This is a genomic window from Pseudomonas sp. S2_E01, assembly GCF_054668365.1.
Genome location: NZ_CP162762.1, coordinates 972,507 through 1,203,192, shown reverse-complemented (window position 1 = coordinate 1,203,192; position 230,686 = coordinate 972,507). Strand labels below are relative to the sequence as shown.

At 61.4% G+C, this 230,686-nt stretch carries 158 protein-coding genes, 6 tRNA genes, 3 rRNA genes and 4 pseudogenes (2 of these 171 only partly in view); 85 read left to right on the top strand and 86 right to left on the bottom strand.

The features are described from left to right. The 3 genes from mgtA to AB4O36_RS05455 form a co-directional block, all read right to left on the bottom strand. Positions 1–1,685, bottom strand: the 5' portion of a protein-coding gene (gene mgtA / locus AB4O36_RS05465; protein WP_460122277.1) for a magnesium-translocating P-type ATPase. The gene continues 1,018 nt to the left of window position 1, outside the view; only the first 1,685 of its 2,703 coding nucleotides appear in the window; the start codon lies at positions 1,683–1,685; its stop codon lies off the left edge, out of view. A gap of 517 nt (positions 1,686–2,202) precedes the next feature. After that, a complete protein-coding gene (locus AB4O36_RS05460) occupies positions 2,203–3,540 on the bottom strand; it encodes a lysine N(6)-hydroxylase/L-ornithine N(5)-oxygenase family protein (protein WP_460122275.1) in 1,338 nt (445 codons plus the stop codon). A 138-nt stretch (positions 3,541–3,678) separates the two neighbouring features. Next, entirely contained in the window at positions 3,679–4,158 is a 480-nt protein-coding gene (locus AB4O36_RS05455; protein ID WP_460122273.1) for a sigma-70 family RNA polymerase sigma factor, read from the bottom strand. A gap of 323 nt (positions 4,159–4,481) precedes the next feature. Between AB4O36_RS05455 and AB4O36_RS05450 the strand changes: the two genes are divergently transcribed. From AB4O36_RS05450 to AB4O36_RS05440, 3 genes are read left to right on the top strand one after another with little or no spacing between them, the layout of a single operon-like run. After that, complete coding sequence (locus AB4O36_RS05450) at positions 4,482–5,654, top strand: efflux RND transporter periplasmic adaptor subunit (protein ID WP_460141194.1); 1,173 nt, start codon at positions 4,482–4,484, stop codon at positions 5,652–5,654. Beyond that, a complete protein-coding gene (locus tag AB4O36_RS05445) occupies positions 5,655–7,628 on the top strand; it encodes a MacB family efflux pump subunit (RefSeq protein ID WP_460122270.1) in 1,974 nt (657 codons plus the stop codon). Positions 7,629–7,635: 7 nt separating this feature from the next. Beyond that, positions 7,636–9,030 carry an efflux transporter outer membrane subunit gene (locus AB4O36_RS05440; RefSeq protein WP_460141193.1) on the top strand — a complete coding sequence of 465 codons (1,395 nt, stop codon included), beginning with the start codon at positions 7,636–7,638 and terminating at the stop codon, positions 9,028–9,030. Between the two features lie 135 nt (positions 9,031–9,165). Here the strand turns inward: AB4O36_RS05440 and pvdP are convergent, their stop codons facing one another. Beyond that, positions 9,166–10,794, bottom strand: coding sequence for a pyoverdine maturation tyrosinase PvdP (pvdP, locus tag AB4O36_RS05435; RefSeq protein ID WP_460122267.1), 1,629 nt, complete (start codon positions 10,792–10,794; stop codon positions 9,166–9,168). 198 nt (positions 10,795–10,992) lie between these two features. On the opposite strand from pvdP, the gene pvdM reads away from it, so the two are divergent. The 5 genes from pvdM (at position 10,993) to AB4O36_RS05410 (ending at position 20,600) form a co-directional block, all read left to right on the top strand. Then, entirely contained in the window at positions 10,993–12,357 is a 1,365-nt protein-coding gene (gene pvdM, locus AB4O36_RS05430) for a pyoverdine-tailoring dipeptidase-like protein PvdM (RefSeq protein ID WP_460141192.1), read from the top strand. Further along, complete coding sequence (gene pvdN, locus AB4O36_RS05425) at positions 12,354–13,637, top strand: pyoverdine-tailoring periplasmic protein PvdN (protein WP_460141191.1); 1,284 nt, start codon at positions 12,354–12,356, stop codon at positions 13,635–13,637. The genes pvdM and pvdN overlap by 4 nt, the downstream gene beginning before the upstream one ends. A 27-nt stretch (positions 13,638–13,664) precedes the next feature. Then, a complete protein-coding gene (gene pvdO / locus AB4O36_RS05420) occupies positions 13,665–14,537 on the top strand; it encodes a dihydropyoverdine dehydrogenase (RefSeq protein ID WP_460141190.1) in 873 nt (290 codons plus the stop codon). A 256-nt stretch (positions 14,538–14,793) separates the two neighbouring features. Next, positions 14,794–16,458: a cyclic peptide export ABC transporter gene (locus AB4O36_RS05415; protein WP_460141189.1), complete on the top strand. Its 1,665-nt coding sequence runs from the start codon at positions 14,794–14,796 to the stop codon at positions 16,456–16,458. Then, complete coding sequence (locus tag AB4O36_RS05410; protein ID WP_460142113.1) at positions 16,458–20,600, top strand: amino acid adenylation domain-containing protein; 4,143 nt, start codon at positions 16,458–16,460, stop codon at positions 20,598–20,600. Before AB4O36_RS05415 ends, AB4O36_RS05410 begins: the two co-directional genes overlap by 1 nt. Positions 20,601–21,653: 1,053 nt before the next feature. On the opposite strand, the gene AB4O36_RS05405 is transcribed toward AB4O36_RS05410, so the two are convergent. Continuing rightward, on the bottom strand, positions 21,654–24,131 hold the full coding sequence (locus tag AB4O36_RS05405; protein ID WP_460141188.1) for a TonB-dependent siderophore receptor: 2,478 nt from the start codon (positions 24,129–24,131) through the stop codon (positions 21,654–21,656). Between the two features lie 713 nt (positions 24,132–24,844). On the opposite strand from AB4O36_RS05405, the gene AB4O36_RS05400 reads away from it, so the two are divergent. Beyond that, the gene (locus AB4O36_RS05400; protein WP_460122258.1) at positions 24,845–25,153 is read left to right on the top strand and encodes a DUF3077 domain-containing protein; all 309 of its coding nucleotides are present in this window, start codon (positions 24,845–24,847) and stop codon (positions 25,151–25,153) included. 177 nt (positions 25,154–25,330) lie between these two features. Here the strand turns inward: AB4O36_RS05400 and AB4O36_RS05395 are convergent, their stop codons facing one another. The 4 genes from AB4O36_RS05395 to AB4O36_RS05380 all read right to left on the bottom strand — a co-directional run bounded on the left by AB4O36_RS05395 (position 25,331) and on the right by AB4O36_RS05380 (position 55,310). Further along, a complete protein-coding gene (locus tag AB4O36_RS05395) occupies positions 25,331–28,534 on the bottom strand; it encodes a non-ribosomal peptide synthetase (RefSeq protein WP_460141187.1) in 3,204 nt (1,067 codons plus the stop codon). Further along, entirely contained in the window at positions 28,531–41,982 is a 13,452-nt protein-coding gene (locus tag AB4O36_RS05390; RefSeq protein ID WP_460141186.1) for a non-ribosomal peptide synthase/polyketide synthase, read from the bottom strand. Before AB4O36_RS05390 ends, AB4O36_RS05395 begins: the two co-directional genes overlap by 4 nt. Further along, positions 41,982–54,320: a non-ribosomal peptide synthetase gene (locus AB4O36_RS05385; RefSeq protein WP_460141185.1), complete on the bottom strand. Its 12,339-nt coding sequence runs from the start codon at positions 54,318–54,320 to the stop codon at positions 41,982–41,984. Before AB4O36_RS05385 ends, AB4O36_RS05390 begins: the two co-directional genes overlap by 1 nt. A 255-nt stretch (positions 54,321–54,575) precedes the next feature. After that, positions 54,576–55,310 carry a thioesterase II family protein gene (locus tag AB4O36_RS05380; protein ID WP_460122250.1) on the bottom strand — a complete coding sequence of 245 codons (735 nt, stop codon included), beginning with the start codon at positions 55,308–55,310 and terminating at the stop codon, positions 54,576–54,578. 134 nt (positions 55,311–55,444) lie between these two features. Here AB4O36_RS05380 and AB4O36_RS05375 point away from each other — a divergent pair, with 134 nt between their 5' ends. Beyond that, complete coding sequence (locus AB4O36_RS05375; RefSeq protein WP_460122248.1) at positions 55,445–56,578, top strand: cupin-like domain-containing protein; 1,134 nt, start codon at positions 55,445–55,447, stop codon at positions 56,576–56,578. Positions 56,579–57,026: 448 nt separating this feature from the next. Here AB4O36_RS05375 and AB4O36_RS05370 read toward each other — a convergent pair whose 3' ends face one another. Together AB4O36_RS05370 and AB4O36_RS05365 are read right to left on the bottom strand one after the other, a co-directional pair. Next, the gene (locus AB4O36_RS05370) at positions 57,027–57,851 is read right to left on the bottom strand and encodes an IS3 family transposase (RefSeq protein WP_460142112.1); all 825 of its coding nucleotides are present in this window, start codon (positions 57,849–57,851) and stop codon (positions 57,027–57,029) included. 8 nt (positions 57,852–57,859) lie between these two features. Next, the gene (locus tag AB4O36_RS05365) at positions 57,860–58,162 is read right to left on the bottom strand and encodes a transposase (RefSeq protein ID WP_014717988.1); all 303 of its coding nucleotides are present in this window, start codon (positions 58,160–58,162) and stop codon (positions 57,860–57,862) included. Positions 58,163–58,423: 261 nt separating this feature from the next. On the opposite strand from AB4O36_RS05365, the gene AB4O36_RS05360 reads away from it, so the two are divergent. Next, positions 58,424–59,221 carry a glucose 1-dehydrogenase gene (locus AB4O36_RS05360; RefSeq protein ID WP_460122247.1) on the top strand — a complete coding sequence of 266 codons (798 nt, stop codon included), beginning with the start codon at positions 58,424–58,426 and terminating at the stop codon, positions 59,219–59,221. Continuing rightward, a complete protein-coding gene (locus AB4O36_RS05355; RefSeq protein WP_460141184.1) occupies positions 59,214–61,040 on the top strand; it encodes a glycoside hydrolase family 15 protein in 1,827 nt (608 codons plus the stop codon). The genes AB4O36_RS05360 and AB4O36_RS05355 overlap by 8 nt, the downstream gene beginning before the upstream one ends. 31 nt (positions 61,041–61,071) lie before the next feature. On the opposite strand, the gene AB4O36_RS05350 is transcribed toward AB4O36_RS05355, so the two are convergent. Further along, positions 61,072–62,034 carry a GlxA family transcriptional regulator gene (locus tag AB4O36_RS05350; RefSeq protein ID WP_460122243.1) on the bottom strand — a complete coding sequence of 321 codons (963 nt, stop codon included), beginning with the start codon at positions 62,032–62,034 and terminating at the stop codon, positions 61,072–61,074. 90 nt (positions 62,035–62,124) lie between these two features. Between AB4O36_RS05350 and inhA the strand changes: the two genes are divergently transcribed. Next, positions 62,125–62,808 carry an isonitrile hydratase gene (gene inhA, locus AB4O36_RS05345; RefSeq protein ID WP_460122241.1) on the top strand — a complete coding sequence of 228 codons (684 nt, stop codon included), beginning with the start codon at positions 62,125–62,127 and terminating at the stop codon, positions 62,806–62,808. Between the two features lie 310 nt (positions 62,809–63,118). On the opposite strand, the gene AB4O36_RS05340 is transcribed toward inhA, so the two are convergent. Beyond that, positions 63,119–63,598, bottom strand: a complete 480-nt coding sequence (locus AB4O36_RS05340; RefSeq protein WP_460122239.1) for an SRPBCC family protein — start codon at positions 63,596–63,598, stop codon at positions 63,119–63,121. Between the two features lie 186 nt (positions 63,599–63,784). Here AB4O36_RS05340 and AB4O36_RS05335 point away from each other — a divergent pair, with 186 nt between their 5' ends. Continuing rightward, on the top strand, positions 63,785–64,186 hold the full coding sequence (locus tag AB4O36_RS05335) for a lysozyme inhibitor LprI family protein (protein ID WP_460122238.1): 402 nt from the start codon (positions 63,785–63,787) through the stop codon (positions 64,184–64,186). 119 nt (positions 64,187–64,305) lie between these two features. Here the strand turns inward: AB4O36_RS05335 and peaD are convergent, their stop codons facing one another. The 4 genes from peaD to peaA all read right to left on the bottom strand — a co-directional run bounded on the left by peaD (position 64,306) and on the right by peaA (position 68,857). Beyond that, positions 64,306–65,418, bottom strand: coding sequence for a quinohemoprotein amine dehydrogenase subunit beta (gene peaD / locus AB4O36_RS05330; RefSeq protein WP_460122236.1), 1,113 nt, complete (start codon positions 65,416–65,418; stop codon positions 64,306–64,308). Positions 65,419–65,443: 25 nt separating this feature from the next. Continuing rightward, complete coding sequence (gene qhpC, locus AB4O36_RS05325) at positions 65,444–65,767, bottom strand: quinohemoprotein amine dehydrogenase subunit gamma (RefSeq protein ID WP_008016081.1); 324 nt, start codon at positions 65,765–65,767, stop codon at positions 65,444–65,446. A 1-nt stretch (position 65,768) separates the two neighbouring features. Further along, entirely contained in the window at positions 65,769–67,199 is a 1,431-nt protein-coding gene (gene peaB / locus AB4O36_RS05320; RefSeq protein WP_460122234.1) for a quinohemoprotein amine dehydrogenase maturation protein, read from the bottom strand. Between the two features lie 77 nt (positions 67,200–67,276). Continuing rightward, on the bottom strand, positions 67,277–68,857 hold the full coding sequence (gene peaA / locus AB4O36_RS05315; protein WP_460122232.1) for a quinohemoprotein amine dehydrogenase subunit alpha: 1,581 nt from the start codon (positions 68,855–68,857) through the stop codon (positions 67,277–67,279). Positions 68,858–69,408: 551 nt separating this feature from the next. On the opposite strand from peaA, the gene AB4O36_RS05310 reads away from it, so the two are divergent. Then, the gene (locus tag AB4O36_RS05310) at positions 69,409–70,899 is read left to right on the top strand and encodes an aldehyde dehydrogenase family protein (RefSeq protein WP_460122231.1); all 1,491 of its coding nucleotides are present in this window, start codon (positions 69,409–69,411) and stop codon (positions 70,897–70,899) included. 25 nt (positions 70,900–70,924) lie between these two features. Here the strand turns inward: AB4O36_RS05310 and qhpG are convergent, their stop codons facing one another. The 10 genes from qhpG to AB4O36_RS05260 all read right to left on the bottom strand — a co-directional run bounded on the left by qhpG (position 70,925) and on the right by AB4O36_RS05260 (position 84,060). After that, positions 70,925–72,232 carry a flavin-dependent monooxygenase QhpG gene (gene qhpG / locus AB4O36_RS05305; protein ID WP_460122229.1) on the bottom strand — a complete coding sequence of 436 codons (1,308 nt, stop codon included), beginning with the start codon at positions 72,230–72,232 and terminating at the stop codon, positions 70,925–70,927. Next, a complete protein-coding gene (qhpE, locus tag AB4O36_RS05300) occupies positions 72,229–72,906 on the bottom strand; it encodes a subtilisin-like serine protease QhpE (protein ID WP_460122227.1) in 678 nt (225 codons plus the stop codon). The genes qhpG and qhpE overlap by 4 nt, the downstream gene beginning before the upstream one ends. Further along, positions 72,896–74,608, bottom strand: a complete 1,713-nt coding sequence (locus tag AB4O36_RS05295) for an ABC transporter ATP-binding protein (protein WP_460122226.1) — start codon at positions 74,606–74,608, stop codon at positions 72,896–72,898. The genes qhpE and AB4O36_RS05295 overlap by 11 nt, the downstream gene beginning before the upstream one ends. Beyond that, positions 74,608–76,515 (bottom strand): sigma-54-dependent Fis family transcriptional regulator, encoded by a 1,908-nt coding sequence (locus AB4O36_RS05290; RefSeq protein WP_460141183.1) that lies wholly within the window; start codon positions 76,513–76,515, stop codon positions 74,608–74,610. The genes AB4O36_RS05295 and AB4O36_RS05290 overlap by 1 nt, the downstream gene beginning before the upstream one ends. Positions 76,516–76,764: 249 nt before the next feature. Continuing rightward, positions 76,765–78,657 carry a penicillin-binding protein 2 gene (gene mrdA, locus AB4O36_RS05285; protein WP_460141182.1) on the bottom strand — a complete coding sequence of 631 codons (1,893 nt, stop codon included), beginning with the start codon at positions 78,655–78,657 and terminating at the stop codon, positions 76,765–76,767. A gap of 185 nt (positions 78,658–78,842) precedes the next feature. Then, positions 78,843–78,958 (bottom strand): 5S ribosomal RNA (gene rrf, locus AB4O36_RS05280). A gap of 146 nt (positions 78,959–79,104) precedes the next feature. Beyond that, positions 79,105–81,998 (bottom strand): 23S ribosomal RNA (locus tag AB4O36_RS05275). 237 nt (positions 81,999–82,235) lie between these two features. Continuing rightward, positions 82,236–82,311: transfer RNA gene (locus tag AB4O36_RS05270), tRNA-Ala, on the bottom strand. A 10-nt stretch (positions 82,312–82,321) separates the two neighbouring features. Beyond that, positions 82,322–82,398, bottom strand: a tRNA-Ile gene (locus tag AB4O36_RS05265). 125 nt (positions 82,399–82,523) lie between these two features. After that, positions 82,524–84,060, bottom strand: a 16S ribosomal RNA gene (locus AB4O36_RS05260). The 16S, 23S and 5S rRNA genes sit together here with 2 tRNA genes alongside, the layout of an rRNA operon. A 665-nt stretch (positions 84,061–84,725) precedes the next feature. Between AB4O36_RS05260 and rhtA the strand changes: the two genes are divergently transcribed. The 4 genes from rhtA to AB4O36_RS05240 all read left to right on the top strand — a co-directional run bounded on the left by rhtA (position 84,726) and on the right by AB4O36_RS05240 (position 87,510). Further along, positions 84,726–85,613 carry a threonine/homoserine exporter RhtA gene (gene rhtA / locus AB4O36_RS05255; protein ID WP_460141181.1) on the top strand — a complete coding sequence of 296 codons (888 nt, stop codon included), beginning with the start codon at positions 84,726–84,728 and terminating at the stop codon, positions 85,611–85,613. A 165-nt stretch (positions 85,614–85,778) separates the two neighbouring features. Then, positions 85,779–86,060 carry a hypothetical protein gene (locus AB4O36_RS05250; protein WP_460122219.1) on the top strand — a complete coding sequence of 94 codons (282 nt, stop codon included), beginning with the start codon at positions 85,779–85,781 and terminating at the stop codon, positions 86,058–86,060. Between the two features lie 95 nt (positions 86,061–86,155). Then, complete coding sequence (locus tag AB4O36_RS05245; RefSeq protein WP_460141180.1) at positions 86,156–86,884, top strand: SDR family oxidoreductase; 729 nt, start codon at positions 86,156–86,158, stop codon at positions 86,882–86,884. Positions 86,885–86,919: 35 nt separating this feature from the next. Continuing rightward, a complete protein-coding gene (locus AB4O36_RS05240) occupies positions 86,920–87,510 on the top strand; it encodes a 2-hydroxychromene-2-carboxylate isomerase (RefSeq protein ID WP_460122215.1) in 591 nt (196 codons plus the stop codon). Here AB4O36_RS05240 and AB4O36_RS05235 read toward each other — a convergent pair. Beyond that, positions 87,507–87,746 (bottom strand): annotated as a pseudogene (locus AB4O36_RS05235) (zinc-binding dehydrogenase); the annotation flags it as partial. The gene AB4O36_RS05240 and the pseudogene AB4O36_RS05235 sit on opposite strands and share 4 nt — an antisense overlap. On the opposite strand from AB4O36_RS05235, the pseudogene AB4O36_RS05230 reads away from it, so the two are divergent. After that, positions 87,743–87,856: pseudogene (locus AB4O36_RS05230) on the top strand (LysR family transcriptional regulator); the annotation flags it as partial. The pseudogenes AB4O36_RS05235 and AB4O36_RS05230 sit on opposite strands and share 4 nt — an antisense overlap. Here AB4O36_RS05230 and AB4O36_RS05225 read toward each other — a convergent pair. The 4 genes from AB4O36_RS05225 to AB4O36_RS05210 form a co-directional block, all read right to left on the bottom strand. Continuing rightward, positions 87,849–89,657, bottom strand: a complete 1,809-nt coding sequence (locus AB4O36_RS05225) for an aminopeptidase P family protein (RefSeq protein ID WP_460141179.1) — start codon at positions 89,655–89,657, stop codon at positions 87,849–87,851. The pseudogene AB4O36_RS05230 and the gene AB4O36_RS05225 sit on opposite strands and share 8 nt — an antisense overlap. Positions 89,658–89,712: 55 nt before the next feature. Further along, complete coding sequence (locus AB4O36_RS05220) at positions 89,713–90,873, bottom strand: cysteine desulfurase family protein (RefSeq protein WP_460141178.1); 1,161 nt, start codon at positions 90,871–90,873, stop codon at positions 89,713–89,715. A gap of 160 nt (positions 90,874–91,033) precedes the next feature. Beyond that, a complete protein-coding gene (locus tag AB4O36_RS05215; protein WP_460122210.1) occupies positions 91,034–91,648 on the bottom strand; it encodes a LysE family translocator in 615 nt (204 codons plus the stop codon). Positions 91,649–91,743: 95 nt separating this feature from the next. Then, on the bottom strand, positions 91,744–92,013 hold the full coding sequence (locus AB4O36_RS05210; protein ID WP_460141177.1) for a hypothetical protein: 270 nt from the start codon (positions 92,011–92,013) through the stop codon (positions 91,744–91,746). 403 nt (positions 92,014–92,416) lie between these two features. Here AB4O36_RS05210 and msuE point away from each other — a divergent pair, with 403 nt between their 5' ends. The 4 genes from msuE (at position 92,417) to AB4O36_RS05190 (ending at position 96,598) form a co-directional block, all read left to right on the top strand. Continuing rightward, positions 92,417–92,980 (top strand): FMN reductase, encoded by a 564-nt coding sequence (gene msuE / locus AB4O36_RS05205; RefSeq protein ID WP_460142111.1) that lies wholly within the window; start codon positions 92,417–92,419, stop codon positions 92,978–92,980. A 10-nt stretch (positions 92,981–92,990) separates the two neighbouring features. After that, the gene (ssuD, locus tag AB4O36_RS05200; protein ID WP_460141176.1) at positions 92,991–94,136 is read left to right on the top strand and encodes an FMNH2-dependent alkanesulfonate monooxygenase; all 1,146 of its coding nucleotides are present in this window, start codon (positions 92,991–92,993) and stop codon (positions 94,134–94,136) included. Positions 94,137–94,282: 146 nt separating this feature from the next. Next, positions 94,283–95,470 carry an acyl-CoA dehydrogenase family protein gene (locus AB4O36_RS05195; RefSeq protein WP_460141175.1) on the top strand — a complete coding sequence of 396 codons (1,188 nt, stop codon included), beginning with the start codon at positions 94,283–94,285 and terminating at the stop codon, positions 95,468–95,470. A 24-nt stretch (positions 95,471–95,494) separates the two neighbouring features. Continuing rightward, positions 95,495–96,598 carry a sigma-54 interaction domain-containing protein gene (locus AB4O36_RS05190; protein ID WP_460122203.1) on the top strand — a complete coding sequence of 368 codons (1,104 nt, stop codon included), beginning with the start codon at positions 95,495–95,497 and terminating at the stop codon, positions 96,596–96,598. Here AB4O36_RS05190 and AB4O36_RS05185 read toward each other — a convergent pair. Next, the gene (locus AB4O36_RS05185) at positions 96,595–96,960 is read right to left on the bottom strand and encodes an antibiotic biosynthesis monooxygenase (protein ID WP_460122200.1); all 366 of its coding nucleotides are present in this window, start codon (positions 96,958–96,960) and stop codon (positions 96,595–96,597) included. The genes AB4O36_RS05190 and AB4O36_RS05185 overlap by 4 nt on opposite strands. A gap of 93 nt (positions 96,961–97,053) precedes the next feature. Here AB4O36_RS05185 and soxR point away from each other — a divergent pair, with 93 nt between their 5' ends. After that, a complete protein-coding gene (gene soxR, locus AB4O36_RS05180) occupies positions 97,054–97,521 on the top strand; it encodes a redox-sensitive transcriptional activator SoxR (protein ID WP_460122198.1) in 468 nt (155 codons plus the stop codon). Positions 97,522–97,615: 94 nt separating this feature from the next. Here soxR and AB4O36_RS05175 read toward each other — a convergent pair whose 3' ends face one another. From AB4O36_RS05175 to AB4O36_RS05165, 3 genes are all read right to left on the bottom strand, one after another. Continuing rightward, entirely contained in the window at positions 97,616–98,386 is a 771-nt protein-coding gene (locus tag AB4O36_RS05175; RefSeq protein ID WP_460122196.1) for a MetQ/NlpA family ABC transporter substrate-binding protein, read from the bottom strand. Between the two features lie 93 nt (positions 98,387–98,479). Next, on the bottom strand, positions 98,480–99,145 hold the full coding sequence (locus tag AB4O36_RS05170; RefSeq protein ID WP_460122194.1) for a methionine ABC transporter permease: 666 nt from the start codon (positions 99,143–99,145) through the stop codon (positions 98,480–98,482). A 2-nt stretch (positions 99,146–99,147) separates the two neighbouring features. Then, positions 99,148–100,362, bottom strand: coding sequence for an SfnB family sulfur acquisition oxidoreductase (locus AB4O36_RS05165; RefSeq protein WP_460141174.1), 1,215 nt, complete (start codon positions 100,360–100,362; stop codon positions 99,148–99,150). Positions 100,363–100,613: 251 nt separating this feature from the next. Here AB4O36_RS05165 and AB4O36_RS05160 point away from each other — a divergent pair, with 251 nt between their 5' ends. The 10 genes from AB4O36_RS05160 (at position 100,614) to AB4O36_RS05115 (ending at position 108,248) form a co-directional block, all read left to right on the top strand. Then, positions 100,614–101,072 (top strand): VOC family protein, encoded by a 459-nt coding sequence (locus AB4O36_RS05160; protein WP_460122191.1) that lies wholly within the window; start codon positions 100,614–100,616, stop codon positions 101,070–101,072. 240 nt (positions 101,073–101,312) lie between these two features. After that, positions 101,313–102,515 (top strand): PepSY-associated TM helix domain-containing protein, encoded by a 1,203-nt coding sequence (locus AB4O36_RS05155; RefSeq protein ID WP_460122190.1) that lies wholly within the window; start codon positions 101,313–101,315, stop codon positions 102,513–102,515. Next, positions 102,512–103,051 (top strand): thiamine pyrophosphate-binding protein, encoded by a 540-nt coding sequence (locus AB4O36_RS05150; RefSeq protein ID WP_460122188.1) that lies wholly within the window; start codon positions 102,512–102,514, stop codon positions 103,049–103,051. The genes AB4O36_RS05155 and AB4O36_RS05150 overlap by 4 nt, the downstream gene beginning before the upstream one ends. Further along, on the top strand, positions 103,048–103,377 hold the full coding sequence (locus AB4O36_RS05145) for a hypothetical protein (RefSeq protein ID WP_460141173.1): 330 nt from the start codon (positions 103,048–103,050) through the stop codon (positions 103,375–103,377). Before AB4O36_RS05150 ends, AB4O36_RS05145 begins: the two co-directional genes overlap by 4 nt. Beyond that, on the top strand, positions 103,374–103,946 hold the full coding sequence (locus AB4O36_RS05140; protein WP_460122184.1) for a DUF6162 family protein: 573 nt from the start codon (positions 103,374–103,376) through the stop codon (positions 103,944–103,946). Before AB4O36_RS05145 ends, AB4O36_RS05140 begins: the two co-directional genes overlap by 4 nt. A gap of 35 nt (positions 103,947–103,981) precedes the next feature. Then, on the top strand, positions 103,982–104,908 hold the full coding sequence (locus AB4O36_RS05135) for a metal ABC transporter substrate-binding protein (protein ID WP_460122182.1): 927 nt from the start codon (positions 103,982–103,984) through the stop codon (positions 104,906–104,908). Then, a complete protein-coding gene (locus AB4O36_RS05130; protein WP_460122180.1) occupies positions 104,905–105,648 on the top strand; it encodes a metal ABC transporter ATP-binding protein in 744 nt (247 codons plus the stop codon). The genes AB4O36_RS05135 and AB4O36_RS05130 overlap by 4 nt, the downstream gene beginning before the upstream one ends. Beyond that, on the top strand, positions 105,648–106,547 hold the full coding sequence (locus AB4O36_RS05125) for a metal ABC transporter permease (RefSeq protein ID WP_442098991.1): 900 nt from the start codon (positions 105,648–105,650) through the stop codon (positions 106,545–106,547). The genes AB4O36_RS05130 and AB4O36_RS05125 overlap by 1 nt, the downstream gene beginning before the upstream one ends. Further along, positions 106,548–107,450, top strand: coding sequence for a metal ABC transporter substrate-binding protein (locus AB4O36_RS05120; RefSeq protein ID WP_460122178.1), 903 nt, complete (start codon positions 106,548–106,550; stop codon positions 107,448–107,450). A gap of 501 nt (positions 107,451–107,951) precedes the next feature. Then, a complete protein-coding gene (locus tag AB4O36_RS05115) occupies positions 107,952–108,248 on the top strand; it encodes a DUF3077 domain-containing protein (RefSeq protein ID WP_460122176.1) in 297 nt (98 codons plus the stop codon). Between the two features lie 693 nt (positions 108,249–108,941). On the opposite strand, the gene AB4O36_RS05110 is transcribed toward AB4O36_RS05115, so the two are convergent. The 5 genes from AB4O36_RS05110 to AB4O36_RS05090 form a co-directional block, all read right to left on the bottom strand. Beyond that, positions 108,942–109,169: an MbtH family protein gene (locus tag AB4O36_RS05110; protein WP_008033724.1), complete on the bottom strand. Its 228-nt coding sequence runs from the start codon at positions 109,167–109,169 to the stop codon at positions 108,942–108,944. Positions 109,170–109,250: 81 nt separating this feature from the next. Next, positions 109,251–110,657 (bottom strand): diaminobutyrate--2-oxoglutarate transaminase, encoded by a 1,407-nt coding sequence (locus AB4O36_RS05105; protein WP_460122174.1) that lies wholly within the window; start codon positions 110,655–110,657, stop codon positions 109,251–109,253. Between the two features lie 40 nt (positions 110,658–110,697). Then, positions 110,698–111,219, bottom strand: a complete 522-nt coding sequence (locus AB4O36_RS05100) for a GNAT family N-acetyltransferase (protein ID WP_460122172.1) — start codon at positions 111,217–111,219, stop codon at positions 110,698–110,700. A gap of 200 nt (positions 111,220–111,419) precedes the next feature. Further along, positions 111,420–112,745: an ATP-binding protein gene (locus tag AB4O36_RS05095; protein WP_460122171.1), complete on the bottom strand. Its 1,326-nt coding sequence runs from the start codon at positions 112,743–112,745 to the stop codon at positions 111,420–111,422. Then, positions 112,742–113,422 (bottom strand): response regulator, encoded by a 681-nt coding sequence (locus AB4O36_RS05090; protein WP_192306311.1) that lies wholly within the window; start codon positions 113,420–113,422, stop codon positions 112,742–112,744. Before AB4O36_RS05090 ends, AB4O36_RS05095 begins: the two co-directional genes overlap by 4 nt. Positions 113,423–113,631: 209 nt before the next feature. Between AB4O36_RS05090 and dsbD the strand changes: the two genes are divergently transcribed. Genes dsbD through dsbG form a run of 3 tightly spaced genes read left to right on the top strand, consistent with a single transcriptional unit; the run spans position 113,632 to position 116,980 of the window. Further along, a complete protein-coding gene (dsbD, locus tag AB4O36_RS05085) occupies positions 113,632–115,368 on the top strand; it encodes a protein-disulfide reductase DsbD (RefSeq protein WP_460141172.1) in 1,737 nt (578 codons plus the stop codon). Next, positions 115,368–116,234, top strand: a complete 867-nt coding sequence (locus AB4O36_RS05080) for a TlpA family protein disulfide reductase (protein ID WP_460141171.1) — start codon at positions 115,368–115,370, stop codon at positions 116,232–116,234. Before dsbD ends, AB4O36_RS05080 begins: the two co-directional genes overlap by 1 nt. Continuing rightward, a complete protein-coding gene (dsbG, locus tag AB4O36_RS05075) occupies positions 116,210–116,980 on the top strand; it encodes a thiol:disulfide interchange protein DsbG (protein ID WP_460122163.1) in 771 nt (256 codons plus the stop codon). The genes AB4O36_RS05080 and dsbG overlap by 25 nt, the downstream gene beginning before the upstream one ends. Positions 116,981–117,083: 103 nt before the next feature. Here dsbG and AB4O36_RS05070 read toward each other — a convergent pair whose 3' ends face one another. Then, the gene (locus tag AB4O36_RS05070; protein WP_460141170.1) at positions 117,084–117,899 is read right to left on the bottom strand and encodes an alpha/beta fold hydrolase; all 816 of its coding nucleotides are present in this window, start codon (positions 117,897–117,899) and stop codon (positions 117,084–117,086) included. Positions 117,900–118,111: 212 nt separating this feature from the next. Continuing rightward, positions 118,112–131,104 (bottom strand): non-ribosomal peptide synthetase, encoded by a 12,993-nt coding sequence (locus AB4O36_RS05065; RefSeq protein WP_460141169.1) that lies wholly within the window; start codon positions 131,102–131,104, stop codon positions 118,112–118,114. A gap of 390 nt (positions 131,105–131,494) precedes the next feature. Here AB4O36_RS05065 and AB4O36_RS05060 point away from each other — a divergent pair, with 390 nt between their 5' ends. Next, complete coding sequence (locus AB4O36_RS05060; RefSeq protein WP_460122158.1) at positions 131,495–132,037, top strand: RNA polymerase factor sigma-70; 543 nt, start codon at positions 131,495–131,497, stop codon at positions 132,035–132,037. Positions 132,038–132,149: 112 nt separating this feature from the next. Here the strand turns inward: AB4O36_RS05060 and AB4O36_RS05055 are convergent, their stop codons facing one another. From AB4O36_RS05055 to AB4O36_RS05045, 3 genes are all read right to left on the bottom strand, one after another. Continuing rightward, entirely contained in the window at positions 132,150–133,154 is a 1,005-nt protein-coding gene (locus tag AB4O36_RS05055) for a GNAT family N-acetyltransferase (RefSeq protein WP_460141168.1), read from the bottom strand. Positions 133,155–133,232: 78 nt separating this feature from the next. Continuing rightward, positions 133,233–134,027 carry a substrate-binding periplasmic protein gene (locus AB4O36_RS05050; protein WP_460122154.1) on the bottom strand — a complete coding sequence of 265 codons (795 nt, stop codon included), beginning with the start codon at positions 134,025–134,027 and terminating at the stop codon, positions 133,233–133,235. 85 nt (positions 134,028–134,112) lie between these two features. Further along, positions 134,113–134,739, bottom strand: coding sequence for a TetR/AcrR family transcriptional regulator (locus AB4O36_RS05045; protein WP_460141167.1), 627 nt, complete (start codon positions 134,737–134,739; stop codon positions 134,113–134,115). A 175-nt stretch (positions 134,740–134,914) separates the two neighbouring features. Between AB4O36_RS05045 and AB4O36_RS05040 the strand changes: the two genes are divergently transcribed. The 8 genes from AB4O36_RS05040 (at position 134,915) to ppnP (ending at position 144,226) form a co-directional block, all read left to right on the top strand. Further along, positions 134,915–136,705, top strand: a complete 1,791-nt coding sequence (locus AB4O36_RS05040; RefSeq protein ID WP_460141166.1) for an acyclic terpene utilization AtuA family protein — start codon at positions 134,915–134,917, stop codon at positions 136,703–136,705. Positions 136,706–136,717: 12 nt separating this feature from the next. After that, positions 136,718–137,581, top strand: coding sequence for an SDR family oxidoreductase (locus tag AB4O36_RS05035; protein ID WP_460141165.1), 864 nt, complete (start codon positions 136,718–136,720; stop codon positions 137,579–137,581). Positions 137,582–137,584: 3 nt separating this feature from the next. After that, complete coding sequence (gene atuC / locus AB4O36_RS05030) at positions 137,585–139,201, top strand: geranyl-CoA carboxylase subunit beta (protein ID WP_460122146.1); 1,617 nt, start codon at positions 137,585–137,587, stop codon at positions 139,199–139,201. A 24-nt stretch (positions 139,202–139,225) separates the two neighbouring features. Further along, positions 139,226–140,383 (top strand): citronellyl-CoA dehydrogenase, encoded by a 1,158-nt coding sequence (gene atuD / locus AB4O36_RS05025; protein WP_460141164.1) that lies wholly within the window; start codon positions 139,226–139,228, stop codon positions 140,381–140,383. Further along, positions 140,380–141,177, top strand: a complete 798-nt coding sequence (locus tag AB4O36_RS05020) for an enoyl-CoA hydratase/isomerase family protein (RefSeq protein ID WP_460122142.1) — start codon at positions 140,380–140,382, stop codon at positions 141,175–141,177. The genes atuD and AB4O36_RS05020 overlap by 4 nt, the downstream gene beginning before the upstream one ends. A 120-nt stretch (positions 141,178–141,297) precedes the next feature. After that, positions 141,298–143,259, top strand: a complete 1,962-nt coding sequence (locus tag AB4O36_RS05015) for an acetyl/propionyl/methylcrotonyl-CoA carboxylase subunit alpha (RefSeq protein WP_460141163.1) — start codon at positions 141,298–141,300, stop codon at positions 143,257–143,259. Positions 143,260–143,329: 70 nt separating this feature from the next. Further along, a complete protein-coding gene (locus tag AB4O36_RS05010; protein ID WP_460122138.1) occupies positions 143,330–143,872 on the top strand; it encodes a 3'-5' exonuclease in 543 nt (180 codons plus the stop codon). A gap of 69 nt (positions 143,873–143,941) precedes the next feature. After that, on the top strand, positions 143,942–144,226 hold the full coding sequence (gene ppnP / locus AB4O36_RS05005) for a pyrimidine/purine nucleoside phosphorylase (protein ID WP_460122136.1): 285 nt from the start codon (positions 143,942–143,944) through the stop codon (positions 144,224–144,226). Between the two features lie 68 nt (positions 144,227–144,294). On the opposite strand, the gene AB4O36_RS05000 is transcribed toward ppnP, so the two are convergent. Both AB4O36_RS05000 and AB4O36_RS04995 read right to left on the bottom strand, forming a co-directional pair. After that, positions 144,295–145,101 (bottom strand): MOSC domain-containing protein, encoded by an 807-nt coding sequence (locus AB4O36_RS05000; protein WP_460122134.1) that lies wholly within the window; start codon positions 145,099–145,101, stop codon positions 144,295–144,297. A gap of 164 nt (positions 145,102–145,265) precedes the next feature. Next, positions 145,266–146,201, bottom strand: a complete 936-nt coding sequence (locus tag AB4O36_RS04995; protein WP_460122132.1) for a chemotaxis protein CheV — start codon at positions 146,199–146,201, stop codon at positions 145,266–145,268. Between the two features lie 436 nt (positions 146,202–146,637). On the opposite strand from AB4O36_RS04995, the gene AB4O36_RS04990 reads away from it, so the two are divergent. The 3 genes from AB4O36_RS04990 to AB4O36_RS04980 all read left to right on the top strand — a co-directional run bounded on the left by AB4O36_RS04990 (position 146,638) and on the right by AB4O36_RS04980 (position 148,972). After that, on the top strand, positions 146,638–147,096 hold the full coding sequence (locus AB4O36_RS04990; protein WP_460122130.1) for a hypothetical protein: 459 nt from the start codon (positions 146,638–146,640) through the stop codon (positions 147,094–147,096). 326 nt (positions 147,097–147,422) lie between these two features. Then, positions 147,423–148,316, top strand: a complete 894-nt coding sequence (locus AB4O36_RS04985; protein ID WP_460142110.1) for a sensor histidine kinase — start codon at positions 147,423–147,425, stop codon at positions 148,314–148,316. After that, a complete protein-coding gene (locus AB4O36_RS04980) occupies positions 148,313–148,972 on the top strand; it encodes a response regulator (RefSeq protein WP_460122128.1) in 660 nt (219 codons plus the stop codon). Before AB4O36_RS04985 ends, AB4O36_RS04980 begins: the two co-directional genes overlap by 4 nt. On the opposite strand, the pseudogene yegS reads toward AB4O36_RS04980, so the two are convergent. Beyond that, positions 148,956–149,878, bottom strand: a pseudogene (yegS, locus tag AB4O36_RS04975) (lipid kinase YegS). The gene AB4O36_RS04980 and the pseudogene yegS overlap by 17 nt on opposite strands. A 224-nt stretch (positions 149,879–150,102) precedes the next feature. Here yegS and AB4O36_RS04970 point away from each other — a divergent pair. Further along, positions 150,103–150,411, top strand: coding sequence for a hypothetical protein (locus AB4O36_RS04970; protein WP_460122126.1), 309 nt, complete (start codon positions 150,103–150,105; stop codon positions 150,409–150,411). A gap of 55 nt (positions 150,412–150,466) precedes the next feature. On the opposite strand, the gene AB4O36_RS04965 is transcribed toward AB4O36_RS04970, so the two are convergent. Together AB4O36_RS04965 and moaB are read right to left on the bottom strand one after the other, a co-directional pair. Further along, positions 150,467–151,693 (bottom strand): molybdopterin molybdotransferase MoeA, encoded by a 1,227-nt coding sequence (locus tag AB4O36_RS04965; RefSeq protein ID WP_460141162.1) that lies wholly within the window; start codon positions 151,691–151,693, stop codon positions 150,467–150,469. Then, on the bottom strand, positions 151,677–152,216 hold the full coding sequence (gene moaB, locus AB4O36_RS04960) for a molybdenum cofactor biosynthesis protein B (RefSeq protein ID WP_460122122.1): 540 nt from the start codon (positions 152,214–152,216) through the stop codon (positions 151,677–151,679). Before moaB ends, AB4O36_RS04965 begins: the two co-directional genes overlap by 17 nt. 81 nt (positions 152,217–152,297) lie before the next feature. On the opposite strand from moaB, the gene mobA reads away from it, so the two are divergent. Further along, positions 152,298–152,900: a molybdenum cofactor guanylyltransferase MobA gene (mobA, locus tag AB4O36_RS04955; RefSeq protein ID WP_460122120.1), complete on the top strand. Its 603-nt coding sequence runs from the start codon at positions 152,298–152,300 to the stop codon at positions 152,898–152,900. A 77-nt stretch (positions 152,901–152,977) separates the two neighbouring features. After that, complete coding sequence (locus AB4O36_RS04950; protein ID WP_460122118.1) at positions 152,978–153,199, top strand: YgdI/YgdR family lipoprotein; 222 nt, start codon at positions 152,978–152,980, stop codon at positions 153,197–153,199. Positions 153,200–153,259: 60 nt separating this feature from the next. Here the strand turns inward: AB4O36_RS04950 and AB4O36_RS04945 are convergent, their stop codons facing one another. The 3 genes from AB4O36_RS04945 to AB4O36_RS04935 all read right to left on the bottom strand — a co-directional run bounded on the left by AB4O36_RS04945 (position 153,260) and on the right by AB4O36_RS04935 (position 154,924). After that, positions 153,260–154,150: a pseudouridine synthase gene (locus tag AB4O36_RS04945; RefSeq protein ID WP_460141161.1), complete on the bottom strand. Its 891-nt coding sequence runs from the start codon at positions 154,148–154,150 to the stop codon at positions 153,260–153,262. 71 nt (positions 154,151–154,221) lie between these two features. Then, the gene (locus AB4O36_RS04940) at positions 154,222–154,542 is read right to left on the bottom strand and encodes a transcriptional regulator (RefSeq protein WP_460122114.1); all 321 of its coding nucleotides are present in this window, start codon (positions 154,540–154,542) and stop codon (positions 154,222–154,224) included. 145 nt (positions 154,543–154,687) lie between these two features. Continuing rightward, positions 154,688–154,924: a glutaredoxin family protein gene (locus tag AB4O36_RS04935; protein WP_460122112.1), complete on the bottom strand. Its 237-nt coding sequence runs from the start codon at positions 154,922–154,924 to the stop codon at positions 154,688–154,690. Between the two features lie 210 nt (positions 154,925–155,134). Between AB4O36_RS04935 and AB4O36_RS04930 the strand changes: the two genes are divergently transcribed. Then, the gene (locus AB4O36_RS04930; RefSeq protein ID WP_460122110.1) at positions 155,135–156,847 is read left to right on the top strand and encodes a cation:proton antiporter; all 1,713 of its coding nucleotides are present in this window, start codon (positions 155,135–155,137) and stop codon (positions 156,845–156,847) included. 1 nt (position 156,848) lies between these two features. Here AB4O36_RS04930 and AB4O36_RS04925 read toward each other — a convergent pair whose 3' ends face one another. Next, a complete protein-coding gene (locus AB4O36_RS04925; protein WP_460141160.1) occupies positions 156,849–158,057 on the bottom strand; it encodes an ammonium transporter in 1,209 nt (402 codons plus the stop codon). A gap of 305 nt (positions 158,058–158,362) precedes the next feature. Between AB4O36_RS04925 and AB4O36_RS04920 the strand changes: the two genes are divergently transcribed. The 9 genes from AB4O36_RS04920 (at position 158,363) to AB4O36_RS04880 (ending at position 169,837) form a co-directional block, all read left to right on the top strand. Next, the gene (locus tag AB4O36_RS04920; protein ID WP_460122106.1) at positions 158,363–158,677 is read left to right on the top strand and encodes an ElaB/YgaM/YqjD family protein; all 315 of its coding nucleotides are present in this window, start codon (positions 158,363–158,365) and stop codon (positions 158,675–158,677) included. 2 nt (positions 158,678–158,679) lie between these two features. Continuing rightward, positions 158,680–159,069: a phage holin family protein gene (locus AB4O36_RS04915; protein ID WP_460122104.1), complete on the top strand. Its 390-nt coding sequence runs from the start codon at positions 158,680–158,682 to the stop codon at positions 159,067–159,069. After that, positions 159,066–159,407 (top strand): hypothetical protein, encoded by a 342-nt coding sequence (locus AB4O36_RS04910; RefSeq protein ID WP_460122102.1) that lies wholly within the window; start codon positions 159,066–159,068, stop codon positions 159,405–159,407. Before AB4O36_RS04915 ends, AB4O36_RS04910 begins: the two co-directional genes overlap by 4 nt. Before the next feature lie 121 nt (positions 159,408–159,528). Further along, positions 159,529–160,692, top strand: a complete 1,164-nt coding sequence (locus tag AB4O36_RS04905) for an EAL domain-containing protein (protein WP_460122100.1) — start codon at positions 159,529–159,531, stop codon at positions 160,690–160,692. Positions 160,693–160,767: 75 nt separating this feature from the next. Beyond that, positions 160,768–162,096, top strand: a complete 1,329-nt coding sequence (locus AB4O36_RS04900; RefSeq protein WP_460122098.1) for a deoxyguanosinetriphosphate triphosphohydrolase — start codon at positions 160,768–160,770, stop codon at positions 162,094–162,096. A 164-nt stretch (positions 162,097–162,260) separates the two neighbouring features. After that, on the top strand, positions 162,261–162,665 hold the full coding sequence (locus AB4O36_RS04895; RefSeq protein ID WP_460122096.1) for a response regulator: 405 nt from the start codon (positions 162,261–162,263) through the stop codon (positions 162,663–162,665). 238 nt (positions 162,666–162,903) lie between these two features. Next, complete coding sequence (locus AB4O36_RS04890; RefSeq protein ID WP_460122094.1) at positions 162,904–163,530, top strand: response regulator; 627 nt, start codon at positions 162,904–162,906, stop codon at positions 163,528–163,530. An 8-nt stretch (positions 163,531–163,538) separates the two neighbouring features. Then, positions 163,539–166,844, top strand: a complete 3,306-nt coding sequence (locus tag AB4O36_RS04885) for a transporter substrate-binding domain-containing protein (protein ID WP_460141159.1) — start codon at positions 163,539–163,541, stop codon at positions 166,842–166,844. Positions 166,845–166,894: 50 nt separating this feature from the next. Then, a complete protein-coding gene (locus AB4O36_RS04880) occupies positions 166,895–169,837 on the top strand; it encodes an HD domain-containing phosphohydrolase (protein WP_460122092.1) in 2,943 nt (980 codons plus the stop codon). Here the strand turns inward: AB4O36_RS04880 and AB4O36_RS04875 are convergent, their stop codons facing one another. Beyond that, on the bottom strand, positions 169,838–170,320 hold the full coding sequence (locus tag AB4O36_RS04875; protein WP_460122090.1) for a GAF domain-containing protein: 483 nt from the start codon (positions 170,318–170,320) through the stop codon (positions 169,838–169,840). It abuts the gene before it with no gap. Then, positions 170,317–171,207, bottom strand: a complete 891-nt coding sequence (locus AB4O36_RS04870; RefSeq protein ID WP_460122089.1) for an ATP-binding protein — start codon at positions 171,205–171,207, stop codon at positions 170,317–170,319. Before AB4O36_RS04870 ends, AB4O36_RS04875 begins: the two co-directional genes overlap by 4 nt. 167 nt (positions 171,208–171,374) lie before the next feature. Here AB4O36_RS04870 and AB4O36_RS04865 point away from each other — a divergent pair, with 167 nt between their 5' ends. Further along, entirely contained in the window at positions 171,375–173,696 is a 2,322-nt protein-coding gene (locus tag AB4O36_RS04865; RefSeq protein ID WP_460122087.1) for a hybrid sensor histidine kinase/response regulator, read from the top strand. Here the strand turns inward: AB4O36_RS04865 and AB4O36_RS04860 are convergent. From AB4O36_RS04860 to msrB, 3 genes are all read right to left on the bottom strand, one after another. Beyond that, a complete protein-coding gene (locus AB4O36_RS04860; protein WP_460122085.1) occupies positions 173,680–174,141 on the bottom strand; it encodes a MarR family winged helix-turn-helix transcriptional regulator in 462 nt (153 codons plus the stop codon). The genes AB4O36_RS04865 and AB4O36_RS04860 overlap by 17 nt on opposite strands. Further along, complete coding sequence (locus AB4O36_RS04855) at positions 174,138–174,623, bottom strand: glutathione peroxidase (RefSeq protein WP_175376994.1); 486 nt, start codon at positions 174,621–174,623, stop codon at positions 174,138–174,140. The genes AB4O36_RS04860 and AB4O36_RS04855 overlap by 4 nt, the downstream gene beginning before the upstream one ends. Before the next feature lie 98 nt (positions 174,624–174,721). Beyond that, positions 174,722–175,117, bottom strand: a complete 396-nt coding sequence (gene msrB, locus AB4O36_RS04850; RefSeq protein ID WP_460122083.1) for a peptide-methionine (R)-S-oxide reductase MsrB — start codon at positions 175,115–175,117, stop codon at positions 174,722–174,724. Positions 175,118–175,331: 214 nt separating this feature from the next. Here msrB and AB4O36_RS04845 point away from each other — a divergent pair, with 214 nt between their 5' ends. Both AB4O36_RS04845 and htpX read left to right on the top strand, forming a co-directional pair. Further along, a complete protein-coding gene (locus AB4O36_RS04845; protein WP_460122081.1) occupies positions 175,332–176,543 on the top strand; it encodes a pyridoxal phosphate-dependent aminotransferase in 1,212 nt (403 codons plus the stop codon). 319 nt (positions 176,544–176,862) lie between these two features. After that, positions 176,863–177,750 carry a protease HtpX gene (htpX, locus tag AB4O36_RS04840; protein WP_460122079.1) on the top strand — a complete coding sequence of 296 codons (888 nt, stop codon included), beginning with the start codon at positions 176,863–176,865 and terminating at the stop codon, positions 177,748–177,750. 195 nt (positions 177,751–177,945) lie between these two features. Here the strand turns inward: htpX and AB4O36_RS04835 are convergent, their stop codons facing one another. Next, the gene (locus tag AB4O36_RS04835) at positions 177,946–178,599 is read right to left on the bottom strand and encodes a thiopurine S-methyltransferase (RefSeq protein ID WP_460122077.1); all 654 of its coding nucleotides are present in this window, start codon (positions 178,597–178,599) and stop codon (positions 177,946–177,948) included. A 103-nt stretch (positions 178,600–178,702) separates the two neighbouring features. Between AB4O36_RS04835 and AB4O36_RS04830 the strand changes: the two genes are divergently transcribed. Then, positions 178,703–179,470 carry a DODA-type extradiol aromatic ring-opening family dioxygenase gene (locus AB4O36_RS04830; RefSeq protein ID WP_460122075.1) on the top strand — a complete coding sequence of 256 codons (768 nt, stop codon included), beginning with the start codon at positions 178,703–178,705 and terminating at the stop codon, positions 179,468–179,470. A gap of 29 nt (positions 179,471–179,499) precedes the next feature. On the opposite strand, the gene AB4O36_RS04825 is transcribed toward AB4O36_RS04830, so the two are convergent. Further along, entirely contained in the window at positions 179,500–180,213 is a 714-nt protein-coding gene (locus tag AB4O36_RS04825; protein ID WP_460122074.1) for a UTRA domain-containing protein, read from the bottom strand. Positions 180,214–180,552: 339 nt separating this feature from the next. On the opposite strand from AB4O36_RS04825, the gene AB4O36_RS04820 reads away from it, so the two are divergent. From AB4O36_RS04820 to AB4O36_RS04795, 6 genes are all read left to right on the top strand, one after another. Continuing rightward, positions 180,553–181,617: an ABC transporter substrate-binding protein gene (locus AB4O36_RS04820; protein WP_460122072.1), complete on the top strand. Its 1,065-nt coding sequence runs from the start codon at positions 180,553–180,555 to the stop codon at positions 181,615–181,617. A gap of 190 nt (positions 181,618–181,807) precedes the next feature. After that, complete coding sequence (locus AB4O36_RS04815) at positions 181,808–182,614, top strand: alkaline phosphatase family protein (RefSeq protein ID WP_460122070.1); 807 nt, start codon at positions 181,808–181,810, stop codon at positions 182,612–182,614. Between the two features lie 5 nt (positions 182,615–182,619). Continuing rightward, positions 182,620–183,456: an ABC transporter permease gene (locus tag AB4O36_RS04810; protein ID WP_460126589.1), complete on the top strand. Its 837-nt coding sequence runs from the start codon at positions 182,620–182,622 to the stop codon at positions 183,454–183,456. Then, positions 183,443–184,243 (top strand): ABC transporter permease, encoded by an 801-nt coding sequence (locus AB4O36_RS04805; protein ID WP_460141158.1) that lies wholly within the window; start codon positions 183,443–183,445, stop codon positions 184,241–184,243. Before AB4O36_RS04810 ends, AB4O36_RS04805 begins: the two co-directional genes overlap by 14 nt. Then, positions 184,240–185,229, top strand: coding sequence for an ABC transporter ATP-binding protein (locus AB4O36_RS04800; protein ID WP_460141157.1), 990 nt, complete (start codon positions 184,240–184,242; stop codon positions 185,227–185,229). The genes AB4O36_RS04805 and AB4O36_RS04800 overlap by 4 nt, the downstream gene beginning before the upstream one ends. 176 nt (positions 185,230–185,405) lie before the next feature. Further along, the gene (locus AB4O36_RS04795) at positions 185,406–186,059 is read left to right on the top strand and encodes an HAD family hydrolase (RefSeq protein WP_460141156.1); all 654 of its coding nucleotides are present in this window, start codon (positions 185,406–185,408) and stop codon (positions 186,057–186,059) included. A 141-nt stretch (positions 186,060–186,200) separates the two neighbouring features. Here the strand turns inward: AB4O36_RS04795 and AB4O36_RS04790 are convergent, their stop codons facing one another. Next, a complete protein-coding gene (locus AB4O36_RS04790) occupies positions 186,201–187,163 on the bottom strand; it encodes a zinc-binding dehydrogenase (protein WP_460141155.1) in 963 nt (320 codons plus the stop codon). Between the two features lie 138 nt (positions 187,164–187,301). On the opposite strand from AB4O36_RS04790, the gene AB4O36_RS04785 reads away from it, so the two are divergent. Together AB4O36_RS04785 and AB4O36_RS04780 are read left to right on the top strand one after the other, a co-directional pair. After that, a complete protein-coding gene (locus tag AB4O36_RS04785; RefSeq protein WP_460126588.1) occupies positions 187,302–189,383 on the top strand; it encodes a carboxy terminal-processing peptidase in 2,082 nt (693 codons plus the stop codon). A 130-nt stretch (positions 189,384–189,513) separates the two neighbouring features. Continuing rightward, the gene (locus tag AB4O36_RS04780; protein ID WP_460141154.1) at positions 189,514–191,289 is read left to right on the top strand and encodes a bifunctional diguanylate cyclase/phosphodiesterase; all 1,776 of its coding nucleotides are present in this window, start codon (positions 189,514–189,516) and stop codon (positions 191,287–191,289) included. Positions 191,290–191,318: 29 nt separating this feature from the next. Here the strand turns inward: AB4O36_RS04780 and AB4O36_RS04775 are convergent, their stop codons facing one another. The 5 genes from AB4O36_RS04775 to AB4O36_RS04755 form a co-directional block, all read right to left on the bottom strand. Beyond that, positions 191,319–191,726, bottom strand: a complete 408-nt coding sequence (locus AB4O36_RS04775) for an SEL1-like repeat protein (protein WP_460122061.1) — start codon at positions 191,724–191,726, stop codon at positions 191,319–191,321. Beyond that, positions 191,727–192,098, bottom strand: coding sequence for a hypothetical protein (locus AB4O36_RS04770; RefSeq protein ID WP_003223109.1), 372 nt, complete (start codon positions 192,096–192,098; stop codon positions 191,727–191,729). After that, positions 192,095–192,436: a helix-turn-helix domain-containing protein gene (locus AB4O36_RS04765; RefSeq protein WP_460122059.1), complete on the bottom strand. Its 342-nt coding sequence runs from the start codon at positions 192,434–192,436 to the stop codon at positions 192,095–192,097. The genes AB4O36_RS04770 and AB4O36_RS04765 overlap by 4 nt, the downstream gene beginning before the upstream one ends. Positions 192,437–192,548: 112 nt before the next feature. Further along, on the bottom strand, positions 192,549–193,004 hold the full coding sequence (locus AB4O36_RS04760; RefSeq protein WP_460141153.1) for a YkvA family protein: 456 nt from the start codon (positions 193,002–193,004) through the stop codon (positions 192,549–192,551). A 292-nt stretch (positions 193,005–193,296) separates the two neighbouring features. After that, positions 193,297–194,013: an FKBP-type peptidyl-prolyl cis-trans isomerase gene (locus AB4O36_RS04755; protein ID WP_460122055.1), complete on the bottom strand. Its 717-nt coding sequence runs from the start codon at positions 194,011–194,013 to the stop codon at positions 193,297–193,299. Between the two features lie 266 nt (positions 194,014–194,279). Here AB4O36_RS04755 and AB4O36_RS04750 point away from each other — a divergent pair, with 266 nt between their 5' ends. Next, positions 194,280–196,088 (top strand): di-heme-cytochrome C peroxidase, encoded by a 1,809-nt coding sequence (locus AB4O36_RS04750; protein ID WP_460141152.1) that lies wholly within the window; start codon positions 194,280–194,282, stop codon positions 196,086–196,088. A 29-nt stretch (positions 196,089–196,117) separates the two neighbouring features. Then, positions 196,118–197,254 (top strand): catalase family protein, encoded by a 1,137-nt coding sequence (locus tag AB4O36_RS04745; protein ID WP_460142109.1) that lies wholly within the window; start codon positions 196,118–196,120, stop codon positions 197,252–197,254. A 47-nt stretch (positions 197,255–197,301) separates the two neighbouring features. On the opposite strand, the gene AB4O36_RS04740 is transcribed toward AB4O36_RS04745, so the two are convergent. The 7 genes from AB4O36_RS04740 to AB4O36_RS04710 all read right to left on the bottom strand — a co-directional run bounded on the left by AB4O36_RS04740 (position 197,302) and on the right by AB4O36_RS04710 (position 201,657). Continuing rightward, positions 197,302–198,912, bottom strand: a complete 1,611-nt coding sequence (locus tag AB4O36_RS04740) for a gamma-glutamyltransferase family protein (protein ID WP_460141151.1) — start codon at positions 198,910–198,912, stop codon at positions 197,302–197,304. A gap of 17 nt (positions 198,913–198,929) precedes the next feature. Further along, positions 198,930–200,021 carry a polyamine ABC transporter substrate-binding protein gene (locus AB4O36_RS04735; protein ID WP_460122049.1) on the bottom strand — a complete coding sequence of 364 codons (1,092 nt, stop codon included), beginning with the start codon at positions 200,019–200,021 and terminating at the stop codon, positions 198,930–198,932. 143 nt (positions 200,022–200,164) lie between these two features. Continuing rightward, positions 200,165–200,833, bottom strand: a complete 669-nt coding sequence (locus tag AB4O36_RS04730; protein ID WP_460141150.1) for a GntR family transcriptional regulator — start codon at positions 200,831–200,833, stop codon at positions 200,165–200,167. Between the two features lie 294 nt (positions 200,834–201,127). Beyond that, a tRNA-Asp gene (locus tag AB4O36_RS04725) sits at positions 201,128–201,204 on the bottom strand. A 19-nt stretch (positions 201,205–201,223) separates the two neighbouring features. Beyond that, positions 201,224–201,299 (bottom strand) — tRNA-Val (locus AB4O36_RS04720). 186 nt (positions 201,300–201,485) lie between these two features. Beyond that, a tRNA-Asp gene (locus AB4O36_RS04715) sits at positions 201,486–201,562 on the bottom strand. A gap of 19 nt (positions 201,563–201,581) precedes the next feature. Next, positions 201,582–201,657, bottom strand: a tRNA-Val gene (locus AB4O36_RS04710). Positions 201,658–201,817: 160 nt separating this feature from the next. Here AB4O36_RS04710 and rdgC point away from each other — a divergent pair. The 3 genes from rdgC (at position 201,818) to sugE (ending at position 204,251) form a co-directional block, all read left to right on the top strand. Next, the gene (gene rdgC / locus AB4O36_RS04705; protein WP_460122045.1) at positions 201,818–202,738 is read left to right on the top strand and encodes a recombination-associated protein RdgC; all 921 of its coding nucleotides are present in this window, start codon (positions 201,818–201,820) and stop codon (positions 202,736–202,738) included. A gap of 114 nt (positions 202,739–202,852) precedes the next feature. Beyond that, on the top strand, positions 202,853–203,818 hold the full coding sequence (locus AB4O36_RS04700) for a bile acid:sodium symporter family protein (protein ID WP_460141149.1): 966 nt from the start codon (positions 202,853–202,855) through the stop codon (positions 203,816–203,818). 118 nt (positions 203,819–203,936) lie between these two features. After that, complete coding sequence (gene sugE / locus AB4O36_RS04695) at positions 203,937–204,251, top strand: quaternary ammonium compound efflux SMR transporter SugE (protein ID WP_460122041.1); 315 nt, start codon at positions 203,937–203,939, stop codon at positions 204,249–204,251. 190 nt (positions 204,252–204,441) lie between these two features. Here sugE and AB4O36_RS04690 read toward each other — a convergent pair whose 3' ends face one another. After that, the gene (locus AB4O36_RS04690; protein ID WP_460122039.1) at positions 204,442–205,203 is read right to left on the bottom strand and encodes a TenA family transcriptional regulator; all 762 of its coding nucleotides are present in this window, start codon (positions 205,201–205,203) and stop codon (positions 204,442–204,444) included. 78 nt (positions 205,204–205,281) lie between these two features. After that, positions 205,282–207,741: an EAL domain-containing protein gene (locus AB4O36_RS04685; RefSeq protein WP_460141148.1), complete on the bottom strand. Its 2,460-nt coding sequence runs from the start codon at positions 207,739–207,741 to the stop codon at positions 205,282–205,284. A 195-nt stretch (positions 207,742–207,936) separates the two neighbouring features. On the opposite strand from AB4O36_RS04685, the gene AB4O36_RS04680 reads away from it, so the two are divergent. After that, complete coding sequence (locus AB4O36_RS04680; RefSeq protein WP_460141147.1) at positions 207,937–212,079, top strand: hypothetical protein; 4,143 nt, start codon at positions 207,937–207,939, stop codon at positions 212,077–212,079. Position 212,080: 1 nt separating this feature from the next. On the opposite strand, the pseudogene AB4O36_RS04675 reads toward AB4O36_RS04680, so the two are convergent. From AB4O36_RS04675 to AB4O36_RS04655, 5 genes and pseudogenes are all read right to left on the bottom strand, one after another. Continuing rightward, positions 212,081–213,897 (bottom strand): annotated as a pseudogene (locus AB4O36_RS04675) (ABC transporter ATP-binding protein). Next, positions 213,890–214,528 (bottom strand): DsbA family protein, encoded by a 639-nt coding sequence (locus AB4O36_RS04670; protein ID WP_460122031.1) that lies wholly within the window; start codon positions 214,526–214,528, stop codon positions 213,890–213,892. The pseudogene AB4O36_RS04675 and the gene AB4O36_RS04670 overlap by 8 nt, the downstream one beginning before the upstream one ends. A gap of 3 nt (positions 214,529–214,531) precedes the next feature. After that, the gene (gene trhO, locus AB4O36_RS04665; RefSeq protein WP_460122029.1) at positions 214,532–215,473 is read right to left on the bottom strand and encodes an oxygen-dependent tRNA uridine(34) hydroxylase TrhO; all 942 of its coding nucleotides are present in this window, start codon (positions 215,471–215,473) and stop codon (positions 214,532–214,534) included. Between the two features lie 179 nt (positions 215,474–215,652). Continuing rightward, positions 215,653–215,952 (bottom strand): BolA family protein, encoded by a 300-nt coding sequence (locus AB4O36_RS04660; protein ID WP_460122028.1) that lies wholly within the window; start codon positions 215,950–215,952, stop codon positions 215,653–215,655. Positions 215,953–215,964: 12 nt separating this feature from the next. Beyond that, entirely contained in the window at positions 215,965–216,486 is a 522-nt protein-coding gene (locus tag AB4O36_RS04655) for a DUF2059 domain-containing protein (protein WP_460122026.1), read from the bottom strand. A 192-nt stretch (positions 216,487–216,678) separates the two neighbouring features. Between AB4O36_RS04655 and AB4O36_RS04650 the strand changes: the two genes are divergently transcribed. Further along, a complete protein-coding gene (locus AB4O36_RS04650; RefSeq protein WP_460141146.1) occupies positions 216,679–218,073 on the top strand; it encodes a class II fumarate hydratase in 1,395 nt (464 codons plus the stop codon). Positions 218,074–218,196: 123 nt separating this feature from the next. Here AB4O36_RS04650 and AB4O36_RS04645 read toward each other — a convergent pair whose 3' ends face one another. Then, positions 218,197–219,156: a DMT family transporter gene (locus tag AB4O36_RS04645; protein ID WP_460122022.1), complete on the bottom strand. Its 960-nt coding sequence runs from the start codon at positions 219,154–219,156 to the stop codon at positions 218,197–218,199. Between the two features lie 201 nt (positions 219,157–219,357). Between AB4O36_RS04645 and AB4O36_RS04640 the strand changes: the two genes are divergently transcribed. After that, on the top strand, positions 219,358–219,552 hold the full coding sequence (locus AB4O36_RS04640; protein ID WP_460122020.1) for a DUF6316 family protein: 195 nt from the start codon (positions 219,358–219,360) through the stop codon (positions 219,550–219,552). A 119-nt stretch (positions 219,553–219,671) separates the two neighbouring features. Here AB4O36_RS04640 and AB4O36_RS04635 read toward each other — a convergent pair whose 3' ends face one another. Both AB4O36_RS04635 and pap read right to left on the bottom strand, forming a co-directional pair. Further along, positions 219,672–220,856 carry a thiolase family protein gene (locus AB4O36_RS04635; protein WP_460141145.1) on the bottom strand — a complete coding sequence of 395 codons (1,185 nt, stop codon included), beginning with the start codon at positions 220,854–220,856 and terminating at the stop codon, positions 219,672–219,674. A gap of 101 nt (positions 220,857–220,957) precedes the next feature. Continuing rightward, on the bottom strand, positions 220,958–222,469 hold the full coding sequence (pap, locus tag AB4O36_RS04630; RefSeq protein ID WP_460122016.1) for a polyphosphate:AMP phosphotransferase: 1,512 nt from the start codon (positions 222,467–222,469) through the stop codon (positions 220,958–220,960). Between the two features lie 292 nt (positions 222,470–222,761). Here pap and mnmC point away from each other — a divergent pair, with 292 nt between their 5' ends. After that, complete coding sequence (gene mnmC / locus AB4O36_RS04625; RefSeq protein WP_460141144.1) at positions 222,762–224,744, top strand: bifunctional tRNA (5-methylaminomethyl-2-thiouridine)(34)-methyltransferase MnmD/FAD-dependent 5-carboxymethylaminomethyl-2-thiouridine(34) oxidoreductase MnmC; 1,983 nt, start codon at positions 222,762–222,764, stop codon at positions 224,742–224,744. Positions 224,745–224,747: 3 nt separating this feature from the next. On the opposite strand, the gene AB4O36_RS04620 is transcribed toward mnmC, so the two are convergent. Further along, positions 224,748–229,568, bottom strand: a complete 4,821-nt coding sequence (locus AB4O36_RS04620; protein WP_460141143.1) for an NEL-type E3 ubiquitin ligase domain-containing protein — start codon at positions 229,566–229,568, stop codon at positions 224,748–224,750. A gap of 239 nt (positions 229,569–229,807) precedes the next feature. Here AB4O36_RS04620 and AB4O36_RS04615 point away from each other — a divergent pair, with 239 nt between their 5' ends. Continuing rightward, a protein-coding gene (locus AB4O36_RS04615; RefSeq protein WP_460141142.1) for an N-acetylglutaminylglutamine amidotransferase crosses the window boundary here: on the top strand, positions 229,808–230,686 show its 5' portion. 894 nt of this gene lie beyond the right edge of the window; the window shows 879 of its 1,773 coding nt (coding positions 1–879); it begins with the start codon at positions 229,808–229,810; the stop codon falls past the right edge of the window.

Here is a 230,686-nt window from a genome sequence, read left to right as displayed (position 1 = left end):
GCGGCGAGGGCCTTCAAGGCCGGCGCGGTGCTCTCCTTTGGAGGATCGAGGAATGCCACATAACCGATCAGCGTCAGAGCCTGCTCATCCGCCAGGCTGTAGGCGTCGCGATCTTCGAGCATCGGCCGGGCGGCAACCGCCACCACGCGCAAACCCTCGGCATTGAAGGCGGCGGTGACCTGGCGAATCCGCGCCAGCAAGTCATCGCTCAGCGCTTCATCGACCACGCCATGACGCACCCGGGTGCACACCGCCAGCACTTCCTCCACCGCGCCCTTGCAGATCAGCAGGTGCGAATGATCATGTTCGGCGACCACCACCGACATGCGCCGACGGGTAAAGTCGAACGGGATCTCGTCGACCTTGCGAAATGCCGTCCCCACCTTCAATTGCCGGTGGACCTCGACGTGTTCAAGCACCGCAACGTCCAGCAGATTTTTCAATCCGGTCTGGTAGTAGCTGTTGAGGTAGGCCATTTCCAGCACGTCATCGCTGTCGTTGCCCCAGACATCGACATTGCGCGCGAGGAAAATTTTGTCCTGGGTCAGGGTGCCGGTCTTGTCGGTGCACAGCACGTCCATGGCACCGAAGTTCTGGATCGCATCCAGGCGCTTGACGATGACCTTTTTGCGTGACAGGAAGACCGCGCCCTTGGCCAGGGTCGAGGTGACGATCATCGGCAACATTTCCGGGGTCAGGCCCACGGCAATCGACAGCGCGAACAGCAGCGCCTCGGTCCAGTCGCCCTTGGTGAAACCGTTGATGAACAGCACCAGCGGCGCCATGACGAACATGAAGCGGATCAGCAGCCAACTGATGTTATTGACCCCGGTCTGAAACGACGTCGGCGCACGATCCGTCGCCCCGACCCGCTGGGCAAGCGCGCCAAAATACGTGCTGTTGCCGGTGGTCAGGATCAGCGCAATCGCCGTGCCCGAGACCACGTTGGTCCCCATGAACAGAATGTTGTCCAGGTCCAGCGGATTGCGGGTGTCGGCGTCCTGCTGGTGGCGGAATTTCTCCACCGGCATCGATTCCCCGGTCATGGCCGCCTGGCTGACGAACAAGTCCTTGGCATTGAGTATCCGGCAATCGGCGGGAATCATGTCGCCAGCCGACAGCACGATCAGGTCGCCTGGGACCAGCAGTTTGATCGGCACCTCCGTGCGCAGCGCATCACGACGCATCACCGTGGCCGTGTTGCTGACCATCGCCTTGAGCGCGTCGGCCGCCTGGTTGGATTTGCTTTCCTGCCAGAAGCGCAGCAGCGTGGACAGCACCACCATCGAGAAAATCACGATGGCGGCTTTCAAGTCCTCGGTGAGCCAGGAAATCACCGCGAGCAAGGTCAGCAGCAGGTTGAACGGGTTCTTGTAGCAATGCCACAAGTGCACCCACCACGGCAGCGGTTGCTCGTGCTCGACTTCGTTGAAGCCGAACTGTTCGCGAAGCGTATCGGCCTCGGTTTCACTCAGGCCATCGGTATGGCTGCCGAGCTGCGCCAGCACTGCACCGGTGTCGCTGTTGGCGGCGCTCACCAGCGTTTGCGCCAAGGTGGGCGGCACCTCGCGGCTGACCGTGGTGTCGGTGAAGGTTTCCAGCAATGCCAGTCGCCGGAAGTGGCGGGCAAAGTGGCGAGTGCGCAGGAATCCGGCGAAGAATTCCTTGAGCAGGGTCAGGTTCATGGCAGTTCCCCCAGGTTGGGCCGGGAAACCTTCGAGCGGGCGTGCAAGAGCGCCGCGACAACGACCGGAGTCGAAATCACGCAGGGTTCAGCGTCGATGAGAGGACGTCGGGAACCGGGCCGGGACCGGCCAGGTATCGGGATGCCGCTGCTCGCTTTTACGGCGAGACGACGGCACGGAAAATCAGTGCATTATCTTGCCGGGAAATTGCCGGTTACTAAAACCGGCCGACTACTGTCACTCGAACAAGTACCCACTGTGGGTCTCCGCAATTGATGAAAACGCGCGAAGCTTACGCCCCGATTTATGGAGAGTAAACGAAGGTTTGGGAGTCGGTGGGGGAATTGCGGGGTTCTTCAGGGAGGGTTCAGGAATGGGGATTTTGGGGTGATTGTGAGGGCCCCATCGTCGGAACGCCGCCCGGAGCCAGCCCGCTCCTACAGTGTGGGGGTGTTCACCACAAACCTGTAGGAGCGAGCTGGCTCCGGGCGGCGTTCCGACGATGGCGTCGCAATTGTCAGCTGGCAGTGGCCAACAACAAATCCGCCACCGACCGCCCATGCCCGCGATGCTTGCCGTGCTCATACAGCGACCCGGCAATCTCATCGGCACGGATTGGCAGGATAGACAGCAAGGTATCGCTCAAGCCATGGCTCGCCTGGCAGAAGCCCTGCATGTAGAGGCCGGCCTTGCAGCGCTCGTCGGTGATCAGTTTGTAATGGCGGTCCACTTCGAAGTCACCCAGATACTCTTCCAGCGGCGCCAACAACTGGCGGTGCATCTGCCGCTCGTATCCGGTGGCGAGCACCACCGCGTCGTACTGCCGGGCCGTCACGTCACCGGTGGCGTTGTTGCGCACCACCAGTTCAATGCCACGCGCGGTGACGGTGGCCTTTTCGACCGTGGTCAGGGTCCGGAACGCATGGCGGGCGATGCCCGAGACTTTCTGCCTGTAGAAGATGCCGTAGATGCGTTCAATCAAGTCCAGGTCCACCACCGAATAATTGGTGTTGTGGTACTCGTTGACCAGGCGTTCGCGCTCGCTGCTGTCCTGCTGGAACACCAGGTCGGTGAATTCCGGCGAGAACACCTCGTTGACGAACGGGCTGTCATCCGCCGGCTTCAGTGCCGAGCCACGCAGAATCATGTCGACCTGCACCGACGGGAAGCTGTCGTTCAAATCGATGAAAGCTTCCGCTGCGCTCTGCCCGCCACCGATGATCGCAATGCTCATGGGTTGGTTGTTCACGCACGGCTGCTGGGCCATCCGGGACAGGTATTGTGAGTGGTGAAAAACCCGCCCGTCATCCTTCAGCGCCTTGAACGCCTCGGGAATACGCGGCGTACCACCGGCACTGACCACCACAGAGCGGGCGCTGCGCACATGCTGCTGGCCCTGGATATCCCGCGAGATCACCCGCAATGCATCAACCTGCTGGCCGTGCACCACCGGCTCGATGGTCAGCACTTCTTCGCCGTAACGACTCTGCTCGGCAAATTGGCCGGCGACCCAGCCCAGGTAATCGTTGAACTCCATCCGGCATGGGTAAAACGTACCCAGGTTGATGAAATCCACCAGACGCCCGTGCTGTTTGAGGTAATTGACGAAGGAGTACGGGCTGGTCGGGTTGCGCAGGGTCACCAGGTCCTTGAGGAACGAAATCTGCAATTCGCTCTGGGTCACCAGGGTGTCGCCATGCCAGCGATAGTGGGCCTGTTTGTCCAGAAACAGCACATCCAGCGCGCCCTGGCTCGCGGCACGTTCCTGCAAGGCGATGGCCAGGGCCAGGTTCGAGGGGCCGAAACCCACACCGATCAGGTCGTGAACGAGGGGCGATGCAATTGCCTGTGTCATTTCCAGTGTCCTCTGGATGAACCGCTCAACCGCGGGGATTAAACCTCAATGACTTGATCTGCCCGGAGCAGAACTGCAAGTCGTCTGTTGATAGAGAACGAGGACAGTGAAATAAAATTTAATCCGACTGGCGTGCGATCAGTGCGCCTCCCACTGGCGCATCTGCACGCGGCAATGCTTCATCGCGTTGACGATGTGCTTTTCCACCAGCGCCCGGGAAATCCCCAGGCGCTCGGCGATTTCCGGGTGCGACAAACCTTCGATCTTGCGCAGCAGGAAGCTCTCGCGGCAAGGCTTCGGCAATTCGGCCAGGGCGCGCTGAAGCATCTCGAGGCGCTGGCCGTGATCGAGGCTGTTATGAGGGGATGGGATGAAATAGCGCTCTTCGTTGTCGAGCACCTCAAGCGATTCGACCTGACGCAGGGCGTTACGCCGATGTTCGTCGATCACCAGATTGAGCGCAGTGCGATAGAGAAATGCCCGGGGCTGCTCGATCGGCGTGTTACTGGAACGCTCCAGGACTCGCAGATAAGCGTCATGCACCACATCTTCGGCCACCTGACGGTTGCCCAGCTTGGCGTTGAGGAAACACACCAGCTCGCGGTAGTAGTTTTCCAACCATGACTCCCGGCCGCACGCATGCGACATCTGTCCTTGCGCCAGACCCGCAACCGCCCAATAGGCAGTGGCACGATAGTGGCAATTCTAAGGTGTAATTTATAGTAATTCTCATATAGATTTAAAGTGTTGTTTGAGTTTGCCTACCGAATCGTCATTTCCTACACACCTGTAACTCTGTGTGTCTGCGGTTAAATTCCTTCGCGATTCCATCGTTTACAGGACAGCCCCCGTTTCTGTCGGCCGTCCGACAGCGTTCGCCGTGTCGCCGATTTTGCGCGCAGCCTGCATGACGGGCCGAACTCCATTGGCCGGAACACCGCATGAAACGTCCCCGTCACGCCCGACGCGCCCTGCTTGTCGCGCTTTGTCTGATCCCGATCATTGCCGTGTCAGCCTGGCAGGTGCTGCCACCGGGCCGTGATCAATACGCCACGGTGCAGGTCGGGCGCGGTGACATTGAAAGCAGCGTCACCGCCCTGGGCACCCTGCAACCACGACGTTATGTCGACGTCGGCGCCCAGGCATCCGGCCAGATCCAGAAGATCCACGTGGAAGTCGGCGACGTGGTCAAGGAAGGCCAGTTGCTGGTGGAAATCGACCCGTCCACGCAACAGGCCAAGCTCGACGCAGGACGCTTTTCCATCGATAACCTCAAGGCCCAGCTCCAGGAGCAACGGGCCCTGCACGATCTCGCCCAGCAAAAGTACAAACGCCAACAGAATCTCGCCGCTGGCGGTGCGACCCGCGACGAAGACGTGCAGACTGCCCAGGCCGAGCTGCGCACCACTCAAGCGCGTATCGACATGTTCCAGGCGCAGATCCGCCAGGCTCAGGCCAGCCTGCGCCGCGACCAGGCGGAACTTGGCTACACCCGAATCTATGCGCCCATGAGTGGCACCGTGGTCGCCCTTGACGCCCGCGAAGGCCAGACCCTCAACGCGCAACAACAGACGCCGCTGATCCTGCGCATCGCCAAATTGTCGCCTATGACGGTCTGGGCCGAGGTGTCGGAGGCCGACATTGGCCACGTCAAACCGGGCATGACCGTCTGGTTCACCACCTTGAGTGGCGGCAATCGGCGCTGGAGCAGCACGGTGAGGCAGATACTGCCGATCCCGCCCAAGCCGCTTGACCAGACCAGCCAGGGCGGTGGCAGCCCGGCCAGCACCAGCAAGAGCGGCACCGGTCGCGTGGTGCTCTACACCGTGCTGTTGGATGTGGATAACGCCGACAACGCACTGATGGCGGAAATGACCACCCAGGTGTTCTTTGTCTCCAACCAGGCGAAAAACGTGCTAACGGCGCCGATAGCCGCTTTGCAGGGCAGTGCGCAACCGCACAGCCAGACTGCCAACGTGGTGGCGAAAAACGGCGCCATCGAACAACGCACCGTGCGTACCGGCATCAGCGACCGCCTGAAAGTACAGATTCTCGACGGGCTACAGGAAGGCGATCACCTGCTGATCGGCCCGGCCGACGGGAGTGGCGGCTGAATGCAGACGCCCCTGATCGAACTGCAGGACATTCGCAAAGCCTACGGCGGCGGCGATTCGCCAGAGGTTCACGTGTTGCGCGGCATCGATCTGTCGATTCATGCCGGCGAATTCGTGGCGATTGTCGGCGCCTCCGGGTCCGGCAAGTCGACACTGATGAACATCCTCGGTTGCCTCGATCGCCCCACCTCGGGTGAATACCGCTTCGCCGGGGAAAACGTCGCGGCCTTGGGCAGCGACGAATTGGCCTGGCTGCGTCGCGAGGCCTTCGGTTTTGTGTTCCAGGGCTACCATTTGATCCCGTCCGGCTCGGCCCAGGAAAACGTCGAGATGCCGGCGATCTATGCCGGCATCCCGGCCGCCGAACGCCACGCCCGCGCCGCCGCCCTGCTCGACCGCCTGGGCCTGGCCTCTCGCACCGGCAATCGCCCGCATCAACTGTCCGGTGGCCAGCAGCAACGGGTGTCCATCGCCCGTGCGCTGATGAACGGCGGCCACATCATTCTCGCCGACGAACCCACCGGCGCCCTCGACAGTCACAGCGGCGCCGAAGTCATGGCCTTGCTCGATGAACTGGCAAGCCAGGGCCACGTGGTGATTCTGATCACTCACGATCGTGAAGTGGCGGCGCGGGCCAAGCGCATCATCGAGATTCGCGACGGCCTGATCATCAGCGACAGCGCCCAGGGCAATCCCGACGCGCAACACTCGGCCAATCCCGGCGCCCTGCAAGCCGTCGACCTGCGCAAGCGACTGAGCGAAGGCGCGGAGGCGACCGGTGCCTGGAAAGGCGAGGTGGTGGACGCGGTACACGCGGCCTGGCGCGTGATGTGGATCAACCGCTTTCGTACCGCACTCACGCTGCTGGGCATCATCATCGGCGTAGCGTCGGTGGTGGTCATGCTGGCCGTTGGTGAAGGCAGCAAACGACAGGTGATGGCGCAAATGGGTGCCTTTGGCTCGAACATCATCTACCTGAGCGGCTCGGCCCCCAACCCACGCACCCCGCCAGGCATCGTCACCCTCGATGACGTCGCGGCACTGGCCAGCCTGCCGCAAGTGATGCGCATCATGCCGGTCAACGGCGCCGAGGCCGGCGTGCGTTTTGGCAACCTCGACCACATGAGCTACGTCGGCGGCAACGACACCAACTTCCCGGCCATCTTCAACTGGCCCGTGGTCGAAGGCAGCTACTTCACCGCTGCCGACGAACAGAGCGCCGCAGCCGTCGCGGTGATTGGCCACAAGGTACGCAACAAGCTGCTCAAGGATGTCGCCAACCCCATCGGCCAGTACATCCTGATTGAAAACGTGCCGTTCCAGGTGGTCGGTGTGCTCGCGGAAAAAGGCGCCAGCTCCGGCGATTCCGACAGCGACGACCGCATTGCCGTGCCCTATTCGGCCGCCAGCGTGCGCCTGTTCGGCACCCACAACCCGGAATACGTGGCGATCGCGGCCGCCGATGCACGCAAGGTCAAGGAAACCGAAGCCGCCATCGAGCAACTGATGCTGCGCCTGCACAACGGCAAAAAGGATTTCGAGTTGACCAACAATGCCGCAATGATCCAGGCCGAGGCACGCACCCAGAACACCCTGTCGCTGATGCTCGGGTCGATTGCCGCGATCTCGTTGCTGGTGGGCGGGATCGGCGTGATGAACATCATGCTCATGACCGTACGCGAACGCACCCGCGAGATCGGCATCCGCATGGCCACCGGCGCCCGGCAGCGGGACATCCTGCGCCAGTTTCTCACCGAAGCGGTGATGCTTTCGGTGGTGGGCGGCCTCGCGGGGATCGCCCTGGCGCTGATCGTCGGCGGCGTGCTGATCCTCAGCGAAGTCGCCGTAGCCTTTTCCGTGGTGGCCGTGCTGGGCGCCTTCGCCTGCGCGCTGGTCACCGGTGTCGTCTTCGGCTTCATGCCGGCCCGCAAAGCTGCCCGGCTCGACCCGGTCACGGCCCTTACCAGTGAATGATCGACCTATGAAACCGCGTCTCAGCCTGTTGACCCTGTGCCTGCTGCTCAGCGCCTGCGCCAATAACGTCCCGCGCCCGGACAGCGGCATCGTCGCGCCCGCCGCGTGGCAGTCGCCGCACATTGCCCAGGCGGTTCGCAGCAACGCCCAATGGTGGAGCCGCTTCGGCAGCCCCGAGCTCGACCGCCTGATCGAGCAGGCCCGGGCCGGCAGCTTCGACCTGGCCGCCGCCGTCGCCCGGGTGCGCCAGGCCCAGGCCGGCACCGTGATCGCCGGCGGCTCGCAACTGCCCGAAATCAAGGGCGCCGCCAACGCCAACCGTCAGAAGCTGCTACGCGGCAACGGCTACAACCAGCTCGACGTCGACGACAGCAACAAGGCCGTTGACTACTTCGACGCCAGCCTCACCGCCAGCTATGAACTCGACTTCTGGGGTGGCCAAAGTGCGACGCGCGACAGCGCCCGCTTCGGCTTGCAGGCCAGCGAGTTCGACCAGGCCACGGTGGAGCTGACCTTGCTCAGCGGCGTGGCCAGCACTTACGCACAAACCCTGTCCCTGCACGAACAACGGCGCATCGCCGAACTGAACCTGGCCAACGCCCAGCGCGTGCTGAATCTGGTGCAGACCCGTTTTGATTCAGGTTCGGCCACGGCCCTGGAACTGGCGCAACAGAAGAGCCTTGTGGCCGCCCAGCAACGGCAATTGCCAACGGTGCAACAACAGGCGGTGGACGCCCGGATCAGCCTCGCCGCCCTGCTCGGCCACCCGGTGCAGGAATTGCCGCCGTTGCAAGAGACGTTCGACCAATTGCAATGGCCCACCGTCGACAGCGGCGTACCCAGCGACCTGCTCAGCCGACGCCCGGACATCGCCCGCGCCGAAGCCCAACTGGCGGCGGCTCAGGCCGACGTGCGCGTCGCCCGCGCGGCCATGCTGCCAACCGTGACCCTGAGCGCCAACCTGGGTTCGGGGGCCAACACCGCTTCCGATATCTTGCGCAGCCCGTTCTACAACCTCACGGCCGGGCTCGTTGCGCCGATCTTCAACAACGGCAGGCTGGGTGCCGAGCGCGACAAGGCCAGCGCCCGGCAGCAAGAGCTTCTGGAAAACTATCGCGCCAGCATCATCAACGGCTTCGCCGACGTGGAAAAAGCACTGAACAGCATTCGTGGGCTGGATGAACAACGTCAATGGCAAAGCGAGGAACTGACCCAGGCGCAGACCGCCTTCAACATCGCCCAGAGTCGATATCAGGCCGGGGCCGAGGATTTGCTGACGGTGCTGGAAACGCAGCGCACGCTGTATGCAGCGCAGGATTTGAATGTGCAATTGCGGTTGGCGCGGTTGCAGGCGAGTGTGGCGTTGTACAAGGCGCTTGGGGGTGGGTGGCAGGCGCTGTGATTGGCGGTGACTGTCAGGCCGCCATCGCGGGCAAGCCCGCTCCCACAGATACCTCAGGTGTTCACATAATGTGTGACTAACCGAGTCCCTGTGGGAGCGGGCTTGCCCGCGATGAACGATAACGCGGTCCCACGCCTAGCTGCTGATCGGATTCACCTTCAAATGCCGCGCATACCAAGGCCGCTGCGGCACACGCCGGAACAACCCGGCCAGTTTTTCTTCATCGTCGATAAAGGTAATCCGCAACGCCAGTTTCATGGTCTCGGGGTCCATCTCCATCGACTTGCCCACCTGCAAACCTGGTGTGGTGCTGCATCCGTGGGTATCCGGCCCCAGCCAGGGATCAGCCACCTCGACCCAGCGCCCCGGCGCAAACCACGGCACACCATTGACCTGCAACCGACTGACTTCCCCCGGATGGAAACGCTCATGGGCGCGAAACCAATCTTCCAGGCGATCGTCGATCCAGCCGTGGAACTGCCAGAACACCGGATTGACGTGGGAAGAAAACGGGTCGCCGAGGAAATCATTTTCCGGCGCATACCAGCGCGCCGCGAAATCCGCCGGATCCCGGGCGAACGGCACCGGCTGGCCATTCGACGGATCGCGTGGCACCGAGGCCCAGCGCATGTGCAGCCAGTCATGCAAGCCCAGCTCGACTTCCGATCCGAACTGCCCCAGGGTCATTTTCGAGAGGTAACGTGGGTCGCGGTAGCGTGACTCCCAGACTTCGAAATTGCTGTGGTAGGTCTCGGCGGTCTTGATGTCGCTGACCCACTGCGTGTACTCGGTGTCTTCGGCGGCCTGCCAGGTGGGCGGCAGCGCCGCGCCGTCATGATTGTCGAAGTAGCGGGCGAAGCCCTGGCGATCCCGCTCCAGCTCCGGTTGGGGCATGGGGAAGCTCGACCACGAAGGCAAATCCTGCATCGAACGCGCCGTGCCGAGCATGTGCCGGTGCATGAAGAAAAAGTCGATGCCCGAGCCATTGCGGTCCTTGCGATCCCCTCGAGCATCGCGTTCCTGGCCCCGTGGACCGGGCTGCCAGCCGATGCCGCGCAAGGCATCGCGCTTGTCTTCGGACAGGCGGTGCCATTTGTCCCGGCTTGCGTGCCAAAGTTGATGGAACAACCGATGCTCGGGGGACACCAGCCAGGCCAGCAGCGTCGGACTCAGGCCGACACGCTCACGGGCCTCGGGGAACAGGCGTTTACGCGCAACGAAGCGATTGTCCCGCTCCGGCTCGGCGAGTGGCCGGTCCAGGCGCAGCAGACGGCCACTAAGCGTGCCGCTGCCGGCGTTGCCGAAATCGGCCCAGACTTCATCGAGCACCACCGCCAGCTCATAGACGGGCGCGTCGTCGCTCGACTGGCTGTCGAACAGGCGCCAATACAGTTCGGTGGGTTGTGGCTGTACCAGATCGCCGATCACCCGATAGCGCGGTGGCGCGTCACCGCGCAATTGCTCGGTGGTGTCGAGGAAGCCACGCAGCCCGCGACCACGCTGGGCAACATCAAGAAACAGCTCCAGGCCGGTCAACGGCAAGCCTTCCAGCCCCGCATGCGAACCTTCGAAACGAATGTCCCAGACCCCGCGCAGCGCGTTGGCCAACTGTTGGCCGGCGGCATCAGCCAGCTCGACCGTGGCCTCCCCGGGGGTGATCGTCGGGTCCGGTTTCGACCACTCACGATGCCCGAAAAAAGCCGCCGGCACCGCAGCGCCTGTGAGCGCCAGGCCTGCCATGAACCATCGTCGAGAAATCTTCATTGCCCTACCTGTGTCAGCCGTGAAGCAGGCTTTATCCAAGCTAGAACGAGCGTTGCCCGGCTAAATTTAGAAGCCATCGCGAGCAGGCTCGCGATGAAGCCTGCACAAACACTAAATTCCTCCCTCAGCCACTCGTTCTCCCCAGATAGCAAAGGCCCCCGCGCCTGCACTTCGACGGCGAACCTGACTGAGACGGCAATGAAAAGACCACGTTCGAAAAAGGCTCTGTACATCGGCCTGCCATTGGCTTTGGCGATCGCCGCCGCGGGCGGGTTCGCCGCCTGGGATCACTGGTTCAGCGACGATCTCGGTTACCCGGCCAACGTGGTGAAGCAGGCTGATGAGCTGCACCAGCGCCTGCTCTCTTTCGACAGCCACGTCAGCCTCACGCAGAACTTCGGCACCGACGGCAACGAGGCTGACAAGGATGGCGACGGCCAGTTCGACCTGGTCAAGGTCAACCGTGGTCAGTTGTCTGGCGCGGCGCTGACCATTTTCGGCTGGCCGGAAATCTGGAACGGCGCCAACGCCCCGCACAAGCCCACCGACGGGTTTGTCGACGAGGCGCGCAACCAGCAGGAGATCCGCTACAAAATCATCACCGGCATGGTCCGCGACTTCCCCAACCAGGTCGCCATCGCCTACACCCCGGACGATATGCGCCGCCTGCACGGCGAAGGCAAGTTCGCCATCTTCATCAGCATGCTCAACGCCTACCCGCTGGGCCACGACCTGAGCCAACTGGACCTGTGGACCGCGCGCGGCATGCGCATGTTCGGCTTCAGCTACATCGGCAACAACGATTGGGCCGACTCCTCGCGCCCACTGCCGTTCTTCAACGACTCGCCCGATGCACTCAACGGCCTCTCGGATCTGGGCAAGCAAGCGGTCACGCGCCTGAATGACCTGGGCGTGATCATCGACGTGTCGCAGATGTCGACCCAGGCCCTGGAACAGGTTGCGCAGCTCAGTCGCACGCCGATGGTGGCTTCGCACTCGGCGCCACGGGCGATGGTCGACATCCCGCGCAACCTCAGCGACAAGGAAATGCAACTGATCAGGAACAGCGGCGGCGTGGTCCAGATCGTCGGCTTCTCGCAGTACCTCAAGCCGTTGACGCAGACCACCCAGGACAAGCTTAACGAGCTGCGCAACAGCTTCGACCTGCCGCCGCTGCCCAACCTCGCCATGGCCCTGATGCCGGGTGACCCGATCATCGCGGCGTGGTCCGAAGAGAAGTTCGGCAAGTACGCCAGTCGCCTCTACGCGATCCTCGAGGAAGAACCCAAGGCGAGCCTCAAGGACCTGGGCGACGCCATCGACTACACCGTGCGCAAGATCGGTATCGATCACGTCGGCATCAGCTCCGACTTCAACGAGGGCGGTGGGGTCAAGGGCTGGGAGAACGTCGGTGAGATCCGCAACGTCACCGCCGAGCTGATTTCACGCGGCTACTCCGAAGCCGACATCGCCAAGCTCTGGGGCGACAACTTCCTGCGGGTCTGGGACCAAGTGCAGAAAGCCGCCAAGCCCGCATTGATTTCCCGCCAGGACACACCATGACTGATCGTCGCACCTTTCTGAAACAGGCCGGCCTTCTGGCCGCCGCGCTGCCATTGAGTGGCGGCCTGCCTAACGTCTGCGGCGCAGCATCACTGGCGCCACCCCTGCCTCGGAACAAATGGGCGCAACTGCGGCAATTGTTCGATCAGGATCCGGACTACCTGCATTTCTCCAATTTCCTCGTCACCTCGCATCCCAAACCGGTACGAGACGCCATCGCCATGCACCGCGAGGCCATCGACAAAAACCCCGGGCTGGCCATGGACTGGGACATGGGTGTGACTGAACAGCGCGAGGAAGAAGTGCGCGTCTGGGCCAGTCGTTACTTGAACGCCGACGCCAAGCAGATCGCCTTGACCGGCAGCACCACCCAAGGGCTGGCGATGATCTATGGCGGCGTGCAGGTGCGTCCGGATCAGGAAATCCTCACCACGGTCCATGAGCACTATGCGACCCATACGATTCTCGATTTGCGCCAGGAACGGGACGGCATCCGCGTGCGCAAGATCGAATTGTTCAAGGACCCGCAAACCCTGTCGCACCAGGAAATCCTCGACAACATCGACCGGGCCATCGAGCCGCACACCCGCGTGCTGGGCATGACCTGGGTGCATTCGGGCAGTGGCGTCAAACTGCCGATTGCCGACATCGGTGCGCTGGTGGACAAGCACAACCGCAACCGCAGCGAACAGGACCGCATCGTGTACCTGGTGGACGGCGTGCACGGGTTTGGCGTCGAGGACCTGGATTTCCCGACCATGAACTGCGATTTCTTCATCACCGGCACCCACAAATGGCTGTTCGGCCCCCGTGGCACCGGCCTCATTTGCAGCCGCAGCGCCGAGGTCAAATATGTCACGCCAATCATCCCGACGTTCTCCGAGGCCGAACACTTTTCCACCACCATGACACCCGGTGGGTTCCACTCGTTCGAGCATCGCTGGGCGCTCAACGAAGCCTTCAAGCTGCATTTGCAACTGGGCAAGGCCGACGTGCAGGCGCGTATCCATGAGCTCAATACCTACTTGAAACAACAGTTGGCCAAGCACCCGCAGATCGTACTGGTGACACCGCGCAGCCCGGAGTTCTCCTCGGGCTTCACCTTTTTCCGGGTCAAGGGCAAGGACTGCGACGCCATCGCCGCTTACCTGATGCAAAACCGCGTGGTGGCCGACGCCGTGGAGCGCGACGTCGGCCCGGTGATCCGCACGGCGCCCGGCCTGCTCAACAACGAGAGCGAAATCGATCGATTCATGCTGTTGCTGGCCAGGCAGCTCTGATTTATCCACTTGTTGACGAGGGAAGCGATGAACCGTTCGTTGTCAGGTTTTTCCATGGGGGCGTTGTTGACGCTCGCCATCGGCGCGTTGTTGCCGGCCAGTGCCCAGGCGGACGCCATTGCCCCGGGCAAGGTGTTCAAGGACTGCAAGGATTGTCCGCAAATGGTAGTACTGCCCGCAGGGACCTTCACCATGGGCACCCCGGAAGATGAGGTTGGCCACGAGCCCGACGAAAGCCCGCAACACCCGGTGACCTTTGCCCATCCGGTGGCGATCAGTCGCTTCCAGGTACTGGCCGGAGAGTGGCAGGCCTACTTGCGCGACACCGGTTACGTCATGCCCGACGGCGACGACCGTCCAGGACGCGAGTGCAAGGCGGGCATCCCGCGTTACGAATACACGGCACGGCACCCAGCGGTGTGCATGGATCTTGAGGAAGCGCGTGCGTATGTAGTCTGGCTGTCGAAAAAATCCGGCAAAAATTATCACCTGGTCAGCGAATCCCTGCGCGAATACGCCGCCCGCGCCGGCAGCACCGGGCCGTTCCCCTTCCCGTTCGATGAAGGCAAGGAATACAGCATCGCCAAGCACGCCAACACCTACGGCGCCGCAGACGGCTACAACTTCACCTCGCCCGCCGGACGCTTCCCGGCCAACGCCTTCGGCGTGTATGACATGCACGGCAACGTCTACGAATGGACGGCTGATTGCTACACCGAAAACTACGTGGGCGCCCCCAGCGACGGCAGCGCCTGGCTGACCGAAGACTGCAAGGTCCAGCGCCTGCGCGGCAACGACTGGGGTGAAGCACCGGTGTTCTCCCGCTCAGGCAACCGCAACGCCGCCTACGGCGATGCCCGCGGGGATTGGCTGGGCTTTCGGGTGGCGCGGGATCTCTGATCCCCACCCGCCCCTATACGGTGAACACAAATCAACTGTGGGAGCGGGCTTGCTCGCGATGGCGGAGTGTCAGACACCATTGATACTGAGTGTGCCGGCCTCATCGCGAGCAAGCTCGCTCCTACAGGTCTCGTGTTTAGGCCGGTATTCCCCCACAAGCCCGTGCGCGGCTAAATCGTCGCCCACGGGTTTCGTCTTTTAACCAGCCCAACTCTTTGAACCCCCGCCCTCGTCGGCACTTGCAGTGGAATTGCCCATGACCTCAAAACCCCGCGGAGCCATCAGTGAAGTCCTTGGCCTGCTCAGGCCCTATCGGGTCGTCGTGGTGCTGTCCATCCTGCTCGGCATGCTCGGGGGCCTGTCCATCACGGCGTTGCTGGCGACCATCAATGACGCCCTCAACGCCGAAGGCATTCCTTCACCAAAGGTGCTCGCCACCTTTGTCGGCTTGTGCATCGCGGCGCTTGCGACCTCGATCCTGTCCGACATCGGCACCAACCATGTCGGCCAACACATCATTGCCGGGCTGCGCAAATCCCTGGGGGAAAAGGTGCTGCTGGCCCCCATCGAACAGATCGAGCGTTTTCGCAGCCACCGTCTAATCCCCGTGCTGACCCACGACGTCGACACCGTCAGCGACTTCGCCTTTTCCTTCGCCCCGCTGGCCATCGCCTTCACCGTAACCCTCGGCTGCCTGGGTTACCTGGCTTACCTGTCGGTGCCGATGTTCGCCCTGCTGCTGGTCGCCATCGTCATCGGCACGGTGGTGCAATACGTGGCCCGGGCGAAGGGCATCAGGGGATTCGAGGCCGCCCGTGAAGCCGAAGACGAACTGCAAAAGCACTACAGCGCCATCGCCGCCGGCGCCAAGGAACTGCGCATCCATCGCCCGCGCCGCCAGCGCATGTTCAGCCAGCGCATCGAAGGCACCGCCGACTACATCTGCAACACACACATCCGCTCGATCAATACCTTCGTGGTCGCCAAAACGTTCGGCTCGATGCTGTTTTTCGTGGTGATCGGCCTGGCGCTGGCCCTTCAAGCGTTCTGGCTGGGCACCGACAAAGCCGTACTCAGCGGTTTCGTGCTGGTGCTGTTGTACATGAAAGGCCCACTGGAATACCTGGTGACCACCCTGCCGGTAATCAGCCGCGCCAACATCGCCTTCAAGCGTATTGCCGAACTGGCCGAACAATTCTCCTCGCCGGAGCCGCACCTGCTATTGCGCGAAAACGCCGCCGAAAAGAAAGCCACCGTTCAGCAGCTGCAAATGCGCGACGTGCACTATGCCTTCCCCGCCGTCAAAGGCAGCGCCGCGTTCGAACTGGGCCCCGTCAACCTGACAATCAAACAGGGCGAAATCGTGTTCATCGTCGGCGAAAACGGCGGCGGCAAAACCACCCTGATCAAACTGCTGCTGGGCCTCTACGCGCCGCAACGCGGTGAAGTGCTGGTCGATGGCAAGGTGGTTGGCGCCGAAGGCCGCGACGACTACCGCCAGCTGTTCACCACCATTTTCGCCGACTACTACCTGTTCGATGAACTGGTACAGGGCGACCAGCAGGTGCCGGACGACGCCAACCGCTACCTGGAACGCCTGGAAATCGCCCACAAGGTCAGCATCCAGGATGGCGCCTTCAGCACCACCGACCTGTCCACCGGCCAGCGCAAACGCCTGGCCCTGCTCAATGCCTGGCTGGAGGAACGCCCGGTGCTGGTGTTCGACGAATGGGCCGCCGACCAGGACCCGACGTTCCGACGGATTTTCTACACCGAGCTGTTGCCCGAACTCAAATACCTGGGCAAGACCATCATTGTGATTTCCCACGATGACCGCTACTTCGACGTCGCCGATCAATTGGTGCGCATGGAAGGTGGGCGGGTCGTCGCGCAACAGCAACCGCTGGCGACAAACGCATGATGAACGATCTGATCGACGACGATGTACTTGCCCTGTTGCTGGCAGACGCCGCAGACCACACCCGGGACATCACCGCCCGGCCCCGTCAGGCGCCGGCTGCCATGTCCTTTGCCCAGCAACGCTTATGGTTTTTGCAGCAACTGGCCCCGGCCAGCGCCGCCTACAACCTGCCACGGGTGATTCGTATCGGCGGCGCGTTGCAGCCCCAGCGCCTGGAGCGTGCGTTGAATCAGTTGCTGGCCCGTCACGACATCCTGCGCACGGCGTTCCGCGAAATCGACGGTGTGGCGATGCAGGTGGTCGATGACCAGGCCCGGCTGACCCTCGACCAGCACGACCTCACGTACCTGGCCGAACAGCCCCGCACCGAGGAGATCGCCCAGCGTATCGAGGCCCAGGCCAACACGCCGTTCGACCTGCGCCAGGCTCCGCTGATGCGCGCCACCCTGCTCAAGGTCGACGCCGATGAGCATCTGTTGCTGATGGACATGCACCACATCGTTTCCGATGCCTGGTCCAACGCGATCCTCATGCACGACCTGACCCGCGCCTTTGTCCACGACCAACCGCTGCAGCGCCCCGCGATGCAGTACGCCGACTACGCCACCTGGCAACGCGGCGAGTACCTGCACAGCGCGGCCTGCGCCAACAGCGCCACGTACTGGCAAAACTACCTGGGCAAAGCGCTGCCGACCCTCGACATGCCGGTGGACTTTTCGCGCAGCGAGCAGCACCGCCATCCGGCCGGCCAGCACGACCTGCGCCTGTCGGCCGAGCTGTGCGCCGACCTCAACCGCTTTTGCCAGCAACAGGGCCTGACGCCGTTCGTGGTCGCCCTGGGCGCCTGGCAATTGCTGCTCAGCCGCTACAGCGGTCAGCAGGACTTCACCGTTGGCGTGCCCAACGCCACGCGCAATCGCAGCGAAACCCAGGAACTGATCGGTTGCTTCGTCAGCAGCCAGGTGTACCGCGTGCGGATCGACCCGCTGCTGCCAGCCCGCGACTTCCTGCAACGACTGCGCCGCGAATCCATGGCAGCCTTGGACCACGGCGACTATCCACTGGAACTGAGTTTCGACGCCCTGCAATTGCAGGCCAGCGCGCAAGCCAACCCGCTGTTCCAGGTGCTGTTCAACTGGCGCACCGACAGCATCGCCCACGAACGGATCGAACTCGACTGCCTGTCGCTGGAGTTTCTCGAAAGTGGTCCGGGCCAAGCCAAGTTCGACCTGTCGCTGGATGTCAGCTACTCGCTGCTGGGTATCGAGGCGAGCCTGGAATACAGCCGCGACCTCTACCTGCCGGCGACCATCGCGCGCATGGCCGAGCATTGGCTGAACCTGCTGCGGGCGCTTGTGACTGAGCCGGCCTGTGCCCTGGGAGAACTGGCGCTGCTGAACGACGCCGAACGTCAGGTGCAACTGCACCAGTGGAATCCGCCTCTGTCGCCACCGCCCGAAGAGAGCGTGCATCAGTTGTTCGAACGTCAGGCACGGGCGACACCGGATGCCGTAGCGCTGATCTGCAACGAGCTGACGCTCAGTTATGCACAGCTCAACGCCGCCGCCAACGCAGTGGCCCATGGCTTGATCGCCCAGGGCGTCGGACCCGAGGTGCTGGTAGGCATTGCCGTCGAGCGAAGCGCTGCAATGATCATCGGCCTGCTGGCGGTGTTGAAGGCCGGTGGCGCCTATGTGCCGCTTGACCCCGATTACCCGCAGGAGCGCCTGGGCTGGATGATCGAAGACAGCGGTCTGAGTGTGTTGTTGAGTCAACAATCCCTGCTGGGACGCCTGCCGTCATTACCAGGCGTGCAGATCCGCTGTGTCGATGATCTCGACGTTCCGGGCACATCGAACATGCCCAATCCGCCTTGCCGCACCACCGGCCACAACCTTGCCTATGTGATGTTCACCTCAGGTTCCACCGGGCGCCCCAAAGGCGTCGGCATTACCCAGGCCGCGCTGACTCGCCACACCCAGGTGGCGTTGGCGTTTCTCGGCCTCACGCCAGAGGACCGCTCGCTGCAATTCGCCACGTTCAATTTCGATGCCTTCGTCGAACAGCTTTACCCGGCGCTGATCTGCGGCGCCTCGGTGGTGCTGCGCGGCCAGGACATCTGGGACAGTGCCACCTGGTACCGCGAACTGCTCGACAAACAGTTCACCACCAGCGATCTGACCACCACCTACTGGAACATGCTGGCCAAGGATTTTGCTGCCGCAGGCAATCGCGACTACGGCGCGTTGCGCCAGGTGATCGTCGGTGGCGAAGCGATGCCGCCGGAGGGCGTGGCGGCCTGGGGCCAGGCGGGACTGGGGCATGTAAAACTGCTCAACACCTATGGGCCAACGGAGACGACAGTCAGCGCCACCCTGCTCGATTGCAGCGGCTACGTGACCGGGCTATTGCCCCTTCCCCGCAGCATGCCGATTGGCCGACCGCTGGGCGGACGCAGCATTTACCTGCTGGACAATGGCGGCCAACCGGTGCCGGTAGGCGTGGTCGGTGAACTGGTGATTGCCGGCGACCTGCTGGCGCGAGGTTATTTCAAGCGCCCGGACCTCACCGCCGAACGCTTCATGCCCGATCCGTTCAGCACCCCGGGCGGGCGTCTGTATCGCACCGGCGACCTGGCGCGCTATCGCGCAGACGGGGTGATCGAATACGTCGGGCGACTGGATCATCAGGTGAAGATTCGCGGTTTTCGCATCGAGTTGGGCGAGATCGAATCCTGCCTGCTGCAATCGACGGCAGTGCGCGAGGCCTTGGTGGTGGCGCGTGAAGGGTCGGCCGGCATGCAACTGGTTGGCTATGTGGTCCTCCACGACGCGACCTTGAGCGAGCAGCAACAATTCGAACTGCGCGACTCCCTCAAGGCCGAGCTGAAGGCCACCTTGCCGGGCTACATGGTGCCCACGTACCTCATGGTGCTGGCCGCCATGCCGGTAAGTCCTAACGGCAAACTCGACCGCAAGGCGCTGCCGCTGCCGGAGCTTAGCCAGTCCCAGCGCCCCTTCATCGCTCCCGAAACGCCTCTGGAACAGGGTTTGGCCCAGCTCTGGCAGGAAGCGTTGCAGATCGAACGGGTCAGCCTCGACGACAATTTTTTCGAACTGGGCGGCCACTCGATCCTGGCCATCCAGTTCATCTCGGCGCTGCATGCGCGCCTGGGCATCAAGCTGGCGCTGCAACAGATGCTGGCGCACCCGAGCATCGAGGCACTGGCGCGATTCATCGCCCTGGAGCACCAGCAGACTGTGCGATGCGTGGTCGAGTTGAATACTTCCACGCCGACAGCCGCCCCCCTTTTCTGTCTGCACCCCAGCGGCGGCATCGTGTTCTGCTATCAGCCGCTGGCGAAAAAACTCGGCCCCCATGCCCGGACCTATGGCGTGATGCACAAGGGGTTCGCCAACAAGGACGCGAACCCGCAGGGCTGGGCCGAAATGATCGATGACTACAGCGCGCAGATCATCGACAAGCAGCCCTACGGGCCTTATCGACTGATGGGCTGGTCGCTGGGCGGTGCGATTGCCATGGATGTGGCGGCGCACCTTGAGCGCCAAGGTCATGAAGTGGCTTTCCTCGGTCTGGTCGACACCACCCTGCCGGACCGTTACCTGCCAACCGATCTGCCGCGCAAACCACTGGAAGAAGACAACCCCGACCACCTGAGCCCGGAGAACGAACTGCTGGCGACGCTGGAAGTGTTCAGCCTGATGTTCGTGCATCTGGAAGAAGCCGCCTCGGCCTACGTCGCCGAACATCCCGGCACTGACCTCAAGGCGTTCTACCGCTGGGCCAGCGCGCAGACGGCCACCGGCGAACAGGAAATGATCGCCACCCTGGACGGCATCAAGCAGGAAATCATGAACGCCCAGGCCTATGCGATTCATGATCGGCTGGTCGATGCGTTCGACGCCTTTACCCTGCCGATGCTGAAGGTCCAGGCCAGTTGCTGGTGGTCGCTGTCGCACAAGAGCCTGGAGCAGGTGTTGCATTCGGAGCATTTGCTCAGGGCTCACAGCGTGAGTGGGCAGTTACAGGGCTCGATCCATTCGCCACTGCCGCACAGGAGCATGATCTACAGCGAGGCGTTATTGGCGTCGTTTTTTGAGGTGTTCCTGCAAAGCCTGTAAATCCCCGACCCTCTGGAGAATCACCGCAAACCCTGTAGGAGCTAGCTTGCTAGCGATGGTGGTTAACGATAACGCCGGCAGCCTGATACCCCGCGGGGCCTGGTCTTCCATCGCGAGCAAGCTCGCTCCTACAGAATCACCGCCGTCCCTGTGGGAGCGGGCTTGCCCGCGATGGTCGTCAACGATGACACGGGCGGCCTGATACCCCGCGGTGCCTGGTCTTCCATCGCGAGCAAGCTCGCTCCTGCAGAATGTTTGGTGTCACAAATATCCAGGGGCCCACCGCCCCTGTAGGAGCTAGCTTGCTAGCGATGGTGGTTAACGATAACGCGGGCAGCCTGATACCCCGCGGGGCCCGATCCTCCATCGCGGGCAAGCCCGCTCCTACAGAATCACCGCCGTCCCTGTGGGAGCGGCTTGCCCGCGATGGTCGTCAACGATAACGCGGGCAGCCTGATTCCCCGCGGTGCCCGATCCTCCATCGCGAGCATGCTCGCTCCTACAGAATCACCGCCGTCCCTGTGGGAGCGGGCTTGCCCGCGATGGTCGTCAACGATGACGCGGGCGGCCTGATGCCCCGCGGGGCCTGGTCTTCCATCGCGAGCAAGCTCGCTCCTACAGAATGTTTGGTGTCACAAATATCCAGGGACCCACCGCCCCTGTAGGAGCTAGCTTGCTAGCGATGGTGGTTAACGATAACGCGGGCAGCCTGATACCCCGCGGTGCCCGACCCTCCATCGCGAGCATGCTCGCTCCTACAGAATCACCGCCGTCCCTGTGGGAGCGGGCTTGCCCGCGATGGTCGTCAACGATAACGCGGGCAGCCTGATTCCCCGCGGTGCCCGACCCTCCATCGCGAGCATGCTCGCTCCTACAGAATCACCGCCGTCCCTGTGGGAGCGGGCTTGCCCGCGATGGTCGTCAACGATAACGCGGGCAGCCTGATACCCCGCGGTGCCTGGTCTTCCATCGCGAGCATGCTCGCTCCTACAGGGCAAAAAAAACGCAGAAGCTGGGCTTCTGCGTTTTTTGTTTCAACCGTGCTTCAGTGCATCAAAACTCCGGCGTGTACTTCACGCTGAACATCACGTTGCGTGGGTCGCCGTAGTTGTTGTTGCCGTCGAGCTGGTTATAGCCAGCGGTGAAGTACGTCTTGTCGAACAGGTTGTTGGCGTTCATGGCCAGTTCGATTTCCGGTGTCAGCTGGTAACCGACGCGAGCGTTCCACACGGCATAACCAGGGACGTTGACGCTGTGATTGAAGCCTAGGGTGTGGGTTTGCGCGGTGAAACCCAGGCCAGTGCTGACACGGTTCCAGTCGCCAGTCCACTGGTAGTTACCCCACACGCGCACCATGTGTTTCGGTGTCCACCAGCTGAAAACCTTGCCCTCGTTAGTGGCATCCTCCAGGTATTTGGTGGTGTTGTAGGTATAGCCGGCGAAGAGTTGCAGGTTGTCGATCACTTCGCCGCTGATTTCGGCGTCGATACCTTGGCTACGAACCTTGCCCGAGGCCGTTGAGCAGTACCAACCGTCGCAGGTCTGCGGACCATCCTCATTGAGCACGGCACGGTTTTCCTGGTCGTAGCGGAACAGCGCCACCGACGTGTTGACCCGGCCATCCATCAACTGGCCCTTGAGGCCAATCTCGTAGTTGGTGCCAATGATCGGCTTGATCACGGAGCCGGCGGTATCGCGCTCGGTCTGCGGGGTGAATACGTCGGTGTAGCTGGCATAGACCGCCCACTCGCGACTCAGGTCGTACACGATACCGGCATAGGGCGTGACTTCGCCGGTTTCGTTGGTCTTGCTGTCAGGATTGGCAGTCAGGCTGGTCGCATCCTGGCTCCAGGATTTGTAGCTGTAGTCGTACCAACTGACCCGTGAGCCGACAACCAGTGTCAGATCATCCACAGGCTTTACGCGCCAGCTCCCGTAAAGGCCTTTCTGGCGGATGTCGTATTTACTCGGTGTGCCGAAACCGCCCGCATCGAGCAAGCTTTCATAACTGATTTCAGGACGGTCATGATCGATGTCGAAGATGTTGCCGGAGCCATCACCAAAGGTACGAGCGTATTTGTCGTCTGAGCGGTACTTGGAATAGTTGCCGCCGATCATGACTTCCTGCTGCATCGACAAGGCTTCGAACTTGCCGGTGAGGTTCATGTCCAGACCCAGTTTGGACGAGTCGGTATCGGTGACAAAGTCCGCGTACTGCAAGCCGCTGCCGTCGGGCTCAAGACCATCGCCAAAAGCTTGCGAGCGCTGGTTTTTCGCCTTGTTGGTTTCGCTCATGTGCACAGCGCCGACCTTGAACGCCCAGTCTTCGTTGAAGCGGTGTTCCAGGTCGGTATAGAGCGTGGTGACGTCGATGTCGGTGTGGTTCCACTTCGCACCGGTGTAGGTGGAACGTGGGATATCGACGGGTTTGCCATCAGCGTAACGTGGGAAGCCCCGAACGTTGCTGCGCGAAGTGCCGTCGGAGTTACTGACGGCAAAGCCCAGGGTGGTGTCTTCGCTCAGGTCGAAATCCAGTGCGCCGTAGAGCGAAGTGGTCTTGTACCACTCCTTGTCGACGAACGAGTGGCTGTTGTCCTGATCGGCGACGAAGCGGCCACGAATGGTGCCAGCCTGGTTCAGAGGACCGCCCGCATCCAGTTGCAGGCCATAATGATCCCAGGAGCCAGCCTTGCCGGTGAGAGTCACGGTCGGCGCAGCCTGGCCGCGCTTGCGCACCAGGTTGACCGCACCGCCCGGGCTGCCGGTGCCCTGCAACAAGCCGGAGGCGCCCCGCAGCACTTCCATGCGGTCAAAGAAGATCAGGTCCTGGGTTGCCCAGTTTCCCAGGGCATAGGTGTTACGCGGGATCGGCACGCCGTCGTATTGCCAGTCATCGATCTGAAAGCCTCGCGAGCTGAGGATCAAACCCCGCCCCACCCCTTGCGCGCCAACCAGACCGGTGGTCTTGTTGGCTGCGTCCTTGAGGTCGACGATGTCCTGGTCGTCCATCTGCTTGCGGGTCATCACGGTGACCGATTGCGGAATCTCCTTGAGGGTGTGGGTGCCCTTGCCAATGGTCACGGCGTTGGAGGTGTAGGAGTTGGAATTCTCGGTCGTGGCGTCCACCCGCTGGCCGCTGATGGTGGTGGCGCCCAGCTCCAGGCTTTCGCCCGTGGCGCCGCGCACGAGCATCAGCGTGTTGCCTTCGAAGCTGTAGCGCACGCCGGTGCCCTTGAGCAGCTCGGCAATCGCCGCTTCCGGGGTGTATTTGCCGCTGACACGCGTGCTGCGCAGGTCGGCCATCTCGCTGGCGTCGTAAATCACCTGGCGGTTGGTCTGGTTGCCAAACGCCTTCAGGGCCTGGGGCAGCGACTGCGCCGGAATGGTGATGGCGAATTCTTCCGCCAGGACCTGCGCACTCAATGGCAACAGGCAAGCCATGCCCAACCCGGCCAGCGCGTGGCGCGGGCGAATGCTTCGGGACATGACCAAAGCCTTGAACAGAGGTTTGAACTCATGAATTGCTGACATCGTGCTCTCTATTATTGGTAGAAGGATTGGACGGCCAACCGTTGCCTGGACCTTCGACCGGACCCCTCCCCGGGTATCGGTCGTCCGGACAACGGAAAAATTCTTGTAGCGCCGCACGAACCCTGAGGCAGTTCTACCTGCCCGGTTTTGCGTGCTCACAGAAGTGAGACGCAGCACCGGGGAAAAACCGGAATGAGTTTATTTATCATTTGTGGATTTTTTGTAAAAAGCCCCCGATGGACCCCATTGCCCTGTAGGAGCGAGCTTGCTCGCGATGGTCATTAACGATGACGCTGGCTGCCTGGTGCCCCGCGGTGTCCGATCGTCCATCGCGAGCATGCTCGCTCCTACAGAGGATTGTGTTTAACCGTACAGGGGAATTATCGGATGGCGCCTACAGGTCTTTGTAGGCAAACTCTGATTCTTGCTGTTGGGCAATTTGATGCCTTGTTCCGCGTTTCTTTGGCGGGATAGTCTCGGGTCGTCGCTGAGCATTCAGCGGTCGGGTGTGGTAACCCGAGAAACCAGCGCGACAGTGCATGAGTCATGAACACAGGCAGTTTTCATTGCCTGTGTTTTTGATATGGCGGCTGTGCGTGGGACGCCCTTGGGCGTGCCGGTTTCCTTGGTTTCCGGTTTACCACCCTGCGTGCAGCTGCCACCCTTTCGTGTGGTAACGAAATGGCAGCTCCTCAAACCTTGGAGCTAAATCAATGAAAAGCACAGATGCCTCTTACCCCGGAGACCTCAAAACCATCGGCCTCACCCCGCTCATCTACTGCGAAAACCAACCCCTGTTCCACGTCACCCGCGACGTTCCCCTGTGTGACGCCCTGGCCATGGCCTCCGACTTCCTGTTCCTCGCCAAAGGCCTGACCCAGGACGCTGCCTACGCCCGAGACTCCGACCGACACGCCTGGGCCGCGCATTACCTGACGCAGATGGGTAAGGCGTTGGTGGATGATGTGGTGAAAGTGCTGGAGCCCGTGCCAGAACGAACACAAGCCGAACCCAAGAAATAAACCTGCCTCCCCCTGTAGGAGCGAGCTTGCTCGCGATGGTGGTTCAGGCAACGCTGGTTGTCAGACAGTCAGCGTCGCCTGAACCACCATCGCGGGCAAGCCCGCTCCCACAGGGGCAGTGTCCGTCAGTAGATATTGGGGGGGACTGTAAGATCGTTATCGCGAGCAAGCTCGCTCCTACAGGGCCTTCGCCTCCTGCAACTGCCGCACCAGCAAAGCCTTTTCCTCCGGGCTCATGCCGTCCAATCGCAACCTCGCCTGGGCGATTTTTTCCAGTTGGCCCGGGACGCTCTCACTCGCCCGCAACGCCTGGGCCAGGCCGGCCACCGTGGGGTGGTCGAACACCAACCCCGGCTGGATCTCGCATTGCAGCAGCTTGCGAATCCCCGCGACCAGCTTGATCACCAGCAACGAATGACCACCAGCCGCAAAGAAATCACGGTCGATGCCCAGGCGTGGCAGGTCGAGCAGTTGCGCCATGCGCGCCGCCAGCAACTGCTCCAGCGCATCGCGCGGTTCCAGGCCAGTCTCATCAGGAGACTGCGCGCCCAACAGCTGCAACGCCTTGCGGTCGATCTTGCCATTGGCCAAACGCGGGAAACGCTCAACCACCTGGATCTGCTGGGGCAGCATGACATTCGGCAAGCGAAGCGCCAGCGCAGAAAGCAGGTCGTCGAGCCACCCGGAAACCGGCATCTCCCTGGCCACGACGAATGCCAGCATGCCCGCGGACGCTGCGGCCCCCGGGAGCACCAACGCCTGTGCAACGTTCGGCAAACGCAACAACTCGGCTTCGATCTCCGCCAGTTCAATGCGGAACCCCCGCACCTTGATCTGCTGGTCACGCCGCCCGTGCAACTGGATCGACAGATCCGGCCGGTAACGCGCCAGGTCACCGGTGCGATACAGCCGCTGCGTGGCATCGAACGGGCTCTGGATAAACGCCTGCGCATCGGCTTCGGCGTTGAGGTAACCGCGGCACAGTTGCGCGCCGCCCAGGTACAACTCGCCCAACACACCGACCGGCGCCAATTGCAGCGCCTCGTCGAGCACGAACACCTGGTTGTTACCCAGCACCTCGCTCAAGACCCCCGAGTCGCCGTCCAGCACCAACGGATGCACCAGCACCCCTACTGTCGCCTCGGTCGGGCCATAGTGGTTGAACACCCGGCAATCGCTGCGCAAACGAGCGATGCGTGTGAGCAAGGCCGGTGCAATGGGCTCGCCGCCCAGAATCAACGTGCGCGGCACGTGCGCCTGTTCGCAGTGGAGCAACGCAGCCAGGTGAGAAGGCACGATTTTCAGGCAGTCGATGGCCTGTTGTTGCACGAACGCGGCGAAGCGGCTGGCGTCCTGCATCTGCTCGTCGCTGGCCACGTGCAGGGTAGCGCCGTTGAACAACGCGCCGAACAAGGCCGTGTTGCCCAGGTCCGCCGCCACCGTGGAGGTGAATCCCACCTGCCGGCACTGCTCCAGCCCCAGTGCGTGGCTGACTTGCGCGGTGTAGTTGAGCAGTTGCCGATGTTCAATCACCACGCCCTTGGGCTGACCGGTCGAGCCCGAGGTGAACAGCACGTAGGCCACGTCGTCGCCCCGGGTTTGCAGTTCAACAGCAGGCTCAATCCCAGACACCGACGAGGCATTAAACAGCGACGTCAGCGTGCTCACCCGCACCCCACTGCCCTGCCACTGTTCCAACTGCCGACCATCGACCAGCAACAGCTCGGCACCCGCCTGCTCCAGCATCAAGGCCTGACGCGCCTGCGGCCATTGCGGGTCCAGCGGCAGGTACGCCGCGCCGACCTGCCACGCCGCCAGCATCGCCACCACCAGGTCGACCGAACGCGGCAACGCCAGCGCGACAATCGCACCACGCCCCAGCCCCTGGGCGCGCAAAGCCTGAGCCAGCGTAGTCACCTTCGCCTGCAATTGCCCGTAGCTCAGACGCTGCGTGGCGTCGGTCAAGGCAATCGCGTCCGGGTTGCTGCGGGCATGTTCGACAATGCGTTGCGGCAGATAACGCGCCTCGACCACGCTCGGTGCCGGGTTGATCGCCAGCAAGCGCTGCTGTTCGTCGGCACCGAGAAGCGACAACTGTCCAAGCAGCGCGCGCGGGTTGGCGACAATGGCGCCCAGCAACACCTTGAACTGGCCGACTAGCCCTCCAATCGCCTGCGCGCTGTAGCGCGAGGCGGCAAAGTGCAGGCGCAGCGCCTGTGCCGCACCGCTGTCATCCAGCTCGGCTTGCATCAACAGTTCCACCTCTCCGGGCGCCGACGGCTGCGGCGACGGCAACCAGTGCAACCCGGCCGTCTCGGCACGCGGCGCACGCCACACGGCGAAACCACAAGCCGGAACCGCGACCTTGGGTGCCAGTTCCGGCGCCCAGTATTCCTGCCAGGTGCGATGTTCATCCAGACGCGCCGCCAATTCCGTCAGCCAGCCATCGAACGGCGCGGCCAAGGGCAGCGCCAGGTTCAGCGGTAGGCTGCGCGTGAAAACGCCCAAGGCGTCGGCAAAATATTCGTAGTCCTCGCGGCTGTCGTGGCGCACCCCGACCAGCATCTGTTCCTGCCCGCTCAAACGGGCGAGCAACAACCACCAGGCCCCTTGCAGCAACAGGCTTTGCGGTTGTTGCAGCGCCGCGCTGGCTTGCTGCAAGCCGACCAGCAGCGCAGGTTCCAGCGCGCTGCTGAACAAGGCGGAAGCCGACTCGGCACTGGCCTTGCGATAGGCCAACCATGGGCTGGACAACTCGACGTCCGCATCCTGCAGGTGTTCCTGCCAATACAACCGGGCACTGGCAGCATCTTCATCGAGCACCACTTCGCTGCGCCATTCCAGGTACTGACCGAACTCGCCTGGCGCATCGTCGCCCTCGGGCAAGCCCTGTTCATACGCCAGGCGCACTTGCTGATAAAGCAGATGCAGACCATTTTCATCGCTGCAATGCCGCGCCACGCCAAACACCAACTTCCACTGCGCATCTGCCAGGCGATACAGCACTGCCTGGGCATTCTCCGACTCGCCCGGCACAAACGAACGCGCCGCCCATTCGTTCAGTTGCGCTTGAATATCAGCCGCCGACTCGATCCGCGCCTGCACCGTCAACGGAAAGCGCCCAACCCCCGCTGCAAACTGGCGAAGACCATGGAACCCCGCTGCCTTGCCCAGTTGCGCGAGCAACATCGGCTGCTGCGCCAGCACGGCATCCAGCGCTGCTTGCAAGCGCTGCGGGTCCAGTCCGCCATTGATGTCCACTTCCAGGAAATGCAAGGCATCGGCGCACACCGAAGCCTTCGGCAACTGCGCCAGCACACGCTGCTGCTCCGGGGTCAGGGCATGCCCCACATCCTGCTGATCCATGGTTACAGGGTTCATGCGCCGGTTTCCTCGGTGTTCGGTTGCGTCATTCGCAACGTGCTGTGGTCGACCATGTCGCCCATGGCGACGACGATTTTGCGTGGTCCTTCGTACGGATCGCGGGCGTGGGCCACCAGCATGTTGTCGAGCAGGATCGCGTCGCCCTTCTGCCAGTCGAAACGCACTGCGCATTCCTCGTACAGCTCGCCGATGCGCTGCATCACCTCGTCTTCGATCGGCGTGCCGTCGCCGTAGTAGACGTGGCGCGGCATGCGTTCCAGGCCGTACATCGACAGCAGGTCTTCACGCACTTCCGGTTCCAGCCAGTAGATGTGGTGCAGTTGCACCTGGTTGAAGAACGACTTGGCGCCGGTCACCGGGTGACGAATGATGGCCGGGCCCGGCGTGCGGGTCTGCAACTCGTCGTTGTCCAGCCAGCGCCACTGGATGCCACCGGCGCGGCAGCGGGCTTCGACTTCGGCGCGGTCCTCTGTCTTAAAGAAGTGCTGCCACGACACGTCGAGCTTGTCGGTAAAGGTGCGCACGTAGAGCAAGCCCTTGTCCTCGAACTTCTCGCGCAAGTCCGCCGGCAGCTTTTCGTACATCAGGCGGCAATCCACCACCGGCGTGGCACCGCCCGACAGCGAAGGCTGCTCGCAATAGAACATCTGCTTGCGCGGCCAGCGGTCCTGGTGCGAACTCTCGTTGTGGAACAGGATCATCTTGCGTTCCGGGTACGGCGTGGAGCGGTAGGTGTTCTTGCCGCCCTCCTTCTTCGGCAGGTCGCCGTACTGGCCGTAGAGGCCCGGCTGGATGGCCTCGGCGAAGGCTTCGAAGCCCTGGACGCCGTCGAGTGCGAAACCACGGAACAGGATGCCGGCGTGTTCGGCCAGTTTCTGCTCGAGCAATGGCCGGTTCTGCTTGATCCACTCGATCAGGTCCAGGTTCGGCTCGTTCGGCTCCACCAGCAACGGGAACGGCTGTGGTGCAGCAAGCAGCGATTCACGCACCGGCGCCGGGCGGATCTTGCTCACGGTGGCGGCGGAACGCTTGAGGAATTTGCCGAGTTTGTCGGCTTTCGGTCCTGGCACGGCGGGCCTTGCGGCTGCGGCTGCGTGTTCGACTGGCATGCTGATAGCTCCCAATTGAATGTCCTGATCAGCGACGATCTGTTCCAACAGGGCTATCCAGGCCTTGACCAGGTACTGGATGCGCTCATGTCCGAACAAGGTTGTGGCGAATTGCCAATTACCCAGCAATTGCCCTTCTTCATCGTCAACGAACAACGCCATGTCGAATTTAGAATGGGACTCCAGCACCGGCAGCGTTTCCACGCTCAAACCGCCCAGGGTCTGCACGCGGCCGGGCAGATTGTTCATCACGAACAGCACCTGCACCAGCGGGTTCATGCCCTTGTGCCGCGCCACTCCGCACGCGTCGACGATCATGTCGAAGGGCAGGTCCTGGTGTTCCAGGGCGCCGAGCAGCGTCTGTTGGGTGTTCGCCAGGAAGCTGGCGAACGGTACAGCGGCATCGAAGCGCGAACGCAGCGGCAGCACGTTGACGAAGAAGCCGATCAGGCGCTCCAGCTCCGGTTGCCCGCGCCCGGCCACGTCGGCGCCGACCAGCACGTCCGCCGCTCCACTCACCTGATGCAGCAGCACCTGGAAGGACGCCAGCAGCGTGCTGTACAGGGTCACGCCGGCCTGGGTCGAGTGCTGGCGCAGGGCACGGGACAGTTCGCCGGTGAGGCGGAACTGCACCGAGTCGCCATCGAACGACGGCACCAGGCCGCGCGGGTTGTCCGTCGGCAGCGACAATTGGCCGCTGTAACCGGCCAACTGTCCCTTCCAGTAAACGGCCTGCTGCCCGAGCACGCCCTGCTGTTCCAGCGCCTGTTGCCACAGGGCGAAGTCGGAATATTGCACGTCCAGCGCTGGCAAGCGCGCGGTGTCCGGGTCTTCGCCCAGGTGGTAGGTCTGCACCAGTTCGTTGACCAGCACGCCCATCGACCAACCGTCGGAAATGATGTGGTGCATGCAGAACAACAACACATGCTCGCTCGCCCCCAGGTGCAGGATGCGCCCGCGCCACAATGGCGCCTGTTCCAGGTCGATGGGCGTGCGCACGTTGTCCAGCGCGGCCTGGGCCACGTGTTCTTCCTGGGCGCTGCGCGAAAAGCCGGACAGGTCGGTCAGCGGGAAGTCCACCGGCACCTGCTCGCGGATCAGGGCAATCGGGTCGCCCTCATCGTCCTGGGCATAGGCGGTGCGCAGCACTTCATGTCGCTGCACCACGGCAGCAAAACTGCCGATCAGCCGCTGGATGGACAACTCGCCGCGCAGGCGCAGGGCCATCGGCATGCCATAAGCGGAGGTGCCGCCGGCCAGTTGCTCGGCGATCCACAAACGGCGCTGTACCAGCGACAACGGCGCGACGGATTTGCGGCCAAGGGCCAACAGCGGCGGCACCTCGACCATCGGTTTGCCTTGCTCTTGCATCCACACCGCCAGATCCTGAAGCCGTGGATGGCTGAACAGGTCGCGCAGGCTCAACGGGTAATCCGTCAGCTTGCGCAAGCGCGACACCGCCTGGGTCGCCAGCAACGAATGGCCGCCCAGTTCGAAGAAGTGATCATTGCGCCCGACCTGCTCAAGCTCCAGCACCTCTTGCCAGACCGTGGCGATCTGCTGTTCCAGCCCCCCGACCGGGGCGATGAAGCCGCCCGTCGCCGCCGTGGCATCCACCTTCGGCAAGGCCTTGCGGTCGATCTTGCCGTTGGGGCTCATCGGCAGAGTTTCGAGCAGCAACACATGGGCCGGCACCATGTAGTCCGGCAGGCTCTCGCGCAGGCGCGCCTTGATTTCATCACGCACCTGGGCCGCCCGCTCGCCTCGCGCCAGTGCGGGGTCGTCAAACGCCACGTAGGCCACCAGTTGCTGACCGATGGCCGCCGGTTGCGCCACTACCAATGCCTGGCGCACCGACGGCGCCTGTAACAGGTGGGTCTCGATTTCGCCCAGTTCGATACGAAATCCGCGAATCTTCACCTGATGGTCCAGGCGCCCGGAGTAGTCGATCAAGCCGTCGGGGCGATAACGCGCCAGGTCGCCGGTGCGGTACAGGCGACCGCCGCCGACCGGGTCGAACGGGTCGGGAATGAAGCGCTCGGCGGTGAGGTCGGGCCGGTTGAAGTAACCTCGGGCGAGCAAGTCGCCGCCGATCACCAGCTCACCGACCACGCCGACCGGTGCCGGCTGGCCGTGGATGTCCAACACGTGCAGGCCGCGACCTGGCAACGCATGACCAATCGGCATGGTTGCCGGTAATGGTTTCAGGCGCTGGGCGTAGTCGGTGCACACCAGTTCCGTGGCGCTGACCGTGGCTTCGGTCGGGCCGTAGGTGTTGAGCAGGCGCACATGGCCCAGCCCCGCCTTGGCCCAGGTGGCGACGCCTTCCGGTGGCATCGCCTCGCCGCCGACGCTGACCAGGCGCAGCACACCGTAATCACGCGGTGCGCTGGCGGCGAAGTCCTTGACCAGCATGTTCCAGTAGGCCGTGGTCAAGTCGCTGACGGTGATCCGCTGCTGCATCACCGCGCGGTGCCAGGTCTCGCTGTCCCAGATGTCCGAACCACGCAGAATCACCGTCGCGCCGCAGATCAGCGGTGGATAAAGCTGCTCCACGAAGGCATCGAAGTTGAACGTGGCAAATTGCAGACAACGGTCCGCCGCACTCAGGCCATGGAAGCCCACGGTGGCCAGGGTGTGCCGCGACAGCGCCGAGTGCTCGATGGCCACGCCTTTCGGACGCCCGGTGGAACCGGAGGTGAACATCACATAGGCGAGGTTGCGCGCACCGCAGCGTACCGACAGGTTGTCGTCCTGCGCCGGCAACTGGAGGTGATCGAGGCTGAGCGCGGTCACCCCCTGCACGACCGGCAATGCGCCCTGCAAGTGGCTTTGGGTCAGCAACAGACGCAGGCCGCTGTCCTCGATCATCGCCCCGAGGCGTTCGGCCGGGTATTCCGGGTCCAGCGGCACATACGCGCCACCGGCCTTGAGCACGGCCAGCAGGCTGACGATCATCGCCACCGACCGCTCCACGGCGATGCCCACGAGCACATCCGGGCCGACGCCGTGCTGTACCAGCAGGCGCGCCAACTGGTTGGCCTGGGCATTGAGCGTGGCGTAACTCAGGTGTTGATCGTTGAAGACCAGCGCGATGGCGTCCGGCGTACGGGCCACCTGCTGCTCGAAGATCTGCTGCACGCGGCGCTCATCGCCCGGTTGCGCAAGAGGCTCGCGCAATACCCCAGGCGTCAGGGTGAACTCACCCAGACAACGCTCGTCGGGCGCCTGCACCATCTGCTGCAACAACTCGCCGAAACACGCCGCCAGTTGCGCGATGCCGCCGCCGTCGAACTGCTGGCGGTTGTAGCTGAACTGCAAGGACAACTGCTCGCCGAGCATCACCGACAGGGTCAGCGGGTAGTTGGTCTGTTCGAAGTTCGCCACCTCGCCGAAGCGCAGCGCTGGCGAGCCGCCCTGTTGCAGGGCCCCGGCAATTGGGTAGTTCTCGAACACCAGGATGTTGTCGAACAGCGCTTCACCGCCCTGCCCGGCCCAGCGCTGGATGTCGAACAGCGGCGTATGTTCCTGCTCGCGCAACGACAGGTTCTGCGCCTGCACCTGTTGCAACCATTGCGCCAAGGCTTGCTCGGCACGGGGGCTGGCGATGACCGGCAAGGTGTTGATGAACAGGCCGATCTGTTGCTCGACGCCAGCCAGTTGTGCCGGACGCCCGGACACCGTGGCGCCGAAGCACACCGTGTCCTGGCCGGTGCAACGCTGCAACAGCAGCAGCCAGGCGGCTTGCACCAGGGTGTTGGCGGTGACTTTGTGGCGGCGCGCAAACTGTTGAAGGTCGGCGGTGCGCTGGCGGTCGAGTTCGAGGACGTACTCGCCCTGTTCCGCTGGCTCGCTGTCATTGTGGATAAGTGCCTTGGCCAGACAGGTCGGCTCTTCGAAGCGGGTCAGTTGCGCCTTCCAGAAATCTTCGCTGACCTTGCCGTCCTGGAGCGCCAGCCATTGGATGTAATCGCGATAACGCCCGCTGCCCAGAACGGGGACCTGGCCGTGGTAACGCTGCAACACGTCGCCCAACAACTGCGAATTGCTCCAGCCGTCCATCAGGATGTGGTGGCTGGTGTAGATCAGTTGATAACGCTCGGCAGCGAGCTGCACCAGCACCAGGCGCAGCAACGGCGCCGCTTGCAGATCGAAACCCTGCTGACGCTGTTCGCTCGCCAACTGTTCAAGGGCGGCGGGCAGATCGCTGCGCTCGCGCCAGTCCAGCACGCTGAACGGCACCGGCAGATCCTTGTGGATCACTTGCAACGGACGCTGCACCTCTCCGTCCCAGACAAAACTGCTGCGCAGCACATCGTGGGCGTCCATCGCCGCCTGCCAGGCCTCGCGGAAACGCTCGACCTGCAAGCCGTCCACTGCCACGCACAGTTGATTGATGTAGTCGCCGGCCTGTTGCTCGTAGAGGGTGTGGAACAGCATGCCCTGTTGCATCGGCGACAGCGGGTAGATGTCTTCGACTTGGCGCGGTGTGACCGCCAGGGTGTCGAGTTGTGCCTGGTTCAGCGCGGCCAGTGGGAAGTCGGACGGCGTCAGGCCCTGGTGCAACGGCTGGCAGCAGTGTTCGATCAGGCGCTCCAGCTCGCGACCATAGGCTTGGGCCAGGCGCTCGATGGTCACTGCGTCGAACATCTGCCCGCTGAAGGTCCAGGCGATGCTCAGCTCGCCGCCATACACCCGGCCATTGAGGGTCAGCCAGTTATCCAGCGCCGCTTGCGGGCTCTGGTGGGCGCCCGCCGATTCGCTGGCCGGGGTGAACAGTGCGTCGTCGGTGAAACCGGCGTCGAACTGGCCCAGGTAGTTGAAGGTTATGCGCGGCACGGGCAATGCCTTGAGGGTCTGCCGTGCCTGCTCGTTGCCCAGGTAGCGCAACGCGCCAAACCCCAAACCCCTGTCGGGAATGGCGCGCAGTTGCTCCTTGATCGCCTTGATCGACGCAGCGGTATCAGCGGCCGGGGTGAGGCGAACCGGGAACAGGCTGGTGAACCAGCCGACGCTGCGGCCGAGGTCCAGGTCGTCGAACAACGCTTCGCGGCCGTGGCCTTCGAGCTGGATCAGGGTCGAGGCTTGACCGGTCCAGTCGCCGATCACCTGCGCCAGCGCCGTCAGCAGCAGGTCGTTGATCTGCGTGCGGTAGGCGGCGGGCGCCTGCTGCAAAAGTTGGCGGGTCCGTTGCGAGTCGAGTCGAGTCTCGACATGCAGCGCATGGCGGTTGTGCAATTCGCCGTGAGGTCGATCACACGGCAGGTCCACCGGCGCGCCGTGCAACTGCGCGGTCCAGAAACCGAGCTGCGCTTGCATCGCGGCGCTGTCGGCCTGAGCTTGCAGGCGGCGCGCCCAGGCCTGGGTGGAACTGGTCTTGGCCGGCAGCTTGAGCGCCTGGCCAGCCTGCAACTGTTCGTAAGCCTGTTGCAGATCTTCCAGAAGGATGCGCCACGACACCCCATCGACCACCAGGTGATGGATCACCAGCAACAAGCGCTGGCTGCCATCGGCCATGTTCGCCAGCACCGCACGTAGCAGCGGGCCGTTGGCGAGGTCGAGGCTGCGCTGGGCCTGTTCGGCCAACTGTTCGAGGGCCTCGGTATCCGCGACATTGGCCTGCCACAGCAGGGGCTGCTCGGCCAGATCGCGGTGGCTGGCGAGCACGGCGCCATTCTCCAGGTTGAACGAAAGGCGCAGGGCGTCATGGTGCCTCACCAGCGCCTGCAACGCCCGTTGCAGGTGGTCGGCGTGCAACGGCTTGGCGGTCTTGAGCATCACCGACTGGTTCCAGTGGTGCGGCTCGGCCAGGTCACGTTCGAAGAACAACTGTTGGAACGGCAACAACGGCGTCGAGCCGGTCACGGGGCCTTGCTCGATGCTCAACGCACCTTCGCCCACCGTGGCCACTGCGGCCAGACTTTGTACGGTCTGGTGCAGGAACAGATCCTTGGGGTTGAAATGAATCCCGACCTGACGGGCGCGGCTGACCACCTGGATCGAGATGATCGAGTCGCCGCCCAGCTCGAAGAAATTATCGCCGGTGCCAATTTGCTCACGCCCGAGCACGCTTTGCCAGATCTGCACCAGCACCTGTTCCACCGCCGTGGTCGGTGCGCTGTAGGCGTGGCTGCTGGTCTGGATGTCAGCCTTGGGCAGCGCCCTGCGTTCCAGTTTGCCGTTGGGGCTGACCGGCATTTTCTCCAGCCACTGCCAATGCTGCGGCACCATGTAGTCCGGCAGGCTTTGGCCCAGGTGCGCCTTGAACACTTGCGCCAGGGCATGGTGGCTGGCGTCGTCGGCGTGCAGCAGCGCGGTGTCGACGGGCACCACGTAAGCCACCAGCATTGTGCCGTCCTGGGCGATGACCACGGTTTCCCGCACGGCGTCGTGCTCGGCCAGGCGCGCTTCGATCTCGCCCAGCTCGATGCGCAGACCACGGACTTTCACCTGATGGTCGATGCGTCCGGCGTATTCAATCACGCCATCGGCGCGGTAACGGGCCAGGTCGCCGGTGCGGTACAGGCGTGCGCCTGCGCCGAACGGGCTGGTGACAAAACGCTCGGCGGTCAGTGCCGGACGTCGGTGATAACCCCGCGCCAAGCCTTCGCCGCCCAGGTACAGCTCACCAATCACGCCCACCGGCAACGGCGCCAGTTCAGCGTCGAGGATGTAGGTGGACAGGTTGGCAATCGGCTGGCCGATCGGCACCCCGTCATGCCCTTCATCGACACAGGTCCAGTGGGTCACGTCGATGGCCGCTTCGGTCGGGCCATAGAGGTTGTACAGCGAGGCGTTGGGCAACTTGGCGAACACCTGCTGCTGCGCGTCCACTTGCAGGGCCTCGCCGCTGCACACGATGCGCGTCAGGCTGGTGCAGGTGGCCACGGCCGGGTCCTGCACGAACACCTGCAACATCGAAGGCACGAAGTGCAGCGTGGTGATGCCGTGCGCGGTGATCAGCTCGATCAGTTTTGCCGGATCGCGATGCGCGCCGGGGGCGGCGACTACCAGGGTGGCACCGGTCAGCAGCGGCCAGAAGAACTCCCAGACCGACACGTCGAAACTGAACGGGGTCTTTTGCAGGACCTTGTCGCTGGCGTCCAGGCCATAGGCCTGCTGCATCCAGCACAGGCGGTTGACCAGCGCCGAGTGACGGTTGGCCGCACCCTTGGGTTTGCCGGTGGAGCCGGAGGTGTAGATCACATAAGCGAGGTTTTCCGGGTCCAGGGCCAGGCACGGGTTGGCGTCGCTGCGCCCGCCCAGCCAGTCGTCGTCCTGATCCAGCACCAGGCTGCGCAGGCCCGGCGGAATCGGCAGGTGCCCCAGCAGGTGGTTTTGCGTCAGCAGCAGTTCGATGCCGCTGTCTTCGAACAGGTAGGCCAGGCGTTCGGCCGGGTACTCCGGGTCCAGCGGCACGTAGGCACCGCCGGCCTTGAGGATCGCCAGCAGGCCGACGACCATTTCCACCGAGCGCTCCACGGCGATGCCCACCAGCACATCTGGGCCGACGCCCTGCTCGATCAACACCTGCGCCAACCGGTTGGCCCGTGCATTGAGCGCGGCGTAGCTCAGGCGCTGCTCGCCGAATACCAGCGCGCAGGCGTCCGGCGCGTTGGCCACCTGCTCTTCGATCAGGGCGTGTACCGGGCGCTGCAACGGGTAATCGGTTGCCGTGGCGTTCCAGTCGGCGACCATGCGCTGGCGCTCGTCGTCATCGAGCAAGGCCAGTTGCGCCAGCGGACGGTTCACGTCGGCCGCGAGGCCCCGCAGCAGGTTCACCCAGTGGCGCCCCATGCGTTCGATGGTGGCGGCCTCGAACAGGTCGGTGGCGTAGGTCAACGAGGCGTGCAGCCCTTGCGGGTTGTCGCTGGTGTCCAGGGTCAGGTCGAACTGCGAGTTGCGGTGCTCCCATCTGAGGGTGTCCAGCTCAAGGCCCGGCAATGCGGCGGCCATGTTCGACTCGGCTTCAGTGCGATGGTTGAACATCGCCTGGAAAAGCGGGCTGTGGCTGAGGTTGCGCTGCACCTGCAAGGCATCCACCAGTTGCTCGAACGGCAGGTCCTGATGCATTTGTGCGGCCATCGCCGTCTGCCTGACCTGTTGCAGCAACTGGGCGCCGCTCATCGAGCTATCGAACTCGGCACGCAGCACCTGGGTGTTGACGAAGAAGCCGATCAGGCGCTCGGTTTCCAGGCGGTTACGGTTGGCGATCGGCACGCCGACGCGGATGTCGGCCTGGCCGCTGTAGCGGTGCAGCAACGCCTGGAACGAGGCCAGCAACAGCATGAACAGGGTGACGTTTTCGCGGCGGGCCAGGGCTTTCAGCTCGGCGGCCAAGGCCGGCTCGATGCCCACCTGCAGGCGTGCGCCGGCAAAACTCTGTTGCGCCGGGCGTGGATGATCAGTCGGCAATTCCAGCAGCGGTTGTTCACTGCCCAGTTGCCCGGTCCAGTACGCCAACTGGCGCTCGCGCTCGCCGGCCGCCATCCACTGGCGTTGCCACACGGCGTAGTCGGCGTACTGCACCGGCAAGGCCGGCAATGGCTGGGCCGAGTAAAGCGCCAGCAGATCGTCGATCAGCACCTGCAACGACCAGGCGTCGGAGACGATGTGGTGCATGGTCAGGATCAGCACGTGGTCCTGCTCACCGACCTGCAACAGCACGCAGCGCACCCGCTCACCGTCGAGCAGGTTGAACGGGCGCTGGGTCTCAGCTTCGACGAAGGCCCGGATGCTGGCCTCGTCGCCCTGCGCGAGGCGCTCCTCACGCAAATCGATGTGGCCACTCGACTCGATCACCTGCACGGTGCGCCCGTCGTCCTCGACGAAGGTGGTGCGCAGGCTTTCATGACGCTCCACCAGGTCTGCGAAGCTGCGTCGCAGCGCGGGCTTGTCCAGTGCACCGCGCAGGCGCAACGCAGTGGGAATGTTGTAGGCGGCGCTGTGCGGGTCGAGTTTCCACAGGAACCACTGGCGTTCCTGGGCAAACGACAACGGCAGCGGCTGCTCGCGCGACACACGGCTGATCACCGCTGGCTGGTCGCCCTGCCCGGCGTCCAGGGCCTGGACGAAATCCGCCAGTACACTGTGCTCGAACAGGCTGCGCAGCGGCACCTGAATGTCCAGCAGGCGACGCACCCGCGACACCACCTGGGTGACCAGCAGCGAGTGGCCGCCCAGTTCGAAGAAGTTGTCGTCCAGGCCCACGCGCTCAAGCTTGAGCACGTCCTGCCAGATGGCGGCCACCTGCTGCTCGCGTTCACTGCGCGGCGCCCGGTACTGCGCCTGCAACTGGTTGACATCGGCGGCCGGCAGGGCCTTGCGGTTGAGTTTGCCGTTCGGGGTCAGCGGCAGGTGCGCCAGGAACAGCAGGTACGCGGGCACCATGAACTCCGGCAGGCATCCCTTCAGCGCAGACTTGAGTTGGTCACGCCGTTGTTGCTGCGCCTCGGGGTCATCGAGGTCCAATTGCGGGGCCACCACATAGGCCACCAGTTGCTGGCTGCCCAGCGCCTCTTGGGCCAATACCACCACCTCGCGCACGTCGGGCTGCTCAAGCAGGCGTGCTTCGATTTCCCCCAATTCGATGCGGAAGCCGCGAATCTTCACCTGATGGTCGATGCGCCCCATGTATTCGAGCACGCCGTCGTGGCGGTAGCGCGCCAGGTCGCCGGTGCGGTACAGCCGCGAACCCTGGCCGAACGGATCGGGCAGGAAACGCTCGGCGGTCAGCGCCGGGCGGTCGTGGTAACCACGGGCCAGGCCATCGCCGCCGATCAGCAGTTCGCCGATGGCGCCCGCCGGGTTCGGCGCCAGTTCGTCACCGAGGATGTACAGCGTGGTGTTGGCAATCGGCTGGCCGAGGTATGGCCGGCGCTGGTCTTCGGTCAGTTGCCAGGCCGCCGACCAGATGGTGGTTTCGGTCGGGCCATAGAGGTTCCACACCTGCCCCGCCAGCCCCAGCATGCGCTGGGCCAGGTCGTCGGCCAGGGCTTCGCCGCCGCAGAAGAATTTGCAGCCGCGCAGGATTGGCGCCTGCTCGTGATCCAGCAGCATGCGCCAAGTCGAGGGCGTGGCCTGCACGACGCTGACCTGCTGCGCGTCGATCAAAGTCAGCAGCGCCTGCGGGTCCTGGGCGGTCTGTTTGTCCACCAGCACCACGCTCGCCCCGCAGAGCAGCGGGCCGTAGATTTCCAGGCCAAAAATATCGAACGAGAAGGTGGTCAGCGACAGCATGCGGTCACAGGCTGTAAGCCCTGGCGCACGGACCATGCTGGTGACGAAATTCACCAGCGCCTGATGGCGCACCATCACGCCCTTGGGCTTGCCGGTGGAACCGGAGGTGTAGATCGCATAGGCGAGGTTTTCGCCGTCGATGCGCACCTGCGGATTCGCTTCGCTATAGCCGCTGGCGTGCAGGCCCTGCGGGTCGAGCAGCAGCGTTTGCACCTCACGTGGAATCGGCAAGGCGTCCAGCAAATGCGCCTGGGTCAGCAGCAATTGCAGGCCGCTGTCCTCGATCATGTGGGCCAGGCGGTCCTGCGGATACTGCGGATCGAGCGGCACGTAAGCGCCACCGGCCTTGAGGATCGCCAGCAAGCCGACGAGCATTTCAAGGCTGCGATCAATGGCGATGCCCACCAGTCGATCCGGACCGACACCCAGCTCGATCAGGCGATGGGCCAGTTGGTTGGCCCGGCCGTTGAGCTGCGCGTAATCCAGCGCCTGCCCGTCGAACACCAGCGCCGTGGCCGCTGGCGTTCGCTGGGCCTGGGCTTCGATCAACTGATGGATGCACCAGTCGCGCGGATACTCGGCGGCGCTGTGGTTCCAGTCCACCAGCACCTGATGTTGTTCTTCGCTGTCCAGCAGCGCCAACTCGCCCACCCTCTGTTGCGGGTCGGCGACGACGCTGCGCAACAAATTTTGCCAATGGCGGGCGAGACGTTCGATGGTCTCGCGCTCAAACAGGTCGGAAGCGTAGGTCAACTGCGCGCCAAGGCCCTGGGCGTCGTCGAAGGTTTCCAGGGTCAGGTCGAACTGCGCGGTATGCGCAGGCTGGCGCAGGTGTTCAATCGTCAGCGCCTGGGTGTTGGCGCGGGCCTGACTACCGCCGGTGCTGCCCTGGTGGTTGTACATGACCTGGAACAGCGGGCTGTAGCTCAGGCTGCGTTCCGGTTGCAGCGCTTCGACCAGTTGCTCGAAAGGCAAATCCTGATGGGCCTGGGCCGCCACCACTGTGTGCTTGACCTGGGCCAGCAGCGTGCTGAAGCGTGCCTGCGGCTCCAGTTCGCTGCGCAGCACCTGGGTGTTGACGAAGAAGCCAACCAGCCGCTCGGTCTCGACCCGGTTGCGGTTGGCGGTCGGCACGCCGACGCGAATGTCGGCCTGGCCGCTGTAGCGGTGCAGCAAGGTCTGGAACGAAGCCAGCAACAGCATGAACAGCGTGACGTCCTGGGCCTTGGCGACCGCGCGCAGTTGCTCAGCCAGCGTCGCCGGTAGCGCCAGTTCGACCCGCGCACCGCGCAGGCTCTGCACCGCCGGGCGCGCATGATCCGTGGGAAGCTCCAGCACCGGGTGTTCATGGCCCAACTGCGTTTGCCAGTAAGCCAACTGACGCTCGCGCTCACCGGCTTCCATCCAGTGCCGCTGCCAGATGCCGTAGTCGGCGTATTGGATCGACAGCGCCGGCAATGCCGGTGCCTGACCCTGACGGTAGGCGTTGTAGAGGTGCAGCAGCTCTTCGACCATGACCCGCATCGACCAGCCATCGGAGGCGATGTGGTGCTGGGTCAGGGTCAGCATGTGTTCAGCGGCGCCCAGATGCAACAGGCTGACGCGCAGCAGCGGGCCGTTGATCAGGTCGAACGGCAGCGCGGTTTGCGTGGCGACGAAGGCCTCGACCTGCGCATCACGGGGTAATGCCGCCGGCGATAGATCCAGTTCATGCACATCGACGGTCAACGCCATGTGCGCGTGGATCACCTGCTCCGCACGGTCATCCTGCTGGCGGAAGGTGGTGCGCAGGCTCTGGTGGCGCTCGATCAGGGCATTGAAGCTGCGTTCCAGTGCCGCCACATCCAGCTCCCCGTGCAAGTGCAGGGCGCTGGGGATGTTGTAGGCGGCGCTGGTTTCGTCCATCTGCCAGAGGAACCACTGGCGTTCCTGAGCGAAGGAAAGTGGCACCGGATCGAACTGCGACTGGGTTTCCGGGATCGGCAGGTTGGCCGGCGACACCCCTTCTTCAAGCATCTTTTGCAGATACACCCTGCGCTTGTCGAGCGGCAAAGTAATGAAGCGCCGCGCAATCTTCAAAGCGACATTGGTATCCATCAAGCTTCCTCCATTTCGTCAAGCAGGGCGTCCAGCTTGCTCAGTTTCAACGAGTCGACCTGCTCACCGGCAGCGGCCAGACGGCTGACGAAATCTGTCAGTACGGGGTATTGAAAAATCAGTTGCGGGGTCAGTTTCAGCCCCAGTTCCAGTTGCAGCCGCGACACCACGTTCACCGCCAGCAGCGAATGCCCGCCGAGCTCGAAGAAGTGGTCACTCCGGCCCACGCGGTCCAGGGTCAGCACTTGCTGCCAGATCGCCGCGACCTGCTGTTCCAGCTCGCTGACCGGCGCCACGAAGCTCGCTTGCAGGTGGCTGGCATCGGCCGCCGGCAGGGCCTTGCGGTCGAGCTTGCCGTTGGGGGTCAGTGGCAATTGCGCAAGGAACAACCAGTGGGCCGGCACCATGTACTCGGGCAGGCTGTTCTTGAGGCGTGCCTTGAGTTCCTCGCGCAGCTGGCGTTGCGCCTCGGCATCGTCGAGCGCCAGTGAGCCGGCCACCACGTAGGCGACCAGTTGCTGGCCCCCGGCGACGTCCTGGGCGAGCACCGCCACCTCATCGACACCCGCTTGTTGCAGCAGGCGGGTTTCGATTTCGCTCAGCTCGATGCGGAAACCGCGGATCTTCACCTGATGGTCGATCCGCCCGCGGTACTCGATGACGCCATCGGCGTGGTAACGGCTGAGGTCGCCGGTGCGATACATCCGCTCGCCCTTGCCAGCGAACGGATTCGGCACGTACTTCTCGGCGGTCATCGCCGCGCGCCCCAGATAGCCACGGGTGATGCCGGCACCGGCCAGGTACAGCTCGGCACTGACGCCCTGCGGCACCGGTTGCAGGTTGGCATCCAGCAGGTAGCTGGCGGTGTGCTTCAGCGGCCGGCCGATGTTTGCCGTGCCGCCGGCGGCGCGGCGGGTCCAGGTGGAATAAGTGGTGTCTTCGGACGGGCCGTAGAGGTCGTAGACGTGTTCGACCGTTGGCTGTTGGTAAAGCGCATCGACCAGCGACTGCTTCAAAGGCTCGCCCGCCAGGTTGATGATGCGCACGCTCGGTGGAATCTGCCCCGCCGCGTGCAGCGCGTTGATCGCCGACGGCACGGTGTTGATCAGGCGTACCTGATCCCGCGCCGGCAACTGCGGCAACTCCAGGGCGTTACGGGCAATGACCAGCGAACCGCCGTTGGCCAGGGTGACGAACAGCTCCCACACCGACAGATCGAAGCACACCGAGGTTGAGGCCAATACACCTTGGATGTCGTCACGGCTGTACACCGATTGCGACCAGTCGATCAGCGCCAGCACGTTGCGATGGGCGATGGCTACGCCTTTTGGTTTACCAGTAGAGCCCGAGGTGTAGATCACGTAGGCGAGGTTGTCCGGCGTGGCGCGGCTCAGCGGCGCGTGCTGTGGATAACCCGCCCATCCCTGCGCGGCATCCATCAGCAGCACTTGAGTGTCGCTGGCCACGGTGAGGTTCTGCGCCACCGCCGACTCGCTGATCAGCACACGAGCGCGGCTGTCTTCAAGCATGTAGGCCACACGCTCGGCGGGGTAATCCGGGTCCAGCGGCACGTAGGCGCCACCGGACTTGAGCACCGCGAGCAGTGCCACCAGCAGTTGTTCGGAACGCTGCATGGCCACGCCGACCCGCACTTCCGGGCCGACACCCAGCTCGATCAGCTTGTGCGCCAAGCGGTTGGCCTGGGTGTCGAGTTCGGCGTAGCTCAAGGTCAATGTGCCGAAGGTCACGGCCAGTGCATCAGGAGTTGCTGCCCCCTGCCGGGCGATCAACTCGTGGATGCACAGGTTGTCGGCAAAGCCCTCGCCCGTGAGGTTCCAGTCGTCGACGATGCGCTGTTGCTGTGCCGGATCGAGCAACGTTAACTCGCCGAGGCAACGTTCGCCGCCCTTGGTCATCTGGCTCAGCAGATGTTGCAACTGACTGGCCATTTGCGCCAAGGCCGGCGCGGCGAACGCGTTGCGCTGGTAGCTGAAATGCAGTTGCAGTTCGTGGTCCAGGCTCACCAGCAAGGTCAGCGGGTAGTTGGTCTGTTCGCGGCTCGCCACCGGGCCGAAGCGCAACCCTTGTGGCGCACCCTGCTCCAGCGCCTGGGAGACCGGGTAGTTCTCGAACACCATCAAGGTGTCGAACAGCGCTTCTCCGCCCTGCCCGGCCCAACGCTGGATATCAAACAACGGCGTGTGTTCGAACTCGCGCAACGCCAGGTTGTGCGCCTGCAACACCTGCAACCAACTGGCCAGTGAATGCTCGGCACGCGGCGTGGCGATCACCGGCAAGGTGTTGATGAACAGGCCAATCTGCTGCTCCACACCCGGCAGTTCCGCCGGACGCCCGGCGACCGTGGCACCGAACGCCACGGTGTCCTTGCCGGTGTAGCGCTGCAACAGCAGCAGCCACGCGCCCTGCACCAGGGTGTTGACCGTGACTTTCGAGGCCCGGGCGAATTCGCCCAATTGTGCAGTCAGCCCAGCGTCCAGCACCTGGAAATGATCGCCGTAACCGTGCTCGCCGGGCGCTGGCGGCGTAAGGGTCTGAGCCAGTCGCGTCGGTTCTTCCAGCTCGCGCAAGGCCGGCACCCAGAACGCTTCGCTGGCCGCAGCATCCTGGCGTTGCAGCCAGGCAATGTAATCTCGGTAGCCCCCGGTCTGGCCCGCGACAACCTGCCCGCTGTAGCGTTGCAGCACTTCACCGAGCAACTGCGAATTGCTCCAGCCGTCCATGAGGATGTGGTGGTTGGTGTAGATCAGGTGATGGCGCCGCTCATCAAGACGCACAATCACCAGGCGCAGCAGGCTGGCATCACCGAGGTGCAGTTGCTGGCGCTCGCGGTCGGCCAGTTCCCGCAGGGCCTGTTCCGGCTGTGGGTGCGCTCGCAGGTCGTGCAAGCCGTAAGGCATCGGCGCATGTTTGCTGACGACTTGCACCGGCGCCGGCAACTCACCCTGCCAGACAAAACGCGTGCGCAGGATGTCGTGGGCTTCGACCGCCGCCTGCCAGGCCTGATGGAAGCGTTCGGGGTCGAGGCCTTCGACGTCGAGGCGCATCTGGTTGATGTAGTCGCTCGAGGTTTCCTGGTAAACGGCGTGGAAGAGCATGCCCTGTTGCATCGGCGACAGCGGGTACACGTCCTCGATCAGCGCCGCCGGCAGCGGCAGGCGATCCAGTTGCGCCTGGCTGAGCCGGGCCAGCGGGAAGTCCGACGGCGTGACACCGCCGTGGCCGGCCGCGCAGCAATGGGTGATCAACGCGTGCAGTTCGTGAGCGTAGTCGTCGGCCAGGCGCTGAATGGTCGCTTCATGGAACATCTCGCGGCTGAAGGTCCAGCCCAGGGTCAGCTCACCGCCGTAAACCTGACCATTGAGCGCCAGTTGGTTGGCCAGTGGCGCCGCAGCATCCAGTTCGTCCCCGGCCGCTTCGCCGGACGGCACGAACAACGCGCCACCTTCGGCGTTGAAACTGCCGTCGAACTGGCCCAGGTAGTTGAAGGTCAGGCGTGGCACTGGCAATTGGGCGAGGATTTGCTGCCCAGCGGCGTCGCCCAGGTGGGCCAGCGCGCCGAAACCGAGGCCCTTGTCAGGGATCGAGCGCAGTTGTTCCTTGATCTGTTTCAGGCAATCACCCAGCTCGGCCACCGGGGTCAGGCGCGCCGGGTACAGGCTGGTGAACCAGCCGACGGTGCGGGTCAGGTCGACGCCGTCGAACAGTTCTTCGCGACCATGGCCTTCAAGCTGGATCAACGCACTGTCGGCGCTGGTCCAGCGCACGATGACGCGGGCCAGCGCGGTCAGCAGCAGGTCGTTGACCTGGGTGCGATAGGCTTTAGGGGCGTCTTGCAGCAGTTGCCGGGTGAGGTCGCGGTCCAGTTGCGTGCGCACCGTCACGGCGTGGCGGTTTTGCAGGCTGCCTGCGGGGTTGTCCAGCGGCAGCGCGCCGTCGGCACCGGAAAGCCGCTGTTGCCAGTTGGCCAGTTCGGCTTGTAACGACGGGCTGCGGGCATAGGTTTGCAACTGTTGCGCCCAGGCCCTGGCCGAGGTGGTTTTCGTCGGCAGTTGCAGCGCTCGGCCCTGGGCCAGTTGGCCATAGGCCGTTTGCAGGTCGTCAAACAGAATCCGCCACGACACGCCGTCCACCACCAGGTGATGGATCGCCAGCATCAGTCGCTGGCTGCCGTCGCCGAGGTTTGCCAGCAGCGCCCGCAGGAGCGGACCCTGCTGAAGATTCAAGCTGCGTTGTGCCCGGCTGGCAGCGACTTCCAGTTCGCTGACATCGGCCACGTCGACCGCCCACACCAGCGCATCATGCTGGCTGCCGGGCGCCTGGTAATGGGCATGCCAGCCATCCGCCTGCTCGATGAAGCTCAGGCGCAGGCCGTCGTGATGATCCACCAGCGCGCCGAGTGCTTGCTCCAGCAGATGGGTGTCGAGCGGTTGCGTGGGTTTGAGCATCACCGCCTGGTTCCAGTGCTGGCGCTCCGGGATGGCCTGCTCGAAGAACAATCGCTGCACCGGCAGCAATGCCAGCTCACCGCTGACCGGTCCTTGCTCAATCAGTGGCGGCGCCTCGCCAACCCGCGCCACCACGGCCAGGGCCTGGATGGTCTGGTGCTGGAAGAGGTCTTTCGGAGTAAAACGAATCCCGGCATGACGAGCGCGGCTGACCACCTGGATCGAGACGATCGAGTCCCCGCCCAGTTCAAAGAAGTTGTCGCCCAGGCCCACCCGCTCCAGCTTCAGCACGTCTTGCCAGATCGCGGCCAGTTGCTGCTCCAGCGCGCTTTGCGGCGCCATGTAGGTTTGCTGCAATTGGCTGACATCGGGCTTGGGCAGGTTCTTGCGGTCAAGCTTGCCATTGGGCGTCAGCGGCAGGCGTTCCAGCACCAGCACGTAGGCCGGCACCATGTGCGCCGGCAACGTGGCCTTGAGCTGCTCGCGCAGCTGTTCGGCAAAATCGCTGCGCGCGGCATTCACCGCATCGACCACCACGTAGGCGACCAGGCGCTTGCCGCTGCCGGCGCTGCCTTCCTGGGCCACGACCACCGCTTCGCGCACCCCGGCGAGGGCTTGCAGGCTGGCTTCGACTTCCCCCAGTTCAATGCGGAAGCCGCGAATTTTCACCTGGTTGTCGATGCGGTCCAGGTAGTCGAAGGTGCCGTCGATGCGTTGGCGCACCAGGTCGCCGGTGCGGTACAGCAAACCGCCGACGGTGCTGAACGGGTCTGCAACAAAGCGCTCGGCGGTCAGGCCCGGACGGTTCAGGTAACCCCGGGCCAGCCCGGTGCCGCCCAGGTACAGCTCGCCCGCCATGCCGTGGGGCAACAGGTTCAGGTCGGCGTCGAGCACGTAGGCACTGCGGTCGCCGATGCGGCTGCCGATGGGCGCATAGGCGGCGCCGCAGGGCACCTCGCGTCCGGCTTTCCAGATCAGTGGCGTGACCACGGTTTCGGTCGGGCCGTAGCCGTTGATGATGTAGTCCGGGTCGAGCGCACGCTTGACCCGCTCGAAACTGGCAGCCGGCACGGCGTCGCCGCCGAAGCAGTAGATACGCACTTTCGGCGGGTGGCCTTCGCGCTCGGCATGCTCGGCCAGTTGTTGCAGGTACACCGGTGGGAATGCCACCACTGTCACACCATGTTCGCGCATGGCGTTGCAGGTTTGCTCCGGGGTCCACAGGCTGTCGTCGCGGATCAGCAGCGACGCGCCATGGGTCAGGCTGGTCAGCCAGCGCTCATGGGCGCCGTCGAAGGCGAAGGACATGAAATGGAATTCGCAATCGCTGTCGCGCATCTCGTAGCGCTCGCCGATGGCCTGGCAGTGCATGGCCAGCGGGCCGTGGGCGACGCTGACGCCCTTCGGGTTACCTGTAGAGCCTGAGGTGTAAATCACGTAAGCCAGGTGCTGCGGGTCGAGAGTCACTTGCGGCGCGCTGGTTGGCTGGTCGTCGAGGACAAGACGGTCCAGCTCCAACACTGTGCCATTGACCGGCAATTGCGCCGACACCGAAGAGTCGGTCAGCAACAGGGCCAGGCCCGAATCCTCAATCAGGTAGGCCAGGCGATCGCGTGGGTAACGGGTGTCCAGCGGCACATAGGCGCCCCCGGCCTTGAGCACCGCCAGCAGCGCGATGATCACCCCTTCGCTGCGCGGCAAGGCCACGCCAACCCGGCTTTCCGGGCCGACACCCCGGGCAATCAGCGCGTGGGCCAGGCGGTTGGCGCGCTGGTCGATCTCACCAAAGCTGAAGCGGCGACCGGCGAAGATTACCGCCGTGCGTTCAGGTTGCTGCGCTGCCCATTCGGCGATGCGTTGATGGACCGCCACGTCGACCGGGTACGGTTGCGGGTGGTTGGCGGCTTGCTGCTCGGCCAGTTCGTCCGCGTTGGTCAGGGCGATTTCGCCCAGGCGACGCTCGGCGGATTCGCTGAATTGCGCCAGCAAATGCAACAAGTGGCCGCCGATGCGCTCGATGGCCGCCAGCGGGAACCGTGCCCGGTCGAAGCTCAACTGCAGGGCCAGCGCCTGGCCCAGGGTCACGGCGATGCTCAGCGGGTAGTGGGTCTGTTCCAGGTTGGCGACTTCGCCAAACACCACACCCTGCTCGGCGCCCTGTTGCAGCGCCTGGGCAATCGGGTAGTTCTCGAATACCAGGATGTTGTCGAACAGCGCTTCGCCGCTCTGCCCGGCCCAGCGCTGCACGTCCGCCAGCGGCGTGTGCTCGAACTCGCGCAGGCTGAGGTTTTGCGCCTGCACCGCCTGCAGCCAGGCCGCCACAGTCTGGTCCGGACGCGGCATGCCGATCACTGGCAAGGTGTTGATGAACAGGCCGACCTGTTGCTCGATGCCGGGGATGTCAGCCGGCCGACCGGCGACCGTGGCGCCGAACGCCACGCATTCATGGCCGGTGTAGCGTTGCAGCAACAGCAGCCACGCCGCTTGCACCAGGGTGTTGACGGTGACTTTTTGCTGGCGGGCAAACGCTTCCAGCGATTGGGTGTGCGCAGGCGTCAGGCTGAGGAAATGATCGCCATGACCGCTCAGGCTGCCGCTCCCAGCCACCACCTGGGCCAGGCGCGTCGGCTCCTGCAACAGCGCCAGTTGTTCGCGCCAGTAATCCTCGCTGGCTTGTGCATTTTGGCGTTGCAACCAGCCGATGTAGTCGCCATAACGCCCGGCAGCGGCCGGCGGGGTGTGGCCGCGATAACGTTGCAGCACTTCCCCCAGCAGTTGCGAATTGCTCCAGCCATCCATGAGGATATGGTGATGGGTGTAGATCAGGTGCCAGTCATTCGCAGCCGTTTGCACCAGCACCAGACGCAGCAACGGCGCCTGGCCGAGATCGAAGCCCTGCTGGCGCTCGACATCTGCCAGAGCGGCCAATGCATCAGCCAGATCACTGCGATCGCGCCAGTCGAGCACGCTGAACGGCAATTTCACCTGCTTGTGCACGATCTGGATCGGCTGCTCAAGCTGCCACACGAAACCGGTTCGCAGAATGTCCTGGGCGTCGACGGTCGCCTGCCACGCGGCGCGGAAACGTTCGGGGTCGAGGCCCTGAACGTCGACCCGCAGTTGATTGATGTACTCGCCCGCCGCCTGCTCGTACAGGGTGTGGAACAACAGGCCCTGTTGCATCGGCGACAGCGGGTACAGGTCGTCCAACTGGCCGGCGGCAACCGGCAATCCGTCGAGCTGCGCCTGAGTCAGGCGCGCCAGCGGGAAGTCCGACGGGGTAGCCTGCGGGCTTTCGAGGGCGCAGCAATGCTCGATTACCGCCTCGAGTTCGGTGGCGTACTGCCCGGCCAGTTGCTCGATGGTGCGACGGTCGAACATCTCGCTGCTGAAACCCCAGCTCATGGCCAATTCGCCGCCATACACCTGGCCTTCGACCGTCAGCCAGTTGGCCAGCGGTGCAGACGGATCCTGCGCCGCGCCGTGGCCTTCGCTCGACGGCACGAACAACGCCGCCTCGTCGAACTGGCGGTCGAACTGGCCCAGGTAATTGAAGGTGATGCGCGGTGTCGGCAGCGCCGCCAACACAGCGCCGATGGCTGGGTCTGCCAGATAGCGCAATGCGCCATATCCCAGGCCCTTGTCCGGCACGGCGCGCAGTTGTTCCTTGATGGACTTTATCGAAGCCCCGACCTCGGCGCCCGGCGTCAGGTTGACCGGGAACAGGCTGGTGAACCAGCCGACGGTGCGGGTCAGGTCGATGTCGTCGAACAGATCTTCGCGACCATGACCTTCGAGCTGAATCAACGTACTGCCCTGCCCGGTCCATCGGCACACCACCCGCGCCAACGCCGACAGCAAGAGGTCGTTGACCTGGGTGCGGTAGGCCGCCGGGGCATCCTGTAACAACCTGCGGGTTTGCGCGGCATCGAGGCGGATCTCGACTTTCTGCTCGAAACGGTTTTCCAAGGCGCCATTGGCGTGATCGCACGGCAGCTCGCCCGAGGCGTCGCGCAATTGCGTCTGCCAGTGATCGAGGCTGTGCTGGAACACCGGCAGATGCGCTTGCAGGCGCGCGACCCAGTGCTGATAGGCGCTGGTCTTGGCCGGCAACGCCGCGCCCTGTCGGTAGCACTGTTGCAGGTCTTCCAGCAGGACCCGCCACGACACACCGTCCACCACCAGGTGATGGATCACCAGCAGCAGGCGCTGGCTGCCGTCGTACAGGTCCACCAACAGCGCCCGCAGCAACGGGCCCTGTTGCAGGTCGAGACTGCGCTGGGCTTCTTCGCACAGATCCAGCAAGGCCTGCGCCGAATCGGCCTGACGCTGCCACAACACCGAATCAGCCATCAGCCCGGCATAGGCCTGCTGCCATTGCGCGCCGTCGAATTCATAACGCAGACGCAAACCATCATGGTGCTTGAGCAGTCGCTGCAACTCTTGATCCAGCCTTGCGCCGTCGAGGCGCTCGCGAGGGATCAGCAACAACGACTGGTTCCAGTGCTGACGCTCGGGGATGGCTTGGTCGAAGAACCAATGCTGAACCGGCGACAGGGCCACGGCGCCTGTTGCCAGCCCTTGGTCGATGAGGTTCTGCTCGCCGCTGCGCGCCACTTGCGCAAGGCTGCGCAGGGTCTGATGCTGGAACAGGTCCTTGGGGCTCAACAGGATGCCGGCCTGACGGGCGCGGCTGACCACCTGCATCGAGACGATGGAGTCGCCACCCAGTTCGAAGAAGTTGTCTTCCAGGCCGATGGCGTCAACCGCCAGGACGTCTTGCCAGATTGCCGCGAGGGCTTTTTCCAGAGCGCTGCCGGGGGCGACGTGTTCGCGCTGCTGCTGGCTGCCGTCCACTGCCGGCAGGGCCTTGCGGTCGAGCTTGCCATTGGGGGTCAACGGCAAGGCGTCGAGAAACAGCAGGTACGCCGGGACCATGTAATCCGGCAGATACTGGCGCAATGCGGCCTTGAGGGTTTCACGCAGGCCGACCTGAGCGTGGGCATCGCCCGCCACAATGGCCGTATCGCTGGGCACTATGTAGGCCACCAGTTGCTGGCCATGGCCGCTGTCCTGGGCCAGTACCGCCAGTTCGCGCACGGCCGCCTGTTGCAGCAGGCGCGCCTCGATTTCGCCGAGTTCGATACGGAAACCGCGCACCTTGACCTGATGATCGATGCGCCCGCGGTACTCGATGACGCCATCGGCGTGGTAACGGCTGAGGTCGCCGGTGCGATACATCCGCTCGCCCTTGCCAGCGAACGGATTCGGCACGTACTTCTCGGCGGTCATCGCCGCGCGCCCGAGGTAGCCACGGGTGATGCCGGCGCCTGCCAGGTACAGCTCGGCGCTGACGCCTTGCGGTACCGGTTGCAGGTCGGCATCCAGCAGGTAGCTGGCGGTGTGCTTCAGCGGGCGGCCGATGTTGGCGATGCTACCTGCGGTGCGGCGGGTCCAGGTGGAATAAGTGGTGTCTTCGGATGGGCCGTACAGGTCGTAGACGTGCTCGACCGTATCTTGCTCGTAGAGCGCGTCCACCAGCGACTGCTTCAGCGGCTCACCCGCCAGGTTGATGATGCGCACGCTCGGCGGGATCTGCCCCGCCGCGTGCAGGGCGTTGATCGCCGAGGGTACGGTGTTGATCAGGCGCACCTGATCCCGTGCCGGCAATTGCGGCAACTCCAGGGCGTTACGGGCAATGACCAGCGAACCGCCGTTGGCCAGCGTGACGAACAGCTCCCACACCGACAGGTCGAAGCAAACCGAAGTCGACGCCAATACACCTTGGACGTCGTCACGGCTGTACACCGATTGCGACCAGTCGATCAGCGCCAGCACATTGCGATGGGCAATCGCCACGCCTTTCGGTTTGCCGGTGGAACCGGAGGTGTAGATCACGTAGGCGAGGTTGTCCGGCGTGGCGCGGCTCAGCGGCGCATGGTGCGGACGGCTTGCCCACTCTTGCGCGTCGTCCATCAACAGCACTTGAGTGTCGCTCGCCACATCGAGGTTCCGCGCCACTGCCGACTCGCTGATCAGCACACGAGCGCGGCTGTCTTCAAGCATGTAGGCCACGCGCTCAGCCGGGTAATCCGGGTCCAGCGGCACATAAGCGCCACCGGCCTTGAGCACCGCAAGCAGCGCCACCAGCAGTTGTTCGGAACGCTGCATGGCCACGCCGACCCGCACTTCCGGGCCGACGCCCAGCTCGATCAACTTGTGCGCCAGGCGGTTGGCCTGGGTGTCGAGTTCGGCGTAGCTCAGGTTCAATGTGCCAAAGGTCACGGCCAGTGCATCAGGAGTTGCTGCCCCCTGCCGGGCGATCAGTTCGTGGATGCACAGGTTGTCGGCAAAACCATCGCTGGCAGGGTTCCAGTCACGGACGATGCGCTGGTATTCGGCGCTTTCCAGCAGCGGCAAGTCGCTGATGCGTTGCTGGCTGTCACTGACCATGCCCTGCAACAGGCGAGTCCAGTGTCGGGCCATACGCTCGATGGTACAGGCGTCGAACAAGTCATTCGCGTAGGTCAGCGCCGCGTGGAGGGTGCCGGCCTTTTCATAGGTGTCCAGGGTGAGGTCGAACTGGGTGGTGCGCCCTTCCCACTCGATGGCGCCCAGCTCCAGGCCCGAGGCGGTGGTGACAGTGGCAATGTCCGCGACTTGCGGCTGGTGGTTGTACATCACCTGGAACAGCGGAGTGTGGCTGAGGCTGCGTTCCAGCTTCAAGGCCTCGACCAGACGCTCGAACGGCAAGTCCTGATGGGCCTGGGCGCCGAGGGCGGTTTCCTTGATAGCGCCAAGCAGATCGGCCACGCGGGTCTGGCCGTCCAGTTGCGTGCGCAGCACCTGGGTGTTGACGAAGAAACCAATCAGACCTTCGATTTCGCCGCGGTTGCGGTTGGCGATGGGCACGCCGATGCGAATGTCGGTCTGCCCGGTATAGCGGTGCAGCAGCACGTTGAACGCGCCGAGCAGCAGCATGAACAGGGTGACGTTGTGCTTCTGTGCGGTGGCGCGCAGTTGTTCAGCCAACCGGGCGTCAACGCCGAATTCGTAGCGGGTACCGCGATAGCTCGGCATCGCCGGACGCGGATGGTCGATGGGCAACTCCAGCACGGGATGCTCGTCGCCCAGCCGCGCCTGCCAGTATTCCAATTGCCGAGCCTGTTCGCCGGCCTCCAGCCAGCGACGTTGCCACAGGGCGTAGTCGCTGTACTGGATCGGCAGCTCAGCCAGTTGCGGTTGCTGGCCGACATCAAAGGCGTCGTAGCAGCGAATGAACTCGTCGATCAGCACGTTCATCGACCAGCCGTCGGAAACGATGTGGTGCAAGGTCAGCAGCAGCACGTGTTCCTGCTCCGCCAGCTTGAGCAACTGCACCCGCAGCAACGGGTCGACTGCCAGATCGAACGGCAGCAACGATTGTTGCTGGGCGGCGTGGGCCACAGCCTGCTCGCGCTCCTGCGCCGGTAGCGCGCTGAAGTCGACGTTGTCGACTTGCAACACCGTGCTGGCCGGCACCTGCACAAGGCGCTCGTCAGCCTGACGCTGGAACACCGTGCGCAGGGTTTCGTGACGCGCCACCAGGCTTGCGAACGCCTGATCCAGCGCCGCAGGGTTGAGGCGACCTTTCAGACGCACGGCACCGGGCAAGTTGTAGGCACCGCTGTGCGGGTCCAGTTGCCACAGAAACCACATGCGTTGCTGAGCGTAGGACAGCGCCTGCCGGTCCTCGGCCTCGACCCCCTGGGGGATCGGAAAACGGGCGAAATCCACACCCTCCTTGTGCAAGGCCGCGAGGAACATCTGGCGCTTCTCCAAAGGCAACCCGATAAACCGGCGAGCAAGTTTCAAGGAGTCTTCAGCATTCATTTCTTGGCATCCGGATCAGTAGGCAGAAAGCACAAAGGCGCGTCGTCCCTATAAAACGAATGCAGTCCGGAAAAATTAGCGGGTGGGAATAACTATCAGAGGGGCGGTGCGATGGGGTGTTGAATGCGGCACTGACCCTGTAGGAGCGAGCTTGCTCGCGATTGCGGTGTGTCAGTCACTCATCCATTCACTGGCACACCGCTATCGCGAGCAAGCTCGCTCCTACAGTGGGATTAGGTGGTGTCTGGAAAATCGTCAGGCCGTTGCGGCCACTACATGCCGGCGATGATGAACGTCCAGCTGATCCTTGATCACCCGCAGCACGCGGGCTTCGTGCTCGTGGATAAAGAAGTGCCCGCCAGCCAGCATGTCGAGCGAAAAGCTGCCGTGGGTTTCCTTGCTCCAGGCGATGAGTTGTTCGGTACTTGCCCTGTCGGCCTTGCCGCCAAACACGTGCACCGGGCATTTCAGCAAGGGGCGCTGCAGGGGCTCGAAGCGCCCGCACAGGAGGAAATCGGCACGCAGGATCGGCAGCGTCAGGCTCATCAGCTCTTCGTTGGCCAGCACCTCTTCGCTGGTGCCGTTGAGGGTGCGCAACTGGTCGATCAACTGCGCGTCGGTCTTGGGTTGCGCAAAGCCGCGATCATAATTGGCACGCATCGTCGGCGCCGCTGTGCCCGAAGCGAACAGCGCGACGGGCTCGGGGCAGCCCAATGTGCGAAACGCATGGGCGATTTCACAGGCAAGCAAGGCCCCCAGGCTGTGCCCGAACAGGGCATAGGGCGCCGTGAGCCGGGCTTTCTGTTCCCGGGCCAATTGCAACGCCAGGGTGCGCATGTCGGTGTGCAGCGCCTCGGCATAACGGGCACCGCGTCCCGGCAACTCCACCGGTTGCACATCCAGCCACTGGGGCACCTTGCGCCGCCAGCGGCTGTAAACCATCGCACTGGCGCCGGAGTACGGCAGGCACAGCAGGGTCAGCTTGGTCACCGCGTTCACCTTGGAAAAAGTCGTCTACTTCCATGAACGCGCGAACCCTGGGGCAAATTAGTCAAGCATGCGGATAAATTTGCGTCACGACGTTTCGTTCCCTGTTCAGACCCAAACCAAGAAGAGTGATCGTCGTGGACCTGCAAATCATCCTGGGCAAACTGTTCGCCAATGCGGGCGCCGTCGGTATCGAAGGTGTTTTTCAATTCGTGTTCGGCCCGCACCAGGCCTACTGGTCCGAGGTCAGGGCCAGCAGCCGCACCGAGGCCGGGCGCCATGCCAGTCCCGACGTCACCATCGAAGTCGCGCAGGAAGACTTTATGGGCATCATGGGGGGCTCGGCCAATGTCGAGGAACTGTTCGCCAGCGGTCGCCTGAAGATCGGTGGCAACATGGGCCTGGCGACGATGCTGCCGCAGATCATCGACAGCGCGCGTCATGGCGGCGCCGTGGTGGAAAAGGTCGACATGAACAAGCGCTACCCGACCCCACCGCGTTTCAGCGAAACACTCACCGCCCGCCTGCCGATCCAACGCACGGTGGAGCGTCGGCCGCGCAGCGAATTATCCGTGGAGGAATTCAAAAGCCGCTACTTGCCCAATGGCGTGCCGGTCATCATCAGCGATGCGTTGCAGGACTGGCCGCTGTTCAAGCTCAGCCGCGAAGAATCATTGGTGCACTTTGCGCAACTGCAAGGCATCACCCGCCATGGCGACTACGTGAAGAAAACCTTCTCGACGGAGCGGGACTTTCGCTCCACTTCAATGGCCGAGTTCATCGCCTCACTGGATGCCCCTGCCACCCAAAACGCCGATGGCGAACCACCGGCCTACATGGGCAACAACATCCTGCCGGCGCAATTGATGGAGCAGATCAAGTACCCACCCTACTTCGACCCTTCATTGTTCATCCCTCCACGAATCTGGATCGGCCCCAAGGGCACCCTGACGCCACTGCACCGCGACGACACCGACAACCTGTTCGCCCAGGTCTGGGGCCAGAAAACCTTCACCCTCGCCGCCCCCCACCATCGCGAAGCCCTCGGCACCTGGTCCACCGCACCCCAGGGTGGACTGGACGGCTGCGACTTCAACCCGGACGCGCCAGATTACAAGCGCTTTCCAAAAGCAGCAGCGGTGACCTTCATGCGAGTGACGCTGGAGGCCGGTGATTTGTTGTTTTTGCCAGAGGGGTGGTTTCACCAGGTGGAGTCGGTATCGACTTCGTTGTCGGTGAATTTTTGGGTGAATTCGGGAAGGGGGTGGTAGCTGGGGCTCATTTTTGCGGGTGTACATATCCATTTCTACGGCAACGGCCAGCCCCCCCCTGTAGGAGCGAGTTTACTCGCGATGGTCGACAGAACAACGCTGGGTGTCAGGCTGCCCGCGTTATCGTTGACGTCCATCGCGAGCATGCTCGCTCCTACAGAAGATCAAAATCACAAGCAGAACACGGACCCTGTAGGAGCGAGTTTACTCGCGATGGTCGACAGAACAACGCTGGGTGTCAGGCTGCCCGCGTTATCGTTGACGGCCATCGCGAGCATGCTCGCTCCTACAGAAGATCAAAATCACAAGCAGAACACGGACCCTGTAGGAGCGAGTTTACTCGCGATGGTCGACAGAACAACGCTGGGTGTCAGGCTGCCCGCGTTATCGTTGACGGCCATCGCGAGCATGCTGAACTGGTCAAGTAATCTTGGACACTGATTACGGTTCACGCCGCCAATCTTTCCTTCACGACCGGCGACCTGTAGTCGTTATAGCTGTGAGGCCTGCTGATGTTGTAGCGCGAGACATAGCGCTGCACATCTGCCCGGGCCTCATGCTCCAGTTTGTAGCCCGTTTCAGGCACCCACTCGGACTTCAAACTACCAAAGAAACGCTCCATCGGGGCATTGTCCCAGCACTCGCCTTTACGGCTCATACTTTGCCTGAACCGATGTTTCACAAGCGCATTTCGGAATTTATGGCTGGTGTACTGGCAACCTTGATCAGAATGAAACAACACATCCTGGGGATGGCCGCGCAGCTCAACCGCCATGCGTAGCGCTTCGCAGGTCAGGTTGGCATCAGAAATCATCGAAAACGACCACCCTACGATCCTGCGAGCGTACAGATCCAAAACGGCGGCGAAGTACATCCACCGCTTGCCGACCTTGATGTATGTCACGTCGCCACACCACACCTGATTAACCGCCGTCACATCAAATTTTCGCTTGAGCACGTGCGGCGCCACCAAGGCCTCCACACCCGGCGACTTGTACTTATGGCGCCGGCGCTGACGACTAGCGATGCCAGCTTCGCGCATCAAACTGCGAGCCATATAACGCCCGATACGATGCCCTTTGGCTTGTAGCTCCTTGGACAAAGTACGTGCGCCGGCCGACTCTCTGGACGCCTTGTGGTGCCTGACCAACGCGGCTTTGAGCTTGTCCCGTTCAGGATTTGCTCTGCCTTGGCGCTGGCGCCAGGCGTAAAAGCTACTGCGGTTGCCCCCAAACGCCCGGCAACACTTTTTAACGCCGTACTGCTCGCCCAGCTCATCGATCAGCGTGAATGATCTTTGGCGTCCAAAAGCAGGAGAGCACTGGCCTTTTTTAGGATTTCGATATCCAGGTCTTTCTCTCTGAGCAGAGCTTTGAGTCTCTGGATTTCTCGTTGATCAGCGGTAATCGCCTTGGCCCCCACCGGAGTCGAGCCCAAGCGCTCTTTTTGCACTTGATCAACCCAACGGCGCAGGGCTGTGGGGCCGATATCCAGGCTGGCACAGACTTCGGTAACCGGCTGACCTTCATCCAACACCATGCTGGCAGCCTTGAGCTTGAACTCACTCGAATAGGATTTACGCATATCCAAACACCTCAGATTTGGGCGCTATCATAGCGCCCGATTGAAGTGTCCAAAATCATTAGGCCAGTTCATGCTCGCTCCTACAGGGGGCCAAAGTGAGTCACCGTAAGGGCGAAACCATAAGCGGCCGTTACCGCAGCAATGGATATGCCCCCAATCAAGCCCCAACCAAACCTGACAAAAACTTCACCCACCCACCTGAACTCTCCCCGCCCCCCGCCAGTCAGCAGAATAAGCCCTAACCCCAAGGCGCCGTCCAACATGCAGATCTCACTGAAAAACCAGGTCGCCCTGATCACCGGCGCCAGCTCCGGCATCGGCGCAGGTAGCGCCAAGGCCCTGGCCGCCGCCGGCGCCGCCGTCGTGATCAACTACAATTCCCATGCCGCGCCCGCCGAACAACTGGCCCAGGACATCAACGCCCAGGGCGGTCGCGCTATCGCCATAGGCGCGGACGTCTCGCAGGAAGAAGACGTCGAACACCTGTTCGCAAAAACCCTCGAAACCTTCGGCACCCTGGACATCCTGGTCGCCAACTCCGGCCTGCAAAAAGACGCACCCGCCATGGACATGACCCTCGCCGACTGGAACCACGTGATCGGCGTCAACCTCACCGGCCAGTTCCTCTGTGCCCGCGCCGCCCTGAGAATCTTCAATCGACAGGGTATCCGCGAAGGCGTGTCCCGGGCGGCCGGCAAGATCATCCACATGAGCTCAGTGCACCAACGCATCCCCTGGGCCGGACATGTCAACTACGCCGCCTCCAAGGGCGGCCTCGACCAGTTGATGCAAACCCTCGCCCAGGAAGTCAGCCACCAGCGCATTCGCATCAACGGCATTGCGCCGGGAGCAATTGCCACCGCAATCAATCGCGATGTCACCGAAGGTAATACCACCAACCTGCTCAAGCTCATCCCCTACGGGCGCATCGGCGAGGTCGAGGACGTCGCCAATGCGGTGGTGTTTCTCGCCTCCGACGCCTCCGACTACATCGTCGGCACGACGCTGTTCATCGACGGCGGCATGAGCCTCTATCCGGAGTTTCGCGGCAATGGCTGATCATCACCAGGAACGACAAAGCGCCATCGACGCCCACGGCATCATTGGCGACATGCGCAGCGCGGCGCTCGTCAACGACAGGGGCAGCGTGGATTTCTTCTGTTGGCCTGAGTTCGACAGCCCATCGATATTCTGCTCGCTGCTGGACAGCCCAGAGGCCGGGGTTTTCCAGTTGTCACCGGACCTGCCAGACGCCCGCCGCGAACAGATCTACCTGCCCGACACCAACGTGCTGCAAACCCGTTGGCTGAGCGAGCGCGCCGTGGTCGAGGTGACTGATTTGCTGCCGATTGGCGACAGCGAAGATGATCTGCCGATGTTGATGCGCCGGGTGCGCGTCGTCAGCGGGCGCGCCACCTTCCACATGCGTTGCGCCGTACGCCACGACTACGCCCGCGCCAAAACCCGTGCGCGCCTGGACGATCAGGACGCAGTGTTCGAGGCGGCGGATCAACCAGCGATGCGCCTGGCCTCGGATCAGACGTTGAGCCTCGAAGACCACGCCGCACTGGCCGAATTCACCCTGGAGCAGGACCAGAGCGCACAGTTCCTGCTCGGGGGTGCCGACGATCCTCGCTTCAAAAAAGGCGCTGCCGATCTGTGCATGGCGCGCACGCTGAAGTTCTGGCGCGACTGGTCCGGTCAATCCAACTACCGTGGCCGCTGGCGGGAAATGGTCAATCGCTCCGCCCTTGCGCTGAAGTTGCTGACCTCGCGCAAACACGGGGCGATCCTCGCAGCAGCAACCTTCGGCCTGCCGGAAGCCCCGGGCGGCGAGCGCAACTGGGACTATCGCTACACCTGGATCCGCGACGCCTCGTTTACCGTCTACGCGTTCATGCGCCTGGGATTTGTCCAGGAAGCCAACGACTACATGCGCTGGGTACGCGGGCGGGTCAGCGACTGCCACGGCAAACCGATGAAAATCAACATCCTCTATGGTATCGATGGTCGCCAGGAATTGCCGGAAACCGAGCTCTCGCACCTGTCCGGCCATGGCGGCGCCCGGCCTGTACGCATCGGAAACGACGCCTACGCGCAGATCCAGCTCGACATCTTCGGCGAGTTGATGGATGCCGTGTACCTGGTCAACAAATACGGCGATGCCATCTCCCACGAAGGCTGGAAACACGCGGCTCACGTGGTCGATCAGGTGTGCGAGACCTGGCAGCAAAAAGACGTGGGCATCTGGGAAATGCGCGGCGAGCAGCATCACTTCCTGCACTCGCGATTGATGTGTTGGGTAGCCGTGGACCGGGCGATTCGCCTGGCGTCCAAACGTTCGTTGCCAGCGCCGTTCGCCCGTTGGGACGAGACACGACAGGCCATCTACGCCGACATCTGGGACAACTTCTGGAACGAGGAGCGTGGGCATTTTGTCCAGCACATCGGCGGCACCGCCCTCGACGGTTCGATGCTGTTGATGCCGCTGGTGCGTTTTGTCAGCGCCAAGGATCCACGCTGGCTCGCGACCCTGCAAGCCATCGAGAAACACCTGGTGCGAGACGGCATGGTCTATCGCTACCGTAACGATGACACCGGGATCGATGGCCTGGTCGGCACCGAAGGCGCCTTCGCAGCTTGTTCATTCTGGTACGTCGAATGCCTGGCTCGGGCGGGGCAGGTGGAAAAGGCGCACCTGGAGTTTGAGCAACTGTTGCGCTACGCCAACCCGCTGGGGTTGTATGCCGAGGAGTTTGACAGTCACGGGCGGCATCTGGGCAATACCCCGCAGGCGCTGACACATCTGGCGCTGATCAGCGCGGCAGTGTTCCTGGATCGCAAGTTGAGCGGGGAGAAGAGTTCCTGGCAGCCTTGAGACTGCTCGCGATGGGCCCCCGGCCCCCATCTCAAGCGCTGACCGAAAACCGCTCCCGATAAGCCTGCGGCGTCACCCCCATGGCCCGCAGGAAGCTGCGGCGCAACGTCTCCTCGCTGCCAAACCCGCATTGCAACGCCAGCCGTTTGATCGGCACGCCCGTGTCGCTCAGCAACCGTCGAGCGGTTTCCACGCGGATCAGTTCAATGGCCCGCGCCGGGGTCTGGCCGGTGTCGGCGCGGTAGTGACGCACAAAGCTGCGTTCACTCATGCCGGCTTGCTGGGCCAATGTGGGGATGCCGAGGTCTACGGTAAGATTTTCGCTGATCCAGGCATGAAGCTCGTCGAACCGGCCGCCTTCTTTTTGCAGTGACAGGGTCACGCTGAATTGTGACTGGCCGCCCGGACGCTTGAGAAACACCACCAGTTGCTGGGCGACTTCCAGTGCCATGGTTCGACCGAGGTCAGCTTCGACCATGGCGAGCGCCAGATCGATGCCGGCTGTCACCCCGGCCGAGGTCCACACCGGGCCGTCGTTGATGAAGATCGGATTGGGCTCGACCGTAAGCTGCGGATGTTTTTGCGCCAGTTGCTCGCAACGGGTCCAGTGCGTCACCACACGCCGCCCATCGAGCCAGCCGCTGGCTGCCAGCAGGAATGCCCCGGTGCACACCGAAGACACGCGCCGACAACCCGCCGCGTGCTTGCGTACCCATGCCACCAAAGCCTCGTCTTCCGACGCGGCGTAAACGCCCCAGCCTCCAGCGATGATCAAGGTGTCCCCAGCCTGCTCGGGCAAAGGTTCGGCCAACAGCGCCAACCCCGCCGACGAGGCCACCGCCCCGCCACCGCTGGCGATCACCGTTGGCGCGTAAGGCTCGGGCAAGCCTTTCTGACGAGCAATGTCGTTGGCAGAGGCGAACACTTGCAATGGCCCCGTGACGTCGAGCAATTGCACGTTGGCGAAAGCGAGCACATGAATGATCTTCGGCATGGTTGGCGTAATTCGTGGGGTAATTGGCGTATGCGCCAAATGCTACGAGTCTAATGTGAAGGCGTCCACTCACTTCACGAGAAACATGCCATGACGTTGCAGATCGGTTTTCTGTTGTTCCCTCAGGTTCAGCAACTGGACCTGACCGGCCCTTACGACGTGCTGGCTTCGCTGCCGGATGTGCAGGTGCACCTGATCTGGAAAGACCTGGTGCCCGTCACCGCGAGCACCGGCCTGGTCCTCAAACCGACCACCACCTTCGATGACTGCCCTGCGTTGGATGTGATCTGCATCCCCGGCGGCAGCGGCGTCGGGCCGTTGATGGAGGATGAGGTCACCCTGGCATTCATCAAGGCCCAAGCGGCTCAGGCCCGGTACGTGACGTCGGTGTGCACCGGCTCACTGGTACTGGGTGCGGCGGGTTTGCTCAAGGGAAAACGGGCGACCACGCATTGGGCGTATCACGAGTTATTGGCGCCGCTCGGGGCCATTGCGGTGCAGGACCGGGTGGTACGCGATGGCAATCTGTTCACTGGTGGTGGGATTACCGCCGGGATCGACTTTGCACTGACGCTGGCGGCGGAGCTGTTCGATAAGGAGACCGCGCAACTTGTGCAGTTGCAACTCGAGTACGCGCCTGCGCCGCCGTTCGACTCCGGCAGCCCTCGGACGGCGCCTGCCGCCGTTCTGCAAGAGGCCAACAAGCGTACCGCGCAATCGCGCCAGCAAAGGGCGCAGATCACCGAGCGGGTGGCGGCGAGGTTGGGGATCTGAGCCCGTCAGCAATGGACTGTCATTCGCTTTTGATCTTCTGTGGGAGCGATCGTCAGCACGCAGGGTTTTCGACAGACCAAAAAAAACCCGCCAGAGGCGGGTTTTCCAAGACCATTCGACTCCCTGTCGATAGCGAGTCCCTGCTGATGGTCGATCATCCGTGATCCTGAAGCACTCCCTGTGCTTCAGTTGATGGCGCTAGATTACGTTTCGGATCCAATCTTCGATAGGCGACATCATTACCATCGCGTGTAAGACATTCGCCATAGCCACCCTTCCGAAAACCCTTAGGTCCGTAAGCTTGCTCTTCCTAACGCTCGTTCGCCCGGGTGTTGATCTTCAGAAATTCTTCGATGTTGTTCATCTGTTCATCCCACCCCCGGCTGTCCATGCGGAACGCCTTGAGCCGGCGCGACTGGGGAATGTGATCAAAACCCGACTCGGTCACCTTGAGCAAGGTGCCGTTATCCATGTCTTCGAGATCGAAACGCACCAGCGTGGTGGGCTCCTGGGAGTAGTCGATGTCCGGTTCCACGGCATAGGGGTGCCAGCGGAAGGAAAACACCCGCTCGGGTTCGACCCGCTCCACCAGGACGTTCCACAGCAAGTGTTCGTAGCCGGGGTAGGTAATTTGCCCCTGGGTCCACTCCCCGGCGACAAAACGCTTGCCTTCCAGGGCGACGCCAAACCATTGCCCGAACGCTTCGGCGTTGGCCACCACACGCCAGACCTGTGAGCGCGGCGACTTGAGCAGGATCTTCCTTTCGATGCGATCTGATGCTGGGTTCATAAATCACCTCCTTTACTGCACAGTAGGCCGGTCAGGCCCTTTGTCCAACCTTGAATGTGTTTCTCAATCCATTTGCCTGACATATTCGGCCGCACATCCGGGGCAAAGTTCGAAGGCAGGGTTTCACATCCTGTAACGCTCGTTTCGCTACACTGCCCTCACGTTTCCCGACTCAGTGAGATTCCCATGCCCCCTCGCCTGCTCCTGGCGCTGACGACACTGCTGTTCACCCCCCTTGCCCACGCCGTTGACTGCGCCAACGCCAGCGACCAGGCGACCATGAATCAGTGCGCGGCACAGGAGCACAAGGCAGCGGACAAGGAATTGAATGCGCTGTACCAGCAGATCACTGCGCGATTGAAGAGCAACCCCGAGAGCAAGAAGCTGTTGGTCGGTGCCCAGCGGGAGTGGATTGGCTTTCGCGACGCCGAGTGCAAATTCGCTTCGTCGGCGGTGACGGGCGGGAGTGTTTATCCGTTGATCTACAGCAACTGCGTCACCGAGCTGACCAAGGCGCGGGTGGAGACGCTGAAGAATTACCTGAAATGCCAGGAGGGGGATTTGAGTTGTCCGGTGCCGGGGCAGTAGATCTTCAGTGGCCTTGAGGGCCTCATCGCGGGCAAGCCCGCTCCCACAGTGATTTGCGCACACCGCGAACCTGTAGGAGCGAGCTTGCTCGCGAAGACGTCACCCCAGACACCGAAAAACTACCGGATAAACACCTGAGCCGTCGTAATCGCCATATCCCCCCCAGGCAACTTGATGCTCCCCACCTGTTTCAAACTGTCGGCATCAAAGATCGCCACATCGTTGAACGTCCCCGCCAGGTAGATCTTGCTGCCGTCCTTGTTGAAGGAAATGCAGTAGTAGGAGTGATCCAGCGTCGCCGCCTGGAGCATCTTTTTCTCCTTGATGTCGTACTTGGCCAGGCGGTTGAGCACGCCGAACATCAGGTTGGGGTCCTTCGGCGAGCGCATGCCGCTGAAATAGATCTCCGTCAACGGACCGAAGTCGGTGGTTTCGGTCTTGCCGGTCTTCAGGTCGACACTGAACAACCCGTACAGGTAGTCGGCGGTGGCGGGGTCCTGCTTCTTGTCCTTGAATTTCGCCGTGGTGTAGAGCAGCGAGAAGTCATGGCGATAGGTCTGCTGGTTCCACACGTAGAGCACGTCCGGTGCGGCATAGTTCGCCCGTTTCCAGTGGCGACTGGGGATCAGCACATCGAACTTGCCGGTTTTCACATCGACCTTGTAGATGTCCGCGCCGGCCACATATAGCGTACCGTCGTCACCACTTTGCATGATGGTCAATTGCCGGGGAGCCGGAAAGCTGCGCACGGGTTTGGCGTCCATCCCGGCATCGGTGGCGTACACATCGAGTCGCGGCTGCTGCACTTCGTAGCGATCGTTGAGCATCAGGGTCGGGTTGGCGATTGCGAACAGTTCCTTGCCGTCGTGGCTCAGGGTGAAGGCGAACATCGATTTGGCCTTCTCCCCCGGCTTCTGGGTGATGCTGGCGTGGAACACCTGCTTGCAACTGTCGAGCTCGACGCCGTAGATGTCCGCGTAGTGGTTGTTCAACACGTAGGCGGTCTTGCGGTCCGGTGACAACTGCACGGTGCCGGGGCCAAACGCATCCGGCATCTTGCAGGTCTTGAACAGGCTGTCTGTCGCCAGGTCAATGACGTGCAGGTTGTTCGGGTAGTTGGTGGTCAACATGTACTCGTGACCGTCTTGCAACGCGGTGTTTTCATCGGCCAGGACGTTGAACGAACAGACGACGGCAAACGCGGCCAGGCCGCAGGCTTTGATGCTAGGCATGCTGGATTCCTTATTCTCTGTCCGATCACTTGTCTTTGGGGAAGACCGTGCCAAGGTTGCGCCAGTTGTCGTTGGACGCCTGGGCATCCTTGTTCCAGTCCGGGTAGGTGCTCATCATGTCGGGCACCTGGGCCGGCCACCAGCAAGGGTCGGAGCAGCCATAAAGGTCCGCCTCCATGGGCTGGCACAGCGACGACACACCGCCGAACGCATCGATCTCCCAGCCAGGGTCGGTGGTGGAGGCGCAACCAGCCACGGAACTCATCGCCACGACTTCTTCAATGCGGTTTTCATCCGCGGCCTGATCCAGCTTCAACGCTTTGTTATTGATTGCCTTGAGATGTTTCATATCAGTGAGCCTTGCGCGGAGTGATGTAACTGCTGATGAACGCAGGGTTATTGGCCATGATCCGGGTGTAGACCTCGATGCCGAAATCCACCCAGTCACGCATCAGTTCGCAGTAGTGATAGGTCGGGTGGGCCGGGTCGCCGTAGCGGGCGTAACTTTCGTGGTAGCAGCCGCCGGAGCACAGGTTGCGGATGTTGCAGTCGTGGCAACCGGTGTTGGTGCGGTCCAGGCGCTGGGACAGGAAGTCGTTCAGCTCGACCTGCTTGACCCCTTCATGGACGTTGCCGAAAGTCGGCAGGGATGAGCCGGTAAAGCGGTGGCACAGATTCAGCTCGCCCTTGTGGTCCACGGCCAGCATCTTCAGGCCCGCGCCACAGGGCAGGGCTTTCTTGTGGCCTTCGTGGATATCGGTGATCAACTGATGCAGGTTGGAGAAGCCGATGTTGCGGTGTTCCAGCGCCGCTGTCAGATAGCGTCGGCCCAAGGCCTTCATGCTGGCGAACACTTGCCCCAGTTCTTCGTTGGTCAGGTTGAAGCTGCTGATGTCGCCGGAGGTCACCGGGGCGAACCCCACTTCGGCAAACCCCAGTTCGTTGAACAGGTGGTCCCAGATGGTTTCGACATCCGTGACGCCAGTGGTCAGCGTGACCCGCGCGCCGACCGGGCGGCTGTTGTAACGCGACAGCAGCATCTCGGCCTTGCGCCTCACCACGTCATAGGTGCCCTGCCCGCCCACGGTGATACGGTTGCGGTCGTGCACGGTCTTGGGCCCGTCGATGCTCACCGACAGCCCGAAACGGTGGGCGTTGAGGTAGTCCACCGTTTCCTCGGTGAGCAGCGTGGCATTGGTGGTCATGACGAATTCGACGAACTTGCCCGCCTCGCGAAAGCGTTTCTCACAGTAATCGACCATGTACTCGATCAGCTTGCGATTGCTCAACGGCTCGCCACCGAAGAACACCACGGTGAAGCGCTCTTCGTCGGGGGATTCCTTGAGCAGCATCTCCACCGAGGCGATGGCGGTCTCCACGTCCATCTTCTTGCCGGCGGATGGCTTGTCGAGGTCTTCCTTGTAGCAGTAGGTGCAGCTCAGGTTGCAACCGGTGTTGACGTTGAGCACCACGGTGTTGATGGCGGTGCGCTCGACCCGCTTGGTGGCGATGTCCGGGGTCAGCGGTGAGCCATCACTGACCAGCTCCAGGGCCATCAGCTCGCGCAGGGTCTCGGTGATTTCCTTGCCGTTGAACCGCGTCGCCAGGCGCTGGATCAAATCGTCCGAAGAACAGCCCGGACCGCGCAATGTGTCGATGATCGTGCCCGTCAGTTCGTCGCTGGCGAATAGCGAACTGCTGGGGATGTGAAACAACATGCGGTCGGCGTCAACCTGCACTTCGTGCAGATTGCGCTCAACCAGATTCAAGATAGCGCCCATTGCAACCTCCTTTGCAGACCCGGCTTCGGGGGCCTGCGTTCATTCCGAAAAGTGTCTGGAACCGTGTCGGATCAGCCTTACGGAATGGGTGGATTGTTCCAGCGTTGCACGGTCACGATCATGTGGGCCTCGCCGGTCAGGGATTTCCCTGCGTCGTCGACGGCGGCAATGACCTTGAGGTTGCCGGCATTGTTGGTGGACATCTTGCGTTGCGGGTTCGGCCCGGCATCGCCTGGTGTGAACACGCCCGTATCGGCCTCCATGGTGCCGGCGAACTTGACGTCCTCATCTTCCTTGGCACGATCGTCGAAGGCTTCGACCTTCCACTGCGCAGGGAACACACCGATGCGATACGGTTTGCCGTCAGCCCCCTTGCCCCAAGCCTCGGCGTCGAAACGCCCCTGCACCTTGGGCGTCGACCCACCGCCCTCGCCGATCCGCGCCACCGAGAATTCCGGCACCACCTTGACCTCGGCGATCTTGCTGTAGACCGACAGGCTCGGGCCTTTCAGCGTTCCCACCGCGACCGCCCGCAAGCCCGGCTGGGCATTGGCGGCGGCCTTGAGCTTGACCTTGATCTGTTCGGGCGTCTGCGAGACGACCTCGACCACTTCCACGCCCTTGCCGAAATTCGGCTTGCCGGTCAGGCCACTGCCGATCAGGGTCACTTCGGTTTCGCTGCCGGCCTTGAGGTAACCCGGTTGCACCGCCAGCAAGCGGCTGCTGCCCTGCTTGGCGGCGACGAAGTCCAGGCCACGCTCGTCATGCTCGGCCTCGAACATCCGGCCCTGCATCGCGTTGCCCTGGGCGGCGAACACCTGGCGCAGGGTCACGCCGTCGATGCTCACGTTGCCGCGCCATTCGTAGCCGGTGTAGAGGATCGCGCTGCCGTCGCCGTTGAACGGCGTACCGTCGGCGTACTGACCTTTGATGCTGACCTTGAAGGTGTCATCGCCAGCGGCGCTGACGCTCATTATCCCGGCTAACTCGCCCTTGCCTGGCAGGTGGCCGCTGAAACTCCAGTCGCCCGCCAATGCTTCAGCCTTCGGCGCGCTGGCTAGCCATTTTTTCCACGCTGGGTTGTCCAGTGGATAACGCTTGGCCAGCAGCGGCACCATCTCCTTGCGGGCGAGATCGAACCAGTCGCGGTCGCGGGACAACGCCTGGTACTCCAGCGACGGCCACTGGCCGAGGTGGAAGTTCACCAGGCGCTCCCACTCCTGGGCGGGCCGGCGTTGCAGGGCGACCCGCGCACCGGAGTGGCAGCGGCCACACATCTGGCTGGTTTTCTCGTCGAACTGTTCGACCGTGTTGAGCCGGCGCTCCATGGCGTAACGCACGCCGTCGGTTTCGCTCGGCGCCAGGCCCTGGGTGTCGGCCAGGTATTTGACCAGGGTGCGGCGATCGTCATCGCTGATCTGCAAACCGTGCATGGTCTGCATCCGCGCGATGCTCATCAACCAGCCTTCCGGCGTCTTGCGCTGGTGGCTGATGCGGCTCAGGGCGTTATCGGCTTCGGGGGTGTGACAGCCCTGACAGGTTTCCTTGAGGATGGTCTGGGCGTCACGGGCGGCCAGGCTGGCCGGCGAATGCAGCGCTACACAGGCGGCCACGGCCAATAGACTGACACTCAGGCCTGATCGGAGTCTTCTCTTCATCAACGTCGAACCTCGCACGGTGCTTTCTTATTTTTGTGGCTTATCGTTTTTATGGTTTCTGCCGTTGGCCATGAGCAGCCAACGGAGGCAAGAGAAACGTCTGCGATGAGCAATACACGGAGCGTGCCAGCTTGTGAATTTGTTGATTAATCAATGGTTTGTGTCGGACAGGGTAGGTTTTTCCAGGAACGACAGCGGCGTTGCACGTTTTATTTCGCGACAGCCGTTGCAACCTGAGACAAGCATAGCCCCGCTCTCTTCCCCTGTAGGAGCGAGCTTGCTCGCGATGGACTAAAGAACACCGCTGCGTGTCAGGCAGCCAGCGTCATCGTTGACGACCATCGCGACGGTTCGACGCCTCGACAAGCTCGCTCCTACAGGAGGCGATGTTGTCGTTGTCTCATGTCGTCGCAAATTGCGACGTCTGGCGATGACTTTACGATCGCGCAAACAACGGGAAAACCCGCCCGCTCGGGCTCCCGCCAGCAAAACCCACAACTGGCACACCCATTGCGAAAGACCTCGTCACACGAACAAGACGAGGTTTCAACATGTCGCTTCCCAACCTGCTCCCTGCCACCACGGCTTTCATCCAGCGCGCTCCGCGCATGTTGGTCGGAGGCGACTGGGTCGAGGCCTCCGATGGCCAGACCATGCCGTTGCACAACCCGGCCACCGGCGAGGTGCTCTGCGTGGTGCCTCGGGCGACGCCCGAAGATGTTGATCGCGCAGTGCTCGCCGCTCGCCAGGCGTTCGATGATTCGGCCTGGACCCGCACCCGACCGCGCGAGCGGCAGAACCTGTTGTGGAAACTTGCCGACCTGATGCAGCGCGACGCCGAACTGCTGGCGCAACTCGAATGCTTGAACAACGGCAAGAGCGCGGCCGTGGCCCAAGTGATGGACATGCAACTGGCCATCGACTTCCTGCGCTACATGGCCGGTTGGGCGACCAAGATCGAAGGCTCGACGGTGGATGTCTCGGCGCCGCTGATGCCCAACGAGCAATTCCACAGTTTTATCCGCCGTGAAGCGGTGGGCGTGGTCGGCGCCATCGTCGCCTGGAACTTCCCCCTCCTGCTGGCCTGCTGGAAACTCGGCCCGGCCCTGGCCACCGGCTGCACCGTGGTGCTCAAGCCCGCCGACGAAACCCCACTGACGGCGCTGAAGCTGGCGGAACTGGTACTGGAAGCCGGCTACCCCGAAGGCGTGTTCAACGTGGTGACCGGCACCGGCATCACCGCAGGCTCCGCCCTGACCCACAACCCGCTGGTGGACAAGCTGACGTTCACCGGCTCCACCGCCGTAGGCAAGCAGATCGGCAAGATCGCCATGGATTCGATGACCCGTGTCACCCTGGAACTGGGCGGCAAATCGCCGACCATCGTCATGGCCGACGCCGACCTTTCCAGCGCGGCGGCCGGTGCGGCTAGCGCGATCTTCTTCAATCAGGGCCAGGTCTGTTGCGCAGGCTCGCGCCTGTATGTCCAGCGCAAGCACTTCGACAACGTGGTAGCGGACATCGCCGGGATCGCCAACGCGATGAAACTCGGCAACGGCCTGGACCCAAGCGTCGAGATGGGGCCACTGATCTCAGCGCGGCAGCAGGAACGGGTCTACGGCTACATTGAAAAGGGCCGCGAAAGCGGCGCGACCATCGCCTGTGGCGGCGAACAGTTCGGCCCGGGGTATTTCGTCAAACCGACGGTCATCGTCGACGTCGACCAGAAACACTCGCTGGTACAGGAAGAAATCTTCGGCCCGGTGCTGGTGGCGATTCCGTTCGACGATGAGGCCGAAGCCTTGCGCCTGGCCAACGACAGCCCTTATGGGCTGGGGGCGAGTATATGGTCGAACGACCTGGCGGCGGTGCACCGGATGATCCCGCGAATCAAGTCGGGTTCAGTGTGGGTCAACTGCCACAGCGCGCTGGACCCGGCATTGCCGTTCGGCGGTTACAAAATGTCGGGGGTCGGGCGGGAGATGGGGTATGCGGCGATTGAGCATTACACGGAGTTGAAGTCGGTGTTGATCAAGTTGTAATTGCGGCGCCCTGCCAACACAAGGCTCAGGGCTTATACCCCTGAGCCAACAACCACCCCCTGACCACCTTCCCCTGCTCCACCGACAACCCTGCCAACACCTGCCCTACCGGCTCCACCGACAAGCGCCGCAGCAACGGCGCCAGCTCTATCCCCTGCACATGCCAGATCCCCAACGGTTGATCCGCCGTGATCACCACCTCGGCCTCATCGACAAACCCATCGCGCAACACCGGCGCCCGCTCTATGCGCAGTGACGCAAAATCCGCCTGGGCATGCGCCACCTCGGCGTCCGGCCATTGCCGCCGGGCCAGCCAGAACGGCTGATCCGCCCAGCGCTGCTCATCGGCATAAAAGTCCCGGCCGATGCGCGCAAAACGAAGAAACAGCTGCTCCACCCGCTGCTGGTGAAATCGCTGGGCCAGGGCCGCCCGTTCCGGTTTTCGCAGCAGCGTGTTGATCACCACCGGCGCCTGCAACGCCGAGGACAACGACTGGAAAATCCCGTTGCCCGACAGCGGGTCCACCGCCATCGCCGCGTCGCCGACACGAATCCACTGATCACCACACACCTGCGGGCTCAAGATCGCCGTGCTGCTGCGTGCATGCAATTGCGCTTCGACCTTGGCCTCGGCATCGGCGCCGAAAAACGCCCGCCCCAACGCCGAGCCCTGGCGCCGCTGGCGGCAATATTCGAGCAACTGCGCCTTTCCCGGCAGTTGCGCGCTGGCCACGTCCACCGTCCATTGCCAGTAGCATTGGCCGTCCGCCCGCCGCGCCATCCACGCCCAGCCGTCCTCAAGGCTCTCCACGGCGCTGGCGGTCTCGCCCGGCGGGCCTTGCCAGCGGTTGAGCAGGCTGACCGTCTCCGGCCCGCGCAGCCCCTTGCCCAGTGCTTTGTGCGAGGCCGGCGCCTGACGACCGCGAGCTTCCACCAGGAAGTCACAGGCGAGTACGCCATGCCCTTCGATCTCGATCCGCGCCCCCGTGGCCAATGACTGCACGCCCAGCACGCGGCCCTCGATCAGTTCAACACCGGCCAGGCGCAGGTCTTCGCGCAGGCCACGGTCGAACGCCGGGCGATCGAGCAGATACTCGATGTTCTGCGCGTGCTGCTGGCCATTCCATGACACCTGACGCTGGGACGGCAGCGTCGCCTCGGCCAGCGCGTGGTGCAGGCCGGCGCCGCGCAAGGCTTCCAACACCCGCACGGACACACCTTCCAGCGCCGCGAACCGGCGCCACTCGGATACCAGCGTCACCTCAAAGCCCAATCGGCGCAGACCCAGGGCCACGGCCGCCCCGGCAGGGCCTGCGCCAAGAATCGCGATCATGGCCCACTACGCCGTTCAGGACCGCGATAACGGGCGTTGTCTCGCAGACGATCGATGATCTGCTGATTGCTCGCCTCGGGGTGCTCCAACAGAAAAGCGGCGATGTGCCCGCTTAGCGCCGCACACCCCAGGCTCGCCCCCGATTGCCCAGGATAAGTGCCATGCACGCACGCGGCGAAATCCGCCTGGGCGCTGTCCAGCCAGGACCACTCCTGCTCCGCGCAACGCGCATCGCCGGTGATCCGCAGCACTTGTGGATAACGGGCCGGGTAAACACCCTCACCCTGGGCCGGGCTGGAGGCGCACAGCAAAACGCCCCGCTCGACCGCCATTGCACAGGCCTCACGCAGCAGGTTGCGGTCCTGGCGCAAGCCGAGGCTGAGATTGATCAGCCGCACATCCTGCGCCACCAGCCAGTCGATGGCCGTGGCGATCTGCAAGGCAGTGGTGACACCGCGTTGATCGAACACCTGGGCCACGCAGAACAGCGCCCCGGGGGCCCGTCGGCTAATCGCCTCGATCACCGCACTGCCGTGGCCAAGGACGTCGTCGTGCAAGGCATCCTCAAGCAAGGCGTCTTCGAGCAACGAGAACCGCCGACCGGCAACCACCTGCACCCGCTGCGCCGCCGAATGCCCGCTGTCGACCACGCCGATTCGCAGCTCACGCTTCATGGGCCACCGTTTTCGACGTCAGCACGCCATCGATCAGTTCGAAGCGCAGGTCGGCGTCAGCCAGGGTGGAAGGCCGATGGCTGATGAGGATGCGCGTACGCCCGGCAAACAATCGGTCGATGGCCTCGATCACTTCGCGCTCGGTGGCTTCGTCCACCGCCGAGGTCGCTTCGTCCAGCACCAGGATCATCGGATCCTGCAACAGCGCCCGAGCAATCGCGATGCGCTGTTTCTGCCCGCCGGACAACTGTTGGCCACGTTCGCCCAACGGGCTGTCGAGGCCTTCGGGCAGGGAGGCGATCAGGCTGTCGAGTTGCGCCAGGTGTGCCACTTTGGCAATGGCTTCGCGGTTTGCATCCGGCACCGCGTAGGCGAGGTTGTCGGCAAGGCTGCCGCGAAACAGCACGATGTCCTGGCTGACAACGGCGATCTGCCTGCGCAATTGCATCAGGTCCAGTTCGCGTACATCGGTCTCGCCCAGCAGTACCCGACCGGACTGCGGATCGTGATGGCGTTGCAACAGGTCGATCAACGTCGACTTGCCCACCCCGGAGCCACCGCTGAGGGCCACTTTCACACCGTAAGGTATCTGTGCCTGGATCCCGCTCAGGGTCGCCGGCCGACCCGGATGGCTGAAGTGCACGTCGTCAAAACGCAAGTCGCCGCACGCCGGCATTGGCTGGGGTTCGGCCGGGGTCAGCACGGTTGGCTCTTCGCCGCGCAACTCCATCACACGGCCGAGGCTGACGGTCATGCGCTGTATGGCCACATACAGTCCCAGCAAGCTCTGCACCGGCCCGACGGCCATGCCCAGGTACGTTGAAAACGCGATCAGCGCACCCAATTGCCAGGTGCCCTGCACCACCCAGTAACCGCCGATCAGGAATGCACAGGCACGGGACAATGAGGTCAATGTGCCCGGCACGGCCTGGGTGAAAAACTCGGTGACCTGCAGGCGCAACAACTGACTCATGTAGCCCTGCCCCAGAGACTCCAGCCGCCGAGATTCGCGCTGTTGCTGCCCGGCCGACTGGATGAACTTCATCACCGGCAGTGTCTCGACCATGAACGAGGACATGTCTGCCGATCGCTCACGCAACTGCCGCACGTCACGTTCGACCTTGCGCCTCATCCAACGCAGCCACAACACGTCGAGGGGAATCAGCACCAACGCCAGCAGGGAAAGTTGCCACGACAGGGTCACCAGCATCGCCACGGCGACCACCAGGCCGATCACGCTGGACACGGCGGAAAACAACGAATCCACGGCAAAGCGCTGGATCTCCGCGACATCACCATCCAGGCGCGACATCAGGTCGCCAATGCGCCGTTGCCCGTAGAAACCGGGCGAAAGGGTCTGCAGGTGGCGATAGAGGTCGTCGCGCAGCGCGAACAGAATCCGCCCGGACAGCCGCGTGTGCAGGTAACGATTGATTCCCGAGAGTGCCGTGCCGAGCAGCCCGGCGACGATCATCAACACGGCGATCAGCACCAGCATCGGGAAGTTACGGGCCAGCAGGCCATCGTCGATCAACAGCTTGGTCAGCCAGGGTTGCACCAACACCAGCGCCGATGCGCAGACCGACAGCCCAAGCAGCCCGACGATTGCCAGGCGCTGCGGCCTGACGAAACCGTACAGCCAGTGCAGCGCCGCTTGGAGGGCTTCGGGGTTGTGGCTGTCGACCAGCCGAACAATCCACATCAGGAACGCAACTGTTTGAGTTTGCGGTAAAGGGTCGCACGGCTGATGCCCAGGGCGTCGGCGGCTGCCGAGACGTTGCCCTGATGGCTGTCCAGGGACTGGCGAATCATCTCCAGTTCATTCTCGCGGATACTACCTGCCTGCGGACGTTCGTTGGCGGTCAATTCGTCGAGCATGCTGTCGGGCAGGTGATCGAGGGTGAGCACACTCTCGCCCGGCTCACGCATGGCCAGTGCGGTGCGCAGGACCATTTCCAGTTGGCGAATGTTGCCCGGCCAGTGGTAACCGGCGAGCAGCCGCCCGAGATCGTCGTGCAGGACTACGCTCGGCGCGTCGAGCCGTGCCAGCAGCCGACTCACCAGCGCACTGAAATCGTCGCGCTCGCGCAACGCCGGGAGCATCACGCTGATGCCGTTGACGCGATAGAACAGGTCTTCGCGAAAATGCTTGTCTTCGACCAGGCGCTTGAGGTCACGGTGGGTCGCGCAGATCAGGGCGACGTCGATGTCCTGCTCTTCGCCCGCCCCCAATGGTGCCACCTTGCGGTCCTGCAACACCCGCAGCAGACGTGCCTGTAACGCGAAGGGCATGTCGCCGATTTCATCGAGGAACAAGGTGCCGCCATGGGCCTGCTGCAAACGGCCGATCATGCCGCCCCGTCGCGAACCGGTGAAGGCGCCTTCGCGATAGCCGAACAATTCAGACTCGATCAGGCCTTCAGGGATCGCCGCACAATTCACCGCGACGAAGGGTTTGTCTGCGCGGCTACCGGCCATGTGCAGGGCGCGGGCAATGACTTCCTTGCCGGTGCCGGTTTCACCGAGCAGCAACACCGGCAACTCGTTGGCCAGGCCCTGACGCGCCATCCGCAAGGCGCGGGCGTAACGGCTATTGCTGCCGGCCAGGGATTCCAGGTCCGGGGCTGTCTTCGCGGTTTTCATGGTACTGCGCGGCGCGGGTGCGCTGACATTGAGTGAGCGCTGGGGAGCGCGCAGGGTTTTGTAGAAGAACTCGCCCTTGGCGGTCTGCAGGCTGCCGGAACCACCCTGATGCAGGCGCGAAAGCAATTGCAGGCCATCCACGCCGAGAAACTCTTCGCAACGCCTCCCTACCAGCGCCGAGCGCTCGGCCCCCAACAACTGGCAGGCCTGGGCGCTGACCGCGAGGATCTGTCCGCCGAGGCTCACAGCCAGCAGCCCTTGCCAGGGCGACTCGAGGTATTGCCGACGGCTATGGAAGGCCAACACAATCTGGTCGGGAAAACTGGCGTTGAACACCCGGCTCTCGATTTGGCTGACGGCCAGGGCCAGCAGCGCGGTGCTGTCGTGAACGCGGCCGAGCGGGCCTTCGCGGGTCAAGTCGAGGACGCCGAGGATGTCTCCTTGCGGGCAGTAGATCGGCACGGAAGTGCAGGAAAAATCAGTCAGGCGATCCAGGTAGTGTTCGCCGCAATCAATCATCGTTGGCCGGGCTTCCACCAGGGCAGTGCCCAGTGCGTTGGTGCCACGAGCGGCTTCGCTCCAGCAGGCCCCCAGGGCGATGTCTTGCAGGCCACTGCCCTTGAGTCGATCGGCACGGCCCTCGACGGCCAGGATGGTCGCATCGGAGTTTGCGAGGATGATCAACCCTTCCTTGCCCTGACGCTCGGCCAGGTAATCGATGGCAGGCAATGCGGCGTCGATCAACAAGCGATTATTGCTCAATAGCACGTCAAGGCTCGCGCTCGATTCCGGCGCCAATTCATGCTTGCTGTTGAAATGCACGCCATGACTCAAGCTGCGTCGCCACGAAGCATCGATCTCGGCCCGCAGAACACCGTCAGGCACTTCGCCTTCCAGGTGGAGTTTTTCCCGAGCCAGCCGGGCTTCACGGTGAAGTTTGGGGGAGTTTGTTTTTATCAGCGTCATCAAGCGCTCCGGGTCGTCCGCCCTGCGCCTTCGAACATCGGCGCCCTGAAGCATCTTTACGTTAACGTCAGGGCGATGGCAAGTGCCTTACGGCGCTTGTGGTTTTATAGGGGGACCGCGTTATCGTTCTTCGCGGGCAAGCCCGCTCCCACAGGGTTACGTGTTGTACAGGATATGTGAACGACACCGGCCACTGTGGGAGCGGGCTTGCCCGCGAAGACGGCCTATCAGGCGCTAAAGAACCCCAGATCAAACATGCGGATCCCCAGGCACCTTGCTAGGCGTCGCATACTGGGGCTTGAGGTGCCCATCCTGATCCAGCAACCAGGCATCCATGATCTGCCGCACCACAGGCCCCGCGACACGGCCACCGGCCTCGCCGTTTTCGATCATCACCGATATCACGATCTTCGGGTGCTCGGCCGGGGCGAAACCGACGAACAAGGCGTTGTCGCGGTGACGCTCGAGGGTTTTCTCACGGTTGTAACGTTCGCCCTGCTTGATCGCGACCACTTGCGCGGTGCCGCTCTTGCCGGCGATGCGGTACTGAGCGCCTTGCGCGGCTGCACGTGCAATGCCGCGCGCATCGTGCATGACCATCTGCATGCCGTGGTTGACCTGCTCCCAGTCACGCGGGTCCTTGAGCAGGATGTTGGGCATGGGGTGTTCATCAACCGGAGCGACACCGTCCACGGTCTTGGCCAGGTGCGGGCGGTTCCAGACACCCTTATTGGCGATCAGCGCGGTGGCCTGGGCGAGTTGCAGCGGGGTGACCTGCATGTACCCCTGACCGATGCCAAGGATCACGGTTTCGCCTGGGAACCACGCCTGACGGCGCGTCGCACGCTTCCAGGCCTGGGACGGCATCAGGCCAGCAGACTCTTCGTTCATGTCCAGCGACACTTTCTCACCGAGACCAAACATCGCCATGTAGTCATGCAGGCGGTCGATGCCCAGCTTGTGGGCCAGATCGTAAAAGTAAGTGTCGTTGGAACGCATGATCGCCGCGTCCATGTCCACCCAGCCGTCACCGCTGTGGTTCCAGTTGCGGTATTTGTGATCGTAGTCCGGCAACTGGTAGTAACCGGGATCGAAGACGCGAGTCTGGGGTGTAACTACACCGGCATCCAGACCGGCGATTGCCACTTCAGGCTTGATTGTCGAACCGGGCGCATAGAGGCCCCTGAGGACACGGTTGAACAATGGGCGGTCGATGGAATCGTGCAGCGCCGCGTATTCCTTGAAGCTGATACCCGTGACAAACAGATTCGGGTCAAAACTGGGTTTGCTGACCATGGCCAGCACTTCGCCGGTGGACGGATCGAGAGCAACCACCGAGCCGCGACGGTCCCCGAGTGCATCCTCAGCGGCTTGCTGAAGCTTGGCGTCCAGGCTCAGGACGATGTTTTTGCCGGGTATGGGATCGGTATGTTTGAGCACGCGCAGGACTCGGCCTTGGGCATTGGTCTCAACTTCTTCATAACCCACGTGGCCGTGCAGTTCTGACTCGTAGAATTTCTCGATGCCGGTCTTGCCGATGGATTGGGTGCCACGGTATTCAACCGTGTCCAGCGCCTTGGCTTCCTTTTCATTGATACGACCGACGTAGCCGATCGAATGGGCGAAATGCTCGGCCATGGGGTAGTGACGAACGAACTGCGGTTCGACATCGATCCCGGGCAGGCGAAATTCATTGACGGCAAGCACGGCGATCTGTTCTTCACTCAGCTCGTAAAACAGGGTGACGGGCACGAAGGGATGACGCCCCTGCTTCATCGCTTTGTCGAACAACGCGCGATCTTCGGCGGACAAATGCAGGAGGTTGACGACCTCGTCCAGCTCTTGCTTGACGTCGGTGGCGCGTTCGCGGGTGATGGTCAGGTTGAAGCTGGGACGGTTGTCGGCCAGGATCACACCGTTGCGGTCGTAGATCAGCCCTCTGGTCGGGGTGATCGGCAAGACATGGACACGATTGTTCTCGGAGATCGTCGAGTGATAATCGAACTCCATCACTTGCAGCACGTACATACGCGCAACCAGCGTACACATGATGGCGACGACGAACAGCGCGCACGCCATCAGCCTTTTGTTGACCAGGCGCGTCTCTTTCTCGTGATCCTTGATCGGAATCGGTTCGGGCATTTCTACAGCTGCTCTTTGACTGGCAATGAAGCGCCGTTCCTAGGCTAGAAATCAGTCCGTGAAAAAATGGACGAGCACGATATCAAAAACGAAGGGCATGCTTGATGACGATTCCGTCAGCCAGACTTTTCCCGGGACAAAAACAAAACCCCAACTGCTTTCGCAATTGGGGTTTCGGAATTTAATCTTGACGATGACCTACTCTCACATGGGGAAACCCCACACTACCATCGGCGATGCATCGTTTCACTACTGAGTTCGGGATGGGATCAGGTGGTTCCAATGCTCTATGGTCGTCAAGAAATTCTTGAGCTGACGTGTCTTTTGACATTCCAGCGAATCGGGTATGTGATGGCTTTCGGTGCTTTGTGAGCTGCAAACTTTCGGTTCGTTTCGTCTTCACAACACCGCAATCTGGCCTTTCGACTCAAATTGCTTGGGTGTTATATGGTCAAGCCTCACGGGCAATTAGTATTGGTTAGCTCAACGCCTCACAGCGCTTACACACCCAACCTATCAACGTCGTAGTCTTCGACGGCCCTTCAGGGAACTCAAGGTTCCAGTGAGATCTCATCTTGAGGCAAGTTTCCCGCTTAGATGCTTTCAGCGGTTATCTTTCCCGAACATAGCTACCCGGCAATGCCACTGGCGTGACAACCGGAACACCAGAGGTTCGTCCACTCCGGTCCTCTCGTACTAGGAGCAGCCCCTCTCAAATCTCAAACGTCCACGGCAGATAGGGACCGAACTGTCTCACGACGTTCTAAACCCAGCTCGCGTACCACTTTAAATGGCGAACAGCCATACCCTTGGGACCGGCTTCAGCCCCAGGATGTGATGAGCCGACATCGAGGTGCCAAACACCGCCGTCGATATGAACTCTTGGGCGGTATCAGCCTGTTATCCCCGGAGTACCTTTTATCCGTTGAGCGATGGCCCTTCCATACAGAACCACCGGATCACTAAGACCTACTTTCGTACCTGCTCGACGTGTCTGTCTCGCAGTCAAGCGCGCTTTTGCCTTTATACTCTACGACCGATTTCCGACCGGTCTGAGCGCACCTTCGTACTCCTCCGTTACTCTTTAGGAGGAGACCGCCCCAGTCAAACTACCCACCATACACTGTCCTCGATCCGGATAACGGACCTGAGTTAGAACCTCAAAGTTGCCAGGGTGGTATTTCAAGGATGGCTCCACGCGAACTGGCGTCCACGCTTCAAAGCCTCCCACCTATCCTACACAAGCAAATTCAAAGTCCAGTGCAAAGCTATAGTAAAGGTTCACGGGGTCTTTCCGTCTAGCCGCGGATACACTGCATCTTCACAGCGATTTCAATTTCACTGAGTCTCGGGTGGAGACAGCGCCGCCATCGTTACGCCATTCGTGCAGGTCGGAACTTACCCGACAAGGAATTTCGCTACCTTAGGACCGTTATAGTTACGGCCGCCGTTTACCGGGGCTTCGATCAAGAGCTTCGCGTTAGCTAACCCCATCAATTAACCTTCCGGCACCGGGCAGGCGTCACACCCTATACGTCCACTTTCGTGTTTGCAGAGTGCTGTGTTTTTAATAAACAGTCGCAGCGGCCTGGTATCTTCGACCGGCATGGGCTTACGGAGCAAGTCCTTCACCCTCACCGGCGCACCTTCTCCCGAAGTTACGGTGCCATTTTGCCTAGTTCCTTCACCCGAGTTCTCTCAAGCGCCTTGGTATTCTCTACCCAACCACCTGTGTCGGTTTGGGGTACGGTTCCTGGTTACCTGAAGCTTAGAAGCTTTTCTTGGAAGCATGGCATCAACCACTTCGTGTTCTAAAAGAACACTCGTCATCAGCTCTCGGCCTTAGAATCCCGGATTTACCTAAGATTCCAGCCTACCACCTTAAACTTGGACAACCAACGCCAAGCTGGCCTAGCCTTCTCCGTCCCTCCATCGCAATAACCAGAAGTACAGGAATATTAACCTGTTTTCCATCGACTACGCTTTTCAGCCTCGCCTTAGGGACCGACTAACCCTGCGTCGATTAACGTTGCGCAGGAAACCTTGGTCTTTCGGCGTGGGTGTTTTTCACACCCATTGTCGTTACTCATGTCAGCATTCGCACTTCTGATACCTCCAGCAAGCTTCTCAACTCACCTTCACAGGCTTACAGAACGCTCCTCTACCGCATCATCCGAAGATGATACCCGTAGCTTCGGTGTATGGTTTGAGCCCCGTTACATCTTCCGCGCAGGCCGACTCGACTAGTGAGCTATTACGCTTTCTTTAAAGGGTGGCTGCTTCTAAGCCAACCTCCTAGCTGTCTAAGCCTTCCCACATCGTTTCCCACTTAACCATAACTTTGGGACCTTAGCTGACGGTCTGGGTTGTTTCCCTTTTCACGACGGACGTTAGCACCCGCCGTGTGTCTCCCATGCTCGGCACTTGTAGGTATTCGGAGTTTGCATCGGTTTGGTAAGTCGGGATGACCCCCTAGCCGAAACAGTGCTCTACCCCCTACAGTGATACATGAGGCGCTACCTAAATAGCTTTCGAGGAGAACCAGCTATCTCCGAGCTTGATTAGCCTTTCACTCCGATCCACAGGTCATCCGCTAACTTTTCAACGGTAGTCGGTTCGGTCCTCCAGTCAGTGTTACCTAACCTTCAACCTGCCCATGGATAGATCGCCCGGTTTCGGGTCTATACCCAGCGACTAAACGCCCTATTAAGACTCGCTTTCGCTACGCCTCCCCTATTCGGTTAAGCTCGCCACTGAATATAAGTCGCTGACCCATTATACAAAAGGTACGCAGTCACAGAACAAAGTCTGCTCCCACTGCTTGTACGCATACGGTTTCAGGATCTATTTCACTCCCCTCTCCGGGGTTCTTTTCGCCTTTCCCTCACGGTACTAGTTCACTATCGGTCAGTCAGTAGTATTTAGCCTTGGAGGATGGTCCCCCCATATTCAGACAAAGTTTCTCGTGCTCCGTCCTACTCGATTTCATGACTAAGAGACTTTCGCGTACAGGGCTATCACCCACTATGGCCGCACTTTCCAGAGCGTTCCGCTAATCTCAAAGCCACTTAAGGGCTAGTCCCCGTTCGCTCGCCACTACTAAGGGAATCTCGGTTGATTTCTTTTCCTCAGGGTACTTAGATGTTTCAGTTCCCCTGGTTCGCCTCTTAAGCCTATGTATTCAGCTTAAGATAACCATCTTATGATGGCTGGGTTCCCCCATTCAGACATCTCCGGATCAAAGTCTGTTTGCCGACTCCCCGAAGCTTTTCGCAGGCTACCACGTCTTTCATCGCCTCTGACTGCCAAGGCATCCACCGTATGCGCTTCTTCACTTGACCATATAACCCCAAGCAATCTGGTTATACTGTGAAGACGACATTCGCCGAAAATTCGCAAAACTCTTAAGAGTCACTCACAAATTTTACCTTAGCCTGATCCGTTACCAGTGAAAGTAACGTCCAGTCTATCTTTCTATCACATACCCAAATTTTTAAAGAACGATCTAATCAAAGACTAGAAATCAATATTCACAACGGAATATTCATTTCTAAACTCTAACAAGTAGAAGCAGTTAATGGTGGAGCCAAGCGGGATCGAACCGCTGACCTCCTGCGTGCAAGGCAGGCGCTCTCCCAGCTGAGCTATGGCCCCATAACAAAATTGGTGGGTCTGGGCAGATTCGAACTGCCGACCTCACCCTTATCAGGGGTGCGCTCTAACCAACTGAGCTACAGACCCAATTTTGATGCTTAGCGCAATCAAACTTGAAGCTTGCAGCTTTAAGCTTGGAGCTGCTTCTAATCGTCTTCTTCAATGAATCAAGCAATTCGTGTGGGAGCTCATGGAGCAGCTGAGTCGTCGATTAAGGAGGTGATCCAGCCGCAGGTTCCCCTACGGCTACCTTGTTACGACTTCACCCCAGTCATGAATCACACCGTGGTAACCGTCCTCCCGAAGGTTAGACTAGCTACTTCTGGTGCAACCCACTCCCATGGTGTGACGGGCGGTGTGTACAAGGCCCGGGAACGTATTCACCGCGACATTCTGATTCGCGATTACTAGCGATTCCGACTTCACGCAGTCGAGTTGCAGACTGCGATCCGGACTACGATCGGTTTTGTGGGATTAGCTCCACCTCGCGGCTTGGCAACCCTCTGTACCGACCATTGTAGCACGTGTGTAGCCCAGGCCGTAAGGGCCATGATGACTTGACGTCATCCCCACCTTCCTCCGGTTTGTCACCGGCAGTCTCCTTAGAGTGCCCACCATAACGTGCTGGTAACTAAGGACAAGGGTTGCGCTCGTTACGGGACTTAACCCAACATCTCACGACACGAGCTGACGACAGCCATGCAGCACCTGTCTCAATGCTCCCGAAGGCACCAATCCATCTCTGGAAAGTTCATTGGATGTCAAGGCCTGGTAAGGTTCTTCGCGTTGCTTCGAATTAAACCACATGCTCCACCGCTTGTGCGGGCCCCCGTCAATTCATTTGAGTTTTAACCTTGCGGCCGTACTCCCCAGGCGGTCAACTTAATGCGTTAGCTGCGCCACTAAAGACTCAAGGTCCCCAACGGCTAGTTGACATCGTTTACGGCGTGGACTACCAGGGTATCTAATCCTGTTTGCTCCCCACGCTTTCGCACCTCAGTGTCAGTATCAGTCCAGGTGGTCGCCTTCGCCACTGGTGTTCCTTCCTATATCTACGCATTTCACCGCTACACAGGAAATTCCACCACCCTCTACCATACTCTAGCTTGTCAGTTTTGAATGCAGTTCCCAGGTTGAGCCCGGGGCTTTCACATCCAACTTAACAAACCACCTACGCGCGCTTTACGCCCAGTAATTCCGATTAACGCTTGCACCCTCTGTATTACCGCGGCTGCTGGCACAGAGTTAGCCGGTGCTTATTCTGTCGGTAACGTCAAAATTGCAGAGTATTAATCTACAACCCTTCCTCCCAACTTAAAGTGCTTTACAATCCGAAGACCTTCTTCACACACGCGGCATGGCTGGATCAGGCTTTCGCCCATTGTCCAATATTCCCCACTGCTGCCTCCCGTAGGAGTCTGGACCGTGTCTCAGTTCCAGTGTGACTGATCATCCTCTCAGACCAGTTACGGATCGTCGCCTTGGTGAGCCATTACCTCACCAACTAGCTAATCCGACCTAGGCTCATCTGATAGCGCAAGGCCCGAAGGTCCCCTGCTTTCTCCCGTAGGACGTATGCGGTATTAGCGTCCGTTTCCGGACGTTATCCCCCACTACCAGGCAGATTCCTAGGCATTACTCACCCGTCCGCCGCTCTCAAGAGAAGCAAGCTTCTCTCTACCGCTCGACTTGCATGTGTTAGGCCTGCCGCCAGCGTTCAATCTGAGCCATGATCAAACTCTTCAGTTCAAACATCTTTGGGTTTTGAGAAAACCCTAAACTTGGCTCAGCAATCGTTGGTTACATCTTTGATTTCTCGCGGAGTAACTTGTGATGCTGATAATCTGTTGACTAGCAGTCTGACTCCACAAGCACCCACACGAATTGCTTGATTCAGTTGTTAAAGAGCGGTTGGTTAAGAGCTTTCGTCTCAACCGAGGCGCGCATTCTACAGCGCCTGGTGTATCTGTCAAGCGGTTATTTTAAGAAGTTTTCAAAGTTTCCTCTGCAACTTCAACCACTTGCGCTTCCGATCTCTCGTCAGCGGGAGGCGAATTCTACAGCGTTACACGCTGCTGTCAACACCTCTTTTTCACCGCTTTCGACCGAGAAGATCGAACCGTCTATCAAGCGACAACTTCCTGCCTGACCGACTCCTTCCAGGCTTCGATGATCTGAAGCTGAACACCGTCGAAAACTGCGTAACTCGTTGTTTACCAAGGAGTTTTCCGTTTCGACTGCGCCGGAAGTGGGGCGAATTATAGACTTCTGAAATCTGCCGTCAACATCTAATTTAGCTTTTCTATCAAAAAACCTGAAATCCCTCTATATATAGATGCGCGCCTTGAGAGTGCGCAGTATATTGCTCAATCGACAATCAGCTTTTTGATTTCTGCCCTGGACGATTTCTCATAATGAATGAACAACCCCGAAGCCTTGCTTCGACCTTATTCCCGGTCGGCCTGCTGTTGATAGCCATGGCGTCGATCCAATCCGGCGCCTCCCTGGCCAAAAGCATGTTTCCCATAGCCGGCGCCCAAGGCACCACCACGTTGCGACTGATCTTCGCCAGTTTGATCATGATCGCGCTGCTGCGCCCCTGGCGTGCAAAACTCACCGCGAAATCCATGCGCACCGTCATCGTCTACGGAATAGCGTTGGGCGGCATGAACCTCCTCTTCTATATGTCTCTGCGCACAGTGCCACTGGGTATTGCCGTCGCGCTGGAGTTCACAGGCCCGTTGGCAGTCGCCATCTATGCTTCGCGCCGCGCAATCGATTTTTTGTGGGTCGCTCTCGCAGCGGTCGGGTTGATGCTGCTCATACCGACAGGCGCAACGACCTCAAGTATCGACCCGCTCGGCGCAGGCTACGCACTGGCGGCGGGAGTCTGCTGGGCCTTGTACATTCTTTTCGGGCAGAAGGCCGGCAATGACAACGGCGTACAGACTGCCGCGCTGGGGGTGATGATCGCCGCACTGGTTGTCACACCTTTTGGCATCGCCCATGCTGGCAGTGCCCTGCTGACGCCTTCATTGATTCCCGTGGCCATCGGTGTCGCCCTCCTCTCCACGGCCCTGCCCTACACCCTGGAAATGATTGCCCTTACCCGGTTGCCAACCCGCACGTTTGGCACGCTGATGAGTATCGAACCGGCGTTCGGCGCACTGTCCGGCCTCCTGTTCCTTCAGGAGTACCTCACCCTGTCACAATGGATGGCGATCATGTGCATCATTTCAGCGTCGGTTGGCGCGACCCTGACCATGGGCAGCAGTGCCAGGCCCGCAATCGCGGCAGACTGACACGCAAATGATGAAACTCTGGTATTTGCCGCTCATTTAGGCCATGTTTAGCCCGCACTTAATCTCAAACATGGACTTTTCAGGATAGGGACATCAGCGACGCTTCAGCGAAAGCGATTACTGCCAGACCCGGGCACGAAGATCCGGGACGCTTTAAGGACAGCAATGAAACGTATTTTGATACTGATCGCCGTGCTTGCAATTGCAGGCTGCGCGGCGACGGCGGAAACCCACACCAAACGTGGCAAGAAAGGTTTGCATATCAACTGCTCCGGGTTGTCGTCGTCGTGGGACAAGTGCTACGCCAGTGCCGCCAACTCATGCGCGCCGAAGAGCTACAAGGTCATCGCCAAGTCAGGGGATGGCGTGGAGGAGCCCGGCGACTATCCGTTCGGTCTCAACCCTGCCGGCTACACCAGCCGCAGCATGATTGTCATCTGCAAATAAAGGCCGGTCGTCTGTCCGTTTCACCGTCTTGACGCCCGTCCGATCCCCGGCATAACGTCCGTTGCATCAACGATCGTTCAGCGATGGGGTCGAGCATGAATAACAGCAAAGTCGTTCTGGTAGTGGGGGCGGGGGATGCCACGGGCGGCGCAATCGCCCGGCGATTCGCGCGGGAAGGCTTCATCGCCTGCGTGACCCGGCGCAGCGCCGACAAGCTTCAACCCTTGGTGGATGCCATCAACCTTGCCGGTGGGCAAGCCCACGGTTTTGCCTGCGATGCGCGCAAGGAAGAGGATGTGGTGGCGCTCATCGAGCAGATCGAAAGCCAGCTCGGCCCCATCGAAGCGTTCGTGTTCAATATCGGCGCCAATGTGCCATGCAGCATCCTCGAAGAGACCGCACGCAAGTACTTCAAGATCTGGGAAATGGCCTGCTTCTCCGGATTCCTCAATGCCCGTGAAGTCGCCTTGCGCATGGTCAAGCGCCAACGGGGCACGATCCTGTTTACCGGTGCGACTGCTGGTTTACGCGGAGCCGCCGGTTTCGCCGCCTTCGCCGGTGCCAAGCATGGCATCCGCGCACTGGCCCAGAGCATGGCGCGCGAGCTGGGCCCGATGAACATCCATGTGGCCCATGTGGTCGTCGATGGTGCCATCGACACCGATTTCATTCGCGACAATTTCCCCGAAAAGTACGCCACCAAGGATCAGGACGGCATCCTCGACCCCGAGCACATCGCCGACAACTATTGGTTCCTGCACAGCCAACCTCGCGACGCCTGGACTTTCGAGCTGGACCTGCGTCCCTGGAACGAACGCTGGTAAGCCTCCCCCAAACAATAACAAGGAGCGCACCGATCATGAGCAAAACCGTGGAGTTCTACTTCGACCTCGGCAGCCCTGCCACCTACCTGGCCTACACCCAGCTTCCGAAAATCTGCGCGCAGACCGACAGCCATTTGATCTACATTCCGATGCTGCTCGGCGGTGTATTCAAGGCCACGGGCAATGCATCCCCGGCAACCATTCCGGCCAAGGGTCGCTACATGTTCCAGGACCTGGACCGTTATGCCCAACGATATGGCGTACCCCTGAGATACAACCCGAACTTCCCCATCAATACCCTGATGCTGATGCGCGCCGTCACGGGCATGCAACTGCGCCATCCGCAACGTTTTCAGGCGTTCATCGAGTGCCTGTTCCACGCACTCTGGGTCGAAGCGCGTAGCCTTGACGATCCGGCGACGGTCGCCGCCGTGCTGACGCAGAACGGCTTCGACCCCACTGAAGTGCTGGCCTTGACCGCCGATGAAGAGGTCAAGACGACGCTGAAGGCCAATACCGAGCAGGCCGTGGCTCGTGGCGTGTTCGGTGCACCGAGCATGTTCGTCGATAACCAGTTGTACTTCGGCCAGGATCGCCTGGACTTCGTCATCGAAGCCTTGCGTTAGACCTCGATGACCAACCGCCCCTCGGCTGCTCCCGACTTCAGCAGCTCATGGGCGGATTCGGCATTCTCCAGCGTGAAGGTGCGCGGATCCATCAATGGCTTGAGCTCGCCCGCCTCGATCAACTGCGCCGCCTGGCGAAGAATCTGCCCGTGCTGCTCGCGCCCTACGCCAGTGAGCAGCGGCAGCAAGGTAAACACCCCGGAATACGTTGCCCCGCGAAACGACAGTGGAGCCAGTACACGCGGTGTCCCCGGCGAATCGTCGCCAATCCGCCAGGGTCAAGGCCTTTGTCGACTACATGAGCCAGGCGCTGCAGGCAGCGCCCGAATTCAAGCCGATCAGATAGCCGCCGTGCGCGTGTTCAACCACTGGAGTGCCGCACCGTCGACTAGCGGGCTCAAGCGCTCGCGCACCTGCGCGTGATAGTCGTTGAGCCATTCTTTTTCCTCGGCCGTGAGCAATGACGCTTCCAGGCAGCGGGTGTCGATCGGGCACAGGGTGAGGGTTTCGAACTTGAGGAACTCGCCGAACTCGCTCTTACCTGCCTCGCGGTTCATCGCCAGGTTCTCGATACGCACACCCCAGCGACCAGGACGGTAAGTGCCCGGCTCGATGGACGTGATCATGCCTGGCTGCATGGCAGTCTGCGGCGCCGCCACGGCCTGATAGGCAATCACTTGCGGCCCTTCGTGGACGTTGAGGAAATACCCCACGCCGTGACCGGTGCCGTGACCGTAGTCGACGTTGTCCGCCCAGATTGGCGCACGGGCGATGGCGTCCAGCAGCGGCGACAGGATCCCCCGAGGAAAACGCGCGCGAGACAGGGCAATCACGCCCTTGAGGACGCGGGTGCAATCGCCCTTCTGCTCTGCGGTCGGCGTGCCGACCGGCACCATCCGCGTAATGTCTGTGGTGCCACCCAGGTATTGGCCGCCGGAGTCAATCAGCAACAGGCCGTCGCCTTCGATCACCGCATGCTCTTCTTCGGTCGCGTGGTAATGCGGCATGGCGCCATTGGCGTTGAACGCGGCAATGGTGTTGAAGCTCAGCGACACGTAGTCCGGACGCCTGGCGCGTGCAGCGGTCAGGTGTTCGTCAATGGTCAGTTCGGTGATGCGCTCACGGCCCCAGGCCGATTCCAGCCAGGCGAAGAATTCGCACAGCGCCGCGCCATCCTGCTCCATCGCGCGGCGAATGTGCGCGGCGTCGTCCAGGCTTTTCTGCGATTTGGCCAAAGTCGTCGGGTTCAAGCCTTCGACCAGTTTCACGCCGCTGCCCAGGTTATCCAGCAGCCCGGCCGTGACACGTGCCGGATCCACCAGCAGGCTGGCGCCATCCGGCACCGCGCGCAGGGCGTCGGCCACTTCGCTGTAGTCGCGCAGAGTGATGCCGTCCTGCTCGAGCACTGCGCGCAACTCTGCGCTGACCTTGCTCAAGGCCACGAACAGCATCGCCTGTTGCTGGCTGATGAGTGCAAAGGACACGAATACCGGGTTGAACGACACGTCGCCGCCGCGCAGGTTGAAGAGCCAGGCGATGTCGTCGAGGGTGGCGATGAAATGCCAATCGGCACCCCGCGCATTCAGTGTTTCGCGCAGGCTGGCGAGTTTCTCGCCACGGCTGACGGTCGCTTGTGGAGGAAGGTGCTGATAAATCGGCTCGTTCGGCAGTTCCGGGCGATCGCCCCAGACCTGATCGAGCAGATCAAGGTCGGTACGCAGGCGCGCGCCGCGCTCTTCGAGCTTGCCACCCAGGGTCCGCGCCGACGCCACCGCCATCACTGCACCGTCCACGGCAACCACACCGCCTTCCGGGGTTTGCTCGGCCAGCCAGTCCAGCGGGCTCGGTTGGCCCGGTTGCAGCTTGACCAGTTCAATGCCGCTGCCCTTGAGTTCCTTGGTCGCCTGTTCCCAATAGCGGCTGTCGGCCCATACTCCGGCGAAATCCGGCGTGACGATCAATGTACCGACCGAACCGTGGAAGCCCGACAACCATTGCCGCCCCTGCCAGTAGCCGGGCAGGTATTCCGACAGGTGCGGGTCGGCCGACGGCACCAACAGGGCATGAATGCCCTCCCGGCTCATCAGCTCGCGGGTCTGCGCCAGGCGCTGGGGCACCGAACCGTTGATCGAAGGCTGCGTACTCATCATGTCTCCTGCTAACCACTCATTGTTGAGTGCCGGTCGGGCCGGCACTTTAGTATCACGTTGCCCAGAATGCCGGAGCACTGGCGCAGTTGGCTTTAATCAGTTGCACCGCCTGGTCGATATCCTGCTCGGTGGTGAATCGGCCCAGGCTCAAACGCACGGTACGGCTCGCCGAACGGGCGTCATGCCCCAGTGCCAGCAGCACGTGGGAAGGCGTATTGCTCGCGGAGTTGCAGGCCGAGGTCGCCGAAAACGCAATCGAGGTGCTCAACGCCGTGGAATTGAACTCGCCCTCGGCGAAGGTCAGGCTCAGGGTATGGGGAATGCGCTGGGTCGGGCTGCCATTGACGCTCACCCCCGGCAGGCTCGATAAGCCATCGAGCAGACGCTGGCGCAGACGCACGATGGTGGCTTTTTCTTCATCGAACACCTGCGCCGCCAGTGCGAAGGCTACGCCCATGGCGGCAATTTGATGAGTGGCCAGCGTACCGGAACGCAAACCACCTTCATGGCCCCCGCCATGGATCTGCGCCTGCAATCGCTGCTGGGCCCGCGGCCCGACATACAGCGCGCCGATGCCTTTGGGGCCGTAGAGTTTATGCGCCGAGAAGGACATCAGGTCTACCGGCAGCTTCGCCAGGTCTATTGCCACTTTCCCCGCGCCCTGAGCGGCGTCGACATGGAACAAGGCCCCACGGGCGCGTACGACTTCACCGATGGCAGCGATGTCATTGACTGTGCCCAACTCGTTATTGACCAGCATCAGCGACACCAGGAAGGTGTCCTCGCGCATCGCTTCGCTGACAGCCTGGGCCGTAATCAGGCCCTGCGCGTCCGGCACCAGGTAGGTCACGGCAACGCCGCTGTCCTGCAACTGTCTGGCCGTATCGAGAATGGCCTTGTGTTCAATCTGGCTGGTTATTATGTGACCGCCGGACACGCCTCGGGCCTGGGCCACGCCCTTGAGGGCGAGGTTGTTGGATTCGGTGGCACCGGACGTCCAGACAATCTGCGATGCCTGGGCGCCGACCAGATCAGCGACTTGCCGGCGCGCCTGCTCGACCGTTTGCCGCGCCTCGCGACCGAACGCATGGGAGCTGGACGCCGGGTTGCCGAAATTGCCGGCAAAGCCAAGACACTCGACCATCACCTGAATGACTCGCTCATCCACCGGCGTGGTGGCGGCGTAGTCGAAATACAGCGGGCGTTTATTCATAAGAGACTCGCAGAGCTTGTTCCGGGATCAGTGGCCGGGAATCTGTCCACCGGCGCGGCCTGATCGGATGCGTTGAAGAGGACGACTTCATTTGAAAGTGCGTTGGAACGCTCCTGAAGGCGAGCTTAACAGGCATCGGGCAACGGGTTGAAGCAATGCGTCAGCTAAAGCTTTCGAGCAGTAACGGATACAACGAGACCACCAGCAGCGCGGCCATGCCCCAGTTGAACAGGCGCAACCAGCGACGATCCTTGAGCACGTTGCGCAATAGCGTGCCACACGCCGCCCAGACGCCGACGCTGGGCAGGTTGATGATGGCGAAAACGGCTGCGATCACGATGACATTAGTGAAATAGCCCTGCATCGGCGTGTAAGTGCTGATGGCGCCGATGGCCATGATCCAGGCTTTGGGGTTGACCCACTGAAAGGCGGCCGCACCGAGGTAGCTGATCGGTTTTCCCTGGCCGCTCTCACTGTCGGAGACCGGCCCCGAGTGGGCGATCTTCCACGCCAGGTACAGCAAATACGCCGCGCCGACATAACGCAAAACGGTGTAGAGCAACGGATAGGTTTGAAACACTGCCCCCAGGCCGAATCCGACCGCCACCACCAGCACAAAGAAGCCGCAGGTAATGCCTAGCATATGCGGGATAGTTCGGTTAAAGCCGAAGTTCACGCCGGATGCCAGCAACATCGTGTTGTTTGGGCCGGGCGTGATCGAGGTCACAAGAGCAAACAGGGCGAAGCCCAGCAGCAGGTCGAGCGAGAGCGTCATCGGTGGCAGTCCAGGGTCGGTCAGGTATTGACCCTATCGCACGCCTGCCGGGAAGCCCATGGACAGTTGCGTGAAAGTTCGAGCAGTACAGTGGCTCAGCTTGGACGACCATGCAATTGGACAGCACGTCCAGCGCTCATTTCACCCTGTTTGTCGTAACCGAAGGTTTTCTGTGGCTGGCCGAGCAATTCGGCTTTTTTAGCATGGTATTCGTCGAACGAAAGGCCCCGACGATTCAACGCTTCCATCGCCAGTTCTCGCGTTTCTTCGTCGGTGTAGGGACGCAGTTCCGGGGAGACATGGGTGGCGCATCCGGCGAGGACGGAGGCAGCGAGCAGCACGGCAGTGGTGAGTAAGGCTTTCATGATTGGGCGTCCTGGCATCTGGGTTCGGGGCAATGAACACAGGCTACTCGCGCCCTCCGGCCGGCAGAAATCAACGCTTTCGATAGTGGCTATCGAGTTTTTCTAATGCCCCCGTGCGCACCCATGGAATATTCGATAAAGATCTATAAATATTATTTTATAGTATTTTGCGGAATAACAATCTGGCTTTATAACAACCCCATCACCTGATCCCACTGTTGCCCACGCAACTGTTCACCAGGCAACAGTCATTCAACAAACAGTCTTGAAACACCTACAGCGCTGCCCAGTCGTCACGCTGCAAGCCCCGGAAAACCTGGGGTTGGGTGGACTGGTACAGCTCTTGCTCAAGCCCAGTGACTACTCACTGCTCACTGAGCAACTGTTTAAAAAGGAACTGATGATGTCGCGTCCATTGAAAGTCGTCGCCCTTTCCGGCGGAACCTGGCGTCCTTCGCGCACCCTGGTGCTGACCCAGGCACTGCTGCGCGAGCTGGCCGAGCAATTGCCGATCGAAAGCACCCTGATCGAGCTGGGCGACATCGCCCGACCATTGGGCGCGGCGCTGTCGCGCCAGGAACTGGAAGCCAGCGTCGAGGCCCAGTTGCACGCCATCGAGACCGCCGACCTGCTGATTGTCGCTGCACCAGTCTATCGGGGTTCTTACCCTGGCCTGCTCAAGCACCTGTTCGATCTGATCGACCTCAATGCACTGGTCGACACGCCGGTGCTGCTCGCTGCCACGGGAGGCAGCGAGCGCCATGCGCTGGTGCTCGATCACCAGTTGCGTCCGCTGTTCAGTTTCTTCCAGGCCCTGACCCTGCCGATTGGTGTCTACGCCACCGAAGCCGATTTCGCCAATTACCAAATAACCAGTGAGCCCTTGAAGGCCCGCATTCGCCTTGCTGCTGAGCGCGCTGCGCCGTTGTTCGGCGTGCACCCCAACAATCTGCTGAAAATCGCATAAGGATCTGTTCATGGATGTTTTCTGGTTTCTGCCGACCCACGGCGATGGCCATTACCTGGGCACCACCCAGGGCGCACGCCCGGTCACCCTCAATTATCTGAAACAAGTGGCTCAGGCCGCCGACAGCCTCGGCTACCACGGCGTGCTGATCCCCACCGGGCGCTCCTGCGAGGATTCGTGGGTGATCGCCTCAGCCCTGGTGCCGTTGACCGAACGCCTGCGTTACCTTGTGGCGATCCGACCGGGGATCATTTCACCGACCGTGTCGGCGCGCATGGCGGCGACGCTGGATCGCCTGTCGGGCGGCCGTTTGCTGATCAACGTGGTCACCGGCGGTGACCCTGACGAAAACCGGGGCGACGGGATTTTCCTGGATCACAGCGAACGCTACGAAGTCACCGACGAATTCCTCAGGATCTGGCGCCGGGTGCTGCAAGGCGAAGCGGTGGATTTCGAGGGCAAGCATTTGCAAGTGCAGAACGCCAAAGCACTGTATCCGCCCGTGCAGAAGCCCTACCCGCCGCTGTATTTCGGTGGCTCGTCCGACGCCGCCCACGACCTGGCGGCCGAACAGGTCGATGTCTACCTGACCTGGGGTGAACCGCCGGCCGCCGTGGCACAGAAGCTCGCCGATGTGCGTGAGCGAGCGGCGCGTCACGGGCGCACGGTGAAGTTCGGCATTCGCTTGCACGTGATTGTCCGCGAGACCGCCGCAGATGCCTGGAAGGCCGCGGACAAACTGATCGAACACATCAGCGACGAAACCATCGCGGCGGCGCAGAAGTCGTTTTCGCGTTTCGACTCCGAAGGCCAGCGGCGCATGGCCGCCCTGCATGATGGCCGGCGAGACAACCTGGAAATCTCGCCCAACCTGTGGGCCGGCGTCGGCCTGGTGCGCGGTGGCGCCGGGACGGCGCTGGTGGGCGACCCGCAACAAGTGGCGGCCCGCATCAAGGAATACGCCGACCTGGGGATCGAGAGCTTCATCTTCTCCGGCTACCCGCACCTTGAAGAAGCCTATCGCTTTGCCGAACTGGTATTCCCATTGTTGCCCGAACCCTACGCGAGCCTGGCTGGGCGCGGGGTCACCAACCTCACCGGGCCGTTTGGCGAAATGATCGCCAATGATGTTTTGCCTGCCAAAGCCACTGCCTGACGGACGCCTGACCTGTAGGAGCGAGCACGCTCGCGATGGAAGATCAGGCACCTTGGGGTGTCAGGCCGCCAGCGTCATCGTTGACGACCATCGCGAGCATGCTCGCTCCTACAGGAACGTGCATTGTCTTCAAAGAGGAACCCCGCGTGACCGCCAAGCCGCAAAGCGCTCTGATTTCCCCCCTGCAAACCGCCCGCCGCCTGGCCGCCGAGTTTGCCCTGACGGCTGTCGAGCGCGATGAGCGTGGTGGCACGCCGAAAGCCGAACGCGACGCCTTGCGCGACAGCGGCCTGCTGGCCCTGAGCATTCCCACCCAGTACGGCGGCCTCGGCGCGAGCTGGAGTGAAACCCTGACCATCGTGCGTGAGTTCGCCAAGGTCGACAGTTCGATTGCCCACGTCTTCGGTTTCCACCACCTGATGCTCGCCACCGTGCGCCTGTTCTCGCGGCCCGAACAATGGCAGCCCTGGTTTGAACAGACGGCACGCAAGAACTGGTTCTGGGGTAACGCCCTCAACCCACTGGACACCCGTACCGTGGTCAAGGACCTCGGCGGCTGGCGCGAGTTTTCCGGCAAGAAAAGCTTCTGCTCCGGCGCCAGCGATTCACAGATGCTGATCGCCTCGGCGGTGGATGAAAACGCTGGCGGCAAGCTCTTGATCGCGGCCATCCCCAGCGGCCGCAGCGGCATCACCCTGCACAACGACTGGAACAACATGGGGCAGCGCCAGACCGACAGCGGCAGCGCATCGTTCGAACGGGTGCGGGTCGAGGAATCGGAACTGTTGCTGGACCCGGGCCCGTTGAGCACGCCATTTGCCTGCCTGCGGCCGTTAATCGCACAACTGACATTTACCCATATGTTTCTCGGCATCGCCGAAGGCGCCTTCGCGGAAGCGCGCCAATACACCCTCACCGAAACCCGTGCGTGGCACAAATCCAATACCCAGGATGTGCGACAGGACCCTTACGTGCTGGGCCATTACGGCGAGTTCTGGGTAGCGCTCGAGGGCGTTCGCTTGCTGGTGGAGCGCGCCACTGACCTGCTCGACAAAGCCTGGGTGAAAGGGCCCGCCCTCAGCGCAGAAGAACGTGGACACCTGGCCACGGCCATCGCCACGGCCAAGGTCGCCGCCACCCGCAACGGCCTGGAACTGTGCAGCCGGCTGTTCGAAGTCACCGGCGCCCGCTCGACCCACGCCTCGCTGCGCCTGGACCGCCACTGGCGCAATTTGCGCACGCAAACCCTGCATGACCCGGTGGATTACAAACTCCACGAACTGGGCGACTGGGCGCTCAACCAGGCCCTGCCGATTCCGACTTTCTATTCATAAATTGCCTACATGGAGCGTGCCCCCATGCAACTGCTGACCTTACCACCCTCGCCCGCTCTGGCCACCTCGATCCGTGCCACGGCCCAAGTCTTCGAAGACCCTAAATCCCAGGCACTGCTGGCGCATCTGCAACAAGTCGCCCCCAGTGAAGCCAGCGTGTTGATCATCGGCGAAACCGGCACCGGCAAGGAACTGGTAGCACGGCATATCCACAACCTCAGCGCCCGACGCAACCGTCCGTTCGTGGCGGTCAACTGCGGCGCGTTTTCCGAGTCCCTGGTCGAGGCCGAGCTGTTCGGCCACGAGAAAGGCGCCTTCACCGGAGCCTTGAGCGCCAAGGCCGGCTGGTTTGAAGAAGCCGACGGCGGCACGTTGTTCCTGGACGAAATCGGCGATTTGCCGATGGCGATCCAGGTCAAGTTGCTGCGGGTATTGCAGGAGCGCGAGGTGGTACGCCTGGGTTCACGCAAGAGCATCCCGATCAACGTGCGCGTACTGGCGGCGACCAACGTGCAGCTGGAAAAAGCCATCAACGCCGGACATTTCCGTGAAGACCTGTATTACCGCCTCGACGTGGTCAGCCTGGAGTTGAGCCCGCTGCGCGACCGTCCGGGCGACATCCTGCCGCTGACCCGGCACTTCGTCGACGCCTACAGCCAGCGCCTGGGCTACGGCACCATCACCATCAGCAAGGAAGCCGAGCTGAAACTGCGCAGCTACAGTTGGCCAGGCAACATCCGCGAACTGGAAAACGTGATTCACCACACCCTGCTGATCTGCCGTAACGGCGTGATCGAACGGGATGACCTGCGCCTGTCGCACATGCGCATCGAGCGTCAGGATGATGGCCAAGGTCACCCTCACGATTCACCGGAGGCCCTGCTCGAACGGGCTTTTCAGAAACTCTTCGAGGTACAGGCCGGTGCCCTGCACGAAAAAGTCGAGGACGCCTTGCTGCGAGCCGCCTACCGTTTCAGCCACTACAACCAGGTGCACACCGCTGCACTTCTGGGCCTGAGCCGCAACGTCACACGCACCCGCCTGATCAAAATTGGCGAATTGGCGGTGAACAAACGTCGGCCGACGGAAAACGTTCAGGGTGAGCGGTTGATGCACCTGTCGATTTAGCCCACCAGGTTGCAGTGCAGCGCGTCGTCCTGGCTACGTTCCAGGCTGTGCAACACCTGGAACGAGCCGAACGTCACGGTTTTTGCCTGATGCGCGCGAATCAGTTGCCAGAAATCCTCCTCGCCGCTTTCAAAACTCTGGAACGCGGCTTCTCCCGCTTCACGCGTTTGCCATTGCAGGTAACTGAGCACACGCCGGCCGTCCTCGCTGGCCTGAATACTCGCACTCAGAAAACCGCTGTAGCCCTGGGCCAGGCGTTCAGTCTGGCTAGAGAGCGCCGACACCAGCGCCGGTTGCTGATGGGGTTCGATCTCAAATTCGATCAACTGGGTGAAGCTGCGATTTTTCTCTGGTGCTTGCATGAAGATTCCCCACTGACGTGTAAGCCGAATCTTGCGATCCGAAGGCCTGCAGGGTAAAACCTCTAGTTAAGTCGAGGTCAAGAGGCAATTTCGATGCTCACCCCAGAACAGGCGCACAAGGAACTCACTGTCGGTCAACTCGCCGCGCGCAGTGGTGTTGCGGTTACGGCGCTGCATTTTTATGAGTCCAAGGGGCTGATCAGGAGCAACCGCAACCAGGGCAACCAACGCCGTTATCCCCGAGAAGTGCTGCGCCGGGTAGCGCTGATCAAGGTGGCGCAGCGCCTGGGCATTCCCTTGGCGGAAATAGGCACGGCGTTGAAATCGCTGCCTGACAACCGAGCACCGACGGCGGCGGACTGGCAGGTGTTGTCGGCGCAGTGGAGCCGGGAGCTGGATGAGCGGATCAACCAACTGGCCCTGCTGCGCGACAAGCTCAATGGCTGTATCGGGTGTGGGTGTTTGTCGATGGAGGCGTGTCCGTTGCGCAATTTGGGTGATGTGTTGGGGGAGCGTGGAGTTGGGGCGCAGCTCCTGGAATCGGGGGTTGATCCTGAATAGGGGGCGGCCATCGCGGGCAAGCCCGCTCCTACAGTGGATAGATCCCCTGTAGGAGCGGGCTTGCCCGCGATAGCGTCAGATCAGACAACGAAGATCAGAACCCCGGCGCAATCTGTCCCTTGTACCGGGTCAGGATGAACTGCCGCACTTCATCGGAATTCAGCGCCTTGGCCAGTTTCTGCAAACCCGGGTCGTTGATGTTGTCCGGTCGGGCCACGAGGAATTCGATGTACAGGCTCTTGCCCTTCTCGACAATCAACGCGCTGTTGGTGTCGATCCCGGCTTCCAGCGCGTAGTTGGCGAAAACGAACGCCAGGTCCACCTGGCTGACCGAGCGCGCCAGCAATGCACCTTCCAGTTCACGGATTTTCAGGTGCTTGGGGTTTTCGATGATGTCGCGCTGGGTCGCCAGCGTATTGCTCGGGTCCTTGAGTTTGATCAAGCCGGCTTCGTGCAACAGCACCAGGGCACGGCCGGTGTTCACCGGGTCGTTGGGGATCGAGACGCTGGCGCCATCCTTGAGCTCGGCGATGTTCTTGATTCTGGTCGAATAGGCGCCAAACGGCTCGATGTGTACACCGACCACGGGCACCAGGTCGGTATGCCGGGTCTTGTTGTAGTCATCGAGGAACGGCCGGTACTGGTAGTAGTTGGCGTCGAGGTTCTTCAACGCCAACTGCTGGTTGGGCTGGATGAAGTCGGTGAACACCTTGATGTTCAAGTCCACGCCTTCCTTGGCCAGGGTCGGTTTGACGAACTCGAGGATCTCGGCGTGGGGCACCGGGGTTGCACCGACGGTGAGTTTTTCGTTGGCGTGAACGCCGAGCGACACAAGGGCAGCCAGAATGGCCAGGGTCTTTTTCATGTTGCACTCCTAGGCAGATAAGGTGGCCGTCGTGGGGTGGACGTGGGGCCTGATTGTTTTCATTAAGGTTGTTGAAACCAAGCCATCGCCTCTTCAGCGTCGGCTGTAGCGCGCCACCAGGCGGTCACCGGTCATCTGCAGGGCCTGGACCAGGATCAACAGGAGCACCACGGTGACCACCATCACGTCTGTCTGAAAGCGTTGATAGCCGTAGCGGATTGCCAGGTCGCCCAGGCCACCGCCCCCGATCACCCCGGCCATCGCCGTGTAGTCCACCAGCACGATGGCGGTGACGGTGACCGCCGCGAGCAACCCGCCCCGGGCTTCCGGCAACAGGGTGTGACGGATGATCTGCCAGGTACTGCCGCCCATGGCCTGGGTGGCCTCCACCACGCCGCGATCGACTTCGCGCAACGCGGTTTCCACCAGCCGCGCGAAGAACGGCGTGCAGCCAACCACCAACGGCGGAATGGTCCCCGGTACACCCAGCGAAGTGCCCACCAGCAGCGTCGTCAGGGGAATCAGCACAATCAACAAAATGATGAAGGGCAGCGAGCGCAGCATGTTCACCAGCACCGACAGCACCCGATACACACCCAGCGCTTCGTGCAACTGACGCTTGCCGGTAAGGAACAGCACCACGCCCAGCGGCAACCCCAGCAGCACGGTAAAACCGAGGGCGGCACCGAGCATGGTCAAGGTGTCGAGGCAGGCCTGGCCGATGTCCGCCCAATAAATGTTCTTGAACAGTTCGCCCATGATCACGACCAGTCGTGGCGCGGCGGTTTCACGCCATTGAGCAGCCAGTTGCCGACCACGTGGTACTTCCAGCGCACCGGATCGTGCAAGGTGTGGACCCGGGCATTGCGCCAGTGACGATCGAAGTTGTGCTTTTTCAGGGTGGAGCGTGTGCCGCCAAGCTCGAACAGTTTGTTACTGGCCTCGATGGCGATTTCCGTGGTCAGCACCTTGGCCCTGGCGACGGCGAGGGACGCCTGGGCCACATTGTCTTCATCGGGTGCCGACCGCGCGGCATCCAGCGCCCAACCGGCACGCTCCAGCAAGGCTTCGGCGGCCTCCAGGCGGATATCCAATGCGCCGACCTGAATGATGGTCAGCGGGTCTTCGCTGGCTTTGTCGACGCCCGCATCGATCCACGGACGGGCGAACTCGCGCACAAAGGCAAGGGTATCCCGCAACGCCGCACGGGCGATGCCGGCGTCGATGGCAGCGGTGGTCAATTGCGCGAACGGGCCGGCCAGGGTCGGGCTCTCGTAGGAGCGGTAAGTGGGGAACACGTTGAACGCCGGGACGTGAAGGTCTTCGGCCAGCACCGTGCCGCTGGAGGTGGTGCGCTGGCCGATGCTGTCCCAATCATCGACGATCACCAGCCCCGGCGTACCTCGCGGCACAAATGACAGCTGGCCCTTCTGCTCTTCATCCAATGCCAACACCGCCAGCCAGTGCGCGTAGAGCGATCCAGTGCAGTAGCCCTTGCGTCCATTGATGACGTGACCGTCTCCATACCGGCGGATGGTGGCCTGAATGTCCTGCACGTTCTTGCCACCGGTCTCCGACAGGGCGTTGGCAAAGCGGTGGCCTTGCAACGCCAGCCCAAAGAAATGCGCCTGCTGCTCCGGAGTGCCCTGCAGGCGGATGTCTTCGAGCAGGCAATAATGGTTTTGCGGAATCTGCCCCAGGGACGGATCGGCCGCCGAGATGATCGCGATGACTTGCGCCAGCACCGCGTAGGACACCTGCGCACCGCCAAACACCCTGGGCACGATGATGGCCCACAAGCCGCTGTTGGAGTACAGGTCGACGACCTCGGCTGGCACTTGCCGGGTACGGTCGCGTTCGGCGTCCTGCTCCAATAGTACGGCGGCGACGCGCTCGGCCACACGCAGGGCTTCGGCCTCATCGGCGATGCGGTGGGCGGCAGGCGGGTTGATCGGATAAACGGCAGATTCAGGCATGGGTGTCTCTCGGTACCGGTGTTTACCGAGGACATTGCAGCTTCTGTGCCTGACGGCCGAAGCCCGTGTTGGCGGGTGGTTGAGGCGATATCGAAGGGTTTGAACAGGCACCCGCCGAACATTCTGTTGCTTCACTGTTGATGGCCGAACAGTGGCGCTGCGGTTGGTCGGGGGCTCCCTGGTCGCCAGGCCGGTTGACCTATAGTCAACCGGCGACGCAACACCTTACCGACAACAACAGGGAGACGGACATGAACGTCAAACCCATTCCAGACGGATATCCCGGCATTACGCCGTACCTGGGCATCCAAAAAGCCGCCGAAGCCATCGATTTCTACAAAAAAGCCTTCGGTGCCGTCGAAATCATGCGCCTGGCCATGCCGGATGGCGGCGTTGGCCACGCCGAGCTGCGCATCGGCCATTGTCCGATCATGCTCGGTACGCCGTGTGATCAAGGACCGTTGAGTAATCCGGACGCCTCGCCGTCCGTAGGGCTGCATCTGTATGTCGACGACGTCGACGCCTCTTTCAAGCAGGCGATTGCGGCAGGCGGCACGCTGGTGTCCGAGGTCAAGGATCAGTTCTATGGCGATCGGTCCGGCACGCTGAAGGATCCGTTCGGGCATTTGTGGTTTTTGGCCACGCGCAAGGAGGACTTGAGTCAGGAGGAGATTGAGCAGCGGGCCAGGGAGATGTTTGAGCAGGGGTGATTCCATAGGTTTTATTCATCACACCTCACCATTGTGGGAGCAAGCCCGCTCCCACAATTTTTGCCATTTTCCAGAATAAGAAACATTTACTTTCATATTTGCTTCGGGGTTTTGAATTCTCATCCGTCTTATATAGATGTAGTCGGCTCGCGTAGGCAAAAGCCACGACCGCACTTTTCATGGACCTCACGCTGGGAAGCCCGCAGCAGGGGCCCTCTCATCTCATACAAGACCTCCACCATGTCGAAGAAATCCCGTTCAAAACTCTGGTTTCTGGTCCATAGCTGGCTGGCCCTGCCGATTTGGTTTTTCGTACTGATCGTCTGTGTCACCGGTACATTGGCTGTGGTCAGCCAGGAAATCGTCTGGCTGGCCAACCCCGAAATGAGGGCGACTCAGCCAACGGACGATGCGCCGCTACTGACGTATGACCAGATTCTCGCCGAAATGAAGAAGGCCGAGCCGAACACGCTGGTGCAGTCCATCAGCCGGCCGGACGAGTCGCATTTTGCCCTCGATGCCCGCGTCACCTACCCCGACGGTCGCAGCGTGACGGTCTACGTCAATCCGTACAGCGGGGTGATCCAGGGCGTCGCGCCGGAGTTCAACTTCCAGGCCTTTACCCGCGCCCTGCATGGCTGGTGGCTGGTGCCGTTCACCAATGGCTACAGCTGGGGCTGGTACCTGGTGTCCTTCCTCGGATTGCCGATGCTGGTGTCGTTGATCACCGGGCTGGTGGTGTACAAGAAGTTCTGGAAAGGTTTCCTGCGTCCGACCCTGCGCCTGCGCCACGGCGCACGGATTTTCTGGGGGGACTTCCACCGTCTGAGCGGCATCTGGTCCATCTGGTTCATCGCGACCATTTCCGTGACCGGTACCTGGTTCATGATCGAAGCGTTCCTTTACGACAACCAGATCTCGATTTCCACCGCTCCGGTCGCGCCGGTGGTGCCACGTGAAAGCGTGCCGCTCACCACCAATGGCTCGCCAGCGCCGATGATCAGCCTGGAATCGGCGATCCAGGAGGTCAAGGAACGCATTCCCGGCCTCGACGACAGCTTTGTCCAACTGCCCGCCAATGCCTACAGCTACCTGTCCGTGGGGGGCCGCAGCTGGTACCCGCTAATTTATCAGACCGCCGAGGTCAATCCGTATACCGGCGATGTCGCCGTGACCCGCCTGCTGTCCGACCGCTCGGGCCTGGAACTGGTGACCGAGTCGATGCGGCCGCTGCACACCGGTGATTTCGGTGGGCTGTGGATCAAGCTGATCTGGTTCTTCTTCGGCCTGCTGCTGAGCATGATGGTCCTCAGCGGCCTGCTGATCTGGACCAAACGTACCGCACTGGCCACCGCCAACGCTCTCAAGCGCGAGAAAAAACGCCCACGCAACCTCGAGGTCGCCCCGGTGGCTGGCCATAGCACCCCGGGGGTGAGCCAATGAGCCTGTTTACCGCTGAAAAACCGGGCTCCGCACTCAGCCGTTTCTGGCACAAGTGGCGCTTCCACATCAACGTTCTGCTGCTGCTGATACCGCTGGGTTTCATGCCCAAGTATTTTTCCGAAGTTGCGTTGTTTCGCGGTGACACCGGCCTGGGCGAGCGCGAAGTCGGTGAAGTGCAGGTCGGCCCATGGAGTCTGCGATTGGCCGAGTTTCGCAACGAAGCACCGCGCCCCGATCCAGCCGGCTACATGAAGGCTTTCAACGCCGCGCTGTGCGACAGCTGCCGCGACCAGGTCAAGGCCACTTACCTGCGCATCGGCAAACCGCGCAGCCTGCGCGCCGCCGGGGTGATTTTCTTCGGCGCGCCCTATCGCATGGGCGCCATGTTGCCCATCCCGGAAAAGACCAAGGCCACTGACGAACTGTGGATCACGATGGAAGGTTGGGACGGTTCGATGCACCAGGCATCCGTCCCTCTGAGCCAGGCATCCCCGGCCACCATTGCGTGGCTGAACAAACAAGGAGGCAAACCATGATCAACGCCATTCGCCCATTCCACGTCGCCCTGCTGGTGCTGTGCGCCGGTTTCAGCGCCAGCGCCCTGGCACACAACCCGATGTTTGAGTGCAAGGCCATCGACGCCGAGCAGATCCAGTGTACCGGCGGTTTCTCCGACGGCAGCGGCGCTCCAGGTGTAACCCTGGATGTGATCGGCTATGACGAAACGATCCTGGTGCCGGGCAAGCTCGGTGAAGACTCGAAACTGACCTTCAAGAAACCAGGCGCCGAGTTCTATGTGTTGTTCGACGCAGGTCCCGGTCACGTCGTCGAGATCGACCAAGCGGACATCCAGGCACCATGAGCACACCCACCACGCAAATCGTGCGCCCGGCCGGGGCCGGTCATGAAACCCTCAATGTGCTGCTGTTGTGCCTGCTGATCCTGGCGGTTGCCGGTTCCGTGGTTGCCTGGCGCCACGAGTCCCAGGACACCACCCGCATCAGCAATCATCAACTGGATGCCCGCCGCGACCTCAGCGCGTCCGAACAAGGCATCTACGCCGATCTGCGAGTCACGCTGGACGAAATCCGCCTGCTGCAACAGGAACAGCAAACCGTGCCAACGCCTGAAACCCTCGCCGACGAGGGTTTTGCGCCGTTCGCACAGGACGCCAGCTCCATCAGCCGGGGTGGCCATGCCTGGCAACTGCTCAACGCCAACGCGTACTTCGGGCACAGCCAGTCGCCCGCTGTGGCGGGCTCGTTTCTGATGCGCCTGAACGCGAACGAAGACGGCCCCGACATCTGGCTCAACCGAGCCGCCGACCTCAAGGCGCCCGCCGACCTGACTGACGCCGCGCTGCAAAGCGCCGGCTGGCAGCAGATCGTCGCGCAATTCGACGCCGGCGTAACGCGCCAGCATCGGCACTGACCCCTCGCCTTTCATCGAGAGAAGACCGCTTTCCCATGCCTATTTCATCTCAACGCTCTTTCTGGCGCCTGCTGCTGGTCGGCCTGTTCGCCTGCCTGCTGACACCCTTGGCCTGCGCCGACGAAGCCAAGCGCCTGCGCATCGGCATCACCCTGCACCCTTATTACAGCTACGTGGCCAACATCGTCGGCGACAAGGCCGAGGTGGTGCCGTTGATCCCGGCCGGTTTCAACCCGCATGCCTACGAACCCCGCGCCGAAGACATCAAGCGCATCAGTGGGCTGGACGTGATCGTGCTGAACGGCGTCGGCCACGACGACTTCGCCGACCGCATGATCGCCGCCAGCGAAACACCCAACGTGGCCGTGATCGAAGCCAATGAAAACGTGCCATTGCTGGCTGCCACCGGGGTTGCCGCTCGCGGCGCCGGTAAAGTGGTCAACCCACACACCTTCCTGTCGATAAGCGCCTCGATTGCCCAGGTCAATAACATTGCCCGCGAACTGGGAAAACTCGACCCGGCCAACGCCAAAACCTACACCCAGAACGCCCGTGCCTACGGCAAACGCCTGCGTCAGATGCGCGCCGATGCCCTGGCCAAGCTGACCGAGGCGCCCAACGCCGAACTGCGGGTGGCTACCGTGCACGCGGCGTATGACTACCTGCTGCGTGAGTTCGGCCTGGAGGTCACCGCCGTGGTCGAACCGGCACACGGTATCGAGCCGAGCCCGAGCCAGCTGAAAAAGACCATCGACCAACTGCGTGAGCTGGACGTCAAGGTGATCTTCTCGGAGATGGATTTCCCGTCCACCTACGTCGACACCATCCAGCGCGAATCAGGGGTGAAACTTTATCCGCTGTCTCACATTTCCTACGGCGAATACACCGCCGACAAGTACGAAAAGGAAATGACCGGCAACCTCAACACCGTGGTTCGGGCCATTCAGGAGTCTGGCGCATGACCGCTCAGGAACCCCTCAACCTGCATTGCAGCGGCCCGACCCTGGACTTTGCCGAGATCGGCCTTGTCCTGGGCCGCACCACCATCCTCGACAAGGTCACGTTCCAGGTGCCGCCCGGCAGCGTGCATGCGCTGGTCGGCCCCAACGGCGGCGGCAAGAGTTCGCTGATCAAGACCCTGCTCGGGCAAATGCCCCACCAGGGCCGCCTGAGCCTGCAATGGCCCGGCGATCCCGGCACCATCGGCTATGTCCCCCAGGCATTGGAGTTTGATCGTGGCTTGCCAATGACCGTCGATGATTTCATGGCCGCGATGTGCCAGCGCCGCCCGGCGTTCCTCGGGCTGAGCAAGCACTATGCGACGGCCATTGGCGAGGCGCTGGAGCGTGTCGGCATGCAAGACAAGCGCAAACGCCGCATGGGCGCGTTGTCCGGCGGCGAGCGCCAGCGCGTGTTGCTGGCGCAGGGACTTATCCCGGCGCCACAATTGCTGGTACTGGACGAACCTATGTCGGCCCTCGATGAGGCCGGCATCCAGGTATTCGAGCGGCTGCTGGGCGACTGGCGCCAGAGCGGCATTACCGTGCTGTGGATCGAGCACGACCTGGAGGCGGTCGGGCGACTGGCCGATCGTGTCACCGGCCTCAATCGTCGGGTGCTGTTCGATGCCACGCCGAAGCAGGCGCTGACACCGGAAACCCTGATGACCCTGTTCTCGACCCATCCACGGAGCGCTGCCTGATGAGTTACGAAGCCTTTCGCTTGATGGTTCAGGGCTGGGCGTCTTCGGGTTATCTACCGGAAGCACTGGCTTATGGGTTCGTGGTCAACGCGTTGCTTGCCGGTTTGCTGATCGGTCCGGTACTGGGCGGCCTCGGGACGCTGGTGGTGGTCAAGCGCTTTGCGTTTTTCTCCGAAGCCGTAGGGCACGCAGCGCTGACCGGCGTGGCCATTGGCATCCTGCTCGGCGAACCCTACACCGGGCCGTATGGCAGCCTGTTCGGTTACTGCCTGCTGTTCGGCATCCTGCTCAATTACCTGCGCAACCGCACGGGCCTGGCGCCAGACACCTTGATCGGCGTGTTTCTGTCGGTGTCGCTGGCGCTGGGCGCGAGCCTGCTGCTGATACTGGCTGGCAAGATCAACGTGCACATCCTGGAAAACGTGCTGTTCGGCTCGGTGCTGACGGTCAACGGCAATGACCTGCTGGTGTTGGCCATCGTCGGCTCGCTGGTGATGGCACTGGCACTGCCGCTGTACAACCGCATCATGCTCGCCAGCTTCAACCCGCAACTCGCAGCGGTACGCGGCGTGGCGGTGAAGGCCCTGGATTACCTGTTCGTGATCCTGGTGACGCTGATCACCGTGGCCGCGGTGAAAGTCATCGGCGCCATTCTGGTGGGCGCGCTGCTGGTGATTCCAGCCGCCGCAGCACGACTGCTGAGCCAATCACTGAAGGGCTTTTTCTGGTGTTCGGTGCTGATCGCCACCGTCAGTACCCTCTGCGGGATTCTCGCGCCGATTGTCTTCGACCTGCCGATCCCGTCCGGTGCGGCAATCATTCTGATGGCCGGTATCGCCTTCGCCCTCGCCGCCATCGCGCGCGGCGTCGTCCCCAGCCTGAAAGGGAATCTTGGATAAATGTCATTTTCTCTGCGTCAACTGACCCTGGCCGTTGCCCTCTGCGGGCTGGCCAACACTGCCTTCGCGGTAGACAGCGCCAGGCCGCTGCACGTGCTGGCGTCCTTGCCCATCACTTACGGCCTGGGCGAAGCCTTGCTCAAAGGCACCCACGTCAAGCTTGAACGGGCCGCGCCAGCCAACTTGCCTGGCAGCCGCCAGAACGCTTATTTCACCGGGCGCGGCGCGCCGGCGCTGGCCAAACAGGCGAGCGACGCCGACGCGGTGATCGGCTTGCGTTCGTTGTGGGCGGACGACTCGCTTTATCCGATTGCACGACGCAGCAACATCCGCATCGTCGAAGTCGACGCCGCCCGCCCAGTGGATGGCGCCCTGCCCGGCATCGCGGTACAGCCTGGCAACAAGGTCGATGGCCTGAACAGCCAGCCATGGTTTTCCAGCAACAACATGGGGCGCATGGCGGATGTCATGGCGGCAGACCTGGTGCGCCTGGCACCCGCCGACAAGCCGACCATCGAGGCCAACCTGGCGGCGCTCAAGCAACGCTTGCTCAAGTTCAGCGCCGACAGCGAGGCACGGCTGGCCAGTGCCGACAACCTGAGCGTAATGAGCCTCAGCGATCACTTCGGCTACCTGATCGGCAGCCTGAACCTGGAACTGATCGGCGTTGACCCCCGCCCAGACGCCGACTGGACGCCCGAGGCGCTGAAGCAATTGACGGCGACGCTCAAGGACAATGACGTGGCCGTGGTCATGCACCACCGCCAGCCGTCCGACGCGGTGAAGACGGCAATTGCCGAGTCCGGTAGCCGGTTGGTTGTGTTGAGTGTGGACGGCGCGGATCCGGTGGCTGAGCTGGAGGGGAATGTGGATTTGGTGATCAAGGGGTTGAGTGGGGTTTGAGGTAGGCCCTGTAGGAGCGAGCATGCTCGCGATGGTGGCTCGGGCGCCGCGGGAATTCAGACAGCCCGCGTCATCGTTGACGACCATCGCGGGCAAGTCGAATCGTCGCACCGCCGCTCCCACAGTGTTTTATGCAAACCCGAGACTTGTGTTTAATTGATGTGACGAAATATCGGATGCTTCCTACTGCCCTTTGTAGGCAAACTCCGAATCTTGCTGTTGGGCACTTTGATGCCTTGTTGCGCGTTTCTTTGGCGGGATAGTCTCGGATCGTCGCTGAGCATTCAGCGATCGGGCTTGGAAACCCGTCATACCGAAGCGCACCTAGCAACCCTCAGAATGCATCCGTTTTACGCGTGCGTTCTGGTTTGATGGCGGCTGTGCGCGGGACGCCCTCTGGCGTGCCGGTTCCTCGGTTCCCGGTTTTCCAACCTGCGTACAGCTGCCACCCCTTCGCTTGGAAACGAACATGGCAGCTCCTTAACCCGAGGAGTAAATACAGTGAAAGCAACAAAATCATCAAGCTCCGCCGAACTCAAAACCATCGGCCTCACACCCCTCATCTACTGCACCGACAATCCACTCTTCCGCGTCTCTCGCAACGTCCCGCTCGTTGACGCATTGTCCATGGCTTCCGATTTCCTGTTCCTGGCCAAAGGCCTGACCGAGGACGCCGCCTACACCCGCGATTCCGACCGACACGCCTGGGCCGCGCATTACCTGACGCAGATGGGCAAGGCGTTGGTGGATGATGTGGTAAAGGTGTTGGAGCCCGCGCCAGAGCGGACACAGAAATAACACTGTCCCCTGTAGGAGCGAGCATGCTCGCGATGGTGGATCAGGCACCGCGGGGTGTCAGGCAGCCAGCGTCATCGTTGACGACCATCGCGAGCATGCTCGCTCCTACAGGGGGCGGGTACACCAGCAGATAATGGGCCGGCTGGTCGGCCGCCTTCGCGAGCAAGTCGAATCGTCGCACCGCCGCTCCCACAGGGACAGCGCCAACCCAACCAAACCACAAGGCCGAGCGTTAGCTCGCCTTGCAGGCTTTTGATCCACCCGCCCCTTCGGAAGGCTGAGTGGAGGCATTCATCCGGGGAGTGGGCGCGCAGCGCCGTGCGGCGAAGCCGCACACATCGAGAGGAGGTGCAGCGCAGCAAACCGTAGGCGATGTCCCCGGATGGATGCCGGAGCGAAGGAACCCCGAGCGTCAGCGAGGGGCCGTACGCTGGGGCGAGCGTTTTTTGCTTACTTTTTTCTGGGCCGGCATTCCGGGCGCTTGTAAAAAGTGAGTCGCCGTAAGGGCGAAACCATAAGCGGCCGTTACCGCAGCAACGGATATGTACACCGTCAGGCCGCCATCGTCGGAACGCCGCCCGGGGCAAGCCCACTCCTACAGGGGCCAAAGTGACCCGCTGTAAGAGCGAAACCATAAGCGGCCGTTACTGCAGCAATGGATATGCCTCCATCAGCAGGCCCACCAAAAGAGTTTTAGTGCGCCACCGCCGCCTGCTCTTCCATCTTCTTGCGCAGGCTCAACGGCCGCATGTCCGTCCAGGTTTCTTCGATGTAGGCCAGGCATTCCTTTTTCAGGCCGCTCTTGCCCACGGTGCGCCAGCCTTCGGGTACGGCTTTGTAATCGGGCCAGATAGAGTATTGCTCTTCGTGGTTGACCACCACCTGGAAGAGGATGTCCTCGCGGTCGAATACTGAAGTCATGGTGTCTCTCCATCGCTGTTGGGTGGGCTGTGCCGTGTGCGCAGCCGTTATGTTGGAAGAACGTTGCGGGATTCGAAAAATTTAGAGGCTGGCGGTCGCTGCAGCCATTGCTCGACCGAAAATCCCTGCCACCTGATCAATTTCCGCTGCGGTAATGACCAGCGGCGGCAGGAAGCGCACCACCGCGCCATGGCGGCCACCGAGTTCGAGAATCAGCCCGCGCTTGAGGCATTCGCGCTGGACCAGCGGTGCCAGTCGCCCAAATGCCGGCGGATGGCCCAGGGCATCCGGCGTACCTGTCGGGTCGACCAGTTCTACGCCAAGCATCAGGCCGCGCCCACGAATGTCGCCCAGTTGCGGGAAATCGCGCTGCAGGATGCGCAAGTGCTCGCTCAACCGTTCGCCCATGGAGGCAGCGTGATCGCAAACCTTGTGTTCGACCAGATAACGCATCACCGCGGAACCCGCGGCCATGGCCATCTGATTGCCACGGAACGTGCCAGCATGGGCGCCCGGCAGCCAGGTGTCGAGCCAGTCGCGGTAAACCACCACCGCCAATGGCAGGCTGCCGCCGATGGCCTTGGACATCACCACCACGTCCGGGATGATTCCGGCGTGCTCGAAGGCGAACATCTTGCCGGTGCGAGCAAAACCGCTCTGGATTTCATCGACGATCAGCGCTACCCCCGCCTGCTCGGTAATGCGCCGCAAACCGCGCAACCAGTCGAGGTCAGCGGGAATCACCCCGCCCTCCCCCTGCACCACTTCCACAATCACGGCAGCCGGCAATTGCACGCCGGCCTCGGGATCGTTCAGCAGGTTTTCGAGGTAATTGAGATTGGCCTGCACGCCTTGCGCACCGCCCAGGCCAAACGGGCAACGATAGTCGTAGGGATAGGGCATGAACTGCACGCCGTTGCCGAGCAGCGCACCCATCGGCTTTTTCGGCCCCAGGCTGCCCATCAGGCTCAATGCGCCCTGGCTCATGCCGTGGTAACCGCCCTGGAACGACACCACGGTGCTGCGTCCGGTGGCGGTGCGCACCAGTTTCAACGCTGCTTCCACGGCGTCGGTGCCGGTCGGACCGCAGAACTGGATTTTCGCTTGCGCAGCCAGCGCTGGCGGCAGCAGGCCGAACAGGTCCTGGACAAACTGATCCTTGACTGGCGTAGTCAGGTCGAGGGTGTGCAGCGGCAGTTCATCGGCCAGCACCTGTTGGATCGCGTCGATCACCACGGGGTGGTTATGCCCCAGCGCCAGCGTTCCCGCGCCGGCCAGGCAGTCGATGAAGCGACGCCCCTCGACATCTTCGACATGAATGCCCTTGGCGCGCTTGAGGGCCAGGGGAATGCGTCGCGGGTAGCTGCGGGCATTGGATTCCTGCTGGCTCTGGCGGGTAAGTAACGGCGAGTCGTTGAATTGATAAAGCATTTCGGCCGGCGTCGTCCGGGCCGACTGATCTTCCACAAGGCTGGTAGCGACTGACATCTCTCGACCCTTCAGTAGGTTTTCCTGTTCTGGAAACGCATTAGCGCACCGAGGATTTAGCCCCTTGGTCAGGTTTCTCTGCTGATCGTGCCAGGGCCTTCTGCATGGGGATGGCGTGCAGACCGGCGGTGGTGAAGGCTTGCGCGCAGGGCTGATAACCGAGGTGGCAATAAAAAGGCTCGCCAGTGCGCGTGCTGTTGAGGTGCACCTCCACCCGCCCCTGCTCGATCAGCCAACTTTCAGCGTCGTGCACCAGCGCTCGCCCGGCGCCACGGCGAAACCACTCCGGCAGCACATAACAAAGGGCCAGCCGGCCACTGAGGGTGGCCATCGCAACGCCGACCGGTTTGTCCTGCAGCAGGGCGATGTTGAGGTACAGCCGGGGGTCAGCCAACCATGGCTGGATATGTTCGAGGGTTTTGTTGCGGGTCCAGATGGCGAGGGTGTGGGGGTCATTGCGGTGGTCGAGGGCACAGCCGACGCGTATCGATCGCTCGATGATGCGGCTGATGATGCCGGTGTCGGCAGGGCTGGCTTTGCAGACTTGCAGGGGTGATTGCATGGAGCTGTTACCTCAATCCATTGAGAGAAAGCTGCGATGCAAGATAGCGCTGGGGTGGGGGCAAGGCTAATGGAGAGGCGTTACATTTGATGTGGGACTGGCAAAGAACCTCATTGCCTGTGCTGGCGCCATCGCGGGCAAGCCCGCTCCCACCGTGAATTGTCGTCGTGCACAAAGCTATTGTGGGAGATTACGGGCTGTCAAACCGACTGCAACGGCATCGTCAGTTCCACCCGAAGGCCATCCGGCCGGCTGTCGAAATGCAGGGTACAGCCGCAGCGCTGGACGATGGCCTGGACAATCGCCAGCCCCAGGCCGCAGCCGGTGCTCTGGCCGTTGCGCCAGAAACGCTGGGTCAGGTGTTGCAGATCGTCCGCCGCAATACCCGGGCCATGGTCGCGGACCACGAATCGTACGCGGTTATCGCGGGTTTCGAGGCTCAGCTCCACCGGGCCGTCGTTCGGCGTATGGCGCAGGGCGTTGTCCAGCAGATTGCGCAGCGCGGCTATCGACAGCACGGCAGGCATTTGCACCGGCGCATGGGACAGCGTCGACGCCGGTTTGAAGGTGATGCGCTGGCGTTCACCGCTGGCGGCGTCCTGAATCGCCAGTTTCGCCACCTGTTCGGCATCGCATTGCACGCCGTCATCGAATGACAGGCTGCCCTCGACCCGCGCCAGCAACAGCAATTGTTCGAGGGTCCGGTGCATGCGGTCGGCCCCCTCCTCAGCCTTGGCCAGGGATTGGTCCCGCGCCGCGCCTTCGGTCATGCGCGCCACTTGCAGGTGGGTCTTGATGGCCGTCAGTGGGCTGCGCAACTCATGGGCGGCATCGCCCGTGAGACGGCGCTCGCGCTCGATGGTCTTGCCGATGCGCTGTAGCAGCTGGTTCTGGGTATCCAGCAGCGGCTTCAACTCACTGGGCAGCGGCTGGATCTGCAAGGGTTCCAGGGAATCGGCGCTGCGGCGCATCAAGGCATCGCGCATGCGGTTGAGCGGCGCCAGCCCCTGGCCGATGCCCAGCCACAGCAGGCACAGACAACCCAGCAGTGCCACACCGACCGGCACCGAGGCAGCCAGCAGGATCGACATGTTCAGGGCTTCACGCTCGATCTGCCGGTCTGCCGTGGTGATGCGCAGGTCGCCACGGGCCAGGGTGAAGCTGCGCCACGGCGCGCCATCGATGATCTGATCGTGAAAGCCCATTTTCTCGGCTTCCAGGGTTTGCTGCGGGTCGGTGTGACTGCGGGCAAGGATTTCACCGCGCAAGGAGCTGACCTGGCACGCCATACCGCCCGGAATGTTCAGTTGTTCGGCGCTGAAATGGGTGCCCTCGCCCTTGGTCGGCAGGGCCGGCAATTGCTCCATCAGCCCGGCGACCATGCGCGCCGAGGCCACCAGCCGCTGGTCGAGGGAAAACATCATCTGGTTGCGCAGGTCACTGAGCATCCAGGCCGCCGCCAGCGCCCAGATCAGCGCAAAAGCAGCGCCCAGGGTCAGGCTCAAGCGCACACGCAGGCTCATCACTTGGATTCTTCTCCACCGTCGGCCGGCCCCAGGCGATAACCCAGGCCGCGCACCGTCTCGACAATGCCATTGCCGAGTTTGCGCCGCAGGTGATGGATATGCACGTTGAGGGCGTTGCTTTCCAGTTCGTCATTGAAGCCGTAGACGCTGTCTTTCAGTTGCTCGGTCGACAGCACCCGGCCACGGTTGTGCAGCAAAGCCTGCAACAGCGACTGTTCACGCCGGGACAAGTCCACTGGCTGGCCGCCGAGCAGGGTCTCGCGGCTGCTCGGGTCGTACGTCAGGCGACCGTGCTCGATCAGGTTGACGCTGCGCCCCGCCACGCGTCGCAGCAGCGTGTGCAGGCGGGCGGCCAGTTCACGCAGATCGAACGGTTTGAGCAGATAATCGTCGGCCCCCGCTTGCAGGCCATCGACCCGATCGGTCACCGAATCGCGCGCGGTCAGGATCAACACAGGGATTTCCAGGCCGCTGTGGCGCAACTGCTGCAACAGCTTCAAACCGTCTTCATCGGGCAGGCCGAGGTCGAGCACCATCACGTCGAACTCCGCAACCTTGAGCATCGCCCGTGCCTTGGACGCCGTATTGACGTGCTCCACAGTCAGGCCCTGAGCCGTGAGCCCGGCGACGATCCCGCTGGCGATCAACTCATCGTCTTCGCAAACCAGTACGTGCATGGGAACTCCCGTGGTAAAAGCCAGAGTCAACCAGCTGCGGATTAAGCCGCAATTATGGCAAGCGACCGCCCTGACGAGAAGCGCGGCGGTGGTTTACCCTGTTGACGGTAAAAGGGGATTGCGGGCAAACCACGTAAAAATCGCGGTTAATCACCGGTTAATCACTCATCTCTAATGTGCAATCACTTGCACAGGAACAAGGCTTTTTCATGCGTCACTTCTTTCTACTGTTCGTTCTGTTGATCTCGGGACTGGCCCAGGCAGGCACAGATCCCTTCGCGTCAAAGCCGGATTTTTTGCCCGTGGACAAAGCCTTCGTCCTCACCTCTGAACGTCTGGAGTCCGGTGAAACCCAGCTGTTCTGGCAGATCGCCCAGGGCTACTACCTCTATCAGAAGCGCATGAAGTTCGACGGGTTGGCCGCGCAAAACCAGCCGACGCTGCCCGATGGCGAAGCCCACAGCGACGAGTTTTTCGGCGAGCAACCGGTGTATCGCCAGGGCGTGGAAGTGAAGATCCCGGCCAGCGCCAGCGGTTCGATCAAGGTCAGCTATCAAGGCTGCGCCGACGCAGGCCTGTGTTATCCGCCGCAGACTCGGGTCATCGACCTGGGTGGCGCAGCCGTCGCTCAAACCGGCGGCGAAGCCCCGGATCAAGCCCTGGCCAGCAGCCTGCAACAACGGGCGCTGGGCTGGAGCCTGCTGGTGTTCTTCGGCCTGGGCCTGTTACTGGCCTTTACACCTTGCTCGTTGCCTATGCTGCCGATCCTGGCCGGTTTGATCGTCGGCAGCGGCGCTACGCCCAAGCGCGGCTTTGCCCTGGCCACCAGCTACGTGGTGAGCATGGCCCTGGTGTACGCGGCGATGGGCGTCATCGCGGCGCTGCTCGGGGCGAACTTGCAGGCGTGGTTGCAAAACCCATGGTTGCTCGGCAGCTTCGCCGCCGTGTTCGTACTGCTGGCGTTGCCGATGTTCGGCTTCTTCGAACTGCAACTGCCGGTCGCCGTGCGTGATCGCCTGGAGAATGTCTCGCGCAATCAGCGCGGTGGCAGCCTGCTCGGCGCCGGCGTGCTGGGCGCTTTGTCCGGCCTGCTGGTGGGGCCTTGCATGACGGCGCCGCTGGCCGGTGCCCTGCTCTATATCGCGCAAAGCGGCAATGCGCTGCACGGCGGGCTGATTCTGTTCGCCCTGGGCATCGGCATCGGTGTGCCGCTGTTGCTGCTGGTGACGGTGGGGAACCGCTTCATGCCCAAGCCCGGTGCCTGGATGAACCTGGTCAAGGGCGTATTCGGTTTCCTGTTCCTGGCCACCGCACTGCTGATGTTGCGGCCAGTGCTCAATCCATCGCTCTGGCTAGGCCTGTGCGGCGCCCTGTTGTTGATTGCCGCCTACAGCGCCTGGAAACAGTCGGACGGATTCGGGCGCCTGGCACGTCTGTTTGGCGCCAGCTCGCTGTTGCTCGGTTTGTGGGGCAGCCTGCTGATCGTCGGCGCGGCAGGCGGCAGCGATGATCTGTACCAGCCGTTGCACGTCTACAGCGGGTTGAAGACCGCTGCCGCGGGTCGCGCTGTCGGCCACGAAGCCTTCACCACGGTCAGTGACCCCACGGCTCTGCAGCGGGAACTGGATGCGGCGAAAACCGAGGGTCAGTGGGTACTGCTGGACTACTACGCCGACTGGTGCAGGCCGTGCAAAATCATGGAAACACAGGTATTCGGCCAGGCCCGCGTGCTCGACGCCCTGAGTGATGTGCGCCTGTTGCGCCTGGACGTCACTGCCGACAACGCCGCCAGCCGCGAACTGCTGGCCCGTTACAAAGTCCCGGGCCCACCGACGTTCCTGTGGATCGGCGCCGACGGCGAAGAACGCCGCAGCCAGCGCATCACGGGCGAGGTGGACGCTGACACCTTCCTGCAACGCTGGACCACCACCCGAGAAGCCCGCTAATGCTGACTTTGACCCTCGGTACGTTTGCCATCGCGCTTAATCATCTGCTGCTGATCAGTGCGCTGGCGCTGGCGACGTTTGTCGGCTGGCGCGCGGCCAAGCGTGGTGGCGAGAACCCCGAGTCCGTCCTTTTCAGTCTGTTCCTGCTGGGCATGCTCGCCGCGCGGATCAGTTTCGTCGCGCTGTACTGGATGCACTATCACAACGATCCATGGCAGGTGATCGACCTGCGCGATGGCGGCTTCCTTGCCCTGCCCGGGGTGATCGTGCTGCTGCTCGCGGCGCTGTATCGCGGCTGGCGTCGTCCGGGTCTGCGCCGTCCGTTGGGTTATGGCGTGGCCAGCGGCCTGGCGTTCTGGTTGCTGGCAACCTTCTCGCTGAGCCTTTACGAGCAAGGTACGCGTTTGCCGGACATTGCCTTGCGAAATGCCGCCGGGGAAACCGTGCAGTTGGCGGACTACCAGGGCGGGCCGCTGGTGATCAACCTCTGGGCCACCTGGTGCCCGCCGTGTCGCCGGGAAATGCCGGTGCTGGAGAGTGCCCAGCAACGTCGGCCAGACCTGACCTTCCTGTTCGTCAATCAGGCCGAAAGCATGCAAAGCGTCAGTACGTTCCTGGAAACCCAGGGCCTGAGCCTGTCCAACGTGCTGTTCGATGGCAGCGGCCGCCTGGGTCAGGCCGTGGGTTCCATGGCGCTGCCAACTACGCTGTTTTACAGCCCTGACGGTCGCCTGCTGGGCAGCCACCTGGGCGAACTGTCGGAAGCCAGCCTGGCCCGTGCCCTGGAAAACTTCGAAACTCCGAATCCGGCCGCACCGGCCACCTCGTCAAGGAAACTGCCATGCCCCGCCTCCGCCACCTGCTGACACTGACCCTCGGCGCAGCCCTGCTGCACCTGCCAGCGGTGCAGGCTGCCGAAGAATTGCCTGCTGCGATCAAGAAGATCGAAGCCAAAGGCGCCAAAATCGTGGGCCAGTTCGACGCGCCCGACGGCCTGCGCGGGTACGCCGCGCAGTACCAGAACCGAGGCATCGCGCTGTACCTGACCCCGGACGGCAAGCATGTGTTGTTGGGCAATCTGTACGACGAAGCCGGCAATGACCTGAGCAGCGCACCGCTGCAGAAACTGGTGTATGCGCCGATGGCCAAGGAAGTCTGGGCCAAGTTCGAAGCCAGTGACTGGATCCAGGACGGCAACAAGGATGCGCCGCGCACGGTCTATCTGTTCAGTGACCCGAACTGCCCTTACTGCAACATGTTCTGGGAGCAGGCGCGGCCGTGGGTCAAGGCCGGCAAGGTGCAGTTGCGGCACATCATGGTGGGCATCATCCGCGAAGACAGCCCGGGTAAGTCGGCGGCATTGCTGGCCGCCAAGGACCCGCAAAAAGCCCTGCAGGACCACGAGTCAGCGGGCAAGGCCAGCACGCTCAAGGCGCTCAAAGACGTACCACCTGCCATTCAGGCGAAACTGGCGGCGAACATGCAGTTGATGGAAGAACTTGAATTGCAGGCGACGCCGGCAATTTTCTACATGGATGACAAGGGTGAGCTGCAACAGCAGCAGGGCGCCCCTTCGCCGGACAAGTTGGTGAAGATTCTCGGGCCGAAGTAACCGTTCCCTGTAGGAGCGAGCTTGCTCGCGATGAGGGTGTGTCAGTCAATGCATGTGCTGGCTGACACTCCGTCATCGCGAGCAAGCTCGCTCCTAAAGAAAGCTAGCGGTTTCTTTCGCTCAGGAACATCAACAACGTCTCGGTCACGAACGCTGGGTTCTCCAGGTTGGAGATATGCCCCGCTTGCGGCACCTCGACATACGGGCAGCCAATCAATTCGGCCATTTCCCGAGCCTCGGCCGCTTGTCGCGGCTTGTCCTGATCGCCGCCCATCACCAGCGTGGTGGCCGGGTTCAACTCGGGCAGGCGTGAAAGGAAATCGTCGCGCCCGAAGGTGATCCGCCCCATCGGAGCAATGCTCTGGCGCAGGCGCTCAGCGGGCAGCGCCGCGAGAGCCTGGTAAAAGTCGCGATAGAGCGCCGACTCTGGATCGATGCCCGGACGGAAGAAGATCGGCACGATGATATCGAGCTGTTGGGGGGCGATCACGCCGCTGTCTTCGATCTGCTTGAGCAGCGAGAAATAATACTGGCGGGTGGGCTCAGGCTCGGCGCCGAGATAGGTGTCCATCAGCACCAGGCCATTGATCCGCTGTGGCGCCGCCAGCGCCAGGCGCGCGCCCCACATGCCACCGACCGACAGGCCCACCAGGGTGACCCGATCGATGTCCAAATGGTCGAGCAACACCAAGGCCTGGCGGGCGATGTCGTCAAGATTCGCGGTGCCGTCGGGCAAGCGCCCGGACTCGCCGTGGCCCCACAGGTCCAGGGCAATGACCCGGTAATGCGGCGACAGTGCGGCAATCTGCGGTGCCCACATGGCCTGGTCCCACAGGTAGCTGCCGGCCAGCAATACCGCCGGGCCGGAACCCTCGTCAATGTAATGAAGGGGTTGTCCGTCAATCGTTACGAAGGGCATCGACTGGTTCCTCTGCGAGAAAGAGAAGTGGCAGACTGAGGGGGCGGTGGCGGATCGTCAATCGGGGAAATGTACTTGATTGTATATGGCGGGGTGTGGGGTCTGTGGCGGCCCCATCGCGAGCAAGCTCGCTCCCACAGGTTTTTGTGTCGTACACAAATCCCCTGTGGGAGCGGGCTTGCCCGCGATGAGGCCGCAACAGACACCGGAGATTACAAGCCCTCCAACTCCGCCATCAGGTCGTTCAACCGATCCGCCTTCTCCCCGGTGATTTCACTGGCCGCCAACCCTTCGATGTACTCCGCCAGTTCCTGCACCGTGCTGCATTCGAACATCGCCCGCAGCGGCACATCCCGTTGCAGGGTTTTCTGCACCCGTGAAGCAATTTGCGTCGCCAGCAGCGAATGTCCACCCAGTTCGAAGAAATTGTCGCGAATGCCCACCTGCTCGACCTTCAAGACCTCGGCCCAGATATCAGCCAGGGTCTGTTCCAGTTCATTGCGCGGCGCCCGGTAATCCTCGCTCTGCAACTGGCCGATCTCCAGCGCCGGCAAGGCCTTGCGATCCAGTTTGCCGTTGGCGTTGAGCGGCATGCGCTCCAGCCACAACCAGTGCAGCGGGACCATGTATTCCGGCAGCTCGGCACGCAGGTGCTGCTTGATGCGCTCCAACCGATCGCTCGGGCTCAGAGTGGCATCAACCGCCACCAGATAACCGACCAGATGCTTGCCATTCACCCCCTCCTGCACACCGACCGCCGCTTCACGCACCTCTGGCTGTTCATGCAGGCGCGCTTCGATTTCACCCAGCTCGATGCGATAGCCACGAATTTTCACCTGATGGTCGATACGGCCGACGTACTCCAGCACGCCGTCGCTGCGCCGACGAGCCAGGTCACCGGTGCGATACAAGCGCTCGCCCGGCTCACCAAACGGGTCAGGCACGAACACCTGGGCAGTACGCAACGGATCGCTGACATAGCCGCGGCCAACCCCGGTGCCGGCCACGCACAACTCGCCCACAGCCCCCAACGGCACCAGTTCCAGCGCGCCATCGAGCAGATACAAACGGTTGTTGTCGGTGGGGGTACCAATGGGCAGGTAGCTGCCACGGGTCGAGGCCAGGTCGACGCGGAAAAACGCCACGTCGTCCGAGCACTCCGCCGGCCCGTAGGCATTCACCAACCCGATATCCGGATAGCGCAATAACCATTGATGAGCCAGTTCCGGCGGCATCGCTTCGCCGGTCGGTAACATCCAGCGCAGGCCATCCAGACTCATGCGTTCCTGAGCGAGCATGCCCTGGATCAGCGACGGTACGCTTTCCAGCACGGTGATGCCCTGCGAGGAAACGTGCGCCAGCAACCCCTGCGGATCATGGGCAATGGTGTTCGGCACAATGTCGACCCGTGCGCCGAACAACGGCGCGGCAAGGAACTGCCAAACCGAGATGTCGAAGCTTTGCGAAGCGGTCTGCGCAATCACATCCGCCTCGCTCAGGTTCAGGTACGGGACCTTGCTCAACTGGTTGTTGAGCATGCCGCGCTGCTCCGCCATCACCCCTTTGGGCAAACCGGTGGAGCCCGAGGTGTAGATGACGTAGGCCAGGTTGTCCGGGCCGCTGTAGACACCCGGATTGGCCACCGACAGGGCACTGGCCTGCACCTCTTCCCAAATCAACAGCCGTGGCCTGTGGGCGCAAGCGGTTTCCTCCAACAACGCGAGCGCCTGTTCGCGGCTGGCCTGGGTGCAGACCAGCAACGGCGTGCGGCTCAGGTCGATGATCCGACTCAGGCGCTGGCTCGGCAGACCCGGGTCCAGCGGCAGGTAACCGGCACCGGCCTTGAAGCTGCCGATGATCATCCCGAGCAGATCGAGGCTGCGTTCGGCCAGCAAGGCCACGGGTTGATCCAGCCCGACCCCGGCCGCGATCAGCGCGTGGCCCAAGCGGTTGGCTTGCTGGTTGAGCTCGGCGTAGCTGTGTTGCAGGCCCTGGCAACTGGCGGCGATACGCTGCGGATGCGCGGCCACCTGCGCCTCGAACAGCGCCACATAACCCTGCTCCAGCGGGTAGTCGTGGGCGCTCTGGTTGCAGCCATTGATCAGGAAATCCTGCTCTTCGACGCCCAGCAGCGGCAGGTCGGCCATGTCACCGTGGAAACCCTGGACCAGCGCCAACAGCAAGCGTTTGAACTCGCCGAGCATGCGCTCCACGGTGGACTCATCGAAATAACGCTGGTCAAAAGACAGGTGTAAGCCCAGGTCATCGCCCGGATAGCAAACAGCCGTCAACGGGAAGTTGGTGTGAGTCCGGCCGGAATCAGAGGTGGCATTGAGGCTTTGCGCACGATCCAGCACCGAGACTTCCACCGGCGCGTTCTCGAACACGAACAGGCTATCGAACAGCGGCTGGCTCTTGGGCAGCTCGCTGTGTTCCTGGATGCTCACCAGCGGCAGGTATTCGTATTCGCGCAGTTGCATGTTGCTGTCGAGCAACTCGCTCAACCATTCGCGCACGCTGCAGCGCTGATCATCCTCGGGCATCTTCACCCGCAGCGCGACACTGTTGATGAACAGTCCGACGGTGCGCTGCATCTCGGGCATTTCCACCGGACGCCCGGCCACGGTGACGCCGAACAACACGTCACGATCACCGCTCAGGCGCCGCAGCACCAAGGCCCACGCTGCTTGGGCGAAGGTGTTGATGGTCAACTGGTGAGCCTGCGCCAGCTCGCGCAATTGCGCGCCGTCGCGGGCGTCAAGGCGCGTATGGCAATCGCCGACGATCATGCCGCCGCTGTCGCCTGCGTGTTCACGCAGGAACGGCCGATCGCTCGGAATGGGCGTGGTGCGCTCGAAGCCTCGCAGGTTGTTCTTCCACCACTGCCGTGCCTCGGCCAGGCTCTGGTGTTGGAGCCAGCCGATGTAGTCGCGGTAACGCGGCGCGGGGGCCAATTGTGGTTCACGGCCTTCTCCCAGGGCCATGTAGATGTCGAAGAAATCGTTCATCAGCAGCGAACGGCACCAGGCATCGATGAGGATGTGGTGATTGCTCATCATGAACCAGTAACGCGCTTCGCCGACACGAATCAGGCGCAGGTGGAACGGCGCCTGGTTGAGCAGATCGAAACCGGCTTCGCGCTCGCTCTTGAGCAGGCTTTGCAGCTTTGGCTCCTGTTGGTCATCCGCGATGTCGCGCCAGTCGAGGTAATCGATTGGCGTGCGACCCGGCTTGTGGATCACCTGCAGCATGTCTTCGCCGACGTTCCAGCAGAACGAGGCGCGCAGGGCTTCATGACGGGCGATCACCGCTTGCCAGGCCTCGGCAAAACGCTGCGGATCAAGCGTGCTGTTGATGCGGTAGCGGTCCTGCATGTAGTAGAGGCCGGTGCCCGGTTCAAGTAAGGTGTGCAGCAACATGCCCTCTTGCATCGGCGTCAGCGGGTAAACGTCTTCAATCAGCGCTGCCGCGACCGGCAAGGCATCAAGTTGCACCTGGGTCAGCCTGGCCAGCGGGAAGTCGGACGGGGTCAAGCCGCCCGTGTCGTCTCGCAGGCAATGCTTGATCAGGCTTTGCAGTTCACCGAGGTAGGCTTGCGCCAATTCGCCGATGGTCTGCGCGTCGAAACGTTCGGCGCTGAACGTCCAGCGCAGCACCAGCTCGCCACCGTAAACCTGGCTGTCGACGCTCAGCTCGTTGGGCAGCGGCGCGTGCGGATCGTGAGCGGCACCGACCGGCTCGTCCAGCGGCTGGAACAACGCCTGCTCGCCGAAGCTCTGGTCGAACTGGCCCAGGTAGTTGAAGGTGATCGGAGCCACTGGCAACAAGGCCACGGCCTCGCGGCACGGCTGATCGGCGAGGTAACGCAGCACGCCATAACCCAGACCTTTATGGGGCACGCTACGCAATTGCTCCTTGATGGCCTTGATCGAGGCGCCCTGCCCGGCGGCTTCCTCGATATTCACCGGCGTCAACCGTAGCGGATAAGCGCTGGTGAACCAGCCGACGGTACGGGTCAGGTCGATATCGTCGAACAGGGTTTCTCGACCGTGGCCTTCGAGTTGAATCAATGCCGAGGCATTGCCCGTCCAGCGACACAACACGCGGGCCAGGGCAGTCAGCAACAGGTCGTTGACCTGGGTGCGATAGGCACTCGGTGCCTCTTGCAGCAGTTGCCGGGTGTGCTCGGCGCCAAGGCGTACGCTGACGGTTTCGCCGTGGCAATGGCGCTGCCCGCCGTCGGCACGCTCGCAGGGTAAATCGGCATTTGGCCCCGCCAGTTGCCCTTGCCACCAGTCCAGCTCTTCGCGCAGGGACTCGCTGCTGGCATAGGCCTGCAGGCGTGCGGCCCAGTCCTTGAAAGCACTGGTTTTCGCCGGCAATTTCACCGCCTGCCCCGCCTCCAGTTGGCGATATACGTTTTGCAGATCGTCCAGTAACACGCGCCACGACACGCCATCGACCACCAAATGGTGGATCGCCAGGAACAACCGCTGCTGCTCCTCGGGCCCATCGACCAGTAACCCCCGCATCAGCGGCCCCTGTTCGAGATCGAGGCTGCGTTGCGCATCGGCAAACAGTGCCGCGCATTTGTCCATCGACGTGACTCGCACCTGCCACAGCACCGGCAGGTCGCTGACCGCCTGGTGCACCGCCGTCCAGACGCCCGACTCCTGTCGAAAGCGCAGGCGCAAGGCGTCGTGCTGCTCGATCACCGCCAGCAGTGCCTGCTCAAGGCGGTGAGCTTCGAGTATGACGCCCGGTTGCAGCAGCACGGCCTGGTTCCAGTGCTGACGCTGGGGAATATCACTGTCAAAGAACCAATGCTGAATCGGCGTCAGTCGTGATTCGCCAGTGAGCAGGCCTTGCTCGGCAGTGATTTGCTCGGTGCGACTGGCCACGGCGGCCAGGGTCTGCACGGTCTGGTGCCGGAACAGGTCACGCGGGCTGAAGTGAATGCCCTGCTGCCGCGCGCGGCTCACCACCTGGATCGACAGAATGGAGTCGCCACCCAGCTCGAAGAAGTTGTCGTGGAGGCCGACCTGGGTGACGTTCAGCACCTCGCACCAGATCTGCGCCAGGGTCAGTTCCAGTGCGTTGGTCGGCGCTACGTAGTGTCGGCGATTCAGCTCCAGGTCCGGTGCCGGCAGCGCGCGGCGGTCGAGTTTGCCGTTGGCGGTCAGTGGCATGCCCGCCAGCAGGATCAGGTGCGCCGGCACCATGTATTCCGGCAACTGCGCCTTGAGGTGGTTCTTCAACGCCTCGCGCAGGGCCGCCTGTTGCACTTCGCCGTGCTCGGCAATGTCGGTCGCCAGATAGCCGACCAGTTGCTTGCCGCTCGGGGCGTCCAGCGCCAGCACCACGGCTTCGCGGATCGCTTCGTGGTCCAGCAGGCGAGTTTCGATCTCCCCGAGTTCGATACGGAAACCGCGAATCTTCACTTGATGGTCGATACGCCCCAGGTACTCCACCAGGCCGTCGGCGCGCTGGCGCACCAGATCGCCGGTGCGGTACATGCGCCCGCCGGCAAAGGGGTTGGCGACGAAACGCTCCGCAGTGATGCCCGGACGCTCGTGATAACCCTGGGCCAGGCCCGCGCCACCGACATACAGCTCGCCGGTCGCGCCTTGCGGCACGAGCGCCAGGTCGGCGTCGAGTATGTACGCCACGCGGTCACCAACCACGCTGCCGATCGGTACGCTGCCCAGCCCCTCTTCCAGTACTGGCGGCGCCAGGCAGGCCAACGGCATGACCACGGTTTCGGTCGGGCCGTAGGCGTTGAAGAAGAGGCTCGGGTTGAAGGCTGCGCGAATGCGCTGCAAATGTTCGCCGGTCAAGGCTTCACCGCCGGTAATGCACATGCGCACCGGCAGGGTTTCACTCTGGGTGGCCAGCCACTGTGCCAGCTGGCTGCCGTAGCTTGGTGTGAAGCCGAGGATGTTCACGTTATGGCGACGGATCAGCCCGCAGATTTCTTCGGCATCCCACTGGCCCTGGGCGCGCAGGACGACTTGCGCACCGCTCAGCAGCGGCACCAGCAGTCGCTCGGTCGCGGCGTCGAAATTGATCGAATAAAAGTGCAGCTCGCAATCGTCCGCTCGCATGCCAAAGCGCTCGATGACCGCACGGCAATGCATGGCGACTTCACCGTGGGACACCAACACGCCTTTGGGTTTGCCGGTGGAGCCTGAGGTGTAGATCAGATAGGCATGATGTTGCGGCAGAGTCAGCGACGGCAGTTCGGTAGCCGGGTAATCGACCAATTGCTCAGCATCTTCCTCAAGGCACCAACGGGCGATGCCCGGTGGCAGCTCGCCGAGGGCCGCAAACATCGCCGCATCGCTGAGCAGCAAGCCGACCCCGCTGTCTTCGATCATGTAATGCAGGCGGTCGAGCGGGTATTCCGGATCGAGCGGCACATAGGCACCACCTGCCTTGAGGATCGCCAACAAGCCGATCACCATCTCCAGGGAACGCTCCAGCGCCAGGCCGACACGCACCTGCGGGCCGACGCCGCGCTCACGCAGCATCCAGGCGAGGCGATTGGCACGGCTGTCGAGCTCGGCATAGCTCAGGGTCTGTCCGGCGAAGGTCAGGGCCGGCGCCTCGTTGCGCCGCAACGCCTGCTCGGCGAACAGCAGATGAATGCACTGGTCAAGGCGATGTTCGCCCGATTCGACGCCCAGGCTGTCGAACAGCTGCTGTTGCTCGACGGCTTGCAGCATTGGCAGCTCACTCAGGCGCTGCTGCGGATCGGCGATCAACGCCTCCAGCAGATTGCGCCAATGTGCGGCCATGCGCGCAATGCGCGGCTCGTCGAACAGGTCAGTGCTGTAGGTCAGGCAGCAACCCAGGCGATGATCCAGGTCGGTGACTTCCAGGTTGAGGTCGAACTTGGTTGCCCGTGCATCGTTGGTCAGGTATTCGACCGTCATGCCATCGAGCATGCGGCTTTGCTGGAACTCCCAGCGCTGCACGTTGCACATCACCTGGAACAGCGGGTTGTAGGCGGCGCTGCGTGGTGGCTGCAAGGCCTCCACCAAATGGTCGAACGGCAGATCCTGATGGGACTGTCCTTCGATGACGGTGTGCCGCACCTGCTCCAGCAGCTCAAGGACCGGCATCTGCCCATCGATCTGGCAACGCAGCACCTGGGTGTTGAGGAAGGCGCCGATCAGACCTTCGCTTTCCGGACGGATGCGGTTGGCCACCGGCGCACCGATACGCAGGTCGGTCTGCCCGCTGTACCGGTAAAGCAGTGCCGCCAGCGTGGCGGTCATGGTCATGAACAGGGTCAGGCCATTGTTGGCGTTGAATGCCCGGACCCTTGCGGCGAGGTCATCGCTGAGGTCAAACCGGAACAACTCGCCCTGATGGCTTTGCACCGGCGGACGCGGACGGTCGGCCGGCAGTTCCAGCAGCGGGTGTTCACGGCCCAGTTGCGCGGTCCAGTAATCGAGCTGGCGCTGGCGCTCGCCGGACTCCAGCCACTGGCGCTGCCACACGCTGTAATCCAGGTATTGCACCGGCAACGGCGCCAGCGGCGACTCGCGGTCATCGACGAACGCTTCGTACAGCACGCTGAGTTCGCGGGCGAAAATGTCCATCGCCCAGCCTTCGGTGACGATGTGGTGCAGGGTCAGCACCAGGTAGTGCTCCTGCTCAGCGAGCTTGACCAGGCAGGCCCGCAGCAGCGGCCCGGTTTCCAGGTTGAAGGGGCGATGCGCTTCGCTATCGGCGAAGGTCTTCACCCGCTGTTCACGCAGGTCATCACCCAGCGCAGAGAAGTCCTGCCAGTCCACGCGCACGCCGATGTCTGCATGCACCCGTTGCTGCGCCACGCCATCGACGCTCGGGAACGTGGTGCGCAAGGTTTCATGACGCAGGATCAGCGCCTGCAACGCCGTCTCGAAGCGCCCGACATCCAGCACCCCGCGCAGGCGGGCCATGCCGCCGACGTTGTAGGCCGGGCTGTCCGGTTCCATCTGCCAGAGGAACCACATGCGCTGCTGGGAATAGGACAGTGGCACTGGCTGGCTGCGATCGACCTTCTCGATCGGCGGTTGCTGGTTGGTCCGGCCGCTGGCCTGAATCAGGCGGACCTGTTCGGCAAAGGCGCCCAGTTCACTGTTTTCAAAGAGCGAACGCAACGCCAGCTCGACGTCGCACGCCTGACGAGTGCGCGAGATGATTTGCGTGGCCAGCAGCGAGTGGCCCCCAAGGGCGAAGAAGTCATCACGCAGCCCCACTTGCGCCAGCCCCAGGACTTCGCGCCAGATTCCGGCGATCTGCTGCTCCAGCGCCGTCACCGGTTCAATATGCTCGACGACCTGCCAGGCAGGTTCGGGCAACGCGCGACGGTCGAGCTTGCCGCTGGGGCCCAGGGGCATTTCCTGTAACCGCATGAGCTGCGCCGGCACCATGTATGGCGGCAGCTCGGCCGCCAGCGCGGTTTTCAGGCGGGTGTTTTGCGCGTCTTCGGCCTCACCGGTTTCAGTGGCGGTGTAATAGCCGACCAGTTGGGCGCCCGCAGCGGTGTCACGCACCAGCACCACCGCTTGCGCGACGCCTTCCTGCGCCAACAAACGCGCCTGGATTTCTTCCGGCTCGACGCGAAAACCGCGCAGCTTGACCTGTTGATCGAGCCGACCGAGGTATTCGATCACACCGTCGCCCGTCCAGCGTGCGCGGTCGCCGGTGCGGTACAGGCGAGCGCCCTGCTCGCCCCACGGATCGACGACAAAGCGTTCGGCCGTCAGCCCCGGGCGCCCGAGATACCCGCGCGCCAGGCCGAGGCCACCGATACACAGTTCTCCCGGCACGCCGGCCGGCAGAGGATTGAGGTCGCTGTCCAAAATACGGCAAATCACGTTGCCCAACGGCCGGCCAATCGGCGAACGCTCGTCATCGGCGGCGGTGCAATGCCAGTGAGTCACGTTGATCGCGGTTTCGGTCGGACCGTAGCGGTTGTGCAGTTGCACCGTCGGCAAGTGTTCCAGCACCCGGTTGCGCAATTGCGCCGACAAGGCCTCGCCGCCGGAGAACACCCGTCGCAGGCTCGAGCATCGGCCACTGAGCGGTTCCTCGATGAACAACGCCAGCAGCGGCGGCACGAAGTGCAGCGTGGTCACGCCAAATTGCCGGACCAGTTCGGCGATACGATGGGGATCGCGGTGCTCGCCGGGACCGGCAATCAACAGCCGTGCGCCCGTGATCAGCGGCCAGAAGCACTCCCAGACCGACACGTCGAAACTGATCGGCGCCTTTTGCATCAACACGTCGCTGTCGTCGAGGCGGTAGGTTTTCTGCATCCATTGCAGGCGCTCGGCCAGGGCGGCGTGGGTGTTGCCGACGCCCTTGGGCTGCCCGGTGGAGCCGGAGGTATAGATCACGTACGCCAGGTTGTCGCCGTGCAAACGCAGGCCCGGCGCCTGGCTCGGCCAGGTTTCCAGGTGGAGCGCGTCCATGGCGATCACGCTGACATCGTCGGCGGCTGGCAGCCTGTCGAGCAACGGGGTTTGCGTCAGCAGCAGTTCCGCCCCGCTGTCACGCAGCATGTAGGCCAGCCGTTCGGCAGGGTAATCCGGGTCCAGCGGCACATAGGCCCCGCCGGCCTTGATGATGGCCAGCAGGCCGATCAGGAGTTGTGGCGAACGCTCGGCGGCGATGGCCACGCAGACGTCCGGCCCCACGCCTTTGTCGCGCAGGTAATGCGCCAGACGGTTGGCCTGGGTGTGGAGTTCGGCGAAATCCAGGCTGCCACCCTCCCACACCAATGCGGTGCGCTGGGGCGTCTGGCGCGCCTGTTCGGTCAGCAGCTCCGGCAGCCATTGGTTGGCGGGCGCGCAGGGCGAAATGCTCCAGCGGGCTTGTTGCTCCAGTTCACTGGACGCCAGCATTTGCAGGTCGCCGACGGCTGTCTGCGGTTGCGCGCAGACAGAGCGCAGCAGGTTGCAGTAATGCTCGGCCAGGCGCTCGATGGTCGAAGCGTCGAACAGCTCGCTGGCGTAGTCGAAGGACAGCCTCAATCGGCCGTTGCGGTCTTCTTCGCTGTGCAGTTGCAGGTCGAACTTGGCTTCGCGACTGTGCCACGGCAGCTCTTCGGCAAGCAGCCCAGGCAGGCGTCGCAGGGCACTCAAGTCCCGTTGCTGGTGGTTGAACATCACCTGGAACAGGCCCTGTTCGCGAGCCTGGGGAAACGCTTCGAGCAGTTGCTCGAACGGCAAGTCCTGATGTGCTTGCGCGCCCAGTGTCGAAACGCGGGTTTGCGCCAGCAGCGTCAGGAATGGCAAGCGCGAATCCAGCTCGGCGCGCAGCACCTGGGTGTTGATGAAGAACCCTATCAGGCCCTGGGTTTCCAGGCGCGGACGGTTCGCATTGGGCACGCCGACGCGGATGTCACGCTGACCGCTGTAGCGGTGCAACAGGCTCTGGAACGCCGCGAGCAACAGCATGAACGACGTGGACTCATGAGCCTGGGCGGTCTGACGAATGGCGGTGCTGAGACCGGCATCCAGCCTCACCGTGTGCCGGGCGGCGCTGTGCTGACGTTGCACTGAGCGCGGGTGGTCGGTGGCCAGATCCAGGGTCGGATGGTCATCGCCCAATTGCGCTTTCCAGTACGCCAATTGCCGCTCGCTCTCGCCCTGCGCCAGCCATTGACGCTGCCAGCTGCCATAGTCGGCGTACTGGGTCGGCAGTGGCGCAAGCGTCACCGTTTGCCCTTGGGACGCGGCGGCGTACAACTGCGCGAACTCGTCGATCAGTATGTTCAGTGACCAGCCGTCGGCGATGATGTGGTGCAGCGTCACCAGCAACTGGTGATCGTCCTCATCAAGGCGCACCACGGTGACCCGCAGCAGCGGGCCCTTCTCCAGATCGAACGGGGTCTGTGCTTCATCGTCACGGATTTGTTGCGCCCGGGCCTCACGCTCGACAGCGGGCAGGTTGCTGATGTCGATGCGTTGCAGGTTGAAGGCGCCCGGCGCATCGATCTGTTGCAGCGCCACGCCGTCGCGTTCGAAAAAACGCGTGCGCAGGGACTCATGCCGCTCGATCAACTGCTCGAAACCGCCAAGCAACGCGGCTTCATCCAGTTCCCCGCGCAGCCGCAAGGCGCCGGGGATGTTGTAGGCGCAGCTGTGCGGGTCCAGTTGCCAGGTGATCCACAGACGGTTTTGTGCCAGCGATTGCGGCAAGGCTTCGCTGCGCGACAACGTGCTGATTGCCCCCTGAGGCAGGCCGCCGTCCAGTTGCTGCTGTGCGACGGCGGCGGTAAAGGCACCCAGCGTTGGCGCTTCGAACAGCAGGCGCAGGTTCAACTGCAGGCCCAGCACTTCGCGCAAACGCGCCACCACCTGGGTGGCGGCAATCGAGTTGCCGCCGAGCAGGAAGAAGTGGTCGTCGGCACTGACCTGCGGCACCTGCAACTGTTCGGCCCAGATGCGCCCGATCAGGCTTTGCAGCTCGCAAGCGGATTGAGGGTGCTCTTGATCGGCCACAGTCGCGGTTGGGAACAGCGCATAGCTGTCGAGGCTGCCGTCGGCCAGGCGGCTGCGGCAGGCCGAACGTTGCAGCTTGCCGCTGGACGTTTTCGGCAAGGCGCCAGGATTGAGCAGCACCACCACGCTCGGTGTTTCTTGATAGGCCTCGGCCACTGCCTGGCGAATGACTTTGATCAGCCCCTCGGGGGGCAGGATTTTCTGCACGCTGCGGCTGATTTCCGCCGCGATACCGATACCTTCCTGACCGTCGACAGTCACCGCGAACGCCGCGACCCGACCCTTGCGCACCACTTCCACCTCTCGCTCGACGGTCTGCTCGATGTCTTGCGGGTAAAGGTTGTGTCCACGCACGATCAGCATGTCTTTCAGGCGCCCGGTGATGAACAGCTCGCCGTGATGCAAGAAGCCCAGGTCGCCGGTGCGCAGCCAGGTCCTGCCCTGATGTTGCACAAAGGTTTCGGCACTGGCCTCGGGGTTGCGCCAATAGCCATGGGCGATGCTCGGGCCGGTGGCCCAGACTTCGCCGACCGCCTGCTGGGCCAACTCGCCAAGCGTGACCGGGTCGACCACCCGCACCGCGTGATCCGGCTGGCTGAAACCGCAACTCATGATTGCGCTGCCCTCGCCCATCTCGGCACGGTTTTGCGCCAGCGCCTGGTCATCCACCCGCAGGTTGCCGATGCCCTGGCCGCGGGGCGTGCCGGCGACGAACAACGTGGCTTCGGCCAGTCCGTAGGACGCCATGAAACAGTCCGGAGTGAAGCCTGCGACGGCGAACTTTTCGGCGAAACGATCAAGGGTGTCGAGGCGAATGGGTTCAGACCCGGAATAGGCAACCCGCCAGCTGCTCAGATCGAGACGTTCCAACGCCGATTCGCTGACCCGCTCACTGCACAGCCGATAGGCGAAATCCGGCCCACCGCTGATGGTGCCGCCGTATTCGCTGATGGCTTCCAGCCAGCGCAATGGCCGGCCGAGAAAATAAGCCGGCGACATCAACACGCAGGGCACGCCGCTGAAAATAGGCTGCAACAGGCCACCGATCAAACCCATGTCGTGGTACAGCGGCAACCAACTGACGATCACATCGTCTGGGTTCACATCGATGCCGAAGCCTTGGCGAATCAACAGTTCGTTGGCCACCAGGTTGCCGTGACTGACTTGCACGCCCTTGGGCAGCGCCGTGGAACCGGAGGTGTATTGCAGAAACGCGAGGTGGTCGTGCGTCAGGACTGGCTCAAGCCAACGTTCGGCCAGCGTGCAGTCGAGGGTATCGACGCACAGCAGCGGCGGCGCACCTTCTATCTGTTGCAAAGCATCACGCAGGCCGGCGCTGGTCAACAGCAGGCGCGGTTCAGCATCGTCGATGATCGACAGCAGGCGCTCCTGGTGATGGCGTTTGCTCGACTCCGGCGGATAGGCCGGCACCGCGATCACGCCGGCATACAGACAGCCGAAAAAGGCTGCGACGTAATCCGGACCGCTCGGAAATAACAGGACCGCGCGATCGCCAAAATCCGTTTCGGCCTGCAACGCACCGGCAATCGTACGGGCCCGCTGATCCAGTTCGCGATAACTGAGCACGACTGCCTGATCTGCGGTTTCGGCGAGGAAACGCAAGGCCACGCGGTCCGGCGTCAGGGCCGCACGGCGAGCCAGGGCTTGGACCAGAGTGCTAGGGGTTTCGAACGCGTCGGTCATGGGGGTTCCTGCCTGAATTCGGGGTGGTGTGCTGACGTCACGCCCTTCACAGGGCATGCGGGACGCGGTCTTCGCCGACCACGCGAGGCATTGGCAATGCGGTTGCGGCGCGAGCGTGCGCCCGCAGCCATTCACCCATGAGAACGGATGACGTCTTGAAATAATTAGTCGGCGGGCTGGGTCGCCAATGGGGAGCAATCCATGGAAGTGCGCCCTGGCTGGGTGCGGCAGTGTGTCGCAAGTCTCACTCTTGCACCGCCGTTATGCATTGTTTCTCTTTCTCATTTGACAATCATTATCATTAAGAATAATTTGTCGCTCGATATGTCGGACGGCCCCACATGCACCCGCCTGCCGTCCCATGACCCCATCCGCAGCAAGGTGATTTCCATGACGGAACAAGTATCGACAAGCACGTGCGATTCACCGCTACTTCAGGCATTCGTCGACAACCGACTGATACTGGTCAAGATCGCCGCACGCATTACCGGCTGCCGGTCGCGTGCCGAAGATGTGGTTCAAGACGCATTCTTCCGCCTCCAATCAGCGCCGCCGATCACCTCCTCGATCAAGGCTCAACTCAGCTACCTGTTCCAGATCGTGCGCAACCTGGCCATCGATCATTACCGCAAACAGGCATTGGAGCTGAAGTATTCCGGGCCGGAAGAGGAGGGACTGAACGTGGTGATTCAAGGCGCTTCGCCGGAAACTTCGCACATCAATTTCTCGACCCTGGAAAACATCGCCGACGCACTGACGGAGCTGCCGACCCGCACCCGCTATGCCTTCGAGATGTACCGCCTGCACGGGGTGCCGCAAAAGGACATCGCCAAGGAACTCGGTGTGTCGCCGACCCTGGTGAACTTCATGATTCGCGATGCGCTGGTGCATTGCCGCAAGGTGTCGGGGAGTCGGGCGGCTGTTCGGCGCTAGACCTCATCGACCTCATCGCGGGCAAGCCCGCTCCCACAGGTTCTGTGAACACCGAAGCCCCCGGTGGGAGCGGGCTTGCCCGCGAAGACTGACTCAAGATCAGCGCATGGTTTCAAGCCAAACTACACCGCGTAAAAAACCGCTCCCGCCCCAACACCATCAACGCCGCACGCTTGTGCGGGAAGTCGAACTCTTTCTCGCAATAAAAACGCTGGTCCTGCATGTAGCCGATCATCTTCGCGTTGTCGGCCCGTGGCTCGGCGACCAGTCGTTGTGTGCGCGGGTCGTCGAGAAACAGATAATGCGTCAACGCCGATAGCCAGCTTGCCACCTTGTGCGGGCCGCGATGGTGCTCCTCGCCAACCAGCATGTGAATGCCACGGTCATAATCGCCCGCCTCGTAAAATGGCGCGATGCGATCCTCTTTCGCCCAGTAGGCTTCGAAATAGCCAAACGGCTCATCGTCGAAACAGCCAATGAGCGTCACGGTGTGCGGGTCGGCAGCGAGCTTGCCCAGGTATTCACGATGATGCTCGAGACTGCCCTCTTCCTGCCAGAAACTGGCCACCCGCGCGCTGTTCTGCCAACGGTTGAACCGCGCAAGATCCTGCTCGATGTCCACGGTTCGCAGGGAAATCCACACCCCCAGCCGTGAGTCGAAACGGCGGTAGACTTCGCCGCGCGGTTTCACCGGCCGCAATGGATGACGCTTGCCGCTGCTGATCACCCTGTGCTGTGGATAGCTGCCGGTGAGCGAGCTACCCAGCCAGGGCTGCGGCAATTGCCAGAACAAGGTGCGCTCGCAACGGTACTGGTTGGCGGCATCGCTCGGCACCAGCAATCCGCTGAGCAAGGCCTGGGCCGGCACTTCATCGAGGTGCCAGGTCAGATGCTGGCAGCCAGGGTCGCGGGCAAATAGCCAATAACTCGCCGCCCATACGGCCTGAGTGTCACAGCGCGACTCGACGCGCAATTGCAGGTCGGGCTCACGGTTGAGGTGCAAGGCGACCAACGGCTGCGTGTCCAGGTTCAGGCTCAGGCGATTTTCGCCTGCTTGCGCGACAAGGCGCTGGCCCGTTGGGAGCGCGAGGGCGGTCAGGTCATTCAGATCGGGCATAAGTCGGGCTCACGTTAATCGTCGACAGTTCAACGAGGTGACGTGAGCCAGCGGGGAAAATTTAGCAGATGGGCGCGATCAATTGCCGGGAACCGGCACCACCGCGATCTTGTACGGATCGAAAATCCTCAGCATCTGGCCGTTGTCGCGCAAACCTTGCAGCAACCTGGCAAATGCCTCGCCGCTGATCGGCGCCGCCGGACGCAGAATGGCGTAGTGATGATAGATCTGGTCGATACGCTCGGACACCAGCAACTGATCGCCGACCTTTTCGTTGCGCAACAGGTAATCGCTCAGGTACGAGCGCGTCACCAGCGCGATGTCCGCGCGTCCGCGCAGCACCATCAGCAGGTTACTGTCGTGGGAGTAGGTCAGCGTGGCGTTGAAGTGTTGCGCAAGGAATTTCGGGTCGGCATTGAAGTTGGAAAACTCGTAGTGGTAACCGCTGAACAGTGCCAGGCGCTTGCCCGCCAGTTCGGCGAAATAGTCCTGCTGACGATCGGGAAGGCGTTGCGCGACGAAGATTTCGGCGTCTTCAAGGCCCATGTCGACGCTGGTGTGCGGGATGTCTTGCCAGCCCCAATCCGGGTTCTCGAAAATCGCCATGTCCACCCGGCCCTGCTTGAAGTCACCGAAGCGGCGCGGGATGGACGTGGGCACCAACACAAATTGGTAGTCCTTTTGCGAGGCGTTGAGCGCCTCGACCAACTGCGGCAACAGACCGGTGTCGGCGCCGGACTCCGGCCGTACGGTGTACGGGGGAAAATGCGCGGCACCGACCCGCACCAGTTGTGCAGCCGGGGACGGCAACATCCAAAGTGCGCAAAGCGCTGCGAGCAGAAGCCGTGAGGCCGTCCTGGTTGGCGAAGACATCAAACGACCCACTCCCAAAAAACATCAATCCATTCAAGCCAAGGCGGTTTCAATCACTTAGCCAGTTCCAGCCGTCCTGTGCAAACTATTGTTGCTCTGCCAACACCAGAATCAAGGCTTCTTCAGCCAATTGGTCCAGGCTCAGGCTGCCACCGGGGCGAAACCAGGTCGTGGTCCAGGACAACGCACCCGTCATGAAACGCCGCGTGATGAACACATCGCCACGGATGAAGCCGGCGTCCTTGGCCTCCCCCAGCACTTGAAGCCACAGTTCCTCATAGACGTCGCGCAACGCCAGCACCTTGGCTTGCCCGTCTTCGGACAGCGAGCGCCATTCGTAGACCAGCACCGCCATGGCCTCGCCGCTGCCGCCCATGATCGACTGCAACTCGCAGCGAATCAGCGCCAGCACCCGCTCACGCACACTGCCGGCATCGGCAATGGCGGCGCGCATCAAGGCGGTGTTGTAGCGAACGGTTTCTTCCATCACTGCCCGCAGGATCTCGTCCTTGCTTTTGAAGTGATGAAAAATGCTCCCCGACTGGATGCCCACGGCACCAGCCAGATCGCGCACTGTGGTGCGTTCGAATCCCTTGTTGCGAAACAGATGGGCCGCCACTTGCAGCAGTTTGCCGCGGGCACTTTCCGGGTCCGTCAACTGGTTGCTCTCAACCAGTTCGCGCATGACCTTCAGGGCTTTTTGCTCATCCACCCGTTCTCTCCTACAGTCGAGTCCATCAATAAAACAGCGGGGTTCGTCGGCAATTTTAGCTGGCACAGGCAACCAAGCAAGCGCTTGGGAAGAAGATATCTAAGGCCATTTACAAACCAAGCGCTTGCTTGGTAGTCTCCATAAACGTTCGATGGAGGTGACTATGGAAAGGTCTGTGCCTGAAACTGTTCGCATCGGTTGCGCCAGCGCGTTCTGGGGCGACACCTCGACTGCCGCCGCGCAATTGGTGGAGGGCGGGAGCCTGGACTACCTGGTTTTCGATTATCTGGCGGAAATCACCCTGTCGATCATGGCCGGCGCGCGGCTTAAAGATCCCCAGGCCGGCTACGCCGGCGACTTCATCGAAGTGCTCAGCCCCCTGCTGGGAAAACTCGCCGAACAGAAAATTCGCGTTATCAGCAATGCCGGCGGAGTCAACCCACAGGCGTGCGCTGCAGCACTGCAAGCCGCGTGCGACAAGGCTGGCGTCGCGCTGAAAATCGCCGTGCTGTTGGGCGATGACCTACAACCGCGATTAAGGCAGTTGAGCCATCTTGGACTCGAGGAAATGTTCAGCGGCGCCCCCCTGCCCGCGTCATGCGTTTCTACCAACGCCTACCTCGGTGCGCCGGGCATAGTCGAAGCCCTGCACCTTGGCGCGGACATCGTGATCACCGGTCGCGTGGTCGACAGCGCCGTGGTCAGCGCCGCGCTGGTACATGAATTCGGCTGGTCCTGGCACGACTACGACAAGCTCGCCCAGGCCGCCCTCGCCGGCCATATCATCGAATGCGGCGCGCAGTGCACCGGTGGCAACTTTACCGACTGGCGCGACGTACCCGATTACGAACACATCGGTTTCCCCATCGTTGAAGTCAGCGCCGACGGCCAATTTGTCGTCAGTAAGCCCGAAGGCTCCGGCGGCCTAGTCACTCCGCTGACCGTCGGCGAACAGATGCTCTACGAAATCGGCAACCCGCAGGCTTACCTGCTACCCGACGTGGTCTGCGATTTCACCAAGGTGAAGCTGGTGCAGCAAGGCCGCAACGCGGTCCAGGTGCACGGCGCCAAGGGGCTGGCGCCTTCCGATCAGTACAAGGTCAGTGCCACCTACCCGGACGGTTTTCGCTGCACCGCCAGTTGCCTGATCGCCGGGATCGATGCGGTCGACAAGGCGCGACGGGTCAGCGAAGCGATCATTAACAAAACTTGCGACATCTTCCGCCAGCGCGGTTGGGCGCCTTACAGCGAGGTCAATATCGAACTGCTGGGCAGCGAGGCGACTTACGGGCCCCATGGCCAACGCCAGGACAGCCGCGAAGTGGTGATCAAAATCGCCGTACGCCACCCGGATAAAAAGGCGCTGGTCACCTTCTCCCGGGAAATCGCCCAGGCCGCCACCGGCATGGCGCCGGGACTGACCGGCATCGTCGGTGGTCGGCCGACGGTGTATCCGGTGATCCGACTGTTCTCGTTCCTGATCGACAAGAGCGCCTGCGCCCTGCAGATCGACATCGACGGTCAACGTCACCCCTGCGCCCTGCCCGCCCTCGACACCCTCGCCACCACCGACCTGCCCCGGCCATTCGAAGCGCCCAAACCCTCAGGACGAGCCGATGCCAGTGTGGCGCTGGTCAAACTGGCGGTTGCGCGTTCCGGCGACAAGGGCAACCACAGCAACATCGGGGTCATCGCCCGCGAGCCGGATTACCTGCCATGGATCGCTGAAGCCCTGACCCCGGCAGTGCTCGTCGACTGGATGAGTCACGTGCTTGATCCGGTTCACGGGCGCGTCGAACGCTGGTACCTGCCCGCGACCCACAGCCTCAATTTTCTCCTGGAAAACGCCCTCGGCGGAGGTGGCGTGGCCAGCCTGCGCATCGACCCGCAGGGCAAGGCTTTCGCGCAACAACTGCTGGACATCCAGATTCCGGTACCGCAATACATCGCCGATCAGTTCAACTAGAGGACCGCCGCCGTGGCCTACGATTCAATTTTCAAAGCCGACCTGTTTGCCGGCCAAACCATCATCGTCACCGGTGGCGGCAGCGGTATCGGTCGCTGCACCGCCCATGAACTGGCGGCCCTCGGCGCTCATGTGCTGCTGGTGGGGCGCAAGGCCGATAAGCTCAAGACCGTGGCGGCCGAAATTGCCGAGGATGGCGGTCGCGCCGATTGGCAGGCGTGCGACATCCGCGACGAAGAAGCGGTCAAGCATCTGGTCAGCGAACTGATCCGGCAACACGGGCCGATTCATGGCCTGGTCAACAACGCCGGCGGCCAGTTTCCGTCGACGCTGGCGGCGATCAACCAGAAGGGTTTCGAAACGGTGATGCGCACCAACCTGGTGGGCGGATTCCTGATGGCCCGCGAAGTGTTCAACCAATCGATGAGTAAACACGGCGGCGCCATCGTCAACATGCTCGCCGACATGTGGGGCGGCATGCCCGGCATGGGGCACTCGGGCGCGGCGCGTTCAGGCATGGATAACCTGACCAAGACCGCCGCGTTCGAATGGGGTTACGCCGGAGTGCGGGTCAATGCCGTGGCGCCAGGCTGGATCGCTTCCAGCGGCATGGACACCTACGAAGGTGCGTTCAAGGCGGTAATACCGACCCTGCGCGAACACGTACCGCTCAAGCGCATTGGCACTGAATCGGAGGTCAGCGCAGCGATCGTGTTCCTGCTCAGCCCCGCCGCCGCCTTCGTCAGCGGTAGCACCTTGCGCATCGACGGTGCCGCCAGCCTGGGAGGACGCGCATGGCCGATCCACAAGGCGACCAACAGCGAATCCTACAACGGCTTTCACCGCGCCTACCTCCCCGACGTGCTCAAGGACTAAGCCATGCCAGTGATCGAGTCGCAGATCGACCCGCAGAGCGAGGCGTTCGCTCACAACCGTGCGGCCATGCTGGCCGCAGTCGAACACATCCGCCGGTTGGAACAGAACCTTCTGGACAAGGCTGCCCAAGCCAAGCCGAAATTCGACAAGCGCGGGCAGTTGTTGCCCCGCGAGCGCCTCAACCTGTTGCTCGACCCTGGCGCGCCGTTTCTCGAACTGGCCAGCCTCGCCGGCTACAAGTTGCATGACGACAAGGACGGCAGTTCGGCGGGTGGCGGCCTGATCGCGGGCATTGGCTACGTGTCCGGCACCCGGGCACTGGTCATCGCCAACAACAGCGCGATCAAGGGGGGGACGATTTCCCCCAGCGGCCTGAAAAAATCCCTGCGCCTGCAACAAATTGCCGTGGAAAACAAACTGCCGGTGATTACCCTCGCTGAAAGCGGTGGCGCCAACCTCAATTATGCGACGGAAATTTTCGTCGAAGGTGCACGCAGTTTTGCCAATCAGGCACGGATGTCCGCCATGGGTTTGCCGCAGATCACTGTGGTCCACGGCTCGGCCACGGCGGGCGGCGCCTATCAGCCGGGCTTATCGGACTACGTCGTGGTGGTGCGTGGGAAGGCCAAGCTGTTTCTCGCCGGGCCGCCATTGCTCAAGGCGGCCACCGGTGAAGTCGCCACCGATGAAGAACTGGGTGGCGCCGAGATGCACGCGCAAACCGCCGGCACCGCCGAGTACCTGGCTGAGAACGATGCCGATGCCGTGCGCCAGGCTCGCGAGATTGTCCGGATGCTGTCATGGAACGATCAGTTGCCGTGGTCACCCGAACGTCGCTTTGAAACCCCGCGCTACCCCATCGACGAATTGCTCGGGCTGATTCCCGATGACCCGAAAAAGCCCTACGACGTGCGCGAAATCATCGCTCGGATCGCCGATGGCTCAAACTTCCTCGAGTTCAAGGGCGAGTTCGATCAGCAAACCGTCTGCGGTCATCTGCATATCGAGGGGCGCGCTTGCGGCTTCATTGGCAACAACGGCCCGATCACACCCAAGGGAGCCAGCAAGGCTGCGCAATTCATTCAATTGTGCGACCAGAGCCGCACGCCCCTGCTGTTCTTCCACAACACCACCGGCTTCATGGTCGGCACCGAGTCGGAACAGCAAGGCGTGATCAAGCATGGCGCCAAGATGATCCAGGCCGTGGCCAACGCGCGGGTGCCTAAACTGACCATCGTCGTCGGTGGCTCCTACGGCGCCGGCAACTACGCCATGTGTGGCCGCGGCCTGGATCCGCGCTTCATCTTTGCCTGGCCCAACAGCCGTACCTCCGTGATGGGCGGCGCCCAGGCCGGCAAAGTGCTGCGTATCGTCACCGAAGCCAAACAGCTCAAGGACGGACTGACGCCCGATCCGAAAATGCTCGACATGCTGGAGCAGGTCACCGCGCAGAAACTCGACAGCCAGTCCACCGCGCTGTACGGCAGCGCCAGCCTGTGGGACGACGGCCTGATCGACCCCCGCGACACCCGCACCCTGCTTGGTTATTTGCTGGACATCTGTCATGAGGCGGACACGCGACCGCTGCAAACAAACAGTTTTGGCGTAGCCCGGTTCTGAACCGGCCAGAGGAGAACAATAAAAATGATCTTCACCCAGGAACACGAAGCACTGCGCCGTACCGTCCGCCAATTCGTCGATCACGAGATCAACCCGCACGTGGAGGCGTGGGAAAAGGCCGGGCGTTTTCCGATCCACGAGATATTCCGCAAGGCGGGTGAGCTTGGTCTGCTCGGCATTTCCAAACCAGAAAAATTCGGCGGCATGGGGCTCGACTACAGCTATTCGATCGTGGCCGCCGAAGAGTTCGGCACCATTCATTGTGGCGGAATCCCCATGTCCATCGGCGTGCAGACCGACATGTGCACGCCGGCACTGGCACGGTTCGGCTCCGATGAGTTGCGTGAGCAGTTCCTGCGGCCAGCCATCAGCGGCGAACAGGTCGGTTGCATCGGCGTGTCGGAAGTGGGTGCCGGCTCCGACGTGGCCGGCTTGAAAACCACCGCTCGCAAGGACGGCGACGATTACGTGATCAACGGCAGCAAGATGTGGATCACCAATTCGCCCAGCGCCGACTTCATCTGCCTGTTGGCCAATACCTCCGACGACAAGCCCCACATCAACAAGTCGTTGATCATGGTGCCGATGGACACCCCCGGCATCAGCATCAGCTCGCACCTGGACAAGCTCGGCATGCGCAGCTCGGAAACCGCCCAGGTGTTTTTCGACAACGTGCGCGTACCGCAGCGCAACCGCATCGGCCATGAAGGCGCAGGGTTCATGATGCAGATGCTGCAATTCCAGGAGGAACGCCTGTTCGGGGCGGCGAACATGATCAAGGGCCTGGAGTACTGCGTCGACAGCACCATCGAGTACTGCAAGGAGCGCAAGACGTTCGGCAGCGCACTGATCGACAACCAGGTGATTCACTTCCGCCTGGCCGAACTGCAAACCGAGATCGAATGCCTGCGCGCGCTGGTCTATCAGGCCACCGAGCAATACATCAAAGGCCAGGACGTGACGCGCCTGGCGTCCATGGCCAAGCTCAAGGCCGGGCGCCTGGGTCGCGAAGTCACCGACAGTTGCCTGCAATACTGGGGCGGCATGGGATTCATGTGGGAAAACCCGGTGTCTCGAGCCTATCGCGATGTGCGCCTGGTTTCCATCGGTGGCGGGGCTGACGAAATCATGCTGGGGATCATCTGCAAACTCATGGGCATCCTGCCGGGGAAAAAGAAATGAGCACCCTGCCGGTTTGTCAGACGCTGTCGCTTGAGCCGCATAACGGCGTGCTGCACATCACCCTCAACCGCCCGGAATGCCGCAACGCCATGAGCTTGCAAATGGTCGCCGAACTACGGTCGGTGCTGGCGGCCGTGCGCGATGACAGGGGCGTTCGCGCCCTGGTGATCGGCGGTGCCGGCGGGCATTTCTGCGCCGGTGGCGACATCAAGGACATGGCCGGTGCCCGGGGCCAGGGCGCCAGCGCCTACCGCGAGTTGAACCGCACGTTCGGCGCGCTGCTGCAGGAAGTTCAGCATGCGCCGCAGGTGGTGGTCACGGTTCTGCAAGGCGCTGTGCTCGGTGGCGGCTTTGGTCTGGCTTGCGTCAGCGATGTGGCGATGGCCGATCACCAGGCTCAATTCGGCCTGCCGGAAACCAGCCTCGGCCTGATCCCTGCGCAGATAGCGCCGTTCGTGGTCCAGCGGATCGGCTTGACCCAGGCCCGCCGCCTGGCGCTGACGGCAGCGCGCTTCGATGGCATTCAGGCACATCGCATGGGCCTGGTGCACTTTGTCGAGCAGGATGCGCAAGCGTTGGCCGAGCGCCTCGATGAAGTGTTGGCCCATGTGCTGTGCTGCGCGCCAGGGGCGAATGCGCTGACCAAACAATTGTTGTTGGCCAGTGTGGCGCAGCCCTCGGAGGAGCTGTTGGATCAGGCGGCCGAGTGGTTCAGTGAAGCAGTGAGCGGGGCGGAAGGGACCGAGGGGACCGTGGCCTTCGTGCAAAAACGTAAGCCGGGGTGGGCTTCCTGAAAGAGCATCGCGAGCAAGCTCGCTCCTACAGGGATTTCGGGTGCTCCAAATACCTGTAGGAGCGAGCTTGCTCGCGATGAGGCCCGCACATTCACCGCCAAAATCAGGGGAATAAAAACCATGCCCGGATTCAACAAAATCCTCATCGCCAACCGCGGTGAAATCGCCTGCCGCATCCAGCGCACCGCCCAATCCCTGGGTTATCGCACCGTCGCCGTGTTCAGCGACGCAGACGCCGATGCCCTGCATGTGCAAATGGCCGACGAGGCCGTCAACATCGGCCCGGCCCCGGTGCAACAATCCTATCTGAACATCGCGACCATCCTCGACGCCGCCCGCCGCAGCGGTGCCGACGCGATTCACCCCGGCTACGGCTTTCTCTCGGAAAACGCCGATTTCGCCCGCACGTGCCAGCAGGCCGGCCTGACCTTCATCGGCCCGAGCCCCGAGGCCATCGAACTGATGGGCAGCAAACGCCTGTCGAAACTGGCCATGATCGAGGCTGGCGTCCCCTGCATCAAGGGTTACCAGGGCGCCGAGCAGGACGATGCCAGGCTCAGCCGCGAAGCCGACCACATCGGTTTTCCGCTGATGATCAAGGCCAGTGCCGGCGGCGGTGGGCGAGGCATGCGATTAGTACACGATGCCGCCGACCTGCTTGCGCAGGTGCGCACCGCGCGCTCCGAAGCCCTGAATGGTTTTGGCAGCGATGAATTGATCCTCGAACAGGCGCTGATCGATCCGCGCCACGTTGAGGTGCAAGTGTTCGGCGATCAGCACGGCAACCTGATTTACCTGGGTGAGCGTGACTGTTCGATTCAACGCCGCCACCAGAAGGTCATCGAGGAAGCGCCCTGCCCGGTCATGACCGCCGAACTGCGCCAGGCCATGGGCGAAGCGGCCCTCAAGGCGGGACGGGCGGTGAACTATGTAGGCGCCGGCACCGTGGAGTTCCTGCTGGACGCACGCGGGCAGTTCTACTTCCTGGAGATGAATACCCGGTTGCAGGTAGAGCATCCGGTCACCGAACTGATCACTGGCCTGGACCTGGTTGCCTGGCAATTGCACGTCGCCCAGGGACTGCCACTGCCGCTGCGCCAGGAGCAGGTGCAACTCAGCGGCCACGCCATGGAGGTGCGCCTGTACGCCGAAGACCCGACCCAGGGTTTCCTGCCGCAGACCGGCCGCGTCGTCGGCTGGGAGCCAGCACTGCAAGTTGGCGTACGCATCGATCATGGCCTGATTGAAGGGCAGCAGGTCAGCCCGTTCTACGATCCGATGCTGGGCAAGATCATCGCCCATGGAGCCACCCGTGAAGAGGCGCGGCGCAAGTTACTACGGGCCGTGCAGGACTGCGTGCTGCTGGGCCTGCCGAGCAACCAGCGCTTGCTCGCCAGCCTTCTGGACCACCCGCAATTCGTCAGCGGCACGTTCAGTACCGGATTCATACCAACCCATTTCGCCGACCACCCGTGCCTGCATGCCTATGCCCCCGGTGCCGAAGAACTGGCGACGGCGGCAGCATTGTTCTATCAGTCCTCGGCACAAGCCCACACCGCCGCGCAGTCTGGCTGGCGCAATAACGCCAGTGTGCCACTGCACTACCGCATCTGTGTCGAAGATCAGGACTGGCCGGTTCAACTCAACGCAGAGCCAGGCGAGCCCTACCGGGTTCAAGTTGCCGACCGGACTCTCGAAGTCAGCGTGATCCAGTGCGATGGACACCGGGCCACCCTGGATATCGACGGCATCCGCCAGCGACGCGCCTACCGGCTTGAAGGTGGCGAACTCTGGCTGTTTTCTCGCGCCGGCAGCCTGCGCCTGGTGGATCGAACCCAGGCGCCGGTCAGCAGTCAGGTCAGCGCCAGCTCCGGGACGCTCAAGGCACCCATGGACGGGGCGATCGTCGACGTGCTGGTCACGGAAGGCAGTCCGGTCAGCAAGGGCCAACTGCTGGTGGTGCTGGAGGCCATGAAAATGGAGCATCCGCTGAAAGCAGGCATCGATGGGGTGCTCAAGCGCTTGCAGGTCCGGGTCGGCGATCAGGTCAAAAATCGTCAGATTTTGTTGGAGGTCGAATAAGCCGCTAGGCGGATGCGCTGGCTTTGGCTACGCTCAAGCCCATCAGCACGCGGATATCAGGAAACCTGCAATGCCTCATTGGCTGGTCATTGATCTGGAAGCCACCACCGATGAAGGCGGTTGGCCGGTCACGGAAATGGAAATCATCGAAATTGGCGCCACGCTGGTGGATCGACAGGGGCGCGAACAAGATCATTTCCAGCGGTTCGTGCGCCCGCTGCGTCGCCCTTTGCTGACGCCGTTTTGCCGGGAGCTGACCCACATTACCCAGGCCAACATCGACAGCGCACAACCGCTGACTGAAGTCTGGCCGGTGTTCGAACGGTGGCTCGGCCAACATCACGCACGCCTGGAAGGCTGGGCCAGCTGGGGAGACTACGACCGCAAGCAACTGGTACAGGAATGGCAGCGCCTGCAACTCGACAGCCAGCTCAGCCGTGTACCGCACATGAATCTCAAGCAGCGCTATGCCAAAGCCAGGCGACTGGAGCGACCGTTGGGCCTCAACGGTGCGCTGCAACTGGCGGGGCTTCAGTTCAGTGGTCAACAGCATCGGGCGCTGGAGGATGCGCGTAATACAGCACGTCTGTTACCGCTGGTCCTACCCCTCTAGAGAGGTGACGCCGCCCGGGGCCTTGTGCATACTGGCCGGCCTTTTTCAGCCCTTTTCGAGGAATCGCCCATGTTTAAAGTCAACGAGTACTTCGACGGCACCGTCAAGTCGATCGCTTTCGGCACCGCTGAAGGTCCGGCGACCATCGGCGTCATGGCACCGGGCGAATACGAATTCGGCACCAGCCAGCGCGAAATCATGCACGTCGTAAGTGGCGCCCTGACCGTCAAACTGCCTGACAGCAGCAACTGGGAAACCTTCGAAGCCGGCAGCCAGTTCAACGTACCGGCCAACAGCAAGTTCCAGCTGAAAGTGGCGGTCGATACCGCTTACCTGTGCGAGTACCGTGGTTAACCCACAGGTTTTCAGCGCATAAAAAATGCCCGTGTCTTTCGATACGGGCATTTTTCATTCAGGCTTGTTTATTCCAGCACGGTCACTGGCATGCCGACCTCGAGTCGACCATTGCCGTCGTTGACCAGGTTCTGGCCAAACATCGCCCCCTCTTCCCGGGCACGGTATTTCTGCAAGGTCGCGAAGGGTTCACGGTCATCGCTGCGCGCACCGGTCTGCGGATCGATAGTGGTCAGGATGCAACGCGAACATGGCTTGACCACTCGGAACTCGACCTCGCCGATACGGATGCGTTTCCAGCCATCCTCGGCAAACGCCTCGGCGCCCTCGATCACCAGATTCGGCCGGAAACGCAGCATTTCCATGGGACGCCCGACCTTCTGGGACAAGTCTTCCAGGGACGCCTGACCGATCAGCAGCAATGGAAAACCATCGGCAAACGCCACCTGATCGTCGTCCTTGCCATAGCCCGCCTGGGTAGTACGCGCACGGTCCAGCGGTACTTGGACCAGGCGAGTCGGTTTGCCGATGAACTCACTGACCCAAGCGGCCGCCTCGTCTCCGGCATCCGGTACACGCAAGGTGTCGCGCCAGATCGTTACGCCACGCAACTCGGCGTCACTGGCAGGCAGTGCGATATCGATCGGCGAATGGCCTGGGGCTGCGAGGGTCAAGCCACCATGGGTATTCCACAACGCCGACAACTGGCTCATCGGCGCCACCGCACGCTGGGTCAGGAAGCGCCCACTGGCCTCGTCCACCAGCATCCAGCGTCGATCTCCCTCGAGCCCCAACTTGTCGAGGCTGACCTGCTCCAGGACCTCGCCCTTGCCGGATTTCAATGGAAAACGATAAAGCGCGCTCAAACGCAGCATGTCCAGCTCCCTGAGGTGATCAAAACGTCACCCTATACCAAAATCACCTGTGTCTGTAGGAGCGAGCATGCTCGCGATGGCGTTGAACGATGACGCTGGCTGCCTGACACCCCTCGTTATCGTTGACGACCATCGCGAGCTTGCTCGCTCCTACAGGGGTAACTTCACGCAGGCACCGCATCGAGCATCAAGCGCTGGCGAACCACATCCACCAGTTTGTCAGGCTGGAATTTGGACAGGAAGTTGTCGCAGCCGACCTTCTTCACCATCGAGTCGTTGAAGCTCCCCGACAACGACGTGTGCAACACCACGTAGAGGCCACGCAGGCGCGGATCGTTACGAATTTCGGTGGTCAGGCGATAGCCGTCCATTTCCGGCATTTCCGCGTCGGTGAACACCATCAGCAGTTTGTCGGTCATGTTGACGCCACTGTCCGCCCATCCCTTGAGCATGTTCAATGCCTTCAAGCCATCACTGGCGATGTGCATCTTCACGCCCAACTGGCCCAGGGTGTCGCGCAATTGCGAAAGGGCGACGTTGGAGTCATCCACCAGCAGCACCTCGCGGCCCCGGGCGCGTTCCAGTACAGGGTCGTCGAGTTTGTCGCGGGACACCTTGGCGTTGTACGGCACGATTTCAGCCAGGACTTTTTCCACATCGATGATTTCCACCAGTTGATCGTCGACCTTGCTGATGGCGGTCAGGTAATGCTGGCGACCCGCACTGGTCGGCGGTGGCAGGATGGCTTCCCAATTCATGTTGACGATGCGGTCCACGCCACCGACGAGGAATGCCTGCACCGAACGGTTGTATTCAGTGACGATGATCGTACTGGTCGGGCTGGGCACCAGCGCACGCATGCCGATGGCCTGGGACAGGTCAATCACCGGCAATGTCTGCCCGCGCAAGTTGACCACGCCACACACGAACGGGTGGCGCTGGGGCATCAGGGTCAGCTTTGGCAGTTGCAACACTTCCTGCACCTTGAACACGTTGATCGCGAACAATTGCCGCCCCGCGAGTCGGAACATGAGAATTTCCAGGCGATTCTCACCCACCAGTTGCGTGCGTTGGTCTACCGTGTCGAGAATGCCGGCCATCAATGACTCCTGGGCTTGTTCTGATGAATTCACTAAAGGGGGTTATCGGCTGTCTTTGCCGCATCTTGACCCTTATAAAATGCCCGCTCAGGCATTGATGTCACATTAACATCATGCTTTACTAGCGTCCTCAATTCATCTGCTTCAATTCCTGCCGCGCGACAACAGTTCGCACGTTAGGTTCCCGTGCCTAAGGGAATCCCTGAGCATCAATCAGGCCCAACCTGATATTCGCAATATCCAATAGCCATTAATGTGACGCCATTCTCATTGCATGAACGGAGTCAGGCTATCGTGCGCGACCGCAGTTCAGGGGTTTTCCATCCTATCGAGACTCTTGCCTGCCGCGCTATCGGCCGGATCGCGACCTGATGCCCGCCGCTCACGCCCATACACCCGACACGCTCTCACTTGACATGAAGTTGTGGAGATAAGTATGCCGAACGACCGTAAAGAGTGGGCCCAACGGCTTCCCGAATTTCTCGTCGAGGCAGAAACGCTCCTGGCCAAATCCGAGGAGTGCCTGAGTCATTTGCAACTGATCAGCAACGACAAGGACGCCATCGAGTGCATGATGAGTACCCTGCTGAAGCTGGCCAGCAAAGCGGATGCTCTCGCCCTGGGCGCCGTTTCGGAATTCTCCCTGCACATTCATGGCCTGCTCAATCACGCGCAACATCATGTGGACCTGCATGCGCAGGCGCTGCAAGCGCTGAAAGACTGCTTCACGCTGATGGCCTGGCAGCTTGAGCTGATCGACCAGAACACCGGTCAACTCAGTCTTGATCAGAGTGAACAGACCTCACTGATCGAAGCCTTTGCCTTCCAGGTGGGGCAAAGCCAGTTTCACCCGCCTGCCCATTCGAAACCGCTCAGGCTTATCTCTTTTTCATAACGCCCAGTTGAGTTTCCTGCCAACGCCTCGATGGTTTATCTCAGACTATTGGGTAGCTTGAATTAAGTCATGCCGCAATTGAATAATTCGGCAGCGACAGTTCGCCACACTTAAACCCTCTACAAATAGTTTTCATTTGTAGAACTAAGGTGCCAACTCTCTAATTCCTGACCATTCGGACATATATACCGAACGCGACCAACGGTATGTGAAGTGGTACTATGTCCTCCATTAATTGACGTCAATTAATAGCACAGTGACCCTTACATAGATTGTGTCCAAATGGCCAGTCTGTCCGCAGCGAACATCTATTGGCTCCATCCGCTATGTATGCCAACCTCAAGTCAATGACCAAGTGGCTCCCCTCCCGAGAAAACGCCCGCCGGTTCACGCTATTAGTGTGTATTGCCTCGGCGCTTGGCAGCGTGGCGGTCTATTGCCTGTCCACTCGGCTGCCGCTGGCATTACTGCTGGTCAATATTGCGGTATTGGCTTGCGTACTGACGCAGCAGCGTCTCTCGCGCAAATCCATAAAGTTCGAGCCTCGGGAGCTGGCTGAGCGGTTACTGCAAGTCCAGGAAAACGAACGGCATCGGCTGAGCCGCGAATTGCATGACGACATCGGCCAGTTACTCACCGCTGCCAAGCTGCAAAGCCAATGGCTCAAGCGCCGCGTGCCCGAAGAACTCCAGGGACAGTGCTCGCTGCTCTGCGACACGCTGGACGAGACCCTGGCGAAAGTGCGAGACGTATCGGCCATCCTCAACCCCAGGCAACTGACCAGCCTGGGTCTTGAAGCCAGCTTGCGCGAGCACTTGCTCAAGACGTTGGCCAACACGTCGGTGAACTGGAGCCTGGAGTGCCAGTCGCGTTTGACCGGCATTCCCGAAGAAATGGCGCTGGCCGCTTTCAGGATCACTCAAGAAGCGGTCACCAATATTTTGCGCCATGCCGACGCGAAAAATCTTCTGGTGCGCCTGCAACGCCAGCCCCAAGGCCTGTGGCTCTCGATCAGTGACGATGGCCTGGGTTTTTCGCCAGCCACTGACCCAGGCCGTGAAGGGCAACGCGGAATGGCCGGGATGTCGGAGCGGATCGACCAGTTGGGTGGTACCCTGCGGGTGACCAGCGAGCCGGGCAAAGGCACTCAAATCGAAGCTCTCTTCCCCTGGGCGCCCCGTGCGCTGGAACGGGCCAGCACCCATAAGGTTATGCATTGACTTGTAACTTACTTCTGGTGGATGACCACTCGCTGATCAGGGCGGGCGTGCGCGCCCTGGTGATGGATATTCCAGGCTATGCGGTCGTCGGCGAGGCCAATGACGGCTCGCAGTTGCTCGAGATGTACGAGCGCCTGTTGCCGGACATCGTGCTGTTGGATATTTCCATGAAGCAGACCGGTGGCCTCGAGGCCTTGCAACATCTCAAACGCCAGCACCCACTGAGCAAGGTACTGATCCTGTCGATGCATACCGACCCTGCCTTGATCATGCAGGCACTGGAGTCTGGCGCTCACGGTTATCTGCTCAAGGACACCACGGCCACCGAGCTTGAACACGCCTTGACAGCACTGAGCAATAATGAGCGTTACCTGAGCCCCGCCATCGCTCATACGGTCATCAATCAGGCGTTGACCCGCAATCAGAAACTCCAGCCAGAGCCCGTCGATTCGCACAATCTTACGCCACGCCAGTTGGAAATCCTGAGGTTGATCGTTCGGGGCAAATCCACCCGCGAGATCGCCAATGGCCTGGGCTTGAGTATCAAGACGGTCGAAACCCACCGCTCGCAGATCATGAAACGCCTGCAGATTTACGACGTGGCGGGTCTCGTGCTGTTCGCCGTGCGTGAGCAGATCATCAGTCTGGACGATTGATCGCTGCCGCTGCTGGCTTGCCCAGCAGTGGAGAGTCTTGTGGCAAATGCACCCGCAAGGCTGCCGGGCGTGCAGCGAAGCGCAAACTATCACCCTCCAGCGGTTCGCCATCGAGATTGATGGAAAGGCCTTCCGCGACCTTGATTTCCACCCAAGGCAAACGAGCGCGGACAAACAGGCTATCGATCCCGAAGCCATCGGCAAGCAGGCTCTTCAACGTACCCACCACTTCCTGGGGAGCCGGCAGAATGCTGATGTCCAGCAGGCCATCGTCCGCCAGTGCCTGCGGGCACAATTCGTGGCCACCGCCTGCCTGGCGACCATTGCCGATGCCCAGGGCCAGCAAGTCCCCACTCCACTGAAAATCCGGACCGTTGAGTTCTCCATAGGCAGCATGCAACTCATTGAAACGTGTTAACCCGGTGAACAGGTACGCGGCGCCACCCAGCACTTTCTTCAGATCCTCCGAAGTATTTGCGGTGACCTGGCTGCCGAAGCCGCCCGTCGCCATGTTCAGGAACATTTGGCCGCCTACCTCACCGAGGTCAATGGCCCGGGGTTCGGCATCCAGCAGGTCCAATGCCAGGGCCGGCTCAAGTGGCACCCCGGCGGCACGGGCAAAATCGTTGGCGGTTCCCAGCGGCATCAGTACCAGGCTGGCGTGTCCCGAATGCGAAGCCATGGCCTCGGCAATATCGCGCAGGGTGCCGTCGCCACCGCCAGCAATGATCTGCTTGTAGCCTGCCGCCAGCGCTTCCTGTACGAGTCGTTGTGCGTCCCCCCCTCCCATGTCAGACGCACGGCCAGCTCCCAGCCTTGCGCGCGTCGGTCCTGAACAGCCGATCGCACCTCTTCGTTGAGCGCCTGCTTGCCGTGCAAAATCAACATTGCCTTGCGTTCGCCCATTGCGGTCATTCCCATGATTGATTCGTCTGAGAAATGTGACCTCCGAACACCGCATAAAAGTCGCAAAAATATTAATTATTTCAAGTCGAACGACGGCGAGGTCCTACAAGGCGGGATCTTTTCTTACAAAACGTGATGAATCGGCTCAATTGACCCGCCAGGGTGATTGGTACAACTTGGTCATCACCGTTGTTCAGTCATCAGCAGCACTACAGGGACGTACCATGCACAGCCATGACACCAGGTCACCGGGCACCCCGGCCGCACCGCTCGCGGAAAGGCGGGCCAGCTATCAAACCGAACTCAAACACCGCGCTGAAACCACTGGAGAAACTGACATGGAGCCTCGTGTCGTCGAGCTTGAAACGCACCTCAAATACATCCGCAGAGATATGGAAGAGATTCGGGGTGACGTTAAATCCATCAAGCACAGGCTTGCCTACGCCGCCGGCGGAACAGCGGTGGTTCTGGGCCTGCTGGGATGGATCGCCAACACCCGGTTCGATCAACTGGTGGCGCTGGTTGTTCACTGAATGCAGCCCGCAAACAACACCCGGTTCGCTGAACCGGGTTTGTTCATGTCAGGCGTCAGCCCAGCACTTCACTCAAAGGAATGAAGCCGACGCTGTCACCTTCAACCAGCGTGCGCTCCTCCAGCACCTCTACCAGGCCATCAGCCCATGCGGCGCTGCGCAACACACCCGAGCTCTGGTTTCGGTAAATGATCGCCCGGCCGTTTTCCAGACGCCCTCGCAAATACTCGCGTCGACTTCCGGCCTTGGGCCAGGAAAAACCGGCCGGCACCTGGAATTTCAAGGGCTCGAGCGCGGTTACGCCCTGGCGGCGCAGCAGATAAGGCCTGGCCAACAAAGCAAAAGTCACCAGGGTCGATGCCGGGTTGCCGGGCAGGCCGATCACCGGCACGCCACGAAAATGTCCAAACGTCAGCGGTTTGCCGGGTTTGATCGCAAGTTTCCACAAGGCAAGCTCGCCCTCTTCCCGCAAGGCGATGCCCAGAAAATCCGCCTCACCCACCGATACGCCACCGGTAGACAGAATCAGGTCGACATCCTTCAACTCACCCAGTCGGGTACGAGTGGTCTCGAGGTCGTCGGGCAGAATGCCGGCGTCGACCACCTCGCACCCCATACGCTGCAACCAGCTGCACAGCAGCACTCGGTTGCTATTGTAGATCTGCCCCGGCCCCAACGACTGCCCAGGCTCGACCAGTTCGTCACCGGTCGAAAGCACCGCAACGCGAACCTTGCGAATCACCTCCAACTGCGCACATCCCAGGGAGGCGGCCAGGCCCTGCTCTATCGGTCCCAGTCGTGTACCGGCAGCCAGAGTCAGCTCACCGACCGTGGCTTCCTGGCCTTGGGGGCGAATGTTCTGCCCGGATGTCAAAGCCTCAGTGAACCGGACGCGACCATCAGCCAGCAGCTCGGCGTTTTCCTGCATTTCGACGCAGTCCGCCCCAGCAGGAACCGGCGCACCGGTGAAGATTCGTGCGCAGGTGCCAGGGGTCAATGGCTGGGGCGCGTTCCCTGCAAATATCTTCTGGCTGACCACCAGCGGCTCTGCACTGCCGTCAGCCGCGCGCAAGGCATAACCGTCCATTGCACTGTTGGGCCACGGCGGCAGGTCGAGCGTCGAGATCAGGTCATCGGCCAGCACGCGGCCCTGCACCTGAGCCAAGGGCAGGCGCTCTCGATCGGTAATCAATGAAGCAGTGGCCATCTCCAGCAAGCGCGCCTGCGCCACCTCCACCGCCATCAAGCTGCCGGCCTTGCCTGGCTTACCCACGGGATTCACAAGGGGCCGCCTGTTTCAGATGAGGCACGAAATTACACGGACGGTGCCGGGAGTCCAGCTGTTCGGCAAGAATGCCGTCCCAACCGGTCCTTACGGCATTGGTCGAACCCGGCAGGCAGCACACCAGGGTGCCATTGGCGAGGCCGGCCAGGGCACGTGACTGAACCGTTGAAGTGCCGATGTCCGCCACCGATATCTGGCGAAACAGCTCACCAAAGCCGTCGACCTGTTTGTCCAGCAGGCAGCTCACCGCCTCGGGTGTGCTGTCGCGCCCGGTGAAGCCGGTACCGCCGGTGATGAGCACGACCTGTACGACATCGTCGGCAATCCAGTTGGCAACTTGCGCGCGAATTTTGTAGAGATCATCTTTAAGCAGGACCCGGGCGGCCAGGTTATGGCCAGCAGCGTTCAAGCGGTCGACAAAGACCTGGCCCGAGGTGTCGGTTTCCAGGGTACGCGTATCGCTGACGGTCAACACCGCGATATTGAGCGGCGCAAAAGGTACTTCAGCCTTGGCTTTCATAGGCTCATCCAGTTGTAGGAGAAACAGCCCGGTGTTATATCACAGCGCTCCCTTTTTCCGCCGCTCCCATGGAGACCCCTCATGATCTCGAATTCACCGTTGCCACCCTGCTCCATCCTGCTCCTGGCAGGTGGGCGCGGCCAACGCATGGGCGGTCGGGACAAAGGCTTGATCGAGTGGCAGGGCGAACCACTGATCGCACACCTTCAACGCAAGACCCGTCCGTTGACCGATGACCTGATCATTTCCTGCAACAGGAACCTGGACAAATACGCGCCCTACGCCGACCGATTGGTCCATGACGATGACGGTGAATTTCCCGGGCCACTGGCCGGTATTCGTGCAGGCTTGCAGGTGGCTCACCATCGCTACCTGATGGTCCTGCCCTGCGATGTGCCGCGCATTGACGCCGCGCTGCTGCATGACATGCTTGAGGCTGCCAGCCAGCACCCGGACAAACCCTTGATGCTGCGCCACGGAGAACATTGGGAACCCTTGCTCAGCGTCATTCCCGTCACCCTGCGCGATACGTTCGAGAGTGCGTGGCAGGACGGTGAGCGCAGTCCGGGCCGCATCATGCGTAAACTCGGCGCGACGGCCCTGCAATGCCCCGACAACGATCCGCGCCTGGCCAATCTCAACACGCCAGATCTGTTGAGCTTGCATAACGGCGTTTCAGATTGACGCTAGCCAAGGAACTTGCGCGCGTTGTATACGTCTCACGCTCAGTAACCAAAAGAATTTCCATCGGAGATACACTCATGAACCAACGGATCCTCGCCACCTGTCTGCTCGCACTGGGCCTCGCGACTCTGGCCGGTTGCTCCTCGCCTACCGTGATCACCTTGAACGACGGCCGCGAAATCCAGACCGTCGACACGCCCAAGTACGACGACGACTCCGGCTTCTACGAGTTTGAACAACTGGACGGCAAACAGAACCGCGTCAACAAGGACCAGGTTCGTACCGTTAAAGAGTTGTAAGAACATCGGATATGAAAAAGCCCGCTTCATGCGGGCTTTTTTACGCATGGAAAACGCTGCTCACCATTGCAGGGTGAGCAGGCTCTGGAACTCCCGCAACTCACCGGAAACCGGGTCGGTAAACCGCAATCCCTGAGCGAGCAGTTTCAAGGGGTTGGCGTAGTCGTCCTCGACGTCGTTGAGCACGTCCGGATAAAACGGGTCGTTGCAGATGCTGGCACCCAGGGCCGTCATGTGCACACGCAACTGATGTTTCTTGCCCGTCACCGGATAAAGTCCGTAGCGCCACAAATCTCCGTTTTTCTCCCGGACTTCGACGGCCGTCTCACTGTTGCACGCGCCCGGCACTTCCTGCATGCGAAAGAACGGCTCGCCATCGATCAGCCGGCTTTTGTGCACTAGGGGAAAAGTCAGATCCGGCAGCGCCCGGGCAATGGCCTCGTAGCGCTTTTCGATTTGCCGGGTCGGGAACAACGACTGATACGCGGAGCGACTCTGCGGATTGGCGGAAAACAGCACCAACCCCGCTGTATGCCGGTCGATACGATGCAAAGGCACAAGGTGCGGATTATCCAGGCGACGGATCAAACGCCGTAACAGGGTCTGTTCCACGTACTCACCGGCCGGGGTCACAGGCAGGAAATGCGGTTTGTCCGCCACCACCAGATGCTCGTCGGCATAGAGGATGGATTCAACCACCGGGATCACTTTCTCGTGTGCAACCTCACGAAAATAATGAATCCGCAAACCTTCCCTGTAGGCCAGGTCTACCGCGATCGGCGCACCATTGCCATCCAGAACTCGCCCCCGGGCGATCCTGTCCAGCCATTGCTCGCGGCCAATGGCACTGAAGTGATCACACAGGCAGTCGAGTACCGTCAGCCACGGCCCAGGGGGCAAGTAGAGTGTACTGGCCTGGCTCTGCGCAGCGCTGAATAATGAAGTGGACATACAGAAGCTCTAACCCTCAATACAGGCCGGCATTATCCAGCAGTGCCCGGGTCGAGCCTAGAGAAGAATCCTCACGCGGTAATCGGCTGGGCGCCAGCTGCCGCTTCGGTGTACTCCTTCAGCCAACGCAGCACATCCACCGCTTCCCAGCGCACCGGATCGTAGAGCGCATACAACAACCCCTGGTAACCAACGACATCCAGTTGTCGGTGATAACCTGCACGCTGGAACAATGCCTCGATCTCGGCAAAACAGGTATTGAAATGCAATTTGGTGAAAGGCGTCTTGCCTTCCGTGACCAGGCCCTCCAGGCGCAGCTCACTGACGGCGTCACGCACGACGTCCACCGACATCAGGTTAACGCTGCTTTTCAATTGTTCGACATTGACCAAGATTCATCCCTCGACTCACGGGATCACCTGTCCAGGCCGCAAGGAGGACGAGCAGGACGGGCAATCCGGATAACTGTATGAACATACAGTAACCGAATAACGAGTCCCGCGCCAATGTTGACGCAAGATTCAGAGCAACGGCGGCTCAGCGCAGAAAGGCGACCACCTGATCGCCATCAAACGGCCAATCGAGTTCTGCCCCGGTGTCCAGGCGCCGCAGGACCGGAATACGCAAACCGTAATCTTCGACCCAGTCTTCGTTTTCCGCGATGTCGACCAGCTCCACCAGCAAACCGTGCTCGACCAGGGGCATCAGTTCATCTTCGGCAAGCTCACAAAGGTGACACCCCAAGGTGCCGAACAGCTGACATTCAGGAGGCATGAGTGCAGGACCCGACAAAGTAGGCGTCCATTCTAGGCCTGCGAGCCGGTGCAGTCGACCCAATAGGGACAACCTGGCGGCGGAAGAAAAAACTCAAAAATTTCGGGCCGACGGCTGACACACATCATTGGACCCTGATATCAATTGCGTGATCCTCGCGACTTTTTTGTCTCTACGCTGCAATGGCCAGCGTTTGCTCCGGAGCGTCCAGTGTTTGCCAATCTGCTGATCATTCTCGCCTCATCCCTGGTAGTGATTGCCCTGTTCCAGCGTCTGCGCCTGCCGCCGGTGCTGGGTTACCTGTGCGTCGGGCTGATGATCGGGCCTACGGCATTCAACTGGGTCAATGAAAGTGAAGAACTGCCCGACCTCGCCGAACTGGGCGTAGTGTTCCTGCTGTTTTCACTGGGGTTGGAGTTTTCCCTGTCGAAAATGCTCGCGCTGCGCAAAGTCGTGTTCCGGCTGGGCAGCCAGCAAGTGCTGGTCACCGCGCTCTTGCTGGGCGGGTCGTTGATGCTGCTCGGCTTGTCGGCGACGCCTGCCCTGCTGCTCGGCGCCGGCCTGTCGCTGTCATCCACGGCCATTGTCAGCAAGGAGTTGGGCAGTCTCGGCGAGATTTTCAGCAGCCACGGCCAGAATGCGATCGCGGTACTGCTGTTTCAGGACGTCGTGGCGGTGTTGTTGCTGACCCTGGTGCCCGTCTTCGCCGGCAGCAGCGATCAGGCCTGGTATTGGGCGTTGCCGGTGACACTGGGCAAAACCGTGGTGCTGTTCCTCGGCCTGCTGCTGGCCAGTCGCTGGCTGCTGCCGCGCCTGTTCCATGAAGTGGCCGCCGCTCGTTCCGCAGAACTGTTTGTGCTGCTGGCCCTGGTGATCGTACTGCTGACGGCATGGCTGACGCATCTGCTCGGACTCTCTCCGGCCCTCGGTGCGTTTCTTGCCGGCATGCTGCTGGGCGAAAGCCACTATCGCCATCAAATCGAGGCCGACATCCGTCCGTTCCGCGACATCCTGCTCGGGGTATTTTTCGTCAGTATCGGCATGCTCATCGACTTGCAACTGTTCACCAGCCACGGCCTGTTGATACTCGGCCTGACGTTGGGACTGTTGCTGATCAAGGGCTGCGTAGTCGCGCTGCTGGTCAAATGGCGTGGCAGTGACGCTGAAACCGCCTGGCGCAGCGGCCTGGCCCTGGCCCAGGGCGGCGAATTCTGCTTTGCATTGATGGCCCTGATGCAGCAAAACCAATTGATGCCTGCTGACATCGGCGGGTTGCTGCTGGCCGCCACCTTTTGCTCGATGCTACTGACGCCCCTTTTACTGCGAGCCGCCCCGCGCATCGCCCTGCGCCTGCACCGCAAACCCAATGAAGAAGCCAAGCTCGAGGAAATCAGCGCGCTCAATGCAGACCTGCGTAACCACGTGGTGATTTGTGGTTATGGTCGCGTTGGCCAATCCATCGGCCGCTTTCTGCGGCAAGCGCAACAACCCTACATTGCACTGGACAATGATCCGGTGCGTGTCCAGGAAGCCGGCGTGGGCGAAACCTGCGTGCATTATGGCGACTCTCGTCGTGGCGAGTTGCTGGTCGCCGTCGGCCTGGAGCGCGCGCGGCTACTGGTGATCGCCGTCGACCAGGCTGATATCGCCCTGCTGATTCTGAAAGAAGCACGCCGGTTCAACACCCATGTGCCGATTCTGGTGCGCACGCGGGACGACAGCCAGTTGACCGAACTGAAAGCGGCGGGCGCCAGTGAAGTGGTGCCCGAACTGCTCGAATCCAGCCTGATGCTCGCCTCTCATGCGCTGATCATGCTGGGCTTGCCGGGACAGCAGGTCCAGGACCGGGTCGACCAGGTGAGGCGAGACCGCTATCGCCTCCTGCACGACTTTTACCCCGGCGCGGATGATGAAGAGACGTGATTCAATCCTGGCTGACAGCGCCGATCTTGTGCACCGACAGGTCGGCCCCGTAATACTCTTCTTCCTGGCTCACGCGCAGCCCGTGCAGCGCCTTGATCACTCCGTACACCGCAAAACCACCGACCAACGCCACGACCACTCCCAGCGTCGTGCCGATCAACTGGCTGATCAGGCTGACCCCGCCCAAGCCACCCAGGGCAGTCTGCCCGAAGATACCGCAGGCGATTCCACCCCAGACGCCGCACAGGCCATGCAAGGGCCAGACACCCAGGACATCATCGATGCGCCATTTACCCTGGGCAGCGGTGAAGCACCAGACAAACAGCGCCCCGGCGACGGCTCCCGTCAACAGCGCCCCCACCGGATGCATCAGGTCGGAACCGGCGCAGATCGCCACCAACCCAGCCAGCGGGCCGTTGTGCAGGAAGCCGGGGTCATTGCGCCCCACGACCAGCGCGGCCATGGTGCCGCCGACCATGGCCATCAGCGAGTTGACCGCCACCAGACCACTGACATTCTGCAAGGTTTGCGCACTCATCACGTTGAAGCCGAACCAGCCGACGATCAGGATCCACGAGCCCAAGGCCAGGAACGGAATGCTGGAGGGTGCAAACGCCACCAGTTTTCCATCGCGATAACGCCCGTTTCTCGGCCCGAGCAACAACACCGCTGCCAACGCCAGCCAGCCGCCCATGGCGTGCACCACCACCGAGCCGGCAAAGTCATGGAAGCCGGCGCCGAAGCGCTCCAGCAACCAGGCTTGCAACCCATAGTTGCCGTTCCAGATCATGCCTTCGAAGAAGGGATAGATGAAGGCCACGATCAATGCCGTGGCGCACAGTTGCGGCACGAACCGGGCACGTTCGGCAATGCCACCGGAAATGATCGCCGGGATTGCCGCCGCGAACGTCAGCAGGAAGAAAAACTTCACCAGCCCATAACCGTGATCGGCGTTGATGACCGCTGCCGGTTGCAGAAAGGTCACGCCATAGGAAATCCAGTAGCCTATAAAGAAGTAGGCCAGGGTGGAGACCGCGAAGTCGCTCAGAATCTTCGACAGGGCATTGACCTGGTTCTTCTGTCGAACGGTGCCGACCTCAAGAAAGGCAAAACCGGCGTGCATGGCCAGGACCATGACCGCACCAATCAGAATGAACAGTGTGTTGGAGCTGTGGACCAGAGTCTCTACAGCGCTTTGCAGATTTTCCATGGATGGGCAGACCTGAAGGCTAGAAAAAGCACCAAAGCAGTTCGCGCAAAACGCTCATGCACCAAAGTGAAACCATCCCGGATCGACGCTTGGAGCCGGATGAACCGCTTTGGCGCACAAAGTGGCAACCTTTGCGCGGGTTTTCATTATTTGAGATAAGGTTTCGCCTGATTCACGCCCAGCAACAGCGCAAACACGCGGCCTGGCGCACCATGACGTAGCAAAAGACGTACCAGTGATTTGTACTGAACCTTCGACCAAGGCTCATACTCGAACGCAACAGAAGCCACTTACGGAGATCACCAATGGCCAGCATCAAGGCAAAGACTGCTCAAGAAATCCTGATGAACGATTTTCAGACGCTTGTCAGCGACACCGAACGTTTGCTGGAACACACGGCCACCCTGGCAGGCGATCAGGCTGACGAGTTGCGCCAACAAATCCACGACAGTCTGCTGCGCGCCCGTGAAACCTTGAAGCTGACAGAAGACTCCTTGCGTGAACGCGGCCAGGCCGCCGTGACCGCCACCGAAGACTACGTACAGGCCAACCCATGGCAATCGGTCGGCATCGCCGCCGGCGTTGGGTTCCTCCTCGGTCTGTTGGCAACCCGGCGCTGATTATGGCTAACGATGAATTCGGCTCGTCCGCCACGGGCCCAGGCCCCTCATCGCGGCGCCTGGGCGCCGCCTTCCTTGGACTGCTGCACAGCCATGTCGAATTGTTCGGCATTGAATTGCAGGAACAGAAAGCCCGTACCGTCAGCCTGCTGCTGTTCGCCGGCCTGGCGCTGGTATTCGCCTTGCTGCTGCTGGTCGGGCTGTCGACCTTGGTCATGATTCTGTTCTGGGATACGTATCGTTTGCCCGCCATCGTCGGCCTGTGTGTGTTCTATGTGCTCGCCTGCATTTTTTGTGCGGTGCGCCTTAGAGCGGCTATTTTCGATGAGTCTTCGCCCTTCCATGGCACCCTGGAAGAACTGGCCAACGACCGGGAGCGCCTGCTGCCATGAACCTGCCTGAACTGCCTCACAACAGCTCGCGCACGGAAATGCGAAAGGCGCTGATCCGCCTGCGCATGGAAATGCATCGTCAGGAAATCCGCCAGGAGTCCGGGCAGCTGCTGCAACCGTTGCACCGTGTCCGCGGGATGACGCAAAACCTGCACAGTGGCCTGGGCATCAAGCATGCCCCACTCTGGGGCGTGGCTGCCGTCACCCTGCTGGGCTTTCTTACCGGCAAGGGTGCCAAGAGTGGCGGAGTCAGCAGCGTGACCCGGCTAGTCCGCCTGGCCACCACACTGGGGCCATTGATCAAACTGGTCTTGCAGGGCTCGGCCCCCAAACACTGAAGCCATCTGGCTACATTCTTGCAAAGCCACCGGGATGAACCTCTTTTACCAGAGACTTATCCCGGTGGACCTCTTTGGTCATCAGGTTCCATCCAAAAACAAGGTCGACTAAGGAGGCCCCGTGATAGACGGGCAACCGCTTGCCTGCTTTCAACCGTTCATCGACACCGCCACGGGCCGTATCGCCGGAGTCGAGGCGCTGGGCCGGGTGCGTCAGCGGGATGGTCGACTGACGTCCGTGGGACCGCTGTTTGCCGATCCGCGCACGCCGGCCATTGCCCTGCGCCAGCTCGATCGCCAAATCCGCGATAATGCCCTTAGCCGCTTCCATGAAGCCCCCGATGACTGGTTTCTCAGCCTGAACATGTCACCGCGCTGGATCAACCGATTGCGGGCGAACCAGGCGCTGCCGAGCCTCAAGCAATTGAGCCGGCATGGTGTGGATTCACGGCGCATTGTCTTCGAGATCACCGAACTGGGCGGCGACATCCAACGCCTGGCCGAGGTGGTGGCGCGCTATCGCCAGGCAGGTGCACGTATCGCCATCGATGATTTCGGGGCTGGTTACTCGCAGCTCGATCGGGTGCTGGCCTTGCAACCGGACATCCTCAAGCTGGACATGCGACTGTTCCAGGCTGCGGCACTGGGCGGCCCGAGCAGCGATGTGGTCAAGGCACTGGCGCAGATGGCGGAAAAGTCCGGATGCTGGATTATTGCCGAAGGCGTGGAGACCGATGCGCAACTCAATTTTGCCCTGGAATGTGGCTCGCGCTATGTACAGGGTTACTTGTTCGCCGCAGCCGAGACGGACTTTTTTGCCTCAGACGCCTTTGTCGAGCGTTTCGCCGAGTTGCGTCAGCGCTATGTCCAACAAAAACTGGCTGAACGTGGCCGCCTGATGATCATGCGCCAACAACTCAGCGAACTGATGGCGATTCTGCAAACCTGGGCCCAGGCTCGCGCACCGCTCAGCGCCCTGCCGCAACTGGACGCCTTTCCCTGGCTGTTGCGCTTTTATCAATGCGATCGTCACGGTACGCAGTTGACACCTAACCTGGAGTGGCGCAATCAGCGCTGGGAAGCCGACGATCGCTACCTGGGGCACAACTGGTCCTGGCGTCCTTACTTTTATCACTTGCTGGCAGAAGGTTGGGATGAACGGCGACTGACACTCTCCAACACCTATCGCGATGCCACCAGCAATCAGTACTGCCTGACGGCTGGACAGTTTTTCCACAACGGCGAGCGGTTGCTGCTCATCGATATCGATGCGGCCGGGCTGTAGTTGCAGGTTGCGCTTGCAGGCACCGCTACGAACCGGGAAGCTAGGCGTTCAGTCACCTGACGGAGATACCCCGCCTTGGATTGGCATACCCTGCTTACCCGCGAACGCCTCGGAAAACCTCTGCACAGCTCGGAAGAACTCGGCCGCAGCCCTTTCCACAAAGATCACGACCGCATTATTTTCTCCGGTGCATTTCGCCGCCTCGGGCGCAAGACCCAGGTTCACCCGGTATCGAGCAACGACCACATCCATACGCGCTTGACCCACTCGCTGGAAGTCAGTTGTGTGGGTCGCTCGCTGGGCATGCGCGTCGGTGAAACCATCCGCGGCGCCCTGCCCGACTGGTGCGAGCCGAGCGACCTGGGCATGGTGGTGCAATCGGCCTGCCTGGCTCATGACATTGGCAATCCGCCCTTCGGCCATTCCGGTGAAGACGCGATCCGCCACTGGTTCCAGCAAGCAGCAGGCCGTGGCTGGCTGGACGCAATGAGTGAAGCCGAACGCGGTGACTTCCTCAATTTCGAAGGTAATGCCCAAGGCTTCCGGGTCCTCACCCAACTGGAGTATCACCAGTTCGATGGCGGCACCCGACTGACCTACGCCACGCTCGGCTCCTACCTGAAATACCCGTGGACGGCTCGACACGCCGACTCTCTAGGCTACAAGAAGCACAAGTTTGGCTGTTATCAGAGCGAACTGCCGTTGCTGGAACAGATCGCTCACAAGCTGGGCCTGCCGCAACTTGAGGATCAACGCTGGGCGCGGCATCCGCTGGTGTATCTGATGGAGGCCGCCGATGACATCTGCTACGCGCTGATCGACCTTGAAGACGGCCTGGAAATGGAGTTGCTGGAGTACGCCGAGGTCGAATCCCTGCTGCTTGATCTGGTGGGCGACGACCTGCCGGAAACCTATCGCCAGCTCGGACCTTTGGACTCGCGTCGACGCAAGCTGGCGATCCTGCGGGGCAAGGCCATCGAGCACCTGACCAATGCCGCAGCCCGGGCCTTCGTCGAACAACAGGACGCGTTGCTGGCCGGCATGCTGCCAGGCGATCTGGTGGAGCACATGCACGGACCCGCGAAGCGCTGCGTGCTCAATGCGAAAGACATGGCGCGCAAAAAAATCTTCCAGGACAAGCGCAAGACCCTGCACGAAATCGGCGCGTACACCACGCTGGAAATACTCCTGAACGCGTTCTGCGGCGCAGCCCTGGAACAGCACAATGGCCGCACCCCCTCCTTCAAGAGCCGACGCATCCTCGACCTGTTGGGGAACAGCGCACCGAATCCGGACGGACCGTTGCACACCTCGTTCCTGCGCATGATTGATTTCATCGCCGGCATGACCGACAGCTATGCCAGCGAAATGGCGTTGGAGATGACGGGTCGTTCGAGCCAGTGACACCAAATGGGTTGATCGGTCCGAGGGCAGATCAACCTTTTACACCCAGGGCATTCAGCCAACCACGATCTGCGAATCGCCCTACACCTCATGCCGAGCAAACTGATCGAATGATTTTCATTCTTGGGAAACAATAAGACGCCCCGCTGTGTGAGAGACCAAGCGTGAGCAATCCAGGGTTAAAAGACGATTTGCGTATCCTGTTGGTGGAAGACCATCCCTTTCAACTAATGGCAACTCAGTATTTACTTGAAAGTTACGGCTTCACTCAACTGACAACTTGCGACAGTGCCCAGAAGGCCTTGCAAAAAATGCTGGCAGCCGTGCACCCATTTGACATTCTTTTGTGCGACCAATGTCTGCCTGATCTTTCCGGGCTTGATCTGGTCGAACTCGCCAGTCATCAGGGAATGATAAGGCAGGCAATAATATTAAGCAGTTTGACCTGCACGGAACTCGATGGGCTGAAAAAAACCGCGAATGCACACGGCCTACCTTTGTTGGGATATTTGATAAAACCGTTGAAACAATCTGAATTCAGAAACTTGTTGAATTCGGGCAACGCCTAAAACAATCGCTGATAATTTCATTCGAATACATATAAACACTTACAAACTTCCAGAGGAAGTGCCGAGTGAGCGCCATCCATCGTCCGTCTTCATTTAAAACCTAGTTGTTCCGTAGTCCCATTCTTTTTCGATCGTAGGAAGATTCCTATATTGCCGCTTACGGTCTGTCGGTTCATGCGTCCCGTCAACTATCTGAGCTAAGGTGCGCGCTTTATCCGAGCACGCATGGGACTTGATTATGAACTCCGTTTTTATTGTCGACGATCACCCTGTCATCCGCCTTGCCGTCCGAATGTTGCTGGAACACGAAGGTTATAAAGTCGTAGGCGAATCTGATAACGGAGTCGATGCGATGCAGATGGTTCGTGAATGCATGCCGGACCTGGTCATTCTCGATATCAGTATTCCAAAACTCGATGGCCTTGAAGTCCTTGCGCGTTTCAACGCAATGAGTACTCCCTTGAAAACCCTGGTACTCACCGCGCAGTGCCCGACCCTGTTCGGCATTCGCTGCATGCAATCCGGTGCATCGGGATATGTCTGCAAGCAGGAAGACCTGAGCGAACTGGTGAGCGCGATCAAAGCAGTCTTGTCAGGTTACAACTATTTCCCCAGTCAGGCCTTGAACCCTGTTCGCGGAGATGACGCCCGATACGCCGAACTTGAACTGTTCAAGTCGGTTAACGACAGGGAACTGATGGTATTGCAACTATTTGCGCAAGGTCGCACCAACAAGGAAATTGCCAAAGGCATGTTCCTGAGCAATAAAACGGTCAGTACCTATAAAAAACGCCTCATGCAGAAGCTCAAGGCAAAATCCCTGGTTGAACTCATCGAGATGGCAAAACGTAACGCGTTAGTGTGAGCCTCAGGATGCCCCGTCGTTTAAAAAACTGTCTGAAACTGCTGGTTGCGGGTTTATGCCTGAGCACTGCCGCGCACGCAACGCACGGTATCAGCGAAGATTTCACGCTGCTCAGCCGTTCCACGGTCAAGCCCCTGGAGGTCCAGCTCGATCCCACACAACGTCAATGGATCGCAAGCAGGCACGAACTGGTCCTTGGTACGTCAGCCCCGGACTACCCCCCTTTCGACCTGACCATCAGTGGCAAGGATTACGAAGGTTTCACCGCCGATTATGCGGGCATCCTTGGCAAGACTCTGGGCTTGCCGGTCAGGGTCCAGCGGTTCGCGTCCCGTGGTGCAGCCATCAAGGCACTCAAGAAAGGCGAGGTGGATCTGCTGGGGACGGCCAACGGATTCGAAGCCCACAATGCCGACATCGTGCTTTCCGCACCCTATGCCGTGGACCAACCGGTACTGGTCACCCGCGAAGGCGAAACGCGCTCCCTGACCGATGGTCTGGCCGGCTTACGCCTGAGCATGGTGTATCACTATCTGCCTCTGGAGGAAGTCAGGAGCCTCTATCCCAAGGCGATAATCACGTCCTATCCGTCCTACCAGAACGCGATCAATGCCGTGGCGTTCGACCAGGCCGACGTCTTTCTGGGTGACACCATCTCGACCCATTACATGATCAACAAGGGCTACCTGAACAACATTCGCATGGCCAACTTCGGCAAGCATGAAGCACACGGATTCAGCTTTGCCGTACACAGGAACAACCTGGAACTGCTCGGCATCATCAACACGATGCTCACGGCCATCCCCGCCAACGAACGACAGAACATCGCCGAACGCTGGAGTGCCGGCAGCGACATTCTGCTCACCGACCAGAAACTTCAACTTACCGACGCCGAAGAACAGTGGCTGACGCAGCATCCGGTAGTGCGCGTGGTGGTCAACGAAGCCTTCGCACCCCTGACATTTTTCGACAGGGATGGCAATTTTCGCGGGGTGACCGCCGACCTCCTCGAATTGATCCGGCTGCGCACAGGCCTGCGCTTCGACATTCTGCGCAGCCGCAACGATGACGAGATGATCGAACAAGTCCGGCACCACAAAGCCGAAATGATCGCCGCCCTGCTTCCCAGCACGGAACGTGAAACGCAGTTGAATTTCACCCGCCCCTACCTGCAAAACTCCTTCGTTCTGTTGACCCGCAAGGCCGACGACAGCCCGGCCAACCTTCAACAGCTGGAGGGCAAACGCCTGACCATCGCCCAAGGCCATCCGCTGCTGGATTTCCTGCGCAGCGAGTACCCGCAGATCAAGCTGATCGAAACGCCGGACACATTCAGCGCGGTGGAGTTGCTTGCCGACGGCAAGGCCGAAGGTGCCGTCAACTCCCTGGTCATCGCCAACTACTTCATTTCATCCAGGCTTTTCGAACGTACCCTGCAGATCCGCAGCACCATCGGCACCCGACAAGCCGCCTTCTCCCTGGCCACCGGCCGAGATGTAAAAGAGCTCAATGCCATTCTCAACAAGGCGCTGCTGAGCATCGCCCCGGAAGAACTGGGCATCATCAACAGCCGTTGGCGCGGTTACTCGGCATCGTCACAAAATACCTGGCGCAACTACCAGCGGCTGTTCTATCAGATCGTCATCGGCGCCGGCGTGTTGCTGCTGATCTCCGCTGCCTGGAACGCCTACATGCGGCGCCAGATCAAACAGCGCCAAGCCGCCGAGCGTGCCCTGAACCATCAACTGACCGAACGACGCCAACTGGTCGAGCAACTGCGCCAGGCAAAAGAGCGCGCCGATGAAGCCAACCGCGCCAAAAGCACCTTTCTGGCGACCATGAGCCACGAGATCCGTACGCCGATGAATGCCGTCATCGGTATGCTCGAACTGACGCTCAAGCGTATCGAGAGTGATCATGCCGATCGTCCGGCGATAGATGTGGCGTACAACTCGGCCAAGGATCTGCTGGAACTGATCGGGGACATTCTCGACATCGCCCGGATCGAGTCCGGGCGTCTGAGCCTGAGCCCGGAGCGCGTCAATCCGGGTGAAATCGTCGGGTCGGTCGTCCGCATCTTCGAGGGGCTCGCCCGACAGAAAAACCTGGAACTGCAGGTGGAATTCAACCCGGCCAATCCGGCGAACGATGTCCTGCTCGACCCGATGCGCTTCAAGCAGATCCTGTCGAATCTGGTCAGCAACGCCATCAAGTTCACCGAGCAAGGTCAGGTTCGGATCAACCTGGAGTTACTCGGCACTGCACAACCCGAGCAGGTGCGAATGCTGTTGCAGGTCGAGGACAGTGGCATCGGCATCAGCGAAAGGGATCAACGCAAACTGTTCGAGCCCTTCGCCCAGGCTGACGCCACCGGGCAGTCAGGCAGAGGTGGCGCGGGGCTGGGGCTGGTGATCAGCCGTAGCCTGTGCGAAATGATGGGTGGCACGCTGAAACTGGACAGTCAGCCCGGCGTAGGAACGCAGGTGCAGATTTCACTGCTGCTGCCCATGCTGCCGATCGAACGTGCATCACCGGTCGCCGAGCCAATCGTACACACGAGTACCGCGCCATTGGACATTTTGGTGGTCGACGACCATCCGGCGAACCGCTTGCTGATGTGCCAGCAACTGGAATTTCTCGGACACCGCTTCAGTGTTGCCGAAGAGGGTGAAGCGGGCCTCCAGGCGTGGAGAACGCAGCGATTTGATCTGGTGATTGTCGATTGCAACATGCCGATCATGAATGGCTACGAACTCGCTCGCGCCATTCGCGAGGATGAACGGCAAACCGGGCGCCCGCGCTGCACTGTCCTGGGCTTCACCGCCAACGCGCAACCGGAAGAGCTGCAGCGGTGCATACAGGCCGGGATGGACGACTGCCTGTTCAAGCCGCTGACGCTGACAGCCTTGAGCCAATGGGTTGCCGGCATCGCGCCGCGCGACCCTGTTCCCGCGTTCAGCCTGAGTGGGCTGCACTTGATGACCGGCGGCAATCCAGCGATGGACCTGCGCCTGTTGACCGAGTTGTTGAACAGTAACGATGTGGATCGACGGGCGCTGCAGGCGTTGTGCGGCTGCAATGAGCCGCAGGCGTTCCTTGATATTGCACACAAAATCAAAGGGGCGGCGCGCATCGTCCAGGCCCGACGCCTGATCGAATGCTGCGAGGCGCTCGAGCGAGTTTGTCAGCCGACGTTGCAAGCTCACGAACTCACCCAACGCTGCCAAGCGCTGGAGCACGCGATGATTGAATTGGGGCAGGAGCTGCAGCAGCAAATCGCACAGGTCGAAAAAAGCATTTTGACGCAGCCTTAACTATGCTTGGGCGCTGAGCAGTGTGTTCACACGCCATGGAGAAGTCTGCAATGCCCAACTCACTGCGTCCGCATCTACGGCGGTTCCCGCTGCATGTGCACATCAGCGTGATGTTCACCCTGCTGTTGATGTTGACCGGCACGGTGCTCGGCCTTTTCAACTACCAGCAGACCACGCAGATCATCCTGTCCAGCAGTGAAAAACTCTTCCAGCGCATCGAGCAGGACGTGCGCCTCGACTTGCAGGCCACCTATGAACCCATCCGCCACCTGCTCAGCCTGCTGGTGCACGACTCCGCGACCCAGGCCACCGACCTCGATCAACGCCTGAAGCTGCTCCTGCCGTTCAGCCAGTCGCTCAAGGACAACCCCAACCTTGCCTCACTGTACGTGGGCTACGACAGTGGCGACTTTTTCATGGTGCGGCCACTGCGAACAGCGGCCCTGAAGACCCTGCTCAAGGCGCCGGACGCTGCGGCCTATCAGGTCTGGAGCATCGAGCGCCTCGTTGGAGACCAGGACCGCTCGCAATCGTTGTTTTTCGATCGGGACTTGAACCTCCTCAGTCGCGAGGACAACCCGGACGAGAGCTACGATCCGCGAACCCGTGCCTGGTTCTCCAGTGCCCGACGCGCCAGCGACCAGATCACCACCGAGCCCTACCTGTTTTTTTCCACGCACAACGTCGGCACCACCCTGGCCCGTCGCAGCGGCGCCCATGCCGTCATGGGTGCCGACCTGACGCTGGCCGAACTGTCGGCGACCCTGGCCAAACATGTCGTGACCCCGCGCACCGAAATCGTCCTGCTCGATGCCCAGGGCAATGCCATCGCCTACCCGGACACCAGCAAGTTGATCGTGGATGACCAGACAGCCCGCCTGAACAAAGCCGCCGACCTGAGTCCCGCTCTCGGCACGCTGCTCCATAGCCCGGCCACAGGCCAGCGACTGCGGGCTGACGGACGCCAGTGGATCGTTGCCCAGAGCCACATGACGGAAGGTGGCCCCAAAGGGTTGCAACTGGCGATGCTGGTGCCGGAAGACGAATTGCTCGTCGATGCCTACCGCCTGCGCTGGCAAGGTGCGCTGATTACCCTGGCCACGTTACTGTTGTGCCTGCCATTGGGCTGGCTGATCTCCCGGATTCTGGTCAGGCCCTTGCACACCCTGGTTCATGAAGCCGATGCCATTCGCAGTTTCAACTTCAAGCAACCCATCTCGCGTCGCTCCCTGGTGCTCGAAATCGACCAGTTGAGCGTCTCGATGAGTCGCATGAAGGACACGCTCGCGGGGTTCTTCCAGATCACCGACAGCCTGAGTGCCGAGACCCGGTTCGCGCCCCTGCTGGAGCGTGTCCTGTTTGAAACCGTAAAAATCGCCCAGGCCCAGGCTGGGCTGATCTACCTGCGGGAAAACGACGATGATCGCGTGGAGCTTCACGGGCTGGTGATCAACGACAGTTCCCGGGCATTGCCAGCGTTCGGTATTCGTGGCCACAACCTGCGGGACCCGCAATGCCCGTCATGGCTGCAGCAGTTGTCGAGCGCCAACAATGTGGTCACCAACATGGGTTTCGAACAGGCGGGCGACCTGCAGGGTGTGTTGCGGGAAATGGGCGCTCCCCGGGCGCACTTGATCGGCATCCGCCTGCACAATCGCCATAACGAAACCGTGGGGCTGCTGGTCCTGCTGCTGGCCGACAGCGGCGATCAAAGTGACCTGGAAAAGCTCAAACCCGATCGCATCGCCTTCCTCCAGGCAGTCTCCGGAGCGGCTGCCGTGAGTATCGAAAGTCAGCGCCTGCAAGCCAAACAGAAGCAATTGCTGGACGCCTTCATTCAATTGCTCGCCGGAGCGATCGACGCCAAGAGTCCCTACACCGGCGGGCACTGCCAGCGGGTGCCGGCGCTGGCGTTGATGCTTGCGCAGGCTGCTGCAGCCAGCCAGGAAGAGGCCTTCAGCGACTACCACCCCACGGAAGACGAGTGGGAGGCGCTGCATATCGCGGCGTGGCTACATGACTGCGGCAAAGTGACCACCCCCGAATACGTTGTCGACAAAGCCACCAAGCTGGAAACCCTGAACGATCGCATCCACGAAATCCGCACCCGTTTCGAAGTCCTCAAGCGCGATGCGTGGGTCAGTTACTGGCAGGCCGTCGCCCAAGGTGGCGACGAGCAGCACCTGGCCGAACTGCGCGATGCGGCTCTCGCTGAGCTGGACAATGATTTTGCCTTCATCGCCCGTTGCAATCTCGGCGGCGAAGCGATGGCCGACGACGATCTGCAACGCTTGCGCAGCCTGGCCCAACGTACCTGGATCCGTACCCTGGACGATCGCCTGGGCGTGTCCTGGGAAGAGAACCGGCGACAGGCGCGAACCCCGGCGCCGACTCTGCCAGTACACGAACCGCTGCTGGCGGACAAACCCGAACATCTGTTCGAACGCAGCGAGGCCGAACTGATACCGCAGGACAATCCCTGGGGCTTCAAGCTCGACGTGCCGCCCTACAAGTACAACCGGGGCGAGCTTTACAACCTGAGCATTACCCGAGGCACGCTGACCCGAGAGGAACGTTACGTCATCAACCATCACATGGTGCAGACAATCCTGATGCTCAGTCACCTGCCCTTCCCCGGGCACTTGGGCAACGTGGCGGAAATCGCCGGCGGCCACCACGAAAAAATGGACGGCACCGGTTATCCCAAACGATTGAAACGCGGGGAAATGAGCCTGCCGGCTCGAATGATGGCAATCGCCGATATTTTCGAAGCCTTGACGGCGGCGGACCGCCCCTACAAGAAAGCCAAATCATTGAGCGAGGCGCTGGGCATCATGGCCTCCATGTGCCGCGACGCCCACATTGACCCGCAGTTGTTTGGCCTGTTCATCAATGCGGGCATCTATCAGCAATACGCTGATGAATTTCTCGATCCACAGCAGATCGATGCGGTGGACCCACCGGCCTTGCTGATCAAGGCCGGCCTTCTGTGATCAGCAGTCGGTCAGACGCAGGAAAATCGCGGCCAGTTGTTCGATCCCGACTTGATCCTCAGCGGTAAACCGCGCCAGCTTCGGGCTGTCGAGGTCCAGCACGCCAATCAGGCGACCGTCCTTGACCAACGGCACCACCAGTTCACTGTTCGACGCACTGTCGCAGGCGATATGCCCGGGGAAGGCGTGAACGTCTTCGACCAATTGAGTCTGCAACGTCGCCGCCGCGGTCCCGCACACCCCGCGCCCGAACGGAATTCGCACGCAAGCGATCTGCCCCTGAAACGGGCCAAGCACCAGTTCTTCGTTGCGATTGAGGTAGAACCCGGCCCAGTTCAGATCATCGAGCTGGTTAAACAAGAACGCCGAGAACTGCGCGGCGTTGGCAATGAAATCACGCTCATCCGCCAGCAGGGATTCCAGCTGCGCGTGGAGCATGCCGTAGCCCTCCAGACCCTGGCCGCTTTGTTTTAGATCAATCATGCCTTGTGCTCCAACAGCTTCAGCCCGACCCAATAGCGGGCAAATTGATAGGCGCAACGTCCATTGCGATTGCCTCGCCCGGTGGCCCAGCGCACGGCAAGGATGTCCAGCTCTTCATCACGCTGCCACTTCAGACCGGCCTTGTCCGCCAGTTGACCGATCCAGTGCTCGACCACGTTGAGAAAGTGTTCCTGGGTGAATGGATAGAACGACAGCCACAGGCCGAAACGGTCGGATAGCGCGATCTTGTCTTCCACGGCTTCGCTCGGATGCAGTTCGCCGTCGACCCGTTTCCAGTTTTCGTTGTCGCTTTCCTTTTCCGGCACCAGGTGGCGGCGGTTCGAGGTGGCGTAAAGCAGCACGTTGTCCGGCGCCTGCTCGAGGGAACCGTCGAGCACGCTCTTGAGGACGCGGTAATCGCCTTCGCCCGACTCGAACGACAGGTCATCGCAAAACAGCACGAAACGCTGGGGCAATTTGGCGATCTGTTCGACTACCCGCGGCAGATCCGCCAGGTGATCGCGCTCGATCTCGATCAGGCGCAGACCCGCCTTGGCGTGTTCGGCCAGCAGCGCGCGTACCAGCGAGGATTTGCCGGTACCCCGCGAACCCCATAGCAAAGCGTGGTTGGCCGGCATGCCATCGATGAATTGCTGGGTGTTGCGCCCCAGTTGCTCCAGCTGGCGCTCGACCCCGATCAAGTCGGACAGGCGCATGTCGAGGCTGACCTGCAGCGGCAGCAAAAAACCGCTGCGCCCTTCGCGCTGCCAGCGCGCAGCCAGACATTGGGTCCAGTCGATGGCTTGACGGGGAGCAGGCAACAGGGGTTCGATACGGGCCAGGACGGCATCGGCGCGTTCAAGAAAAGCATTCAATCGGGAATCCACGTCTTCTCCTCGGGCACGTTCACAGTGATGATGGCGCTGCAGCGACGAAACACGGCACTCGATGCCAGGCAGATCCCTTGTCGACAAGGACTCGCGCGAACATCGGCAGCCATGCATGATCGACTATGCTTGAGCAGCGAAGGGATACGGAAGTGGTTCGACACCCCATGGATATCAAGTTCACCAACCGGCTGTCCTACAAACAAGCCCGGCTTACCGTGCTGGTGGGTTTTATTCTGGGCACGCTGCTCAGCCTGCTGCAAATAGGCATCGATTATGCCAGCGAAGACGCCTCCATCAACCGGGAAATACAGTCTTTACTGGAAATCAGCCACAACCCCGCCTCACGAATTGCCTACAACATCGACGCCGAACTGGCCCAGGAACTGACAATGGGCCTGCTGCGTTCGCCAGCGATCATCGGCGCACAACTGACTGACAACAACGGTTCGGTGCTGGCCAGCGTCAAGCGCCCCGGCGTCCAGAGTGGCTACCGGGTGATCAGCGACTTCCTGTTTGGCGCCAATCGCACCTTTGAAGATCGTCTTTACCTGGACCATTTGCCGAGCGAATCTCTCGGCACCCTGCGGCTGGATGTCGACACCTATGCCTTCGGCAGCCGCTTCCTGAAGCGCGCCGAGGTGACCCTGCTCAATGGATTCGCCCGCAGCCTGCTGCTGACCGGCATCCTGCTGGCGTTGTTCTATGTCATGTTGACCAAACCCCTGGTGCGCGTCATTCGCGAACTCAGCAGCCGTGACTCGCGCAGTGTCACCCCCACCTGGCTTGAGTGCCCCGGCGGTCATGAGAACGATGAGATCGGTGTGCTGGTCAAGGTTGCGAACCAGCAGTTCGAAAACATCGCCACCGAAATCCAGCAACGACGCAATGCCGAAAACCGTCTGACCGATTATCTGGGGCAACTGGAAAACATCGTGTCTGCACGTACGGCGGAACTCAAGGCGAGCAACGCCCGGCTCAGCCAGTCCAACGGGGAGCTGGAAGTCGCTCGCAGCACCGCCCTGGACATGGCCGAAGCGCGCTCGACATTCCTTGCCAACATGAGTCACGAGATCCGCACGCCCCTCAATGGTTTGCTGGGAATGATCGCCCTGTCCCTGGACGGACCGCTCAATGCCGAACAGCAGCAACAGCTGTCCATTGCCCACGACTCGGGCAAAGTCCTGGTGGAGTTGCTCAACGACATCCTCGACCTGTCGAAATTCGATGCCGGCCAGCTCGAACTCGAACACATTCCTTTCGACCTCGGTGCACTGATCGAGGACACCGCCAACCTGCTGTCGCAGAACGCTGCACCCAGTGTAGAACTGACCTGCCTGATCGAGCCCGCCTTTCCAGCGCTGGTCCTCGGCGACCCGACGCGGGTGCGCCAGATCGTCAGCAACCTGCTGTCCAACGCGCTCAAATTCACCCGTTTTGGCCGTGTCGACGTGCGTCTGTCAACCTACGAAGAAGGCGTGAGGATCGAAGTCTGCGATACAGGAATCGGCATCGCCCAGGATGCCCAGGTGAAGATCTTCCAACCCTTCACCCAGGCCGGTGCCGGTATCACCCGTCAATTCGGCGGCACCGGGTTGGGGCTGGCGCTGACCTACAACCTCTGCGAAGCGATGCAGGGGCGGCTCACCATCAGCTCTGAAGCCGGTTTCGGCAGCCAGTTCTGCGCCGATCTCCCGCTGCCCTGTCACACGCGCGCCCTGCCGCCTGCAGCCTTGCGCGGCAAAATCATTGCGATCACGGCGGCCAACAGCGGCCTGGCTGAACTGCTGCAAAGCCTGCTGCCGGGCTGGGGGCTCGATTATCAGCAACGCTCGCTCGACGACCCGATGACCGGGCTCAACCCCGACATGGTGATCACCGATTGCCCGCAGTGCCTGTTCAATCTGCGCCCCCATTGCGCTGCACCGATTCTCCTGGTGACCGCCTACGGCAGTTTCCTGCCCAGCGAAGAAGCCAGCGCCCTGGCGCCTCTTCAACAGCAGGCGCGTCCGCTGGCACGCAACGCGCTGTATCAGACGTTGCGGCGGGTCCTGCAGCCGGAGATCAACACCCTGAACGATATTCGCCTCGAAACCCTTTCACCCCAACGACGTGGACGGGTGTTGCTGGTCGAAGACAATCCGGTCAACCAACTGGTGGCCAAGGGCATGCTGGGTAAACTCGGCTGCGAGGTGATCGTCGCCGCGCATGGCGGCGAAGCGCTCGATCAACTGGAGCATGGCGATTTCGACCTGGTCTTGATGGACTGCAACATGCCGGTGATGGATGGTTACGAAGCCAGCCGGCAAATCCGTCGCAGCGGGCGCTGGCCGCAATTGCCCATTGTCGCGCTGACGGCCAACGCCATGTCCGAAGAGCGTGAACGTTGCCGCGCGGCGGGCATGAACGATTACCTGGCCAAACCCTTCCGCCGCGAGGAACTGGCCACGCTGCTGGATTTGTGGATGCCGGCTACGAAATTGCCTTGATCTGCCCCAACAAGTGATCCAGGCCCGCTCGCAAATCGTTGAGCCGATCCAGATCGACACCGCTGTCGCACAACAATCGGGCCTTGAGCGGCCCAACCTGTTCGCGCAATGCCTGGCCGGCAGGCGACAGGCTCAAATGAACCTCGCGCTCATCCCGTGCCGAACGCCGACGTTGCACCAACTGCAACTGTTCAAGGCGCTTGAGCAACGGCGTCAACGTCCCGGAGTCAAGCGCCAGGCGCTCACCCAGAGCCTTGACGGTCGGTTGCTCCGGCACGGCGTCCTGCCATTCCCACAGCACCAGCATCGCCAGGTACTGCGGGTAGGTCAGGCCCAGTTGGTCGAGCATCGGCTTGTAGGCGCGGATCACCGCCCGGGAGGCGGCGTACAACTTGAAGCAAAGCTGGTTATCGAGTTTCAGGGCATCGACAGGCAAGCTGTTCATTTGAGCAGGGCTTCGATCTCGCGACTCAGATCCTGCGGCTTGGTGGCCGGAGCGAAGCGCTTGACCAACTGGCCGTCCTTGCCGATCAGGAACTTGGTGAAATTCCACTTGATGCCTTGGGAGCCCAGCACACCCGGTGCGCGTTTTTTCAACTGGACGAACAGCGGGTGGGCACCGGTGCCGTTGACCTCGATCTTTTTGAAGAGGGGGAAGCTGACTCCGTAATTCAGCTCGCAGAACTCGGAAATCGCCCCTTCGTTACCCGGTTCCTGTTTGCCGAACTGGTTGCAGGGAAAACCCAGCACCACCAAACCCTGGTCCTTGTAGGTTTGCCACAGTTCCTCAAGGCCTTTGTACTGCGGGGTGAAGCCGCATTTGCTGGCGGTGTTGACCACCAGCACGGCTTTGCCGGCGAAGTCCGCCAGGGTCTTTTGTTCACCCTTGATGGTGGTGCAAGGGATGCTCAGCAGATTGTCGCTCATGGGAGGGGTCCTCTTGTTGGAGGCTGAAACATAGCGAGCAATTGAATTGTGTGCAATTTAAATATTCAAGGAGCGATCACTGGATCGTTCCCTGCTCGTTATTCGCGCGGCACCAGGTCCAGGCACACAGAGTTGATGCAGTAACGCAGGCCTGTCGGCGGCGGACCGTCCGGGAACACGTGCCCCAGATGCGCATCGCATTTGGCGCAGACCACTTCGGTGCGGATCATGCCGTGGCTGACGTCGCGGATCTCGACCATGGCGCTGTCGGCGATCGGCTCATAGAAGCTCGGCCAGCCGCAACCAGAGTCAAATTTGGTCTTTGAGTCGAACAACGCCTCATTGCAGCAGATGCAGTGATAAACGCCATCGACCTTGCTGTCGTTGTATTTTCCGGAGAACGGCCGTTCGGTGCCCTTGAGGCGGCAAACGTTGTACTGCTCCGGATCGAGCATCGCCCGCCATTCTTCCAGCGTTTTTTCCAACTTTTCCATCATCACACCTCGGCAACTGAAAAAGCCCGATCTGTACCTTTTCCACGGATCGGGCGGCACGTATGATTGCGCCTCGTCAAACGCCAGTCTGGCACCCAGGCCAGGCGTATTCAACGTATCCGCACTTCAAAGCGTCAGGCCTGTGGTTACACAGGATTCCCAGTACGGTAGGTCAAATGCCGCCTGGATCGTTCATTTTCGGGAACACATCGCCATGCAGGTCAGCAAATCGAACAAGCTCGCCAACGTCTGCTACGACATTCGCGGCCCAGTGCTCAAGCACGCCAAACGCCTGGAAGAGGAAGGCCATCGCATCCTCAAGCTGAACATCGGCAACCCGGCCCCCTTTGGTTTCGAAGCGCCGGACGAAATCCTCCAGGACGTCATCCGCAACCTGCCCACCGCCCAGGGCTACAGCGACTCCAAGGGTCTGTTCAGCGCCCGTAAAGCGGTCATGCAGTACTACCAGCAAAAGCAGGTGGAAGGTGTCGGCATCGAGGACATCTACCTGGGCAACGGCGTTTCCGAGCTGATCGTGATGTCGATGCAGGCGCTGCTCAACAATGGCGACGAAGTGCTCGTGCCGGCCCCGGACTATCCGCTGTGGACCGCCGCGGTCAGCCTGTCGGGCGGCAACCCGGTGCACTACCTGTGTGACGAGCAGGCCAACTGGTGGCCGGACCTGGCCGACATCAAGGCCAAGATTACCCCGAACACCAAGGCACTGGTGATCATCAACCCGAACAACCCGACCGGCGCCGTGTACTCCAAAGAAGTGCTGCTGGGCATGCTGGAGCTGGCTCGCCAACATAACCTGGTGGTGTTTTCCGACGAAATCTACGACAAGATCCTGTACGACGATGCCGTGCACATCTGCACCGCGTCGCTGGCGCCGGACCTCCTCTGCCTGACCTTCAACGGTTTGTCGAAGTCCTACCGCGTAGCCGGCTTCCGTTCCGGCTGGATCGCCATATCCGGTCCGAAGCTCCACGCACAGAGCTACATCGAAGGCATCGACATGCTGGCCAACATGCGCCTGTGTGCCAACGTGCCGAGCCAGCACGCGATCCAGACGGCCCTGGGCGGTTATCAGAGTATCAATGACCTGGTACTGCCGCCGGGTCGCCTGCTGGAACAACGCAACCGTACCTGGGAGCTGCTCAATGACATTCCCGGCGTCAGTTGCGTGAAACCGATGGGAGCGCTGTACGCCTTCCCGCGCATCGACCCGAAAGTCTGCCCGATCCACAACGACGAGAAATTCGTCCTTGACCTGCTGCTCTCGGAAAAGCTGCTGGTGGTGCAAGGCACGGCCTTCAACTGGCCATGGCCGGACCACTTCCGCGTCGTGACCCTGCCCCGTGTAGATGACCTGGACATGGCCATCGGCCGCATCGGCAACTTCCTGAAATCCTATCGCCAGTAAAGGGGCTGCTTCGTGCGGCTTTCTCCGGAAAGTCGCACGAGGAATAATTCAGCAACACCTCTTCTGCGCCAAGTCCTCGGTGACGAGTTTTCTCGTTGCGCCATCGCGCCGAGCGCGCTCACGTCTAACATTGACAGGGATATGCGAGGGCATTTGCCTGACAAACCTGTCTGCCGCTGCCATCGGAAATGCCCTGCAAGCAACTAGACTTTGGCTGTAGGACACAGTTTGAAATAGTCACCCGGTTGAATAGCCCCGTGCAGCACCTTATATACCCCGCAGTACGCTACATCTTTAGCATAAGGAGATTTCTACAACCATGATGCGCATCCTGCTGTTTTTGGCCACTAACCTGGCGGTCGTGCTGATTGCCAGCATCACCCTGAGCCTCTTCGGCTTCAACGGGTTCATGGCGGCCAACGGGGTTGATCTCAACCTCAATCAGCTGCTGATTTTCTGTGCGGTCTTTGGTTTCGCCGGTTCGCTTTTCTCGCTGTTCATCTCCAAGTGGATGGCGAAGATGAGCACCAGCACCCAGATCATCACCCAGCCGCGCACCCGCCATGAGCAATGGCTGCTGCAAACGGTCGAGCAACTGTCCCGCGAAGCCGGGATCAAGATGCCCGAAGTGGGGATTTTCCCGGCCTACGAGGCGAATGCCTTCGCCACCGGCTGGAACAAGAACGATGCACTGGTCGCTGTCAGCCAGGGTTTGCTCGAGCGGTTCTCACCGGATGAAGTGAAAGCCGTCCTGGCCCACGAAATCGGCCACGTTGCCAACGGCGACATGGTTACCCTGGCCCTGATCCAGGGCGTGGTGAACACCTTCGTGATGTTCTTTGCGCGGATCATCGGCAACTTCGTCGACAAAGTGATCTTCAAGAACGAAGAAGGCCAAGGCATCGCCTACTACGTAGCGACCATCTTCGCCGAACTGGTCCTGGGTATCCTGGCCAGCGCCATCGTGATGTGGTTCTCGCGCAAGCGCGAATTCCGCGCCGACGAAGCCGGCGCCCGTCTGGCCGGCACCGGTGCGATGATCGGCGCCCTGCAACGGCTGCGTGCCGAACAAGGCCTGCCGGTGCACATGCCGGACACCCTGAATGCATTCGGTATCAACGGTGGCATCAAACAGGGCCTGGCCCGCATGTTCATGAGCCATCCGCCGCTGGAAGAGCGTATCAACGCGCTGCATCGTCGCGGTTGATCGAGAGCCGGTAAAACGAAAGGCCCGCAGAGATGCGGGCCTTTTTTTGTCCAGAGGAACGCCGGGGTCCCTGTAGGAGCGAGCATGTCGAGGCGTCGAACCGTCGCGATGGAGGTCAACGATAACGCTGGCTTCCTGACACCCAGCGGCGCCCTGACAACCATCGCGAGCAAGCTCGCTCCTACAGGGATTGGGTCAACTTTGGAGGCGGTAAACCCGCTCTTCCAGCCGCGTCACTCCACTTTCGGCAAACTTGCCGTTCTCCTCCAGCACATCCTGGTCTTCGAGAATCTTCAGCGACCACGCCGAACCGAACAGTTGCTGCACCTCGTCGTCGAGCACGGCAAACGGCGGTCCGTCTTTCTGCGCCTGGTCGTAATCCAGTGTGATCAACAGTCCCAGCGCGTCCTTGGGCACAATTCGCTTGAGGTGGGCGGCATATCGTTCACGCATGGCCGGCGGCAGGGCGATCAGTGCCGCCCGGTCGTATAGCGCGGCACAATCGGCCACATCGCCGGCTGTCAGCTCGAAAATATCACCACACCACAGCTCGATAGACCCGGCGCGATAGACCTTGAAGGGCCCCTGCACACTGACGTCCGGGTCAAACTCATGTTCCTCGAAAAAGTCTTCGATGGCCTTTTCCGACAATTCGATGCCCAGGACTTCGTGCCCCTCTAGCGCCAGCCACAACAAATCCAGACTTTTCCCACACAGCGGCACCAACACCCGAGCGCCGTCTTCCAGCCGCAATTGCGGCCAGAAACGCTTAAGGTAGGGGTTCACTTGCGGCAGGTGGAAGCCGATCTGATTCGACTGCCAGCGCTTGTGCCAAAACTCGGGCTGCATACCTATCTCCGAATAATTCGATCAAAACACCCTAAAACTTATATTAGATTTAGATCAATGATCTGATTGAAGATGGAGCCATCTTACTCTTTGGAGCACCTGTATGTTCCCCAGCCTGTACATTTCCCACGGCTCCCCCATGCTGGCCCTCGAGCCCGGCGACAGTGGACCTGCGCTCGCCCGTATTGCCGCACAATTGCCCAGACCCAAGGCCATCGTGATTGTTTCCGCCCACTGGGAAAGCAATGAGCTGCTGGTCAGCGCCAACCCCCACCCGGAAACCTGGCATGACTTCGGCGGTTTTCCGCGTGCGTTGTTCGAGGTGCAGTACCCGGCGCCTGGCGAGCCAAAGCTGGCGGCCTCGGTGGTTGGATTGCTGAATGACAGCGGCTTGCCTGCGCGCCTCGACAATCATCGGCCCTTCGACCACGGCGTCTGGGTTCCGTTGTCGTTGATGTATCCACAAGCCGACATCCCGGTGGTGCAGGTTTCATTGCCCACCCACGAAGGGCCTGCCCTGCAGACCCGTGTGGGCCAGGCATTGCGCAGCCTGCGCGAACAGGGAGTGCTGCTGATCGGGTCTGGCAGCATCACTCACAACCTGCGCGAGCTGGATTGGCATGCCGGTCCGGAAAGCGTCGAGCCGTGGGCGAAGGTCTTCCGCGACTGGATGATCGAGAAGCTAGAGGCCAATGATGAAGCGGCGCTGCATGATTACCGGCGGCTGGCACCCAACGCCGTGCGTAATCATCCAAGCGATGAGCACCTGTTGCCGCTGTACTTCGCGCGAGGCGCTGGAGGTGCATTCAGTATCAGCCACCAGGGCTTCACCATGGGCGCGCTCGGCATGGACATCTACCGATTCGGTTGACGAAACCCGAGAGTCTGCGGCGGCCAGGCTCAAACCACATCGACACTGACGTGAATCGCATCGTGCCGCCAGAACTCCAGGTCACAGTCGATCAGTCGCTCGTGCTGATCGTAATTGACCCGGGCAATACGCAACCCGGGACTGCCGACCGACACCCTTAACGCCGCCGCCGCATCCACCGATAACGCGGTCGGGACGATTTCGAAGCGCACCCGACCATAATGCAGGTCGTAATGACGGGCGTACAATTCGGTAATCGACTGATTCAGATCGAAATCCAGTATCCCCGGAAAATACTGAGGGTTGAGGTAGTGCTCGACGTAGAGCACCAGCCGCCCATCTATCCTGCGCGCCCGACAGATCTGGATCACGCTCGACAGCGCCGGCAATTGTAACCAGGCACACACCGCCGCCGACGCCGGTAGCAACCGTGCCGAAATCATCTCGGTGGACGGTACCCGGCCCTGGGCGCTGACCATCGCGTGAAAGTGGCTGCGCTGCATCAGGTTGTAGGCCAGGCGCGGCGGCGACACAAACCATCCCCGACGTTCCTCGCGGTAGATGTGCCCTTGTGCCTCCAACTGCAACAAAGCTTCACGCAGGGTGATCCGCGTCGTGCCGAACAACTCACTGAGCTTGCGCTCGGCCGGCAACTTGCTGCCGGGTGCCAATAGCCCGTGATCAAGTTGCTCCTGCAAAACCTGCCCGATGGCGGTGACCGCCTTCGTCGCTTCAATACGCATCAATGTTACCCATCTGGACTAGACCAGCACTGTTTCGGGGCGAGGCCGGGTTGGAAACGGCGTTATCAACTTCCTGGAAGCCTAGGCACTGCTGATGACTGACAGATGACAAAACAACCGAACGGTACGCTCCTCCCCCCTGCAATTTGATGGCCAAGGCCCACAATTCCGGCGCCCTTGGCATGGTCTACGCTTATCTCGAACCCTGAGCACTGCGACGTGAAAAAAATCGGCAGACATCAAAATGTCATCCAGCCCACCTAGATTGGCTCAGGTATTGCTGACCTAGACCAACACAACCGCAATCGCAGCGTTGAAAACGCCCAAAGGAGCTTCGGAATGAAAAAGCTTTTCCTGGCATCACTGTTAGGCTCGACCATTGCCCTGTGTACCGCCGCCATGGCCGCTGATGATTTGAAAACCCTGGAAGCCGCTGCGAAAGCCGAAGGCGCCGTCAACAGCGTCGGCATGCCCGATGACTGGGCAAACTGGAAAGGCACCTGGGCGGATCTGGCCAGTCAATATGGCCTGAAGCACCTCGACACCGACATGAGTTCCGCGCAGGAAATCGCCAAGTTTGCCGCTGAAAAAGACAACGCCAGCGCTGACATCGGGGACGTCGGTGCTGCCTTTGGCCCGATTGCGGTCAAGCAGAATGTGACGCAACCCTATAAACCAAGCACCTGGGCACAGGTCCCCGACTGGGCCAAGGATAAGGATGGTCATTGGGCCCTTGCCTACACCGGGACTATCGCCTTCATCGTCAACAAGAAACTGCTGCACGGTTCCGACGTACCCACCAAGTGGGCTGATCTCAAGGACGGCAAATACAAGGTGTCCATCGGTGACGTGAGCACCGCCGCCCAAGCCGCCAACGGTGTATTGGCCGCCGCACTGGCCAACGGTGGCGACGAGAAGAACCTGCAACCGGCGCTGTTGCTGTTCGCCGACATCGCCAAGCAGGGTCGCCTGTCGATGGCCAACCCGACCATCGCCACCATGGAAAAGGGCGAGATCGAAGTGGGGGTGGTCTGGGACTTCAACGGCCTGAGCTACAAGGCCAAGATGGCGAACCCGGATGATTACGTGGTGCTGATCCCGTCCGACGGCTCGGTGATTTCCGGTTACACCACCATCATCAACAAATACGCCAAGAACCCCAACGCCGCCAAGCTGACCCGCGAATACATTTTCAGCGACGCCGGCCAGATCAACCTGGCCAAGGGCAATGCACGTCCGATCCGCGCTGAGCACCTCACCCTGCCAGCCGACGTACAGGCCAAGCTGCTGCCGAACGAGCAGTACAAGAAGGTCACCCCGATCAAGGACGCGGACGCGTGGGAAAAGACTTCGAAGGCCCTGCCGCAGAAGTGGAACGAAGAAGTCATTGTTGAGATGAAGTAAGGCGGTAAAACCCGCTTCCTGATTCCCACTGGGATCCCTGTGGGAGCGGGCTTGCCCGCGATGGCATTGTGTCAGTTACCGATGCATTGACTGTTTCGCCGCCATCGCGGGCAAGGCGAGTCGTCGCACCGCCGCTCCCACAATGGACCGCGCCACATTCGGAATTTCTGCCCGCGGAGTTTTCGCCCCTATGAAACACAACGTCATCCTGGTGGTGCTCGACGGTCTCAACTACGAGGTTGCACACCACGCCATGGGGCATTTGCAGGCTTACGTCGGCGCAGGACGGGCGGCGCTCTACAAGCTGGAGTGCGAACTGCCTGCCCTGTCACGCCCCCTGTACGAATGCATCCTGACCGGCGTCCCGCCCATCGACAGTGGCATCGTGCATAACCATGTCTCGCGCCTATCCAACCAGCGCAGCATCTACCACTACGCCCGCGCGGCCGGGTTGACGACGGCGGCAGCGGCTTATCACTGGGTCAGCGAACTGTACAACCGCTCGCCGTTCATCGCCGCGCGCGACCGTCATACCGACGACCCGCAACTGCCGATCCAGCATGGGCATTTCTACTGGAACGATCACTACCCCGATTCACACCTGTTCGCCGACGCGGAAAACCTGCGCCTGCGCCATGCGCCGAACTTCCTGTTGGTGCACCCGATGAACATCGACGATGCCGGGCACAAGCACGGCCTCGACACCGCGCAATACCGCAACAGTGCCCGCACGGCCGACATCATTCTCGCCGACTACCTGCAAGGCTGGCTGGACGCCGGCTACCAGGTGCTGGTGACGGCCGACCACGGCATGAACAGCGATCGCTCGCACAATGGCCTGTTGCCTGAAGAACGCGAGGTGCCGCTGTTCGTCTTCGGTGACGCCTTCAGCCTCGACGCCAGCGCCACACCGAAACAGACGCAAATTTGCGGCACGGTCTGCGAACTGCTGGGCGTGCCCCACGATAAACCCGTATGCCCGGAGCTGCTCAAGTGAATGCCATGACGCGCGGCAAGTGGCTCGCGGCCCTGTGCCTGGTGCCTTTTACCCTGTTCTTTATCGTGTTCGAGATCGCTCCGCTCGCCTGGGTGATGATCAACAGCCTGGAATCGGAAGAGTTCGGCTGGGGCCTGGCCAACTTCAGCAAGATCTTCAGCTCCAAGTTCTACCTGCAGGCGATCCAGTACAGCCTGGAGATCAGTTTCTGGTCGAGCGTATTCGGCATCTTCATTGCCGTCCTCGGTGCCTACTCGCTGCGGCGGGTCGACTCGAAGCTGCGAAATTTCGTCAACGCCTTCGCCAACATGACCAGCAACTTCGCCGGCGTGCCCCTCGCCTTCGCATTCATCATTCTGTTGGGTTTCAACGGCAGCTTCACCATCCTGCTCAAGCAGGCCGGACTGATCCAGGACTTCAACCTGTATTCCAAGACCGGACTGATCATTCTCTACACCTATTTCCAGATTCCGCTGGGGGTGCTGCTGTTGTACCCGGCCTTTGACGCCTTGCGCGAAGACTGGCGAGAGTCCGCCGAGTTGCTCGGTGCCAGCGGTTGGCAGTTCTGGCGGCACATCGGCTTGCCGGTGCTGACCCCGGCACTGCTTGGCACCTTCGTGATCCTGCTGGCCAACGCCCTCGGCGCCTACGCGACGGTGTACGCCCTGACCACCGGTAACTTCAACGTACTGCCGATCCGCATCGCGGCGATGGTGTCCGGTGATATTTCCCTGGACCCTAACCTGGCCAGTGCCCTGGCCGTAGTGCTGGTGGCGTTGATGACCCTGGTGACCATCGTGCATCAGCTGCTGCTGAAGAGGAGCTACCATGTCTCGCGCTGAACGGGGGCCCGTCGCTGTTTATCACCGGGTCGTGGTGTGCTTGCTGTTTGCCATTCTGTTGCTGCCCCTGGCCGGCACGCTGGTCTACTCGATCGCCAGCAGTTGGTCGGCGACCATCCTGCCCAGCGGCTTTACCCTCAAATGGTACATCGCGCTGTGGAGCGACCCGCGCTTTCTCCACGCCTTCGGCCAATCGTTGGTGGTGTGCGTCGGCGCGCTGGTCCTGTCGGTGGTCCTGATCCTGCCGTTGCTGTTCGTGGTGCATTACCACTTTCCGAAACTCGATGCGCTGATGAACATCCTGATCCTGTTGCCCTTCGCGGTGCCGCCGGTGGTGTCGTCAGTGGGGCTGCTGCAACTTTACGGTTCCGGGCCTTTCGCAATGGTCGGCACGCCGTGGATTCTGATCGGCTGTTACTTCACCATTGCCCTGCCCTTCATGTACCGCGCAATCACCAACAACCTGCAAGCGATCAACCTGCGCGACCTGATGGACGCGGCACAACTGCTCGGCGCCAGCACCTGGCAAGCAGCGTTCCTGGTGGTGCTGCCCAACCTGCGCAAGGGTTTGATGGTGGCGCTGCTGCTGTCGTTCTCCTTCCTGTTCGGCGAGTTCGTCTTCGCCAACATCCTCGTCGGCACCCGTTACGAGACCCTGCAGGTCTACCTCAACAACATGCGCAACAGCAGCGGTCACTTCACCAGTGCGCTGGTGATTTCCTACTTCTTTTTCGTGCTGGTTCTGACCTGGGCGGCCAACATCTTGAACAAGGACAAAAGCGAATGAGCTACGTCAGCGTCCAACACCTTCAGAAGAACTACGCCGGCACCACGGTGTTCAGTGACATCAATTGCGAGATTCAAAAAGGCGAGTTCGTTACCCTGCTGGGGCCTTCCGGTTGCGGTAAGTCGACCTTGCTTCGCTGCATCGCCGGGCTGACCCCGGTGGATGGCGGCAAGATCCTGCTCGATGGCGTCGATATCGTTCCGCTGAGCCCGCAGAAGCGCGGGATCGGCATGGTGTTCCAGAGTTACGCGCTGTTCCCGAACATGACCGTTGAGCAAAACGTCGCGTTTGGCCTGCGCATGCAGAAGGTCAACAGCGACGATAGCCACAAACGGGTCGCCGAAGTGTTGAAACTGGTGGAGCTCGGCGACTTCGCTTCGCGCTACCCGCATCAACTGTCCGGTGGCCAGTGCCAGCGCGTTGCGTTGGCTCGTTCACTGGTGACACGCCCGCGTCTGTTGCTGCTGGATGAGCCGCTATCGGCCCTCGATGCGCGCATTCGCAAGCATCTGCGCGAACAGATCCGTCAGATCCAGCGCGAACTCGGCCTTACCACGATCTTCGTTACCCATGACCAGGAAGAAGCGCTGACCATGTCCGACCGGATTTTCCTGATGAATCAGGGAAAGATCGTACAAAGTGGCGACGCCGAAACCTTGTACACCGCGCCGGTGGATGTATTCGCTGCCGGCTTCATCGGTAACTACAATCTGCTGGATGCGGACAGCGCAACCAAGCTGCTGCAACGGCCGATCAACCATCGCATCGCCATCCGCCCGGAGGCCATCGAGCTGAGCCTGGAAGGCGAACTCGATGCCCAGGTGCGCAGCCACAGTCTGCTGGGCAACGTGATTCGTTATCGCGTCGAGGCCCGGGGGGTGGAACTGGTGGTGGATGTGCTCAACCGTTCGGCGACGGACTTGCACCCCGATGGCCAGCGCCTGTCGCTTTCCATCGATCCGACGGCCCTGCGTGAGGTGGCATGAGAGCAGCTGCAAGCTTCAAGCTTCAAGCTTCAAGCTTCAAGCTTCAAGCTTCAAGCTTCAGGCTTCAGGCTTCAGGCTTCAGGCTTCAAGCTGCAAGCCGTAGACTGCCGGCCAACTGATCCCTTTCTTGCAGCTTGAAGCTCACGGCTTGAAGCTGCTCTCACCGAGAGCCCCCCATGGCCCTGGCAATTTTTGATCTGGACGAAACCCTTATCCACGGCGACTGCGCCACCCTCTGGGCTGAGCAGATGGGGCGGCTGGGTTGGGTCGACCCGGAGTCGTTCATGCTTCGCAACAACGAACTGATGGACGCCTACAGCCACGGCAAGCTGCGCATGGAGGACTACATGACCTTCAGCCTGGAGCCCATGATCGGGCGCACCCCCGAAGAGATCGACCACCTGGTCGGCCCCTGGGTGGAAGACGTCATCGAACCGATCATTTTCAGCGAGGCAACCAAAGCCATCGCCGCCCACCGCAAAGCCGAGGACCGCATTCTGGTGATCTCCGCGTCGGGCACTCACCTGGTCCGGCCGATTGCCGAACGGCTTGGCATCGACGAGATTCTCGGCATCGAACTGGAGGTTGCGCATGGTGTTTACACCGGCCAGACCACCGGTACCCTGACCTACCGCGAAGGCAAGATCACTCGCTTGCTGGAATGGCTGGACGCGGAAGAGGAAAACCTCGAAGGCGCGAGTTTCTATTCGGACTCACGCAACGATTTGCCGTTGCTGCTGAAGGTGGATTTCCCGCACGTGGTGAATCCGGACCCGGTGTTGCGCGAGCATGCAGAGAAGGCTGGCTGGCCGATTCATCTCTGGAAATAAATCCGATCCCCCCGTCCCCCTGTAGGAGCGAGCTTGCTCGCGATTGCGGTGTATCAGCCAATACAGTTTTGTATGACACACCGCTATCGCGAGCAAGCTCGCTCCTACAAGTATGTGAGTATTCTCACAGGTCCTGTGCTGTCAGGTCAGGCTCTCATCAATCACCAACACCACCTTCCCCGCCACCGTATTGCTCGCCAACTCGGCAAACGCCGCTTCGGCATCCTTGATCGGGAAAGTCTTCGCCAGTTGCGGGCTCAGGCGACCGTCGGCAAACAACGGCCACACATGCTGGCTGAGTCCGCTGAACAGGTCGGCCTTGAACAGATCGTCGCGACTGCGCAGGGTCGAACCCAGCAATTGCACACGTTTGGCCAGCACCTGCGCCAGATCCAGCTTGGCCTCACGGCCCCCCATCAGGCCGATCAGCACCCAACGGCCATCGCTGGCCAGCAGCTTCAGGTTCAGCGCAGCGTAATTGCCACCGACCGGATCGAGGATCACGTCGAACGGCCCCAGGTCTCTCAAGCCTTCCAGGCCATCGCCTCGCAACACGCCACCCTGGGCTCCCAACGCTTCGCAGTAGGCCAAGCGCTCGGCAGAGCCGACGCTGACCCAGCACGGGTTGCCGAATGCCTTGCACAGCTGAATGGCGGCTGAACCGATTCCACTTGCTCCGGCGTGCAGGAGAACTTTCTCACCGGGCCGGAGCGCAGCCAATTGAAACAAATTCAGCCAGACCGTTGCGTAAACCTCAGGTAATGCGGCGGCTTCGATCAGGGATATTCCTTCCGGCACCGGCAGCACGTGCCGTCCGTCGACTACCACCTCTTCGGCCATGCCACCCCCGGCCAGCAAGGCGCAAACGCGGTCGCCGACTTGCCAGGACGACCCCGGACCGACTTCGCTGATCACCCCTGAACACTCCAGGCCCAGCACCTGGCTCGCCCCCGGCGGCGGCGGATAAAGGCCCGCTTTTTGTAATAAATCGGCGCGATTGAGGCCTGCAGCCGACACGCGAATGCGAACTTGCCCTACATCACACGTAGGACTGGGCTCTTCAACCCATGCCACTTGACCTTCCACGCCTTGCAATGCTTTCACAGTGCCTCCATAGTGAGTCTGGACTGAGCCCGAAGCTATAGCGCCGGGCTTTTTGCATTATGCGACCGGCCCTCGTGGACCCGGCGACTTCAAAGACGGCCTAATATGCGTTATCAATTGTCCCTGCGTCGAATCGGCATGAAGCACCTGTTCCCCAGCACCGCCCTCGCTCTGTTCATCGGTATCGGCCTGATGCCGATGTCGAGCAATACGTTCGCAGCCAATAGCTGGGACAAGCTTCAGCCTGATCGTGACGAAGTGATCGCCAGCCTGAATGTCGTCGAGTTGCTCAAGCGCCATCATTACAGCAAACCGCCACTCGATGACGCGCGCTCGGTGATCATCTACGACAGCTACATCAAGCTGCTGGACCCGTCGCGCAGCTACTTCATGGCCAGCGACATCGCCGAGTTCGACAAATGGAAGACGCAGTTCGACGACTTCCTCAAGAGCGGCGACCTCAACGCCGGGTTCACCATCTACAAGCGCTACCTGGACCGCGTCAAGGCGCGCCTGGACTTCGCCCTTGCCGAGCTGGACAAAGGCGTCGACAAGATCGATTTCACCACCAAGGAAACCTTGCTGATTGACCGCAAGGACGCCCCTTGGCTCAAGTCCACTGCGGAACTCGACGACCTGTGGCGCAAACGCGTCAAGGATGAAGTGCTGCGCCAGAAGATCGCCGGCAAGGACTCCAAGCAGATCCAGGAAACCCTGACCAAGCGCTACAAGAACCAATTGGCGCGCCTGGACCAGACCCGCGCCGAAGATATCTTCCAGGCGTACATCAACACCTTCGCCATGTCCTACGACCCGCACACCAATTATCTGTCACCGGATAACGCGGAGAACTTCGACATCAACATGAGCCTGTCCCTCGAGGGCATCGGCGCCGTGTTGCAGAGCGACAATGACCAGGTGAAAGTCGTGCGTCTGGTGCCTGCCGGCCCGGCCGACAAGACCAAGCAGGTTGCACCGGCGGACAAGATCATCGGCGTTGCCCAGGGCAACAAGGAGATGGTCGACGTGGTGGGCTGGCGCCTGGACGAAGTGGTCAAGCTGATCCGCGGGCCAAAAGGCACCGTGGTGCGCCTGGAAGTCATCCCCGCCAGCAATGCGCCGAACGACCAGACCAGCAAGATCGTGCCGATCACCCGCGAAGCGGTGAAGCTTGAAGACCAGGCCGTGAAGAAGTCGGTCCTCAACCTGAAACAGGACGGCAAGGACTACAAGCTCGGCGTCATCGAGATTCCGGCCTTCTACCTGGACTTCAAGGCGTTCCGCGCTGGCGATCCGGACTACAAAAGCACCACCCGCGATGTCAAGAAACTGCTGACCGAGCTGCAAAAAGAGAAGGTCGACGGCGTGGTCATCGACCTGCGCAATAACGGCGGTGGATCCCTGCAGGAAGCCACGGAGCTGACCAGCCTGTTCATCGACAAGGGCCCGACCGTGCTCGTGCGTAATGCCGATGGCCGTGTCGACGTCCTGGAAGATGAAAACCCGGGCGCCTTCTACAAAGGGCCGATGGCGTTGCTGGTCAACCGCCTGTCAGCCTCGGCTTCGGAAATTTTCGCCGGCGCCATGCAGGATTATCACCGCGCGCTGATCATCGGTGGCCAGACCTTCGGCAAAGGCACCGTTCAGACCATCCAGCCGCTCAACCATGGCGAACTGAAACTGACCCTGGCCAAGTTCTACCGGGTTTCCGGCCAGAGCACCCAGCATCAGGGCGTATTGCCTGACATCGATTACCCGTCGATCATCGACACCAAGGAAATCGGGGAAAGCGCTCTACCCGAAGCCATGCCGTGGGACACCATCCGCGCGGCCATCAAGCCGGCGGTCGATCCGTTCAAGCCGTACATCACCCAGCTCAAATCCGAGCATGACGTACGTACAGCCAAGGATGCCGAGTTCGTGTTCATCCGCGACAAGCTGGCCCTGGCTCAGAAACTGATGGCGGAAAAAACCGTCAGCCTCAATGAAGCGGAACGTCGTGCCCAGCACGCCGATATCGAAGCCAAGCAACTGGCGATGGAAAACATCCGTCGCAAGGCCAAAGGCGAAGAACCGCTCAAAGAGCTGAAGAAAGAAGACGAAGACGTTGCTGCGGCGGAACCGGACAAGGTCAAACCAGAAGATGATGCCTATCTGAGCGAGACCGGGCGCATTCTGCTGGACTACCTGAAACTCAACACGGCGGTGGCCAAGCACTAAGATGGTGGCTATTTAATGCTGACGCCGCTGAGACGTCATCAAACAGTCATCAATCTGTCGTGAAATAAAGGACTGGAACCTCTCTTGAAAAAAGCGAGTTTCCGGTCCTTTTTTTTACCAAGAGATCGCCATGACCACGACCGAACAGCTGGGTGCATTGAGTTCAATCTTGACTCAAGGTGGTTTGCACAGCCTGTTCCAGCCGATCATTTCCCTCTCTGAACGCAGGATTCTTGGTTTTGAGGCCCTCAGTCGCGGCCCGTCCAACAGCCCGCTGCACTCCCCCATCGCCCTCTTTGCCGTCGCCCGTCAGGCCGGTCGACTTAACGAGCTGGAAATCGCCTGCCGCGAAAGCGCTTGCCGACGTTTCCACGAACAGCAACTGCCCGGCAAACTCTTCCTCAACGTGTCGCCGGAATCGCTACTCGAAGCCGCACACCAGCCGGGCCGCACCCTGCAACTACTGGAAGATTTCGGAATACCGCCGAGCCAGGTCGTCATCGAACTCACCGAACAGACGCCCATTGACGACTTCCAACTGTTGCAAAAGGCCCTCAACCACTACCGGGCCATGGGGTTCTCCATCGCGCTGGATGATCTGGGTGCCGGCTACTCGAGCCTGCGTCTGTGGTCCGAGCTGAGACCCGATTATGTGAAAATCGACCGGCACTTCATCGACGGCATCCATCAGGATGCGCTCAAGCGCGAGTTTGTCGGCTCGATCATGCAAATCGCCAAAGCGTCCCGGGCGCAAGTGATTGCCGAGGGCATCGAGCTGGCTGAAGAACTCGCGGTGCTGACTGACATGGGGGTGGACCTGGTCCAGGGTTACCTGCTTTGCCGGCCGCAGGAACAGCCGCCACGGGATGCGCGGCCGCTGATGCCCAAACAGGACAGCGCTGCCGTGGCCTTGAACGACGAAGGCAGCGACCTCAGCGCCCTGCTGAACGAGCAGCCGGCAGTCGACCGGGATACGCCGACAGCGACGGTACTGGAGGCCTTCCGCCGCCAGGCCAATCTGAACTCGCTGGCAGTGCTCGACGAATACGGCCGACCGTGCGGTATCGTCCACCGGCATTCACTGTCGGACGCCCTGCTCAAGCCGTTTGCGACCGACCTGTTCGCCCGCAAGCCCATCAGTCGGCTGATGAGTGACGATTTCCTTGCCGTGGAAATGAGTCAGTCGCTGCAACAGGTCAGCCGCCTGATCACCAGCCGCGCCCGGCAACGCATCGAAGAAGACTTCATTATCACCCTCAACGGCGGCTATCTGGGGCTGGGCCGGGTCATCGACGTACTCAAGCTGATTACCGAACTGAAAATCCAGCAGGCCCGCTACGCCAACCCGCTGACCCTGCTGCCCGGCAACGTACCGATCCAGCAATGCCTGACCCGCTTGCTGCAACAGCAACGCGAATCGGTGATCTGCTACGTCGACATCGACAGCTTCAAACCCTTCAACGACATCTACGGCTACGGCCGCGGTGATGAAGTCCTGCTGTGCCTGGCGCAATGCCTGAACGACCGCGTCGATCCCTCACGCGACTTCGTCGGCCACATCGGCGGCGACGACTTCCTGCTGGTGCTCGGTCCGGACGACTGGCGCAAACGCCTGAACCAACTGCTGGACGACTTCCAGAGCCAATGCCGACGCTTCTACCGCGCCGAACACCTGGAAGCCGGCTGCTTCATCGCCCCCAACCGCCAGGGTGTGCGCCAGGAATTCCCCTTGCTATCGCTGTCGATCGGCGTGGTCCACCTGCACACACAGGCCTGCGCACAACTCGACGCCAGCCAACTGGCAGAAATGGCTTCCCAGGCCAAGCATCACGCCAAGAACATTCCGGGGTACAGCGTGCACGTGATCGACAGCCTCACCGCACAGGAACCTGAGCTGGAATGCTGAACCTGTGGGAGGGTTAGAGGGAAAAGGATTTATTGCGCAGTGTCGCGAGCAGCCAATTCGTTGAGCTTGATCTCGGCCAATGGGTGTCCTGCTTTCAAGGCCAGGTTCCAGAACCGAGCGGCCTCCACCGGGTCTGGCGCTTTGCTCGCGCTTCCAGCCAGGCTGATCACACCCACTTGGTAGGCCGCCTTGCCATCACCGGCCAACGCGGCCAGGCGCAGCAAGCGGATGCCTTCTTCCCGCGCACCGAGCCCCACGCCACGGAACGTCAGGATATGCCCGTAGAAGCTTTGCGCCTGGACGTTACCCAGGTTGGCCATGCGGGCAAACTGGCTTTCCATCCAGCTCCAGACACGGGGCTGGCGAACGCACCATGTCCAATGAAAAAGCCGGCGGGCAAGCCAGTAGCCAGCCCGCGCCTTGAATCTAAGCAGCATTCAGGCCTCCGCCGATTCGGGGTATTCGTACTCGAATACACGCACAACTTCCGAGGCGTGCCAGGATGCCGCGGCGACTCCGTCAGACGGCCCGGAAAAACGCCCCAGACGCTCGACGCATTCGAAAAACCCAGTGCGTGGCAAGCGACTGGCGCCCTGGCTGATCACCAGGGAGCTGCGCAGGGGCTGCTCAGCCTTGGCATCCAGTGCGGCCAGATGCTCCAGGGCCGCCGTGAGGGTTTGCATGGCCGGCGTCGGCAACTGCAAACGCTCCAGCAATGCACGGTAGGTCAGCAGATGCCTTTGGCGGCGCGCCTGATCCAGCTCGCCCAGCAATCCGTCCCAATGTTGACGACTGATGCGTACGCTCACGATTCATCCCTCCACCCTGGCACCTTCAATTCCCAGGCCAGACTGCGGCGAATCGCAGCGTCGGGTTGACGCTCACCACGTTCGATCATGGCCAGATAAGACGGGCTGATGCCTACCGTGCGGGCGAGCGCCTCGATGGCGATGCCCTGTGCTTCGCGTAAACTGCGCAGTTGATCCAGGCCCGGGAGAATCGGGTCCGGTGTGGCCGACGGACGCTCTGGGGCGGCCTGCGGTGGTTGCGGGTCAATGCCCGCTGCTTTCAGTAAAGCCTGATATCGGGCCCACGGCAGAACCGCATACTCGGGCTCACCATCGCGTGTGATTATCTGAATATCCATGACTTCCCCGTAGGACAACGACCCTAAACGAGCCGGTGCTTTTCCTTGGAAGTGTAATCCTAACAGCGGCCAAGGTCGCGGGGTATGGATATAGGAATGATCCTTAACAAAATCAGGCTTTTTTCGAGCCCTGGAACTTCAGTTGTTCCGGGGTGGCGGGCAGTCGCTCCACGACCAGGAGTTTCTCCGGCACCTGGCTTTTGCGCCAGGCACGAAAAGCGTTGAGTTCGTCATCGAGCACTTTCATCAACCAGGCGAGCACGGCGATGTCATCGATCATGCCGAACACGGGGATGAAATCCGGAATGGCATCCACCGGGCTGAGGAAATACATCAAGCCCGCCACAACCGACACCAGCGCTTTTGGACTGATGGCCCGGTATTCGCCCCGCCAGTAAGCCAGGCACAATGCCTGCAACAAGCGCAGATCGTCCTTGATTTTGCCGAGGCGATTGCCCTGGCTGGCGCTTTTGCTGGCCACGGCGAACAGCAGCGTCGGCAGTCGACCACGAGCCAGCAGGCGTCCGGCCAGCGGCAGGAACCGAGCGAAATTCCACGGAGCTTTCATCATTCCTCCCACGGCAGGGTTATCCACACAAATTGTGGATAACCTTGTGAACAGACCTGCATTTCACCGCTGAAAGGCCCGTATCACAAGGGCCTCGCTTAGATCGGGCGTTTTTTACACACATAAAAACGCCCAGAATTTCATTGACTTGGCGCCCCGTCGCGGCGTACGCAAGCACCTCAATGGGTCTGACTGCGTGCTGCAACATCCGTTCGCTTTGTTTACCTTCGTCAGGCGCCAGATGCAACAACGCCCCGCATAAGCGAGGCGTTGCAGGCGGGACAGACGCTGATTATTTCGCGGCGTCGTCTTGCTTGGATGGATCCTTGATAGCCAGCAGTTCCAGGTCGAATACCAGCACCGAGTTGGCTGGAATGGCTGGGCTCGGGCTTTGGGCCCCGTAAGCCAGTTCGCTAGGAATGTACAGTTTGTACTTCTCGCCAACGTGCATCAGTTGCAGGCCTTCGACCCAACCCGGGATCACGCCGCTGACCGGCAGATCGATCGGGCTGCCACGCTCGACGGAGCTGTCGAACACGGTACCGTTGGTCAGGGTGCCGGTGTAGTGAACGGTCACGACGTCAGTCGGCTTTGGCTGAGGGCCGTCGGCTTTCTTGACCACTTCGTACTGCAGGCCCGAAGCCGTGGTGGTGACACCGGCTTTCTTGGCGTTGTCTTCGAGGAATTTCTTGCCAGCAGCGGCCGACTCTTCACTCATCTTGGCCATACGCTCTTCGGCACGCTTTTGCAGTGCAGCGAAGGCTTCAACCAGTTCGTCGTCTTTGAGCTTCTGCTCTTTCTTGCCGACGGCATCTTCGATGCCCTGGGCAACGGCCTTGGAGTCCAGGTCATCCATGCCTTCCTGAGCCAGGCTCTTGCCCATGTTCAGGCCAATCCCGTAGGAAGCTTTTTGCGCCGGGGTTTTCAGCTCTACGCTGGTCTGCGAATCACAACCCGCGAGTACCAGGCTAACCAGGGCCACCGCCGCCGCCAACCGATGCTGTTTCATGCTATTTCCTTGTTCATGCGCCAAAAGGGCAATCGAGTAAAGCCGCGAGCTTATCAGGCGGCCACGACCAATGGCTACCGGGATGAGAACAGGATGTTACTGATAAGTTCAGGTGTTTTAACGCATTTCCATAATTGGATGATGAAGCTTATGTCATCAAGGCACTTCGTTTGTCACTGACTTGCGTCATCTCCGGCGTAATGGCCACTTGCCGCAAAATTATAGGTCAGGCATAAGGAAGCGATAAATCGACAAGGATAGTTAACTTGCGCCTCTTTTACCGATTGCTGATTCTGATCGTGGCGCTGCTGGGCGTGGTCCTGGCGGTGGTCCTGTATTACGTCGCCAACCCGAAACTGCCGCAATGGTCACCTGCACAACAGGTGCATTATCTGGAGCAGTGGAGCGCGAGCGACCGCCAGACTTACTATTTCACCCCCCAGGGCACGCAAGTCAAAGGCCTGCGTTATGAGTGGTTCACCGCACTCGAATTGCCCTTCTCGGAGCGACGATTCGCCGCGCCGGAGTACCTGGCACGTTTCGGTTTCCTCATCGACCCCGGCCAGAAAGCCACGCCCGACAACCCCGGCAACCTGCCCGTGGGCTTCGCCCGGCATAAAAACCCCGGCAACAAAGATGAATTTCTGGATATTACCTGTTCCGCTTGCCACACCGGCGAGCTGCGCTTCAAAGGCCAGGCGATCCGTATTGACGGCGGCACGGCGCAACATGTATTGCCCTCCAGCGTTCCTACATTACGTGGTGGCAGTTTCGGACAAGCACTGGTCGCCAGTCTGACATCTACTTACTACAACCCTTGGAAGTTCGAGCGTTTCGCCCGCAATGTCCTGGGCCAGGATTACGACAGCCAACAGCAGCAACTGCGCAAGGACTTCAAAAAGTCCCTCGACACCTTCCTGAAAGTGGCCTGGAACGATACCCACCGTGGGCTTTACCCTACCGAGGAAGGCCCTGGCCGCACCGACGCATTCGGCCGCATTGCCAACGCCAGTTTTGGCGACGCGATCTCCCCCGCCAACTACCGGGTGGCCAACGCACCGGTGGACTACCCGCAACTGTGGGACATGTGGACCTTCGACTGGGTGCAGTGGAACGGCTCGGCGCAGCAACCCATGGCGCGCAACATCGGCGAAGCGCTGGGGGTGGGAGCCACGCTGAATTTCTTCGACGAAAACCGCCAGCCGCTCATGGGCGACGAGCGCTACCCCTCCAGCGTGAGGGTGCGTGATCTGCATTTGATTGAACAAACCCTGCAACGCCTCAAACCGCCAGCCTGGCCGGAGGAGCTGCTGGGCGCAGTCGATAAACCGCTGGCCGCCAAGGGCCGCGTGCTGTTCACAGAGAACTGCGCTGGTTGTCACGTGCCGAAAGTGACGCAGGAAGGCGAGCGCTGGGTCCAGCATCTGCACATGCTGCCGGTCGATGTCATCGGCACCGACCCCACCGCTGCCAACAACATCGCCAACCACCGTTTCGACCTGACCGCCCTGCAATGGGACCCGGCGGAACTTGCCAGGCTGGACGTGAAGCTGGACCCCGAGCCCAAGGAACCGCTGGACTTGAGCCAACTCTCGGTGGCCAAGGGCCTGGCCTACGTCACGGCCTTCGTCGAAAACCGCGCTTACCGCGACGCCGGGATCACGGCTGTCGAGAAACCACAGTTCGACGGTTTCGGCCTGCCCATCGGCGTGCGCGAAAAAGTCGCGTACAAAGCCCGCCCGCTGGCGGGTGTCTGGGCCACGCCGCCGTTCCTGCACAACGGCTCGGTGCCGAGCATCTATCAATTGCTCTCACCACAGGATGAACGCGCCACCACCTTCTACCGGGGCACCTTCGAGTACGACCCACGGCACCTGGGCTACCGCACGGAAGCCTTCGACAACGGCTTCGTGTTCGATACGCGCATGACTGGCAACCGCAACAGCGGCCATGAATTCCGCGCCGGCCAACGGGGCAATGGCGTGATTGGCCGGTTGCTGCAACCCGAGGAACGCTGGGCGCTGCTTGAATACCTGAAGGTGCTGGGCGGCCCGCTGGAGACACAACTGCCATGATCATGACCACGTTCAAAAAGGAATTGCCGCTGTTGGCCAGGCTCTGGTTGCGGTTGGGGCGCTTGCTCGGCAGGATTTTGCTGTGGACGCTGGTGATCGGCCTGCTTGGCTGGGCGGTTTCCAGCGCCTGGTTTGCCTGGCAACACCGAGGCCCGGTGCCTTCGCGAGAGCAAATCCCCGAAGGCGAAGCGGCCATGACCCGGGACGTGATCCAGACCGCCGTGCGCATCGTCGATCAACACCGCGAAAGCACCCGCTACCTGCGCGATGCCCACGCCAAGGCCCATGGCTGCGTGAAGGCCGAAGTGCAGGTGTTGCCGGAACTGGCGCAGGACCTGCGTCGCGGCGTGTTCAGCGAGCCGGGCAAACGTTGGCAAGCCACCCTGCGCCTGTCCAACGGCAACGCCTATCCGCAGTTCGACAGCATCCGTGACGCCCGAGGCATGGCGATCAAACTGCTGGATGTGCCGGGCAAACAACTGCTCGCCAACCGCCAGGACCAGGGCGAACAGGACTTCGTGATGTTCAGCCACCCGAACTTTTTTGTCAGCGATGTCGCCGAATACCGTCAGAACGTGGCGGCGCAGGCCGACGGCAAAAAGGTCATGGCGTTCTTCCCTGGCTGGGACCCGCGCACCTGGCAGGTCCGCCACCTGTTCATCGCCCTGGCGACGCTCTCGCCGCCACCGGACAGCCCGACGCAGACCACCTATTTTTCCGTGTCGCCGTACAAGTTCGGCGAGGGCAATGCAAAGTTCAGGGTCGCGCCGGATCCGGACAACTGCCCGGCCTACACCTTGCCCCAGCAGAATCACGACCTGCCGAACTTCCTGCGTAGCGCCCTCACGCAGCAACTCTCCACCGACCGGGTGCCGGCGTGTTTCGTCTTGCAGATCCAGCGCCAGGACGCGAACAAATACATGCCGATCGAGGACACCAGTGTCGAGTGGCGTGAGGCCGATGCGCCGTTCCAGACCGTGGCCCGCATCACCCTGCCCGCCCAGGATTTCGACACCCCGGCGCAGAACCTGAAATGCGACAACCTGTCGTTCAACCCGTGGTTCGGCCTTGAGGCGCACCGCCCGATTGGCGGAATCAATCGCCTGCGCAAGGCGGTGTATGAATCAGTGAGTGATTATCGCCACAGCCAGAACGCCAGGCAATAAAGGGCACCCTGTGGGAGCGGGCATGCTCGCTCCTACAGGGGCTGAGATCACCACACCGCAATGTGCGAATCCGCCCGCGGTTCTGTCCCCCCGCACAGCACACCCGTCACCGGATCGCGCAGGATGATCTGCCCGCGCCCATAGTCGGTCAGGTCGCTGGCGATCTGCACGTGATGCCCGCGCCGGGCCAATGCGTTGGCCAGGTCGCGGGAAGCGCCCTGTTCGATGCCGACCTTCATCTCGCCCAGCCACTGCCAGCGCGGCGCATCCAGTGCGGCCTGCGGGTTGAGGCCGAAGTCCACCAGGTTCATGACCATCTGCACATGCCCCTGAGGCTGCATATAGCCACCCATCACGCCGAACGGGCCGAGGGCCTGGCCGTCCTTGCTCAGGAAACCGGGGATGATGGTGTGAAAGGTTTTCTTGCCTGGAGCGAGGCAATTGGCGTGGATCGGATCGAGGCTGAATTCCTGCCCGCGATTCTGCAAGGCGATGCCGCTGTCGGGCAGCACCACACCGGAACCAAAACCGTGGTAGTTGCTCTGGATGAACGAAATCATGTTGCCCTCGCCATCGGCGCAGGCCAGGTACACCGTGCCGCTGGCATGGGGGTCGCCAGGCGCGGGCGGTTGCGCCTGCTCGCCGATCTGCCCACGGCGTCGAGCGCTGTAGTCATCGCTGAGCAGATCAGCCACGGCCACGCGCATGTGCTGCGGGTCAGTGATGTAGTGCAGGCCGTCGCTGTAGGCCAACTTCATGGCTTCCAACTGACGGTGCCAGGTCTGCTGGCTGTCGCGGTGGTCGAAATCGAAGCCTTCGAGGATTTTCAGCGTCATCAGCGCCACCAGGCCTTGCCCGCTCGGCGGGATTTCCCAGACATCGACGCCACGGTAGTTGATGTGGATGGGGTCGACCCATTGTGCGCGGTAGTCGGCCAGGTCCGTCGCGCGCAGGTAACCACCGGTGGCTCTGGAGTGGGCATCCAGGCGCTGGGCCAGCGCGCCGCGGTAAAAGCTTTCACATTGCGTGGCCGCCAGTTCCTCCAGAGTGCGGGCCTGGGCCGGGTTGCGGAACAGTTCGCCTGCCCGGGGGGCGCGACCGTCGATCAGGAACGTCTCGAACCAGGGCTCGAGCAGCGCGTCGCGGTGGGGGCTGAACTCATCCAGGGCGACCTGCCATTGATGGGCGACCACCGGCGACAGCGGGAAGCCGTCACGCGCCAGGCTGACGGCCGGTTGCAGCAGATCGGCGAACGGCAGCTTGCCAAAACGCCGGGACAATTCAGCCCAGGCGGAAGGGCAACCAGGCACGGTGACCGGCGTCCAGCCATACAACGGCATCTGCGCATGACCTGCCGCCTTCACCGCCTCGATGCTCAGTGCCGCCGGGGCATGCCCATTAGCGTTCAAGCCATGCAACTGGCCCTGAGTCCAGACCAGTGCAAAGGCGTCACCGCCCAGGCCACAGCCGGTAGGCTCAACAACGGTAAGGGCCGCCGCCGTGGCAATCGCCGCATCGATGGCGTTGCCCCCCTGACGCATGATTTCAATCCCCGCCTCCGCCGCCAACGGTTGCGAGGCGGCGACCATGCCGCGACGGGCGAACACGCTCTGGCGCTGGGACGGATAGGGATATTCGTGGGCAGAAAAATTCAACATGGCAAACACTCGTCAATTCATTGACCGGACTTGATCCGGTTCCACTCGCGGGTGATCAGGCGCTGTATCGGGTCTGGCAGGTCGGCGGAGACGAAGGTGTGGGCGATCACGTCGTCGCCGGGATAGATGCCCGGGTTGCCGCTGACCTTGGGGTCCATCAGCGCGGTGGCGTCCTTGTTCGGGTTGGCGTAACCCACGTAGTCGCTGACCGGGGCGATCACTTCGGGGCGTAGCAGGTAGTCAATCAGCTTGTGGGCACCCACCGTGTTGCCGGCATCCTTGGGAATGGCCAGCATGTCGAACCACAGGTTGACCCCTTCCTTGGGCAGCAGGTAGCGGATGTCGACGGTTTTCCCGGCTTCCTTCGCCCGGGTCTGGGCCTGCATCACGTCGCCGGAATAACCGATGGCCACGCAGATATCACCGTTGGCGAGGTCCGCGGTGTATTTCGACGAGTTGAAGTAGGTCACCGACGGCCTGAGTTTCATCAGGAGCGCCGAGGCCTTTTTGTAGTCATCGGGTTGGGTGCTGTTGGGGTCCAGGCCCAGGTACAACAAGGCCTGGGGAATGATCTTCACCGGTGCATCGAGGAAAGCCACGCCGCAACTCTTGAGCTTGGCCAGGTTGGCCGGATCAAAGACCATCGACCAGGAATCAAGCACCACGTCCTTGCCCAGGGCGGCGCGGACTTTTTCCTCGTTGTAGCCGATGCCCACGGTGCCCCACATATACGGCACGGCGTATTTATTGCCCGGGTCAGCGGCTTCCAGGCGCTGCATCAGGCGCGGGTCGAGGTGCTTCCAGTTGCCCAGCAGGTTGCGCTGCAAGGGTTGGTAGGCGCCGGCGCGGATCTGCTTGGACAGGAACTGGCTGGAAGGCACCACCAGGTCATAGCCCGAATGCCCGGACAACATCTTGGCCTCGAGCATTTCATTGGTGTCGAAGATGTCGTACTGGACCTTGATGCCGCTGTCCTGCTGGAAATTCTTCAAGGTGTCGGGCGCAATGTAGTCGGACCAGTTGTAGAACTTCAGTTCCTGTTCGGCCGCCTGTACCTGGGGCAAAACAGCGGCCATGCAAAACGCTGCAGCAAGACTCGATAAACGCATCTTCAACTCCTTGGGAAAGATCACAGCACGCGGCTGAGAACGGCTTGGGTTCGGGGATGGCTGGGGTGGCTGAAAATCTGGGGGCAGTACTCAAAGTCACAACAAGTCGCAACAAATCACCGCACGGGTCGGGCTTTGGCCCGTTATTTTCCTGTTTGCAAAAACTTGATCAGTTCGGGAACCGTGCCCTCGATATGCTCGCGCACCACCGCCTCCGCCCGTTCGGCATCGCCGGCGCGAATTGCATCGAGGATCACCGCATGCTCCTCGTGCGCGCTCAGGGGTTTGTCGACGTGTTGCAGCCAGAGGCGCATAGGTGCCTCGATCAGCGAATACAGGGCCGATATTTGCTTGAGCAACCGTGGTCGGCCACTGAGGCTGCACAGGTACTCATGGAACTTGCGATGGCGGCTGACCCATTCGGCGCTCTCGTCGCGGTAGTCATCCATTTCGTCGAGCAGGCGCTTCAGGGCTGCCAGTTGGCGCTCACCGATATGGGCCACGGCCACACGCACCGCCAGGCCTTCGAGGGCGCTGCGCATCTCGAACACTTCGTGCAACTCATCGATATCCAACCCGCTGACAATCGCCCCACGATTGGGTCGTAGCGTCACCAGGCCCTGCGCATCGAGGCGTCGAAAGGCCTCGCGCACCGGCATGCGGCTCATGCCGATTTCGCTGGCGATGTCCTCGGCAATCAGCCGGTCGCCCTTGCGATAACGGCCACAGCAGATCGCTTCGAGGAGAAAGTTGTAAGCCTCCTCCTCGGCGGTCAGGGGTGGGCGGTCAGCGTAAGCGGGAGCGAATTGCATGGCGGCACCTTTTGACTTTTTGTATCCAATTATCCACGGATGCAAAAAGCACAATGCGTGCCACAGGCTGCGTGACTGATCCAAGCTATTGATTCAACAGATTTGAATGGATAAGTGACGCCGAAGACGATCGATCGGCCAAGGGATGATTGCTACTTCATGGATCAACGATGGGCCCATAAAGGTGCAAAACGGTAGCGAGGTAACCGTTGGGAAAGGCAAAAACGCAAAAAGCGGCCCAAGGGCCGCTTTTTGCGTGACATCCAGGTGTTCAGTGGGCCTGGATGCGAAATATGGCGCAGCGGACGGGACTCGAACCCGCGACCCCCGGCGTGACAGGCCGGTATTCTAACCGACTGAACTACCGCTGCGCGTAGCGTTGAAAGCAAGTGGTGGGTGATGACGGGATCGAACCGCCGACATTCTGCTTGTAAGGCAGACGCTCTCCCGGCTGAGCTAATCACCCTTTACCTTCGTTGCGGGGCGCATTGTGCCACAGATTTTCATAAAGTGTTGATTTAATTGAAAAATATTTCAATCAATCGGAAAACCGGTGAAACGTTGCAACCTGCACAAACATCAGACAGAAAAAAGCCCGCGTGAGCGGGCTTTCCGTGGTGACCTGGCGTTCAGTGTTCCAGGTAACCGAATATGGCGCAGCGGACGGGACTCGAACCCGCGACCCCCGGCGTGACAGGCCGGTATTCTAACCGACTGAACTACCGCTGCGCGTAACACTGGAAGCGAATGGTGGGTGATGACGGGATCGAACCGCCGACATTCTGCTTGTAAGGCAGACGCTCTCCCAGCTGAGCTAATCACCCTTCACTTTCGGTGTGGCGCGCATTCTACGGAGCAGCCCTACCTCTGGCAAGCACTTTCTTAAATAATTTTTTCAGGCCTTCCAAAGGCTTAGAGAAGGGTTGGCCTATGGCGCCACGAAGAGAATAATGCCCCACTTTGTATAAAGGAGAGATTCGCCCCATGTGGTTCAAAAACCTGCTTATCTATCGCCTGACCCAAGATCTGCCTGTTGATGCCGAGGCGTTGGAAACTGCACTGGCCACCAAACTGGCGCGGCCCTGTGCAAGCCAGGAGTTGACCACCTACGGTTTCACCGCCCCTTTCGGCAAAGGTGAAGATGCTCCGCTGGTGCATGTCAGCGGTGATTTCCTGCTGATTTCGGCGCGCAAGGAAGAACGTATTCTCCCAGGCAGCGTCGTGCGTGACGCGGTGAAGGAAAAAGTCGAAGAGATCGAAGCCGCCCAAATGCGCAAGGTCTACAAAAAGGAACGCGACCAGATCAAGGATGAAATCATCCAGGCGTTCCTGCCTCGCGCCTTTATCCGTCGTTCTTCGACCTTCGCCGCCATCGCGCCGAAACAGGGTCTGATCCTGGTCAACTCGGCCAGCCCTAAACGCGCCGAAGACTTGCTGTCGACCTTGCGCGAAGTGATCGGCACCCTGCCGGTCCGTCCGCTGACCGTGAAAATGGCCCCGACGGCGGTCATGACCGAATGGGTCACCAGCCAGGAAGCTGCCGCAGACTTCTTCGTGCTCGACGAGTGTGAACTGCGCGACACCCACGAAGACGGCGGCATCGTGCGCTGCAAACGCCAGGACCTGACCAGCGAGGAAATCCAGCTGCACCTGAGCACGGGCAAAGTGGTCACCCAGCTCTCGCTGGCCTGGCAGGACAAGTTGTCTTTCGTCCTCGACGACAAGATGGTGGTCAAGCGCCTCAAGTTCGAAGACCTGCTGCAAGACCAGGCGGAACAGGACGGTGGCGATGAAGCCCTCGGCCAACTGGACGCCAGCTTCACCCTCATGATGCTGACTTTCGGCGACTTCCTGCCGGCGCTGGTCGAGGCGTTGGGCGGTGAAGAGATGCCGCAGGGGATCTAACCCCTTGTGATTCCCCCCTTGTGGGAGCGGCGGTGCGACGATTCGCGAGCAAGTCGAATCGTCGCACCGCCGCTCCCACATTGGAACTAAGTCATTAATAAAAAGGATCAGGCCATGCGTGCACTGGCTGCATTGAGTCGCTTTGTCGGCAACACCTTCGCTTACTGGGTTCTGATTTTCGCCGTGGTGGCGTTCCTGCTACCGGCGTGGTTCATCGGCCTGAAAGGCGCCATAGTTCCCCTGTTGGGATTGGTGATGTTCGGCATGGGCCTGACCCTCAAGCTCGAAGACTTCGCCGAAGTCGCCCGCCATCCGTGGCGTGTGGCCCTGGGCGTGGTCGCTCATTTCGTGATCATGCCCGGTGTGGCGTGGTTGCTCTGCCAGGCGTTTCATCTGCCACCCGAGATCGCCGTCGGTGTGATTCTGGTTGGCTGCTGCCCTAGCGGCACTTCGTCCAACGTTATGACCTGGCTGGCCCGTGGGGATCTGGCACTGTCGGTGGCCATCGCCGCCGTCACCACCCTGCTCGCTCCGCTGTTGACCCCCGCACTCATCTGGTTGCTGGCCTCTGCCTGGTTGCCGGTCTCGTTCATGGAGCTGTTCTGGTCGATCCTGCAAGTGGTGCTCCTGCCGATCGTGCTCGGCGTCGTAGCCCAGCGTGTGCTCGGTGACCGGGTGCGTCATGCGGTGGATGTGCTACCGCTGGTGTCGGTGGTGAGCATCGTGATCATCGTCGCGGCCGTCGTTGCAGCCAGCCAGACGAAGATCGCCGAGTCCGGCCTGCTGATCATGGCCGTGGTGATGCTGCACAACAGCTTCGGTTACCTGCTGGGTTACTTCACCGGACGCCTGTTCAAATTGCCGCTGGCCCAACGCAAGTCCCTGGCCCTGGAAGTCGGCATGCAGAACTCCGGCCTGGGCGCGGCGCTGGCGAGTGCGCACTTCTCGCCACTGGCTGCGGTGCCGAGTGCACTGTTCAGTGTCTGGCACAATATTTCCGGGGCGCTGCTCTCGACATATTTCCGCCGGATGAGCGAGAAACAGGATCGGCACGAGGCGGCGAATCGCGTTGTGCACTGATGCACCAACTTGATCCACGCCCTCATAATGGGCACTATATTGCGCAACGCGAGGACGACCTCGCGACTCGATCGAGTCATTACCCTGGGGACGACCCCGTCTTCGATGGAGGTCTGTCATGTCCTGGATCATTCTGTTTTTCGCCGGCCTGTTTGAAGTGGGTTGGGCTGTCGGACTGAAATACACCGACGGCTTCAGCCGCCCTCTTCCCACGGCCCTGACCGTCGCCGCCATGGCGATCAGCCTTGGCCTGCTGGGCCTGGCCATGAAGGAATTGCCGCTGGGCACCGCCTATGCAATCTGGACCGGCGTGGGTGCGGTCGGTACGGTCATCGCGGGGATCATTCTGTTCGGCGAGTCGATGGCACTGTTCCGGCTCGCCAGCGTGGCGCTGATCATCGCCGGGTTGATCGGGTTGAAGATCAGTACCTGAAACCAGTCGACCATGAAAAAGCCCGCCCCTCTATCCATAGAGGGGCGGGCTTTTTTGTGTCTCGACCTGTAGGAGCGAGCATGCTCGCGATGGTAGATCAGGCACCGCTGGGTATCAGATAGCCAACGTTATCGTTGACGACCATCGCGAGCTTGCTCGCTCCTACAGTTACACGTGAGTGACACCTGTATCAGCTTTCGGCCAGCGCCATGCGTTCACGGGCTACCGTGGTTTTTTCCGCGTGCTCCAGCTGCATGCACCGTTCCAGGAACAGGAACATGTAGTCGTAGCTCTTGCACACCGCCTGACGCAACTCCGATTGCAGGGATTTGCTCGGGTTCATCCCGGCCAGCGTGCAGATGATTTCCAGTGCCTCCCACGGGTGGGCATCGTCGTACTGGGCATGCATCTTCAGCCACTTCATGGCCCGCTTGCGATCTTCCTCGGGAAACGCTGCCGCGTAGACACCGGTGGAACACACCAAAGCCGACCATTCGCCGGTCGCGCCTTCGATGGCGTAGTTGGTGGCGGCAATGGCAACGATCAGCGAGTCCGAAGAGCTGGTGTGCCAGCACCAATGGCTCAGGGCGTGAAGCTCGGGGGCCACCTGCTGCTCTTGCAGATCTTCCAGGCTGACACCGTGCGCACGGCTCCAGTGCACCCAGTAGTCGGCGTGGTTGAGTTCCACACGAATGTTGCGCATCAACCAGCGGCGCGCCATGTCCTCGCCGGGATGGCGGGCAAAGCGCGTCTTGGTCAGGTTCTGTGCCATGTAGAGCGCGAACTGTTCGACGACCGGCCAGCCACCAATCAGGTAGTGACGCATGGTCCTGGCGCTGAGCTTGTTATCGCGCATGCGCTTGTACAATTCGTGTTCGACAACCCGGCGCTTACTCTCGCTGCAATCCTGGATCAGTTTCTGAGCCCAGGCGGGGTAACTTGCAGCTTCCATGAGGGGTCCGGTTCGGTTGAATGAGTCGATCACTGTCGGGTTCCTTTTGATTGTGATTGTTGACGATCAGCAAGAATTTCAACGGAACGTGCCGGGCGCCTTGAACAGCAAGGGTTGGGGCCTGGCAGGACGACTTTGCAGACTATCGCAGGTAAACAGATGCGGGCGCTCAATCACATACCCTTGAGCGTAATCGACCCCAATTTCAAGCAATGCCTGTTCGATCTGGGGCGTTTCAACAAACTCGGCAATCGTACGCTTACCCATGACATGACCGATGTGATTGATCACTTCGACCATGGCGCGGTTAATCGGGTCGTCCAGCATATCCTTTACGAAACTCCCGTCGATCTTCAGGAAGTCTACAGGCAAATGTTTCAGGTACGCGAATGAGGACATTCCGGCACAAAAGTCATCAAGGGAAAAATGGCAGCCTAAGCCTTTGAGCTCATTGATAAATCTGATTGCACTACCAAGATTGGAGATTGCGCTGGTTTCAGTGATTTCAAAACAAATCATTTCAGGCGGAATGGAGTACGCCACGAACTGCTCGCGCAGGAAGTCCAGAAACGCCTCGTCCCCGATGGTACTGCCTGACAGATTGATCGCACACGTGGCCAACGGCCCCTTGTGTGGCTCGGCCATGCACTGGGCAATGATCTTGAACACGTTCTGCACAACCCAGCGATCGAGCGACGTCATCAGGCCATAACGTTCGGCGGCGGGAATGAAGCTGTCGGGCAGGATCATGCGCCCGGCTTCGTCGTGAAGGCGCAACAGGATTTCAATGTGCCCACTGCCCTGCTCGGTCTGGCCCAGCGCCGCGATCTCCTGGGCATACAGGCAGAATCGGTCTTCCTCCAGCGCCATGTGCAAGCGCTGTACCCAGGCCATCTCGCCAAACCGCATGGACAGCTCCGAGTCATCGGCGTGATACACCTGAACCCGGTTGCGGCCTTTTTCCTTGGCCATGTAGCAAGCCATATCGGCTGCGCGCAAGGAGGTTTCCAGCGTGGTCGGGTGATGGTTGACGTGCACCAGGCCGACGCTGACCGTGGTCACGAATGGTCGGCCCTTCCAGACGAAATGCAGGTTCTGAACGGTCTGGCGCAAGCCTTCGGCGATTTTCTCCGCCGCTTCCGGTGCGCAGTTCTCCAACAGGATGCCGAACTCGTCACCGCCGAGCCTGGCCAGCGTATCGCCCTCGCGCAGACCCGACTGCAACAGCGCGCAGATATGCCGCAGCAACTCGTCCCCCGCGGCATGACCACAGGTATCGTTGACCAGCTTGAACTGGTCGAGGTCGAGGAACATCAGGGCATGGCGTGCCGGCTGCCGGTTCAGGCTGTGCAGCACCTGCTCCAGGCGATACTCGAATTCGCGCCGGTTGGCCAGGCCGGTCAAGGCGTCATGGGTCGCCTGCCAGGACAGATTGGCGATGTATTGCCGCTCCTGGGTCATGTCGTGCAAGACCAGTACGGTGCCGCTGACCTTGCCGGCATTGCGGATCGGCGCGCCCACCAGCGTGACCGATACCGTGCTGCCGTCCAGGCGCTGGATCAGCTTGGAATGCTCACTGCCGCCGGTGAGCTGGCCGCTCTGGATGCGCTCGATCAGCGTGAAGCCTTCGGCCTGGGCGTTCTCGTCCAGCACATTGAACAGGGCGGCGAGCGGCAGACCGGTCGCTTGCTCGGCCTTCCAGTGGGTCAACGCTTCGGCCGCGGGGTTCATGTAGGTGATGGCGCCCGCCACGTCGGTTGTGATCACGCCGTCGCCAATCGATTGCAGCGTAATCTGCGCCCGGTCTTTCTCCAGTTGCAAGGCATCGGCAAACTCGTGGCGTTGCTTGAGCAGTTTATGGGTGCGCATCAGGGCCAGGGCGATCAGGCCCAGGGCGGTGGCCAGGTTGGTCACCAGCAACAGCCGAAGTATGACCCGCGAGCCTTCTCCCAGCGCATCGCTGAAGGCTTTCGCCGGAGGTGTCACTTCGTCATTGATCGCAAAGATCTGCGCCTTCCAGCGCTGGATATCAGCCTCCGACGCGCGCCCCGTGGTGATGTGCTGGTGCATCTCCCGGGCGACATCATCGAGCTTGGCCAGGTACGCATCCCCCACCGTCCACAGGTCGATGGCTTTTTCCAGGTAGCTGAAGTGGCGGAAATTGAGGTACAGCCAGATCAGGCTGGAAACATCGTCGGGGTGGTTACCTCCCTTGAGGATCGCCACCCGTGCCGCCGCAATGTCCGGTGGCTGACTATCCAGGGCTACGCGCAGCTCATGCCCGCCCTGAGGCACCAGGATCGCGTCCTGATACTTTCTGAAAGTCGTCTCGTCCCGGCTGTCGGCGTAGAGGTTCAGGTAGTAGATGGCGTCCTTCTGGCCCTTCGACCAAAGGCTTTCGCCGGCGACATAGCCGCGCACAGCCGACAACACATAAAGACTGACGCCGCCCAGCAGCGCCTGGAACAACACCACGGCAATAAAGGGCCAAACGATGCCCAACAACCGTGGCGTTCCGAGAGTCCGCGTTTGATTCATGAGGTCCCTTGTTTTTAGCACCGCTTGCTCGTCTTCCGGACGAAATCGCTACCGCAAGACTAGGGCGCGTTCTCGATTACGGCAAGCGGCTGATCGGCCGTATATATGTACCACCCACACAGGTGCCGGCAGCGATGTACTGCACTCCCGGTTTTCCCTGCTCACAAGGGGGATAACGTTGACAAGGAATGCGACATGCAAGCGACCACTTTTGCTGCATCTGAGTTACAGACCACCGAAGAAAACCGTGCCAGGCAAGCGCTTGGCCTGGAGAACGGCCCCGATATTGACAGGTTCAACCGCATCCCGACTGCGCGGGACCGAAGACGATACAAGGCCCTGATGCGCGCGTCACCCGGCCAGGACACCCTGTCGATCGACGACTACATGAGGCAGACCCTCAATGCCCGGATCGTCGAGACGGTGAAGAGCCTGCTGGCTGGCAAGCCCTCTTTGATCAAGTACCTGTTCGACGACGTGCTGCAATCCGCCTCGACCGAGGAGCTGCGCGCCACACCGTCCATTTACCTGCGCCAGATACTCGAATCGCCGCACGCCCAGGACCTGGCAGACCGTCTGCTGAGAACGCTAAAGTGGTATGGAGCGCGCCCTGGCGAACAAACCCCGGCAGCCGTGCGTTATCAACTGGTGTGCAAAGCCATATACGTTTACCTGCACTCAACGGCGGTCGACAAAACACACGAATTTGCCGGCTTCAACTGGCACGACCCGGCGCATTGGGGCAAAAGCTACCCGGCGTTGCGCACGGCATTCGAACAGCACCTCTTGCTGAAGCGGTGGGCTCACTCGAACAAAGGCTCGATCATGCTGGCTCACGTGCTCCAGCCCTGGCTCTCGAAAGACTTCGCGGTACGCGATATCCCCGCCGATCTGCGCTACAAGAGTTCGCTGGTCTGGGTGAACTTCATGCACGGTGTGTCACTGGCCGATGAACTGGGCCTCAACCGCCCAACGCCGCTGTCCTTCCAACAGCTGATCGATCTGCCGCTGCAACGCAGCGCCACGGCCTCCCCTGAAGCACTGCAAGTCATCGCCCGCTTGAGAATGAGCCCTGCCCTGCAATGGGCAATCTGTGTGGGGGTCGTTGCGTCGAAAACTGATGCAGCGTATGACGCGCACGATATCGAGCGCGCCCTGACGGCCCTGGAAAGCCACGGCACAAGCCTGTACAGCACCGTGCAGACACTGGATATCGCGCCACCCGATCGATTGAAAATGGCCAAGCGGATAAAGGACGAGCAGTTCGGCGCCTACGCGCTCGAAGCCGACGGGTACAGGTTCTTCCCGCTCGACTCATCCAGCCGCCAGGGTGCCAGAGACGTTCCGACGCTCAAACTTGCCGGGCGCGCGTTCCTCGATCTTTATGCGGACGGCCAGTTCGATAACGGTAAGCGATGGGGCGTGACCCAGGCCGATGGCAAGACGCCCACCCGCCAGACCTTCAGGATTGATGAGCAGCGAGTGTGCCACTCGGAACGCAAGGATCCCCAGGGAGAATACCGCCAGGTGTTTCAAGGCGAAGTGCCCATTCCCTCAATGAGAACCCTGCCGGACGTCAATGCGTTGTTTCAGACCGATTTCGATCACTACCTCTCGACCATCCGTTCGGCCTATCAAACCCTGATCGCCAGCCTCTTGGCCTCCCTGCCACTCACTGAGCGTCGAGCGCTGGAAGACGGTGATGTCCGGGTACTGGGGCTACGGAGCAAAGTCAGGAAGAATGGAACACCCACTGATATCCACGCGCGCAAGGGCTTCGTATTGAAGGTCACCCATGCCGAACAGATCACCTATTACGAACTGATTCCAAGTGCAGGCTTCATTCGCCTGCGCACCGGCTTGCGGTTTTCAACCATTAACGGCGTCTATACCGAGTTCCCGCTGCACGCCGTTATTCCCAATCAGACCTATGCGCCAGAGCGCGACCTCAATACCTCGCTGCTCCTGGACTGGCCCGCACATGTTCGTGGAACCGTGCCGACCCACCGTGGGTACATCGGTTTTCTGGATGAGGTGGGAAAAATGCCGGCCGCGAAGAAAGCGACCGAAGCGGCTGAGCCAAGGTCAAGGCTCAACGACATTGCCCAATATATTGCCTCGACTCACCTGTTCGTCGACGAACAGCATTTGCGCCTCCAGGCTCGAGGAATGACCGAATTCGACACGCTCAGGGTCGAAAGCGCGCAACGCCGAGCAGTACTTCTGGAAATCGTCAAAGGGTTCGTGCCCTTCTGGGGCAGTATCGAAGACCTTTCATCCGACGATACCGAGCGCAAAATCCTCGGCGCGGGTGGGTTGTTCCTGGACCTGGCGTCATTTCTGTTTCCCATCGGCAAATTCATTTCCGGGTCGGTCCGTCTGGCCAGAGTTGCCAGCAGTGCATCGCGCCTGGTCGCCAAGGCAAGCCTGCCCACCTATTCAGGGTTGGCTCGCCAGTTGCTCACCGCTTCGCTGCAAAACCTCAACCCGTTGGACGGCCTGCCTTCACTCTTGAAATCGACGTTGAGCGGCGCGGGTAAAACGCTTCACACCGCTGCGAGCCTGGGAACAGAGGGCGTCAGGAGGCTGATCGGAAAAACCGGCAGTTTGCGTCAGACCACCCACCTGCCTCAGGTCGTCGACCCCGGACGCTGGAAACCGCTGACCCCGGGCGACGAACTGGCAACACTCAGCGGCATCAATGACGTGGTCATTCGCAATACCGGAACCTCAAGCAGCAGACGCGTGCACCTTGTCGACCCCCTGACGTCCCTTCCCTACGGCCCGCACCAGCCCAACAATCGCCGACAGTTCATACCTGGCCGGTCGACCTTCACGATGCTGCCCGCGACCGAGTCCCACGCCCTGGCGCTGGTGCCGGCGCACGCCAATGTCCATGAACTATTGGAGACCGATGGCCGAATCACGCTGCTGATCGATGACATCCCCTATCGACTGGATGGCGATCAACTTCGCCGTGCCGACCTGATAAACGAGTCGTCCACCTTAAAATCCATCCCCTGTCGACTGCCGCGTATGGATGGCCTCGATGCCGTGTGCAAAACCCGCTATGTCACAGGCCTTGCGGCGCCAACGCCGAGCATGGGCAGCCATGATCCGGACAAGGGTTTCGCCGAGTGGTTTGGCGACATGGTCTACACACCGGCTTTTTCCAACCAGCCTCTGAGGCTCAATGCCCTGCGCACCTACAGGAAAATCGACGCCAGCCTGCTCTTCCAAAAAGGACTCTACGCCCGCATCAAGGCAAACCTGCCCTACCGAAACCGCTTCGATACCCTGGAGACGGGCGCTGTCATCGTCCCCGCCATCGATGATTCCAAACACTATGTTTTTACCCGCCTGGGCCCCGGCGATTTCTACGTTGCAGAGCGCCAGGCGGGGCAAGACCTGTCCACCCCGCTGACGTTGCTGCCTGCAGACAGCCTGGCCGCCGACCTGGCCGAGGAACTGAAGACGGTTTACGTAGGGTCCCTGAACGCTAACAACATGGCTCGGATTTATGGCGCAGACGCCGTGGAACGGGCGATGAAAACCATGGATGAGATTGCCATTCCAATTGGCGGCCATGCGAACCCTCCCGAGGGACTCAAACGGCTCAAGGTCGATACCAGCCCTGGCGAGGCAGTACTGTTCGACCATTCCACCCGCATGATCGTGACCCAACTGGCGAACGGCGCGGCGTCCTGGTCGCGCAGCCGAAACGCATCGGACACGTTTCGCCAGAGGACCGCACAGATTTTCGACACCTTGTTCGCCGAGAAGACCATCACCGTCGAGGTGAACAGCGACTTGAAGATCAACAAGGCCATGCAGACGTTCCAGAAACTGCTGCCCGTCGAGCTTCAATCCCACAACCCCAGGAACATTGCGTTCGCCGATGTGGTGACGGCGCAGGGAAAACGCGAGGTTTACGTCAGCGTTTCGGGGGCTCTGGGCCTGACAGGGGAGTTGCCGCTGTTCAAGCCGCCGTTTGCCTCCAATGGTGTGGTGGTCAATGGCACCACGTACTTCAACGTCGATTTCGACCAGACCTTCACGCGCACCTCCTTGAACGTTTCCAGCGACGGCAAGCTGCTGGCTATTCCGCACACCATCAAGGATATCGAGTCCTATACACCGCAATTGACTCGCAGGCCGACGTCCCTGGACAGCGAAGCCAAGCTGATCAGCACCCTCAGGGAGAAGTATCCGCAGGACAGCCTGCTGGCATCCGTCGACGTGGCGACCACCCTGCCGCCATGCAACAGCTGTGCGGTGGTGATCAAGGAGTTCGGCCATGACGGCGCAGCCGATGCCCTGCAGGTGTTGTGGAAGTGACTTACAACTGCTGCAGGTGCCCGTAGAGCTTGGCGTACAAACCACCCTCGGCGATCAGTTGCTGGTGATCGCCATCCTCGGCAATCTGCCCGCCATCGAACACGAGTACACGGTCAGCCTGTTTCACCGCTGACAAGCGGTGGGCGATGATCAGTGTGGTGCGCTGGCTGAGAAATCTCGCCAGCGCCTGGTGCAGGTTGTACTCGGTGGCGGCATCCAGTGCCGAGGTGGCTTCGTCAAGAATGACCACTTTCGGCTCGGCCAGCACCATGCGCGCAATCGCCAGTCGTTGCCGTTGACCGCCAGACAAGCGCACGCCGGAACGCCCGACCACGCTATCCAGGCCCTTGGGCAATTCACGGATGGTGGCATGCAACTGGGCGATTTCCAGGGCTTGCCAGCAGGCCTCGTCGCTGCGTTCGCGGCCCATGGTCAGGTTGGCCCGGACGGTGTCATTGAACAACGCCGGGTGTTGCAGGACCACGGCAACATTTTCCCGCACGGTTTCCAGGCCGATCTCCTGCTGGGTCGAACCACCGAAGCGGATCGTTCCAGCCAGTGGCGTATACAAGCCCAGCAGCAACTGCACCAGGGTGCTTTTGCCACCACCACTGGCACCGACGATCGCGACCTTTTCACCCGGCGCAATCGACAGGTTCATCTGGTTCAGCACCAGCTCGTCGCCGTAGCCGAAGCTCAAGCCCTGGACTTCGATGCCGACCGTCTGGCGACCGTTGAATGGATCGACACCACCTGGATATTCCGGCTCGTCGGCCCTGGCCAGCAGTTCGTTGATGCGCGACAACGCGCCACCGGCCGCGTAGTAGGCGTATTGCAGATTGAGCAGTTGCTCCACCGGGCCGATCATGAACCACAGGTAGCTGAACACCGCGAGCATCTGGCCGATGGACAAGTCCGAGAACAACACGGTGAGCATCGCAGCGGCGCGAAAAATGTCGATGCCGAACTGGAACAGCAACCCGCTGGCCCGGTTGGAGGCATCGGTTTTCCACTGTGAGTTCACGGCATAATCTCGTACCTCCCGGGCACGCTGGCCAAGCCGACCAAGAAAAAGCCCTGGCGGTTGCCGGCACGAACTTCCTGGATAGCGTCGAGGGTTTCGGTCAATGCCTGGGTGAAGCGCGAGGTACTGTCGTTCTCGAGCTTCTTGAGGTGCTTGACCCGCTTGCCCAGCAATACAGTGGCGTAGATCACCAGCGGATTGAACAGCATGATCAGGAGTGCCAGCTTCCAGTGCATCCAGATCAGGATGCTCGCAGTGCCGACCAGAGTCAGCATCGCCACGAGAAAACGGCTGAGTGTCTCGCCGACAAATTTGTCCAGGGTGTCGAGGTCGGTTACCAGATGGGTGGTGACCGTGCCGCTGCCCAGGCTTTCGTATTCGCCCAGGGAGATACGCTTGAGCCGTTCGATCAAGCGGATACGAATGCGATACACGATGTCCTTGGCCAGCGCCGCAAACAACCTGGCCTGCACCACGTTGAACAGCAGGGCCGAGCAACGCAGCAACAGCGTGACCGCCAGCATCAGGCCAATGTAGCCCGCTGCTTTCTGCCACGGTTGCGGCAATACGTGATTCATGACTTTCAGCGCAGAATCGCCGTGTCCCAGCAACACTTCGTCCACCAGCAGCGGCAAGAGCAAGGGAATTGGCACGCTGCACAGCGTTGCCAGCAGCGCGACGCCATTGGCAACCCACAGGGCTTTTTTATGGTGCAGGGCCAGGCGACGGATTTCCGCCCAACTCAGTCGATCAACAGGTCTGGAGGCAGGTGCATCGTTGTGCAGGTCATGCACAGGCAGCACGCTCCAGCCAGCGGCCGAGCAGCGATGACAGCACATCAAGAGGCTGGTAGCCGTTGGTCAGCAAAGCCAACTGACCATCACGCTCGGCCAGCAGGGTCGGGAAACCGGCAATGCCGAGGTCCTGGACCCAGGTGAAATCGGCTGCCGTCGCCGTGTGCATGTCGGCGCGATCGAACGCTGCGGCAAACTCGATACGCGGCACGCCCGCCTGTTCCGCCAGCTCCACCAACACGCTGGCGTGAGTGACGTCGCGACCTTCGACATAGAACGCATGCTGGATCAGCCCCAGCAGCGTCCACGCGCAATCCGGTGCCAGGCTGCGCGCAGTGACCAGCGCGCGGCAGGCGGGCTCGGTGTCGTAGACGAAGCCTTCGGGCAGAGCACCTTGAGTCTTGAACGGTTGGCCCGTGGCCTCGGTGACCGCTTGCCAATGCTCAAGGATGTAACGCCGGGTACTCGGTTCCAGTGCCGAACCGCTGCCGGTGCGCAAGCCACCCACTACCAGGTGCACATCCACTCCCGCCGCCTGCGCCTGCTCGACCAGCGCCTTGGCCACCGGCGCGAAGCCCCAGCACCAGGAACACATCGGGTCCATCACATAGAGCAGGCGGCATTCAGACATGGATCAAGCCTCGGAAGGGGTTTGCTTGTAGTTGTAGCCGATCGGGTGCGGCATGTTGCGGGCCTTTGCCAACTCGATCTGCTTCTGGCGGTCGATCGCGCTGCGACGGGTTTTCTCGCTCAGGGTATCCCAGCAATGCGGGCAGCTGATACCGGCCACATAGTGCTCGGATGCGCGGTCCTCGACACTAACCGGAGTACGGCAGGCGTGGCATTGATCGTAGTCACCTTCGGTGAGGTCATGACGCACGGTCACGCGGTTATCGAACACGAAGCAGTCGCCCTGCCATTTTGTTTCTTCCTGCGGCACCTCTTCGAGGTACTTCAGGATGCCACCCTTGAGGTGATAGACCTCGTCAAAGCCCTCGCTGAGCATGTAGCTCGAAGCCTTCTCGCAGCGAATGCCACCGGTGCAGAACATTGCGACCTTCTTGTGCACGGCCGGGTCGAAGTTGGCTTTGATGTAGTCGGGAAATTCGCGAAAACTGGTGGTCTTCGGGTCGATGGCGCCTTCAAACGTGCCAATCGACACTTCGTAGTCGTTGCGGGTGTCGATCAGCAACACTTCCGGATCGCTGATCAGCGCATTCCAGTCCCGTGGCTCGACATAGGTGCCGACCTTCTTGTTCGGATCGACGCCTTCGACACCCAGGGTAACGATTTCTTTTTTCAGTTTGACCTTGGTGCGATAGAACGGCTGCTCGTCGCAATACGATTCCTTGTGATCGATATCGATCATGCGCGGATCGTTGCGCAGCCAGGCCAGCAGGCCATCGATGCCTTCGCGGGTGCCGGAAACGGTGCCGTTGATGCCTTCTTCGGCAATCAGCAGCGTGCCCTTGATGCCGTTGTCGACCATGGCCTGCAGCAGCGGCTCGCGCAGGTCGACGTAGTTTTCCAGAGTGACGAACTTATACAGTGCCGCCACGACAATCTGTTGTGTCATGGGTGATTCTCCAGGTGGCTACCCTCGTAAGGGGTGAACCGGACTCAAAAAAAACGCGCCCCTTGGGGCGCGTTGCGGATTGTAGCAAAAAGGCAGCTTTGAGCGGCAAGCTGCAAGCTCAAGACGGACCGAGTTCGGCTTTCGGCTTTCGGCTTGAAGCTTGAAGCTTGAAGCTACTCCTAACTCCCACTACCGCCAGCACAGGTCGGCGAGGCCGGAGCCGCTTCGATCTCTGCCCATTCCTGCGGGGTGTAGGTGTGCAGCGCCAACGCATGGAACTCGCCCATCAGCTCGCCGAGCGTTCCGTAGACTTTCTGGTGGCGCTTGACGCGATTGAGCCCTTCGAACTGCTGGCTGACCACCACGGCCTTGTAATGGGTCTGTGTCCCACGACTGTGCATGTGGCTTTCATCCAGCACCTGCAGGTGCTCGGGCTGCAACAGCCCCAGCGTCGATTCAATGCGTTGTTGCATGGTCATACCGGGCTCCGATCAAGGCTTTTTCTTGGCGGGAGCGGCCGCTTTTGGCTCAAGCTCGGCGGTCATGTCAGCCAGCAGCTTGTTGACCACAGGCACCGCGCTCTCGAGCTTGGCCTGGGTCATCTGGGCCGATTGCTGGGTCAGCTGCGGCATTTTTTCCAGGACCTTCTTGCCCAGTGGCGACTGGTAGAACGCTACCAGGTCCTTGAGCTCGGATTCGCTGAAGTTGGTGGTGTAGAGCTTGACCATGTCCGGCTTGAGCTTGTTCCAGCCAATGGCCTGGTCCAGCGCGGCGTTGGCTTTGGCCTGGTAGGTCTCCAGCAACGCTTTTTTCGACTCGGGCGCTTTGGTCTGGGCAAAGCGTTGAGCGAACATCTGCTGCACTTGCGCGTACACCGGAGTACCCAGTTTGTCAGCATGCGCCAGGGTCAGGAAGGCCTCGGCACTGGCATTGTGGCTGGCGGTATCGGCAAAGACAGGGCCGCTGGCGCAAGCCAGTGCAACCGCGGTACAGATGGCACGAAGACGAGTCATCGAGTTTCCTTTTCTAGCAGGCGAGGTAAAACCCCAAGGGCGTCCATTCTGCGCCTAAAAAAGTGTGTCACTCAACCCCAACCCTTGCCGCGCTTGATTTAGAGGGGTTGAATGGTCGAAAACCAGACCGATGGAACCACGGCCGGCGAGCACGGCCTAAACTGCGCAATTGGACCTACAGGAGTGTGCACGATGAGCCGTATCGAAACCGACAGCCTTGGCCAGGTTGATGTCCCGGATGAGGCCTACTGGGGCGCTCAGACGCAACGCTCGCTGGTTAACTTCGCCATCGGCAACGAACGCATGCCGTTGGCCGTGCTGCATGCACTGGCGCTGATCAAGAAAGCCGCGGCGCGGGTCAACGACCGAAATGGCGACTTGCCTGCCGATATCGCCCGGCTGATCGAGCAAGCCGCCGATGAAGTGCTCGACGGCAAACACGACGACCAGTTCCCGCTGGTGGTCTGGCAGACGGGCAGCGGCACCCAGAGCAACATGAACGTCAACGAGGTGATCGCCGGCCGTGCCAATGAACTGGCGGGCAACCCCCGTGGCGGCAAGTCGCCGGTACACCCCAACGATCACGTCAATCGCTCGCAAAGCTCCAACGACTGCTTCCCGACGGCCATGCACATCGCCGCCGTCCAGGCGGTGCAGCACCAGTTGCTGCCGGCGATCAGCGAACTGTCCGGCGGGCTGGCAGAGTTATCCGCGCGCCACATGAAACTGGTCAAGACCGGGCGTACCCATATGATGGACGCGACCCCGATCACCTTCGGCCAGGAAGTCTCGGGGTTTATTGCACAACTGGACTACGCCGAACGGGCGATCCGGGCTGCGTTGCCGGCCGTATGCGAGCTGGCCCAGGGCGGCACCGCCGTTGGCACCGGGTTGAACTCGCCGCACGGTTTTGCCGAAGCCATTGCCTCGGAGCTTGCCGCATTGTCGGGCCTGCCGTTTGTCACCGCACCGAACAAATTTGCAGCGTTGGCTGGCCATGAACCGCTGACCACACTGTCCGGGGCGCTGAAAACCCTCGCCGTGACCCTGATGAAAATCGCCAACGACCTGCGTCTGCTGGGTTCCGGCCCGCGCGCCGGTTTCGCCGAGGTCAAACTGCCGGCCAACGAACCCGGCAGTTCGATCATGCCCGGCAAGGTCAATCCGACCCAATGTGAAGCGCTTTCGATGCTGGCGTGCCAGGTGCTGGGCAACGACGTCGCCATCGGTTTCGCGGCGAGTCAGGGCCACCTGCAATTGAATGTGTTCAAACCGGTGATCATCCACAACCTGCTGCAATCGATCCGCCTGCTGGGCGACGGCTGCAGCAACTTCCAGCAGCACTGCATCGCGGGCCTGGAGCCGGATGCCGAGAAAATGGCTGAGCATCTGGAGCGTGGATTAATGCTGGTGACGGCGCTCAATCCGCATATCGGTTACGACAAATCGGCGGAAATTGCCAAGAAGGCTTATGCCGAAGGGCTGACCTTGCGCGAGGCGGCGTTACAGCTGGGGTATCTGACCGATGAGGAGTTCGATGCCTGGGTGAGGCCGGAGAATATGCTGGAGGCTGGGGCCAAGGGCTGAGTTTTCCAGCACTCGTTAAACCATCGCGAGCAGGCTCGCTCCCACAGGTTTTGTGAACGCCACAGATCTGTGTGGGAGCGGGCTTGGTCCGGGCGGCGTTCCGACGATGAACGATAACGCGGTCTAACTGGCCGCCACCCTGGCCCGCCGCGCCCGCAGCCCCGCCACCAGCGAAGGCCCCAACGCCACCAGCGCCGAGCCCAGCACCACCAGGATCGCCCCGCCATAACCCAGGCCATTGATGGTCTCGGCATGCACGAATTCAGGCCATATCCAGGCCGCAATAGCCACCGCTCCGAACGTCACCAACGGGGTGATCGCCAGCGTCGCGCTCACCCGTGACGCCTCCCAATGCGCCAGCGCTTCGGCGAAGGCGCCGTAGGCAATCAGCGTATTCATGCAACACGCCAGCAACAGCCAGCCTTGCAGGGGATTGAGTTGCAGCGCCTCCAGCGGATGCACCCAGGGCGTCAGCAGCAGCCCGCAGAACAGGTAGATCACCATCATCACCTGCAATGAGTTCCACACCGTCAGCAACTGCTTCTGTCCCAGCGCGTAGAACGTCCAGACCGTGGACGCCAGCAACACCAGCAACACACCGGCGGTGTAATCGCTCAGCGACGTGAGCAACTCCATCAGGCGCTGGTTGAAAAACAGTCCGAAGCCGATCAGCAGCACCAGAAGTCCAATCCCCTGTCCGAGGCTGAAGCGTTCCTTGAACACGAACACGCTGGCGATGAGCAGCATGATCGGCCCCATCTGCACCACCAGTTGCGCGGTGCCGGGGCTGAGCAGGTTCAGGCCCATCAGATACAGCACGTAGTTGCCCACCAGACCACAGACGGCCATCAACACCAGCCAGCCGCCACGCGGGCCGAGTACTTTGCGACTCGGCAGACGTCGGGTGGCTGCCAGGTAGATGAACAGGCAAGTGCCGGACACCATCAGGCGAAACCAGGTGACGGTCACCGGGTCCATCACCTGCAGTACCTGTTTGAGCTTGATCGGCAGAATTCCCCACAACAGCGCGGTCAACAGGGCCAGGAACAGACCATAAACCCAGCGACCGGATGAAATGTGCATGCGAACCTCAAGAGCCAGATGGCAGGGACCGCCATTCTAGGCGCAGCGGCACTTGGCACACAGGGACAGTTTGTGGGCGGACGCAAATAAAACTGTGCGGGTCGCAACCATTAATTGGCGATGGCCGTCGATCGGATCAACAGGCAGTGCAAGTCATTCATGCATAAGCTGATTGCAGCTACCCACCTTCAGGAGACCGCCATGTACGGCATGCGCGCCCAGGACAACACCCCTGCCATGCACTTTCGCAGCGACCGCGTCAGTCGGGTCAACGGGGAGTTGTACTTCAGCACCCGGGAAAACACCCTGGAGGGGCCGTTCGACAGCATGGAGAAGGCTGTGCGGGAGATCGAAGCTTATATTGGGCGGATGCAGGGTTCGGGTGCTCGGCCATAGACCGAGCCGCTGCCATCGCGGGCAAGCCCGCTCCTACCAGGGCGACATAGATCCCCTGTAGCAGCGGGCTTGTCGAGGCGTCGAACCGTCGCGATAGCTATTTAAATGTCACCACACATTCAACGCACCGCCTCAAACAACCCGCTCGCCCCCATCCCGCCCCCCACACACATGGTGACGATGCCGTATCGCAAGTTACGCCGTTGCAACTCGCGCACCAGGTGCCCAACCTGACGCGAGCCGGTCATGCCGAACGGGTGGCCGATGGAGATCGAGCCGCCGTTGACGTTGTATTTCGCGTTGTCGATACCCAAACGGTCGCGGCTGTACAGGCATTGCGAGGCGAACGCTTCGTTGAGCTCCCATAAATCGATGTCGGCGATCTGCAAGCCCTTGGCCTTGAGCAGTTTTGGCACCGAGAACACCGGACCGATACCCATTTCGTCCGGTTCGCAACCGGCCACGGTAAAACCGCGGAAGAACGCCTTGGGCTTCAAGCCCAGCGCCAGCGCTTTTTCCAGGCTCATCACCAAGGTCATCGATGCACCGTCGGACAGCTGCGAAGAGTTGCCCGCCGTGACCGAACCGTCTTCGGCGAACACCGGTTTCAAGCCGGCCAGGCTCTCCAGAGTAGTGTCCGGGCGGTTGCAGTCATCGCGATCGACCACTCCGTCGAGAATCTTCACCTCGCCGGTTGCCTTGTCCTCCACGCGGTACTTCACCGCCATCGGCACGATTTCGTCATCGAACAGGCCGGCCGTCTGCGCCTGGGCGGTGCGCTGCTGGCTTTGCAGGGCATACAGGTCCTGGGCTTCGCGGCTGACGCCGTATCGACGGGCGACCACTTCGGCAGTCTGGCCCATGGGAAAGTAGATGCCCGGCACCTGCTCCTTGAGCAAAGGGTTGATCAGGTTCTCGGTGTTGACGCTTTTCATGGTCAGGCTGATGGACTCGACGCCCCCGGCGACGATGATGTCGCTGCAACCCGAGGCGATCTGGTTGGCGGCAATGGCAATAGCCTGCAAACCCGATGAGCAGAAGCGGTTGAGGGTCATGCCGGCGGTGCCGGTGCCCAGGCGCGACAACACGGCAACGTTGCGTCCGATGTTGTAGCCCTGGGCGCCTTCGTTGGAGCCGGCGCCGACGATGCAGTCCTCGACGCTGGCCGGGTCGATGCCGCTGCGCGCCAGCAGTGCGTTCACGCAATGGGCCGCCATGTCGTCTGGCCGGGTCTGGTTGAACTTGCCGCGAAAGGACTTGGCCAGGCCAGTCCGCACGCTGTCGACGATCACCACTTCACGCATGGCATACCTCATTGTTATTGGCGGTTAAGAGTGGACCGAGCATAAGTCCGGCCCTCAGTGCCCGCGACAATCATTCACCTTGCGTATGCGTCGCCATCGGGTTACTTGTGTTTTTTCCCGTGTCGGTCGGACCTTTCGAAGGCCGCTTCCAGGGCTTCGTTGAGGGTGCGCAACACCTTGATCCGTGCCCAGCGCTTGTCGTTGGCCTCCACAAGCGTCCAATTGGAGATCTCGGTGCTGGTGCGATCAACCATGTCGCCGACTGCAGTCCGATAGGCATCCCATTTCTCGCGATTGCGCCAGTCGTCCTCGGTGATCTTGAAGCGCTTGAATGGCGTTTCCTCACGTTCCTGAAAGCGCTCCATCTGGGTGTCCTTGTCGATGGCCAACCAAAACTTGACCACCACAACGCCGGCGTCGGCGAGCTGTTCTTCAAAGTCATTGATTTCGCCGTAGGCACGCAACCAGTCAGCGGGGCTGCAAAAGCCTTCGATGCGCTCCACCAACACCCGGCCATACCAGGAACGGTCAAACACGGTGAATTTGGTCCGTGCCGGAATATGCCGCCAGAAACGCCACAAATACGGATGCGCGCGCTCCTCTTCGGTGGGGGCGGCGATGGGCACGATGCTGTATTGCCGCGGGTCGAGCGCCGCCGCTACCCGCCGGATCGCCCCGCCCTTGCCCGCAGCATCGTTGCCTTCGAATACCGCCACCAGGGCATGACGGCGCATGCGTTTGTCGCGCATCAGCCCGGAGAGTCGTGCCTGTTCGGTGATCAGTTGCTCTTCGTACTCATCCTTGTCCAGGCGCTGGCTCAGGTCGAGGCTGTCGAGCAGGCTGATCTGATCGACGCTGCTGACCAGCGGCGCAGCGCTGACCTTGTCGGGGTGAATATCAGGCCGTTGCAAGGCGTCTTGCAGGCCTTTGAGCAGTATCTTGCCGACCGCCAGGCTGCGATAGCGCGGGTCCACGCCGGCGATCACGTGCCATGGCGCATAGTCACGGCTGGTGCGGCGAAGGACGCGCTCGCCGTATTTGACGAACTTGTCGTAGGTCTGCGATTGCTGCCAGTCCAGCGGGCTGATGCGCCAACTGTGCAGCGGGTCGTCTGCCAGGGACTTGAGCCGTGCCTTCATCTGTTTCTTGGACAGGTGGAACCAGAACTTGAAGATCAGCGCGCCTTCGTCGCAGAGCATTTTCTCCAGACGTTCGGCGCCATTGATGGCCTGATCCAGTCGCGGATCCTTGAACTCGCCATGCACGCGCCCCTGCAACATCTGGCTGTACCAGTTGCCGAAGAAAACCCCCATGCGCCCCTTGGCCGGCAGCATCCGCCAGTAACGCCAGGCCGGGGGTCGCGCCAGCTCTTCGTCGGTCTGCTGGTCGAACGTGCGCACCTCGATCAGTCGCGGGTCCATCCATTCGTTGAGCAACTTCACCGTTTCGCCCTTGCCGGCGCCTTCGATGCCGTTGATGAGGATGATCACCGGAAATCGCTTCTGCTGCTGAAGTTCGAACTGCGCCTCGAGCAAGGCTTCGCGCAGCGCCGGTACTTCAGCGTCGTAGGTTTCTTTGTCGATGACGTGACCGATTTCGGCAGATTCGAACATGGACCGCTCCCATTCAAGATTGCACAAGCCTAGCGGAAAAACCTGCGGCTATCTGGACCTCGGTCAATGCAGAAGGTTGCGGACAACACTGCCCACCTGTAGGAGCGAGCATGCTCGCGATGGACGCCTGAACACCGCGGGGTGTCAGGCAGCCAGCGTCATCGTTGACGACCATCGCGACGATTCGACATGCTCGCTCCTACAGGTGGGCGGGCTCAATGTGCTTGCTTTGGATCATGGCTCAACCCCATCGATCAGCTAGAATGGCCCCCTAGCCGTGATCGAGCCTGCCATGAAACCTGTTCTGCCCCACGCCCAGCTCGACTGGGATGACCAAGGCCTCCCGCGTTCGCGGGTGTTCGACGATGTGTATTTTTCCGACCTGTCCGGCTTGGACGAAACCCGCTATGTGTTCCTCGAACAGAACGCGTTGCGCGAGCGTTTTGCGGCGTTGCCGGTGGGTGGACGGCTGGTGATTGGCGAGACCGGTTTTGGTACTGGCTTGAACTTCCTGTGCGCTTGGCAGTTGTTCGAACAACACGCGCAACCTGGCGCACGCCTGCACTTTGTCAGCGTTGAAAAATACCCGCTGAATGCCGCCGATCTGCAACGGGCGCTTGCCTTGTGGCCGGAACTCAAGCCGTTCGCCGATCAATTGCTCGCGCAGTATGTAGCGATCCATCCAGGCTTCCAGCGGCTGGTGCTGGCCGAGGGTCGCGTGACGCTGACCCTGTTGATCGGTGATGCGCTGGATCAGTTGGCGCAACTGGACGCACAGGTCGATGCCTGGTTCCTCGATGGTTTCGCGCCGGCAAAGAACCCGGACATGTGGACCGCCGAATTGTTTGTCGAACTGGCGCGGCTCGCCGCCCCCGACTCGACCATCAGCACGTTTACCAGCACCGGTTGGGTTCGCCGACTGCTGAACGCGGCGGGGTTCAAGATGAAGCGCACCCCGGGCATCGGTCATAAATGGGAAATCCTGCGCGGCTCGTTCCTCGGCTGGCCGCAGGAAGTCCCCGCGCCCCCGGCGACCAGCCCATGGTTCGCCCGCCCTCAACCTTTCACCGGCGAACGTCGCGCGTTGGTGATTGGCGGCGGCATGGCCGGTTGCGCGACCGCTGCCAGTCTGGCGGCACGGGGCTGGCAAGTCAGTGTGCTGGAGCGTCGTGATGCTCTGGCGCAAGAAGCCTCGGGCAACCCTCAAGGTGTGCTGTACCTGAAGTTATCGGCGCACGGCACAGCGTTGTCGCAACTGATCCTCAGCGGGTTCGGCTACACCCGTCGCCTGCTGGAGCACCTGCAACGCGGCCTCGACTGGGACGGCTGCGGCGTGCTGCAACTGGCGTTCAATGCCAAGGAAGCCGAACGTCAGGCGCATCTGGCGCAGGCATTCCCCCACGATTTGCTGCACAACCTGGATAAGGAGCAGGCCGAGGCACGCGCCGGTATCAGCCTGGCGTCGGGCGGTCTGTTTTTCCCGGAAGGTGGCTGGGCGCATCCCCCGGCGTTGTGCCAATGGCAAGCCAACCACCCCGGAATTCGGGTGCTGCCCCATCACGATGTGCTGCAACTGCGTCGAGCCCAGGGCCGCTGGCAAGCCTGGGATGGCGAACAACTGCTGGCCGAAGCCCCCGTGGTGGTGCTGGCCGGCGCTGGCGACATCCAGCGTTTCCCAGAGACCAGCCATCTGCCACTCAAGCGGATTCGCGGCCAGATCACCCGCCTGCCGCAGACGCCTCAGAGCCAGGCGCTGAGCACCGTGGTCTGCGCTGAAGGTTATGTCGCGCCGGTGCGCTTGGGTGAACATACCCTGGGCGCCAGTTTCGACTTCAACAGCAAGGACCTGGAACCCACCGCCGCAGAGCACGCCGGTAATCTACAGATGCTGGAAGACATTTCCGCAGACCTGACGGTTCGCCTGCGTGCCGATACCTTGCAGCCCGAAACGCTCCAGGGCCGCGCCGCGTTTCGCTGCACCAGCCCGGATTACCTGCCGATTATCGGGCCCCTGGCGGACGCCGATGCGTTTGCCGACGCCTACAGCGCGTTGAGCAAGGATGCCCGGCAAATACCCGACATCGCCTGCCCTTGGCTGGAAGGTTTGTACGTCAACAGCGGTCACGGCTCCCGGGGGCTGGTCACCGCGCCGCTGTCCGGCGAGTTGCTCGCGGCGTGGATCGAAAATGAGCCGATGCCGCTGCCACGCGCCGTGGCGCAAGCCTGCCACCCAAACCGCTTTGCCTTGCGTCGGTTGATCCGCGGCAAGGGTTGAACCTCAATCAAGAGCGAAGCAGGTCTTTGACTCTTCGGCGGTGAGCGCCGCCTGGGTCAAACGTGCCATCAAGGCGCGTTCGGCCTGCTGCAACTCGTCCATGATGCCATCGGCCTTTGTCCGGTAACCTGCGCCCAGCGTGTCCTGACTATCGAAGGCAGATTGCATGCGTGCGTGGAAAGGTTCGACAAGGTCAGCGAACTGTTTGCCATGGTGCTCACGCAAAAAATCGGTCCAGAAACCGCGCGCATCCAGGTATTCCTGCAATTGGGATGACAGTTGCGCGTTGACCACCCGGCTGTACGCCACATCCAGATCAGCAGGCTTCACCCCGCCCAGCGAGGCATAACGCATGTGTCGCGGCTGCCCGATCAGCTCGAGCCTGTCCGCCAACCCGGTTCGGTAGGCCAGCCCCACCTCGACCGGATCGAGCGTGGGGTCGGCTGTGACCTTCTCCCGGGCAATCTTGTCCAGGTAATCCAGGTTGAACAGTGACCTTCCCAGGTTGATCAAGCGGGCTGCGCGATCATGGGTATTGATGGCCTGTCGTACCACCTGTTCGATTTCCACGGCCACTTCAAGGTTACTGAAGAGGGTGGCCGCCGAATCGGCGCAATTGGACTTCACCGCCATCGACAACAATTGATCACGCAAAGCCGCATCCCTGCCAGTCGCCTCGACCACATTCCACACCCGGCGCGTCATGTCCTCGCGCACGAAGCGACTGTCGGCCGTGCTGCCCGTTTCCGCGAGCAGGCGGAAGAAGCCGTCGGACGCGGGTTGATTCTTCAGGGCCTGCCAGGCGTGGTTACGCCGGGCATAATTATGCTCGTTGGGTTTGGGCATCCAGAAATCCCTGGCCATTTGCTCGCTGATCACAGCGGCATCATTGTCGAGAAACCCCATGCCCTCGCCTGTGTTGTCGCGATAAGCCTTGAGCCTCGCGGAGCTCTCGCTGGACAGCGGGTTGTGTCGCAAATTAATGGTTCGGGCCAAGCGTCGGGAGCTGTCAAACAGCCAGTCCGGCAACTTGCGAATCTCGTTACCGCGCAAATCGACCATGTCCAGGTAGGGCAAGCGCTCAAGCCCCAGTGGCAGTTCAGTGGCGTGGGTGTGACCGAGGAACAGGCCTTGCAAGTGGAGCATCTTGCGCACATCCAGGGTTGCACCCAGCCGATTGCCGGCCAGCGACAGCGTATGAAGGCCCCGCATATCGGCCAGTTTGCGCAGGGTTTGCTCGGTTAATATCAGCTGATTGTCGTTCAGGCTCAGGTGTTGCAAGCCCGACATCTGCGACAGCGCTTCGGGCAAGCGTGTGACTTTGTTGCCGTCCAACTCCAATCGGGTCAGATTCTTGAAAGGTTTGAGGAAGTACGCCAGTTCATCACCGGCGTTCATGTCCCTGACCCGCAGGGTGCGCACATGGGCGACATCCTGTTCGGTGAGCGTGGGCAACGGCCCCACCGGGTTACTCTCCAGCGTCAGGGTGGTATAGGGCTGGTTAACGGGCCAACGTGGTGGCGCCACCCGACGCCAGCAATTTTCAAGAGCATTGGCCACCTGCCGGCGGCTGACCCGGAGGTCATTCAACTGCCCCGGCAGCTTGGCCATCTGTGCAGTGTCGTCACGCCAGGCATAGAGGGTCCTGCGAAACACATCCAATTGCTGCTTGAGCTCGCGCAGTCGACTCATCTGCGCCAACGGGGTGCTGCCTGCGTGGTCGAGAAAAGCCACCGCCTGCACATCTGTGTACAAAGGAAATAACTTGAGGACTTTGCGGATCAGGCTTCTTGCGTGCGCTCTCCCTTCGGGAGGCGCCGCCTGAACGCAGGACAACAGGTGGCTGGCGGTTTTATCACGCTCACCGCGCAACAAACGGCCCGTGCGCGCCGGATCGGCAGTACCCGCCTTGACCAGTCGTGATCGAAGCGACGTCACATCCTGGATATCGTTACCGCTCATACCCATGCGCGCACGCTGGCGGGCGGGCAAGGCATCAATTATGGCCTGGGCCAACGAATCGCTGGCAGCCGTGGAAGACACATTGCCGGTGACCTGGGTGACCTGGTAGCCCGTGGCGGTTTTCACGATGATACCGCGCGATTGCGCCTGCGCCTCACCCACGCTGTTCAACAGGTCGCCGGTTGGCGATCCCTGCCGTAATTCAAGTCTGCACCCCTCATCCCAACCCTGCACCCGATCCATCAGTGCCAGTGTCAGGCTTTCGGTGTCGGCATTGGCCAGATGCGGCAGATGCAACCCGGCGAGCGCCCGGTCCTGGCGAATGGAGAACTCTGCCTGACGCACCTTGCGCGCCAGATCCGACCCAAGGATCTTGCGATCGAACAGGAAATGGCGGTCTCTGCCCGACGCGCCATCCAGCACTTCCTGCGCAACCCGGCTGGGCAACTGCGGAGCCTGTTCGCGCAGCAAGACGATGTCCTTGTTGGCGGTGTCATCGTAGGCCTGGTACAGACGTTCGAACAACGGCTTGCGATTGCCCTTGAGGTACCTGGCGATTTTCTCACCCAGCAATCGTGCATTCGATTCTCGGCTGGAATGGCCAACCAAGGCTTTGACTTGCTCAGGGTAAAGGCCGTCGACGATAGTCTGGAGCAACTTCCCGGCGCCGAGTTGCGCCTGGGTCACGTGCACGCAATTGATTTCATCATTTTTCGGCGCCGTTTTCGGGAACCGCGCGATGACGACGTCCTGCTCATCGAGCACTTCGATGAACCGTTCCGCCGGCCAGTCGGGGAGCATGGGCAGCACCTGCAACTGCGCCTGCACATACCGAGTATGGGAGGTTTCTCCACGCTCCATGGCATTGATCAGCTCGCTGATCTGCCGGTCCAGCTTGAAGCGCTGGGCGCTGTCGTTCACGCGTTGGGGCAGTTTCAATCGGCTTTCGTGCAAATGATGCAGCCGACCGGGCGTCATGCCCGTGATGTCGGCCAGCGCCGTCAGGTCGCTGCCGCGCTCGGCCAGGTGGGGATTGCTTCGACCTAATGCGTAACCCGCCTCGGGCCACTCATGGGCATGTTCATAGACATGGCGCCAGCCACCGGCGAGGGTTTGTTCCAATTGAGGCTCAAAGGCATCGGTGCGCGTGGGATGATTGATTTGCCAGGCATTTCCGGCGGCATTGCGTGACACGCGATAGGTGGCTCCATCCATGATGATCGAATGGGCATCACCCTGCGCGTAAACGCCCTGTGAGTCCGGCCGCAAATCAGATGGCACCCCTGAAGACTGCCGATAGGGGGCCAGGTCCGGTTTCCAGAGCATGGCCTTGCCGTCCGCTCGGTTCACCGCCTCGAAACGCTCGAAGTACGCCGCTTGCTCCTTCACGCCTTTGCCGAGCACCTTGCCGACGATTTTGCCGCCGGCCGCAAACGCCGCCATCTGCGCAACGCCTTCGACCACGTTAAGCAAATGCGAGAGTGCTTCGTTGCGTTCACCCTGCGTCCAGTCTTCCACGCCTTCGTAGATTTCGCCGGCCATTTCGACCACAGCGGCGACCAGCATCAACCCTCCCAGTACCGGAACGAAGAAAGCGGCTGCATTGAGTAGCACCATGCCGACTTGCAGCAGGGCCTGGAGCGTTTTCTCGCGCTGCTGCTCGTCGACCACATGGGTCGGCACCGCGAGTATTCGCGCGTCCTCTTCGGCCTTGGTCACAAAGTCGCTGAACAGAAAATCACCCAGGCAGGTATCGTCGGGCAGGGCTGACAATTTGCCCACCGTCTTGTCCCGATCGAACCGGCTGAAGAAATCGACGGCATCGTGGCCCGCGAGGTATTGAGTCGCAAACTGCTTGCGGAAACTGTCACTCTTCAAATGAAGCGTCAGATAGGCCTTCAAATCCTCGAGTGAGGCATATTCGTAAAACGGCCGGCGGGGATTGTTGGGCATGTAGACCACACACTTGGCTGTGGGCGCGGTATCGATGGAGACCTTGCTGAACACCAGCACGCCGTACAGGTTGACGTCATGAATCACCAGGCCTTGCCAGAGCACCGGCGCCCCGTCGTACTGAATGTTCCTGGCCTTGGCCGCCGGTAGATCCTGCTCGATGGCCTTCAACAGCATCCGGTAGGCGGCATCGCTGATGTCTTTTTTCAGAAAAGCCGTGTGGGCGGCGACCTGCATGTCCAACAACTTCAATCGCCGAACGTCCACCGAGGCTGGTGTTGCGTTGATGGACGTCGCCGTCAATGAAGTTGCAGGTGGAACCGCGAGCACTTCGTTGATGTGCTTCTGATATTTGCCCCCCAGGTCCAGCTCGCGACACAGCGCAGCGAATTTGGCAGGCGTGATGTCCGGGCCCGAGCGGTCCTTGCCATTGATCCGGACCCTGGAATCCTCAAGAAAACCGTCTGATGCGGCTTCCTCAGCGGTGAAATTGAGCATGGCCGCGTGCAGCAGGCTGCAGGAACTGGCGGTGATTTCTCCCTCGTAACCCAGGGGTAACAACCCGGTGCCGGAAAACTCCATCTTGACCACCTCGAGCGTATCCCGCTCGACATCGACATCGAGTTTCCACTGGCTCTTCAGCGCAGCAGTGAGCCCTTGCTTGCAGAACCCATCCAGCGGTTTGAGCCTTTGCAGGACCTGTGCGGCCCTGGAGTAGACCAGATGCGACTGGTCGAGCGCGGCGTTCAGAGCCTGGACCACACCCAGGTCGGCATTGGCCAGCCAGGCTGGAAGTGACCTGTGCAGCACATCGGCCTTGTCCAGATCACCGGTATGCTCCACCAACGTCGCCAATCGGTGGGCATCGGAGACGGGGGATGAAGCATTCGTGATAGCGGGGGTCAGCATAAGCAATGTCCTTATTGCATTCGGAAGTGCTCAGCCTACGCCCCCCCGCAGGCCGATCCGGCAGCATTATCTACCACCCTGCTCAAGGACGAATCCGCCATACCAGAGGTTCGCCTCTCTGCTGCTTATTACTTATCGATCTAAAACTACTGAAATCTACACGGGTCAGTTTCTGAGTACCCGCCGTTCTGGCCGAGTACCGATTGACCCTCCCCAACGGAAAAACCGGTAAGGATTTTATGTGTGGATTAGCTGGCGAGTTACGCTTTGATCATCAACCTGCGGACCTTGCAGCCGTTGAACGAATCACCCATCACCTGGCCCCTCGCGGCCCCGACGCTTGGGGGTTTCACAGTCAGGGGCCGATTGCCCTGGGCCATCGTCGCTTGAAAATCATGGACCTGTCGGACGGCTCGGCGCAGCCGATGATCGACAACCAACTGGGTCTGTCCCTGGCCTTCAATGGCGCGATCTATAACTTCCCCGAACTGCGCGCCGAGCTGGAAAGCCTCGGCTACGCCTTCTATTCCGGCGGCGACACCGAGGTGCTGCTCAAGGGCTATCACGCCTGGGGTGAAGCCCTGCTGCCCAAGCTCAACGGCATGTTCGCGTTTGCCATCTGGGAACGCGACGCCAGGCGCCTGTTCATCGCCCGCGACCGCCTCGGTGTGAAACCGCTGTACCTGTCGCGCACCGGGCAGCGCCTGCGCTTCGCCTCGGCGCTGCCGGCGTTGCTCAAGGGTGGCGACATCAATCCGATCCTCGACCCGGTAGCGCTCAATCATTACCTGAACTTCCATGCGGTAGTCCCGGCGCCGCGTACCTTGCTGGCGGGCGTAGAAAAGCTGCCTCCGGCCACCTGGATGCGTGTCGAAGCCGATGGCCGTACCGAGCAGAAAACCTGGTGGACACTGCCCTACGGCCCACGCGATGACGAGATGAACCTGACGCTCGAAGACTGGCGTGACCACGTGCTCGAGAGCACTCGTGAAGCTGTAGCGATTCGCCAGCGCGCGGCGGTGGATGTCGGGGTCTTGCTCTCCGGCGGCGTCGACTCGAGCATGCTCGTGGGCCTGCTGCGTGAAGTCGGCGTGGACAACCTGTCGACCTTCTCCATC

Bases quoted from the DNA above. Each gene is read 5' to 3' on its own strand.
- AB4O36_RS05120 (WP_460122178.1), top strand. From the start codon at position 106,548: ATGTCATTTTCTCTGCGTCAACTGACCCTGGCCGTTGCCCTCTGCGGG.
- AB4O36_RS05135 (WP_460122182.1), top strand. From the start codon at position 103,982: ATGCCTATTTCATCTCAACGCTCTTTCTGGCGCCTGCTGCTGGTCGGC.
- AB4O36_RS05215 (WP_460122210.1), bottom strand. From the start codon at position 91,648: ATGACGCTCTCGCTCGACCTGCTGCTGGGCTTCGCCCTGTTTGCTCTT.
- moaB (WP_460122122.1), bottom strand. From the start codon at position 152,216: ATGAAAGCCAAGGCTGAAGTACCTTTTGCGCCGCTCAATATCGCGGTG.
- AB4O36_RS05020 (WP_460122142.1), top strand. From the start codon at position 140,380: ATGAGCACCCTGCCGGTTTGTCAGACGCTGTCGCTTGAGCCGCATAAC.
- dsbG (WP_460122163.1), top strand. From the start codon at position 116,210: ATGCCCCGCCTCCGCCACCTGCTGACACTGACCCTCGGCGCAGCCCTG.
- AB4O36_RS05240 (WP_460122215.1), top strand. From the start codon at position 86,920: ATGAGCAAAACCGTGGAGTTCTACTTCGACCTCGGCAGCCCTGCCACC.
- AB4O36_RS04810 (WP_460126589.1), top strand. From the start codon at position 182,620: ATGACGCGCGGCAAGTGGCTCGCGGCCCTGTGCCTGGTGCCTTTTACC.
- AB4O36_RS04860 (WP_460122085.1), bottom strand. From the start codon at position 174,141: ATGAACAGCTTGCCTGTCGATGCCCTGAAACTCGATAACCAGCTTTGC.
- AB4O36_RS04875 (WP_460122090.1), bottom strand. From the start codon at position 170,320: ATGATTGATCTAAAACAAAGCGGCCAGGGTCTGGAGGGCTACGGCATG.
- AB4O36_RS05220 (WP_460141178.1), bottom strand. From the start codon at position 90,873: ATGAATAAACGCCCGCTGTATTTCGACTACGCCGCCACCACGCCGGTG.
- pvdN (WP_460141191.1), top strand. From the start codon at position 12,354: ATGACTGATCGTCGCACCTTTCTGAAACAGGCCGGCCTTCTGGCCGCC.
- dsbD (WP_460141172.1), top strand. From the start codon at position 113,632: ATGCGTCACTTCTTTCTACTGTTCGTTCTGTTGATCTCGGGACTGGCC.
- AB4O36_RS04945 (WP_460141161.1), bottom strand. From the start codon at position 154,150: ATGTCCACTTCATTATTCAGCGCTGCGCAGAGCCAGGCCAGTACACTC.
- AB4O36_RS05105 (WP_460122174.1), bottom strand. From the start codon at position 110,657: ATGTCAGTCGCTACCAGCCTTGTGGAAGATCAGTCGGCCCGGACGACG.
- AB4O36_RS04990 (WP_460122130.1), top strand. From the start codon at position 146,638: ATGCCGAACGACCGTAAAGAGTGGGCCCAACGGCTTCCCGAATTTCTC.
- AB4O36_RS05385 (WP_460141185.1), bottom strand. From the start codon at position 54,320: ATGAATGCTGAAGACTCCTTGAAACTTGCTCGCCGGTTTATCGGGTTG.
- AB4O36_RS05415 (WP_460141189.1), top strand. From the start codon at position 14,794: ATGACCTCAAAACCCCGCGGAGCCATCAGTGAAGTCCTTGGCCTGCTC.
- rhtA (WP_460141181.1), top strand. From the start codon at position 84,726: ATGAATGAACAACCCCGAAGCCTTGCTTCGACCTTATTCCCGGTCGGC.
- atuD (WP_460141164.1), top strand. From the start codon at position 139,226: ATGATCTTCACCCAGGAACACGAAGCACTGCGCCGTACCGTCCGCCAA.
- AB4O36_RS05340 (WP_460122239.1), bottom strand. From the start codon at position 63,598: ATGAACCCAGCATCAGATCGCATCGAAAGGAAGATCCTGCTCAAGTCG.
- AB4O36_RS04935 (WP_460122112.1), bottom strand. From the start codon at position 154,924: ATGCCTCCTGAATGTCAGCTGTTCGGCACCTTGGGGTGTCACCTTTGT.
- AB4O36_RS04910 (WP_460122102.1), top strand. From the start codon at position 159,066: ATGAACCTGCCTGAACTGCCTCACAACAGCTCGCGCACGGAAATGCGA.
- AB4O36_RS05130 (WP_460122180.1), top strand. From the start codon at position 104,905: ATGACCGCTCAGGAACCCCTCAACCTGCATTGCAGCGGCCCGACCCTG.
- peaB (WP_460122234.1), bottom strand. From the start codon at position 67,199: ATGGGCGCTATCTTGAATCTGGTTGAGCGCAATCTGCACGAAGTGCAG.
- pvdM (WP_460141192.1), top strand. From the start codon at position 10,993: ATGAAAAGACCACGTTCGAAAAAGGCTCTGTACATCGGCCTGCCATTG.
- AB4O36_RS05400 (WP_460122258.1), top strand. From the start codon at position 24,845: ATGAAAAGCACAGATGCCTCTTACCCCGGAGACCTCAAAACCATCGGC.
- htpX (WP_460122079.1), top strand. From the start codon at position 176,863: ATGATGCGCATCCTGCTGTTTTTGGCCACTAACCTGGCGGTCGTGCTG.
- AB4O36_RS05445 (WP_460122270.1), top strand. From the start codon at position 5,655: ATGCAGACGCCCCTGATCGAACTGCAGGACATTCGCAAAGCCTACGGC.
- qhpC (WP_008016081.1), bottom strand. From the start codon at position 65,767: ATGAAACATCTCAAGGCAATCAATAACAAAGCGTTGAAGCTGGATCAG.
- peaA (WP_460122232.1), bottom strand. From the start codon at position 68,857: ATGAAGAGAAGACTCCGATCAGGCCTGAGTGTCAGTCTATTGGCCGTG.
- AB4O36_RS04680 (WP_460141147.1), top strand. From the start codon at position 207,937: ATGCAAGCGACCACTTTTGCTGCATCTGAGTTACAGACCACCGAAGAA.
- AB4O36_RS05015 (WP_460141163.1), top strand. From the start codon at position 141,298: ATGCCCGGATTCAACAAAATCCTCATCGCCAACCGCGGTGAAATCGCC.
- AB4O36_RS05170 (WP_460122194.1), bottom strand. From the start codon at position 99,145: ATGGGCGAACTGTTCAAGAACATTTATTGGGCGGACATCGGCCAGGCC.
- AB4O36_RS04700 (WP_460141149.1), top strand. From the start codon at position 202,853: ATGCGTGCACTGGCTGCATTGAGTCGCTTTGTCGGCAACACCTTCGCT.
- AB4O36_RS04950 (WP_460122118.1), top strand. From the start codon at position 152,978: ATGAACCAACGGATCCTCGCCACCTGTCTGCTCGCACTGGGCCTCGCG.
- AB4O36_RS05160 (WP_460122191.1), top strand. From the start codon at position 100,614: ATGAACGTCAAACCCATTCCAGACGGATATCCCGGCATTACGCCGTAC.
- mnmC (WP_460141144.1), top strand. From the start codon at position 222,762: ATGAAACCTGTTCTGCCCCACGCCCAGCTCGACTGGGATGACCAAGGC.
- AB4O36_RS05190 (WP_460122203.1), top strand. From the start codon at position 95,495: ATGCAACTGCTGACCTTACCACCCTCGCCCGCTCTGGCCACCTCGATC.
- AB4O36_RS04650 (WP_460141146.1), top strand. From the start codon at position 216,679: ATGAGCCGTATCGAAACCGACAGCCTTGGCCAGGTTGATGTCCCGGAT.
- AB4O36_RS04855 (WP_175376994.1), bottom strand. From the start codon at position 174,623: ATGAGCGACAATCTGCTGAGCATCCCTTGCACCACCATCAAGGGTGAA.
- AB4O36_RS04925 (WP_460141160.1), bottom strand. From the start codon at position 158,057: ATGGAAAATCTGCAAAGCGCTGTAGAGACTCTGGTCCACAGCTCCAAC.
- pap (WP_460122016.1), bottom strand. From the start codon at position 222,469: ATGTTCGAATCTGCCGAAATCGGTCACGTCATCGACAAAGAAACCTAC.
- AB4O36_RS04835 (WP_460122077.1), bottom strand. From the start codon at position 178,599: ATGCAGCCCGAGTTTTGGCACAAGCGCTGGCAGTCGAATCAGATCGGC.
- AB4O36_RS05100 (WP_460122172.1), bottom strand. From the start codon at position 111,219: ATGCAATCACCCCTGCAAGTCTGCAAAGCCAGCCCTGCCGACACCGGC.
- peaD (WP_460122236.1), bottom strand. From the start codon at position 65,418: ATGCCTAGCATCAAAGCCTGCGGCCTGGCCGCGTTTGCCGTCGTCTGT.
- msrB (WP_460122083.1), bottom strand. From the start codon at position 175,117: ATGGAAAAGTTGGAAAAAACGCTGGAAGAATGGCGGGCGATGCTCGAT.
- soxR (WP_460122198.1), top strand. From the start codon at position 97,054: ATGCTCACCCCAGAACAGGCGCACAAGGAACTCACTGTCGGTCAACTC.
- AB4O36_RS04760 (WP_460141153.1), bottom strand. From the start codon at position 193,004: ATGAAAGCTCCGTGGAATTTCGCTCGGTTCCTGCCGCTGGCCGGACGC.
- AB4O36_RS04785 (WP_460126588.1), top strand. From the start codon at position 187,302: ATGAAGCACCTGTTCCCCAGCACCGCCCTCGCTCTGTTCATCGGTATC.
- AB4O36_RS04830 (WP_460122075.1), top strand. From the start codon at position 178,703: ATGTTCCCCAGCCTGTACATTTCCCACGGCTCCCCCATGCTGGCCCTC.
- AB4O36_RS04915 (WP_460122104.1), top strand. From the start codon at position 158,680: ATGGCTAACGATGAATTCGGCTCGTCCGCCACGGGCCCAGGCCCCTCA.
- AB4O36_RS04800 (WP_460141157.1), top strand. From the start codon at position 184,240: ATGAGCTACGTCAGCGTCCAACACCTTCAGAAGAACTACGCCGGCACC.
- AB4O36_RS04660 (WP_460122028.1), bottom strand. From the start codon at position 215,952: ATGACCATGCAACAACGCATTGAATCGACGCTGGGGCTGTTGCAGCCC.
- AB4O36_RS04820 (WP_460122072.1), top strand. From the start codon at position 180,553: ATGAAAAAGCTTTTCCTGGCATCACTGTTAGGCTCGACCATTGCCCTG.
- AB4O36_RS04815 (WP_460122070.1), top strand. From the start codon at position 181,808: ATGAAACACAACGTCATCCTGGTGGTGCTCGACGGTCTCAACTACGAG.
- msuE (WP_460142111.1), top strand. From the start codon at position 92,417: ATGTCGCGTCCATTGAAAGTCGTCGCCCTTTCCGGCGGAACCTGGCGT.
- AB4O36_RS05000 (WP_460122134.1), bottom strand. From the start codon at position 145,101: ATGCTGCGTTTGAGCGCGCTTTATCGTTTTCCATTGAAATCCGGCAAG.
- ssuD (WP_460141176.1), top strand. From the start codon at position 92,991: ATGGATGTTTTCTGGTTTCTGCCGACCCACGGCGATGGCCATTACCTG.
- AB4O36_RS05410 (WP_460142113.1), top strand. From the start codon at position 16,458: ATGAACGATCTGATCGACGACGATGTACTTGCCCTGTTGCTGGCAGAC.
- AB4O36_RS04640 (WP_460122020.1), top strand. From the start codon at position 219,358: ATGTACGGCATGCGCGCCCAGGACAACACCCCTGCCATGCACTTTCGC.
- AB4O36_RS05355 (WP_460141184.1), top strand. From the start codon at position 59,214: ATGGCTGATCATCACCAGGAACGACAAAGCGCCATCGACGCCCACGGC.
- sugE (WP_460122041.1), top strand. From the start codon at position 203,937: ATGTCCTGGATCATTCTGTTTTTCGCCGGCCTGTTTGAAGTGGGTTGG.
- qhpE (WP_460122227.1), bottom strand. From the start codon at position 72,906: ATGAAGCGTGAGCTGCGAATCGGCGTGGTCGACAGCGGGCATTCGGCG.
- AB4O36_RS05140 (WP_460122184.1), top strand. From the start codon at position 103,374: ATGAGCACACCCACCACGCAAATCGTGCGCCCGGCCGGGGCCGGTCAT.
- AB4O36_RS04795 (WP_460141156.1), top strand. From the start codon at position 185,406: ATGGCCCTGGCAATTTTTGATCTGGACGAAACCCTTATCCACGGCGAC.
- AB4O36_RS04635 (WP_460141145.1), bottom strand. From the start codon at position 220,856: ATGCGTGAAGTGGTGATCGTCGACAGCGTGCGGACTGGCCTGGCCAAG.
- mrdA (WP_460141182.1), bottom strand. From the start codon at position 78,657: ATGCCCGAACCGATTCCGATCAAGGATCACGAGAAAGAGACGCGCCTG.
- trhO (WP_460122029.1), bottom strand. From the start codon at position 215,473: ATGACACAACAGATTGTCGTGGCGGCACTGTATAAGTTCGTCACTCTG.
- AB4O36_RS04885 (WP_460141159.1), top strand. From the start codon at position 163,539: ATGCCCCGTCGTTTAAAAAACTGTCTGAAACTGCTGGTTGCGGGTTTA.
- AB4O36_RS05080 (WP_460141171.1), top strand. From the start codon at position 115,368: ATGCTGACTTTGACCCTCGGTACGTTTGCCATCGCGCTTAATCATCTG.
- AB4O36_RS05165 (WP_460141174.1), bottom strand. From the start codon at position 100,362: ATGCCTGAATCTGCCGTTTATCCGATCAACCCGCCTGCCGCCCACCGC.
- qhpG (WP_460122229.1), bottom strand. From the start codon at position 72,232: ATGATCGCGATTCTTGGCGCAGGCCCTGCCGGGGCGGCCGTGGCCCTG.
- AB4O36_RS05185 (WP_460122200.1), bottom strand. From the start codon at position 96,960: ATGCAAGCACCAGAGAAAAATCGCAGCTTCACCCAGTTGATCGAATTT.
- AB4O36_RS04780 (WP_460141154.1), top strand. From the start codon at position 189,514: ATGACCACGACCGAACAGCTGGGTGCATTGAGTTCAATCTTGACTCAA.
- atuC (WP_460122146.1), top strand. From the start codon at position 137,585: ATGCCAGTGATCGAGTCGCAGATCGACCCGCAGAGCGAGGCGTTCGCT.
- AB4O36_RS05060 (WP_460122158.1), top strand. From the start codon at position 131,495: ATGACGGAACAAGTATCGACAAGCACGTGCGATTCACCGCTACTTCAG.
- AB4O36_RS05450 (WP_460141194.1), top strand. From the start codon at position 4,482: ATGAAACGTCCCCGTCACGCCCGACGCGCCCTGCTTGTCGCGCTTTGT.
- AB4O36_RS05070 (WP_460141170.1), bottom strand. From the start codon at position 117,899: ATGCCCTTCGTAACGATTGACGGACAACCCCTTCATTACATTGACGAG.
- AB4O36_RS05010 (WP_460122138.1), top strand. From the start codon at position 143,330: ATGCCTCATTGGCTGGTCATTGATCTGGAAGCCACCACCGATGAAGGC.
- AB4O36_RS04845 (WP_460122081.1), top strand. From the start codon at position 175,332: ATGCAGGTCAGCAAATCGAACAAGCTCGCCAACGTCTGCTACGACATT.
- AB4O36_RS05090 (WP_192306311.1), bottom strand. From the start codon at position 113,422: ATGCACGTACTGGTTTGCGAAGACGATGAGTTGATCGCCAGCGGGATC.
- AB4O36_RS05125 (WP_442098991.1), top strand. From the start codon at position 105,648: ATGAGTTACGAAGCCTTTCGCTTGATGGTTCAGGGCTGGGCGTCTTCG.
- AB4O36_RS05295 (WP_460122226.1), bottom strand. From the start codon at position 74,608: ATGTGGATTGTTCGGCTGGTCGACAGCCACAACCCCGAAGCCCTCCAA.
- AB4O36_RS04765 (WP_460122059.1), bottom strand. From the start codon at position 192,436: ATGGATATTCAGATAATCACACGCGATGGTGAGCCCGAGTATGCGGTT.
- AB4O36_RS05050 (WP_460122154.1), bottom strand. From the start codon at position 134,027: ATGTCTTCGCCAACCAGGACGGCCTCACGGCTTCTGCTCGCAGCGCTT.
- AB4O36_RS04730 (WP_460141150.1), bottom strand. From the start codon at position 200,833: ATGCAATTCGCTCCCGCTTACGCTGACCGCCCACCCCTGACCGCCGAG.
- rdgC (WP_460122045.1), top strand. From the start codon at position 201,818: ATGTGGTTCAAAAACCTGCTTATCTATCGCCTGACCCAAGATCTGCCT.
- AB4O36_RS05245 (WP_460141180.1), top strand. From the start codon at position 86,156: ATGAATAACAGCAAAGTCGTTCTGGTAGTGGGGGCGGGGGATGCCACG.
- pvdP (WP_460122267.1), bottom strand. From the start codon at position 10,794: ATGAAGATTTCTCGACGATGGTTCATGGCAGGCCTGGCGCTCACAGGC.
- ppnP (WP_460122136.1), top strand. From the start codon at position 143,942: ATGTTTAAAGTCAACGAGTACTTCGACGGCACCGTCAAGTCGATCGCT.
- AB4O36_RS04775 (WP_460122061.1), bottom strand. From the start codon at position 191,726: ATGCTGCTTAGATTCAAGGCGCGGGCTGGCTACTGGCTTGCCCGCCGG.
- inhA (WP_460122241.1), top strand. From the start codon at position 62,125: ATGACGTTGCAGATCGGTTTTCTGTTGTTCCCTCAGGTTCAGCAACTG.
- AB4O36_RS05350 (WP_460122243.1), bottom strand. From the start codon at position 62,034: ATGCCGAAGATCATTCATGTGCTCGCTTTCGCCAACGTGCAATTGCTC.
- AB4O36_RS04995 (WP_460122132.1), bottom strand. From the start codon at position 146,201: ATGGCCGGCATTCTCGACACGGTAGACCAACGCACGCAACTGGTGGGT.
- AB4O36_RS05335 (WP_460122238.1), top strand. From the start codon at position 63,785: ATGCCCCCTCGCCTGCTCCTGGCGCTGACGACACTGCTGTTCACCCCC.
- AB4O36_RS04690 (WP_460122039.1), bottom strand. From the start codon at position 205,203: ATGGAAGCTGCAAGTTACCCCGCCTGGGCTCAGAAACTGATCCAGGAT.
- AB4O36_RS05055 (WP_460141168.1), bottom strand. From the start codon at position 133,154: ATGCCCGATCTGAATGACCTGACCGCCCTCGCGCTCCCAACGGGCCAG.
- AB4O36_RS05210 (WP_460141177.1), bottom strand. From the start codon at position 92,013: ATGAAAGCCTTACTCACCACTGCCGTGCTGCTCGCTGCCTCCGTCCTC.
- AB4O36_RS04685 (WP_460141148.1), bottom strand. From the start codon at position 207,741: ATGAATCAAACGCGGACTCTCGGAACGCCACGGTTGTTGGGCATCGTT.
- AB4O36_RS05250 (WP_460122219.1), top strand. From the start codon at position 85,779: ATGAAACGTATTTTGATACTGATCGCCGTGCTTGCAATTGCAGGCTGC.
- AB4O36_RS04920 (WP_460122106.1), top strand. From the start codon at position 158,363: ATGGCCAGCATCAAGGCAAAGACTGCTCAAGAAATCCTGATGAACGAT.
- AB4O36_RS04670 (WP_460122031.1), bottom strand. From the start codon at position 214,528: ATGTCTGAATGCCGCCTGCTCTATGTGATGGACCCGATGTGTTCCTGG.
- AB4O36_RS04620 (WP_460141143.1), bottom strand. From the start codon at position 229,568: ATGCTGACCCCCGCTATCACGAATGCTTCATCCCCCGTCTCCGATGCC.
- AB4O36_RS05395 (WP_460141187.1), bottom strand. From the start codon at position 28,534: ATGAACCCTGTAACCATGGATCAGCAGGATGTGGGGCATGCCCTGACC.
- AB4O36_RS04740 (WP_460141151.1), bottom strand. From the start codon at position 198,912: ATGTTGAATTTTTCTGCCCACGAATATCCCTATCCGTCCCAGCGCCAG.
- AB4O36_RS04645 (WP_460122022.1), bottom strand. From the start codon at position 219,156: ATGCACATTTCATCCGGTCGCTGGGTTTATGGTCTGTTCCTGGCCCTG.
- AB4O36_RS05150 (WP_460122188.1), top strand. From the start codon at position 102,512: ATGAGCCTGTTTACCGCTGAAAAACCGGGCTCCGCACTCAGCCGTTTC.
- AB4O36_RS05175 (WP_460122196.1), bottom strand. From the start codon at position 98,386: ATGAAAAAGACCCTGGCCATTCTGGCTGCCCTTGTGTCGCTCGGCGTT.
- AB4O36_RS04805 (WP_460141158.1), top strand. From the start codon at position 183,443: ATGTCTCGCGCTGAACGGGGGCCCGTCGCTGTTTATCACCGGGTCGTG.
- AB4O36_RS05390 (WP_460141186.1), bottom strand. From the start codon at position 41,982: ATGGATACCAATGTCGCTTTGAAGATTGCGCGGCGCTTCATTACTTTG.
- AB4O36_RS05065 (WP_460141169.1), bottom strand. From the start codon at position 131,104: ATGACCGACGCGTTCGAAACCCCTAGCACTCTGGTCCAAGCCCTGGCT.
- AB4O36_RS05360 (WP_460122247.1), top strand. From the start codon at position 58,424: ATGCAGATCTCACTGAAAAACCAGGTCGCCCTGATCACCGGCGCCAGC.
- AB4O36_RS05155 (WP_460122190.1), top strand. From the start codon at position 101,313: ATGTCGAAGAAATCCCGTTCAAAACTCTGGTTTCTGGTCCATAGCTGG.
- AB4O36_RS04655 (WP_460122026.1), bottom strand. From the start codon at position 216,486: ATGACTCGTCTTCGTGCCATCTGTACCGCGGTTGCACTGGCTTGCGCC.
- AB4O36_RS05310 (WP_460122231.1), top strand. From the start codon at position 69,409: ATGTCGCTTCCCAACCTGCTCCCTGCCACCACGGCTTTCATCCAGCGC.
- AB4O36_RS04985 (WP_460142110.1), top strand. From the start codon at position 147,423: ATGTATGCCAACCTCAAGTCAATGACCAAGTGGCTCCCCTCCCGAGAA.
- AB4O36_RS04865 (WP_460122087.1), top strand. From the start codon at position 171,375: ATGGATATCAAGTTCACCAACCGGCTGTCCTACAAACAAGCCCGGCTT.
- AB4O36_RS04735 (WP_460122049.1), bottom strand. From the start codon at position 200,021: ATGCGTTTATCGAGTCTTGCTGCAGCGTTTTGCATGGCCGCTGTTTTG.
- AB4O36_RS04970 (WP_460122126.1), top strand. From the start codon at position 150,103: ATGCACAGCCATGACACCAGGTCACCGGGCACCCCGGCCGCACCGCTC.
- AB4O36_RS05145 (WP_460141173.1), top strand. From the start codon at position 103,048: ATGATCAACGCCATTCGCCCATTCCACGTCGCCCTGCTGGTGCTGTGC.
- AB4O36_RS05290 (WP_460141183.1), bottom strand. From the start codon at position 76,515: ATGACGCTGATAAAAACAAACTCCCCCAAACTTCACCGTGAAGCCCGG.
- AB4O36_RS04825 (WP_460122074.1), bottom strand. From the start codon at position 180,213: ATGCGTATTGAAGCGACGAAGGCGGTCACCGCCATCGGGCAGGTTTTG.
- AB4O36_RS04755 (WP_460122055.1), bottom strand. From the start codon at position 194,013: ATGAAACAGCATCGGTTGGCGGCGGCGGTGGCCCTGGTTAGCCTGGTA.
- AB4O36_RS05440 (WP_460141193.1), top strand. From the start codon at position 7,636: ATGAAACCGCGTCTCAGCCTGTTGACCCTGTGCCTGCTGCTCAGCGCC.
- AB4O36_RS05460 (WP_460122275.1), bottom strand. From the start codon at position 3,540: ATGACACAGGCAATTGCATCGCCCCTCGTTCACGACCTGATCGGTGTG.
- pvdO (WP_460141190.1), top strand. From the start codon at position 13,665: ATGAACCGTTCGTTGTCAGGTTTTTCCATGGGGGCGTTGTTGACGCTC.
- AB4O36_RS05365 (WP_014717988.1), bottom strand. From the start codon at position 58,162: ATGCGTAAATCCTATTCGAGTGAGTTCAAGCTCAAGGCTGCCAGCATG.
- AB4O36_RS05110 (WP_008033724.1), bottom strand. From the start codon at position 109,169: ATGACTTCAGTATTCGACCGCGAGGACATCCTCTTCCAGGTGGTGGTC.
- AB4O36_RS04880 (WP_460122092.1), top strand. From the start codon at position 166,895: ATGCCCAACTCACTGCGTCCGCATCTACGGCGGTTCCCGCTGCATGTG.
- AB4O36_RS05405 (WP_460141188.1), bottom strand. From the start codon at position 24,131: ATGTCAGCAATTCATGAGTTCAAACCTCTGTTCAAGGCTTTGGTCATG.
- AB4O36_RS04890 (WP_460122094.1), top strand. From the start codon at position 162,904: ATGAACTCCGTTTTTATTGTCGACGATCACCCTGTCATCCGCCTTGCC.
- AB4O36_RS05225 (WP_460141179.1), bottom strand. From the start codon at position 89,657: ATGAGTACGCAGCCTTCGATCAACGGTTCGGTGCCCCAGCGCCTGGCG.
- mobA (WP_460122120.1), top strand. From the start codon at position 152,298: ATGATCTCGAATTCACCGTTGCCACCCTGCTCCATCCTGCTCCTGGCA.